At 72.2% G+C, this 228,359-nt stretch carries 202 protein-coding genes, 2 tRNA genes, 3 pseudogenes and 2 riboswitches (2 of these 209 only partly in view); of the genes and pseudogenes, 107 read left to right on the forward strand and 100 right to left on the reverse strand.

Translation table 11 applies throughout. The annotated features are described in order from the left end of the window. From guaB to groES, 4 genes are all read right to left on the reverse strand, one after another. Positions 1–1,016 carry the 5' portion of an IMP dehydrogenase gene (gene guaB / locus AC0VX6_RS24095; protein ID WP_274974782.1) on the reverse strand. Its footprint begins 481 nt before the window's first position, so only the first 1,016 of its 1,497 coding nucleotides appear in the window; it begins with the start codon at positions 1,014–1,016; its stop codon lies off the left edge, out of view. A gap of 468 nt (positions 1,017–1,484) precedes the next feature. Next, entirely contained in the window at positions 1,485–2,081 is a 597-nt protein-coding gene (locus tag AC0VX6_RS24100; protein WP_013155028.1) for a sigma-70 family RNA polymerase sigma factor, read from the reverse strand. A gap of 216 nt (positions 2,082–2,297) precedes the next feature. Beyond that, the gene (gene groL, locus AC0VX6_RS24105) at positions 2,298–3,908 is read right to left on the reverse strand and encodes a chaperonin GroEL (RefSeq protein ID WP_248772062.1); all 1,611 of its coding nucleotides are present in this window, start codon (positions 3,906–3,908) and stop codon (positions 2,298–2,300) included. 115 nt (positions 3,909–4,023) lie between these two features. Beyond that, positions 4,024–4,335 (reverse strand): co-chaperone GroES, encoded by a 312-nt coding sequence (gene groES / locus AC0VX6_RS24110; RefSeq protein ID WP_013155030.1) that lies wholly within the window; start codon positions 4,333–4,335, stop codon positions 4,024–4,026. Between the two features lie 265 nt (positions 4,336–4,600). Between groES and AC0VX6_RS24115 the strand changes: the two genes are divergently transcribed. The 3 genes from AC0VX6_RS24115 to AC0VX6_RS24125 all read left to right on the forward strand — a co-directional run bounded on the left by AC0VX6_RS24115 (position 4,601) and on the right by AC0VX6_RS24125 (position 9,626). After that, on the forward strand, positions 4,601–5,887 hold the full coding sequence (locus tag AC0VX6_RS24115) for a class I SAM-dependent methyltransferase (RefSeq protein ID WP_475466173.1): 1,287 nt from the start codon (positions 4,601–4,603) through the stop codon (positions 5,885–5,887). Positions 5,888–5,984: 97 nt separating this feature from the next. Then, the gene (locus tag AC0VX6_RS24120) at positions 5,985–6,716 is read left to right on the forward strand and encodes an alpha/beta fold hydrolase (RefSeq protein ID WP_274974784.1); all 732 of its coding nucleotides are present in this window, start codon (positions 5,985–5,987) and stop codon (positions 6,714–6,716) included. A 672-nt stretch (positions 6,717–7,388) separates the two neighbouring features. Beyond that, positions 7,389–9,626 (forward strand): apolipoprotein A-IV repeat region-like domain-containing protein, encoded by a 2,238-nt coding sequence (locus AC0VX6_RS24125; protein ID WP_475466175.1) that lies wholly within the window; start codon positions 7,389–7,391, stop codon positions 9,624–9,626. Positions 9,627–9,931: 305 nt separating this feature from the next. Here the strand turns inward: AC0VX6_RS24125 and AC0VX6_RS24130 are convergent, their stop codons facing one another. The 3 genes from AC0VX6_RS24130 to AC0VX6_RS24140 form a co-directional block, all read right to left on the reverse strand. Then, the gene (locus tag AC0VX6_RS24130) at positions 9,932–10,900 is read right to left on the reverse strand and encodes a zinc-binding dehydrogenase (protein ID WP_475466177.1); all 969 of its coding nucleotides are present in this window, start codon (positions 10,898–10,900) and stop codon (positions 9,932–9,934) included. Between the two features lie 75 nt (positions 10,901–10,975). Then, the gene (locus AC0VX6_RS24135; RefSeq protein ID WP_475466179.1) at positions 10,976–11,431 is read right to left on the reverse strand and encodes a DUF6098 family protein; all 456 of its coding nucleotides are present in this window, start codon (positions 11,429–11,431) and stop codon (positions 10,976–10,978) included. Between the two features lie 190 nt (positions 11,432–11,621). Then, the gene (locus tag AC0VX6_RS24140; RefSeq protein WP_274974788.1) at positions 11,622–12,359 is read right to left on the reverse strand and encodes an NUDIX hydrolase; all 738 of its coding nucleotides are present in this window, start codon (positions 12,357–12,359) and stop codon (positions 11,622–11,624) included. A gap of 120 nt (positions 12,360–12,479) precedes the next feature. Between AC0VX6_RS24140 and AC0VX6_RS24145 the strand changes: the two genes are divergently transcribed. From AC0VX6_RS24145 to AC0VX6_RS24155, 3 genes are all read left to right on the forward strand, one after another. After that, on the forward strand, positions 12,480–13,160 hold the full coding sequence (locus AC0VX6_RS24145; RefSeq protein WP_274974789.1) for a hypothetical protein: 681 nt from the start codon (positions 12,480–12,482) through the stop codon (positions 13,158–13,160). Positions 13,161–13,288: 128 nt separating this feature from the next. After that, on the forward strand, positions 13,289–15,094 hold the full coding sequence (locus AC0VX6_RS24150) for a hypothetical protein (protein WP_475466182.1): 1,806 nt from the start codon (positions 13,289–13,291) through the stop codon (positions 15,092–15,094). Positions 15,095–15,148: 54 nt separating this feature from the next. Then, complete coding sequence (locus tag AC0VX6_RS24155; protein WP_475466183.1) at positions 15,149–16,060, forward strand: 5'-methylthioadenosine/S-adenosylhomocysteine nucleosidase family protein; 912 nt, start codon at positions 15,149–15,151, stop codon at positions 16,058–16,060. Positions 16,061–16,161: 101 nt separating this feature from the next. Here AC0VX6_RS24155 and AC0VX6_RS24160 read toward each other — a convergent pair whose 3' ends face one another. From AC0VX6_RS24160 to AC0VX6_RS24175, 4 genes are all read right to left on the reverse strand, one after another. Next, the gene (locus tag AC0VX6_RS24160; protein WP_274974792.1) at positions 16,162–16,476 is read right to left on the reverse strand and encodes a hypothetical protein; all 315 of its coding nucleotides are present in this window, start codon (positions 16,474–16,476) and stop codon (positions 16,162–16,164) included. A gap of 114 nt (positions 16,477–16,590) precedes the next feature. Further along, positions 16,591–16,815, reverse strand: coding sequence for a hypothetical protein (locus AC0VX6_RS24165; RefSeq protein WP_274974793.1), 225 nt, complete (start codon positions 16,813–16,815; stop codon positions 16,591–16,593). A 105-nt stretch (positions 16,816–16,920) separates the two neighbouring features. Beyond that, a complete protein-coding gene (locus tag AC0VX6_RS24170; RefSeq protein WP_274974794.1) occupies positions 16,921–17,340 on the reverse strand; it encodes a YncE family protein in 420 nt (139 codons plus the stop codon). Positions 17,341–17,845: 505 nt separating this feature from the next. Next, positions 17,846–18,685, reverse strand: coding sequence for a hypothetical protein (locus AC0VX6_RS24175; protein ID WP_475466185.1), 840 nt, complete (start codon positions 18,683–18,685; stop codon positions 17,846–17,848). 43 nt (positions 18,686–18,728) lie between these two features. Here AC0VX6_RS24175 and AC0VX6_RS24180 point away from each other — a divergent pair, with 43 nt between their 5' ends. The 3 genes from AC0VX6_RS24180 to AC0VX6_RS24190 all read left to right on the forward strand — a co-directional run bounded on the left by AC0VX6_RS24180 (position 18,729) and on the right by AC0VX6_RS24190 (position 20,689). Then, entirely contained in the window at positions 18,729–18,911 is a 183-nt protein-coding gene (locus AC0VX6_RS24180; protein WP_274978248.1) for a DUF397 domain-containing protein, read from the forward strand. Between the two features lie 301 nt (positions 18,912–19,212). Continuing rightward, positions 19,213–19,764 (forward strand): hypothetical protein, encoded by a 552-nt coding sequence (locus AC0VX6_RS24185; RefSeq protein WP_475466186.1) that lies wholly within the window; start codon positions 19,213–19,215, stop codon positions 19,762–19,764. 37 nt (positions 19,765–19,801) lie between these two features. Further along, entirely contained in the window at positions 19,802–20,689 is an 888-nt protein-coding gene (locus tag AC0VX6_RS24190) for a hypothetical protein (RefSeq protein ID WP_475466187.1), read from the forward strand. A 60-nt stretch (positions 20,690–20,749) separates the two neighbouring features. Here AC0VX6_RS24190 and AC0VX6_RS24195 read toward each other — a convergent pair whose 3' ends face one another. After that, entirely contained in the window at positions 20,750–21,532 is a 783-nt protein-coding gene (locus AC0VX6_RS24195; RefSeq protein WP_274974798.1) for an IclR family transcriptional regulator, read from the reverse strand. A gap of 255 nt (positions 21,533–21,787) precedes the next feature. Between AC0VX6_RS24195 and AC0VX6_RS24200 the strand changes: the two are divergent. Together AC0VX6_RS24200 and AC0VX6_RS24205 are read left to right on the forward strand one after the other, a co-directional pair. After that, positions 21,788–22,147, forward strand: a pseudogene (locus AC0VX6_RS24200) (GntT/GntP/DsdX family permease); the annotation flags it as partial. Positions 22,148–22,266: 119 nt separating this feature from the next. Further along, entirely contained in the window at positions 22,267–22,560 is a 294-nt protein-coding gene (locus AC0VX6_RS24205) for a GntT/GntP/DsdX family permease (protein ID WP_475466189.1), read from the forward strand. 71 nt (positions 22,561–22,631) lie between these two features. On the opposite strand, the gene tsaD is transcribed toward AC0VX6_RS24205, so the two are convergent. From tsaD to alr, 5 genes are all read right to left on the reverse strand, one after another. Beyond that, on the reverse strand, positions 22,632–23,666 hold the full coding sequence (gene tsaD, locus AC0VX6_RS24210; protein ID WP_248772077.1) for a tRNA (adenosine(37)-N6)-threonylcarbamoyltransferase complex transferase subunit TsaD: 1,035 nt from the start codon (positions 23,664–23,666) through the stop codon (positions 22,632–22,634). Continuing rightward, positions 23,659–24,093, reverse strand: coding sequence for a ribosomal protein S18-alanine N-acetyltransferase (rimI, locus tag AC0VX6_RS24215; protein ID WP_268742939.1), 435 nt, complete (start codon positions 24,091–24,093; stop codon positions 23,659–23,661). Before rimI ends, tsaD begins: the two co-directional genes overlap by 8 nt. Positions 24,094–24,131: 38 nt before the next feature. After that, complete coding sequence (gene tsaB, locus AC0VX6_RS24220; protein ID WP_274974799.1) at positions 24,132–24,809, reverse strand: tRNA (adenosine(37)-N6)-threonylcarbamoyltransferase complex dimerization subunit type 1 TsaB; 678 nt, start codon at positions 24,807–24,809, stop codon at positions 24,132–24,134. Between the two features lie 10 nt (positions 24,810–24,819). Next, positions 24,820–25,332: a tRNA (adenosine(37)-N6)-threonylcarbamoyltransferase complex ATPase subunit type 1 TsaE gene (tsaE, locus tag AC0VX6_RS24225; RefSeq protein WP_212642749.1), complete on the reverse strand. Its 513-nt coding sequence runs from the start codon at positions 25,330–25,332 to the stop codon at positions 24,820–24,822. A gap of 163 nt (positions 25,333–25,495) precedes the next feature. After that, positions 25,496–26,626, reverse strand: a complete 1,131-nt coding sequence (gene alr / locus AC0VX6_RS24230) for an alanine racemase (protein WP_475466190.1) — start codon at positions 26,624–26,626, stop codon at positions 25,496–25,498. A 219-nt stretch (positions 26,627–26,845) separates the two neighbouring features. On the opposite strand from alr, the gene AC0VX6_RS24235 reads away from it, so the two are divergent. The 6 genes from AC0VX6_RS24235 (at position 26,846) to AC0VX6_RS24260 (ending at position 35,570) form a co-directional block, all read left to right on the forward strand. After that, a complete protein-coding gene (locus AC0VX6_RS24235; RefSeq protein WP_274974801.1) occupies positions 26,846–27,565 on the forward strand; it encodes a DUF6069 family protein in 720 nt (239 codons plus the stop codon). A gap of 1,330 nt (positions 27,566–28,895) precedes the next feature. Further along, positions 28,896–29,240, forward strand: coding sequence for a hypothetical protein (locus AC0VX6_RS24240; RefSeq protein WP_274974802.1), 345 nt, complete (start codon positions 28,896–28,898; stop codon positions 29,238–29,240). Then, positions 29,237–29,611, forward strand: a complete 375-nt coding sequence (locus AC0VX6_RS24245) for a DUF6507 family protein (protein ID WP_274974803.1) — start codon at positions 29,237–29,239, stop codon at positions 29,609–29,611. The genes AC0VX6_RS24240 and AC0VX6_RS24245 overlap by 4 nt, the downstream gene beginning before the upstream one ends. A 114-nt stretch (positions 29,612–29,725) precedes the next feature. After that, positions 29,726–33,187 carry a hypothetical protein gene (locus tag AC0VX6_RS24250; RefSeq protein WP_475466192.1) on the forward strand — a complete coding sequence of 1,154 codons (3,462 nt, stop codon included), beginning with the start codon at positions 29,726–29,728 and terminating at the stop codon, positions 33,185–33,187. 122 nt (positions 33,188–33,309) lie between these two features. Beyond that, entirely contained in the window at positions 33,310–34,077 is a 768-nt protein-coding gene (locus AC0VX6_RS24255; RefSeq protein ID WP_274974805.1) for an immunity 49 family protein, read from the forward strand. A gap of 65 nt (positions 34,078–34,142) precedes the next feature. Next, positions 34,143–35,570 (forward strand): DUF6177 family protein, encoded by a 1,428-nt coding sequence (locus tag AC0VX6_RS24260; RefSeq protein WP_475466193.1) that lies wholly within the window; start codon positions 34,143–34,145, stop codon positions 35,568–35,570. A 139-nt stretch (positions 35,571–35,709) separates the two neighbouring features. Here AC0VX6_RS24260 and AC0VX6_RS24265 read toward each other — a convergent pair whose 3' ends face one another. Next, complete coding sequence (locus tag AC0VX6_RS24265; protein ID WP_274974807.1) at positions 35,710–36,927, reverse strand: ROK family transcriptional regulator; 1,218 nt, start codon at positions 36,925–36,927, stop codon at positions 35,710–35,712. A 115-nt stretch (positions 36,928–37,042) separates the two neighbouring features. On the opposite strand from AC0VX6_RS24265, the gene AC0VX6_RS24270 reads away from it, so the two are divergent. From AC0VX6_RS24270 to AC0VX6_RS24305, 8 genes are all read left to right on the forward strand, one after another. Then, positions 37,043–38,185 carry a Gfo/Idh/MocA family protein gene (locus tag AC0VX6_RS24270; protein ID WP_274978250.1) on the forward strand — a complete coding sequence of 381 codons (1,143 nt, stop codon included), beginning with the start codon at positions 37,043–37,045 and terminating at the stop codon, positions 38,183–38,185. Then, a complete protein-coding gene (locus AC0VX6_RS24275; protein ID WP_475466195.1) occupies positions 38,182–39,822 on the forward strand; it encodes a sugar ABC transporter ATP-binding protein in 1,641 nt (546 codons plus the stop codon). The genes AC0VX6_RS24270 and AC0VX6_RS24275 overlap by 4 nt, the downstream gene beginning before the upstream one ends. Further along, the gene (locus tag AC0VX6_RS24280; RefSeq protein ID WP_274974809.1) at positions 39,819–40,928 is read left to right on the forward strand and encodes an ABC transporter permease; all 1,110 of its coding nucleotides are present in this window, start codon (positions 39,819–39,821) and stop codon (positions 40,926–40,928) included. The genes AC0VX6_RS24275 and AC0VX6_RS24280 overlap by 4 nt, the downstream gene beginning before the upstream one ends. Continuing rightward, a complete protein-coding gene (locus AC0VX6_RS24285; protein WP_274974810.1) occupies positions 40,925–42,004 on the forward strand; it encodes an ABC transporter permease in 1,080 nt (359 codons plus the stop codon). The genes AC0VX6_RS24280 and AC0VX6_RS24285 overlap by 4 nt, the downstream gene beginning before the upstream one ends. Positions 42,005–42,006: 2 nt before the next feature. Next, positions 42,007–43,206 carry a substrate-binding domain-containing protein gene (locus tag AC0VX6_RS24290; RefSeq protein ID WP_274974811.1) on the forward strand — a complete coding sequence of 400 codons (1,200 nt, stop codon included), beginning with the start codon at positions 42,007–42,009 and terminating at the stop codon, positions 43,204–43,206. Next, positions 43,207–44,238 (forward strand): sugar phosphate isomerase/epimerase family protein, encoded by a 1,032-nt coding sequence (locus AC0VX6_RS24295; protein ID WP_475466197.1) that lies wholly within the window; start codon positions 43,207–43,209, stop codon positions 44,236–44,238. Positions 44,239–44,440: 202 nt separating this feature from the next. Next, complete coding sequence (locus tag AC0VX6_RS24300) at positions 44,441–45,169, forward strand: hypothetical protein (RefSeq protein WP_475466199.1); 729 nt, start codon at positions 44,441–44,443, stop codon at positions 45,167–45,169. Between the two features lie 33 nt (positions 45,170–45,202). Beyond that, on the forward strand, positions 45,203–46,207 hold the full coding sequence (locus AC0VX6_RS24305; RefSeq protein WP_416023503.1) for a sugar phosphate isomerase/epimerase family protein: 1,005 nt from the start codon (positions 45,203–45,205) through the stop codon (positions 46,205–46,207). A gap of 64 nt (positions 46,208–46,271) precedes the next feature. On the opposite strand, the gene AC0VX6_RS24310 is transcribed toward AC0VX6_RS24305, so the two are convergent. The 4 genes from AC0VX6_RS24310 to AC0VX6_RS24325 all read right to left on the reverse strand — a co-directional run bounded on the left by AC0VX6_RS24310 (position 46,272) and on the right by AC0VX6_RS24325 (position 48,696). Continuing rightward, positions 46,272–46,517: a hypothetical protein gene (locus tag AC0VX6_RS24310; RefSeq protein ID WP_274974815.1), complete on the reverse strand. Its 246-nt coding sequence runs from the start codon at positions 46,515–46,517 to the stop codon at positions 46,272–46,274. A 107-nt stretch (positions 46,518–46,624) separates the two neighbouring features. After that, positions 46,625–46,996, reverse strand: coding sequence for a hypothetical protein (locus tag AC0VX6_RS24315; protein WP_274974816.1), 372 nt, complete (start codon positions 46,994–46,996; stop codon positions 46,625–46,627). Between the two features lie 95 nt (positions 46,997–47,091). Next, positions 47,092–47,580, reverse strand: a complete 489-nt coding sequence (locus tag AC0VX6_RS24320; RefSeq protein ID WP_274974817.1) for a hypothetical protein — start codon at positions 47,578–47,580, stop codon at positions 47,092–47,094. Between the two features lie 417 nt (positions 47,581–47,997). Further along, positions 47,998–48,696 (reverse strand): carbonic anhydrase, encoded by a 699-nt coding sequence (locus tag AC0VX6_RS24325; RefSeq protein WP_475466201.1) that lies wholly within the window; start codon positions 48,694–48,696, stop codon positions 47,998–48,000. Between the two features lie 419 nt (positions 48,697–49,115). Between AC0VX6_RS24325 and AC0VX6_RS24330 the strand changes: the two genes are divergently transcribed. Together AC0VX6_RS24330 and AC0VX6_RS24335 are read left to right on the forward strand one after the other, a co-directional pair. Next, the gene (locus AC0VX6_RS24330) at positions 49,116–49,751 is read left to right on the forward strand and encodes a TetR/AcrR family transcriptional regulator (protein WP_475466203.1); all 636 of its coding nucleotides are present in this window, start codon (positions 49,116–49,118) and stop codon (positions 49,749–49,751) included. 200 nt (positions 49,752–49,951) lie between these two features. Next, positions 49,952–50,818, forward strand: a complete 867-nt coding sequence (locus AC0VX6_RS24335) for an MHYT domain-containing protein (protein WP_475466204.1) — start codon at positions 49,952–49,954, stop codon at positions 50,816–50,818. 230 nt (positions 50,819–51,048) lie between these two features. On the opposite strand, the gene AC0VX6_RS24340 is transcribed toward AC0VX6_RS24335, so the two are convergent. Together AC0VX6_RS24340 and metG are read right to left on the reverse strand one after the other, a co-directional pair. Beyond that, a complete protein-coding gene (locus tag AC0VX6_RS24340; protein ID WP_274974820.1) occupies positions 51,049–51,972 on the reverse strand; it encodes a TatD family hydrolase in 924 nt (307 codons plus the stop codon). 79 nt (positions 51,973–52,051) lie between these two features. Next, positions 52,052–53,869 carry a methionine--tRNA ligase gene (gene metG / locus AC0VX6_RS24345; RefSeq protein ID WP_274974821.1) on the reverse strand — a complete coding sequence of 606 codons (1,818 nt, stop codon included), beginning with the start codon at positions 53,867–53,869 and terminating at the stop codon, positions 52,052–52,054. Positions 53,870–54,153: 284 nt separating this feature from the next. Here metG and AC0VX6_RS24350 point away from each other — a divergent pair, with 284 nt between their 5' ends. Then, positions 54,154–54,600: a hypothetical protein gene (locus AC0VX6_RS24350; RefSeq protein ID WP_130395261.1), complete on the forward strand. Its 447-nt coding sequence runs from the start codon at positions 54,154–54,156 to the stop codon at positions 54,598–54,600. A gap of 76 nt (positions 54,601–54,676) precedes the next feature. After that, entirely contained in the window at positions 54,677–57,343 is a 2,667-nt protein-coding gene (gene secD, locus AC0VX6_RS24355) for a protein translocase subunit SecD (RefSeq protein ID WP_274974822.1), read from the forward strand. A gap of 312 nt (positions 57,344–57,655) precedes the next feature. Here secD and AC0VX6_RS24360 read toward each other — a convergent pair whose 3' ends face one another. Together AC0VX6_RS24360 and rsmI are read right to left on the reverse strand one after the other, a co-directional pair. Beyond that, positions 57,656–58,318: an AIM24 family protein gene (locus AC0VX6_RS24360; RefSeq protein WP_274974823.1), complete on the reverse strand. Its 663-nt coding sequence runs from the start codon at positions 58,316–58,318 to the stop codon at positions 57,656–57,658. Positions 58,319–58,407: 89 nt separating this feature from the next. Then, positions 58,408–59,286, reverse strand: a complete 879-nt coding sequence (rsmI, locus tag AC0VX6_RS24365; RefSeq protein WP_475466206.1) for a 16S rRNA (cytidine(1402)-2'-O)-methyltransferase — start codon at positions 59,284–59,286, stop codon at positions 58,408–58,410. Between rsmI and iscB the strand changes: the two genes are divergently transcribed. The 4 genes from iscB (at position 59,222) to AC0VX6_RS24385 (ending at position 63,421) form a co-directional block, all read left to right on the forward strand. After that, complete coding sequence (iscB, locus tag AC0VX6_RS24370) at positions 59,222–60,682, forward strand: RNA-guided endonuclease IscB (RefSeq protein ID WP_274974825.1); 1,461 nt, start codon at positions 59,222–59,224, stop codon at positions 60,680–60,682. The two genes, rsmI and iscB, sit on opposite strands and share 65 nt — an antisense overlap. A 28-nt stretch (positions 60,683–60,710) precedes the next feature. Next, positions 60,711–62,345 carry a dolichyl-phosphate-mannose--protein mannosyltransferase gene (locus tag AC0VX6_RS24375; protein WP_274974826.1) on the forward strand — a complete coding sequence of 545 codons (1,635 nt, stop codon included), beginning with the start codon at positions 60,711–60,713 and terminating at the stop codon, positions 62,343–62,345. A gap of 309 nt (positions 62,346–62,654) precedes the next feature. Further along, entirely contained in the window at positions 62,655–62,858 is a 204-nt protein-coding gene (locus tag AC0VX6_RS24380) for a cold-shock protein (RefSeq protein WP_013155080.1), read from the forward strand. Between the two features lie 254 nt (positions 62,859–63,112). After that, positions 63,113–63,421, forward strand: a complete 309-nt coding sequence (locus AC0VX6_RS24385) for a sec-independent translocase (RefSeq protein ID WP_274974827.1) — start codon at positions 63,113–63,115, stop codon at positions 63,419–63,421. Positions 63,422–63,463: 42 nt separating this feature from the next. On the opposite strand, the gene AC0VX6_RS24390 is transcribed toward AC0VX6_RS24385, so the two are convergent. After that, entirely contained in the window at positions 63,464–64,066 is a 603-nt protein-coding gene (locus tag AC0VX6_RS24390; protein ID WP_274974828.1) for a hypothetical protein, read from the reverse strand. Positions 64,067–65,193: 1,127 nt separating this feature from the next. Between AC0VX6_RS24390 and AC0VX6_RS24395 the strand changes: the two genes are divergently transcribed. Further along, positions 65,194–65,919: a response regulator gene (locus AC0VX6_RS24395; RefSeq protein WP_274974829.1), complete on the forward strand. Its 726-nt coding sequence runs from the start codon at positions 65,194–65,196 to the stop codon at positions 65,917–65,919. Between the two features lie 240 nt (positions 65,920–66,159). On the opposite strand, the gene AC0VX6_RS24400 is transcribed toward AC0VX6_RS24395, so the two are convergent. The 8 genes from AC0VX6_RS24400 to galU all read right to left on the reverse strand — a co-directional run bounded on the left by AC0VX6_RS24400 (position 66,160) and on the right by galU (position 72,787). Continuing rightward, the gene (locus tag AC0VX6_RS24400; RefSeq protein WP_475466208.1) at positions 66,160–66,780 is read right to left on the reverse strand and encodes a TetR/AcrR family transcriptional regulator; all 621 of its coding nucleotides are present in this window, start codon (positions 66,778–66,780) and stop codon (positions 66,160–66,162) included. A gap of 329 nt (positions 66,781–67,109) precedes the next feature. Then, positions 67,110–67,183 (reverse strand) — tRNA-Ala (locus AC0VX6_RS24405). Between the two features lie 136 nt (positions 67,184–67,319). After that, positions 67,320–67,955 carry a divisome protein SepX/GlpR gene (gene sepX, locus AC0VX6_RS24410; RefSeq protein WP_475466210.1) on the reverse strand — a complete coding sequence of 212 codons (636 nt, stop codon included), beginning with the start codon at positions 67,953–67,955 and terminating at the stop codon, positions 67,320–67,322. A gap of 395 nt (positions 67,956–68,350) precedes the next feature. Next, positions 68,351–69,070 (reverse strand): GNAT family N-acetyltransferase, encoded by a 720-nt coding sequence (locus tag AC0VX6_RS24415; protein WP_212642717.1) that lies wholly within the window; start codon positions 69,068–69,070, stop codon positions 68,351–68,353. A 250-nt stretch (positions 69,071–69,320) separates the two neighbouring features. Then, positions 69,321–69,839 carry a MogA/MoaB family molybdenum cofactor biosynthesis protein gene (locus tag AC0VX6_RS24420; RefSeq protein WP_274974832.1) on the reverse strand — a complete coding sequence of 173 codons (519 nt, stop codon included), beginning with the start codon at positions 69,837–69,839 and terminating at the stop codon, positions 69,321–69,323. After that, positions 69,832–70,341: a cyclic pyranopterin monophosphate synthase MoaC gene (gene moaC, locus AC0VX6_RS24425; protein ID WP_274974833.1), complete on the reverse strand. Its 510-nt coding sequence runs from the start codon at positions 70,339–70,341 to the stop codon at positions 69,832–69,834. Before moaC ends, AC0VX6_RS24420 begins: the two co-directional genes overlap by 8 nt. A 138-nt stretch (positions 70,342–70,479) precedes the next feature. Then, complete coding sequence (gene glp / locus AC0VX6_RS24430) at positions 70,480–71,712, reverse strand: molybdotransferase-like divisome protein Glp (RefSeq protein WP_274974834.1); 1,233 nt, start codon at positions 71,710–71,712, stop codon at positions 70,480–70,482. A 136-nt stretch (positions 71,713–71,848) separates the two neighbouring features. Continuing rightward, complete coding sequence (gene galU / locus AC0VX6_RS24435; RefSeq protein WP_061079972.1) at positions 71,849–72,787, reverse strand: UTP--glucose-1-phosphate uridylyltransferase GalU; 939 nt, start codon at positions 72,785–72,787, stop codon at positions 71,849–71,851. 157 nt (positions 72,788–72,944) lie between these two features. Here galU and AC0VX6_RS24440 point away from each other — a divergent pair, with 157 nt between their 5' ends. The 4 genes from AC0VX6_RS24440 to AC0VX6_RS24455 all read left to right on the forward strand — a co-directional run bounded on the left by AC0VX6_RS24440 (position 72,945) and on the right by AC0VX6_RS24455 (position 75,542). Then, entirely contained in the window at positions 72,945–73,589 is a 645-nt protein-coding gene (locus AC0VX6_RS24440; RefSeq protein ID WP_274974835.1) for a 5-formyltetrahydrofolate cyclo-ligase, read from the forward strand. Positions 73,590–73,808: 219 nt separating this feature from the next. Continuing rightward, positions 73,809–74,171, forward strand: a complete 363-nt coding sequence (locus AC0VX6_RS24445) for an FmdB family zinc ribbon protein (protein ID WP_274974836.1) — start codon at positions 73,809–73,811, stop codon at positions 74,169–74,171. Between the two features lie 201 nt (positions 74,172–74,372). Then, positions 74,373–75,029, forward strand: coding sequence for an SAF domain-containing protein (locus tag AC0VX6_RS24450; protein WP_475466213.1), 657 nt, complete (start codon positions 74,373–74,375; stop codon positions 75,027–75,029). A 105-nt stretch (positions 75,030–75,134) separates the two neighbouring features. Further along, on the forward strand, positions 75,135–75,542 hold the full coding sequence (locus AC0VX6_RS24455) for an MscL family protein (protein ID WP_248772113.1): 408 nt from the start codon (positions 75,135–75,137) through the stop codon (positions 75,540–75,542). Between the two features lie 60 nt (positions 75,543–75,602). On the opposite strand, the gene AC0VX6_RS24460 is transcribed toward AC0VX6_RS24455, so the two are convergent. Beyond that, entirely contained in the window at positions 75,603–76,709 is a 1,107-nt protein-coding gene (locus AC0VX6_RS24460; RefSeq protein ID WP_475466215.1) for a D-alanyl-D-alanine carboxypeptidase family protein, read from the reverse strand. Between the two features lie 420 nt (positions 76,710–77,129). Here AC0VX6_RS24460 and AC0VX6_RS24465 point away from each other — a divergent pair. After that, positions 77,130–77,202 (forward strand) — tRNA-Arg (locus AC0VX6_RS24465). A gap of 224 nt (positions 77,203–77,426) precedes the next feature. On the opposite strand, the gene AC0VX6_RS24470 is transcribed toward AC0VX6_RS24465, so the two are convergent. Continuing rightward, positions 77,427–78,029 carry a TetR family transcriptional regulator gene (locus tag AC0VX6_RS24470; RefSeq protein WP_274974839.1) on the reverse strand — a complete coding sequence of 201 codons (603 nt, stop codon included), beginning with the start codon at positions 78,027–78,029 and terminating at the stop codon, positions 77,427–77,429. 97 nt (positions 78,030–78,126) lie between these two features. On the opposite strand from AC0VX6_RS24470, the gene AC0VX6_RS24475 reads away from it, so the two are divergent. Further along, the gene (locus tag AC0VX6_RS24475) at positions 78,127–79,407 is read left to right on the forward strand and encodes an FAD-dependent oxidoreductase (protein WP_274974840.1); all 1,281 of its coding nucleotides are present in this window, start codon (positions 78,127–78,129) and stop codon (positions 79,405–79,407) included. Between the two features lie 216 nt (positions 79,408–79,623). Further along, positions 79,624–79,842: a calcium-binding protein gene (locus AC0VX6_RS24480; RefSeq protein ID WP_274974841.1), complete on the forward strand. Its 219-nt coding sequence runs from the start codon at positions 79,624–79,626 to the stop codon at positions 79,840–79,842. Positions 79,843–79,875: 33 nt separating this feature from the next. Here the strand turns inward: AC0VX6_RS24480 and AC0VX6_RS24485 are convergent, their stop codons facing one another. The 3 genes from AC0VX6_RS24485 to AC0VX6_RS24495 all read right to left on the reverse strand — a co-directional run bounded on the left by AC0VX6_RS24485 (position 79,876) and on the right by AC0VX6_RS24495 (position 82,789). Then, the gene (locus AC0VX6_RS24485; protein WP_274974842.1) at positions 79,876–81,117 is read right to left on the reverse strand and encodes a phospholipase D-like domain-containing protein; all 1,242 of its coding nucleotides are present in this window, start codon (positions 81,115–81,117) and stop codon (positions 79,876–79,878) included. Between the two features lie 143 nt (positions 81,118–81,260). Beyond that, positions 81,261–82,058 (reverse strand): class I SAM-dependent methyltransferase, encoded by a 798-nt coding sequence (locus AC0VX6_RS24490; RefSeq protein WP_274974843.1) that lies wholly within the window; start codon positions 82,056–82,058, stop codon positions 81,261–81,263. A 140-nt stretch (positions 82,059–82,198) separates the two neighbouring features. Further along, complete coding sequence (locus AC0VX6_RS24495; RefSeq protein WP_274974844.1) at positions 82,199–82,789, reverse strand: class I SAM-dependent methyltransferase; 591 nt, start codon at positions 82,787–82,789, stop codon at positions 82,199–82,201. Positions 82,790–82,848: 59 nt separating this feature from the next. Between AC0VX6_RS24495 and AC0VX6_RS24500 the strand changes: the two genes are divergently transcribed. The 10 genes from AC0VX6_RS24500 (at position 82,849) to AC0VX6_RS24545 (ending at position 92,244) form a co-directional block, all read left to right on the forward strand. Beyond that, complete coding sequence (locus tag AC0VX6_RS24500) at positions 82,849–83,304, forward strand: helix-turn-helix domain-containing protein (RefSeq protein ID WP_274974845.1); 456 nt, start codon at positions 82,849–82,851, stop codon at positions 83,302–83,304. After that, on the forward strand, positions 83,301–84,317 hold the full coding sequence (locus tag AC0VX6_RS24505) for an STM4015 family protein (RefSeq protein WP_475466218.1): 1,017 nt from the start codon (positions 83,301–83,303) through the stop codon (positions 84,315–84,317). Before AC0VX6_RS24500 ends, AC0VX6_RS24505 begins: the two co-directional genes overlap by 4 nt. Before the next feature lie 116 nt (positions 84,318–84,433). Continuing rightward, the gene (locus AC0VX6_RS24510; RefSeq protein WP_475466220.1) at positions 84,434–85,483 is read left to right on the forward strand and encodes an STM4015 family protein; all 1,050 of its coding nucleotides are present in this window, start codon (positions 84,434–84,436) and stop codon (positions 85,481–85,483) included. Positions 85,484–85,559: 76 nt separating this feature from the next. After that, positions 85,560–86,579 (forward strand): STM4015 family protein, encoded by a 1,020-nt coding sequence (locus AC0VX6_RS24515; protein ID WP_475466222.1) that lies wholly within the window; start codon positions 85,560–85,562, stop codon positions 86,577–86,579. Beyond that, positions 86,576–87,691, forward strand: coding sequence for an STM4014 family protein (locus AC0VX6_RS24520; protein WP_274974849.1), 1,116 nt, complete (start codon positions 86,576–86,578; stop codon positions 87,689–87,691). The genes AC0VX6_RS24515 and AC0VX6_RS24520 overlap by 4 nt, the downstream gene beginning before the upstream one ends. Further along, positions 87,688–88,548 (forward strand): STM4013/SEN3800 family hydrolase, encoded by an 861-nt coding sequence (locus AC0VX6_RS24525; RefSeq protein ID WP_274974850.1) that lies wholly within the window; start codon positions 87,688–87,690, stop codon positions 88,546–88,548. The genes AC0VX6_RS24520 and AC0VX6_RS24525 overlap by 4 nt, the downstream gene beginning before the upstream one ends. Next, positions 88,545–89,891, forward strand: coding sequence for an STM4012 family radical SAM protein (locus AC0VX6_RS24530; protein ID WP_274974851.1), 1,347 nt, complete (start codon positions 88,545–88,547; stop codon positions 89,889–89,891). Before AC0VX6_RS24525 ends, AC0VX6_RS24530 begins: the two co-directional genes overlap by 4 nt. Continuing rightward, positions 89,888–90,814, forward strand: a complete 927-nt coding sequence (locus tag AC0VX6_RS24535) for an STM4011 family radical SAM protein (protein WP_475466224.1) — start codon at positions 89,888–89,890, stop codon at positions 90,812–90,814. The genes AC0VX6_RS24530 and AC0VX6_RS24535 overlap by 4 nt, the downstream gene beginning before the upstream one ends. Before the next feature lie 43 nt (positions 90,815–90,857). Next, on the forward strand, positions 90,858–91,676 hold the full coding sequence (locus tag AC0VX6_RS24540; RefSeq protein WP_274974853.1) for an HAD-IIB family hydrolase: 819 nt from the start codon (positions 90,858–90,860) through the stop codon (positions 91,674–91,676). A 70-nt stretch (positions 91,677–91,746) separates the two neighbouring features. Beyond that, positions 91,747–92,244 (forward strand): DUF2087 domain-containing protein, encoded by a 498-nt coding sequence (locus tag AC0VX6_RS24545; RefSeq protein WP_475466226.1) that lies wholly within the window; start codon positions 91,747–91,749, stop codon positions 92,242–92,244. A 34-nt stretch (positions 92,245–92,278) separates the two neighbouring features. On the opposite strand, the gene AC0VX6_RS24550 is transcribed toward AC0VX6_RS24545, so the two are convergent. After that, complete coding sequence (locus tag AC0VX6_RS24550; RefSeq protein ID WP_475466228.1) at positions 92,279–92,962, reverse strand: GntR family transcriptional regulator; 684 nt, start codon at positions 92,960–92,962, stop codon at positions 92,279–92,281. Between the two features lie 67 nt (positions 92,963–93,029). Next, on the reverse strand, positions 93,030–94,118 hold the full coding sequence (locus AC0VX6_RS24555; protein ID WP_475466229.1) for a molybdopterin-binding protein: 1,089 nt from the start codon (positions 94,116–94,118) through the stop codon (positions 93,030–93,032). 204 nt (positions 94,119–94,322) lie between these two features. On the opposite strand from AC0VX6_RS24555, the gene AC0VX6_RS24560 reads away from it, so the two are divergent. From AC0VX6_RS24560 to AC0VX6_RS24585, 6 genes are all read left to right on the forward strand, one after another. Next, complete coding sequence (locus AC0VX6_RS24560) at positions 94,323–95,333, forward strand: 2-dehydropantoate 2-reductase (RefSeq protein WP_475466230.1); 1,011 nt, start codon at positions 94,323–94,325, stop codon at positions 95,331–95,333. A gap of 146 nt (positions 95,334–95,479) precedes the next feature. After that, the gene (locus AC0VX6_RS24565) at positions 95,480–97,423 is read left to right on the forward strand and encodes a molybdopterin oxidoreductase family protein (protein ID WP_274974857.1); all 1,944 of its coding nucleotides are present in this window, start codon (positions 95,480–95,482) and stop codon (positions 97,421–97,423) included. A gap of 220 nt (positions 97,424–97,643) precedes the next feature. Next, on the forward strand, positions 97,644–99,614 hold the full coding sequence (locus tag AC0VX6_RS24570) for an NAD(P)H-dependent oxidoreductase subunit E (RefSeq protein WP_475466232.1): 1,971 nt from the start codon (positions 97,644–97,646) through the stop codon (positions 99,612–99,614). Further along, complete coding sequence (locus AC0VX6_RS24575; protein WP_475466234.1) at positions 99,611–100,552, forward strand: 2Fe-2S iron-sulfur cluster-binding protein; 942 nt, start codon at positions 99,611–99,613, stop codon at positions 100,550–100,552. The genes AC0VX6_RS24570 and AC0VX6_RS24575 overlap by 4 nt, the downstream gene beginning before the upstream one ends. 95 nt (positions 100,553–100,647) lie before the next feature. Further along, a complete protein-coding gene (gene fdhD / locus AC0VX6_RS24580) occupies positions 100,648–101,529 on the forward strand; it encodes a formate dehydrogenase accessory sulfurtransferase FdhD (protein WP_274974860.1) in 882 nt (293 codons plus the stop codon). 116 nt (positions 101,530–101,645) lie between these two features. Beyond that, positions 101,646–101,912 (forward strand): hypothetical protein, encoded by a 267-nt coding sequence (locus AC0VX6_RS24585; RefSeq protein ID WP_475466235.1) that lies wholly within the window; start codon positions 101,646–101,648, stop codon positions 101,910–101,912. Positions 101,913–101,975: 63 nt separating this feature from the next. On the opposite strand, the pseudogene AC0VX6_RS24590 reads toward AC0VX6_RS24585, so the two are convergent. The 3 genes and pseudogenes from AC0VX6_RS24590 to sucC form a co-directional block, all read right to left on the reverse strand. Further along, positions 101,976–103,523: pseudogene (locus tag AC0VX6_RS24590) on the reverse strand (aldehyde dehydrogenase family protein). Further along, positions 103,520–104,458 carry a succinate--CoA ligase subunit alpha gene (gene sucD, locus AC0VX6_RS24595; protein ID WP_475466237.1) on the reverse strand — a complete coding sequence of 313 codons (939 nt, stop codon included), beginning with the start codon at positions 104,456–104,458 and terminating at the stop codon, positions 103,520–103,522. The pseudogene AC0VX6_RS24590 and the gene sucD overlap by 4 nt, the downstream one beginning before the upstream one ends. A gap of 38 nt (positions 104,459–104,496) precedes the next feature. Continuing rightward, positions 104,497–105,684, reverse strand: coding sequence for an ADP-forming succinate--CoA ligase subunit beta (sucC, locus tag AC0VX6_RS24600; RefSeq protein ID WP_475466239.1), 1,188 nt, complete (start codon positions 105,682–105,684; stop codon positions 104,497–104,499). Between the two features lie 152 nt (positions 105,685–105,836). Between sucC and AC0VX6_RS24605 the strand changes: the two genes are divergently transcribed. The 6 genes from AC0VX6_RS24605 (at position 105,837) to AC0VX6_RS24630 (ending at position 114,885) form a co-directional block, all read left to right on the forward strand. After that, the gene (locus AC0VX6_RS24605) at positions 105,837–107,255 is read left to right on the forward strand and encodes an MFS transporter (protein ID WP_475466240.1); all 1,419 of its coding nucleotides are present in this window, start codon (positions 105,837–105,839) and stop codon (positions 107,253–107,255) included. 108 nt (positions 107,256–107,363) lie between these two features. Then, complete coding sequence (locus AC0VX6_RS24610) at positions 107,364–109,070, forward strand: thiamine pyrophosphate-binding protein (protein WP_248772137.1); 1,707 nt, start codon at positions 107,364–107,366, stop codon at positions 109,068–109,070. Between the two features lie 23 nt (positions 109,071–109,093). After that, entirely contained in the window at positions 109,094–110,323 is a 1,230-nt protein-coding gene (gene frc / locus AC0VX6_RS24615; protein ID WP_274974866.1) for a formyl-CoA transferase, read from the forward strand. Between the two features lie 4 nt (positions 110,324–110,327). Beyond that, positions 110,328–112,487, forward strand: a complete 2,160-nt coding sequence (locus AC0VX6_RS24620) for an acetate--CoA ligase family protein (protein ID WP_475466242.1) — start codon at positions 110,328–110,330, stop codon at positions 112,485–112,487. 236 nt (positions 112,488–112,723) lie between these two features. Further along, positions 112,724–114,322, forward strand: coding sequence for an Nramp family divalent metal transporter (locus tag AC0VX6_RS24625; protein WP_475466243.1), 1,599 nt, complete (start codon positions 112,724–112,726; stop codon positions 114,320–114,322). Beyond that, positions 114,322–114,885, forward strand: a complete 564-nt coding sequence (locus AC0VX6_RS24630; protein WP_475466245.1) for a hypothetical protein — start codon at positions 114,322–114,324, stop codon at positions 114,883–114,885. Before AC0VX6_RS24625 ends, AC0VX6_RS24630 begins: the two co-directional genes overlap by 1 nt. 102 nt (positions 114,886–114,987) lie before the next feature. Here AC0VX6_RS24630 and AC0VX6_RS24635 read toward each other — a convergent pair whose 3' ends face one another. Next, positions 114,988–115,302, reverse strand: coding sequence for a DMT family transporter (locus AC0VX6_RS24635; protein ID WP_274974870.1), 315 nt, complete (start codon positions 115,300–115,302; stop codon positions 114,988–114,990). Between the two features lie 36 nt (positions 115,303–115,338). Beyond that, a riboswitch (guanidine-III (ykkC-III) riboswitch) is annotated at positions 115,339–115,405 on the reverse strand. A gap of 390 nt (positions 115,406–115,795) precedes the next feature. Here AC0VX6_RS24635 and AC0VX6_RS24640 point away from each other — a divergent pair. The 7 genes and pseudogenes from AC0VX6_RS24640 (at position 115,796) to AC0VX6_RS24670 (ending at position 123,148) form a co-directional block, all read left to right on the forward strand. Further along, positions 115,796–116,194, forward strand: a complete 399-nt coding sequence (locus AC0VX6_RS24640) for a DUF485 domain-containing protein (protein ID WP_475466246.1) — start codon at positions 115,796–115,798, stop codon at positions 116,192–116,194. Continuing rightward, the gene (locus AC0VX6_RS24645) at positions 116,191–117,876 is read left to right on the forward strand and encodes a solute symporter family protein (RefSeq protein ID WP_475466247.1); all 1,686 of its coding nucleotides are present in this window, start codon (positions 116,191–116,193) and stop codon (positions 117,874–117,876) included. Before AC0VX6_RS24640 ends, AC0VX6_RS24645 begins: the two co-directional genes overlap by 4 nt. 224 nt (positions 117,877–118,100) lie before the next feature. Next, entirely contained in the window at positions 118,101–119,117 is a 1,017-nt protein-coding gene (locus AC0VX6_RS24650; RefSeq protein WP_475466249.1) for a sensor histidine kinase, read from the forward strand. After that, positions 119,114–119,929 (forward strand): LytR/AlgR family response regulator transcription factor, encoded by an 816-nt coding sequence (locus AC0VX6_RS24655; protein WP_444961346.1) that lies wholly within the window; start codon positions 119,114–119,116, stop codon positions 119,927–119,929. Before AC0VX6_RS24650 ends, AC0VX6_RS24655 begins: the two co-directional genes overlap by 4 nt. Then, positions 119,926–120,327: pseudogene (locus tag AC0VX6_RS24660) on the forward strand (hypothetical protein); the annotation flags it as partial. The gene AC0VX6_RS24655 and the pseudogene AC0VX6_RS24660, both read left to right, overlap by 4 nt. A gap of 230 nt (positions 120,328–120,557) precedes the next feature. Further along, complete coding sequence (locus AC0VX6_RS24665; protein WP_475466251.1) at positions 120,558–122,213, forward strand: sodium/solute symporter; 1,656 nt, start codon at positions 120,558–120,560, stop codon at positions 122,211–122,213. A gap of 167 nt (positions 122,214–122,380) precedes the next feature. Then, complete coding sequence (locus AC0VX6_RS24670; protein ID WP_475466253.1) at positions 122,381–123,148, forward strand: hypothetical protein; 768 nt, start codon at positions 122,381–122,383, stop codon at positions 123,146–123,148. An 88-nt stretch (positions 123,149–123,236) separates the two neighbouring features. Here the strand turns inward: AC0VX6_RS24670 and AC0VX6_RS24675 are convergent, their stop codons facing one another. From AC0VX6_RS24675 to AC0VX6_RS24690, 4 genes are all read right to left on the reverse strand, one after another. Then, entirely contained in the window at positions 123,237–124,010 is a 774-nt protein-coding gene (locus tag AC0VX6_RS24675; protein ID WP_274974878.1) for a bestrophin-like domain, read from the reverse strand. A 159-nt stretch (positions 124,011–124,169) separates the two neighbouring features. Next, complete coding sequence (gene fabI / locus AC0VX6_RS24680) at positions 124,170–124,940, reverse strand: enoyl-ACP reductase FabI (protein ID WP_475466254.1); 771 nt, start codon at positions 124,938–124,940, stop codon at positions 124,170–124,172. A 475-nt stretch (positions 124,941–125,415) separates the two neighbouring features. Then, the gene (locus AC0VX6_RS24685) at positions 125,416–125,727 is read right to left on the reverse strand and encodes a hypothetical protein (protein WP_475466255.1); all 312 of its coding nucleotides are present in this window, start codon (positions 125,725–125,727) and stop codon (positions 125,416–125,418) included. 162 nt (positions 125,728–125,889) lie between these two features. Further along, on the reverse strand, positions 125,890–126,471 hold the full coding sequence (locus AC0VX6_RS24690) for an ATP-binding protein (protein WP_475466257.1): 582 nt from the start codon (positions 126,469–126,471) through the stop codon (positions 125,890–125,892). A gap of 181 nt (positions 126,472–126,652) precedes the next feature. On the opposite strand from AC0VX6_RS24690, the gene AC0VX6_RS24695 reads away from it, so the two are divergent. The 5 genes from AC0VX6_RS24695 (at position 126,653) to AC0VX6_RS24715 (ending at position 129,134) form a co-directional block, all read left to right on the forward strand. Further along, positions 126,653–127,432, forward strand: coding sequence for a helix-turn-helix domain-containing protein (locus AC0VX6_RS24695; protein WP_444961352.1), 780 nt, complete (start codon positions 126,653–126,655; stop codon positions 127,430–127,432). Then, positions 127,429–127,608: a DUF397 domain-containing protein gene (locus AC0VX6_RS24700; protein ID WP_274974882.1), complete on the forward strand. Its 180-nt coding sequence runs from the start codon at positions 127,429–127,431 to the stop codon at positions 127,606–127,608. Before AC0VX6_RS24695 ends, AC0VX6_RS24700 begins: the two co-directional genes overlap by 4 nt. Before the next feature lie 19 nt (positions 127,609–127,627). After that, positions 127,628–127,801, forward strand: coding sequence for a DUF397 domain-containing protein (locus tag AC0VX6_RS24705; RefSeq protein ID WP_274974883.1), 174 nt, complete (start codon positions 127,628–127,630; stop codon positions 127,799–127,801). A gap of 338 nt (positions 127,802–128,139) precedes the next feature. Further along, entirely contained in the window at positions 128,140–128,655 is a 516-nt protein-coding gene (locus AC0VX6_RS24710; protein WP_475483702.1) for a hypothetical protein, read from the forward strand. Further along, positions 128,652–129,134: an ATP-binding protein gene (locus tag AC0VX6_RS24715; RefSeq protein ID WP_475466261.1), complete on the forward strand. Its 483-nt coding sequence runs from the start codon at positions 128,652–128,654 to the stop codon at positions 129,132–129,134. Before AC0VX6_RS24710 ends, AC0VX6_RS24715 begins: the two co-directional genes overlap by 4 nt. 54 nt (positions 129,135–129,188) lie before the next feature. Here AC0VX6_RS24715 and AC0VX6_RS24720 read toward each other — a convergent pair whose 3' ends face one another. The 6 genes from AC0VX6_RS24720 to AC0VX6_RS24745 all read right to left on the reverse strand — a co-directional run bounded on the left by AC0VX6_RS24720 (position 129,189) and on the right by AC0VX6_RS24745 (position 138,722). Beyond that, entirely contained in the window at positions 129,189–129,407 is a 219-nt protein-coding gene (locus AC0VX6_RS24720; RefSeq protein ID WP_274974886.1) for a hypothetical protein, read from the reverse strand. Positions 129,408–129,915: 508 nt separating this feature from the next. Continuing rightward, positions 129,916–130,584, reverse strand: a complete 669-nt coding sequence (locus AC0VX6_RS24725) for an RHS repeat protein (protein ID WP_475466263.1) — start codon at positions 130,582–130,584, stop codon at positions 129,916–129,918. 376 nt (positions 130,585–130,960) lie between these two features. Further along, complete coding sequence (locus tag AC0VX6_RS24730; RefSeq protein WP_475466265.1) at positions 130,961–131,335, reverse strand: RHS repeat-associated core domain-containing protein; 375 nt, start codon at positions 131,333–131,335, stop codon at positions 130,961–130,963. Positions 131,336–131,826: 491 nt separating this feature from the next. Beyond that, entirely contained in the window at positions 131,827–134,982 is a 3,156-nt protein-coding gene (locus tag AC0VX6_RS24735; protein ID WP_475466267.1) for an RHS repeat-associated core domain-containing protein, read from the reverse strand. 489 nt (positions 134,983–135,471) lie between these two features. After that, positions 135,472–137,280: a phosphoenolpyruvate carboxykinase (GTP) gene (locus AC0VX6_RS24740; RefSeq protein ID WP_475469437.1), complete on the reverse strand. Its 1,809-nt coding sequence runs from the start codon at positions 137,278–137,280 to the stop codon at positions 135,472–135,474. A gap of 518 nt (positions 137,281–137,798) precedes the next feature. Beyond that, on the reverse strand, positions 137,799–138,722 hold the full coding sequence (locus tag AC0VX6_RS24745; protein WP_475466269.1) for a universal stress protein: 924 nt from the start codon (positions 138,720–138,722) through the stop codon (positions 137,799–137,801). 217 nt (positions 138,723–138,939) lie between these two features. On the opposite strand from AC0VX6_RS24745, the gene AC0VX6_RS24750 reads away from it, so the two are divergent. Continuing rightward, positions 138,940–139,659 (forward strand): DUF998 domain-containing protein, encoded by a 720-nt coding sequence (locus AC0VX6_RS24750; RefSeq protein ID WP_475466270.1) that lies wholly within the window; start codon positions 138,940–138,942, stop codon positions 139,657–139,659. A gap of 43 nt (positions 139,660–139,702) precedes the next feature. Here the strand turns inward: AC0VX6_RS24750 and AC0VX6_RS24755 are convergent, their stop codons facing one another. Beyond that, positions 139,703–141,856 (reverse strand): HelD family protein, encoded by a 2,154-nt coding sequence (locus AC0VX6_RS24755; protein WP_475466272.1) that lies wholly within the window; start codon positions 141,854–141,856, stop codon positions 139,703–139,705. Positions 141,857–142,142: 286 nt separating this feature from the next. On the opposite strand from AC0VX6_RS24755, the gene AC0VX6_RS24760 reads away from it, so the two are divergent. Continuing rightward, positions 142,143–142,739 carry a hypothetical protein gene (locus AC0VX6_RS24760; protein ID WP_274974895.1) on the forward strand — a complete coding sequence of 199 codons (597 nt, stop codon included), beginning with the start codon at positions 142,143–142,145 and terminating at the stop codon, positions 142,737–142,739. Between the two features lie 64 nt (positions 142,740–142,803). On the opposite strand, the gene coaA is transcribed toward AC0VX6_RS24760, so the two are convergent. Beyond that, the gene (coaA, locus tag AC0VX6_RS24765) at positions 142,804–143,709 is read right to left on the reverse strand and encodes a type I pantothenate kinase (protein ID WP_274978253.1); all 906 of its coding nucleotides are present in this window, start codon (positions 143,707–143,709) and stop codon (positions 142,804–142,806) included. 332 nt (positions 143,710–144,041) lie between these two features. Between coaA and glmS the strand changes: the two genes are divergently transcribed. Further along, positions 144,042–145,889: a glutamine--fructose-6-phosphate transaminase (isomerizing) gene (gene glmS / locus AC0VX6_RS24770; protein WP_274974896.1), complete on the forward strand. Its 1,848-nt coding sequence runs from the start codon at positions 144,042–144,044 to the stop codon at positions 145,887–145,889. A gap of 144 nt (positions 145,890–146,033) precedes the next feature. Here glmS and AC0VX6_RS24775 read toward each other — a convergent pair whose 3' ends face one another. Together AC0VX6_RS24775 and AC0VX6_RS24780 are read right to left on the reverse strand one after the other, a co-directional pair. Beyond that, positions 146,034–146,402 (reverse strand): STAS domain-containing protein, encoded by a 369-nt coding sequence (locus AC0VX6_RS24775; protein WP_475466274.1) that lies wholly within the window; start codon positions 146,400–146,402, stop codon positions 146,034–146,036. 152 nt (positions 146,403–146,554) lie between these two features. After that, positions 146,555–147,106: an ATP-binding protein gene (locus tag AC0VX6_RS24780; protein WP_274974898.1), complete on the reverse strand. Its 552-nt coding sequence runs from the start codon at positions 147,104–147,106 to the stop codon at positions 146,555–146,557. A 370-nt stretch (positions 147,107–147,476) separates the two neighbouring features. On the opposite strand from AC0VX6_RS24780, the gene AC0VX6_RS24785 reads away from it, so the two are divergent. Next, entirely contained in the window at positions 147,477–148,313 is an 837-nt protein-coding gene (locus AC0VX6_RS24785) for a helix-turn-helix domain-containing protein (RefSeq protein WP_372491864.1), read from the forward strand. Positions 148,314–148,844: 531 nt separating this feature from the next. Continuing rightward, positions 148,845–149,081 (forward strand): DUF397 domain-containing protein, encoded by a 237-nt coding sequence (locus AC0VX6_RS24790; RefSeq protein ID WP_047868858.1) that lies wholly within the window; start codon positions 148,845–148,847, stop codon positions 149,079–149,081. Positions 149,082–149,351: 270 nt separating this feature from the next. Here the strand turns inward: AC0VX6_RS24790 and AC0VX6_RS24795 are convergent, their stop codons facing one another. Beyond that, positions 149,352–150,698 carry a KamA family radical SAM protein gene (locus AC0VX6_RS24795; RefSeq protein WP_274978254.1) on the reverse strand — a complete coding sequence of 449 codons (1,347 nt, stop codon included), beginning with the start codon at positions 150,696–150,698 and terminating at the stop codon, positions 149,352–149,354. Between the two features lie 345 nt (positions 150,699–151,043). Here AC0VX6_RS24795 and plsX point away from each other — a divergent pair, with 345 nt between their 5' ends. From plsX to AC0VX6_RS24810, 3 genes are all read left to right on the forward strand, one after another. Beyond that, the gene (plsX, locus tag AC0VX6_RS24800) at positions 151,044–152,168 is read left to right on the forward strand and encodes a phosphate acyltransferase PlsX (protein ID WP_274974900.1); all 1,125 of its coding nucleotides are present in this window, start codon (positions 151,044–151,046) and stop codon (positions 152,166–152,168) included. Positions 152,169–152,207: 39 nt separating this feature from the next. Further along, positions 152,208–153,953 carry an arginine--tRNA ligase gene (argS, locus tag AC0VX6_RS24805; protein WP_274974901.1) on the forward strand — a complete coding sequence of 582 codons (1,746 nt, stop codon included), beginning with the start codon at positions 152,208–152,210 and terminating at the stop codon, positions 153,951–153,953. A gap of 376 nt (positions 153,954–154,329) precedes the next feature. Continuing rightward, positions 154,330–154,938, forward strand: a complete 609-nt coding sequence (locus AC0VX6_RS24810) for a YceI family protein (protein WP_274974902.1) — start codon at positions 154,330–154,332, stop codon at positions 154,936–154,938. A 58-nt stretch (positions 154,939–154,996) separates the two neighbouring features. Here the strand turns inward: AC0VX6_RS24810 and AC0VX6_RS24815 are convergent, their stop codons facing one another. The 3 genes from AC0VX6_RS24815 to AC0VX6_RS24825 all read right to left on the reverse strand — a co-directional run bounded on the left by AC0VX6_RS24815 (position 154,997) and on the right by AC0VX6_RS24825 (position 157,630). Beyond that, the gene (locus tag AC0VX6_RS24815; RefSeq protein ID WP_475466278.1) at positions 154,997–155,902 is read right to left on the reverse strand and encodes a ribokinase; all 906 of its coding nucleotides are present in this window, start codon (positions 155,900–155,902) and stop codon (positions 154,997–154,999) included. Further along, positions 155,899–156,726, reverse strand: a complete 828-nt coding sequence (locus AC0VX6_RS24820; protein ID WP_274974904.1) for an exodeoxyribonuclease III — start codon at positions 156,724–156,726, stop codon at positions 155,899–155,901. Before AC0VX6_RS24820 ends, AC0VX6_RS24815 begins: the two co-directional genes overlap by 4 nt. Before the next feature lie 133 nt (positions 156,727–156,859). Continuing rightward, a complete protein-coding gene (locus tag AC0VX6_RS24825; RefSeq protein ID WP_274974905.1) occupies positions 156,860–157,630 on the reverse strand; it encodes a DUF1963 domain-containing protein in 771 nt (256 codons plus the stop codon). A 369-nt stretch (positions 157,631–157,999) separates the two neighbouring features. Between AC0VX6_RS24825 and AC0VX6_RS24830 the strand changes: the two genes are divergently transcribed. After that, positions 158,000–159,241 (forward strand): winged helix-turn-helix domain-containing protein, encoded by a 1,242-nt coding sequence (locus AC0VX6_RS24830; RefSeq protein WP_475466280.1) that lies wholly within the window; start codon positions 158,000–158,002, stop codon positions 159,239–159,241. Here the strand turns inward: AC0VX6_RS24830 and AC0VX6_RS24835 are convergent. The 4 genes from AC0VX6_RS24835 to AC0VX6_RS24850 all read right to left on the reverse strand — a co-directional run bounded on the left by AC0VX6_RS24835 (position 159,219) and on the right by AC0VX6_RS24850 (position 162,115). Next, positions 159,219–159,674 (reverse strand): type II toxin-antitoxin system VapC family toxin, encoded by a 456-nt coding sequence (locus tag AC0VX6_RS24835; protein ID WP_475466282.1) that lies wholly within the window; start codon positions 159,672–159,674, stop codon positions 159,219–159,221. The two genes, AC0VX6_RS24830 and AC0VX6_RS24835, sit on opposite strands and share 23 nt — an antisense overlap. After that, a complete protein-coding gene (locus AC0VX6_RS24840; RefSeq protein WP_274974908.1) occupies positions 159,661–159,903 on the reverse strand; it encodes an AbrB/MazE/SpoVT family DNA-binding domain-containing protein in 243 nt (80 codons plus the stop codon). The genes AC0VX6_RS24835 and AC0VX6_RS24840 overlap by 14 nt, the downstream gene beginning before the upstream one ends. Before the next feature lie 392 nt (positions 159,904–160,295). Continuing rightward, positions 160,296–161,438, reverse strand: coding sequence for an acetyl-CoA C-acetyltransferase (locus AC0VX6_RS24845; protein ID WP_274974909.1), 1,143 nt, complete (start codon positions 161,436–161,438; stop codon positions 160,296–160,298). Between the two features lie 230 nt (positions 161,439–161,668). Continuing rightward, a complete protein-coding gene (locus AC0VX6_RS24850) occupies positions 161,669–162,115 on the reverse strand; it encodes a MerR family transcriptional regulator (protein ID WP_274974911.1) in 447 nt (148 codons plus the stop codon). Between the two features lie 82 nt (positions 162,116–162,197). On the opposite strand from AC0VX6_RS24850, the gene AC0VX6_RS24855 reads away from it, so the two are divergent. Continuing rightward, entirely contained in the window at positions 162,198–163,034 is an 837-nt protein-coding gene (locus AC0VX6_RS24855; RefSeq protein WP_475466285.1) for an SDR family oxidoreductase, read from the forward strand. Positions 163,035–163,195: 161 nt separating this feature from the next. Here the strand turns inward: AC0VX6_RS24855 and AC0VX6_RS24860 are convergent, their stop codons facing one another. Continuing rightward, positions 163,196–165,226 carry an MDR family MFS transporter gene (locus AC0VX6_RS24860; protein WP_274974913.1) on the reverse strand — a complete coding sequence of 677 codons (2,031 nt, stop codon included), beginning with the start codon at positions 165,224–165,226 and terminating at the stop codon, positions 163,196–163,198. A gap of 223 nt (positions 165,227–165,449) precedes the next feature. Here AC0VX6_RS24860 and AC0VX6_RS24865 point away from each other — a divergent pair, with 223 nt between their 5' ends. Next, positions 165,450–166,592, forward strand: coding sequence for an acyl-CoA dehydrogenase family protein (locus tag AC0VX6_RS24865; protein WP_274974914.1), 1,143 nt, complete (start codon positions 165,450–165,452; stop codon positions 166,590–166,592). A 36-nt stretch (positions 166,593–166,628) separates the two neighbouring features. Beyond that, positions 166,629–166,796 (forward strand): hypothetical protein, encoded by a 168-nt coding sequence (locus AC0VX6_RS24870; protein WP_274974915.1) that lies wholly within the window; start codon positions 166,629–166,631, stop codon positions 166,794–166,796. Positions 166,797–167,045: 249 nt separating this feature from the next. Here AC0VX6_RS24870 and AC0VX6_RS24875 read toward each other — a convergent pair whose 3' ends face one another. The 4 genes from AC0VX6_RS24875 to AC0VX6_RS24890 form a co-directional block, all read right to left on the reverse strand. Beyond that, the gene (locus AC0VX6_RS24875; RefSeq protein WP_274974916.1) at positions 167,046–169,343 is read right to left on the reverse strand and encodes a SpoIIE family protein phosphatase; all 2,298 of its coding nucleotides are present in this window, start codon (positions 169,341–169,343) and stop codon (positions 167,046–167,048) included. Positions 169,344–169,495: 152 nt separating this feature from the next. Then, complete coding sequence (locus AC0VX6_RS24880; protein ID WP_017563554.1) at positions 169,496–170,197, reverse strand: iron-dependent transcriptional repressor DtxR; 702 nt, start codon at positions 170,195–170,197, stop codon at positions 169,496–169,498. 386 nt (positions 170,198–170,583) lie between these two features. Further along, entirely contained in the window at positions 170,584–171,237 is a 654-nt protein-coding gene (pdxH, locus tag AC0VX6_RS24885; protein ID WP_274974917.1) for a pyridoxamine 5'-phosphate oxidase, read from the reverse strand. A 51-nt stretch (positions 171,238–171,288) separates the two neighbouring features. Beyond that, the gene (locus AC0VX6_RS24890; RefSeq protein ID WP_475466289.1) at positions 171,289–174,861 is read right to left on the reverse strand and encodes an ABC transporter substrate-binding protein; all 3,573 of its coding nucleotides are present in this window, start codon (positions 174,859–174,861) and stop codon (positions 171,289–171,291) included. A gap of 227 nt (positions 174,862–175,088) precedes the next feature. Here AC0VX6_RS24890 and serC point away from each other — a divergent pair, with 227 nt between their 5' ends. After that, on the forward strand, positions 175,089–176,219 hold the full coding sequence (serC, locus tag AC0VX6_RS24895; RefSeq protein WP_274974919.1) for a phosphoserine transaminase: 1,131 nt from the start codon (positions 175,089–175,091) through the stop codon (positions 176,217–176,219). Positions 176,220–176,311: 92 nt separating this feature from the next. Continuing rightward, positions 176,312–177,313, forward strand: coding sequence for a glycerophosphodiester phosphodiesterase family protein (locus tag AC0VX6_RS24900; protein ID WP_475466291.1), 1,002 nt, complete (start codon positions 176,312–176,314; stop codon positions 177,311–177,313). Positions 177,314–177,323: 10 nt separating this feature from the next. Here AC0VX6_RS24900 and AC0VX6_RS24905 read toward each other — a convergent pair whose 3' ends face one another. Next, positions 177,324–178,385, reverse strand: coding sequence for an SdiA-regulated/phytase-like domain-containing protein (locus AC0VX6_RS24905; RefSeq protein WP_274974921.1), 1,062 nt, complete (start codon positions 178,383–178,385; stop codon positions 177,324–177,326). Between the two features lie 92 nt (positions 178,386–178,477). On the opposite strand from AC0VX6_RS24905, the gene AC0VX6_RS24910 reads away from it, so the two are divergent. After that, positions 178,478–179,203 (forward strand): 3-keto-5-aminohexanoate cleavage protein, encoded by a 726-nt coding sequence (locus tag AC0VX6_RS24910; RefSeq protein WP_274974922.1) that lies wholly within the window; start codon positions 178,478–178,480, stop codon positions 179,201–179,203. Between the two features lie 103 nt (positions 179,204–179,306). On the opposite strand, the gene thpR is transcribed toward AC0VX6_RS24910, so the two are convergent. From thpR to AC0VX6_RS24925, 3 genes are all read right to left on the reverse strand, one after another. Next, positions 179,307–179,897 (reverse strand): RNA 2',3'-cyclic phosphodiesterase, encoded by a 591-nt coding sequence (gene thpR, locus AC0VX6_RS24915; protein ID WP_274974923.1) that lies wholly within the window; start codon positions 179,895–179,897, stop codon positions 179,307–179,309. 173 nt (positions 179,898–180,070) lie between these two features. Further along, positions 180,071–181,486 carry an MFS transporter gene (locus AC0VX6_RS24920; RefSeq protein ID WP_274974924.1) on the reverse strand — a complete coding sequence of 472 codons (1,416 nt, stop codon included), beginning with the start codon at positions 181,484–181,486 and terminating at the stop codon, positions 180,071–180,073. 169 nt (positions 181,487–181,655) lie between these two features. Then, positions 181,656–183,110 carry an NCS2 family permease gene (locus AC0VX6_RS24925; protein ID WP_274974925.1) on the reverse strand — a complete coding sequence of 485 codons (1,455 nt, stop codon included), beginning with the start codon at positions 183,108–183,110 and terminating at the stop codon, positions 181,656–181,658. 280 nt (positions 183,111–183,390) lie between these two features. Between AC0VX6_RS24925 and AC0VX6_RS24930 the strand changes: the two genes are divergently transcribed. Both AC0VX6_RS24930 and AC0VX6_RS24935 read left to right on the forward strand, forming a co-directional pair. After that, on the forward strand, positions 183,391–183,645 hold the full coding sequence (locus tag AC0VX6_RS24930; RefSeq protein WP_212642635.1) for a DUF2530 domain-containing protein: 255 nt from the start codon (positions 183,391–183,393) through the stop codon (positions 183,643–183,645). 53 nt (positions 183,646–183,698) lie between these two features. Next, on the forward strand, positions 183,699–185,195 hold the full coding sequence (locus AC0VX6_RS24935; protein WP_274974926.1) for a DUF7059 domain-containing protein: 1,497 nt from the start codon (positions 183,699–183,701) through the stop codon (positions 185,193–185,195). 83 nt (positions 185,196–185,278) lie between these two features. On the opposite strand, the gene AC0VX6_RS24940 is transcribed toward AC0VX6_RS24935, so the two are convergent. Further along, complete coding sequence (locus AC0VX6_RS24940; protein WP_475466294.1) at positions 185,279–185,902, reverse strand: SRPBCC family protein; 624 nt, start codon at positions 185,900–185,902, stop codon at positions 185,279–185,281. 15 nt (positions 185,903–185,917) lie between these two features. Further along, a complete protein-coding gene (locus AC0VX6_RS24945) occupies positions 185,918–186,271 on the reverse strand; it encodes an ArsR/SmtB family transcription factor (protein WP_274974928.1) in 354 nt (117 codons plus the stop codon). Positions 186,272–186,338: 67 nt separating this feature from the next. Here AC0VX6_RS24945 and AC0VX6_RS24950 point away from each other — a divergent pair, with 67 nt between their 5' ends. Then, a complete protein-coding gene (locus AC0VX6_RS24950; RefSeq protein ID WP_475466296.1) occupies positions 186,339–187,211 on the forward strand; it encodes an MOSC domain-containing protein in 873 nt (290 codons plus the stop codon). 136 nt (positions 187,212–187,347) lie between these two features. Here AC0VX6_RS24950 and AC0VX6_RS24955 read toward each other — a convergent pair whose 3' ends face one another. The 4 genes from AC0VX6_RS24955 to AC0VX6_RS24970 form a co-directional block, all read right to left on the reverse strand. Then, entirely contained in the window at positions 187,348–190,614 is a 3,267-nt protein-coding gene (locus AC0VX6_RS24955; RefSeq protein WP_475469439.1) for a sacsin N-terminal ATP-binding-like domain-containing protein, read from the reverse strand. Between the two features lie 358 nt (positions 190,615–190,972). After that, positions 190,973–191,728, reverse strand: coding sequence for a DUF3027 domain-containing protein (locus AC0VX6_RS24960; protein ID WP_475466297.1), 756 nt, complete (start codon positions 191,726–191,728; stop codon positions 190,973–190,975). A 273-nt stretch (positions 191,729–192,001) separates the two neighbouring features. Further along, positions 192,002–192,385: a cold-shock protein gene (locus AC0VX6_RS24965; protein WP_274974930.1), complete on the reverse strand. Its 384-nt coding sequence runs from the start codon at positions 192,383–192,385 to the stop codon at positions 192,002–192,004. Between the two features lie 567 nt (positions 192,386–192,952). After that, positions 192,953–193,738: a hypothetical protein gene (locus tag AC0VX6_RS24970; RefSeq protein ID WP_475466298.1), complete on the reverse strand. Its 786-nt coding sequence runs from the start codon at positions 193,736–193,738 to the stop codon at positions 192,953–192,955. Positions 193,739–193,902: 164 nt separating this feature from the next. Between AC0VX6_RS24970 and AC0VX6_RS24975 the strand changes: the two genes are divergently transcribed. From AC0VX6_RS24975 to AC0VX6_RS24990, 4 genes are all read left to right on the forward strand, one after another. Beyond that, positions 193,903–196,506: a helicase-associated domain-containing protein gene (locus tag AC0VX6_RS24975; protein WP_475466299.1), complete on the forward strand. Its 2,604-nt coding sequence runs from the start codon at positions 193,903–193,905 to the stop codon at positions 196,504–196,506. A gap of 251 nt (positions 196,507–196,757) precedes the next feature. After that, positions 196,758–197,225 carry a CD225/dispanin family protein gene (locus AC0VX6_RS24980; RefSeq protein WP_475466300.1) on the forward strand — a complete coding sequence of 156 codons (468 nt, stop codon included), beginning with the start codon at positions 196,758–196,760 and terminating at the stop codon, positions 197,223–197,225. Between the two features lie 426 nt (positions 197,226–197,651). After that, positions 197,652–197,915 carry a hypothetical protein gene (locus AC0VX6_RS24985; protein ID WP_368045805.1) on the forward strand — a complete coding sequence of 88 codons (264 nt, stop codon included), beginning with the start codon at positions 197,652–197,654 and terminating at the stop codon, positions 197,913–197,915. A 169-nt stretch (positions 197,916–198,084) separates the two neighbouring features. Beyond that, complete coding sequence (locus AC0VX6_RS24990; protein WP_475466302.1) at positions 198,085–199,731, forward strand: DNA repair helicase XPB; 1,647 nt, start codon at positions 198,085–198,087, stop codon at positions 199,729–199,731. A 73-nt stretch (positions 199,732–199,804) separates the two neighbouring features. Here the strand turns inward: AC0VX6_RS24990 and AC0VX6_RS24995 are convergent, their stop codons facing one another. Then, positions 199,805–200,041 carry a hypothetical protein gene (locus AC0VX6_RS24995; protein WP_013155191.1) on the reverse strand — a complete coding sequence of 79 codons (237 nt, stop codon included), beginning with the start codon at positions 200,039–200,041 and terminating at the stop codon, positions 199,805–199,807. Positions 200,042–200,245: 204 nt separating this feature from the next. Between AC0VX6_RS24995 and AC0VX6_RS25000 the strand changes: the two genes are divergently transcribed. After that, complete coding sequence (locus AC0VX6_RS25000; protein ID WP_274974935.1) at positions 200,246–201,247, forward strand: R2-like ligand-binding oxidase; 1,002 nt, start codon at positions 200,246–200,248, stop codon at positions 201,245–201,247. A 41-nt stretch (positions 201,248–201,288) separates the two neighbouring features. On the opposite strand, the gene AC0VX6_RS25005 is transcribed toward AC0VX6_RS25000, so the two are convergent. Next, on the reverse strand, positions 201,289–202,341 hold the full coding sequence (locus AC0VX6_RS25005; RefSeq protein WP_475466303.1) for a zeta toxin family protein: 1,053 nt from the start codon (positions 202,339–202,341) through the stop codon (positions 201,289–201,291). 130 nt (positions 202,342–202,471) lie between these two features. Next, complete coding sequence (locus AC0VX6_RS25010; RefSeq protein ID WP_475466304.1) at positions 202,472–203,785, reverse strand: glycoside hydrolase family 6 protein; 1,314 nt, start codon at positions 203,783–203,785, stop codon at positions 202,472–202,474. A gap of 166 nt (positions 203,786–203,951) precedes the next feature. On the opposite strand from AC0VX6_RS25010, the gene AC0VX6_RS25015 reads away from it, so the two are divergent. The 3 genes from AC0VX6_RS25015 (at position 203,952) to AC0VX6_RS25025 (ending at position 208,147) form a co-directional block, all read left to right on the forward strand. Continuing rightward, positions 203,952–204,374 (forward strand): NUDIX hydrolase, encoded by a 423-nt coding sequence (locus tag AC0VX6_RS25015; RefSeq protein ID WP_475466305.1) that lies wholly within the window; start codon positions 203,952–203,954, stop codon positions 204,372–204,374. A 75-nt stretch (positions 204,375–204,449) separates the two neighbouring features. Continuing rightward, positions 204,450–206,192, forward strand: a complete 1,743-nt coding sequence (locus AC0VX6_RS25020; RefSeq protein WP_475466306.1) for an ABC transporter transmembrane domain-containing protein — start codon at positions 204,450–204,452, stop codon at positions 206,190–206,192. Then, the gene (locus AC0VX6_RS25025; RefSeq protein WP_475466308.1) at positions 206,189–208,147 is read left to right on the forward strand and encodes an ABC transporter ATP-binding protein; all 1,959 of its coding nucleotides are present in this window, start codon (positions 206,189–206,191) and stop codon (positions 208,145–208,147) included. Before AC0VX6_RS25020 ends, AC0VX6_RS25025 begins: the two co-directional genes overlap by 4 nt. 27 nt (positions 208,148–208,174) lie before the next feature. On the opposite strand, the gene AC0VX6_RS25030 is transcribed toward AC0VX6_RS25025, so the two are convergent. The 8 genes from AC0VX6_RS25030 to thrC all read right to left on the reverse strand — a co-directional run bounded on the left by AC0VX6_RS25030 (position 208,175) and on the right by thrC (position 216,048). Next, positions 208,175–208,786, reverse strand: a complete 612-nt coding sequence (locus tag AC0VX6_RS25030) for a Uma2 family endonuclease (RefSeq protein WP_475466310.1) — start codon at positions 208,784–208,786, stop codon at positions 208,175–208,177. A gap of 230 nt (positions 208,787–209,016) precedes the next feature. After that, positions 209,017–210,648, reverse strand: a complete 1,632-nt coding sequence (gene groL / locus AC0VX6_RS25035) for a chaperonin GroEL (protein ID WP_274974941.1) — start codon at positions 210,646–210,648, stop codon at positions 209,017–209,019. A gap of 404 nt (positions 210,649–211,052) precedes the next feature. Then, positions 211,053–211,880 carry an ABC transporter permease gene (locus tag AC0VX6_RS25040; RefSeq protein WP_475466311.1) on the reverse strand — a complete coding sequence of 276 codons (828 nt, stop codon included), beginning with the start codon at positions 211,878–211,880 and terminating at the stop codon, positions 211,053–211,055. Then, entirely contained in the window at positions 211,877–212,848 is a 972-nt protein-coding gene (locus tag AC0VX6_RS25045) for an ATP-binding cassette domain-containing protein (RefSeq protein WP_475466312.1), read from the reverse strand. The genes AC0VX6_RS25040 and AC0VX6_RS25045 overlap by 4 nt, the downstream gene beginning before the upstream one ends. Positions 212,849–213,022: 174 nt before the next feature. Then, positions 213,023–213,643, reverse strand: a complete 621-nt coding sequence (locus AC0VX6_RS25050; RefSeq protein ID WP_274974944.1) for a PadR family transcriptional regulator — start codon at positions 213,641–213,643, stop codon at positions 213,023–213,025. Positions 213,644–213,726: 83 nt separating this feature from the next. Continuing rightward, positions 213,727–214,209 (reverse strand): GNAT family N-acetyltransferase, encoded by a 483-nt coding sequence (locus AC0VX6_RS25055; RefSeq protein ID WP_475466315.1) that lies wholly within the window; start codon positions 214,207–214,209, stop codon positions 213,727–213,729. A 131-nt stretch (positions 214,210–214,340) separates the two neighbouring features. After that, complete coding sequence (locus AC0VX6_RS25060; protein ID WP_212642614.1) at positions 214,341–214,619, reverse strand: ubiquitin-like small modifier protein 1; 279 nt, start codon at positions 214,617–214,619, stop codon at positions 214,341–214,343. A gap of 169 nt (positions 214,620–214,788) precedes the next feature. Then, complete coding sequence (thrC, locus tag AC0VX6_RS25065) at positions 214,789–216,048, reverse strand: threonine synthase (protein WP_212642613.1); 1,260 nt, start codon at positions 216,046–216,048, stop codon at positions 214,789–214,791. 13 nt (positions 216,049–216,061) lie between these two features. Then, positions 216,062–216,203: riboswitch (SAM riboswitch) on the reverse strand. 283 nt (positions 216,204–216,486) lie between these two features. Here thrC and AC0VX6_RS25070 point away from each other — a divergent pair. Beyond that, positions 216,487–217,923 carry an alpha,alpha-trehalose-phosphate synthase (UDP-forming) gene (locus AC0VX6_RS25070; protein WP_475466318.1) on the forward strand — a complete coding sequence of 479 codons (1,437 nt, stop codon included), beginning with the start codon at positions 216,487–216,489 and terminating at the stop codon, positions 217,921–217,923. Between the two features lie 76 nt (positions 217,924–217,999). Here AC0VX6_RS25070 and AC0VX6_RS25075 read toward each other — a convergent pair whose 3' ends face one another. The 3 genes from AC0VX6_RS25075 to AC0VX6_RS25085 all read right to left on the reverse strand — a co-directional run bounded on the left by AC0VX6_RS25075 (position 218,000) and on the right by AC0VX6_RS25085 (position 221,189). After that, positions 218,000–218,596, reverse strand: a complete 597-nt coding sequence (locus tag AC0VX6_RS25075; protein WP_274974947.1) for a GrpB family protein — start codon at positions 218,594–218,596, stop codon at positions 218,000–218,002. 207 nt (positions 218,597–218,803) lie between these two features. After that, a complete protein-coding gene (locus AC0VX6_RS25080) occupies positions 218,804–219,580 on the reverse strand; it encodes a class I SAM-dependent methyltransferase (protein ID WP_274974948.1) in 777 nt (258 codons plus the stop codon). Positions 219,581–220,019: 439 nt separating this feature from the next. Next, complete coding sequence (locus tag AC0VX6_RS25085; RefSeq protein ID WP_475466320.1) at positions 220,020–221,189, reverse strand: S8 family serine peptidase; 1,170 nt, start codon at positions 221,187–221,189, stop codon at positions 220,020–220,022. A 230-nt stretch (positions 221,190–221,419) separates the two neighbouring features. Between AC0VX6_RS25085 and AC0VX6_RS25090 the strand changes: the two genes are divergently transcribed. After that, positions 221,420–221,704: a DUF3263 domain-containing protein gene (locus AC0VX6_RS25090; protein ID WP_013155209.1), complete on the forward strand. Its 285-nt coding sequence runs from the start codon at positions 221,420–221,422 to the stop codon at positions 221,702–221,704. A gap of 275 nt (positions 221,705–221,979) precedes the next feature. Beyond that, positions 221,980–222,810 carry a trehalose-phosphatase gene (gene otsB, locus AC0VX6_RS25095; RefSeq protein WP_475466322.1) on the forward strand — a complete coding sequence of 277 codons (831 nt, stop codon included), beginning with the start codon at positions 221,980–221,982 and terminating at the stop codon, positions 222,808–222,810. Positions 222,811–222,993: 183 nt separating this feature from the next. On the opposite strand, the gene AC0VX6_RS25100 is transcribed toward otsB, so the two are convergent. Continuing rightward, entirely contained in the window at positions 222,994–224,025 is a 1,032-nt protein-coding gene (locus AC0VX6_RS25100; protein WP_444961407.1) for a serine hydrolase domain-containing protein, read from the reverse strand. A gap of 169 nt (positions 224,026–224,194) precedes the next feature. On the opposite strand from AC0VX6_RS25100, the gene argJ reads away from it, so the two are divergent. The 3 genes from argJ to AC0VX6_RS25115 all read left to right on the forward strand — a co-directional run bounded on the left by argJ (position 224,195) and on the right by AC0VX6_RS25115 (position 226,300). Next, positions 224,195–225,355, forward strand: a complete 1,161-nt coding sequence (gene argJ / locus AC0VX6_RS25105; RefSeq protein WP_274974952.1) for a bifunctional glutamate N-acetyltransferase/amino-acid acetyltransferase ArgJ — start codon at positions 224,195–224,197, stop codon at positions 225,353–225,355. A gap of 334 nt (positions 225,356–225,689) precedes the next feature. Beyond that, the gene (locus tag AC0VX6_RS25110; RefSeq protein ID WP_274974953.1) at positions 225,690–225,995 is read left to right on the forward strand and encodes an AbrB/MazE/SpoVT family DNA-binding domain-containing protein; all 306 of its coding nucleotides are present in this window, start codon (positions 225,690–225,692) and stop codon (positions 225,993–225,995) included. Positions 225,996–226,081: 86 nt separating this feature from the next. Continuing rightward, the gene (locus tag AC0VX6_RS25115; RefSeq protein ID WP_465885114.1) at positions 226,082–226,300 is read left to right on the forward strand and encodes a hypothetical protein; all 219 of its coding nucleotides are present in this window, start codon (positions 226,082–226,084) and stop codon (positions 226,298–226,300) included. A gap of 309 nt (positions 226,301–226,609) precedes the next feature. Here the strand turns inward: AC0VX6_RS25115 and AC0VX6_RS25120 are convergent, their stop codons facing one another. Both AC0VX6_RS25120 and AC0VX6_RS25125 read right to left on the reverse strand, forming a co-directional pair. After that, positions 226,610–227,398 carry an SDR family NAD(P)-dependent oxidoreductase gene (locus AC0VX6_RS25120; protein WP_274974955.1) on the reverse strand — a complete coding sequence of 263 codons (789 nt, stop codon included), beginning with the start codon at positions 227,396–227,398 and terminating at the stop codon, positions 226,610–226,612. Between the two features lie 152 nt (positions 227,399–227,550). Beyond that, positions 227,551–228,359, reverse strand: partial view of an MFS transporter gene (locus tag AC0VX6_RS25125; RefSeq protein ID WP_274974956.1) — the 3' portion only. Its footprint extends 784 nt past the window's final position; the window shows 809 of its 1,593 coding nt (coding positions 785–1,593); its start codon lies beyond the right edge, outside the window; the stop codon is at positions 227,551–227,553.

Consider the following 228,359-nt stretch of genomic DNA (forward strand, 5'->3'; position numbering starts at 1 on the left):
GCCGGGCCGCACGCCTTGGCGGCCTCCAGGATGGCGGTGAGCTGCGGCGCGCCCACACCGGCCACGACCCGCGTGGTGCAGATGGAGCCCGGGCCCACGCCGACCTTGACGGCGTCGGCTCCGGCGTCGATGAGCAGCTGCGCCCCGGCGCGGGTGGCGACGTTGCCCGCGACGATGTCGGCGCGCGAGTTGGCCTTGAGCTTGGCGATCATGTCCGCGAGCCCCGAGGAGTGGCCGTGGGCGGTGTCCACGACGATGAAGTCGACACCGGCCTCCACGAGCCGCTTGGCGCGCTCCTCGGCCTCGGCGCCCACGCCCACGGCGCCGCCGACGACGAGGCGGCCGTCGGCGTCCTTGGTGGCGTCGGGGTACTGCTCGCTCTTGATGAAGTCCTTGACGGTGATCAGGCCGCGCAGCCGGTTCTGGCCGTCGACCAGCGGCAGCTTCTCGACCTTGTGCCTGCGCAGCAGGTCGAAGGCCTGCTCGCGGCTGACGCCGACGGGAGCGGTGACCAGGTTCTCCGTGGTCATCACGTCGCGGACCAGGCGGTCGCGGTCGCTCTCGAAGCGCATGTCCCGGTTGGTGACGATGCCGACCAGGGTTCCGGCGCCGTCGGTGACGGGTACGCCGGAGATCCGGTAGTGGGCGCACAGGCGCTCGACCTCGGCGAGGGTGTCCTCGGGCTGACAGGTGACCGGGTCTGTGACCATGCCCGCCTCGGAGCGCTTGACCAGGTCCACCTGGCTGGCCTGGTCCTCGACGGAGAGGTTGCGGTGCAGGACGCCCGCGCCGCCCTGGCGGGCCATCGCCACGGCCATGCGGGCCTCGGTGACGGTATCCATCGCCGCGGAGAGCAGCGGGATGCGCAGCGTGAGGTTGCGGGACAGGCGGGTGGTGGTGTCGACCTCGCCCGGCTGGAGATCGGAGTAGGCCGGGACCAGCAGGACGTCGTCGTAGGTCAGCCCGGGGGGAAGCAGTTTGTCCCCGTAGTCGCTGTACTCCTGGCTCTGGCCCATGACACAACCTCCGCTTTCCCGGCACACCTGCGCGGTCTCGCCCTCGCGTGTCGTCTCATCCTAGGTCGTGGTCCCGTGCTCCCCCGGTGGAACGGGGTGTTTGACCCGTCACCCCGGGCTGAAAGTGACCAGCCTCACGGTTTGCGCGATCCCCTCCGCGCCCCCGTTCCGCACGCGGGACCTCCTACGGCCCAGGGGTTCCGGGGTCCTACCCCGCCTCCGCCGCACCCGGGCGAGAGGGGACGGTGGTCGGAGCCGTTCCGAGCCGTCGCCGCGGCCCCGGGGGCGGTCGCCGCACAACGGGTCACATGAGGTGGTCACCCCATGACCCGATCCGTGGCACGCGCCTCGGGAAACGGGCGGCACTAGGGGCGGAGGTAGCCCGACGGCCCGAGGGCGCGGCAGTACCCGCGTACGCGGGGGCGGTCGGGGCACCGGCGGCGTCCGGGCCGGGGGCGTCCGGAGTGCTCAGGGGACGAGGCGGTTCGCCACGGCCACCTGCCGAAGCCGAGCAATAGCTCGGTGCTGGGCAACCCGTACCGCTCCCGCCGACATTCCAAGGACATGTCCCGTCTCATCCGCCGTAAGTCCTGCGATCACCCTCATGACCAGCAGTTTGCGCTGTTGTTCGGGCAGCTCGTCGAGAAGCTCCCGGGCCCGCTGGGCCTCGATCACCCGCACGGCCGACTCCTCGGGCCCCGGGCCCTCGTCGGGGCGCTCGGGCACGGAGTCGGTGGGCACCGTCTCGACCCTGCCCGCGCCGCGCAGGGTGTCGGCCACCTTGTGGGCCGCTATGCCGAACACGAAGGCCGCGAAGGGGCGGCCGCGGTCCTGGTAGCGCGGTATCGCCGAGAGCAGGGCGATACACACCTCCTGGGCCACGTCGTCGGAGTAGTGGGCCAGCCCCGAGACCCGGGCCAGGCGGGCACGGCAGTACCGGACCACCATGGGGCGGACCTCGCGCAGCAGCGAGTCCATCGCCCCGTCGTCCCCCCGGACCGCCAGCGATCCCAGATGGTTCAACCCCGTGTGGTCCCGTTGCCCCCGGGCGCCTGCATCCGTCACCGTCACGCTAGGAATGATGCCCCCACCGCCGGACTGAACCACTCGGATCGGCAACTACAGAATGGTCACGTTTCGGGAAAATCACCCGAAAACATCTGCGCCGCCGGGGGAAACCTGTGACGTGCGTGATAGTGAGCGGGGGGCGGAGCAAGCGCTCCGCCCCCCGAAGGCCCTCGGCCCCGCGGGCCCTGACGGCCCGGGGACCGGGCGCCGGGCCTAGTGGCTGTGGCCGTGCCCGTCGTCCTCCTCGTCCTCGGGCTTGTCCGCCACCAGGACCTCGGTGGTCAGCAGCATGCCCGCGATGGAGGCGGCGTTCTGCACGGCGGAGCGGGACACCTTGACCGGGTCGAGGATGCCCTGCGAGGTCAGGTCGCCGTAGGTGCCGGTCGCGGCGTTGTAGCCGTGGCCGACCTCCAGCTCCGACACGCGGTGGGTGACCACGTAGCCCTCGGCGCCCGCGTTCTCCGCGATCCACCGGGCGGGCTCGACCAGGGCGCGGCGCACGATCGCCACACCGGTGGCCTCGTCGCCCTCCAGGCCGAGGTCGGCCGAGTCCAGCGCCTTGGAGGCGTGCACCAGGGAGGCGCCGCCACCGGCGACGATACCCTCCTCGATGGCCGCGCGGGTCGCCGAGATGGCGTCCTCCAGGCGGTGCTTCTTCTCCTTGAGCTCCACCTCGGTGGCGGCACCGACCCGCAGGACGGAGACGCCGCCCGCGAGCTTGGCCAGGCGCTCCTGGAGCTTCTCGCGGTCCCAGTCGGAGTCGCTCGCCTCGATCTCCTTGCGGATCTGGCGGACGCGGTCCTCGACCTCGGACTGCTCCCCGGCGCCGTCCACGATCGTGGTGGCGTCCTTGGTGATCGTGACGCGGCGGGCGCCGCCCAGCGCGTCGAGGTCCACGTTCTCCAGGGTCAGGCCGACCTCCTCGGCGACGACCTGGCCGCCGGTGAGGACCGCGATGTCCTGGAGCATGGCCTTGCGGCGCTCGCCGAAGCCGGGCGCCTTGACCGCGGCGACGTTGAGGGTGCCGCGGATCTTGTTGAGCACCAGGGCGCCCAGCGCGTCACCGTCGATGTCCTCGGCGATGATGAGCAGGGGCTTCTTGCTCTGGACGACCTTCTCCAGCACGGGCAGCAGGTCGTTGAGGCTGCTGATCTTGCCCTGGTTGATCAGGATCAGCGCGTCCTCCAGCACCGCCTCCTGGCGGTCGCCGTCGGTGACGAAGTAGGGCGAGACGTAGCCCTTGTCGAACTGGAGGCCCTCGGTGAAGTCCAGGTCCAGACCGAAGGTCGGGGCCTCCTCCACCGTGATGACGCCGTCCTTGCCGACCTTGTCGAACGCCTCGGCGATCAGGTCGCCGATCTGGGCGTCCTGGGCGGAGTTGGTGGCGACGTAGGCGATGTCCGCACGCTCCTCGACGGGGCGGGCGCGCTCCAGGAGGATCTCCGACACCTTGGCGGCGGCGGCGTCGATGCCCTTCTTCAGGGACATCGGGGAGGCGCCGGCGGCCACGCTGCGCAGACCCTCGCGGACGAGGGCCTGGGCCAGGACGGTCGCGGTGGTGGTGCCGTCACCGGCGGCGTCGTTGGTCTTGGTGGCGACCTCCTTGACCAGCTGGGCGCCCAGGTTCTCGTAGGGGTCGTCCAGCTCGACCTCACGGGCGACGGTCACGCCGTCGTTCGTGATGGTGGGGGCGCCGAACTTCTTGTCGATGACGACGTTGCGACCGCGCGGGCCGAGCGTCACCTTGACGGCGTTGGCGAGGCGGTCGACGCCCCGCTCGAGGGCGCGACGGGCGTCGTCCTCGAACTCCAGGATCTTCGGCATGTGGGTGCTTCCTCTTCAGGCCGGTCGAAAGAGAGCATCCCGCCCGCCCGGCTGTACGCCGACCGGTGCGGGATGCGGATGGCTCCGGGCCCGTTGGAGCGGGCCCCGCGGAGGCCTACTTCTCGACGACGGCGAGAAGGTCGCGGGCGGAGAGCACCAGGTACTCCTCGCCGTCGTACTTGACCTCGGTGCCGCCGTACTTGCTGTACAGGACGACGTCGCCGACCTTCACGTCCAGCGGGATGCGGTTCTCGCCCTCGTCGTCCCAGCGGCCCGGGCCCACGGCCAGGACCTCGCCCTCCTGGGGCTTCTCCTTGGCGGTGTCCGGGATGACCAGACCGGAAGCGGTGGTCTGCTCGGCCTCCAGCGTCCGGACCACGACGCGGTCCTCGAGCGGCTTCAGCACGGTCTTGGTGGCGGTCGACACGGTGTGACCTCCCCCTTCAAGGTTTCGGTGTACTGATTTCGGCCCGCACTGGTGCACGGACCGGCTACGAAAAAGGGGCGACCACGGCGGCCTGTCGTCGCGGGTGCCAGACCGGCCTCGTCGCGGTTAGCACTCTACCCCCGAGAGTGCCAGAATGGAAATGTGACCGTGACCCCCGGTCGGGGAGTTCCGCGAGGGGCTCCTCCCGCCGGGGCGGTACGCGGCCGCGTCAGCACACCGCTCCTTCGACGCCCGGGGGGAACCCATGCGCCTGGCCGCCTTCGAGGCCCTGCTCACCGACGCGGGCCGGGAGGTCCTGGCGGGGGTGGACCCGAAGGCCGCCGCCGGGGACCAGCTCGCCGCGGCCTCGCTGCTGCGCGGTGACCCGCGCGTGGCCGCCCTCGACCCCGGTCTACCCGTCTCCGAGCTGGTAAACGCCGTCCTGACCCAGGTCTCCCTGCGCGAACGCGGGCGGGCCAAGTTCGGCGGACTCGCGCCGCGGATGTTCTTCACCCCCAACGGGCTGGAGCAGTCCACCCGGCGCGTGGTGGCCGACTACCGCGCGGAGCGCATGGCCGGGGCGTTCGGACCGGCCGGACCGTCGGGACGGAGCCCGGACGGCGCCACCGCGGGCGACCTGTGCTGCGGGGTCGGCGCGGACCTGCTGGCCCTGGCCGCGCGCGGCGTTCCGGTCGAGGGCGTGGACGCCGATCCCCTCACGGTCGCGGTGGCCCGCGCCAACATCGCGGCCCTGGGCCTGTCCGGGCTGGCCCGGGTCCGCGAGGGCGACGCCTCCGCGACCGCGCCCGGCCGGTACCCGCTGCTGTTCTGCGACCCTGCCCGGCGGGGCGGGCGCGGCCGGGTGTTCGACCCCTCGGCCTACTCCCCGCCGTGGGACACGGCCGTGGACCTGGCCGAGGGGGCGGAGGCGGCCTGCCTCAAGGCCGCGCCGGGCATCCCGCACGAGGCGCTGCCCGGTGACGCGGCGGCCGAGTGGATCTCGGTGGACGGGGAGCTGAAGGAGACCGCCCTGTGGTTCGGCGCGCTGGCCGACGGGCCGCGGCGCCGGGCGACGGTGCTGCACGAGCGCGAGGGGCTGCTCGCCCGCGAGGGCGCGGTGGCGCACCTGGACGCCGACCCCGGCCTGGGCCCGGCGCCGGTGGCGGCGGCCCGGCGCTACCTGTACGACCCGGACCCGGCCGTGGTGCGCTCGCATCTGGTGGCGGAGGCGGCGGCGCGGGTGGACGGCGCCCTGCTGGACGAGCGGATCGCGTACTTCACGGCGGACAGGGCGGTGCTCTCGCCGCTGTGGCGGGTGCTGGAGGTGGTGGAGGTGCTGCCGTTCTCGCTGAAGCGGCTGCGCTCGGCGGTGCGCGGCCTCGGGGCGGGGACGGTGACCGTCAAGAAACGGGGCTCGGCGGTGGACACCGAGAAGCTGCGCCGGGACCTGCGCGCCTCGGGCCCGGAGTCGGTGACGGTCGTGCTCACCCGGATCGGCGAGCGGCCCTTCTGCCTGCTGTGCCGCGAGGTCGACGCCCCGGCCCGGGGGTGAGCCCCGGCCCTGGATGACGCCTCGGTCCGGGGGCAAGCCTCGACCCGGGGGGAGCCCCGGCCCGGGACTAGGTGCACCGACCGTGGAGGATGGGGGCATGTACGTCCTTGAAGCCGGTGCCGCACACGCACCCCCGGTCCTGTTGCTGCACGGCGGCGGCGTCGCGGGGTGGATGTGGCGCCCCACGCTGGAACGGCTCGGGGACGCGGCCCGTGTGATCATCCCCGACCTCCCCGGCCACGGGCGCGGCGCGGACGGGGCGTACCGGTCCCACGAAGAGACCGTTCGGACCCTGGTGGGGGTCCTGGAGGAACGCGCGCCGCACGGCGCGCTGGTCGCCGGGTTCTCCCTGGGAGCACAGCTCACGACGCTCCTGGCCGCGGCCCGCCCCGACCTGGTCACCGGAGCCGTCGTGGTGAGTGCCCAGGCCCGCCCCCTCCGGTTCCCGGGCGCGACCCTGGGCCTGCTCGCCGTGAGCGCGCCGCTCGCGCGACGACGGTGGTTCGCCCGGCTCCAGGCCAGGGAGCTGTTCGTTCCCGAGGCGCTTCTGGAGGACTACCTCCGCGACAGCGCCCGCACGAGCCGCGCGACCCTGCTCGCGAGCGTCGGCGAGAACATCCGCTTCACCCTTCCTCCCGGTTGGTCCGACTTCCCGAACCCGGCGCTGGTGATGGTCGGGGAACGGGAGCGGGGCCTGGTGCGCGCTTCGGCGCGCCTCGTCCACGACGCCCTTCCGGGTTCCCGGCTGGTCTCCGTCCCGGGGTGCGGTCACGGCATCCCCCTGCAACGACCCGACCTGCTCGCCGGCGTACTGGCCGACATGGTGTGAACGGCGCGGACCAGGGCCCCCGCGTCCCACGGGGGGCGGGTGCGCCGCCCCCCGACGGGGCACAGGGCCCCCGTTTCCGGGGAGTGCGTGCCGGTGTCCAGGGGCCCGGTTGTCCACAGGTAGGGCGCGGGGCTGGTGGGCCCCGGCGGCTCCGCCCTAGGCTGGAATCCGGGGGCGCCGCGCGCCCCCGCGGGGCGGGTGCGCCGCCCCCGTGTTCGAGTGTCCACCGCCCCGCGACCGGCTCGCAAGGGTTCGTTCCCGCCTGTGGACAGGGTCCGTTCCCGCCCGTGGACAACCGTGGACGAGGTGGCTGGAGTGCACACTGGGGCCGCGGATCACGACATCGGGCCAGATCGTTACCTTCCCCACCCAGATCTTTGGCGGTCCCCTGGGGGAGGAGCGGTGCGTGTCGTTAAACTGGCGGCGCGAATTCTTTCCCTTCTCATGGATTCACCCGGAAGGCCGTGATCGTTGACCCGCCCCCCGCGGTTCAGCCGGAGCACGGGCCTTGCCTCACGTGTATACGCTCAGTCACACTCCAGTCACGATGAGGCCGTACTGGTGCAAAGACACCACCCACCCGGGGACCATCGAGAACCCGAGCCGTCCGGAACCCACCGTCCACTCCTCCCGGACGGGTACGGGAGCGCCAGAAAAATAAGGAGCACCTCGGTGGAACAGACCAATCACAACTTCCTCAACGGAGGAGGTCAGGCGGGGATCTCCGACCGCATGCGTGACCTGCTCTCCCAGGCCGCCCAGGAGCACGTCTCCGAGCAGAAGTCGCAGGGCGCCGTCAGCGAGGAGATGCGCCAGCGCCTGGAGGGCATGGAGTGGCTGCTCCGCGAGCTGCGCGAGCGCGAGCTCACCGCCCTCACCGAGTCGGTCGCCACGGTCAACGGCCGCGTCGACGAGTTCCTCGCCCGGCCGCCGGAGTGGGCGGAGACCCTCGCCGAGCACATCGAGGTCGTCGCCCAGCAGGTCAAGCCCCTGTCGGACCTGCCCTCCCTGCGCGCGGACACCCACCGCATCGCCGGTCACCTGGACACCGCGCTCACCCGCCTCCAGCGGATGGCCGAGACGGGCAACCGCACCTCCGAGCAGGCCAACGAGCTGGGCGAGCGCCTGAACGGGCTGGATGAGAGCCTCGACACCCGCCTGAACGGACTCGGCGAGACCCTCGGCGCCCGCCTGGACGGGCTGAGCGAGACGTTCGGCTCCCGCCTGGACGCCCTCGACACCGCGCTGGCCTCCCTGACCGCCAGGACCGAGGCCGTGCAGGCGTCGCTGTCCGCGCTCTCGGAGTCGTCGGAGAGCCGCCACGAGGCCCTCACCGCCGCGGTCGGCGAGAGCCGCACCGAACTGGCCGAGGCGCTGGTCGGCGGGCGGACCGAGATCTCCGAGGCCCTGGCCGAGGGCCGCACCGAGCTGGCCGAGGCCGTGGCCGCGAGCCGCGAGAGCCTCACCGCCACCGTCAACGAGAGCCGTGAGAGCCTCACCACCGCCGTCAGTGAGAGCCGTGAGGCCCTGGCCGCCGCCGACGCCCGCCTGGGCGAGACCGTCGCGGCCAAGGCCGAGGAGGCCGCCGCCAAGGCCGAGCAGGCCAACGGCGAGCTGCGCACACTCGTGGAGGAGCGCACCGAGCGCCTGCGCACCTCGATGGAGGAGCGGACCGCCGAACAGCACGAGACGCTGCTGTCGCGCCTCCAGGAGAACACCGGCGAGCTGGGCGAGCGCACCGCCGCCCTGGCCGAGGAGCTGGGCGCCCTGTCCACCTCCTCCACCGAGCGCCACGAGGCCCTCGCCGCCAAGCTGACCGAGAGCGTCGGCTACCTCAGCACCCAGGCCGAGGAGAACAACGCCGAGACCACCGCCGCGGTCGCCGACGTCACCGGCGCGCTCGCCAAGCTCCGCGAGGACCACGAGTCCTCGCTCACCGAGCTGCGCACCCACCTGCGCCAGCGCCTGTCCGAGCTCAACGAGCAGATGGAGCTGGGCCGCACCGAGACCCGGGAGCAGGCGGAGGCCGCCTCCGAGCGCCTGCGCGAGGCGGTGACCGAGCGCACCGACGCCCTGGGCGCCCGCATCGCCGAGGACGCCGAGCGCGTCACCTCCGACTTCGCCGAGCTGCGGACGTTCGTCCAGGAGAGCGGCGACCGGCTCGCCACCGAGTCCGAGGAGCGTTCGCGGACGCTGACCGAGTCGCTCACCGAGCGGGTGGAGGCGCACCGGACGGCTCTGGACGAGCGTCTGGAGCGCCAGCGCGAGGCCCTGACCGGCAAGGTCGACAACCACCTGGCGCAGATCACCGGCAAGGTGGACCACGAGCTGGGCCGCCTCACCGACCGCTTCGACACCTTCGAGGGGCACTTCGAGGGAAGCTTCGAGGGGGTCGAGGGCAAGCTCGACCGCATCGACGGCCGCATGGACGGCGTCAACGGCCGCCTGGACGGCCTGGACGGCCGGGTCAACGGTGTCGAGGGCCAGTTCGAGGGCGTCAGCGGGCACTTCGAGGGCGTGGACGGCCGCATGGAGGCCCTCGACGACCGGTTGGAGGCGCTCAACCAGCGGCTCAACCAGCTGCCGCAGACCATGGAGGTCAGCGAGCTGCACCGCCGCCTGACCGAGCTGGTGGAGCGGCCGCAGCTGGACCACACCGGCAAGCTGGACGAGATCGACGAGCACGTCACCTCGGCCGTGGCGCCGGTGCTGCGCGAGCTGAAGCAGCGCCCGGACCGGCACGAGCTGGAGGAGACCGTCACCGAGGCGGTCGAGAACTCGCACGACGACATCACGAAGCGGTTCGCCTCCCTGGAGGAGACGGTGCTCGCCCTGGCCGAGGCGCTGCTGCGCCCGGGCCGGGACGGCAAGAAGAAGCGCCGCCGCGACGATGACGAGGACGACGAGTAGCCGGTAGCGCGGGGTCCGCGTAGACGGTCCGCCCGATGGTCGCCCGGCGACCGCGGGACGGACGCGGGTCGGACGCGGACCGGCGGACGGCGAAGGGGCCGGGGCACCTCGGGTGCCCCGGCCCCGCCGTGTACGGAAACCGCGCCGGTGCGCCGGGGTGCCTCGCCCGGAGCGGACTCCGGGCACCGGTTACGGGCACGGGCGCCGGCACCGGCACCGGCACCGGCACCGGCACCGGCACCGGCACGAGGTCACCCCGGTTCAGAACCCGCGCGCCGCGCCCCCGGCCTCCCCGCCGGGCCCGCTCAGACCGTGAAGACGATCTTGCCGAACTGCTCGCCCTCGGCAATCGCCCGGAAGCCCTCCTCGGCCCGTGCCAGGGGCAGCACCCGGTCGATCTCGGGCCGGATGCCGGTGCGCACGCACATCCGGGCCAGGGCGGCCAGCTCCTCACGGGTGCCCATGGTGGAGCCCAGGACCCGCAGCTGGAGGAAGAACACCCGGTTGAGTTCGGCCGGAGGCGCGTCGCCGCTGGTCGCGCCGCAGGTGATGACGGCACCGCCCGGCTTCAGGGAGCGCAGCGAGTGCGCCCACGTGGCCTGGCCGACAGAGTCGAAGACGGCGTCGACCTTCTCCGGCAGGCGCTCGCCGGTGGGCAGCGCCGCGTGCGCGCCCAGGGAGAGGGCCCTGGTCCGCTTCTCCTCGCTGCGGCTGGTGGCGTAGACCCGGTGGCCCACCTGCGACGCCAGCCGGATGAGCGCCCCGGCCACGCCTCCCCCGGCGCCCTGGACGAGCACCGTGGAGCCCGGCCGCAGGTCGGCCTTGCCGAAGAGCATGCTGTAGGCGGTCAGCCACGCGGTGGGCAGGCAGGCGGCCTCCTCGAAGGACAGCTCCTCCGGCTTGGGCACCAGGTTGGCGCGGGGCACCAGGACCTTTTCGGCGAAGGTGCCGTCGTGGATCTCCGAGAGCAGCGACCGGCGGGGGTCGCGCGTCTCGTTCCCTCCCCCGGCGGCCGGGTCGCCGACGACGCCGTGCACGATGACCTCGTTGCCGTCCTCGTCCACCCCGGCCGCGTCGCAGCCGAGGATCATGGGCAGGCGCTCCTCGCTGAGCCCGACGCCGCGCAGACTCCACAGATCGTGGTGGTTGAGGGACGCGGCCCTGACGTCGACGGTCGTCCACCCCTCACGGGGTTCGGGGTCGGGGCGTTCGCCCGCCTCCAGGGCGGAGACGGGGTCGTCGGGCGCGAAGCGTGCTGCGGTGATAGCGAACATACCCCGAAGCCAACCACGGAGACCGAATCCGGTTCCACCCCCGGGGGCCGAAACGCGCGGGGAGCGGACCGGCCGCTACGGGTCGGTCGGCTTCCTGCCCGCCTCGAAGCGCTCCCGGTACCTGCGCTGCGCCTCCTCCATCACGGCCTCGGAGAGGTAGGCGACCGGCCGCACCCCGCCCAGGAGCGGTTCGTGGTCGGGGCCGTGGGCGACGGTGTCGCCCCGGAGGACCCACCCCACCCGGTCCGGGTCGTCCTCGACCAGTGAGGCGTACTTGCGCACCTGGCGGGAGAGCCAGTCCTCCAGGGGCCGGGTCCACCAGGACTCGGGGGTGAGGACGGTGACCGAGAGACCGGGGAGTTCGAGTTCGCTCTCGTAGTCCTTGCTCACGACGTGGCGGTCCCACTCGGGGCCGTCCGAGTAGCGCAGGTAGAGGCGGTCGTGGCCGCGGACGAGGTCGGCCAGCTCGGACAGGCTGGCGACAGTGGGCAGGGCTGCCGGTGAGCCGTGGTGCTGAGGAGTCGCGTCCATACGGCCCGACTACCCCGCTCGCCGGGGAGGAAGCCCGGCCGCGCGTCAACACGGAGGCAAGGCCGCCGCGCCGTTCACGGGCTCGCGCCCCGCCCCCGGCGCTCCCGCTCCGGCGCGCTCCCCGGCTCGGCCCCGCTCTGCGATGCCGTCGTCCCCGCATTCCGGCGCACTTCCCGTTGCCGTCCCCGGTTCAGGCGCGCTCCCCCGCCCCCGCCACGTCACCGGACCGCAGGAGCGGCGGGTACAGCTCACGGGCGCCGCCGAACCGGTACAGGGCCGCCGGACGGCCCGCCTCCGCCGTGCGCCGCTCCCCCGTGGGCTCGACGAAGCCCGCCGTCCTGGTGACCTTGCGGCGGAAGTTGCTGGGGTCCAAGGAGATGCCCCAGATCACCTCGTACACCCTGCGCAGGTCGCTGATGGTGAAGGGCTCCCGGCAGAAACCCGCGGCCACGGTCGTGTACTCCAGCCGGGACCGCGCCTCCTCGACCGCGTCGGCCAGGATCCGGCCGTGATCGAAGGACAGGCCGAAACCCGGGCCGAGCGCCTCCTCGACCGGCGTCCAGACGGCGTCGGCGGCATCGGTCCCCGCGACGGGGGTGGGCAGGTCCGGCCCCAGCGCCAGGTAGGCCACGGTGACGACCCGCCCCCTGGGGTCACGGCCGGGATCGCCGTAGGCCCGCAACTGCGTCAGGTGCAGTTTGCGCCCGTCCAGCCCCGTCTCCTCGTCCAGTTCACGCAGGGCCGCCTCGTCCAGGCCCTCCTCCGGGCGGACGTATCCGCCGGGCAGCGCGCCGCGACCGAGGAAGGGTTCCTTGCCCCGTTCCACGAGCAGTACGTGCAGGGCGTCGTCGCGCACGGTGAATATGACGAGGTCGACGGTCACGGAGACCGGGAACCTGGGAGTGGCGGGCGCCGCACTGGAACTCATCCCACCAATCCTACTAAAGGTCCACTTGACCAAAAGCATCGCCTCGCTTATGGTCAAGTTGACCAGAAAAAGCCCCCCGGGACGCCGCGGACCCGCCGGAACACACGCGAGGAGCACGCCTTGACGGAGTTCACGCTCGGAGTCGCCAGTTCCCTGGCGGCCACCGCCGCCACCGTCGGGCTGGGATGGCTGCTGTCCCGACGGGTCCGCCGGTGGCTCCTGTCGGCGGCCTCCCGCCTCAGCGGGCTCGGGACTCTGCGGGTCTACCGGCACCAGGACGACGCGAAGCCCGAACTGTCCGAGGAGATCGGCCGGGCACGGTGGCTGCGCGTCATGGTCGGGCGGGGGAACGAACTCACCCGGGACGGCTTCACGCCGTTGTGGAGCGGCGGAGGACGGCCGCCGGGCTCCGTACGGGTTCTCCTGCCCGACCCCCACTCCCCCGGCCCCGGGGGGAACTGGCTGGAACGCCGGGAGAGGGAGCTGATCTCCGTGGACCCCGGGTTCAGCCCCGGGCTGCTCTCCGAACAGGTGCTCGCCAACTTCCACTACCTGGCCCAGGCGTCGAGGGAGGGGGCGAACACCGAGATCCGCTTCTACGACCTGCCGAACCTCTACCGGGTCGTCGCCACCGACAACATCGCCTTCATCACGCTGTACCGAAGCGCCGAACACGGGCGTCACTCGCCGTGTATCGTCGCGCACCGATCGGGCGAGCTGTACGACTTCGCCCTACGGATCTTCGACACCGCCTGGGAATCCGCACGGGTTCCCGGCGACACGCCCTCCCTGGACTCCTGACGGCCTCCGGCCTCAGCCCGCGACCGGGAAGAGCCCCGGGCGGCAGCGGTGCCACCCGCCGCCCGACATCCCCCGACCACTCGTCAGAGGACGCCGCCCCTGCGCGCGGTGTCCCCAAGGAGCCTGTCGTGACCGAGACACCATCACAGAACAACGTACGAGGCCCGGCCCAGCGCGTGGACGCGGCGAGCGTCGATGCGGCCGCGGGCGCGCCCGAGTACGACTCCACCTCACGCCTGAGCTGTGCGGCCTGGACCGACCCCGCCTTCCGCGCCGACGTCCTGCGCGAACGCGTGGAGAACCCCCACCGCACCCTGGCCCGCGAACCCGGCATGGACGCCGCGCGGGTCACACAGGAGTGCGTCCGGGCGAGGAGCGTCCGGGCCACCGCGGGCGCCTGGTTCCTCGGAGCCTGCCTGGTGCTCTGCCTCCTCAGCCCGGCGGTGGGCTTCAGCGCCCTCGTGCTGACCGCCGTCGTCGGCGCCGTGAGCCGTTACCGCGCTGCACGGGGCGCCGAGAGGCCGCGCGGCGGCTGCCTCGTCTGGCTGGTCGGCGCGGTCGTCGTCTACCTGCTGCTGAGCGTGGGTGCCGCGTCCCTGTTCATGGGCGTCGGCGGAGGGGGAGAGTTCGACGCCTCCGACCCCTCGACCGGGTTCCCCGGAAGTTCCGGTGCCTCGTCCGAACTCCCCGAGGGCTCCAGCCTGCTCCCCGCCTGGCTGGGGCTGCTGCTCCTGGTCGGCGTCGCGGTGGGCCTCGGCTGCTGGGTCCGGGCGCGGACCAACAGCGCCCTGGACGCCGTCAGGGCCCGGGCGGAGCAGGCCTGGAAGGGCAGCGGCGTCGGGACCGTTCCGGTGGCCTTCTACAGCGACTTCAAGCCCTTCGTCGGGGCCGGGGCGCGCTACGACTCCTGGCCCGTGACCCTCAAGCTCCTCCCCGACCGCGGCCGGAGCGAACCCGCGCGGGTCCCGGCCGCCGCCCCGTCCACGCCCTCCACCGCCGTCCACGGGACCGAGGACTCCGAGTCTGCGCCCGCCCTCGCCGGGGCCGACCTGGTCGAGCGCCTCTATGCCAGGCTGCGCGCGGAGCTTCCCGCGCTCACCGGAACCGAGGGGGTGCACAGCAGCACCCGGCGCGAGGTCGAGGTGGCCGACTGCGTCTTCCTTCCCGGCATCCGCCAGGACGACGTGGTGGCCCTGGCCCCACGGCTGATCGAGCAGAACCGGTGGCGGCTGCGCAAGGAGTGGGTCCGGGGCTTCGTGGAGGTCTTCCACGAGCGCGCCCGGCACTTCCTGGAAGTCGGGATCAGCATGTGGGAGAGCCAGGTGGTGGTCACGGTCTTCTTGCGCCTGTCCACTCAGGGAGGCCTGCTGCACGTGGAGGGGGAGACCCTGGTCATGCCCCCGATCTCCCCCGAGTACGGGATGCCCGCGGGGCCGCTCCCGACGGGCGCCGACGCCGAGGAGTGGGTCCAGCTGGCGTGGCAGTCCCTGCTCGGCGTCGTGGACGACCTGAGGACCAACCCCGTCGAGGCCCTGGCCTGGGTCGGGTCGCGGAACGCGCTGAGGAAAAACGACCGGCTGCACGCCTGGGCCCGCGAGCACGGGGAGTTCTTCGACTACGCCCCACGGATGGGCGTCCGGGAGCGGGCGGCCACGGACGGCCTCCAGCAGCTCTTCCAGTCCCACGACGTCCGCCGCGTCACCCGGGCCATCCCGGAGAAGGTGCTGGTCTGTGTCCGCGACGTGCTGCGGGAGGCGGGATACGACACCGAACAGGTCGCCCGCATCATCCAGACCTTCAACCACTACGGAGCCCACTTCTCCGGAGGGAAGCAGACCATCACCGGCGGTGACTTCAGCTCGCACAACACCATCAACGAGCCCCCGTCGGACGACGGCGCACAAACGCCCGGCAAGACCGACCAGACCGACTAGCCCACGGACCGGATCCCCGTGGACCGGTCGAGGAAGACAGGTGGAGACAGCGCGATGAACGACAACCACTACGGAGCCCACTTCTCCGGAGGAGAGCAGACCATATCCGGCGGTGACTTCAGCTCGCACACCGTCGTCAACCCAGCGCACCCCGACCGGGCTCCTTCGCACCAGCGCACCGCTGGCCGCGACGGGAACCGGTCCGGCCCTACGGCGGACGCGGTGGTGATCACCGCGCTCGCCAGCGAGTACACCGCCGTGGCCAGGCACCTGTCCGACGCTTCCGGCGAGGTGAACGCACGCGGAACGCTGTTTCGCACCGGCACCCTGAACGGCTTCCGTAGAACCCGCCGGGTCGCTCTGGCCCAGGTCGGGCCGGGCAACGTGGGCGCTGGGGTCCACGTGGAGCGGGCGCTCACGACCTTCGACCCCGGGGTGATCCTGTTCGTCGGTGTCGCCGGAGGGCTCAAGGAGGACGTGCGCCTCGGCGACGTCGTGGTCGCCGACGCGATCTACGACTACGAGACGGGCAAGGACGATGAGGAGGACTTCCGGCCCCGGGCCAAGACGGCGGCGCCCTCGAACGACGCCGTGCAGAGGGCCAGGAACGTGGTCACGGACGGCGGGTGGCAGCGGCGGTCGCTGGCCGCGCCGCGGGTGGACGCGCCGCGGGCCTTCGTCAAGCCGATCGCGGCGGGCAGCACGGTCGTGGGGCACGAGCGCTCACGCACCGCCGAGCGGCTGCGGCGCTACTGCGGGGACGCGCTGGCGGTGGAGATGGAGGGCTACGGGTTCCTGCACGGCGCCTACCTGTCCTTCGGCACCCACGCCCTGGTGATTCGCGGGATCTCGGACATGCTCAGCGACAAGACCCCCGGTTCCGACGACTTCTGGCAGCCGGTCGCCGCTGCCCACGCGGCGGCCTTCGCCTGCGAGTTCCTGGACCTGTTCGGCTCCGAGGCCTGATCCCGGGAGGGGAACCCGTCGGGGCGGCGGCCGCGCGCCGCCGCCCCGGCCGGACTCTGATCGCTGGAGGGAAGCCGAGAAGCTCTTCTCTCTCCTTCTGTTCAGATCAGGCCGACCACGCGGGCCGTTCCCGAGCTGGGGTACTCGCGCAGGAGTACGGCTTCCGGGACTTCCTGGAAGGTCCCCGGGCCCACGAGCTGTTCACTACGCGAGATGCTGAGTACTTCGCTGAGGTCGACCTCGACAGGCAGCGTCATCGCTGTTTCCTGGCTCTCGGAATCCCAGTCGAAAACAGCGACCTCCATATTGCCTTCCTGCTCGGACCACCTCAGCTTGAGCAGGGAGTCCTCCAGGGCGAGCTGGCCGGAGAGGGTACTGCTCAGGCTCTCGTCGTCGGTGACAACAGTCTTCCGCACCTCACCCGAGAAACTCCGCATCTCGAAACGGACCTCCCACTCGCCGTCTCCGAGGTCCTCGGTGCGTACCGCCAGGTACCCGTTGGGAAGGATGCGCAGGACGTAGTCCTCGTTCTAGCTGGGGAGTGAGTCGGAGAGGACCCCACCGCCCTCGGTTCCGATGACGACGGTGCCACGGAGTGATGCCATGTTCTGGAGCACGGCCACATCGCCCACCGGCGCGAAGGTCACCTCTTCGGGAGCGTCGTGGTACTCGTAGTCGCCGTCGAAGTCCTGCCCCTGCACCAGACTCCACCGGACCGCGCCCGTGGCCGTGGCCGTGTCGAGACTGGCCAGCACGGGCTCGCCAGCACCGCACCGGTACACCACGACGACACCGCTCGAAGTGAGAAACCCTCCTCAACGTGCGGATTACCCGAACCGCCCACACACTCCAGGTCATCGTTACGCCAACCCGGTTCCTCTTCCCACGGGTCGAAGGAGACCACGACGCCTTCTGAGCCGCTGCTCCCAGCCGTGACAAGCCCTTCGTCGGCCACCAGGCCCGCCCCCGAGGGACAGGTACCCCGCCTCGGTCTCACCGTGCTCGACGAAGCGCACCTCCTCGCCGGTTCCCGAGTCCAGGAGCGTGAGGGAACCACCCGCGCTCACCGCGACCAGGGATCCGTCCGGCGAGACGGCGAGCTCGGCCTCGGCTTCCAGAAGCCGGTAGCTCCACACCTCCTCTCCGGTACGGGTGTCCAGTTCCACGGCCCCGTCCTGCATGTGCAGCACCGCGCCCGTAGGCATGGGGAGGATCTCCAGGAGCGCGCTGTCCTCCGGTCCTTCCCAGGTCCACGCGGCCTCGGAGACAGTGGTCGGCACGAAAAGCTGTTCGGGTTGGCGTCCGGTCACCTCGTGGGCGACCTCGTATTCGGCTAACCGCCGGGACGAACTCTGTCCGGTGTCCTGGTCAGACAACAGGACGAACCCGCTCACCACCAGAAGGAGCGCGGGAGCGGCCGTAACCACTGACCAGAAGGCTTTCCTGTTCATCATCAACCAGATTTCCCCGCGAAGACACCCTAGTACTCCAGTTGTAAAGCCGATTTGTCATCGTTCCTGAAGTGCCTGTCTGCGGTAGACGACGTGGCGATCGAAATTCCGAACGCCAGAAACAGCGATTTCGCTCCAGCCAGTTTCGAGCGCACCTTCAGCCGACCTTTCTGTCGGAAATTTTCCCAATCCCAACAGTCGGCCTCGATCGCTTACCCACACCAGCTTGCAGTTCCCCCAGCGACAACAACCTAAAATAACGGTGTTGGGGCTCTACACCGACCTCAATCTCACCGTCGATCAGCGGCGAGTCATCGATGTCCTCTGAAGGTCGTTACTCTTCTCTCAAAGAACTGAGCATCTCGTTAACCAAGGTCCTTACAGCAGACGGAGGACTTTGCTCCTCCCAGTTTCTGCAGCTGGTCGCATGCACCGACTCGCCTTGCTCACGGAATTCCAAGATAGAGAAGTCTTCCATTCCCACGTCGACCGATGGGTCCTGAACGAGTTGCCAAGCGCCCTGAACAGCCACTTGGAGATCGATCTCCGCAGGCATAACGAAGACAACCAAGTCGGGGCGGACCTCGTCGTCTTCAAGAGGAACCGGGAACACCTCGCGCAGAGGCTGGTAATCAAAAACCGACGGAACTACATAATCTGCACCCGCAGCCATTCTGGCGCCATCCGCAACAAATGTGTACTCGATATCACCGTTTTGGGAAGCCAGCGCCTGACCCAGCAGATCATCCGTTGCACCGGGAACCGTCGCACCCGACAGGTAGAACATGTCTATGTTTTCGGACGCCTCCGCATCCCACTCCTCTCTCCAGTATTCACCTCCTTTGTCTTCCCCTAGATGCACCAGAGCCTGCCGTACTCCACCATCTTCTGCAAGGCAGTTCAAAGAAGCAATAAATCCTACAGGGACAGGCATCACGTCCACTCCAACAGAGGCATCAAACCGGCCGGTTGCACAGAGAGAACTAACATTTTCCTCCCATGGCAGCTCTCCAGAATCAAGTTCATACGATTCCATGGACATGCCTTCACCTTCAGGAGAGATCCTCATAAAATATTCATCAGAAAAATAATAGTCTCCATCTTGGCCCCCTCCCATCAGGGAATCGGCAGAATGCTCATAAAGACTGTTTCCATTTGATGACTGCAATCCCACAACACTGCCGTTCCCCCAGGGAAGAGCCCCATCTCCAAACTCGCTGGGATCACCTCAGTGGCACAAGAGCAGCTACAGCGGTGGCTCGCACCAGAACTGTGTGGAGGTCGCCGAGGGCTCCGAGCACACCCTGGTCCGCGACACTCAGCACCGCGACCACGGCCACCTCGCCTTCGGAAGCCCCGCCTGGTCCGGCTTCCTCGCCTCCGTCAAGGGCGACCGCTGACCGCATCACACCGGCCCCTGTCCCGCGTTTCCGGGACGGGGGCCTTTTTGTGCCCCATGCCCGGATAGAACCTTTTTTCTTTTTGGCGAGCAAAGTCCTCGCAAGGCTTCTGAGCTGCACCGACGGCCAACTTTCGGGTTCCTCGAACATTACTTCGCCGTAGTTTCGCCAAGCACTCCCGCGATGCCTTACCCTTTTCCCGAACACACAACTGAAAGCACGAATGACCCCGCGACGGTCACTAACCGCCCGGGGCCTTGGCCAGCAACATTGACTTCTTCAACCACAAGGACTTGCCGACATGCGCGATTTTAGCGTGTCCCTTATCCGGCGTGCCCTCGGCCCGCTGATCGCCTTCCTCTCCGCCCCCTGCGGACGCCACTCCACCGTGGCCGGTCGCCGCCGTCGCCGCTCCACCCGCGTCCACCGCCACGCTCCCGCGCCTCTCCCGGCCCCGCTTCCGCCTCCCCGCCTGGCACCGCCCGGCCAGACCGTCCCGGCCGAGGACATCGCCCTGGTCAGGCCCTACTTCGCCGCCCACGAACTTCTGAGCGCACGCGTATCCACGGTCCGGATCCCAGCGCCCCGCAGCGCCGAACCCGCTTCCGAGACGGACGAGGTCCAACGCGCGTTCGCCCTCGTCCAGGAACGCGCCGCCGCCCTGGTCCAGCAGTGGCGGGACGACCCTGGCGGCGACCTGCTCGGCGAACCCGCGCCCCGCTTCGGCGTCGTCCGGCCCACCGAACCCGCCCGCACCCGGCCAGCCCGACCCACCCGCTCCGCCGAGTGGGCCGAACTCGCCTTCCTCGTCCGCACCTGGCACGACCAGCAGCGCCAGGCCGCACCCGCGTGACCCCTTCCCCGCCCCTACGACAACAACAAGGAACGCCGTGCCCAGCGAAGAACACGAGATACCCCTGAAGATCATTCGGAACGCACCGGAGGTGGTCATCCCCCTGCTCCGTGACGCGGTGGGCTTCGAACTGCCCGAGTACACCGAGGCCTCGATGACCTCCTCCGAGTGCACCGACAGCAAACCGCGCGTCTACACCAGCGACGGCGCCGTGGTGCTGCGCAACGGCACCGAGAAGGTCCTGGCCGTGGTCGTGGAGCGCCAGCACAAGCAGGAACAGGACAAGTTCTGGACCTGGCCGGTCTATCACGCCACTGTCCGGGCCCAGGTCAAGTGCCCGACAGTGCTATTGGCGCTGTGCCCCACCGACGCACTCGCCCGGTACTACACCGGTCCGATCCACACCGGGCACCCGGGCGACCACCTCACGCCTCTCGTGGTGGGACCGTCCAACACTCCGGTGGTCGCTGACCCGGAGCAGGCGCGGAGTATGCCCGAACTGGCGGTGCTGTCGGCCAAGGCGCACGGTGACCACGATCTGCGCACGCTGGACGCGGTGATGGAGGCGCTGAACGCCGTGTCCTCCGACCACCGCGCGTTCTACTATGACTACGTACTGGCCGGGCGCTCCGACGAGGCCCGGAAATACCTGGAGGACCTGATGTCCGTGGGAACCTACAACTGGCAGAGCGACTTCGCCCGCGAGTACGTCGGCATCGGCCGCGAGGAAGGTCGTGAGGAAGGCCGTGAGGAAGGCCGTGAGGAGGGCGTCGCGCGCAGTGTGATCCTCTTCCTCTCCTCCCGGGGCTTCGAGGTCTCCGACGAGGTCCGCCAACGGATCGAATCCTGTGACGACCTCGCCACCCTCGAAGGCTGGGCCAGCAAGGCCGCCAAGGTCAACAGCCCCGAGGAACTCTTCGGCTGAGGCCGGGCACCACGACCACGTGTGGGGGGTGGGAAGCCGCGGCTTCCCACCCCCCACACCTCACCCCAGGGTCGGGGGCCAGTAGCGCTCCAGGATCGCCCGCGCCTCCATCAGGGCCTCCAGCACGGCCGCGGCCACCTCATCGGTGTACCGGGGCGTCGGGACCGAGCAGCTCAGGGCGTCCACGGCCGGGTTGTCGTAGCGCAGGGACACCGCCACGCACCGCAGGCCCACGACGTTCTCACCGTCATCGGTGGAGTAGCCGCGCTCGCGGATGCGCGCCAGATCATCCAGGAGCGCGTCCACGTCGGTGATCGTCTCGTCGGTGAGCGCCTCCAGCTTCGCGGGCAGCAGGTCGCGCACCTGCCCGTCCTCGCGCTCGGCGAGCAGGGCCTTGCCCAGGGCGGTGCTGTGCGCGGGCAGCCGTCGGCCCACCCGGCTGAAGGGGCGCAGGTAGTGCCGTGACTCCTGGGTGGCCAGGTAGACGACGTCGCCGCCGTCGAGGCGGGCCAAGTGGACGGTCTCGCCCAACTTCTCGGCGAGGGAGTCCAGGTGGCCGCGCGCCTGGGCCACGCGGGCGTCGGAGTCGATGTAGCCGGTCCCGGTGAAGAGCGCGCGGATGCCCAGCGCGTAGAGGGTCCCGGTGGGGTCGGAACGCACCCAGCCCCGGTTCACGAGCGTCTGCACCAGCGCGTACAGGCTGCTGCGGGGGATACCCATCTCCTCCGAGAGGGTGCGCAGGGTGATCGGGTCCCGGTAGCGCGCCAGGATCTCCAGGAGTTCGACGGTGCGCGCCGCCGACTTGACCTCTCGGACACCGCCGTGACCTTCCGCGGCCGACACTCGACCGCCTCCTTCCTGCTGCGTGCGGGCCGGGTCGGCCCCCCCGGCCGCGGACGGCCCGCCGGGGGCGAGCGAGGACGTCCGCCTCGGGGTCCTCAGTGTAGAACGCCGTTCGCCCGGACACCGTCCCGCGCGCCCCGGAACACGTGGCGAAACCCTTCCGCCACAGGGGTTCCCGCCGTCTGCGCCCCTGCCCTTCCCCGCGTCCGCACCCGCCGCGGCGGAGCGCCCGCCCCCTTCGAAACAAGGCCTGCCATGCTCTCCACCACCCACCCCTCGGCCCCGGGGCGTTCCTCTCCGCGGGCGAAAGCCCCCGCCGCGGCCTGGTCCCTCCCGCCGTGGGCCCTCATCCTCACCGTCGCCCTCGGCGTGGTCCTGCTGTTCGTGCTGGTCCTGTGGGCCAAACTGCACGCCTTCATCGCGCTGCCCCTGGTGAGCGCGGCCGTGGCGTTCGTCGCGGGCCTGCCCCTCAGCAGCATTCCGGGACTGCTCGAAGCCGGAATGAGCGACACCCTCGGCGGCATCGCCATCATCGTCGCCCTCGGCGCGATGCTGGGCCGCATGATGCAGGAGACGGGCGCCGCGCAGCTCCTGTCACAGCGCCTGCTCACCCTCTTCGGTGAGGGCCGCGCACCGCTCGCCATGGGGCTGACCGCGCTGCTCCTGGGCATCCCCTGCCCGCCACGGCCCTGCCCGCCATCGTCCTGGCGTTCATCATCGCCACGATCACGCGCGTGGCCCTGGGGTCGAAGACGGTCGCGATCGTCACCACCGCCCCGATCGTGGCACCGCTCATCGCGGATGCCGGGATGTCGCAGCCCGAGATCGCGCTCGTGGTCATCGCGATCGCGGCGGGAGGGACGGTGCTCTCGCACGTCAACGACTCCGGCTTCTGGCTGATGAACCGCTACCTCGACATCGACATCAAGACCACCCTCAAGAGCTGGACCGTGATGGAGACCCTCATGGGGTCCATCGCGTTCCTGATCGCCGCCGCCATCAGCGCGGGCCTGGCGCTGGCCGGGTGAGGGACGACGACGTGACCGCCCCGGCCCGGCCCGCAGGAAGCGTCTGCGGGCCGGGGCGGTCGCGTGTCGGGCTACACCGCCAGCGGGGAGCTGACCGGCAGGGAGGTGTCCGTGGCCAGGTCCAGCGCGGACGCGGGCAGGCCCGCCGCCACGACCTCGGCGCCCAGGGCGGCGATCATCGCGCCGTTGTCGGTGCACAGGCGCGGGCGCGGGACGCGCAGTTCGACGCCCGCCTCCCGGCAGCGCTGCTCGGCCAGCGCTCGCAGCGCCGAGTTCGCCGCCACGCCACCGCTGATGACCAGCGTGCTCACGCCGTGCTCCACGCAGGCGTCCACCGCCTTGCGGGTGAGCACGTCCACCACCGACTCCTGGAAGGCGGCAGCGATGTCGGCGACCACCAGGGGCTCGCCCCGGCGGTCGGTGTCCTCCACGTGGCGGGCCACGGCGGTCTTCAGGCCCGAGAACGAGAAGTCGTAGGTGCCGTCTCCCCACTTGCCGCGCGGGAAGCGGATCGCCTTGGGGTCGCCCCGCTGCGCCGCCTTGTCGATGGGCGGACCGCCCGGGTAGGGCAGGTCGAGCAGGCGGGCCACCTTGTCGTAGGCCTCGCCGGCGGCGTCGTCCACGGTGTCGCCGAGCGAGACCACCTCGGTGGCCAGGTCGTTGACCAGCAGCAGCGAGGTGTGGCCGCCCGACACCAGAAGGGCGATCGAGGGCTTGGGCAGCGGGCCGTGCTCCAACTGGTCCACGGCCACGTGGCCCACCAGGTGGTTCACGCCGTAGAGCGGCTTGCCCAGGGCCATCGCGTACGCCTTGGCGGCGGACACGCCCACGAGCAGGGCGCCCGCCAGGCCCGGGCCCGCGGTGACGGCGACGGCGTCCACGTCCGACAGCTTGGCCCCGGCCTGGTCCAGCGCCCGGTGCACGGTCGGGGTCATCGCCTCCAGGTGCGCGCGGCTGGCCACCTCGGGCACCACGCCGCCGAACCGGACGTGCTGGTCCACGCTGGAGGCCACGGCGTCGCCGAGCAGCTCGCAGCCGCGCACCAGGGCCACGCCGGTCTCGTCGCAGGACGTCTCGATCCCCATGACCAGCGGCAGGTCACTCATGGTTCCCCTCCTCGGCGACGCGCCGCATGACGAGCGCGTCCGCCCCGTTGTAGTAGCCGCGCCGCACACCGATCTGCACGAAGCCGAACCGGCCGTAGAGCCTCTGCGCGCGCGGGTTGTCCGAGCGCACCTCCAGGAACACGTGGGTGACGCCGCGCCGCGCCGCCTCGGTGAGGAGTTCGGTGAGCAGCGCGCTGCCCACGCCCCGGCCCCAGACCTGCTCGGAGACGGCCATGGTCTGCACGTCGCCCTCGGGCGGGACGGCGCGCAGCCCCGCGTAGCCGACGACGGCGTCCCCGGACACCGCGACCAGGTAGTGGCGCGTGGGCTCGGCCAGCTCGTCCCTGAGCATGCCCTCGCTCCAGGCGTCGAGGGGGAACAGGGCGTGTTCGAGGTCCATGACGGCCGCGACGTCGTCGGGGGTCATCGCGCGCAGGCTCACGCCGGTCAGGCCCGGCGGCGGGGTCACTTCACCCACTGGCGCACCTTCTTCGGGGCACCGGGCTCCACCGCGTCCGGGCGGCGCAGGTAGAGGGGGTTGGGCGCGGGCAGCTCCTCACCGCGGCCCAGGCGCAGCAGGGCCAGCTCCGCCATGGCTGCGGCGTCCGGGTGCAGCGGGTCCGGTGCGGCCGAACCGGCGCCGAGCACGTCGGCGTACATGCGGGCGCCGTCGCCGACCAGCGCGAGCCCGCCGGTGTCCACCTCGGCGGGGCGGTCGACGCGCACCTCGCCCACGCGGGTGAGCCGGTCGTCGTAGCGGGCCCAGAACACCTCCTTGCGGCGGGCGTCGGTCATCGCGACGAAGGGTTCGGTCCGGCCGGTGGCGAAGGCCAGCGCGTCCAGGGTGGTGAGGCCGTGGCAGGGGACGCCGAGGGCGTCGGACAGGGCGTGCGCGGTGGCCAGCCCGACCCGCAGGCCGGTGTAGGGCCCGGGGCCGATGCCGACGGCGATGTGGTCGAGGTCGGCCAGGACGATCCCGGCCTCCTCGGTGAGCCGGGCGATCGTGGGGCCGAGCAGTTCGCCGTGGCGGCGGGCGTCCACGGAACCGGCGCTGGCGCGCAGCGTGAAGGAACCGTCGGCGCCGGTCTCGCCGATGGCGGCGGTGACCGCCGGGGTGGCGGTGTCGAAGGCCAGGAGGAGCACGGGTGACCGCCTATCGGGGCCCGGCGGCGGTGCCGGGCAGGTCGGCGCCGGTCCACCGGGCGCCGACCGCGCGCAGGTGGACGGAGCGGGTGTCGTCGGGGTGGCGTTCGATGCGGATCTCCAACCGGTCGTCGGAGAGCCCCTCTGCCACGCCCTCGCCCCACTCCACCACGGTGACGGAGTCGGGCAGGGTCATGTCCAGGTCGATGTCGTCGATCTCGCCGGGCCCGCCGAGCCGGTAGGCGTCTACGTGGACGAGGTCGGGGCCTCCGGTCAGGGAGGGGTGGATCCGGGAGATGACGAAGGTCGGGGAGGTGACCGATCCGCGCACGCCCAAGCCCTCGCCCAGGCCCTGGGTGAGGGTGGTCTTCCCCGCGCCGAGCGGCCCGGACAGGATCAGCACGTCGCCGGGTCGGGCGAGGGCGGCGAGGTCGCGGCCGAGGGTGCGCATGGCGTCGTCGGTGGCCGCGGTGACCTCGCGGACGGTGGCCGCACCTGGAGTGGTTGCTGTCGCGTCTGTCATCAGATTCGCTGCTCGTGGTCTGGGTGGATGGTGGATCGCGGCGCGCCGGGTCAGGGCGTGTGCGGGCGGGGCCGGATGGAGCGCGCCCCCTTCCACCCAGGTTAGGCCGGATGGAGGAGGTCTGTGACCGGATCGCGATGACCGGTCAGGCTCCCGCCTCCGCTCAGGCCTTCCCGCCGACGTACTCGCGCGGGACCCGGGGCCCCACCCGGGTGACGATCTCGTACGGGATGGTGTCCAGGATCCGGGCCCAGTCCTCGGCGGTCGGGGTGTCCGGGTGGTCCCCGGGGTCGCCGAAGAGCACCGCGTACTCGCCGGCCTCCACGGCGTCGTCGCCGACATCCACAACGAACTGGTCCATGCAGACTGTTCCCGCGATGGCGCGGCGGCGTCCGCCCAGGAGGACGGGCCCCCGGTTGGTGGCGGCGCGGGGGACCCCGTCGGCGTAGCCCAGCGGCACCAGGGCCAGGGTGGTCTCCCTGTCGGTCACGTAACGGTGGCCGTAGGAGACGCCGCTGCCCTCGGGGACGCGCTTGGTGAGGGCGAGCCGGGAGCGCAGCGTCATCGCGGGCCGCAGCCCGGTCCCCGTGAGTCCGGGGATCGGGGACAGGCCGTAGCTGGCGATCCCGCCCCGGACGAGGTCGAAGCGGGCCTCGGGGAGGGTGAGCAGCGCGGCCGAGTTGGCGATGTGCCGGACCTCGGGGGTCAGGCCGGCCTTGTCCGCGGTCTCCAGGGCCTCGTGGAAGCGGGAGAGCTGGCGCGCGACGGAGGGGTGGCCCGGCTCGTCGGCGCAGGCGAAGTGCGACCACACGCCGGTGACGCGCAGGTGCCCCTCGTCCTCGGCGCGGGCGGCGGCCTCGGTCAGGGCGCCCCAGTCGGCGGGGCCCGCGCCGCCGCGGTTGAGGCCGGTGTCGGCCTTGAGCTGCACACGGGCGGTGCGGCCGAGGCGGCGGGCCTCGGCGATCACGGTGTCCAGTACCGCGCGGTCGCTCACCCCGAGGTCGACGTCGGCCTCGACGGCCTCCGCGACCGGCTCGCCGGGCGGGATGATCCAGGCCAGGACGGGCAGGGTCAGTCCGGCGCGGCGCAGTCGGAGGGCCTCGCCGATGAAGGCCGTGCCCAGCCAGGTCGCGCCGCCCGCAATCAGGGCGCGCGCTGCCGGGAGCATGCCGTGCCCGTAGCCGTCGGCCTTGACCACACCCATGAGCGGGGTGCCCCCTGCGGACTCGCGGAGCACCCGCGCGTTGTGGGAGATCGCGTCGAGGTCGACGCGGGCGTGCGCGAAGTGAGACATGTACTCCAGTGTTCCACGTACGCGGGACCGGAGCGGAGCAACGCCGGAACGCGCCCGGGGAGGGGCCCGACACGCCGGGGAGGGCGTGACCGTTTTTCGCGGCGCCCCAGGGCGTCCCGCGTGACCAGGCACGATGCGGGTTTTCTCGGTCACCCGTAGTACATGGGTGCATGCGGGGTAGGGGATCGGCCCAGAGGCACAGTATCTGGGGGTACTGGCATGACCGAGATAGGTAGCGAACGACCCGTCAACACCACGAGGCTGTGGTACGGAGGGATGGCCACCGCCGTGGTGGCGGCGCTGGTGATCTTCGCGGGCGCCCTGGTGTTCCGTGGGGTGTTCGGGGTTCCGGTGCTCGCACCGGAGGACGCGGGGGCACTGGGCGACGCGAGCACGGTGGTCTACGCGCTGATGGCCGCCGTGGCGGCGCTGCTGGCCACGGGGCTGATGCACATGCTGCTGCTCAGCGCCCCGCGGGCGATGAAGTTCTTCGGGTGGATCCTGGGGCTGGTCACGGCGATCGCGGCCGTCGCCCCGTTCAGCGAGCCCGTGGACACGTCGAGCCAGGTCAGCACGTCCGTGATCAACCTGGTCACGGGCATCGCGATCATCACCCTGCTGCGGAGCGTGGGGCGCGCCTCCACGCTGAGCGGCCGGACCCCGGGCGACGCCCGGACGGCGTACACGACGCACGAGGCGACCGTGAGGCCGGTCGGAGAACCCGAGCCGGAACCCAGGGACGAGACGCAGGCCGTGGATCCCAGGGAGCCCGTGCAGGGCGAGGAGCCCGCCTTGCGGCACGAGGGCATCCTGCCCGACGTGAAGCAGGGCGAGTACCGCAGGAAGCAGGTCCGCGCCCAGGAGATGGACGCGGAGGCGGAGGAGGCCGGGCGGGACCGGCACGGCCGCCAGGCTCCGGGAGACCAGCACGCCGGGTGACCGGTACGCCGGGCGGCCGACGCACCGTCGGGGCGGCCCGCCGTACGGCCCCGGCGAGCGACCGGACCGGGTGACCCGTGAACCCGGGAACCAGAGCGGCGCCCCCTGACCCGAGGCGCACGAGGGGGCGGAGCCGAGCGGCTCCGCCCCCTTCCGCGTGCCCGGGGCCCGGGCGGGAGGCGTGCCCGTCAGGGGCGGAAAGCCCGTCCGGCGGGGGGTGCGAGGCTCGCCCCGTAGAGGGTGGAGACTCGCCCGGCAGGGGGCGGGAGCCGACGCGACGAAGCACCGCCAAGCGGGGCACATGACCGCAGACGACCCGAAAACGTCACCCGATCCGCATAACTCGCCATCCTCCCCTTTTCTGGCAAAGAAGAAAAACAATTCCCATCGGGGCGAACCAGGGGCGCACGAAGAAACCACCGGCGAAAACTGCGGCGGGCGTTTCGAGGCGCGCAAGCGCGGGAAAAAACAAAGCACAGGAAAGGCGGGGAAAAAGAAAAGGGGAACCGCCGAAACCGCCCTCCGGAGGCGCCGCGCCCGCCCGCGCGCCTCGAAGCCCGAAAACCCCGCCCCTTCTGCCGCTTCCCAGCTCTCCCCCACTCCCCCAAGGCCCCGGAGGACGCTGTCGGCCAGCGGTCGGTGCCCGTACGCGGCACGACCGCGGCGAGCCGCCCCGCGTCGGCCGTCCTCCGGGGCCGCGAAGCGGAGATCCGGCCGCGTCCCCGCCCTCCAGGACCGGCCGGATCTCCTTTTCCGCAAAAGGATGACAAGGGGCACCAGGGGTTCCGGTGTTTCCACCCGGGAATCGTTTTTCCGACCGCCGCACGGCCGAACCGATGGGTGTTCGGACGCACCGGACCCGCGTTCTTCCTTTCGGGGGCTTCTTCCCTTCCGCGGCACCCGTGTAGCGTCCGCGGTTCCGGCGCGGTGGCCGCCCCGGGATGTTCCCGACACTGGGCCCGGGGCCCGTACGCCGCCCGCCGCGCACCGCGCACCGCCTGCCGCGTGGGACGGCCGTGGTCCCCGGCCGGGAGCGGGGCAGGGATCGGGTGCGTCGGATCTGGCCGCATCCGGCCAGGTCCGGATGGCACACCGCACGTATCCGGATGGTTCGGGAACGTCCGCTCTCCACCCGCACTGCTCCCGACCTGGTCTCACCTCCGTGGCGGGTGGCGATCCCCGGCCCGACGGCGTCCGCACCCGCCCCGGCGGATGTCGGTGGAACGCCCCACAATGGAACCATTGCCTACATTCCGCACGTCGGTACACACCGCATGGTGAGTGCCTCCGAGCGGGGCGGCGGAGAGGGCAGGGGAGGAGAGAACGACCGGTGAAGTTCGACATCGTGCACCTTGACCAGGACGGGGAGGCACCCCCGCCGCGAACGCCGGTTCCGGAGGAGGTTCCCGACCGGGCGGAGCGACCGTCACCGCACCCCGGGCTCAGGATCCAGCGGTCCTCGGAGTACATGCGCCTGCGCGCCCGCACCGACCTCACCCGGGTCCGCTCGGCCCTGAACCGCATGCTCCACACCGTCGAGGCGGCCCGGGCCGGGTCCGAGCCCCTCGTCGGCTCCGGCCCCGACGCCAGGCCCGGGTCCTTCCGCCCCGAGGCGTTCCGCTCCCGTCCCACCCCCGAGAAACCCCGTGAACAGCGGCAGGAGGAATCCCCGTGACCGCCTGGGACATCAATCCCCCGGAGATCGGCACCGTGCTCGTCAACACCCTCTCCCACCTCGGCGAGGAGGGCGGGTCCGAGGGCCTGTTCGGCGACATGACCACGATCGAGGAACGCGTCACCACCCTCAGCACCCACATCAACAGCGCACCCATCGGCGTCGCCCTGGGCGAGTTCGCCGAGCACTACTTCGGACTCATGGGCGACATGCTCTCCCTGACCGGCAACGCCGTCACGCAGACCAGCGAGGCGACCACCGCCTACGTCACGGGCAACGAGGAGATGGCGCTGGAGGCGCAGCGCAACGCCGGTGTGGTCCCCGACCCGCCCCCTCCGCCCGCCCCGGGCGGGAACGCCGAACTCGTCTGACCCGACCGCCCCTCACCTCAGCCTCCCCCTGCCGCCTCTCCCCCGGAGTCCTGCCACGTGCTTCCTCCCGACACTCCCCCGAGCGCGCCGCTGTCCGTCGGTGAGCAGACCGGAATGCTCACCGACGGTGAGGACAAGGTCAGCCCCGCGACCTTCCCCGTCCCCACCCCCTCCCCCGACTACATCGAGACCCTGGCCTCCGACCTGCGCGGCGCGGGCGAGTCGGTCGGCGACACCGGGAACGACATCACGTCCACCTGGAGCGGACTGAGTTCCCACTACAAGGCCCCCGAGGCCGAACACCTCTACTCCGTGCTCGAACCGGTGGCCGCTGACGGAGACACGGTCTCGACCGACCTCGGCCACGCCGCGAGCGCGCTGGAGGCCTTCGCCGCCGACCTGCGCGACATCAAGTCCCGCTGGTCCGGTCTGAGCGCCGAGGCCTTCGAGTTCCGGGCCCGCATCGACGCGAAGGGCGAGGACTGGCGCAAGGCCGAGGGCGTGGCAGGTTTCTTCGGGATCGGCGAGAACCCCGACGTGGCGGAGAACAAGCGCCTCATCGACGAGGGAACCCGCATCATCGAGGACTACGCGGACGCCGAACTCGCCTGCGCCAACGCCATCAACCGGTTCGTCCCGGACCGCACCCCGTTCGAGAGGACGCCCTCCGGGGACGGCGCCCTCGATCCCGACGTGTTCTACCACGGCTACGAGGAGGACCTGTCGGACCTGGCCACCGAGTGGGACATGGGCGGGGCCGTCACCGACGAGAGCTGGCTGGTCGACGGCTGGGACGCGGTCTGGGACTTCGGGGTCGGGGCGGTCGAGGGAACCGGCGCGATGCTGGGCATGCACAGCTCCGAGGGCTGGTTCAACATGTCCTGGGGCGACGCCCTGTACGAGTACCACGAGAGCAACATCCAGTCCGTGGCCTCGCTGGTGGGCATGTACGACGCCGAGTCCGACAGCTACGGCTGGTCGGGCTGGGACACCGTCGGCTCGGCGTGGAAGGACCTGGCCCACTCGGTGGTGCCCTGGGAGGAGTGGGGCGAGCGGCCCGGCTACGTGATCGGCACCGCCGTGCTCAACATCGGCGTCACCGCCCTCGGCGCCGCGCTGTCGGCCACCGGTGTGGGAGCGGCGGTCGGCGTCCCGCTGATGGCCTGGCGCGGCATGGCCATCGTGGACGGCATGGGCGGTCGCGGCGGTGACGGCGGATCCGGCGGCTCGACGGACGTCGACGTGGACCTGCCCGCCAATATCCCCACCTTCGGCGGCAGCGGTGCCCCCGTCGTGCGGATCGACACCGGTGCCTTCGACCCCGACGGACTCAGTCCACAGCAGCTGGGTGACCTGAGGGGATCCCTCAACCGCTTGCAGACGATCACGAACGACCCCGCCGACGGCTCGCACGCGGACGGCTCCCCTCCGTCGCGGTCCGCGCCCGTCCAGGGCGACGGTGACCCCTCCCAGCCGAGGAGGCCCGCCGCACAACCGGTCGCGGACCGGGAGAGCGAGGCGGACGAGAGGAACGAGAGAACCGCCGGGTCCGAACCCGAAACCGACCGTGCCAGGGCGGACGATGAACAGGGCCTCCTTGAGGAGGGCGACGGGAACGACCGCGTCAGCTCTCCCGAACCAGCGCTTCAGGACACCTCGGACACCTCCCACCGGCCCTCGCCGACCGAGAGCGGTTCCCAGGACCCGACCGCCGAGCAGCTCAGAGAGAGCGACAGGCTGCTGCGACAGGTCAACAGCATGTTCACGGCTGAGGACCACGCGGACTTCCGGGTCAACCAACGCGCCGAGACCGCCCTGTACGAGGGTGACCGCGCCACCGTGGACCCGGACTCCTCTCCCCTGAAGGACTCCCAGGTCGCGGAGAGGTACGGGCTGGACGGCCGCGCGAACGCCGCGTTCTCCGACATGCGTGCGGTGGCGAGCGACTACCCCCACGTGCGCTGGGAGGGAGGCCCCGGCGACGGACGGGACGGACACGGCGGCCGTGACGAGCCCGAGGCCGACAGGGAGTACGCGACGACGGCACCGCGTCCCCACACCGACACCGCGAGCGCGCAGAAGCCGATTCCGCACAGCCAGGTCCAGCACGTGGACCTGGGGGACAGCAGCGGCCACCGGGTCGACGCCTCACGGATCGGCGTACCCGACGCGCGGAGCGGCTCCGACTCCGGGTTCCGGCACGACCGCGGCTCCGACATGGAGACCCGTCGTCCGGTCGCCGTCGACAGGGCCGACTCCGTGTCGGGCGGCGACGGCGGCTCCGGCGTCGACACGCCTCTTCGGGGCGACGGCCCCTCCGGCCGCGACGGATCCGACCGGACCGACGCCGTCGATGCCGTCCCGGCCGTGGTCACGCCGACGCGTGCTGGCGTCCCTGGGTCCTCCGGCGGCCCGAGCGGAGGTACCGGTGGCTCCGGAAGTCAGAGCGGCCGGAGCGGGTCCGGCGGCACAGGCCCCCAGAACCCGGTGACCAACAGCAGGATGTCCAACCAGGAGAGGTTCGCCGCCGCTCAGAAGTACCTCAAGGGCCGGGTGTGGTCCTCCGGCAAGCAGTTCGTGCAGGACTTCATAGATCTCATCAACCGGGAAAAAGGCCTCTTCCGGATCTACTACAACGAGAAGAATAATCACCGGTGGAGCGAGAAAGCAACGATCGGCAAGTGGGGCGTTCCCCAGATCCAATGGTCTGAATCACTGCGGCGATGGGTCGCCAAAGACAAACTTCCCCCCGCAGCACCGCCCGACTACCTGTTCCCCGAGAAACGTTTCGTTTTCCCGCGACGCGAAAACCATGCGGAAAACGGCAACCTCGATCACCTGGCACGGGAGCGGCTTCAGAAAATCACAGACCTGAAAAAGCGCACGCAAGATTTCGAAAAAGAGGAAAAGGCCCACAAGAAAGACACAAACCATCCTCATGTCACGGAGGCGAAAGCAAAGAAGTCGACCGCACATGACGAGATGGGAAGGGCAAGCGAAACCTACGGAGAGGAGACCGCCAAGTCTTACATCAAGGAGATCTTCAATGGAAAAAGGATCTATGACACCATCAAAAGGCATGGAGGCAAGAAAGTAGTTCACGGCAAAATGACTCTGCCCAGGGTTGAGGGAGGAAACCTCCTAGACAAAGTTGACACGGCCCCCGGCAGCGGAAATTACCAATTTGACCAGATCTACCGAACCAGCGACGGCGGCTTCGTCATTGTCGAGGCAAAGGGTGATGAGAAGACCAGGCTGGGGGACAGAAAAGTTGGCTCCGGCGCAAACGAGAGACGCATCTCACAAGGAGTATATGAGTACCTCAGGGCAACATTCGCTGATATGGAATATCGCGGACTAGAGGACACTAGAGATGAAAAAGAGCTCAAAGAAAAGGGGGTTATCAACGAAGAAGACCTCGCAGATCAGATGAAACAAGCCCTGCGAGACGGGAAACTATACTATACTGAGATCAAGGGAATCACTACGGATTCAGGAGAGCACGGTGGCGTCACCTTCGGCCTGTTCGACATCTCCGAAGGTGAAGAATCAAAAATCGAGGAAGACAAGGAATAATGACATCACCTCCTCGTCGACATGACGCAAGCATGCCCGGATACAAGCGTTACCTGGCAAAGATCGAAAAGAAGCGTGAAACAGAGATCGCTGGCATGGTGAAGGCGCCGTTCACCGCAGGCATGTCTCTGGACAGCTTGGCGCTCGGTGCCAGGGTCACCCTCGCCATGGATCCGGACGCCTCCGAACTGGTCACCTGGGAGGCCTGGACCACCTGGATGCAGGTCTCAGAAGCCGTCTTCGCCATGTCCACCGCGCCCCCGGACACCACGGTCGAACGCCTCATCAACCACAAGATCCGCACCCTGGACGCCATCCCCCCTCGCCACACCAGTGGTGCCGGAACCTGGATCGACGCGTTCTTCCTCGCCATCACCTGCCGCGACGAGGCCCGCGTCCGCTCCCTGTGCCAGATCCCCGTCTCCTTCCTCAAGGAAGCCGGAGAACGGGACGGCGGCGGCTACGACGACTACATCTACCCCTGGGTCGCCGCCCTCCAGGACTTCATCCTCAACCGGCCCGAACTCGGCGACAACCTCTACGAGGCCATGCGGCTCTCCGACCCCGACCACGCCGAGATCAGCAGCGCCGAGAACCTGAACACGTTCGTCTTCCCACCGATGAACGCCCTGTACCGGCTCGCCGAACACGACACCGCCAAGTTCGACGAAGCCATGGCGCAGGGAATCCAGCTCTTCCACGACTACTACACCGCCGACGAGGAACGCACCAAGGACGTCATGGGCGCGGTCCCGCTGTTTCTGCTCGGCATCGCCTGCCTGGCCTACGACATGAACCAGCTCGTCCCGGACTTCGACCCCGACCTCAGCTCGGACTACCTGCCCAAGCACATCCTCCAGCGCAGCTGGCACGGGGAGTTCCCCATCTGAGCGACCAGGCCCCGGCCCCGCCCCACCGCACCGACCCCCGCCCCCGCCCCCGCGAAGGAACCCCGTTGAGCCACGACGTCGTCGCCCTCCTCGCCGAGAGCCCCAGCCGCCGCTCCCTCCTGGACGCGCTGGTCGCCGCCGGTCCCAAGCTGCGGGTCCGGCTCGTGGCCGAGGGCACCGTGGTGCAGCTGCGCGACGACTCCGACCGCCTCGTGATCGCCATGCAGGCGGCGCAGCGGCTCACGGTGTCGGCGGAGGCCGACCGCCTCCTGGGCGACGGGATCACCGACGACCTGCCCGCGCAGCCGCTGTGGGTCGAGGTCCGCGGAACGGAACTAACGGACACCGACACGGCCGCGACGGCACGCCGGTTCGCCCACTGCCTGGTCGAACGGCACGGCGGCGCGGTGTGGGAACCGGAGCGGCGGCTGCCCCGGGACGACGCGCACCTGTTGGGAGCGACCGAGCACCCGGCGGTGAGCACCGTGACCGGGGCGAACGCCGTCCTGGTCCAGGACCGGCCGGTGGTCCCCCTGTCCAGCTGGTTCGTGGACGCGCTGGCCGAGCACGGCCGCCGGGGGCGGGGCCTACAGGTGGTCACCCCGTCCACGAGCGTCATCACCCACGCGCTGCGCTGGTTCCTGAGCAGACCCCGCGCCATGTGGGTCGTCCGCGCCCCGGACGGGCGCTACTACGACGGCTTCAACGGTCTGCCGCTGCTGTGGGACGCGGAGACCGGCTTCGTGCCCAACCCCGGCGTGAACGCGGAGGACGGCCCCAACCAGGCCTTCCGGGCGTCGGCGGACGAGGAACCGGGTACTCACCTGCACGTGGACCTGAGGGTCGACCACCCGGTCGGCGACGGCCTGCTCCTGGGCACCACCGTGGAACTGCTCGCCGAGCACCTGGCCGCGGGCCCGCCCGCGGTGTGGGGCGTCTCCGAGCCCCTGACCAGGGCGTGGGACACCGAGCGGGTCACGGCCATGGCGCGGCGCCGTTCCCCGGGTGAGACCCTGCTGGCCTTCGCTGGACAGCCCGGAGGCGTCCGGGAGGAGGGGGCGCGCCCCCTGGCCGGGAGCCTGCGGGTGTCGCGCACGCCGTCGGGGGTACGCGAGCGGATCCTGTTCTCGGTGGGGTACCGGCCGGGTGAGAGGCCCGACCTGGACGCACTCGACCCCCTGGTGCGCGAGCTGACCGAGCGGGACGGCCTGCGCAGCATGACCGTGCACCGCGCCCTCGGACGCGCCGACCTGACGTACGCGCCCCGGTGGGCGGGCGTGTCCGTCCCGGTCGGGCTGGCCGTGGGGCCGGAGGGGGTCCTGGAGGCGGGACGGGAACGGGCGCTGGCCGCTCCGGTGCCGGGCGTCGCCTTCGGCCCGCCCATGGCCCCGCTGGTCTGGTACCGGATCGGGGACGGGGTGGAACCAGACGCCTGGAGCCGCTACCGCGAGCTGATGGAGCACCTCGACCCCGAACGCGCGTCCGCACGCTGACGGAGCACAAGGCCCGGATGAGCGTCCGCGACCTGACGCAGCGCCCGTACTCCAGCGCCCCGCGTCCCGCGTTCCGAGGCGGTTCCGGCGCGGTGGCCGCCCCGGGACGTTCCCGACGCCGGGCCCGCGCCCGCCCGGCTCAGCCGTTGATCAGCGCGTCGGCGTGCTCGGGGCTCAGGCAGTGCTCGATCACCATGACCGCCGCGCCGACCACGCCCGCGCTCTCGCCCGCCACGGACGAGACGATGCTCAGGTGCTCGGTGGCCAGCGGCAGCGACCGCTGGTAGATGATCTCCCGTACCCCGGCGAGCAGGTGGTCCCCGGCCAGGGCGAGCGCGCCGCCGATGACGATGACCGACGGGTTGAACATGTTGACCGACGCGGCGAGCACCTCGCCGATGTCGCGGCCCGCCTGGCGCAGCGCGCGCAGGGCGGGCACCGACCCGTTGCGGGACAGTTCGACCACGGCGCGGGCGCCGCTCGCGGGCACCCCCTCGGCGGTGAGCGCGGCGGCCAGGGCGGCGCCGCTGGCCACGGCCTCCAGGCAGCCGGTGTTGCCGCAGCGGCAGGGCCGCTCGTCGCCGCTGGGGACGTGGATGTGCCCCATGTCCCCGGCCGCGCCCTGCGCGCCCCGGTAGACGCTGCCCTCGCTGACGATGCCGCAGCCGATGCCCGTGGCGACCTTGACGAACATCAGGTGGCTGGCCTCGGGCCAGGCCGTGTGGTGCTCCCCGATCGCCATGATGTTGACGTCGTTGTCCACCAGGACCGGCACGTCGAGCCGGTCGTGGACGTAGCCGGGCACGTCGAAGTTGTCCCACCCCGGCATGATCGGCGGGTTCACCGCGCGCCCGGTGGTGTGCTGGACGGGGCCGGGCAGGCCGATGCCCAGGCCGAGCAGTTCGTCCACGCGCCGCTCTGCGCCCTCCAGCAGCCTCCGGCCCCGCTCCACGACCCAGTCCAGGACGTGCTCGGGGCCCAGGGCGATGTCCAGGTCCGCGCGCTCCTCGGCGAGCACGGTCCCCGACATGTCGGTGAGGGCGAGGCGGGCGTGGGTGGCTCCCAGGTCGGCGGCCAGGACCACGCGGGCGTCCGGCTGGAACGAGAAGGTCGTGGGCGGCCTGCCCCCGGTGGAGACGGCCTCGCCGGCGGGTCCGATGAGCCCGCTGGCGAGCAGGGCGTCCACGCGCTGGGTGACGGTCGAGCGGGCCAGACCGGTGACCGAGGCCAGCTCCGAGCGGGTGCGCGGTCGGCCGTCGCGCAGGAGTCGGAGCAGGGTGCCCGCACCGGGTGCGGCGGTCGGAGCGACGGCCGTACCGGGTCGTCCCTCCGTGTGGGTCAGCGCGTCTTCCGTCATGCGAACAGTGAAGCACAGGATCTATTGACTGTCCGTCATCCGTCTATTGCAGATAGATCCTACGACTTTTGCTTGACGATCGACAGAAGTCCGGCGTACCGTTCGGTGCATGTCAGTGAGTAAGGTCACAAGCCTGGGTGAGGCGGCCGACCCGGGGTCGGCCGCCCCCAACGCCTACCGCGCCGCGGTGATCGGCACCGGCTTCATGGGACGGGTCCATTCCCACGCAGTCCGCGCCGCGGGAGGCGAGGTCGTCGGGGTCGCGGGCTCCTCCCACGGCAAGGCCGAGCAGTTCCGCACCGCGCACGGCGTCGCCCGGGCCCACGCCGACGCCCTCGAACTCATCCGCAGCGACGACGTGGACGTGGTCCACGTGTGCACGCCCAACCACCTGCACGCGCCGCTGAGCCTGGCCGCCCTGGCCGCGGGCAAGCACGTCGTGTGCGAGAAACCCCTGGCCACCGACGCCGACACCGCCCGCGAGCTGGTCCGGGCCGCGGAGGAGGCCGACCGGATCGCCGTCGTCCCCTTCGCCTACCGCTTCCACCCCATGGCCCGCGAGGCGCGCGCCCGCGTGGCCTCGGGCTCCATCGGCCGCGTCAGCCTCGCCCACGGCGGCTACCTCCAGGACTGGCTCCTGTACCCCGACGAGGACAACTGGCGGGTGGACCCCGAACTGGGCGGCCCCACCCGCGCGTTCGGGGACATCGGCTCGCACTGGTGCGACATGCTGGAGTTCGTCACCGGCGACCGCATCACCTCGGTCAGCGCCCAGACCTCACGGGTCAACGACACCCGCGCCGGGCGGTCGGTGGCCACCGAGGACCTGGTGGCCTTCCAGTTCTCCACCGCGGGGGGCGTGGTCGGCAGCGCCGTCATCAGCCAGGTCTCCCCCGGCCGCAAGAACCGGCTCGTGCTGGAGGTCTCCGGCACCGAGGGCACCCTGCTGTTCGACCAGGAGCGGCCCGAGACCCTCTGGGCGGGCGGCCGGGGCCGCACCTGCACCATCAGCCGCGACGACCCGGAGCTGAGCGCCGACGCCGCGCGCCTGTCCACGACCCCCGTCGGCCACCCGCAGGGCTACCAGGACTGCTTCAACGCGCTCGTGGCCGACACCGGGGCCGCCATCGCCGGGCGGGCCCCCGAGGGCCTGCCGGTGTTCGCCGACGGCCTGCGCGCCGCCGTGCTGGCCGAGGCCGTCCTGACCTCCGCTCGGGAGCGCCGCTGGGTCGACGTGCCGGAGGTGGACGGGGCATGAGCGGCCCGCCCCTGCTCCGCATGAGCGGCATCACCAAGTCCTTCCTGGGCGTGCGCGTCCTGCACGGGATCGACCTGGAACTCCACCCCGGCGAGCTGCACGCCCTGGTCGGTGAGAACGGGGCGGGCAAGTCCACCCTGATGAAGGTGCTGGCCGGTGTGCACCGGGCGGACGGGGGCACGGTCGAGCTGGAGGGCGGCGCCGTCTCCTTCGAGCACCCCGTCCAGGCCCAACGCGCGGGCGTGACCACGGTCTTCCAGGAGTTCAACCTCCTGCCCGACCGCACCGTCGCCGAGAACGTCTTCCTCGGCCGCGAGATCCGCCGCCGCGGCCTGGTGGACGGCCGGGCCATGGAGCGGGCCACCGCCGAACTGCTCGCCGAACTCGGTCTGGAGGGCATCGACCCCCGGGCCCGGGTGCGGTCGCTGTCGGTGGCCGGGCAGCAGATCGTGGAGATCGTCAAGGCGCTCTCGCACGACGCGCGCATCATCTCCATGGACGAGCCGACCGCCGCGCTGGCCGACCACGAGGTGGAGGTCCTCTACCGGATCATCGGCCGCCTGCGCGAACGCGGCGTGGCGGTGCTGTACGTGTCGCACCGCATGCGGGAGATCTTCGACCTGGCCGACACCATCACCGTGCTCAAGGACGGCCACCTCGTGGACACCGTCCCCGCCGGTGAGATCGGTCCGGCCGAGCTGGTCCGCAAGATGGTCGGGCGCCCGGTCTCGGCGGTCTTCCCCGAGCCCCTGGAGCCGAACGGCGAGCACGTGGGACGGGTGCGGCTGTCGGTCACCGGAGGCGGTAACACCCAGCTGGACGGGATCGGATTCGAGGTGCGCGGCGGCGAGATCCTGGGCCTGGGCGGGCTCCAGGGCAGCGGGCGCACCGAGGTGGCCCACGCCCTCTTCGGCGTCGATCGCTTCACCCGGGGCGAGGTCCGCGTGGACGGGCGGCGGGTGGACCCCCGCTCGCCGCGCACGGCGGTGCGCGCGGGCCTGGTGCTGGTCACGGAGGACCGCAAGGCGCAGGGACTGGCGCTGAACCAGTCGGTGGCGGCCAACGGACGCCTGGTCCTGGACGCGGTCTGGCCCCTGGGCTCGGCGCGCGGGGCCCGGCGGCTGCCCGGCATCCTCTCCTCCCTGGAGCTGGTGGCGCGCGGCGGCCAGGACCAGGAGGTCCGGTACCTGTCCGGCGGCAACCAGCAGAAGGTCGTGCTGGCCAAGTGGCTGGCCGCCGAACCCGGCGTGATGGTGCTCGACGAGCCCACGCGCGGCATCGACGTGGGCGCCAAGCAGGCCGTCTACCGGCTCATGCGCGAGCTGGCCGCGGCCGGTGTGGCGATCGTGCTCATCTCCTCCGAGCTGCCCGAGCTGATCGGCATGTCCGACCGGCTGGTCGTCCTGAGGGACGGCCGGGTGGCGGGCGAGCTGCCCGGCGGGGCCGCTGAGGAGGCGGTCATGGCGATGGCCACCGGGTCGCCGCACCCGGGCGGGGCCGCCGCACCGGTCCCCGAGGAGGGCGGAACGGGCGCCCACCGCACCCGCGCGTCGGCCGACCACGCCTCCCCCGGCGCCCCGTCCCCCGGAACCGGCAACGGCGGCTCCCCCGCACGGCACGAGGAGGCCGCCCCGTGACACGCCCACCGACCTCCCCCTTCCGGAGCCTGCGCGCCCGTACGGGCACCACCGGGCTGGTCTACCTGGCCCTGGTGCTGCTGCTCGCGGTCAGCGCGGCCTTCGTGGCCGCCCGGGGCGGCAACCTGTTCACCACCGCCAACACCGTCGACCTGCTCACCCGCAGCAGCCTGCTGGGCTTCCTGGCCATCGGGATGACCCTCGTCATCCTGTGCCGCTCCCTGGACCTGTCGGTCGGCTACGTGGCCGCCCTGTCCACCGTGGTCGCGGCCACCACCATGGCGGGCGACCCCTCCCGGATCGTGCTCGGCGTGGCCGCCGCCCTCGCTCTGGCCGCGCTGATCGGCCTGGTCAACGGGCTGGTGGTCACGGGGCTGCGGGTCAACCCCTTCATCGCCACCCTGGGCATGGGGCTGGTGATCAAGGGCTACCTGGACACGAACTTCCAGGGCCCGGCCGGGGCGGTGCCCCCCGCCTTCCAGGCCTTCGGCTACACCCGGATCGGCGTGCTGCCCGTCTCCACCCTGGTCATGCTGGGCGTGGCGGTGGCGGCGGTGCTGTTCCTGAGCCGCACCCGGATGGGCTACCACATCTACGCCGTCGGCGGCGACGCCGACGTGGCCCGGCTCTCCGGGGTCCGCTCCGGGGTGCCCACGGTCACCGCGCACGTGCTGTGCTCGGTCACCGCCGGTGTGGCCGGTCTGCTGCTGGCCGCCCGGTTCGGCACCGGCAGCGCCACCGTCTACTCCGGGGGCTACGAACTGGAGGCCATCGCGGCCGTGGTGCTGGGCGGGACCTACCTGCTCGGCGGGCGCGGCGGCGTGGCCGGGACCGTGGCGGGGGTGCTCATCCTCGCCACGCTCGACACCGTGTTCAACGTGCTGGCGGTCGACCCGTTCGTCAAGGACGTGCTGCGCGGCGTCATCGTCATCGCGGCCGTGGCCGTCTACGCCCGCGGCGGGCGCTCCGCCGTGCGGACGCGTTTCCCCTCCGGCGGCGCTCCGCCGTCCTCCCCCGTGCCGCGGCCCGACCCGGGCACCGGGACCGCCCCCGATCCGGACCCCGGGACGGGGTCCGCACCGCAACCCCTCGGAGGCCGCCGATGACCCCGACCCCCACCCAGGACGCGCGCGGGTCCGAGTCGCGCGGTCCGGGCCCTCTGGCGGCGCTGGCCGCGCTGGGCCGGGGCGGCACGGCGACCGTCGCGCTGCTGCTGGCGCTGATCTTCGTGGTGATCGCCACCCAGAACCCCTCCTTCTTCGAGGGGCCGCCGCTGATGGCCTTCGCCAAGAAGGCCGCGCCGCTGGTGATCCTGGCCATCGGCCAGTACCTGGTGATCGTCTCCGGGGAGTTCGACCTGTCGGTCGGGTCCCTGGTGGGCGCGCAGGTGGTGATCGCGGCCCGCCTCATCGACGGCGACGAGGCGATGACCTGGCCGGTGATCGGCCTCATGCTGGCCTTCGGCCTGGTCGTGGGCCTGGTGAACGGTCTGGTGACCACGCTGCTGCGGGTGCCGTCGATCATCACCACGCTCGGCACGATGCTCATCCTGTTCGGCGCGGTGCGCTACTGGACCGGCGGGGCGCCCACCGGAGCGCTGACGGAGTCCTTCCGCGTGTTCGGGCGTCAGGGGATCGAGGGCGTGCCCGTCCTCGGCGAGATCCCGTGGGCGCTGCTCATCGCCCTGGCGCTGGCGGCGGGCGCGGTGGTGCTCATGCGCTCGCCCTACGGCCGCTCCCTCGTGGCGACGGGCGACAACGACGTCGCCGCCGCTTTCTCGGGGGTGCGGGTGTGGCGGGTGCGCACGATGGCGTTCGTCGGCTCCTCCCTCATGGCCACCGTCGCCGCCGTCCTCATCGGCGGCTACGCCGGGGTCACCGCGCAGGTCGGCGACGGGCTGGAGTTCACCGCGATCACCGCCGTGGTCCTGGGCGGGGTGGTGCTGGGCGGCGGGCGCGGCACCGTGGTCGCCGCCGTCCTGGGCGCCCTGACCGTGGAGGCCCTGTTCACGCTGTTCAACCAGCTGTACCTGCCCTCGACGCTCCAGCCCACGGTGCAGGGGCTCATCATCATCGCCGCGGTGGCCTACGCCGCCCGCCGGGGCGACCTTCGACTGCCGGAGCGCCTGCGACGGCGACCGGACCATCCGACCGAGCGGCCGCTCGGCACTTCCAGGAGGTAACCATGCGCGTCCCCCGCGTGCTGCTCGCCGGCGCCGCCGGCCTGACCCTGACGCTCACGGCGTGTACGACGGACGCCCCCACCGACGCCCCCGAGGAGGCGGGCGCCGAACTCACCCCCGACGGTGAGTGGTTCGACGAGGCCGAGTTCGAGGCGCAGCTCGCACAGCGCGAGATCACCCCGGAGGGCCCCGAGGACGAGCCCTGGCTCCAGGCGATCGAGCCCGAGTGGATCGACACCTCGGAGTTCGCGCACGACGCGCCCGAGGACGCGACGCTGTGCCTCTCCAACGCCTCGGTGTCCAACCCCTGGCGCGTCACCGGCTTCATCACCATGGAGCAGCAGGTGGAGGCTCTCCAGGAGGAGGGGCGCATCGGCGAGTTCCGGGTGTCGGACGCCGCTGACGACGACAACCAGCAGATCTCCGACATCCAGGCCTTCGTGGACTCCGGGGACTGCGACGTCATCATCATCTCCCCCTCCACCACCGCGACCCTGACCCCGGCGGTGGAGACCGCCTGTGAGAGCGGCGTCCCGGTCGTGGTCTTCGACCGCGGCGTGAACAGCGACTGCATGGTCACGTTCATCCACCCCATCGGCGGCTACGCCTACGGCGCGGACGCGGCCGAGTTCCTGGTCGAGGAGCTGGAGCCCGGCTCGACCGTGCTTGCGCTGCGCATCCTGCCCGGCGTGGACGTGCTCGAACACCGCTGGGCGGCGGCGCAGGAGATCTTCGCCGACAGCGAGCTGGAGGTGCTCGGCCACGAGTTCACCGAGGGCGACGGCGCCATGATCAAGGACCTGGTCTCCCAGCACCTCCAGCGCGGCGAGGTCGACGGCATCTGGATGGACGCCGGGGACGGCGCCGTGGCCGCCCTGGAGGCCTTCGAGGACGCGGGCCAGCCCTACCCGGTGATCTCCGGGGAGGACGAGCTGAGCTTCATGCGCAAGTGGCAGGAGGAGGACCTCACCGCGATCGCGCCCGTCTACTCCAACTTCCAGTGGCGGACCCCGGTCCTGGCCGCCGGCATGATCCTCGCCGGCGAGGAGGTGCCCTCGGAGTGGATCCTGCCCCAGGCTCCGATCCGCCAGGACGAGCTGGACGAGTACCTGGAGCGCAACGCGGAGATGCCGTCCCTGCACTACGCGAAGTTCGGCGGCGAGGACCTGCCCGGCTTCCCCGAGGCCTGGACGGACCGGTAGATGAGGGCGCTGGGGGTCAACACCTGGGTGTGGACGTCGCCGCTGACCGACGCCGCGCTGGAGCGGATCGCGCCCCGCGTGGCGGAGTGGGGGTTCGACGTGATCGAACTCCCCGTGGAGAACGCGGGCGACTGGGACCCCCGGCGCGCCCGGGCCCTGCTGGACGGGCTGGGCCTGGCGGCCAGCGTCGTGCTGGTCATGGGGCCGGGCCGGGAACTGGTCGCGACCGACGCGGCCACCCGCTCGGCCACGCAGGACTACCTCAGGCGGGTCGTGGACGCGGCCGCGGCGGTGGGCTCCCCCGTCGCCGCCGGTCCGGCCTACTCCTCGGTCGGCCGCACGTGGCGGATGTCCCCGCGTGAGCGGGCGGGGATCGGCGCGGAGCTGACCGAGGCGCTGGCCCCCGTGGTCGGGCACTGCTCGGCCGCGGGGGTCCGGCTGGCGGTGGAGCCGCTCAACCGTTACGAGACGAGCGTGCTCAACACGGTGGACCAGGGGCTGGAGATGCTGGCCGACCTGCCCGCGGAGCACTGCGGGCTGGCCCTGGACGTCTACCACATGAACATCGAGGAGCGGGACGTGGCGGCGGCCGTGCGGCGCGCAGGGATGGGAACTGCGCCGGAGGCGGCCTTGAGGGGTGGCGGTCGGGCGACGGAACAAAAAGACACCGCGCCGGAGGCGGCCTTGAGGGGTGGTGGTCGGGCGACGGAACAAAAAGACACCGCGCCGGAGGCGGCCTTGAGGGGTGGTGGTCGGGCGACGGGTGGGCGGGTGGCGCACGTGCAGGTGTGCGCGAACGACCGCGGCGCCCCCGGGGCCGACCACCTGGACTGGAGCGCGATCCTCGGCGCGCTCGACGATGTGGGGTACACAGGCCCCCTGGTGATCGAGTCGTTCACGGCGGACAATGCCAGCATCGCCACGGCGGCCTCCGTCTGGCGACCGTTGGCGGCGACCCAGGACGCGATCGCCGTCGACGGCCTGGCCTTCCTTCGCGCCCTGAGCCGACGAGAGGAGCCGCCGTGCAGGTAGGCAGCGCTCCTCGGGGTCCGCGGTCCGCGCCTGCGGGCGCGCCCGGGCCCCACGGGGGACGGGAGCCGACCGCCGTGTCCGCACCGCGGCCGCCGGTGCCCCCGGGCCAGGAGGAAACGTCCACCACCCCCGCTCGGTGCCGCGCTCGCCGGAAAGCGCTGACTGAGGTAGGGCGGCTCCATCCCCACGAGGAGACGTCACCATGCCCGCTCACAAGACCCCCTCCCCCGCCGGAACCGAGTTCCCGGACCCGGTGGCGGACACCCCCGCCACCTGGTGGCTGACCGGGGTGTCGTTCACGGTGGCCGGTGCCGCCGTCGCCTCCGCCGTGTTCCTCGGCGGTGACGGCGCGAACGGCGCCTCCGCCGCGCCGCAGGCCTCCGCGGACCGCCCCGACGCCGAACAGGTCGGCTCGCTGCTCACCCACACCCGCACGGCCCACGAGGGACTCGTCCCCGTGGTGGAGGACATGGAGGAGTTCCTGCCCACCGACGGATCACACCCGCCCCTGGAGTTGACCGAGGCCTCGGTGGTCAACTCCTGGCGCACCGAGGTGCAGGCCGCCTCGGTGCACTTCGGCGAGGTTCCCGAGTCCGGAGGCGCCCAACGGACCGCGCACGCGGGCCTGGTGTCCTCCGTCCGGCTGCTGTCCATGTCGGTCGACACCTACGCCAAGGCCGCCCTGGTCGAGGACGAGGACCTGCGCATGGACGTCCTGCACATCGCGATGGAACTGCGCGACGAGGCGGTCGTGTCGTGGTCGGTGGCGGCCACGCACCTGGACGCGGTGAGCGTGGACGCAGGGCACGGCCACGTCCACCTGTACCTGCCCGCCGCCCCCGACAGCGGGGCCCTCGCACCCGACGGCGCCGAGGAGGACGCGGGGCCGGAGGGCGCCGGGGAGGGCCCCGGCGACGGACACGACCACTGACCACGAAACCCCCTACTCCAGGAGGAGACGAACATGCCGCGACCAGTCACCCTGTTCACCGGGCAGTGGGCCGACCTGCCCTTCGAGGAGGTGTGCTCCCTGGCCGCCTCGTGGGGCTACGACGGCCTGGAGGTCGCCTGCTGGGGCGACCACCTCGACGTCACCCGGGCCGCCGTGGACGACGACTACGTGCGCGACCGGCTGGACACGCTCAAACGCCACGGGCTGGGCCTGTGGGCGATCTCCAACCACCTGCTGGGCCAGGCCGTCTGCGACGACCCGATCGACCACCGCCACCGCGACATCCTGCCCGCGCGGGTGTGGGGCGACGGCGAGCCCGAGGGCGTGCGTCAGCGGGCCGCCGAGGAGATGAAGGCCACCGCCCGCGCCGCCGCCAGGCTCGGCGTGTCCACGGTGGTGGGCTTCACGGGCTCGGCGGTCTGGAAGTACGTGGCGATGTTCCCGCCGGTGGGCGAGGACGTCATCGAGGCCGGGTACCGCGACTTCGCCGACCGGTGGAACCCGATCCTGGACGTGTTCGACGAGGTGGGGGTGCGCTTCGCGCACGAGGTGCACCCCTCCGAGATCGCCTACGACTACTGGTCCACGCAGAAGGCGCTGGAGGCGGTGGGGCACCGCCCGGCCTTCGGTCTGAACTGGGACCCCAGCCACATGGTGTGGCAGGACATCGACCCGGTCGGGTTCCTGTGGGACTTCCGGGACCGGATCTACCACGTGGACTGCAAGGACGCCCGCAAGCGGGTGGGCAACGGCCGCAACGGGCGGTTGGGCTCCCACCTGCCGTGGGGTGATCCGCGCCGGGGCTGGGACTTCGTCTCGACCGGGCACGGCGACGTGCCCTGGGAGGACTGCTTCCGCACGCTGAACGCGATCGGCTACCAGGGGCCGATCTCGGTGGAGTGGGAGGACGCGGGCATGGACCGGCTGGTCGGGGCGGCCGAGGCGGTGGAGTTCGTGCGCTCCCACGCCTACGACCCGCCGGAGGCGTCGTTCGACTCCGCCTTCGGGTCGGACTGACCCGGCTTCAGGCGCGGCGGCGGGGCGGCGCGTACCGGGGATCCCCCTCGACCGGGAGGCGGGGTCAGATCATCGGGGCGATGACCACCCGGTAGTGCCCCCCGTCGGCGGTCGAGACGTCGCAGCGGAAGTCGTTGACCCGGTTGACGGAGCCCTGCACCGCGCTGTCGCCGAAGGCCGCGGTGTCCACCCCGGGCAGGTGCTTGCGGATGAAGGACACCGCCTCCTGGACGGACATGGCGGTGTCCTTCTGCTCTGGGGTGACACGCATTCCGTCGTCGGTGAGACGGCTGATAACGACCCGGAACATGTGCTGTCTCCCTAGGGTGCCGGGGGGCGGACACCGGCATTCTGCCCCATCGCCTCCCCGGCTGGGAATCCTCCGGGCGGGCGGGGGCGCCGGTGCGGCCCCTCCGGTCAGACCTCCAGGTCCGCCTCGATGCCCTTGAGGCGGTGCCTGGCCAGGGCGAGGTTGCCCCGGGAGCGGTCCAGGGCCAGGTAGAGGAAGAGCCCCTGCCCCTTTCGGCTGCTGAGGGGCCGGATGATGTGGTACTGCCCGGACAGGGTGATGAGGATGTCCTCGATCACGTCGTTGAGCCCCAGTTGGTCCATGGTGCGCATCTTCGCGCGGACCACCTCGGTGTTCCCGGCGGCGGCGACGGTGAGGTCGAGGGTGTTGGTGGAGGCGAGGGTGCCCAGCGCCATCCCGCTGCTGTAGTCGACGACGGCGGCGCCCACAGCCCCCTCGATCTCCATCATCTCCTTGAGCCCGGCTTCGATGTTCGGCATGTCCTTCTCTCTCCTTGACGGGGGTCGGCGCGGCGCCCTGCGGTCGGCGATCCAGCGGCGCAGGCCGGAGGCGCCTCGGCGGGGCTGCCCACCGGTCACGCGGCCACCGGCCGGGAACGCTCGACGGACAGCGTCCGCAGCGCGGTGAGCACGCGTTCCAGCACCTTGCGGTCGACGGACGCGACCGCCGGCGCGGCGGGGCGGGGCAGGTCCCGCCGGGGCGGGCGGTCGGTGTCGTCGCGGGGAGGCGGCACCCTCGCCGTGCGCACCAGGTCGCGGAGCCGCCGCAGGGTGAAGCCGAGGCTGCCCTCCGTGCGGCCCATCCGGACCCGTACGCACAGGTCGGAGCCGTCCAGGACGGCGAACAGCACGTGGTGGTCGGTGTCGGTGACGACGACGTCCTCCACCCGCTGGTCGGCGCACAGGGGGCCCTCCCTGACGGCCCTGAGGATCGCCGCCGCGTCCGCGGCCGGATCGTCGGCGCCGACGTGGGCGAGGACGCGCCCGCGCCGCCAGTCGACGAGGCAGGCACTGCGCACCCCCGGCGTCTGGAGCATCTCCCGCAACTGCTGGTCGAAGCGCACGTCGGTCCTTTGCGAAGGCTGGGGCCGGATCTTGCGTCGGCCCGCGACGAATCAGGCTAACTGTCCTTTGCGGACATCACGAGAATAGGCGTCATGCGTTCGCTCCGCAGCCTTTTCAGTGATTTATTATGTTATGCCTGCCCGGAGGGGGTGGCGGAAAGCCGAAAGGAGGACGAGGAGGCACCGGCGCGTGTTTCGCCCCGCAGAGAAAGGAGAACGGCCCCGGTATCGCGCGCGGTCACCTTTTCTACCTTTCGGGGGTTTCGGGACCTCGGGCCCGGGTTGCGTCGGCGCGGGGGCGGGCAGCACGGCCGCCCGGGGAGGGGCGGGGAGGAGGGGGTGGGAGGACGCGGGAGGGTGGGCGGGACCGACCGGGGGCACGGGTCCGTGATCGTGCGGGCGGGGGACGGAGCCGGGTCAGAGCCAGACGACCTCGGAGGTCTCCAGGTCGTAGCGGGCGGGGACCACGTCCAGGAGGCCGGACTCGACCAGCTCGCGCAGGTCGGCGTCCACCCGGAGCTGGTCGGCGATGTACTCGGCGTTGGCCCGGACGCAGGCGTCCACGAAGTCGCCACCGTCGTCGGGGGTGGCCTCGACCACCGGCAGGATCCCCTCCACCAGGTAGCCGACGTGGCCGTGCGGGACCTCTCCGGTCTCGTGGGCCTCCACGGCCGCGGTGACCGCGCCGCACGAGGAGTGCCCCAGGACGACGATGAGCGGGACCGCCAGGTGCGCGGCGGCGTAGCTGATGCTGCCCAGGACGGACTCGTCCAGGACCTGGCCCGCGGAGCGGACGGTGAACAGGTCGCCGAGCCCGCGGTCGAAGACCAGCTCGGGTGCCACACGGGAGTCCCCGCAGGCCAGGACCACGGCGAAGGGGCTCTGACCGCGCGCCATCTCCTCCCTGCGGGCGGGGCCCTCGTTGGGGTGGCGGGAGTCGTACCGGCGCCAGCGCCTGTTGCCCCGCTTGAGGAGGCGCAGCGCCTCCGCGGCGTCCCCCGGCTGGGGCGCGGGCATGGGAGCCGACCAGGCTGGGGCGGAGGCGGCGGTGGCGACCGCGGCCCCGACCCCTCCGGTGAGGGAAACGCGCAGGGCGTTACGACGGGTGATGGCCATGTGTGGTCTCATTCTCGACGTCGACAAATATGGACTTTTGCCGCCAAACGAGGGCCAAATTACTCTTGCCCCATGAACCAGATCAAGGGTTTTTAACGCGCCCCTAACGCCCTTCACGGAGGCGCACACCCGGAACGGACGCGAAGGAATCCCTTTCCGTGCCGCTGAACTCGCATAACGCCGAACACGGACGTTTTCCCGCGGTTCGCCCGGCCTTCTCCAGCCGTGACGAGAAGTATTTCCCCGAGCACTCCGCGCGACCTGGAGGCGGGCGCGGTCCGGGGGCGCCCCGGCTCCGGGATAGGATGTGTTACCAACCGACCGTTCGTTAGGAAATCCTCGTGGGGTCCGGCGACGGAGGACGCGCCCGCGGCCGTCCCCGCCCACGGAGCAGCTCCCACCAGGTAGATTCGACAACCGTGTCCAGATCTTCCCCTGTCGAACCAGCGCCCTCCCGCCGCGCGGCAGCGGGGCGGCGACGCTCCGGCCGCCCCGGCCACGACGCCGACTCCGTCCTGCGCGTGGCCGCACGCGTGTTCAACGAACGCGGGTACGACGGCACGAGCATGGAGGACCTGGCGCGCGCCCTGGGCGTGACCAAGTCGGCCATCTACCACCACGTCACCGGCAAGACCGAGCTGCTGCGCCGCTCCCTGGATCTGGCCATGGACGCCCTGTTCGCGGTCACCCGCGAGGAGGCCTCGACCACCGGCCCGGCCATCGACCGCCTGGAGCACGTGCTGCGCGGCAGCGTCCGGGTGCTGGTGGACGAGCTGCCCCACGTGACCCTGCTGCTGCGGGTGCGCGGCAACACCGAGGTGGAGAAGCGCGCGCTGGAGCGGCGCCGGGCGTTCGACCACCTGATCGCCGACCTGGTGCGCGAGGGCGCGGCCGACGGCGACATCCGCCCGGACGTGGACCCCGCGGTCGCGGCGCGCCTGCTGTTCGGCATGGTCAACTCGATCTCGGAGTGGTACAAGCCGGACCGCGGGCTGGACTCCGACGAGATCGCCGACACCCTGGCGAGGATCGCCTTCGCGGGCCTGCGCGCCTGAGGGCCGCAGGGCCAGGGCGGAGCCGCCGCCGACGTGTGGACCCGGCGGAACTGAGGGTCGCGCCCGTGTTCCCCTGAGTTGCCGCTGGCCACATCAGGCCACACACGTTCGGGAACACCCCTGGCGCATCAGTCTCAGGCCTACCTACTATCCATGGAACCCGACCGAAACGGGACCAAGGTCATGGAAAGTAGTGCGCCGTGCTCGACCACCTCGCCCAGGACTGGCTGACCCCCTCCATCGCCTTCGCGGTCTCGGTGATCGGGTCGTTCCTCGGGCTGTCCTTCGCCTCACGCGCGCGCCGGACGAGCGGACTCGTCCGGTGGCAGTGGCTGACCCTGGCCTCCCTCGCCCTGGGCGGGGTGGCCGTGTGGTCGATGCACTTCATCGCCATGATGGGCTTCTCCCCACCCGGCACGGCCATCCGCTACGACGCCGCGCTCACCGTGGTCAGCGGCGTCATCGCCATCGCGGTGATGGCCGTGGCGCTCACCCTGACCATCCGCAGGAGGACGGCCCCCTGGCTCCTGCTGGGCGGTCTCATCGCCGGGACCGGCATCATCGCGATGCACTACCTCGGCATGTCCTCGATGAACGTGCACGGGGAGATCCACCACGACCCGCTCTACGTCGCCCTGGCCTGCGTGATCGCCCTGGTGGCCGCCACCGCCTCCCTGTGGTTCGCCTCCCGGCTGCGCGGTCTCCCCGCCATCACCGCCGCCTCCGTGGCCATGGCCGCCGCGGTGACCACCATGCACTACACCGGCATGGTGGGCGTCCACTTCACGGAACCGCGCTTCTCCCGGCACAGCCCCCCGGACGGTTCCAGCGGGCCGGACCTGGTGCTGCCCCTGCTCGCGGGCCTGTTCGTCTTCATGCTGATCTGCAGCCTCTTCCTCCTGCTGGGGGTGGAGGAGGAGCGCCCGGACTACTCCCGGCGCGCGCCCGCCCCCGACGCGCCCGCCTCCGGGAGCGGACCGGAGGAGCCCGCCGCGGAGTACGTTCCGCGGCACGCCACCGCCGCGCAGACCGCGCCCTCCGACGACGTGTGGACCAGGCGCCGCTGAGCCGCGCCGTTCCCCGCCCGTTCCCCGCCCGGAAAGACGGACGCGCTTCGCGCGCAGCCTTCCCGCGCAAGCGCGGCGGTTGAGCGGGACGGCTGGCGCGCCGCCTCCGGTGTGGGCGGCGCGCTGTCATCGGGGCGGGGTCGGCGCGTTCTCCCCGGAACGCGGGGACCCCACCGCCGTTCGGGTCCGCCGCGGTCCGGCGGCGAGGACGCGCGGCCGCGTGCCCCGGGTCAGAACCCGAAGGCGCGCCCCGCGTTGCCCGCGATGATCCCGGCGAGTTCGTCCTCGTCCATGCCCTTGACCCCCGCCAGCGTCCGCAGCGTGTGCGGGATCAGGTAAGGGGCGTTGGGGCGGCCCCGGTAGGGCTTGGGGGTGAGGAAGGGCGCGTCGGTCTCCACCAGCATCAGCTCCGGCGGCGCCGCGGCGGCGGCCTCGCGCAGGGACTCGGCGCTGGCGAAGGTGACGTTGCCCGCGAAGCTCATGAAGTACCCGTGCTCGGCGCACACCTTGGCCATGGCCGCGTCGCCGGAGAAGCAGTGGAAGACCACCCTGTCCGGCGCGCCCTCCTCATCCAGGATCCGCAGCACGTCCTCGTGGGCGTCGCGGTCGTGGATCATCACGGCCTTGCCGTGGCGCCTGGCGATGTCGATGTGGCGGCGGAAGGACTCCTCCTGGGCCCGCGCGCCCTCCGGGCCGGTGCGGAAGGTGTCCATGCCGGTCTCGCCGACCGCCACCACGTGGGGCAGCGCGGCCAGATCGTCGATGGCGGCCAGCTGCGCCTCCAGCTCCGCCGTCCCGCCGGGCTCGCGTAGCCTGCCCGCCCAGTCGGTGTCGTCCACCTCCACGCCCGGGGCGCCGTCACCGTGCACGATGCGCGGCGCCTCGTTGGGGTGCAGGGCCACCGCCGCCCACACCTTGCCCGGGTGCGCGGCGGCCACCTCGGCCGCCCACCGCGAGGAGGCCAGGTCCACGCCCACCTGGACGAGCGGGGTCACCCCGACGCCCTCGGCGGCGGCGATGATCTCCTCGACCTCCGGGGTCTGCATGTCCATGTGGGTGTGGCTGTCGGCCACCGGTACGCGCAGGGGCTCGGGTACCGGAGGGGGCGTCTGGTCGTTGCGCTCCCTGACCGCTCTGCCGCTGCGCTTTCCCATGCTCACGTTCCTCCACGAAGAAGCGCCGACGGGCGGTGCCCGCCGGTGCGGTCGTCCTTCCCTCAGCCCCGGCCGGAGCCTACCCGGCGGCGCCCTCCAGACGGGCCAGCTCCTCGTCCACGACCGACTGGTCGAGCTTGGCGAACAGCGGCTCCGGGCGGCCGAGCGCGGTGCCCACCGCGATCGGCCGCGACTCCCAGCGCGCCTCGTTGTCGGCGTAGTCCCCGGTGATGACCGGGTACTCCACCTCCTCCTCCGAGCCGCCGATCGTGTCCCGTCCGGCGTCGATGCGGGGCATGCCCGTCCAGGTGCCGGTGCCGCCGAGCATCGCGTACACCTTGTTCGCCGACTCGGGCAGGTACGGGGTGAGCAGCGTGTTGGCGTCCTGGACCAGTTGGAGGGCCACGTGCAGCACGGTGGCCATCCGCTCGGGGTCGGTCTTCTTCAGCGCCCACGGAGCCTGGTCGGAGATGTACTTGTTGGCCTCGGCCACGGTGCGCATGGCCTCCTGCAGGCCCGCCTTGAACTGGGACCGCTCCAGCCGCTCGCCCACCCGGGCGAACGCGGCCCGCGAGTCCTCCAACACCCGGCGGTCCTCGTCGGTCAGCTCACCGGCCGCCGGGATCTCGCCCAGGTTCTTGGCCGCCATCGAGATGGAGCGGTTGACCAGGTTGCCCCAGGCCGCCACCAGCTCGTCGTTGTTGCGGCGCACGAACTCGGCCCAGGTGAAGTCGGTGTCCTGCGTCTCGGGACCGGCGGCCATGATGTAGTAGCGCAGCGCGTCGGCGGAGTAGCGCTCCAGGAAGTCGCGCACGTAGATCACCACGCGCCGCGAGGAGGAGAACTTGCGCCCCTCCATGGTGAGGAACTCGCTGGAGACCACCTCGGTGGGCACGTTCAGCCCGCCCAGCGGGCCGGGCTCGCCGCCCCGGTCGCCCTCGCCGTTGTGGCCCAGCAGGATCGCGGGCCAGACCACCGAGTGGAAGACGATGTTGTCCTTGCCCATGAAGTAGTAGGACCGGGCCTCGTCGCCCTGCCACCAGCGGCGCCAGGCCTCGGGCTCGCCGATGCGCCGGGCCCACTCCACCGACGCCGACAGGTAGCCGATGACCGCGTCGAACCACACGTACAGGCGCTTGTTGGCGTTGTCGCTCCAGCCCTCCAGCGGGACGGGCACTCCCCAGTTGAGGTCGCGGGTGACCGCGCGCGGCTGGAGGTCCTCCACCAGGTTCAGGGAGAACTTGAGGACGTTGGGCCGCCACTGCCCCTCCTTGCCCTTGAGCCAGGTGGTCAGGGCGTCGGCGAAGGCGGGCAGGTCGAGCATGAAGTGCTCGGTGTCCACGAACTCCGGCTTCTCGCCGTTGATCCGCGAACGCGGCGAGATGAGGTCGATCGGGTCGAGCTGGTTGCCGCAGTTGTCGCACTGGTCGCCGCGCGCACCGTCGTAACCGCAGATGGGACAGATGCCCTCGATGTAGCGGTCGGGCAGCGTACGGCCGGTGGACGGCGACACCGCGCCCTTGGTGGTGTGGGCGAACACGTACCCGTTCTCGTGCAGCGCGGTGAACAGCTGCTGCGCGACGGCGTAGTGGTTGCCGGTGGTGGTGCGGGTAAACAGGTCGTAGGACAGGCCCAGGCCCACCAGGTCCTCGGCGATGATCCGGTTGTAGCGGTCGGCCAGCTCGCGGGGGGTCACACCCTCCTGGTCGGCCAGGACCTGCACCGGGGTGCCGTGCTCGTCGGTCCCGCTGACCATCAGCACGTGGTTGCCCGACATTCGCTGGAAGCGGGAGAAGACGTCGGAGGGGACTCCGAAGCCGGACACGTGACCGATGTGGCGCGGTCCGTTGGCATAGGGCCAGGCGACCGCGGTCAGGATGTGACGATTCGACGACATGACCCAAGCCTAAAGGCGGCGGCGGCCTGCCGTGCACTCCTTTCCCCCGCGCGCGGCCCCCGGGCGAGCGCACCGGGCGGCGCGCACCGGGCCGGACCCGGTTTCCCGCGCGCGGCCCGCAGCACGGTCCGGGGCACGGGCGGCCCGGCTGTGCGACAGGGGCCGAAGGGACATTCCCCGGGGCTTGCCGCTACCCGTATGCTCTGCTGGACGAGCCGTGCACCACCGGGACGCACGGTCGGGCAGCACTTCCCTCCCGGTCCTTCCCCGAGGCGGTGGTCACCATGGTTACCGGTGCCCTACCCCGTCCTGCCCGGCACACGACCGCGCTGCTGACCAGCGTGGTCCTGCTCGTCATCCTGTCCTTCCCCGTCGCCTCCGGCGGCGGGCAGCCGGCCGGACCGCCCCTGCCGCCGCACGGCCTGCTCAGCGCCCCCGAGGGCGCCGCGGCCGCGGCGGCGGACCAGGAGCGGGTGACCCCGCGCGAACGCGCGGACCTGGCCGAGAACCCGATGGTCACCGTCGGGCCGCCCGCCTCCACGTGCGACCACCGGTCGGTGCTGCGAGACCTGCCCGACACCGTGCCCAGCAGCGCACTGCGCCTGGCGGTGTGGGACCAGCCCTGGTGGCCGCTCTCTCCCCCCGCGCCCGTTCCCGTCCCGGACCTGGACGCCCCCGGGGAGCTGCCGCCGACACGGGCTCCCCCTCCCACCGCGAACACCGCCATCTGACCATCCCCGCGCGTACCCCCCTGTCTCCGGCGTGCGTCGGGATCACCCGTATTCGCAGTGAAGAGGTACCAGGTCCTTGTCCAGTCAAACGGGAGCGGGCGCGCGTTGGACACGCGCCCTCATCTCCCTTCTCGTCATCCTCGTCGCGTTCGGCGCGGCGTGGTTCATCCCGCCGCGTCTGGGGCTCGACCTCAGCGGCGGCACGCAGATCGTCCTGGAGACCCAGGACGGCCCCGAGGGCACACCCGCCAACTCCGAGAACACCGACCAGGTCGTCGAGGTGCTGCGCCAGCGCATCGACCGCCTGGGCGTGTCCGAGGCGACCATGTCGCGCTCGGGCGAGAACCGGATCATCGTCGAGCTGCCCGGTGTGCAGGACCCGGCGGAGGCCGCGCAGATCATCGGCCAGACCGCCCAGCTGTCCTTCCACCCGGTGCTGGGCGTGGGCCAGGCCGGCGGCCAGGGCGTGCAGGCGCCCGCCCCGGGCGACTCCGCCAACGCCCCGCAGGCCACCGCGGACGAGGCGCGCGCCCCGTCCGACGCCGCGGCCGAGGGCGGTGACGAGGCCGCCGAGGGCGGCGGCGGGGAGATGACCCAGGAGCAGCTCGAAGAGCTCATGGCGCAGCAGGGCGGCATGGGGGGCATGGGCGGCCAGCAGCCCCCCGCCGGTCCCAGCGCGGAGAACCCCGAGGACGTCGTGATGACGCTCCCCGACTCCGACGGCACCCAGCTCCAGCTCGGCGAGACCGCCATCAAGGGCGACCAGGTGGCCAGCGCCGAGGCCGCGCTGGACAGCGTCAACCGCGCGCAGTGGACGGTCAACGTCAACTTCCGCGGCGAGGGCGCCGACCAGTGGACCGCGCTGACCGCCGACGCCGCCTGCTACGACCAGGGCGACCCGCGCCGCCGCGTGGCCATCGTGCTGGACGGGCAGATCATCTCCGCCCCGGAGGTGAACCCGGAGTTCGCCTGCGACGTGGGCATGCCCGGCAACACCACCACCATCACCAGCCCCGACTTCACCAGTGAGACCTCCAACGACCTGGCCGTGCTGATCGAGGGCGGCTCGCTGCCGCTGCCGGTCACCGAGGTCCAGCGCCAGACGGTCGGCCCGACCCTGGGCGCCGAGGCCATCCAGGCCAGCGCCGTCGCCGCGATCCTGGGCCTGGCCTTCACCACGCTCTACATCACGCTGGTCTACCGGCTGGTCGGCTTCCTGGCCGCCCTGGCCCTGGGCTTCTACACGCTCATCGCCTACGGCGCCCTGGTCGCCATCAACGCCACACTGACACTGCCGGGTCTGGCGGGCTTCGTGCTGGCGATCGGTATGGCCATCGACGCCAACGTGCTGATCTTCGAACGCACACGCGAGGAGCACCAGCGCCAGGCGAAGGTGTACGAGGCCAACAAGTCGGCCGGGCTGCGGGACGCCACCGAGGACGAGGCCGCCAAGGCCGAGTCCGGGGTGCTCGCCCGCAAGCGGCGCCGGGCGGTGCCGCCGAGCCTGGAGAAGGCGTTCGTCGTGGGCTCCCGCAAGGCGTGGAGCGCCGTCCTCGACACCAACATCACCACGCTCATCGCCGCCGCCCTGCTGTTCTTCTTCGCCTCGGGCACCGTGCAGGGCTTCGGTGTGACCCTGAGCATCGGTACCCTCGTCTCGATGTTCTCCGCGCTGGTCATCGCGCGCGTGTTCGTCGAGTGGGCGGTGCGCCGCGCGGTCGTGCGCAAGCACCCGGCCGTCAGCGGCCTGAACCGCATCGGCGGCGTCCGCACCTGGCTGGTCGCCAAGGACCCCGACCTCATGGGCCACCGCACCAAGGGCCTGATCGTTGCGGGTCTGATCGTGGCGGCCGCGATCGCCGCCCCGCTGATCCGCGACACCAACCTCGGTGTGGAGTTCACCGGCGGCCGCGTGCTGGAGTACGAGGTCAGCAGCGGGGAGGGCGTCTCGGTCGACGAGGCCCGCTCCGTCATCTCCGCGCTGAACTTCCCCGGCTCGGACACGGCCGTGGTCCAGGAGTCCGGTGACGGCGACATCTCGGTGCGCACCGGCAGCATCTCCGACGACGACGCGGCCCGGATCGCGGACGCCCTGAGCGAGCAGACCGGCGGCGTGGAGCTGGTCAGCGACGAGCTGATCGGCCCGAGCATGGGCGACGAGCTGCGCAACCGGGCGCTGATCGCCCTGGGCGCGGCCCTCGCGCTCCAGATGGTCTACCTGGCCTGGCGCTTCCGCTGGTCGTTCGGCGTGTCCACCATGCTGTCGCTGGCCTTCAACCTGGTCCTGGTGATCGGGCTGTTCATCTGGCTGGGCAAGCCGATCGACGGCGTGTTCCTCGCCGCGCTCCTGAGCGTCATCGGCTTCTCCGTCAACGACACGGTGGTGGTGTTCGACCGGGTGCGCGACGAGTGGGCACGCGACGAGAAGTCGAAGTTCTCCGAGATCGCCAACCGCGCGGTGCTCAACACCCTGCCGCGTACCGTGAACACCTCGATCGGCGCGCTGATCATCCTGGGCTTCCTGACCTTCCTCGGCGGGTCCTCGCTCCAGGACTTCTCGATCGCCATGCTGGTGGGTCTGACGACGGGCGTCCTCTCGACGATCTTCGTCGCCGTCCCGCTGGCCATCTGGCTCCAGAGGTGGGACAAGACCGACCCGCCCCACGTGGTCAAGGAGCGCAAGGCCAAGCAGAAGGTGGCCGCCAAGGCCGCCCGCGAGGCCGACGACGGAGCCGTCGTCTAGGGTCTGTTCTTTGGCCGGGCCTCAGCTTGTGGGGGTTGGTTCGGGCGCCCACGGGGTTCTGGAGGTGGCGGAGGCGGGTTCGTGAGGAACGAGCGAACCCGCCGAAGACACCGAAGGTTCCCGTTCTCCGGGCGCCCGAACACAAGAAGGACCGCGCCGCAGGCGTCCGTTGAGGGTGGTGGCGGGCGACGGGTGGGACAAAGCGGAGCGGAGGTCCAAAAAAACACGGCCCGCCGCGCCGCCCACGGGTGGCGCGGCGGGCCGACAGGCGAAGGGCCCCGGGACGTGTCCCGGGGCCCTTCGCCTGTCGGGTCAGGCCGTCTGGGCCGCGACCGGCGCGCCCTCGGAGGCCTGCACCAGGACGAAGCCCTGACCCTCGAAGGAGAGCTGGAGCGCCTCGCCGCTGCCGCGGCCGATGAGCGCGCCCGCCTTGGCCGTGCGGCGCACGCCCGTGCTCAGCGAGCTGGACCAGGCGACCGCGGAGTCGGTGTCCACGAAGGTCGGCTGGTCGACGTTGATCAGCACCGGGGCGCCGTGGCAGGCGATGGCCACCCTGCCCCGGCCGCTGAAGACCGTGTTGAAGAGCCCCCCGGCGGCCATGCCCGCGCCCTCCACGCGGCGGATGTCCCAGCTCAGCCCGGCCTCGAAGGCGAGCACGTTGTCGCCGTTGACCGTGAGGTGGTCGTCCTCCAGGTCCACCAGGTGCACGTCCCAGGCGTCGCGGGCCAGGAACACGTCGCCGCGCCCGGACACCTTCATCAGCGGCAGTCCCTCGCCGGTGAAGGCCTTCTTGAAGAACTTGCTGACGCTGCCGGACCCCTCGTAGGAGAAGTCGACCTGGCCCTGGTAGGCGACCATGGCGCCCTGGCGGGCGAAGAACTCGCCGTTGAGGCCCACCCGGAGCATCTTGTGGTTCTGCAGGTGCATACCCGGCTGGCTGGTCTCCTGGGCCTGCTGGAAGAGGTTGCTTCGCATGAACGTGTTCCCCATCGACGGTCTGGCTGTTTCACCCGGTCAGACGCTCCAGAACCGGAAAGGTTCCGCCGCGGGCCCGCCGTTTTCGGTCAGTCGGCGGACACGATCCCGTGCACCAGGTCGTAGACCCGGCGCTTGGGGACGCCGAACTCCCTGGCCACACGGGTGATCGCCTCCTTGCGGCGCACGCCCTCCTCCTCCAGGCCGGAGGCCGCGGCGACCAGGTCGGCGTCCCCGACCGTCCCCGGATCGCGGCGGGCGCCCTCCACCACGAGGGAGATCTCGCCCCGCACCCCCTCGGCGGCCCAGGCGGCCAGCTCCCCGAGGCCGCCCCGGCGCACCTCCTCGTAGGTCTTGGTCAGCTCCCGGCACACGGCGGCGCGCCGGTCGGCGCCGAAGGCCGCGGCCATCGCCTCCAGGGTGGCGGCGACGCGGTGGGGGCTCTCGAAGAACACCATCGTGCGGCGCTCGGCCGCCAGGTCGGCCAGGTAGCCCGACAGGCCCTTGCGCGGCGGGAAGCCCTCGAAGCAGAAGCGGTCGGTGGGCAGGCCCGAGACCACGAGCGCCGTGGTGACCGCGGACGGCCCCGGGATGGCGGTCACCGGGATGCCCTCCCCCGCGCAGGCGGCGGCCAGCCGGTAGCCGGGGTCGGACACCCCCGGCATCCCGGCGTCGGTGACGACGAGGACGTCGCTCCCCGCGCGCAGGTCGCCGAGCAGCTCGTCGGTGCGGCGGCTCTCGTTGGCGTCGTAATAGGACACGACGCGGGCGCCCGCCTCCCCGCCCAGGCGCACGTCCGCGCGGGAGGCGAACTGGCGTAGCCTTCGGGTGTCCTCTGCCGCGATGACGCGGGCGCCCTCCAGTGCGCGCAGCAGCCTGGGCGGCGCGTCCTCCACGTTCCCGATGGGCACACCGGCGAGCGTCAGGGTTCCCGTCCCTCCGCTCGTCCCAGCTCCACCCTCAACCACTGTGATCCCCGTCCTGTCGCGCTACGGTTGGCTCATCACGCCATCCGAAACCTGGTTTCGTGGTCCGTCCGCAAAGGACAACCATCTCCGACCCCAACCTACGAGCCGAGGTAACGCGTTCCCCGCTCGAAGACGGGGCTTTCGACCCCCGGGTCGAGGGCCTGGCGTTACCAGCACCAGCCAACACCAGGGAGGTGACCAGTTGGCTACGTTTCACACAGGTGAGAAGACCCACCAGGCCGTGCTTCCTCAGCGGCCTGCTCTGGAATCCGCGTCAGCAGACATTCCAAGGAACGGGAACGAAACGGGGCGCGGAAGCCACGTGCGCGTGGCACCCGGTGTGGAACATGTGCGAGGGGAGACCACCGGTGGTTCACCTACCGCTGGTGGCGTCACCCCCGTGCCCTCAGGGGCCGGGGAGCAGGCCCGTGAGGGCCGTTCACCGAAGAGCACGCCCCGCAAGGGGCACCCGTACGTGTTCGTGCTGGACCGCCACGGCACACCGCTACAACCCACCCACCCCGCGCGGGCCCGCCGATTCCTGGCCCGGGGCCGGGCGACCGTGGCCCGACACACCCCCTTCGTCATCCGGTTGAAGGATCGCACCACCACCGGGTCCGAGGTCGACGGGGTCGAGACAGGCGTTGACCCAGGCAGCAGGCGCACCGGCATCGCCGTGTTCACCGACCGGGATGGAGAACGCCGAGGCCGCCACGCGGTACGGCTGGACCACCGAGGCGGTCAGATCGCCAGGAGGATGCGCCAACGCGCCGCCTACAGAAAGGGACGCCGTTCTCGTAACCTGCGTTACCGGACGGCCCGGTTCGACAACCGCACCCGTCCACGCGGGTGGCTGCCTCCCTCGCTCCGGCACCGAGTGGACACCACTCCGGCCTGGGTGGGTCGTCCGTCCCGGTGGGCGCTGTGGCGGTCCCTGGACGGGTGCCTGCCCACCCGTGTGGGCTCGGGAGGCCGGACGAAGTGGAACCGCACCCGCAACCGCCTGCCCGAGTCCCACAGCCTGGACGCCCTGGCCGTGGGCAGGGTCGAAGCCATCACCACGGCTGTTCCAACGATCCTGGTCGTCAGGGCCACGGGGCGCGGCTCCTGCGCCCGTACCCGGGCGGACAGGCACGGTTTCCCCCGGTTGCGTCTGCCCCGCCGCAAACGGTTCTTCGGTTTCCAGACCGGGGATCCGGCCCGAGCGGCCGTGCCATCGGGTATGAACGCGGGGACGCACACAGGCCGGGTGGCGGTGCGCAGCAGCGGGAGCCACACCCTGCAAACCTCGCATGGGCCGATCAAGACCTCATGGAAGAACCTCTGTCTGTTCCAGCGAGCGGACGGTTACGGCTACACCACCCAGAAGGAGGCAGGGGCTCCCTCCACCGCCTGAGGGCGGGAGTATCCACCCCGTACACCCGATGACCACCACCGCACCTTTCTCCGAGGCAGAGCCCTCGCCCTCGCCGCGGTCGGCGCGGATCCGCGCCCGCTTCCTGCCCGTCAACCCCGCGCCCCGCTGGCTGGGTTGGCTGGGCGCCTTCGCCGTCGCGCTGTTCGCCGGGGCGCTGAGGTTCTTCAACCTCGGCCAGCCGGACCGGATCTACTTCGACGAGACCTACTACGCCAAGGACGCCTACGGGCTCTGGAACTTCGGCTACGAGCACGAGACCGTCGAGGAGCCCGTCGAGGCCGACGACCTGCTCGCGCAGGGGTACCAGGACATCTTCACCGGCACGGGCGACTTCATCGTGCACCCGCCGGTGGGCAAGTGGATGATCGCCCTGGGCGACTGGCTGTGGTCGCTCCTGCCGTTCGGCACGACCATGACCCCCGAGGCCTGGCGGTTCGCCTCCGCCGTGGCCGGGGTGCTCTCGGTCCTCATCCTGGTGCGGCTGGCCACGCGGATGACCCGCTCGGTGCTGCTGGGCTGCACGGCGGGCCTGATCATGGCGCTGGACGGCCTGCACTTCACGCTGAGCCGCATCGCCATGGTGGACATCTTTCTCACCCTGTGGATCCTGGCCGGGTTCGCGTGCCTGGTGATCGACCGGGACAGCACCCGGGAGCGGATGGCCCGCCTGGCGGAGGCGGGCGGGGACCTGGTGTCGGTGGGCTGGCTGGGGATGCGCTGGTGGCGGCTGGCGGCCGGACTGTGCTTCGGTCTGGCGGTGGGCACCAAGTGGTCGGCCCTGTTCTTCGTCGCGGCGTTCGGCCTGCTCACGGTGGCGTGGGACTACGGGGCCCGCAGCAGCGTCGGCCAGCGCGGCTTCTTCTGGCGGTGGCTGGGCATCGACGCGATCCCGGCGTTCGTGCAGACCGTGGTGGTCGCGGGGATCGTCTACCTGGTCTCGTGGTCGGGGTGGCTGTTCACCCGCGGCGGCTACAACCGCGACTTCGCGGACGGCATGCTGCCCGAGTGGGTGCCCGGCCTCCTGAGGGAGCCGGTGGAGGCGCTGTGGAGCCTGGTGGACTACCACCAGCGGATGATGACCTTCCACACCGACCTGACCAGCGACCACGCCTACATCTCCGCGCCGTGGGAGTGGCTGGTCATGCGCACCCCGGTGATGTTCCACTACAACGGCGAGGTCGCCTCGTGCGCCACGGGCGACTGCGTCACCTCGGTGGTCTCCATCGGCACGCCGGTCATCTGGTGGTCCAGCCTGCTCGCACTGACGGTGATGCTCGGCTGGTGGGTGACCTTCCGCGACTGGCGCGCCGGGGCGGTGCTGCTGGCCGTGGCCGCGGGGTGGCTGCCGTGGTTCGCCTACCCGGACCGGCCCATGTTCCTGTTCTACGCCGCCCCTCTGCTGCCCTTCCTGGTCCTGGCGATCGTGCTGGCGCTGGGCCTGGCGATGGGGGCAGGGGAGGACAGTCCGCGCTTCGCCCCCTACACGCGCGCGGTGGGCGGCATCGTCTACGGCGTGGTCCTGCTGTTGATCGTGGCCAATTTCGCCTACTTCTACCCGGTGTTGTCGGCGTATCCGATCGACGAGGGTATGTGGCGTGAACGCATGTGGTTCGACGTGTGGATCTACGGCAACGGCGGTTAGAGAACGGCGTCCCGGCGCATCCGTGTTCGCCGCGCCCCATTAGTGGTCCGGCGAACGGAAATCAACAGTTGCGAGTTGCCGAAACAGGACAGGGAAAGAGCGCGATTCCCGCGTGGAAGGCCTCGGCAGGGCAGCACCCTCCCTGGTACTGTCAGCAACTGGTTGCTGTTGTAGTTTCCATGGATGCCCGGGGCGCCTCGCGGAACTTCACGTGGGCGCTCGCCGGTGCGGGATTCACTCGTCGGTCAGGCGCCCGGCGGCCCGGGGCCAGCAGGGTGCGGCCCCGCAGTAGTCCCCAAGGGAGTGCACATGGCTCAGGGCACCGTGAAGTGGTTCAACTCTGAGAAGGGTTTCGGGTTCATCGCCGTCGAGGGCGGTCAGCCCGACGTTTTCGTCCACTACTCGGCGATCTCGGGCACCGGCTTCCGGAACCTGGAAGAGGACCAGAAGGTCACCTTCGACATCATCCAGGGCCCCAAGGGCCCGCAGGCCGCTGACGTCAAAGCGGTCTAGGGTCGTCCTTTCCACGCGGTCGACGGAGTTCCCGGTCGCCCGACGGCACCGTCCGCGTCCGCGTTCCCTTACTTGACGGCGCACCCGAGCAGCCGGGACCGGGTGGAGCGCCCGCGCCCAGCCCTCCGCTCGACGAGCGGGGGGCTGGCCCGTGTCCACCCCTTTGCGGACGACCGGGGCGAGGTTACCCAAGCCTCCCGATACCGGTTAACCTGCTTGAAGCCGGTCGGTACACCGAAGGACTGAGGTCGCGCATGTTCAACATCAGCGGAGGAGAGTTCGTCGTCCTCCTCCTGCTCGCGCTGCTGATCTTCGGCCCGGACCAGCTGCCCAAGGCGGCGCAGCAGGTGGGCAGGGTGCTGCGCCAGCTGCGGACGATGGCCAACTCCGCCTCCAACGACATCCGCGAGGGGCTGGGCCCGGAGTTCAAGGACTTCGACGTGCAGGACCTCAACCCCCGGCGCTTCGTGCAGAAGCACTTCTGGGAGGAAGAGGAGCAGGAGGACAAGCCCGTGGCCCGGCTGAACGGCAAGCGCCCCCCCTTCGACGACGAGGCCACCTGACGCGGGCCCCCGGCCGGAGCGTCCCCTCCCCGCTCGTCGGTCTCACCCCACGAGCATGAGCACGAACAGGGCCAGGCCCAGCAGGATCACCGAGCCCACGATGATCGCCGGGGACCCGAAGGCCAGCACCAGGACCTCCACCGCCAGCGCCCCGCCGAAGGCCCCGGCCAGCCAGGGCCAGCGCGGGCCCGGCTCCCAGTCGTGGCGGCGCTCGCGGTTGAGCGTGATCAGGAACGCGCACCCGATGAGCAGCCAGAACACCAGGTGGGCGAGCGCGCGGGTCTGCGGATCGACGTAGTCCGCCATCCCGCCGACCACCATCACGTAGGTCGTCGTTCCCGCGAGCAGCCGCCAGTGCCCGCCCGTCCTGCGGGCGGGGATGACCTTGCGCCGGGCCGGTGTGGTGCGCCGGAAGCGCTCCGCCGCGACCACGGGCTCCTCCTCCACCGGTTCGACCGTGGTCTCGCGCGGCCCGGGAGGCGGGGGTTCGGGGGGCGGGGGCTCGTATCCCCCCACCGGTGCGGTCTCCGGCGGCGGCCGGTGCTCCCGCGTCGGGGACACGGAGTCCTGCGGCGTGGTCGGGGGGTCCTGCGGCGGGAACTCCTCGGGGTGGTATCCGCCGGGGTACTTCGGGGAGTCGGACACGGTCCGCCCCTTCACGGTCGCGCGGTGGGCCCCTGCCGGGGCCGGGGTTCGGTGTCCGGATCCCTACCCGGTGCCGCGCTCGGTCAAATCCCCGCCCTCGGGCCTTCCGGCGGCGGTGCGTGCCGGAAAGGCGGGGGCGGGGACGAAGAAGGACCCGACCGGTCCTCGGGGGTCCGGTCGGGTCCCTGTGCCGGGGTTCGGCGGAACCCTTTCGGCGGGCTGGTTACAGCCAGGACCACCCGCTGTCACGGGCGGTAATCACGTGCGTGGTCATGGCATCTACCTTTCGTATTGGCTTCCAGCCCATCCCAGGACAACGATGGCGTAGAGCACTCTCGGTCCGCAAGACCCGTGGACGAATGTTCATCATTTTATGGCACGGGCACCACCGAGGCCCGCCGAAGCATGGACCAAATAAACGAATCCTGACTCGTTTCCCCAGTTCAGAAGGGTTTCCATTACCGTAGCCAGAACACCTGGCAGCTTGGCGGCCTGCCAAAACAAGACATCCGCCAGGTCAAATCCACACCATGAATATAACGGAGAGCGACGGCGTTCCCATTTCCCCGGGACGGGAAATCGGGATATCCGGCGGCGCGTTTGGGGGCGGCCCCGGAGATCAACACGGGCTGTTACCAGGGAGAACCTGTTGAACTTAATGTCGGAAAGCAGAGCTATGCCCAACTTTGCACCATCACATCCGTTCTGTCGGAACGTGACTCTGCGTCATGGCGCCCTCGGCCCAGCCGCCCGGGCGCGCCCCCGGAGAGGGGGCCCGCAGAACAGGTGTTTCGGTCATGCACAAAACCGCATATCCCACTTCCCCCTTCCCCGACCATGGCGGCGTCGCCCTTCCGCGGCCGTTCCCCGGTGCCGTTCGCACCGTTTCCCCCGGACGCGCCCGGGGTAGCGGGCGGTGAGTTCGTCCGTTACCACTCCGCTCACCGAACGCACATGAGACAATGAGCAGCCCCAGCAGGAGGTCTCCATGCGCGTCTCTCTCCCCCGGCCGGCCCTTCTCCTGGCCGGCGGTCGGACATGCCCGCACCGCGTCCGCCCGGACAGACCCGGGTCCCCGGTGCGCGAGAGCCCGTCACTCGGCCAGGGACGGGACGGGTAGGCGACCCATGAGCGCACACTCTCTCTTCCCCGCGCAGGCCCCCTATCCTGGGGAGCCCGCCTCTCCGGCCGCCCCGATCCGCGCCATGGTCGTGGACGACCACGCGCTGTTCCGCCGGGGCCTGGTGTCGGTCCTGGACGAGGAGCCCGACATCGACGTGGTCGACGAGGCCAACGACGGGGAGGAAGCCGTCCGCCTGGCCGCCGAGCTGCGTCCGGACGTGGTCATCATGGACGTGATGATGCCGCACACCAGCGGCATCGACGCCTGCTCGCGCATCCGTGAGGCGGTGCCGCACACCAGGTTCATCATGCTGACGATGAGCGATGACGAGAGCGACCTGTTCGACGCGCTCAAGGCCGGGGCGACGGGCTACCTGCTCAAGGCCATCTCGGTGACCGAACTCGCCGAGGCGGTACGCGCCATCGTCAAGGGCGACTCGTTCATCAACCCGGCGATGGCGACCAAGCTCATCGGGGAGTTCGCCGAGCTGGCCAAGCAGGAGAGCGCCCCGCCCAGCCGCACGACCATCCCCGAGCTGACCCGGCGCGAGACCGAGGTGCTCAAGCTGCTGGCCCGCTCCCTGAACAACCGGGAGATCGGGGAGCGGCTGTTCATCACCGAGAACACCGTCAAGAACCACGTCCGCAAGATCCTGGAGAAGCTCCAGGTGCACTCGCGCACCGAGGCCGCCATCTACGCCGTCCGGGCCGAGTACGTCTCCGGGCGCTGAGGCCTCCCGCCGGGCCGCGCCGCCTCCGGCCCGCGACCGCCGTACGGCCGCCAGCCGGACGCTGGGGCCCGTCCGGCATCAGAAGCACTACGAGCCCCAAGAGCACCGAGAGCGCCCGCGTGGGCGCGTCCTGCGCACGGCGGACCGCACAGGGGCGCCCGGGAGCCCCGGCGCGGTTCGGCTCGCGCCCTGCGGCCGGTCGGGAGCCCTGCGGCCGGTCGGCAACAGCCCCGGGCGGCTCTACTCCCCCGCGGAGGGGTCCCGGCCCGCGGCGGACGGGCCGAAGAGCAGTCCGGCGCTGCGGCGGGTGACGGTGAGCAGGTCGGCGTCGCGGAACAGGTCCCCGAACCCCGAGCCCTCCAGGTTCCCCGTGAGGGAGAGCGTGGCGATGCCGTGCACGACCGACCAGCCCGCGACCATGGCGGCGGCCGAGTCCTCGACCTCCCGGCCCTCCTCGGCCAGGGACTCCACACCGGCGCGGAGCTCGTCGAAGGCCGCCGTGCGCGCGGCGTTCAGCTCCGCGTCGTCGTCGCTCAGCAGGCTGGGGGCGAACATCACGTCGAAGTGCGCCGGGTGGCCGGTCGCGAAGCGCACGTACTCCACGCCCGCCTCCAGGAAGCCCCCGCCGGACTCGCGGTTGGCCCGCAGCCGCGCGGCCAGTTCGCGGAAGCCCTCGGCGGCCAGGGCGTTGAGCACGCCCTCGCGGCTGCCGAAGTGGTGCCGGGGGGCGGTGTGGCTGACCCCGAGTTCGAGCGCCAGCGAGCGCAGGCTGAAGGAGTAGGGCCCCTCCCTGGCGATGACCTCGGCCGCCTTCTCCAGGACGGCGGCCCTGAGGTTCCCGTGGTGGTATCCGTCTGCCATGACCCCGCACCCTACGACGGCGGGTTGCCACTGTAAAGATCACGGAGGCCTGCCCCGCAGCGCGGGCGGGGAGTACGCTGGAGGGGTACCGGCCGCCCCGCGACAGGGGATAGCCGCTTCGCCGGTGACACTCGGGGCTCCGGTCCGGAAACGACCTCCCGCCGCAGGGAACAGCAGCACCGCCTCCGGACCGGACCCCGCCCGGCCGTGTGCGCCGGGGCGCCGTGCGGGCCCCTCCGCACCGGAGACCTCCCGGAAATCTTCCAGGACCGCCCCCTGAACACGGCGAAGGCCCCTCCCGAACCCGGGAGGGGCCTTGCTGTCTGCGGTGGAGCTATGGGGATTTGAACCCCAGACCCCCTCGATGCGAACGAGGTGCGCTACCGGACTGCGCCATAGCCCCGAAGACGTGATCCACATTAGCAGGAAACCCGGAGTGGTCCGAACCGGCTTCTCCCGGATCGGACCCGGAGCCGCTCCTGGCCCGGAGCTGCTCCGGCCCCGGGCCCGGACCGCTGCCGGTCCGGACCCGGGCCCGGTCAGTCCCCGGCCGCCCGCAGCCGGGCGTCCGCGTACTGGTCGTAGACCTGGCTGCGCCGCTCCTTGAGCGCGATCACCTCGGCCTCCCGCTCGGCCTCGCGCCGCCGCTCCGCCTCGTCCCGGCGGGCGCGCAGGACCTCCCGGCGGCGGGCCCGCCGGGCCGCCTCCCTGCGCTCGGCGTCGGCCTTGGCGGCCTCCCGGAGCAGGACAAGGTGTCCGGCGAACAGCAGCACCGGCGGGGCCGCCACCCACCAGGGCCCCAGCCCGAGGGCCACGGCCACGAGGGTGGCGGCGTTCACCAGGGTCAGCGTCGTGGTGCGACGGCGGCGGCGGGCGATGACGCGGGCGCGCGGCCCGGACTCGGCGCGGTAGCGCCCCGGACGCGGCGCGTCCCCGCCGTGCGCGGGGGCGTCCGCCGGGGCGGTGTCGTAATCGTCACGGCGCAGGACCTGGGTCTCGGTGGCGTCCGGGTCCTCCGCACGCCCCTCGGCGTCCTCCCGGGCCTCGGTCTCCGCGGGTTCGTCGTCCTCCCGCGGGTCCTCGTGGAAGGTGTCGGGGTCCTTCCGCAGCAGCATCGGCACCAGGACTATGAGCCACACCACCACGATGGCCAGGTACAGAGGAGAGCTGCTCATCACCCCTCCTCACGATGACGGCCACTGGACGTTGATCGACACCTCGTCGACACCGCGCCGCGTGGTGTCCCGGGGGACGGAGACGTCCCGCCGGGGAAGGCCGCCCCCGTCCCTCCCCGGACCCGGGAAGTTTCCGGTGCGCCATATCCACGCGTTGCCCGCATCGTCAATGCGTCTATGTTCCGCACGGTACGACCCCGTGTCCATAAATGCGCCACATTCTGACCGGAGTGTCGCAAGATTGTGGACTCTCAGTTTCGGACGCCCTGACCCCGGGGGTGAAAGCACAGGTCAGCCAACGACTGCGGAGTGCAGTCCCAATTCAACGCAAAGTAATGAGTCAATGTCACTAAAGTCAGGTTTAAGTTCCGGATGCTTCTGTGATGTTGGCACGTTCAGTTCGGCTCCGGGTACGGACTCGCCGGATCGCGCGGATCCCGGCCGCCGTTCGGGTCCTGTGGCCCCAAAGCGGAACCGGGGCCGGAACCGGGTTCCCCGGAGGGCCCGGAAGAGGACCCGTGGCGCCACCGGTACATCAGCCCCCGGGGGACCTCCTCCGCGGTGATCGCGTAGCAGATGTGGTCGCGCCAGGCCCCGTCGATGTGCAGCTGTCTCCTGCGCACGCCCTCGTCGCGAAAGCCCAGTTTGGCGACCACGCGTCTGCTCGCCCGGTTCTCGGGCCGGACGTTGGCCTCGATCCGGTGCAGCCCGACGCGGAAGAAGGAGTGGTCCACGGCCAGCGCGACCGCGGTCGGGGTGATGCCGAGCCCGGCGTGGGCGCTGTCGATCCAGTAACCGACCTGCGCCGACCTGGCCGAGCCCCACACGATGGCACCCACCGTGATCTGGCCGACGAACCTGTCGTCGTACAGGACCGCCCAGGGCATGGACAGGCCCTGCCTGGCCTCGTGGCGGATGGACTGGAGCATCGAGACGTAGGGGGTGAGCCCGGTGGTGCGCAGCGGCATCTCCGGATAGGTGGGCTCCCAGGGGCGCAGCCACTCCTCGTTGCGCGAACGCGTGTCCCGGAGCGCCGCGGCGTCGCGGAGCCGCAGTGGCCGGAGTACGACCGGACCCTCCTGGAGGGTGACGGGCCACCCATGTCTGCGATTCACGACCGTCCCTTCGATGCCCTCGGCACCGTAGCCCAGCGCTGCGACACCGGACGCGGAGGCGTCGGGTTCCCGTCGCCGGTGACGGGCTCCAGTATTCCACTCCCGGGGGCGCGGCATGGCTGCGGTCGCCCCAGCGGGCAAGAATCGGATGATTCTTAACTCCAATACTCCCGTACCGAAAACCGGCCCTGCCCCAAGGAATTCTCAACGGTCGGAATGCCCGGGATGTGATTCCGGTCATTGTCCGGTGTCATTCGGAGCGGGCGTGGTCGCCTCCGCGCAGCTGGTCCACCGCGTGCCGCAGCACCGGCGCCAGCACCTCCATCCCGTCGGCGGCACCGCCCCGGGAGCCGGGCAGGTTGACCACGAGCATCCGGTGCCCCGCGCGCTCGGCGACCCCGGCCAGGCCGCGCGACAGGATCGCCGTGGGCACGCCCTTGTCCCGGCCCGCGGCCCGCAGCGCCTCGGCGATCCCGGGGATCTCGTAGGACAGCAGCGCGCGCGTCACCTCGGGCGTGTGGTCGTGCGGGGTCAGCCCGGTCCCCCCGGTGGTGACGACGGCGTCGAGCCGCTCGTCCAAAGCGCGGCCGATGGCCCGGGCCACGGGTTCGCCGTCGGGGACCACCCACGGTCCCACGACCGCGCAGCCGATCCCGCGCAGCCCCTCGGCCACGACCGGCCCGGAGCGGTCCGGGTACACTCCCGCCGCCGCCCGGTTGGACGCAGTGACGACCGCCACGCGGGGGGTGAGGGCCCCGGCGTCAGTCACCGCGCCTCCAGTGGCCCTTCCTGCCGCCGGTCTTCTCCTCGACGCGCACCCCGGTGACCTCGGCCGCCGGGTCGATCGCCTTGACCATGTCCACCAGTCCGAGGGCCGCGGCCATGACGCAGGTGAGCGCCTCCATCTCCACGCCGGTGCGGTCGGCGGTGCGGACCGTGGCACGGATGTCCACGCCCGCGTCCACGACGGTGAGGTCCACGTCCACCCCGTGCACGGCGATGGGGTGGCACAGGGGCACCAGGTCGGGGGTGCGCTTGGCCGCCTGGATCCCGGCGATCCGGGCGACGGCCAGGGCGTCGCCCTTGGGCACCTCTCCCCCGCGCAGGGCGGCGACGGCCCCGGGGCCGAGCAGCACCCGCCCCGACGCGGTGGCGGTGCGCGCGCTCACCGTCTTCTGCGAGACGTCGACCATGCGGGCGGCGCCGGACCCGTCCAGGTGGGTGAACCCGGAGGGGTGGTCGGCCCCCTCCCGCCGTGGGGTGTCGGTCATGGGCCCGCCAACTCCTCCGCTCGGAACGCGGGACGCGGCCGGTCGGCCCCGTCCGGGCGCGCCGGAGCGCGCCACCACGACCGTACGGCACTCCCGGGGCCCCCGGTCCCCGGGTCCGCGGACCCGGGCGGGCGCGGCTCAGGCCGGTTCGGGCAGGCGCACCACCTCGACGCGGCTGCCCGCGGCCAGTTCGGTCACCTCCTCGGGCACCACCACGAGCGCGTTGGCCCCGGCCAGGGCGGACAGCTGGTGCGAGCCCTGGTGCGACGCCGGGGACACCGTGGACTCGGCGTCGCGGCCGTAGGGGGACTCCTCCAGCACCGCGCGCAGGAAGGAGCGTCGCCCGGGCGGGGAGGTGACCGGCGAGGTGAGCAGGGCGCGCATGCTCGGCAGCGGCCGGGGGTCGAGCCCGCGCAGGCGGCGCAGCGCGGGACGGACAAAGACCTGGAAGGACACGAAGGCGCTCACCGGGTTGCCGGGCAGCGTGATGATGGGGGTCCGGTCCGGGCCGATGACGCCGAAGCCCTGGGGCTTGCCCGGCTGCATCGCCACCTGGACGAACTCCACGGTGCCCTCGCGGGTGAGCACCTCCTTGACCACGTCGTGGGCGCCCATGCTCACGCCGCCCGTGGTCACCACGACGTCGGCGCGCACCAGCAGGTCGTCCAACGTGTCGCGCACCGTCTGGGGGTGGTCGCCCACGAACCCGTGGCGGTGCACCTCGCACCCGGCGTCGCGCGCGGCGGCGGCGATCATGAAGCTGTTGGACTCCCAGATCTGGCCGGGGCCGAGCGGGCGCCCTGGCTCGACCAGCTCCTCACCGGTGGAGAGCACCATCACGCGGGGGCGGGCGTAGACCGGCACCGAGCGGCGCCCGACGGCCGCCAGGACGCCCATCTCCCCCGGGCCGACGCGCACGCCGGGCCGCAGCACGGTGGCGCCCGCGGTGACGTCGTCCCCCGCGCGGCGCACGGCGTTGCCCTCCTTCACCGGCCGGTCGAAGGTCACGCTGGCCGTGCCGCCGTCGGTCCACTCGACCGGGACCACCGCGTCCGCCCCCGAGGGCATGGGCGCGCCGGTCATGATCCGGGCGGACCTGCCGGGCAGGACAGCCGTCGGGGAGGGGTCCCCCGCCGGGATGTCGGCCACGACCGGCAGCCTTACGGGGTTGTCCGGCGAGGCCGACTCCAGGTCCGCGGCGCGCACCGCGTACCCGTCCATGGACGAGTTGTCGAAGCCCGGCAGCGACACGGGCGAGGTGACGGCCTCGGCCAGCACGGCGCCGTGTGCCTGGAGCAGGTCCAGCTCGGTCGGCACGGGCTCGGGGATCAGTGCCAGGACGTCGGCGACGTGCTGTTCGACGCTCTTCACGGGGTTCCTCCCGGTTCGCGGTTCCTGTGGTGGCCCCGCCTCCCCTCCCTCAGGAGACGGCTCACGCCCCATTCTTGCCGCGTCCGGCCCCATATGCGGCGCGCCGGGCCCCGGTCGGGGCGCCCCGGGTCCCCGGTCAGGGGCGCTGGGCCTGCGCGCGGTCGACGAAGTCGCGCAGCCAGGGCAGCAGTTCGTCGGCGAGGTCGGGGCGGCGGCAGGCGAAGTCCACGACCGTGCGGATGTAGTCGGCCTTGTTGCCGGTGTCGTAGCGGCGGCCTCGGAAGAGGACGCCGTGCACCGTGCCGCCGTCCTCGGGCTTGCGCCGGGCCAGCTCGCGCAGGGCGTCGGTCAACTGGATCTCGCCGCCCCGGCCGGGCGGGGTCTCGTGCAGGACGGGGAAGACCGCCGGGTCGCAGACGTAGCGGCCGATGATCGCCCAGCGGCTCGGCGCCTGCTCGGGGGCGGGCTTCTCGACCAGGTCGGTGACGGTGACGACGTCGTCCTCGTCGGTGGGCTCGATGCCCGCGCACCCGTACAGGGACACCTGCTCGGGCTCCACCTCCATGAGGGCGACGACGCTGCCGCCGTGGCGCTCGCGCACCTCGATCATGCGGCGCAGCAGGTCTGCGGACTCGATGAGGTCGTCGCCCAGCAGGACGGCGAAGGGGTTGTCGCCCACGTGCGCCTCCGCGCACAGCACCGCGTGGCCCAGACCGCGCGGCTCGCCCTGGCGGACGTAGTGCACCTGGGCGAGGTCGCTGGACTCACGCACCGAGCGGAGCCGGGCGTCGTCACCCTTGGCCTCCAGCGCCTCCTCCAGCTCGTAGGCCCGGTCGAAGTGGTCCTCGATGGAGCGCTTGCTGCGACCCGTGATCATCAGGACGTCCTGGAGGGAGGCGGCCACCGCCTCCTCCACGACGTACTGGATCGCGGGCTTGTCCACGATCGGCAGCATCTCCTTGGGCGTGGCCTTGGTCGCGGGCAGGAAGCGCGTGCCCAGGCCCGCGGCGGGTACGACCGCCTTCGTGACGGACACGGAACCGGAGGGTCGCTTCTGGTCGGTGGAGTCGTTCATGTCGGCACTTTAGGCCAGCGGTCGGCCGTCTCCGCGCCTCCACACACAGGAGGGCGCCAAGAAGTACGGATCGTTTCGGACCGCGGAGGGCGGCCCGCCACCGCGTGTTCACCGCGCGGGGCAACCGGCCGGTTCGGGGCGGTGCCACACTGGGGCCATGGGCGAGAGCGAACTGCGTGGGGCCAAGGCCGATCTGCGGAGGGGTTTCCTGGAGCGGCGGCGCGCCCGGGGTCCCGAGGAGCGCGCCCGGGCCGGGTCGGCGGTCCGCGACGCGCTGCTGGACGTCCCGTGGCTGGCCATGGGCGGGACGGTCGCCTGCTACTACTCCGTGGGCGGCGAGCCCGACACACGCAAGCTGGTGGCGGCGCTGTGGAAGCGCGGCGCCTACGTGCTGCTGCCCGTGTTCCTGCCCGGCGGCGAGCTGGACTGGGCCGCCTTCGACGGGCCGGACTCCCTGGCCCCGGCCGGGCACGGGCTGCTGGAGCCCGTGGGCCGCCGCTACGGGCCCGACGCGCTGGCCCGGGCCGACGCCGTGGTCTGCCCGGCCGTGGCCGTGGACCGGCGGGGGACGCGCCTGGGGCGCGGCGCAGGGTGCTACGACCGCGCGCTGGCCCGCAAGGGCCCGCACGCACCGGCGATCGCCCTGGTCCACGACGAGGAGTTCGTGGAGTCTCTGCCCGCCGAGCCGCACGACCGGCCGGTGGACGCCGTGGTCACCCCGTCCGGCGGGGTGCGGGTCCTCGGCGCGGGCGTGTGGCCGGGCGGACCGGCCGAGCGGGAGCGGCTGAGCCGGAGGGGCTGAGCGGAAGCGGCCGGGCCGCGGGGACGGAGGACGCGGGCGGGATTAACCCGGGCGCCGGGGGCGTTGTCGCTGGCGGTCGCGCTCCGGCGGCGCCCGGCGCCCGGCCGTTCGCGCCCCCGCGCCTGTCCCTGCGGGCGAGGCCCTGTCACGGCTCCGGTCGGCGAGCGCGTACTATTTAGCAGTCAACGGGCGAGAGTGCCAGCAAGGAGGACCCGAACAGTGCCTACGTACCAGTACGCGTGCACCGAGTGCGGCGCCCAGATGGAGGTCGTGCAGAGCTTCAGCGACGACGCGCTGACCGTCTGCCCCGAGTGCGAGGGCCGCCTGCGCAAGGTGTACTCCGCCGTGGGCATCGTCTTCAAGGGCTCCGGCTTCTACCGCACCGACAGCGGCAAGTCCTCCAACAGCTCCGTGCTGACCGGCTCGGGCTCCTCCGAGAGCAAGGACAGCGGGAACTCGGGCTCCACCGACTCCTCCTCCGCGTCCTCCGCCTCCTCGGACACCAAGAGCTCCTCCTCGGACACCGGCAGCAGCACCACGGGCAAGGCCGCCAGCACCAGCGCCACCGCCGCGACGAGCTGACCCGCCGAGCCGTTGACCGCCACCGCGCCGCCGACCCCTCGGCGGCGCGCGGCACGTCCGGCCCCGGCGGACGCGACGAGGCGCTGACGGCCCCGCGCCTCCCCCTCCGAACCCCCCAGCGGTCCGACCCGGTGCGCGGCCCGCGCGATCGGGCCTGTGGACAACCTCCGAACGGCCCCTCCGCGGCCTAGCGTTGGGGGTATGACCAACTCCGCACCCCTCCCCTACCGGCACCGTCGCGCGCTCATCCGGCTCCTGGACCGGCACCGGCGCGCCGTCGCCGCCCTCCTGGCCGCCGCCGCGCTCCTGAGCGCCGTCCTGGCCGTACGCCCTCCGCCCGTGCCCGTCACCCGTGTCCTGGTCGCCTCCCGCGACCTCGGCGCCGCGGACCCCCTCGCCGAGGGCGACCTCACCGCCCGGGACCTGCCCGCCGGGTCCGTGCCGGGCGGCGCGCTCGCGGCCGACACCGCGACCGCCGGGCTGCGCCTCAACGCCCCGGTGCGCCGGGGGGAGGTGATCACCGACGCCCGACTCGCCGACCCTCCCGCGCGGGCCTACGGCCCCGGCCTGGTCGCCGTCCCGGTGCGGGTGGCCGACCCCGGCGCGGTGGGCCTGCTCTCCCCCGGCAGCCGGGTGGACGTCCTCGCCGCCGGAGGAGCCGACGACCTCGCGCCGGCCCGGGCGGGCCCCGCCGTGGAGGTGGTCAGCGACCGCCCCGTCCTGGCACTGCCGAAGGAGGAGTCCTCGGGCGGCGGGGAGGGCGGCGCGCTGATCGTCGTCGCCGCCACGCCCGTCGAGGCCAGGAGCCTGGCGGGCCACGCGGCCGGCTCGCGGCTGTCCATCACCATCCGCGGTTGACCGGCGACCTCCAGTGGGCAAAGCTGGCCGGGCGCCGCGGGCTCCCACCAGGGGATCCCGCTCCGGCGCCCGTACGGACACCACGAGTATGTAGGGCTTGTATCCATGCAAGGCTTCAAGAAGTTCCTGCTCCAGGGCAACCTGGTGCAGCTGGCGGTCGCGGTCGTGATCGGCGCGGTCTTCGCCAACCTCATCACCGCGTTCACCGAGGGGTTCATCACCCCGCTGATCGGCATCTTCGGCGGGGTTCCCACCTTCGGCGACCTCTACTTCGAGATCAACGGGAGCCGGTTCCTGTACGGGGCGTTCGTCGACGCGCTGATCTCGTTCCTGATCACCGCAGCGATCCTGTACTTCTTCGTGGTCCTGCCCGTGGCCAAGGTGGTGGAGCGCTTCGTCAAGGCCGAGGAGGCCACCACCCGCGAGTGCCCGCACTGCTTCAGCGAGATCAGCAAGAAGGCGTCCCGCTGCGCCCACTGCACCAGCGAGGTGGTGCCCGAGACCGCCGCCTGAGGCGGTGGGACGCGCCGGGGGCGGCCCCGTGCGGGACCGCCCCCTGAAAGACGCCGCGGGTCAGCCGGTGTACTCCCAGTGCCAGGGCTCGAAGGGGCTGGACTTGGCCCAGGCCGGGTGGTGCCAGCCGAATTCGGCGCCGTTGGCCTCCATCCAGAGCCAGCGGTCGGAACGGTAGTTCTGGATGCCGCAGCCGAGGTCGATCGCCTGCCCCAGGCCGTGGTTGCTCGTGCCGGGGACGGCCGCGAAGCCCGGCGCGACCTGTCCGTAGACCCGGTGCTGGTTGGGCAGGTCGCGGTAGGCGCTGGTGATGCAGATGTTCTCGCCGTACTCGTCCACGTACCTGGCGTTGAGCTGGAGGAAGTCCACGGCCGCGTCGGCACGCAGCTTCTTGTCGTCGTAGAGGTCGCACAGGGAGTTGGCCGGGAGCAGGCCGTTGGCCGCACCCTGGGCGTTGGCGGCCGCGTCCGGGTCGCAGTCCCCGGCGGCCATGTAGGCCTCCGGGTCGATGCCGCGGTCCTCCAGCTCCTGCACCAGCTCGTTCGTGGTCTGCTCGGACCGCTCGCGCAGGGCCTCGATGTCCGCGGCCAGCTCGACCTGTTCGAGCTGGGTGGTGGTCTGCAGCTCCTGCGCCTGGCTCGCCAGCTCGACCTGCTCCTCGCGCAGGTCGGTGGCGTCCTGGATGAGCGCCTGGTTGTCCTCGGAGATCTTCGCCGCGTAGGACTGGGTCTGCAGGTCCTCGGTGAGCGACCCCGAGGCCAGGACGGCGAGCATGCCGCCGTCGGGCTGCTTGTACAGCGTGCTGGCCAGCTGGGCCAGCGGCTCGCGCATCTCGTTGAGTTCGAGTTCGGTCTGCTGGAGGTCGTAGATCGTCTGGACCAGCTCCGTCTGGGCGTCCTCCAACGCCTCCTGGCGGTCGACGAGGTCCTGGTTGGCCTCCTCAAGCTCCTGGGAGGCGGTCTCGGCCCTCTCTCGGAACTCCTCCAGGCTCGCCTCGGCGGGCTCCAGCACGCCGACGGGCACCGGCGCCACGAGGAGCGCGGTGACGAGCGTGAGCGTCAGCGCCTGTGCGAAGCGGACCCGGTAGGACAGGGCGAAGGCGGTGAGCGCCCCGCCGCCACCCGGTACGCGGGACCTGCGCCGCGCCGCATCAGAAGTGAACGGCACGAATGATCCTCCGGCTGCTTTTCCTCGAACACCTACCCGTGACCGCAAGGCAACGTACTACATGTCCACATGCGGCCACGCGAGATCGGTCCACCGGACGGAGCGGGTCGCGGACGGGCCCCACCCCGCCCCGCCGCCCTCTGCTCCGGGCTTCGGTGAAACACCTGGTCACCGCCGGGCCGGTCAACGCCGAGCCCGCTCACCCGTCGTTATCGACGGTACATATGCGGCCATAACACGACATGCGTCATGAACAACGTCACACCGCACCAGGACAACCAATCGTAGGTCAGCGTACTCCGCCATGCACGCAGAGTCCCCCAACCGCCCTCGCCGGAGGCGGACCGACACCCTATCCACGTCCATCCTGGGTTAGGCTTGGTCCGGTGACGGGGTAAGACATACCCGCGCCGGACCCATGGCTCCGTAGCTCAGGGGATAGAGCACCGCTCTCCTAAAGCGGGTGCCGCAGGTTCGAATCCTGCCGGGGCCGCATAGCGCGGGCTGCTGCCCGCCGGTCTTCGACCGGCTCGCAGCAGCCCGCGATGCTTTCCGGGGGAAGACCCCCCGAGGCGCCCCCTGTGGCTGGGGCCGAGCAGATCGGCGAGGTGGGCGGAGCGAGCCCTTACAACGCGAGGCCGCGCCTCGGGGGTTGCAGTTGGTTCTCCCAGGGTCCGTACGGCGCGTTCCGGGGCCCGTCACGGCCCCCACGGGCGGCTACCGGCGGTCGGCCGCCTCCGTGGAACCCGCGACCAGCGCGGCCACCGTCCGCCGGATCCTGTCGGGGACCACGGACTCCTCCGCGCCGGTGAGCACCAGGTGGTGGACCGCGCCGACCACGGCCAGCGCCAGGGCCCCGGGGTCGGCGCTCCCGCGGAGGCGCCCCAGGCGCCGCTCCGCGCCGAGGTAGTCCGCGACCGCGGCCTCGACCGCCTCCAGACCGGCCGTGCGGTCGCCGAGGACCTCGCGCACGCGTCCGGCCAGCTCCGGCCGGGAGACCATGAGCCTGGCCAGCGCCAGGAGGACCGTCGGCGGGGTCGCCAGCACGGCCTCGGCCAGGTTGTCCGCGACCGTGCCCGTACCGGCGCGTCCCGGCAGGGACGCGGCCCCGGCGCCGACCTGGAAGCCCCGGTCGACGGCGTAGGCGGCCAGGAAGTCGTCGGTGTCCGCGAAGTGGGCGTACAGCAGCCCGGTGGCGACACCGGCCTCGCGTGTGACGGCCCGGCCGCTGAGTCCGCCCGGCCCCTCCCGCACGATCACCCGCTCGACCGCGGAGAAGAGCCGCTGCCTGAGTTCGGGAATGGCGACACCACGTGGCATGCCAGGAATTCTAGGTCCTCCGACGGCCCCGTCGCGGTCGGCCTCCGTGCGGCGGGCAACCGGCTTGCGCTCATTATGAACACATGCTCATACTTGTATGAACGTTTGCTCATACCAACGTGGTCCGGAGGTCGCGGTGACGAACGGCGGGGACTCTTCCCAGCGTGTCGGTGGCGGAGACGGCGGCCCGCCCCCGGGGCGGGCGGTGATCGTCGGCGCGGGCATCGCCGGGCTCGCCACCGCCCTGCGGCTCCACCGGGCCGGCTGGGAGACGCTCGTGGTCGAGCGCGCCCCGGCCCGCCGCAGGGGCGGCTACATGGTGAACCTGGTCGGGTGGGGCTACGACGCCGCCGAACACCTCGGCCTCGTCCCCGTGCTCTCCGACAGCGACCTCGGCCTGTTCTCCACGGTCCTGGTGAGGGCCGACGGCCGGCGCAAGTTCGCCGTCCCTCCCGAGATCGCCAGGGCCGCCCTCGGCGACCGGGCGCTCACCGTGTTCCGGGAGAACCTGGAAGCGGCACTGTACGAGGCCGTGCGCGGGACCGCGGCCTTCCGTTTCGGCACCACCGCCGTGGACGTCGCCCAGGACGCCGACGGCGTCCGGGTCGGGCTCAGCGACGGCACCACCGAGCGCGCCGACCTGCTCGTCGGCGCCGACGGGCTGCACTCCGGCGTCCGCGCCGCCGTGTTCGGCCCGGAGGAGGACTTCCGCGTCGACCTGGACCACGTCGTGGGCGCGCTCCCGCTCGACCGGCTCCCCGAGGACGTGCCCGAGGGGACCGGCACCACGTTCATCGGGCCCGGGCGCACGGCGGCGGTCGTCAACCTCGGTCCGGGCCGGTCCTCGGCCTTCTTCGCCTACCGCTGCGCGGATCCGGACGCCGAACTGGCCCGGGGACCGGTCCAGGCGCTCACCGCGGCGTTCGGAGACCTCGGCGGGGGCGTGCCCGACGTGCTCCGCCGACTGCGCGCCGACCCGTCCGGCACCTACTTCGACTCCGTCAGCCAGGTCCGCGCGGACCGGTGGAGCCGCGGCCGGGTCGTGCTGCTGGGCGACGCGGCCTGGTGCCCCTCCCTGTTCGCCGGGTACGGCGCGGCCCTCGCGCTCAGCGGAGCCGACCGACTCGGCGACGCCTTGGAACGGCACGGCGGCGACGTCACCGGCGCCCTGGCGCGGTGGGAGGCGGGCCTGCGCCCCGAGACCCTCAGGCGGCAGGCGCTCGCCCGGCGGGGGACGCGCCAGTACGCCCCCTCCAGCCGCGCGCACGTGTGGATGAACGACCTGGCGATCCGGGCCGTCCTGCTCCCGGGCGTGCGCGGCCTCGTCCGCCGCGGCATACGGCGCGCCGGTGAGCGGCACGCCGCCGCGGACGGGTGACGGGCGCGCGATCCCGGCGGACGGCGGTCGGCCGGCGACACGGCGCGCCGGCGGGCGTCCGGCCCGGCCCGGAGCCGGACGACCCGTGACCGGGCCCCGCGTTTCCGCGTTCTCCCCGGTCAACGGTGCCGCTTCCCCCACGTGTCGCCATGACACCGGGGGCGGCTCGTCCGATCATGGAGCGGGAGCAGGTACCGGACGGGGGAGGTCACACGGATGGCGCACACGGAGCACTTCCGGGACGGGCAGGCGGAGGAGCCGGACAGAACACCCGCCAGGCAGCGGGGCGGCTCGCCCGCCGCCATCGCCGGGGCGCTCCACCGCACCCCGCACCCGGGCCCCCAGCACTGGGGCGGGCCCCGGCCCCGCAAAACGGACCCGGACCCGTTCTTCCCCAACCGGCTCGGGCCGCCGCCCAAGCGCCGCCGCTCCTGAGCGGGCAGGGGAGGCGGCGCCCGCCCCCGCGGCTCAGAGGAAGGGCCGCCAAGGCGCCAGCACGGCCTCGCCGAACTTGGCGTACCAGGGGCGGTCACGCCACTGGTACTCGGTCAGCTCGCGGGCGTTGGCGAGGTCGTTGGCGAAGACCTCCTCCAGGTGCGCGGCCACGCCCTCGTCGAAGATCTCCACGTTGATCTCGTAGTTGCCCGTCAGGCTCAGCCGGTCCACGTTGGCGGTGCCGATCGTGGACCAGCGGCCGTCCACCGTCGCCGTCTTGGCGTGCACCATGGCGTCGCGGTACAGCCACAGGCGCACGCCGCCGCGCAGCAGCACCGAGTACTGGCTACGGGAGATCCAGTCCGCGACGACGTGGTTGGACTCCTCCGGCACGAGGACGTTGACGTCCACGCCGCGCTCGACCGCGTCGACCAGGGCGTTCTGGAACTCCCGGTCGGGCATGAAGTAGGCCTGGGTGAACAGCGCCCGCTCCTTGGCCCGGTCGATGGCCTCCAGGAACATCGCCCGGATGGGGTAGATGAGCATCTCGGGCACGTTGCGGTGCACGCGGAAGTGCGCGTCCCAGTCGGGGTCGCCGAAGTTCTCCAGCTCGGGCTGGAGGGGCCGCCGGTTCATGTTCCAGAAGTCGCTGAAGGCGTTCTCCAGCTCCCACACCGCCGGGCCGGTCACGCGCATGTGGGTGTCGCGCCAGTCGGTGGCGTAGAGCGAGCCCACGTTGTACCCGCCGACGAAGCCCACCTCGCCGTCGACGGTGAGGATCTTGCGGTGGTCGCGGCCGGACTTGCGGATGTTCAGCAGCAGCAGGCCGGGGCGCAGGAGCGGGTACTCCAGCACGTGGACGTTGGACGGGAAGCGGAAGAAGGACCGGGGCACCACCAGGTTCGCGAAGCCGTCGTAGACGACGTACACCTCGACGCCCCGGTCGGCCGCCTCGATGAGCGCGCGCTTGAACCGCTGGCCGACCCGGTCGTCCTTGATGATGTAGGACTCGAACAGGACGCGGCGCCGGGCCCCCCGGATCGCCGCGATCATGTCCTCGAACAGGTCCTCGCCGTAGGTGTACACGGTCGCCGTGGTCCCGGTGTCGCCCACGGGCAGCTCGGCGGGCGCCGTGCGGGGGAAGAAGGCCCGGCGCGGCCGCACCTTCCGGCGCCAGTGGTTGACCCCCATGAGGGTCGCGGCCACGGCGACCTGGGTGGTCACCAGCCCGACGAGCCCCCACTTGGCCACCGAGGTGATGGTGGAGCGTCGCACAGTCGCCTCCCGGGCAGGGACCTCCGCGGTGCCGGGCCCGACCGCGGACGCCCCTGGTACAAAGTGGACGTCAACCGTATCCCGGGGCACCGGCGGACGGCGGCGCGTCCGCCCCGTGTCCCCCGTGACACAGGACTCTCCTCCTACCCCAGTTCCCGGCGGCGGAACGCCACCAGCTCCGTGGTCGGGCTCTCACTGCGGCCCCGGACCAGGCGCCGCTCCAGCGGGTAGAGCGCCGCGCCCGCGAGCCACCCGGTCGGCGCGGTGAGGGTGGCCGCGCGCAGGGCCCCGCCCCACGCCTTGCGCCAGGGCGCGGGGGCGTCCACCTGGGCGTTCATCAGCATGAGCATGGGCACCCGGCGGACCAGGTCGAACCCGGCCCGGTCCGCGGTGTCCGTGATCCACTCCAGGGTGCGGTTGACCTGGTGCTCGCCGCGCTGCTCGGGGCGGCGCAGGCAGTTCTCGGAGATGACGAGGAGTCCGCCGGGGCGCAGCACCCGGGAGAACTCGCCGACGGCCCGGGTGTAGCGCTCGTCGTCGGTGATGTGGAAGAGCACGTCCATGCAGGACAGCGCGTCGAAGGAGTCGTCGTCGAAGGCGTCGAGGTCGGCGGCGTCCTGGCGGACGAACCCGTACTCGGGGAACCTGCCGCGCAGGCGCTGCACGGCGGCGTCGGTCATGTCGCACCCGGTGACGTCGCCGACGCCCATCCGCTCCCACAGGCGCACGTAGAAGCCGGTGCCGCTGCCCACGTCGAGGACGCTGGCGCCGGACCGGCCGGGGGTCAGCCGGGCGGCCTCGCGCAGGAACACCTCCTCGCGCACCTTGTACATCCACGTGTTGAAGGGGCGGCCCAGGGCCCGGTAGCCGACGCCGCTCTCGGTCCAGTCGCCTTCGAGACGGCGTTCCCAGAAGTCTCGCAGTTCGCTGTGCGTAGCCATGGGACCACTGTCACACCGCGCCCGCGGGAAGTCCCGCCGCAGCGCCGCGTCGGCCCCGGAGAGCCGCGTGCGCCCGGTTTTCGGTCGTCCCCGCGCCTCCGAGGAGGAGGGCCGGATTCCGCGCCCCGCCCGTCCGCCGTTCAGGCGACGCGGTGGGCGACCACGCGCTCCACGAACCCCAGCGCGGTCCGGTCGTGGCGGTCGATCACGAACCCCGCGTCGGCGGCCACGTGCCGGGGCAGCCGCCGGGGCCGGTCCTTTCGGGCCTCCCGGGCGCGCAGGGGCCAGCGGGTGTACTCGACGTGGTCGACCAGCAGCAGGAGCCCGCCCGGCCGCAGGACGCGGTGCATCTCGGACAGGGCGCGGTACTGGTCGGGGATCGTGCACAGGGCGAGCGCGCACAGGACGGTGTCGAACTCCCCGTCTCCGAAGGGCAGGTCCCGCGCGTCGCCCTCGCGCAGGGTGAAGCGCCCGTCCAGCCCGGCGGCCCGCTCGCGCGCCCTGGACAGCATGCCGGGGCTCAGGTCCACGCCGGTGATCTCGGCCCCGTCCCGGTAGTGGGGCAGGTTCTGGCCGGTGCCCACGGCGACCTCCAGGACCCGGCCGCGCGCCTCGGCGCACAGCCGGGCGCGGGTGCGGCCGAGCACGGCCCGCTGCACCCCCGCACCGCGGTCGTAGCCCCGCGACATCCTGTCCCACTCGCCGCGCACCCGCTCGGTCCGCTCGTCCACGGTGTCCTCCCTCAGGTCGGTCCCTTGACCGGAGCACCAGTGTGGAAGTTAATGTCCACATGAAGTCAAGCGAGTCGGAGCTGTCCATCGGCGAACTGGCCGGGCCCTTCGGACTGGCCACCCACGTGCTGCGGCACTGGGAGTCGGTCGGCGTCCTGGAACCGACCCGCCGTGCGGGGGGCCAGCGCCGGTACACGCCCGAACAGCGCCTGCGGGTGGCGCTGGTGCTGCGCGCCCAGGAGGCCGGGTTCAGCCTGGAGCAGATCCGGGAGCTGTTCGGCGCCGAGGACGGGGCGGCGCGGCGCGACCGTCTGGCCGAGCACCTGGCGCGGCTGGACGAGCGCATGGCCCGGTTGCGGGCGGTCCGCGACATGGTGGCGCACACGCTCTCCTGCGAGTCCCCGGACATCCTGGAGTGCCCCACCATGAGGGCGGTGCTGGTGGAGACCTCGGTGTCGGAGTGTGCTGCTATGCATGGCCGCACACACCCTCCGAACCTGCGGGAGTCCCCTTGACCTTCCACGACCACCTGACCGAGTTCGCCGGACTGCCCGTCGCGAGCTACCCGGAGGCCCGACGCATGGAACGGCGCGGGGAGGCCGCCCCACCCGGCGCCCGGTCCCCGCTGCTGGACGGCCTGGCCGACCCCGGGTCGGTGGCCTGGCGGTTGGACCAGTACGGAGACGACATCCCGGAGGAGCCCAGGGGGCACCTGGAGAGCTTCCTGGAGTTCGTCGGCGCCCCGGACGCGGTCCGCGCCCTCGTGGTCGGCAACCTGGTGGAGGGCTTCGAGGCGGAGTCCTCCGACGCCGTCCGCGACGCCCTGGTGCGGCTCGCTCCGCGCCTGCCCGGCCTGCGCGACCTCTTCTACGCGGACCTCTCCTTCATGGAGTGCGAGGCGTCGTGGATCCGGCACGGGGACCTGTCCCCGCTGGTGAACGCCCTCCCCGGGCTGACCGGGTTCGCCGCACGCGGCACCACCGAGCTGAGCCTGGAGACGCTGGAGCACGACGGGCTGCGCAGCCTCGTCCTCCAGGGCGGAGGGCTGCCCGGACGGCTCGCCCGCGAGGTCGCCGCCGCACGGCTCCCCGCCCTGGAGCACCTGGAGCTGTGGCTGGGCGTGGACGGCTACGGCGGCGACACCGTGCCGGAGGACCTCGCCCCCGTCCTGTCCGGCGAGGCCTTCCCCCGGCTGCGCTCGCTCGGCCTGCGCAACGCCGAGCACACCGGCGCGTGGGTGCGCGCCCTCGCCGACGCACCGGTCACCACCCGCCTGCACACCCTGGACCTGTCCCTGGGCACCCTGCGCGGCGAGGACGTCCCGGCCCTGCTGGAATCACCGGTCTTCCGCGGCCTCAGGCGTCTGGACCTGCACCACCACTACCTGTCCGAGGAGGCGGAGGAGGAGGTCCGCGCCGCCTTCACCCGGGCCGGGGTGGAGACCGACCTGTCGGACGGGCAGGAGCCGGAGGTCGACACCTACGACGAGGGGACCGAGCTCTACTACTACACGGCCGTGTCGGAGTAGCCCCGGGAAACGCCGGGGAGCCCCCGGGCCGCCTGCCCGGACGCGGGCGACCCGCGATGTCGGAGCCCGCTGGTAGGCATGGACGCGCACCCTCCGCCGCACCCCTGGGAGACCCCGTGGCCTTCGACGCCCACCTGACCGAGTTCGCCGGACTACCCGTCGTGGGGTACCGCTCCTCAGAGGGGTGGACCCGGGAGACCGAGGAGGAGCGCGAGAGGGAGAAGTGGCGGGGCGGGAGCTTCACCGGCCCCGGCCCCTACCCGCCCCCGGCACTGGCCGCGGCCCTGGCCGACCCCGGCTCGGTGGCCTGGCGCCTCAGCGACAACGAGGAGCCCCTGGACGACTACCGGCGGTTCGTCGCGCAGGTGGACCAGGACCGGGTCGCCGCCGTCGTGCTCGGGGACATGCGGGAGACCTTCTCCGTGCAGTGCCCCGACCCCCTCAAGCGCGCCCTCCTGGAGGTGGCGCCGGACCTGACCGGGCTGCGCTCCCTCTTCTACTGCGACGTGACCTTCGAACAGGTCGAGGTCTCGTGGATCGAACTGGGCGACATGGCCCCGGTCCTGGACGCCCTCCCCCGGCTGACCGAGTTCGCGGTGCGCGGCACGGGCGACCTGAGCCTGCACGTACACCGGCACGACTCGCTGCGCCGCCTCACCCTCCAGGGCGGAGGACTGCCCGCGAGGCTCGCCCGCGAGATCGTCTCGTCCGGGCTGCCGAACCTGGAGCACCTGGAACTGTGGCTGGGAGTGGAGGAGTACGGCGGCGACACCACCCCGGAGGACCTCGCCCCGGTCCTGTCCGGCGAGGCCTTCCCCGCGCTGCGCTCGCTGGGCCTGCGCAACGCCGAGCACACCGACGACTGGGTTCCGGTCCTCGCCGGGGCACCCGTCACCGCCCGCCTGCACACCCTGGACCTGTCCCTGGGGACCCTCACCGACAAGGGCGCTCGGTCCCTAGTCGGGGCCGCGCCCGCCTTCACGCACCTGAAGCGGCTCGACCTGCACCACCACTACCTGTCCGAGGACATGCAGGAGCGCGTCCGGTCCGTCTTCACCGGGGCCGGTGTGGACGTGGACCTGTCCGGACGCGAGGTCGGCAGTGACTGGGAGGACGAGGACTTCGACTACGACGCGGCCGGCTTCTACACGGCCGTCAGCGAGTAGTGCCCGCGCCGTCCAACGTGTCACTTCGGGCTGCTAGATATGTTCCTGCCCGAAACCCCGAGGTAGGAGCCCCCTGATGCTGAACCACCACCACATCACCGAGTTCGCGGGCCTGCCCGTGGTCGACTTCCCCGCGATCGGGGCCGAGGACGGCCCCTACGCCGAGGACCCGCACCAGCCCCCCGAGGCGCTGGCCGCGGCGGTCGCCGACCCCGGCTCGGTGGCGTGGCGGCTGCGCGTCTCGTCGGTCTACCCGGCCGAGGACTTCGGGGAGTACTTCGCCCGGTTCCTCGCGGCCGTGGACACCGGCCGGGTCCGGGCCCTGGTCGTCGGCGGCTGGGGCGACTTCGAGGACGAGCCGCCCTCGACCGTCCCGCGCGACGCGCTCGTCGCGGCCGCCGACGCGTTCCCCGGGCTGCGTGCGCTGTTCTTCGGCGAGATCGTCCAGGAGGAGTACGAGATCTCCTGGATCCACCAGAGCGACCTGGCACCCCTGGTGGCGGCGTTCCCCCTGTTGGAGGAACTGACCGTGCGCGGCACCGGCGACCCCTACCTGGGCGACGGCAAGCTGGAGCTGGCCCTGGCCGAGCACACCGAACTGCGGACCCTGGTCCTCCAGACCGGCGGCCTGCCCGGCCGGGTCTCGCGCGAGGTCACCGCCTCGCCGCTGCCCGCGCTGGAGAACCTCGAACTGTGGCTGGGCGTGGAGAGCCACCGGGGCGACACCACACCGGACGACCTGGCGCGGGTGCTCTCCGGCGAGGCCTTCCCCGAGCTGCGCTACCTGGGCCTGCGCAACGCCGAGGACGTCAATGACTGGATCCCCGTCCTGGCCCAGGCCCCCGTCCTGGCCTCCCTGGACGTCCTGGACCTGTCCCTGGGCAGCCTGACCGACGAGGGCGGGCAGGCCCTGATCGAGTCCGCGTCCGCGTTCGCCGGGCTGCGCCGCCTGGACCTGCACTACCACTACCTGTCCGAGGACGTGCAGGCGCGGATCCGCGCCGCCCTGCCCGGCGTGGAGGTCGACCTGTCCGGGCAGCGGAAGCCGTACACCTTCGGAGACAAGGTGTTCTACTTCCCCGCGGTCGCGGAGTGACCCCCGGACGCCCCCTGGTCGTGGTGGGGGTCCCCGGCCACCGGCGCCTGGAGCTGTTCGACGCCGCGGCCGGGGCCCTCGGCCTGCCCGGACCGGTCGTCGTGCCGTGGCGCGCGCTGGCCGCCGGGCCGGTGGAGCTGCCGGAGGGCGCCCTGGTCCGGGTGGACTCCCCGGGCGGCGACGCCGAGACCGAGCGCCTGCTGCGGGGCTGGGAGGGCGTCCCCGACCTGTACCGGGCCGAGGGCACCGCCGACCAGCACGCCGGGTTCCGTGCCGCGCTGGACCGGCTCGCCGAGGCGGTGCGCGCCACTCCGGGCGCGGCCCTGCTCCAGGAGCCCGCCGACCTGGTGGACATGTGCGACAAGCGGCGCTGCCATGCCCGCCTGGCGGCGGCCGGGGTGCCGGTGCCGCCAGCCCTGCCCGGACCGGTCACCGGCTACGCGTCGCTGCGCGCGGCGATGGAGGCCCACCGCTGGCCGAGGGTGTTCGTCAAGCCCGCGCACGGCTCCTCGGCCTCCGGCGTGGTGGCGCTGGCCACCGCCTCGGGCGGACGGGTCCGCGCGGTCACCTCGGCCGACCTGGTCCGGGGCGCCGACGGCTCCGTGGAGCTGTACAACAGCCTGCGGCTGCGCACCTACACCCGCGAGGAGGACGTCGCGGCGGTGGTGGACGCCCTGGCCCCCGACCACCTGCACGTGGAGCGGTGGGTGCCCAAGGCGGGGTTCGCTGGCAAGGCCGTGGACCTGCGCGTGGTGGTGGTCGCGGGCCGGGCCGCCCACGTCGTGGTGCGCTCCTCGTCCTCGCCCATGACCAACCTGCACCTGGGCAACGCCCGGGGCGACCTGGCGGCCCTGCGGGAGTCGGTGGGCCCCCGCGCCTGGGCGCGGGCCATGGCCACCGCCGAGGCCGCCGCCGCGTGCTTCCCGCGCACCCTGCACGCCGGGGTGGACCTGCTCGCCTCCCCGGGGTGGCGGGAGTTCGCCGTGTGCGAGGTCAACGCCTTCGGCGACCTGCTCCCCGGTGTCCTGCACGAGGGCCGCGACACCTACGCCGAGCAGTTGCACGCCCTGGCCACCGGCCGTTTCCCCGTCCCCGAACCCGAGAGCGCATGAACAGCACCGCACCCGACATGAACGCCGTGGTGGGCACGCACGACATCCTGCTGCTCACCCTGGACACCCTGCGCCACGACGTGGCCGACGAGCTGGCCGAGGCGGGCCGCACCCCGAACCTGGCCCGGCTGCTGCCGGGCGGGCGGTGGGAGCGCAGGCACGCGCCCGCGAGCTTCACCTACGCCTCCCACCTGGCGATGCTCGCCGGGTTCCTGCCCACCCCCGCCTCCCCCGGGCCGCACACGCGCCTGTTCGCCGCCGCGTTCCCCGGCAGCGTGTCCACCGCGCCCGGCACCTGGACCTTCGAGGCGCCCGACCTGGCCTCGGGACTGGCCCGCGCCGGGTACCACACGGCCTGCGTGGGGGGCACGGGCTTCTTCAACCGGCGGTCGGCGGTGGGCTCGGTCATCCCGGACATGTTCGCCGAGAGCCACTGGGAGGAGTCCTTCGGCGTGACCGACCCCCGCTCCTTCGAGAACCAGGTGGCGTGCGCGGCCCGGATCGCCGGGGAGCGCCCCGCGGACCAGCCGCTGTTCCTGCTGCTCAACGTTTCGGCGCTGCACCAGCCCAACTGGTTCCACCTGCCCGGGGCCGTCCGGGAGGACGGCGACACCAGGGAGAGCCACGCCGCGGCCCTGGAGTACGTGGACCGGCACCTGCCGCCGCTGCTGGCCGCGATGTCGGCCCGCCGCCCCTGCTTCACGATCGTGTGCTCCGACCACGGCACCGCCTACGGGGAGGACGGCTACACCGGCCACCGGATCGGCCACGAGACCGTGTGGACGGTCCCCTACGCCCACGCGTTCCTGCCGCAGGGACGCACCGCTCCCGCCGACGCACAGGAGGCGACCGCGTGACCACCGCCCTGACCCCGCGCCCCGAACCGGTGCGCGCCGACTCCCCCTACCAGTCCTACGTCTACGCCTACCCGCACAAGAGCGCCTACCGGCCCTTCACCGAGCGCCCCGCCCTCGCCGACCTGTGGCGCGGCGAGGACGTCGGCGCGCTGTCGCTGTACGCGCACATCCCGTTCTGCGAGATGCGCTGCGGGTTCTGCAACCTGTTCACCCGCTCCACCCCCCCGGCCGAGCAGGTCACCGCCTACCTGGACGCGCTGGAGCGGCAGGCGGAGGCGGTGGCCGGCGCGCTGCCGGAGGGCGCCGCCTTCGCCCGGGCGGCCCTGGGCGGCGGCACCCCCACCTACCTGACCGCCGAGGAGCTCACCCGGGTCTACGACCTCACCGAGCGCGCGTTCGGGGTGGACCTGTCCGCGATCCCGGTGTCGGTGGAGACCTCCCCGGCCACGGCCACGCCCGACCGGCTGGCGGTGCTCGACGCGCGCGGCGCCACCCGGATCAGCATGGGCGTGCAGAGCTTCCTGGACTCCGAGGCGCACGCGGCCGGGCGTCCGCAGAAGCGCGCCGAGGTGGACCGTGCGCTGGCCGCGATCCGCGAGCACGCCTCGGCCGACCTCAACCTCGACCTCATCTACGGCATCGACCGCCAGGACGCCCGCACCTGGGCCTACTCCCTGGACACGGCGCTGGAGTGGGAGCCCGAGGAGGTCTACCTGTACCCGCTGTACGTGCGCCCGCTCACCGGGCTGGGCCGCCGCGCCCGCGCGTGGGACGACCACCGGCTGGGCCTGTACCGGCAGGGCCGCGACCACCTGCGCGAACGCGGCTACGAGCAGGTGTCCATGCGCATGTTCCGGCGGGCGGACGCCCCTCGGACGCAGGCCCCGGACCACTCCTGCCAGACCGACGGCATGGTGGGGCTGGGCTGCGGGGCCCGGTCCTACACCTCCGCCGCGCACTACTCCTTCGACTACGCGGTGGGCGTGGGGCAGGTGCGGTCGATCATCGCCGACTACACGGGCCGCGACCAGGCGGACTTCGGACGGGCCGAGGTGGGGTTCCACATGGACGAAGGCGAGCGGCGCCGACGCCATCTGCTCCAGTCGCTCCTGCTCGCGGAGGGGATGGACACCGCCGCCTACGCCGACCGGTTCGGCTCCCGCCCCGAGGTGGACTTCGCCTCGACCCTGGCGGTGCTTGACGGGCGCGGCTGGCTGGAGCGCGACGGCGCGCCGGACCTGCTGCGGCTGACCCCCGAGGGGCTCGCGCACTCCGACGCGGTGGGGCCGATGTTCTTCTCCGCCGGGGTCGCGGCCCTGATGGCCGACTACGAGGCCCGGTGAGCGCGGTGACCCCCTCCTCCCCGGTCCGGGCCCGTGCGCTCCCGCCTCACCTGACCCTGCTCTACCGCGGCCCGCTGGCCAGCTGCGACTACGACTGCCCGTACTGCCCCTTCGCCAAGCGGCGCGACAACCCCGAGACGCTGCGCGCCGACCGCGCCGCGCTGGAGCGCTTCACCGGCTGGGTGGGCGCGCTGGAGTCGGAGCACCCCGGCACCCGGGTCTCGGTGCTGTTCACCCCGTGGGGCGAGGGGCTGGTGCGGTCCTGGTACCGGACCGCGATCACCCGGCTCAGCCACCTGCCGCACGTGGAGCGGGTGGCCATCCAGACCAACCTGAGCGGCCGCCTGGGCTGGCTGGCCGACTGCGACCCCGCCACCGCCGCGCTGTGGACCACCTACCACCCCGGCCAGGTGACCCATGAGCGCTTCCTGGCCAAGGCGCGCGAGCTGGACGGGATGGGGGTGCGGTTCAGCGTCGGCGTGGTCGGCCAGCCGGAGCACCTGGCGGCGGCCCGGCGGATGCGCGCCGAGCTGCCCGAGCGGGTGTACCTGTGGGTGAACGCCGCCGAGGGGCGCGTCTACACCGACGCCGAGGCCGAGCAGTGGCAGGCCCTGGACCCCCACTTCCACTACAGCCGCAACCCCCACCCCAGCCGGGGCCTGCCCTGCCGTACCGGTGACACTGTGCTGTCCGTGGACGGCGACGGCGACGTGCGCCGGTGCCACTTCGTGGACACGCCGATGGGCAACCTCTACGACGGCTCGTTCGCGGCCGGGCTCGGCCGCCGCGCGTGCCCGCTGACCAGCTGCGACTGCCACATCGGCTACGTCCACCTGGAGTCCCTGGACCTGTACGACGTGTTCCGGGGCGGGGTGGTGGAACGTGTCCCGGCGGCCTTCGGCTCCCCGCTCCCGCTCGTGTGAGACGGGTCAAAACCGCTTCGCAACGTCACCGGGAACAGACATAATGCCCACCATGGTCTTTCCCCGGGTTATCGCGACCGATCTCGACGGCACACTCCTGGACGCGGGAGGCCTGGTCTCCGAACGCAACCGGCGGGCGCTGGCCGCCGCCGCGGAGGCGGGCGTCAAGGTGGTGGTCTCCACGGCCCGTCCGCCGCGGACCACGCAGCACATCGCCGAGCAGCTCCCCTGCGCCGCCGTGCTCTGCGGCAACGGCTCGCTGGCCCACGTGCCGGGCGACGAACCGCTGGTGCGCGCGATCTCCCCGGAGACCGCGCGTTCGGTGGTCGAGAAGATCAACGCGGAGCTGCCCGGGATCGGCTACGGCATCGAGACCGGCACCGACTTCTTCCACGACGCCGACTACCACCTGGAGCCGTGGCTGTCCGGCGAGTGGGTGCGCGAGGTGCTGGATGACACCGAGACCCTGCTCAGGCGGGCCACCCCGATCACCAAGCTGCTCGTGCGCTCCCGCGACCTGCCGGTGGAGGAGCTGCACCGGACGGCCGCGGCGGCGGTCGGGTCGCTGGCGGAGGTGACCTACTCGGGCAGCTACAGCCTGCTGGAGCTGAGCGCGCCGGGCGTGAACAAGGGCAGCACCCTCGCGATGGTCTGCGAGCGGTGGGGGGTGGCCGCCGAGGAGGTGGTGGCCTTCGGCGACATGCCCAACGACCTGGCCGCGCTGTCCTGGGCGGGCGGGGGCTACGCCATGGCCAGCGGGCACCCGGACATGCTCGACCCGGCGCTGGGGCTGCGGGTGGCCCCGCCCGCCAACGAGGACGGTGTGGGCCGGGTGGTCGAGCAGCTCCTGGCCGAGCGCTGAAAAACGCCTGGACCGCCGCCGGGCCCGTCTCCTAGGGTCGCCCCACACGCACCCGGAGGAGGGCCCGCCGTTGCCGCACCCCACCCAGATCGTCTCGTCCCTGGCCGACCCCGACCGCCTGGAGCTCTACGCCCGGGTGGTCGGCGCGGGAGCGGGCGGGCTGCCCGCCGGGGAGGTCCGCGCGCGGGGGTCGCGGGGGCGCCGGAACCTGGCCCGGCTCGTGGACGCGGGGCTGGTGCGCGAGGACGGCGACCAGGTGGTGTGCGTGCCGGAGGTGTTCTCCGCCGCCCTGGAGGAGCACCGGCCGGTGCGCCGGGACCCGGTGGACTCGCTGTTCCACGACGGACGGCTGAGCGCGCTGCCCGCGAAGCGCGAGCTGCGCGCGCGGGTGTTCGCGCGTATCACCGAACGGTTCTTCGCCCCCGGGGCGACCTACACCGAGAAGCAGGTCAACGCCGCCCTGCGGTCCTGCTGCGACGACCACTCGGCCATGCGCCGCCACCTCGTGGACGGGGGCTACCTGACCCGCGACGACGACGGCGGCGCGTACCGGGTCGCGGCCCCCTGAACCGTCGCGGGCGGCGGGACGGGCGCGGGGCGGCTCAGGCCTCCACGCCGTCCACCTGCTCGTGGTAGGTGCGGCGGGTGCGCTCGGTGTGCTCGCTCATCAGCCGCAGCGCCGCGTCCGCGTCCCGGCCCTCGATGACGTCGACGAGGGCGGAGTGCTCGTCCCAGGAGGCGGCGCCGCGGACGCGGGCGACCGGGGCGTAGTACCAGCGCACCCGCCGGTCCACCTGCGCGGCCAGCTCGGCGAGCACCCGGTTGCCCGAGGCCTCGGTGACGGTGCGGTGGAAGTCGGCGTTGGCCTGGACGACCGCGTCGGTGTCGGCGCGGTCGGTGGCCGCGCGCCCGGCGGCGACCAGGTCGCGCAGCGTCCCGACCTGCTCGGCCGAGGCGTTCTGCGCGGCCAGGCGGGCCGACTCCGTCTCCAGCAGGGCGCGCACGGCCAGGAGCTGGTCGGCCTCGCTCTCGGTGGGCGTGTGCACGAACGCGCCGTACCCGGGCCGCAGGTCCACCCACCCCTCGTTGCTGAGCCGCTGCATGGCCTCGCGGACCGGCTGGCGCGAGACGCCGAGGGTTTGGGCCAGCTCGGTCTCGACCAGGTGCTGGCCGGGTGAGAGCGACCGGTTGGTGATCAGGTCGAGGATGGCCTCGTACACGGCTTCACGCAGCGGCACGGGGCGCTGGACCCGTCCCGCGACGGCGTTCAACCCCTGTGGGGACATAGGGCGGCTCCATCCGGATGCGTGGGCTTTGTAGACAGTGTACAAAAGGCGGCGGTCGCGTGCGTCCTCACGGCAGCTCCACGAGTTCGACGCGCCCGGTCCGGCGGCCGGGCGGCACGACCGCGAGGGCGTCGGCGACGGCGGCGGCGCGCAGGTCGGCCGAACCGGTGCCGGGCAGTTCCACCGCCAGGTCGCGGCTGACGCGCACCGGCATCAGGCGGGTGTCGGCCGGATGGGGCTGTGTCGGTCCGATGAGCCGGACCCGTCGGCCCAGGTGGGCGGGGTCGCGCCGGTCCGCGCGCCCGGCGAGCACCGGGACGAGCAGGGTGAGCGCGGCGGCCAGCGCGGCTCCGGGGTTGCCCGGCAGGCCCACGACCACGGTTCCCGAGGGCAGCATGGCCAGCACCTGCGGGTGCCCCGGGCGGCAGGCCACCCCGTCGACGACCGTCCGCGCGCCGAGCGCGGCGAGCACCGGGCGCAGGTGGTCGGCGGGCCCGGCCGAGGAGGAGCCGCAGACCGCGACGACATCGGAGGGCCCGGACGCCTCCAGGGCGCGGGCCGTGTCCCGGCCCCGGTCGGCGACCGCCAGAGCGGGCAGGCAGAGCCCTCCGGCCCAGGCGACCAGGCCGGGGAGCAGCGGGCCGATCGCGTCGCGCACGGCGCCCGGGCGCGGTCTCCCCTCGCGCACGACTTCGTCCCCGGTGACCAGGACGCGCACCGAGGGGCGGACCACGGGCAGCGTGTCCAGGCCCAGGCTCGCGGCCAGGCCCAGGAGGGCGGGGGTGACGGGGCTGCCGCGGCGCGCGGCCAGCGCCCCGGCGGGGGTGGTCTCGCCCTTGCGGCGGATGTGCCTTCCGGTCTCGGCAGCCCCGCGCACGCGCCCGGAGGACACCGTCGCCCGCTCCCAGGGGAGGACTGCGGTGGTGCCCTCCGGCACGACGGCGCCCGTGGCGACCTCCACCGCCTCCCCCGGGTCCAGCCGGACGAGGGGGCTCCGCCGCCCGGCGAGCGAGCGGCCGAGAACGGTCCAGGGGCCCTCACCGGCCACCGCGTACCCGTCCATGGCGGCGCTGTCCAGCACCGGGACGTCGACCGCCGAGACGAGGTCGGCGCCGAGGGTGGCACCGAGGGCGCCGTCGAGCGGCTCCTCGGCCATGGGCTGTCCACCCTCGGCGCCGGTCACCCACGCCAGCTCCCGCGCCTTGGTCCAGGGCAGCGGTGCGCGCGGGCGGCTTTTTCCGTGAAGAAGCGGAGAAGTTTCCGGGGCAACCGGGTCGGGCATTCCTTCTCTCCCTGTCGTCGGGTGAAGAACGCTATCCCGAAGCATACTGTATACAGTATTTTATAGAAAGGAGTCCTCATGCGAATCGCCGTACTCGGCGCCGGAGCGATCGGCGCCTACGCGGGAGCCGCGCTGCACAGGGGCGGGGCCGACGTGCACCTCATCGCGCGCGGCGAGCACCTGCGGGCCCTGCGCGAGCGGGGAGTCCGGGTCCTCAGCCCGCGCGGGGACTTCGACGCGCGCCCCCACGCCACCGACGACCCCACCGAGGTCGGGCCCGTGGACGCCGTCTTCCTCGGTCTGAAGGCCCAGCACTACGCGGCCTGCGGCCCGCTGCTGCGCCCCCTGATGGGCCCCTCCACCATGGTCGTCGCCGCCCAGAACGGCATCCCCTGGTGGTACTTCCACGGGATCGAGGGGCCCCTGGCCGGGCACCGGATCGAGAGCGTGGACCCCGGCGGCGCGGTCAGCCGGACGATCCCGGTCGAGCGCGCCGTGGGCTGCGTGGTCTACGCGGCCACCGAGATCGCCGGGCCCGGCGTGATCCGGCACATCGAGGGAACCCGGTTCTCCATCGGCGAGCCGGACCGCTCCTCCTCCCGGCGCTGCCGCGACCTCCAGGCCGCGATGGAGGCGGGCGGGCTCAAGTGCCCGATCGAACGGGACCTGCGCGAGGACATCTGGGTGAAGCTGATGGGCAACATCGTCTTCAACCCGCTGAGCGCGCTGAGCCGCTCCACCATGGCGCAGATCTGCCGCAACCGCCCGACCAGGGACCTGGCCCGGACCATGATGGCCGAGACCCTGGACGTGGCCGCGCGGCTGGGCGTGCGCCCCGCCGTCTCCATCGACCGGCGCATGGCCGGGGCCGAGCGCACCGGCGACCACCGCACCTCGACCCTGCACGACCTGGAGCGCGGCCGCCCCATGGAACTGGACGTCATCCTGTCCGCCGTGGTGGAACTGGCCGACCTGACCGGCGCCCCCGCCCCCGCTCTCCGGGCGGTGGACGCCGTCGCGGGACTCCTCAACGCGCGGATGCTCGACGCGCCCGCCCCCGCGCCCGTGACCCCCTCCGTCGCCGCCTAGGCAGCCGCCGCCCGCAGAACCCCGTGGGCGCCCGAACCGCACCCTTGACCCTTGTTCACACCGTCTCAATACTGTATGCAGTATCCGCACAATGTCGCCGCCCGGCGGCCCGGACGAATCCGGCCACGAACACCAAGCGAGGCCACATGCGATCCGACGCACCCTCAGCACCCCTCACCCGACTCACCCAGCCCCTCGTCCGCGACGGCGGCGAGCTGCGCCCGGCCTCCTGGGAGGAGGCACTGGACCGCGCGGCCGCCGGGTTCCGGCGCGGGGTGGCCGAGCACGGACCCAACTCCTTCGGCATGCTCTCCTGCGCCCGCGCCACCAACGAGATGAACTTCATGGCGCAGAAGTTCACCCGCGTCGTCGTCGGCACCAACAACGTCGACTCGTGCAACCGCACCTGCCACGCGCCCAGCGTCGCGGGGCTGGCCGCGGCCTTCGGCTCGGGCGGGGGCACCTCCTCCTACACCGAGGTCGAGGACACCGACCTCATCGTGATCTGGGGCGGCAACCCGCGCTTCGCCCACCCGATCTTCTTCCAGCACGTGCTCAAGGCCGTGCGGCGCGGGGCGCGCCTGTTCGTCGTGGACCCCCGGCGCACCCCGACCGCGGAGTGGGCCGACCGCTGGCTGGGCCTGAACGTGGGCACCGACATCCCGCTGGCACACGCCATCGGCCGCGAGATCCTGCACGCGGGGCTGGCCAACGACACCTTCGTCCAGCGCGCCACCACCGGCCTGGAGGAGTACCGGGCGCTGGTCGAGCCGTGGACGCTGGCCGCCGCCGAAGCCGAGACCGGCGTACCCGCCGAGGCCATCCGCGAGCTGGCTCACGCCTACGCCCGCGCCGAGCGCGCCCAGATGTGCTGGACGCTGGGCATCACCGAGCACCACAACGCCACCGACAACGTCCGTTCGCTGATCAACTTGTCCCTGCTCACCGGGCACGTGGGGCGGTACGGGTCCGGGCTCAACCCGCTGCGCGGCCAGAACAACGTGCAGGGCGGCGGCGACATGGGCGCCATCCCCGACCGGCTGGTCGGGTTCCAGGACATCCTGGACGCCCGGGTGCGCGAGCCCTTCGAGGCCGCCTGGGGACGCGGGATCCAGCCCGCCAAGGGCCTGAACCTGACCCAGATGTTCGAGGCGATGGACGAGCGCGAGCTCAGGACGCTCTACGTGATCGGGGAGAACCCCGTCCAGTCCGAGCCCGAGACGCACAAGACCACCCGCCGTCTGCGCGGCCTGGACCACCTGGTCGTGCAGGACATCTTCCTGACCCGCACCGCCGAACTGGCCGACGTCGTGCTCCCGGCCAGCGCGTCCTGGTGCGAGTCCGACGGCACCTTCACCAACAGCGAGCGCCGCGTGCAGCTGGTGCGCAGGGCGCTGGACCCGCCGGAGGGCGCCCGCGACGACATCGAGATCATGTGCGACCTGGCCACCCGGCTGGGCCACGACTGGGCTCGGCCCTCGGCCGAGGAGATCTGGGACGAGGTCCGCTCGCTCTCCCCCATGCACCGGGGCATGAGCTACGCGCGCCTGGCCGAGCTGCACGGCATCCAGTGGCCGTGCTACTCCGAGGACGCCGTGGAGCCGAGCTACCTGCACGCCCGGCTGTGGTCGGAGGACCCGGCCGAGCGCGGCGAACCCGCGCCGTTCGGGATCGTGGGCCACTCGCCGCCGGTGGACCTGCTGGACGAGGACTTCCCCTTCCGGCTGACCACCGGCCGACGGCTGGACGACTACAACACCGGGGTGCAGACCAGCGGGTTCTCCTCACCACTGCGCCGGGGCGAGCTGCTGGACCTGTCCCCCGAGGACGCGGCCAAGCTCGGTGTCGGCGACGGGGAGACGGTCCGGGTGACCTCCCGGCGGGGCTCGGTGCTGGTGCCGGTCTCGGTCACCGAGGCCATGCGGCCCGGCCTGGTGTTCATGACCTTCCACTTCCCCGACCAGGTGGACACCCAGCTGCTGACCATCGACGCCACGGACCCCGTCGCGGGGACCGCGGAGTACAAGGCCGCCGCCGTGCGGATCGAACGGGTGGAGCGGTCCGCCCGTCAGGCCGCCGCAGCGAGCTGAGGGAGAAAGGGAGGGCCGTGCCGTCGCCCCAGCCCCCTGCGGCGGCGGCACGGCCCGTCATGCCAGGTCAGCGCCCTGCGATCGCGGTCCGAACACTCGGACGCATCCTTACGCGATCTTACCGCTTACAGGGGTTGTCAACCCGAACACCGCCATCATACTGTTCTCTGTATACAGAATCCTGTGATCTGGATTACACTCGATATGAGGTGACCACGGCGTGGACCTGCGATTCCTGGACGAGACGCCCACCACCGCCGAACGCGAGGCCGTCGAGAGCGTGCTCGGGCCGCCCGAGTCCGGCTGGGACGGCGGCACCCGCCAGGACACCGACCTGCGCTACGCGCGGGGCGGCCACTCCGCCCGCGACCGGCGCGACCTTCTCCTCCCGGCCCTGCACGCGGTGAACGACCGTGTGGGCTGGATCAGCCGCCCCGCCCTCGACCACATCTGCCGCAGGCTGACCGTCCCCCCGGCGGAGGCCTACGCCGTCGCCTCCTTCTACGCGATGTTCGCCCTGCACCGCAGGCCCCGCCGGGTCGTGCACCTGTGCACCGACATCGCATGCGCGGCGGCCGGCTCGGACGGGATGCGCGCCCGGCTGACCGAACGCCTCGGCCCGCCCGGCGGCCACGACGGGGAGGCGGCCTGGCACGAGAGCCCGTGCCTGGGCATGTGCGAGCGCGCGCCCGCCGCCCTGGCCCTGGAGGCGGGCGCCCCCGCCCGGTACGCCGTCGCCGCCCCCGCCACACCCGAGGCGCTGGACGCGATGGCCGCCGGGGCCCTGTCCGGGACCGGGGCGCCGGAGGCCGACGGCCACCGGCCCGCCACCACCTTCGGCGCGGACCCGCTGCCCGGGACCGAGTCCGAACCCGACCCCGCCGCGGCCGTGCCCGACGCGGGCTCGCCCGACCACGTGCTGCTGCGCCGGATCGGCACCGTCGACCCCCTCAGCCTGGACGACTACCGCGCCGCGGGCGGGTACGCCGCGCTGCGCCGGGCGCTGCGCCTGGGCCCCGCCGGTGTCATCCGGGAAGTCTCCGACTCCGGCCTCGTCGGCCGGGGCGGGGCCGCCTTCCCGACCGGGCGCAAGTGGCAGGCCACCGCCCAGCAGCCGGACGGCCCGCACTACCTGGTGTGCAACGCCGACGAGAGCGAACCCGGCACCTTCAAGGACCGGGTCCTGATGGAGGGCGACCCGTTCTCCGTCATCGAGGCGATGACCATCGCGGGGTACGCCGTGGGCGCGCGGACCGGCTACCTCTACATCCGTGGCGAGTACCCCCGGGCGCTGCGCCACCTGGAGAACGCCGTCGCCCTGGCCCGCGGGCGGGGCCTGCTGGGCCCGGACGTCCTGGGCTCGGGCTTCGCCTTCGACATCGAGATCCGGCGCGGCGCGGGCGCCTACATCTGCGGCGAGGAGACCGCGATCTTCGGTTCCATCGAGGGGCAGCGCGGCGAACCGCGCAGCAAGCCGCCCTTCCCCGTGGAGAAGGGGCTGTTCGGCAAGCCCACCGCCGTGAACAACGTCGAGACGCTGGTCAACGTGCTGCCCGTCCTGCTGATGGGCGGCCCGGCCTACGCGGCCGTGGGCACCGGCCAGTCCACCGGCCCCAAGCTGTTCTGCCTGTCGGGCGGCGTGCGCCGCCCGGGGCTGTACGAGCTGCCCTTCGGCGCCACCCTGCGCGACCTGATCGAGGCGGCCGGGGGGATGCCCGAGGGGCGCACCATCCAGGCGGTCCTGCTCGGCGGCGCGGCCGGGACCTTCGTGCGCGGGGACGAGCTGGACATCCCGCTGACCTTCGAGGGGGCCCGCGCGGCGGGCACGTCCCTGGGCTCGGGGGTGGTGCTGGTCCTGGACGACACCGCCGATCTGGTCGCGACGCTGGTCCGGGTGGCGGCCTTCTTCCGCGACGAGTCCTGCGGCCAGTGCGTGCCCTGCCGAGTGGGCACCGTGCGCCAGGAGGAGTCGCTGCTGCGGATCAGGTCCGGGGGCGACGCCGCCGCCGAGGTGCCCCTGCTGCGCGAGGTCGGCCTGGCGATGCGCGACGCCTCGATCTGCGGCCTGGGACAGACCGCGTGGAACGCCGTGGAGTCGGCGATCGACCGGCTCGGCCTGTTCGACGCGACCGACGACACCCACCAGAGCACCGGCCCGGGCACCCGGGCGGCTACCGAGGAGGCCCGATGACCGTCCCCGTACTCCTGGCCCCGCCCAAGCGGCTGATCGACGCGACCATCGACGGGCGCACCGTGCGCGTTCCCGAGGGCACCACCATCCTGGAGGCCTGCGCCGGGGAGGGGACCGAGATCCCCACCCTGTGCTACGGCGACACCCTCACCCCCCGCAACGCCTGCCGGGTGTGCGTGGTGGAGGTGGAGGGCGCGCGCACGCTCGCCCCCGCCTGCTCGCGCAAGCTGGAGCCCGGCATGAGCGTGGCCACGGACTCCGAGCGGGTGCGGCACAGCCGCAAGATGGTCCTGGAACTGCTCGGCTCCTCCGTGGACCTGTCCACCACGCCCAAGGCGGCCGGGTGGATGGAGCGCTACGAGGCCGAGCCCGGGCGGTTCGGCCCGCGCGCCGGGGCCGCGGCGCTGGGCGTGCGCGACGCCCGCCACGCGGGCGACCACGAGCCGGGCGACGGCGCGGTCGCGGAGACGGTCGAGCAGCCCGCCAAGGTGGACAACGACCTGTACGTGCGCGACTACTCCAAGTGCATCATGTGCTACAAGTGCGTGGACGCCTGCGGCGACCAGTGGCAGAACACCTTCGCCATCGGGGTGGCCGGGCGCGGCTTCGACGCGCGCATCTCCACCGAGCACGACGTCACGCTGCCCGACTCGGCCTGCGTGTACTGCGGGAACTGCATCGAGGTGTGCCCCACCGGCGCCCTGTCCTTCCGCACCGAGTTCGACATGCGCGAGGCGGGTACCTGGAACGAGGAGGCGCAGACCGAGACCACCACGGTGTGCACCTACTGCGGTGTGGGCTGCAACGTTACGCTGCACGTGCAGGAGAACGAGATCGTCAAGGTCACCTCGCCGCACGACAACCCGGTGACGCACGGGAACCTGTGCATCAAGGGCCGGTTCGGCTTCCAGCACGTGCAGCGGCGCGGCGGCGGCTGATCCCCCGCGCGGGGGCGGGCCCACCTCAGGGGATGAGAAACCGGGCGAAATCAGATAGAACCGGGACACAGGCACACCAGAAGGCGGTGGGACGGATGGGACGGGTCACGGCCCGGGAGAAGGTGCTCCGGATCAGGGACGGGTCCGCGACCGAGCGCGTGGACACGCTGGTCGTCGAGGAGCCCCTGGAGATCAGGCTGGACGGGGATCCGCTGAGCGTCACCATGCGCACCCCCGGTAACGACTTCGACCTGGCCGCGGGGTTCCTGGTGAGCGAGGGCGTGGTCTCCCGGGGCGAGGAGGTCACCGCCATCCGCTACTGCGCCGGGGCCACCGAGGACGGCTCGAACACCTACAACGTGCTCGACGTGTCCCTGGCCCCGGGCGTCCCCCGCCCCGACACCTCCCTGGAACGCAACTTCTACACCTCCTCCTCGTGCGGCCTGTGCGGCAAGGCGAGCCTGGACGCCGTGCGCACCCAGGCCGTGTGGCAGGTGGAGGCGGACGGGCTGCGCGTCGGGGTCGAGACCCTGACCTCGCTGCCCGACCGGCTGCGCGAGGCTCAGCGGGTGTTCGAGCGCACCGGCGCCCTGCACGCCGCCGGCCTGTTCACCGCCGACGGCGAGCTGCTGGCCCTGCGCGAGGACGTGGGCCGCCACAACGCGGTGGACAAGCTGGTCGGCTGGGCGCTGCGCTCGGACCGGCTCCCGCTGCGCGAGACGGTGCTGATGGTCTCCGGGCGGGCCTCCTTCGAGCTGGTCCAGAAGGCGTGGATGGCCGGCATCCCGATGATGGCCGCCGTCTCCGCGCCCTCGTCCCTGGCCGTCGACCTCGCCGCGGAGGCGGGCATCACCCTGGTCGGCTTCCTCCGGGGAACCTCCATGAACGTCTACGCCGGACGGCACCGGATCCTCCTGGAGAAGGCGCACGCCGCGCCTTCGGCGGCCACGGGAGGCGTCCGCGGTCCGGGTCGGTAGACGCGGGAGCGGCCGGTGCGCTCCAGCCCCCTGCACCGACCGCTCCCGACACTCCGGCGCGCCTTCACGACGCGGAGCCGACTCCTCGTTCCCCTCAGCTTCGGCACACTTGCCGCATGGCTGAAGACAGGCTTCCCGTGGGCAGCGCCTCCTCGGTTCGGACGGGCCCCTCGTCTCCCGAGGACGTCGTCGGCGCAGCGCACGCCGTCACCGTAGGGCGAGCGCTCCACGCCCACACCGCCGAAGAGGTCGAGCACCGGTTGCGCGGCGACCTGATCGCCCGGGATCTCGCTGACTACCAGGAGGAGCACGGCGCCTTCACCGGGCAGGAGCGCGCCTGGGCCAGGACGGAGTTGTCCGGGGGACACGGTGACACCGCCTGATCGCTGTCTGAGGAGGACGGTCTTCCGGGGAGCCGCCGGTCACCCGGAAGACCGCGCTTCTCCCTAGACGCGTCCCTCGGGGCGCAGGGTGTAGTGCGGGAAGTTGCCGGGCGGGCGCTCGGCCGCCGGTCCCCTCGTGACCGCGTGGACCAGCAGCTCGCCGCCGACGAAGGCACCCCGCCAGGAGTCGCCCCAGCCGCCGAACAGCTCCTCGCGGTCCCCGCGCGAGCGCGGCCGGTTGACGCCGACCTTGAAGGCCCGCACCCCGGCGGCCAGGCGCGCGGCCGTGTCGGTGTCGTCGCACGAGACCGTGGCGACCAGGGCGCCGTTGCTGGCGTTCATGGCGGCCAGCAGCTCGGCCTCGGTGTCCACCAGCACGATCGAGTCGACCGGGCCGAAGGGCTCGGCGTGGAAGAGCGGCGAGGAGCGCGGCGGCTCCAGGAGGGCCACGGGGGCCACGTAGGCGTCCGTGTTCTGGTCCGGCAGCAGGAGGGCGTCCTCCAGCCCGCCCCGGTAGAGCGGCACGGCCCCGCCCGCGACGGCCTCGGCCACCCGGTCGGTCAGCTCCTTGGCCTTGGCCGCGTTGATCACCGGGCCGAAGTCCAGCTCGGGCAGGTCGTCCCCCGGGGCTTCCACGGCCAGGGGGTGGCCGAAGCGCACGGACCGGACCGCCGTGAGGTAGGCGTCGAGGAAGGCGTCGAAGCGGGAGCGCTGCACGACGAACCGGGGGTAGGCGGTGCAGCGCTGCTTGGCGTAGTCGAAGGTTTTGCGGATCTGCCCGGAGAGGGTCTCCCAGTCCCCGAACTCCCACACGCCTCAGCAGTTGAGCCCCTCCTGCTCCAGGACGTGCGGCCGCCCCAGGTCGGCGAGGTCGGCCGCCACCCGGCCGCCGGTGTCCCGGCCGCCGACGAAGGACACGCAGCCGATCTCGGGCCCGCGCACCAGCGCCGGGGAGAGGTCGCTACCGCCTCCGCTGACCAGGGTGAACGGCAGGTCCTCGCGGACCGCCAGGGCCACGGCCAGGGTCAGGCAGACCAGTCCGCCGTCGGTGGGGGTCTTGGCGATCACGCCGTTGCCCGCCAGCGCCTGGACGCACATCGCGTGCGCCAGCACGCTCATCGGGTAGTTCCAGCTCGCGATGTTGCTGACCGGGCCGTCCAGTGGCAGGCGGCCCTCCAGCATCGGTTCGACGCCGTCCAGGTACCACTCGACCCCCGAGATCGCCCGGTCCACGTCCTGGCGGGCCAGCCGCCAGGGCTTGCCGATCTCCCAGACCAGGGCCAGGGCGAGGGTGTCGCGGTGCCGCTCCCAGGAGCGGACCGCGGCGCGCACCCGCTCGCGGCGCTCGGCCAGGGGCAGTGCGCTCCAGCGGCGGTGGTCCCCGGCCGCCCCGGCGACCGCGCGGGCGGCGGTGGCGCCGTCGAGCATGGGCGGGCCCGCGATCTCCGAGCCGTCCACGGGCGAGTACGCGGTCCGGGGCTCGCCGTCGGCGCGCCACCGGCCGCCCCAGTGGTTGTGCGTCCGGTCGGGGCCGAAGGCCTCGGGGGCCGCCTCGCGGCAGCGGGTGTACAGGATCGCCCAGTCGGTGCCGGGCTTGAGCGTCGCCGTCATCGCGCCGTGGGCGCCGCCTCGGGGAGGGCGCCCGCCTCCTCTCCGAGGGGGGTCCCGCCCAGGACGGCGCGCACCATCCGGGCCGCTTCGCTGGGGGTGGTGCCGACCTTGACGCCGACGGCCTCCAGCGCTTCCTTCTTGGCCGCGGCCGTGCCCGAGGAACCCGACACGATCGCGCCCGCGTGGCCCATCGTCTTGCCCTCCGGAGCGGTGAAGCCCGCCACGTAACCCACCACCGGCTTGGTCACGTTGTCGCGGATGAACTCCGCCGCACGCTCCTCGGCGTCCCCGCCGATCTCACCGATCATCACGATCACGTCGGTGTCCGCGTCGGCCTCGAACGCCGCCAGGGCGTCGATGTGCGTGGTCCCGATGATCGGGTCCCCGCCGATGCCCACCGCCGAGGAGAAACCGATGTCACGCAGCTCGTACATCATCTGGTACGTCAGCGTCCCGGACTTGGACACCAGCCCGATCCGGCCCGGCTTGGTGATGTCGGCCGGAATGATGCCCGCATTCGACTGGCCCGGCGTGATCAGCCCGGGGCAGTTGGGGCCGATGATGCGGGTCTTGTTGCCCTTGGCCTGGGCGTGGGCCCAGAACGCGGCCGTGTCGTGCACCGGGATGCCCTCGGTGATGACCACGGCCAGCCCGATCCCGGCGTCGACGGCCTCGAAGACCGCGTCCCGGGAGAACTTGGGCGGCACGAAGATGACGGTGACGTCGGCGCCGGTGGCGGCCATGCCCTCGGCCACCGAGCCGAAGACGGGCACCTCGGTGCCGTCGAAGTCGACCTTCTGACCGGCCTTGCGGGGGTTGACCCCGCCCACGACGGTGGTGCCCGAGGCGAGCATGCGCCGGGTGTGCTTGGTGCCCTCAGAGCCCGTCATGCCCTGCACCAGGACTCTGCTGTCGCTGTTCACGAAGATGGCCATGTGTGTTCGTCGCTCCCGTCGGGGGTGTGCGGCCGCTGTCAGTTGGCGGCCGCGAGCTCGGCGGCCCGGGCGGCGGCGCCGTCCATGGTGTCCGCCTGCTGCACGGCCGGGTGGGCGCGTCTGGTGAGGATCTCGCGGCCCAGCTCGGCGTTGTTGCCGTCCAGGCGCACGACCAGCGGCTTGCCGAGCTGGTCGAAGCCCTCGTCGCCGCTGCGGCCCTCCAGCATGTCCAGGGCCCGGACGATGCCTTCGGCCACCGCGTCGCAGGCGGTGATGCCGCCGAAGACGTTGACCAGGACGCTCCTGACCGAGGGGTCGCCCAGGATGACCTCCAGGCCGTCGGCCATGACCTCGGCCGAGGCGCCGCCGCCGATGTCCAGGAAGTTGGCGGGCTTGACGCCGCCGTGCGCCCCGCCCGCGTGGGCGACCACGTCCAGGGTGGACATGACCAGGCCCGCGCCGTTGCCGATGACGCCGACCTCGCCGTCGAGCCTGACGTAGTTCAGGCCCCTGGCCCTGGCCGTGCGCTCGCGCTCGTCGGTGTCGGCGCCGTCGGCGAACGGGGTCCGCTCGGGGTGGCGGAAGGCGGCGTTGCCGTCCAGGGTGACCTTGCCGTCCAGGGCGATGATCCGCCCGTCGGCCGTGCGGACCAGGGGGTTGACCTCGACGAGGGTGGCGTCCTCCCCGACGGCGACCTGCCAGAGCCGGGTGACCACCTGGGCCGCGCAGTCGCGCACCTCCTCGGGCAGCCCGGCCGCGCGGCAGATCGCGAGGGCGGCCCCGTGGTCCACGCCCCCGGGGCCGACCGGGGTGCGCACGACCGCCTCGGGCCGGGTCCGGGCGACCTCCTCGATGTCCATGCCGCCCTCGGCGGAGCAGATGGACAGGAAGGTGCGGTTCGCGCGGTCCAGCAGGAAGGAGAAGTAGTACTCCTCCGCGATGTCGGAGGCCTCCTCGACGAGGACGCGGCGGACGGTGTGGCCCTTGATGTCCATGCCGAGGATCTGCTCGGCCCTGGCCCGGGCGTCCTCGGGGCCCTCGGCGACCTTGACGCCGCCGGCCTTGCCGCGACCACCGGCCTTGACCTGCGCCTTGACCACCACCCGGTGGCCGATCCGTCCGGCCGCCAGCAGGGCCTGTTCGGGGGTGTCCGCGATCTCGCCCTCGACGAGGGGGACGCCGTACTCCCCGAAGAGCTGTTTGGCCTCGTACTCGTACAGATCCACCGGGCCTCCTCACGTGCGTGGTTCTCGGTCACCTCCAGTGTTACGCCATACTGTATGCAGTATGCAATAGCCCTTCGGGCAGAAATGTGTCCCCGGTCACCCCTTTCCAGATCGACGTGCCCTTTGCATACTGCATACAAGGAGGTGTCGTCATGCGCAGCCGCCGTCCGCTCCCCGGCCCGTCCCCCTCCACCCCCTCCTCCGCCGCCCCCTCCCCCGAGGAGGTGCGCGACTGGCGCGGCAGGAGCTACGCGGTGGGCCCCTCGGCCCGCGCGCTCACCGGCCGGTCCCGCCGCGCGATCCTGCTCCGCGCGCTGACCGCCGCGGCGGCGGTCGGCGGACTCCAGTTCGGCTACGGCGCCGCGGTCCCCTCGCTGGTGGCCGCGCACGGCTGGTCGCCCGCCCAGGCGCTGGCCCCCTTCCTGGTCTGGACCCTGGTGCAGGGCGCCTGCGCGCCGGCGCTGCACCGGCTCCGGGCCCGGGGAGCCGTGCGGGCCGGACCGGCCGTCCAGGCGGGTGCGCTGCTGTGCGCCGCCGCCCTGGTCTCGCTCGGCGCCTTCCCGTCGCTGCCCGCCGCCGTCCTGGGCTACGGCCTCCTGGGCGGTCTGGGCGCGGGGCTGGTCTACCACTCCTGCGCGCACCTGGTGGACGGCTGGTTCCCGGACCGGCGCACCGTGCGCTCGGGCGCCGTGGGCGGCGCCTTCGCCCTGGGCTGGACGCCCCTCCTGCCCGCCGTCGCGCTCGGCGCCTCCCCTGCCGCCCTGCCCGTCGTCTGCGGGGCGCTCGCCCTGCTGGTCGCGGTCCTGGGGCTGGTGGGCGGCGCGGGGCAGCGCCCGGCCCCGCCCAGGTGGTGGCCGCCCGGCTCCGACCCGCGCGCGAGCGCGCTGCTGGCGGGCGCCGACCCGCCGTGGGCCCGCGACCTCACCCCGGCCCAGGCGTGGTCCTCCGGCCGCTCCCTGCCGCTCCTGCACGCGGTGGTCGCGCTGTCCGGGGCGAGCGCGCTGTCCACCCTCGCCGTGCTGCCCGTCCTCCTGGCGGACGGCGGCCACCCGGGCGCGGCGGTCGCCCTGGCGGTGACGGCCTTCGCGGCGGGCAGCGGCCTGGGACGGCTGGCCGCGGGTACCGCGGCCGAGCGGACCGGCCGCAGGCGCACGCTCACCGCGCTGCTGTGCGCTGGGGCGCTCGCCCAGGCGGGCCTGGCCGTCGCCGTCCCGACCGGGCAGAGCACCGCACTCGTGCTGCTCGCGCTGGCGGCGGGCGCGTGCACCGGCTCGTGCTACCCGCTGACCCGGGCGATCACCGAGGGGCACTTCGGGCCGCGCTGGACCGCCGACATCCACGGCCTGGTCTACAGCTCCAAGGCGGTCGGCGGCCTGCTCGGGGTCGGCGGGGCCGCGCTGTTCCTGGCCCTGGCGCCGGCCTCCGCGTGGCCCGCGGGCCTGGCCGCGTCCGGGGCGCTCTGCGGCGCGGCGGCCGTCCTGGCGGCCCTGCTCAGGCGTCCGCTCCCGGTCCGGACCACACCCGCCCCACACGGGGTCTGGACACCGACGCGGCACCGTGCTCCAATGTGATGCACACGGTATACAGTATTCCGCCTACAGAAGACGGTCGCACCGCACAAGCCACCGCAGGACACGTCCCGCACACCGCACACCCGCACGAAAGGGGTCGGCGTACCGATGGCCGACAAGGCAACCAGCGAGTCCACCAGCAGCGAGAAGACCACGATCTCCGGCGGCCACCTGGTCGCCAAGGCCCTCAAGGCCGAGGGGATCGACGTGATCTTCACGCTCTGCGGCGGACACATCATCGACATCTACGACGGATGCGCCGACGAGGGCATCGACGTGGTCGACGTACGGCACGAGCAGGTCGCCGCGCACGCCGCCGACGGCTACGCCCGCGTCACCGGCAAGCCCGGGTGCGCCGTCGTGACCGCCGGACCGGGGACCACCGACGCGGTCACCGGCATCGCCAACGCCTACCGCGCGGAGAGCCCGATGCTGGTCATCGGTGGCCAGGGCGCCCTGAGCCAGCACAAGATGGGCTCGCTCCAGGACCTGCCGCACGTGGACATGATCAACCCGATCTCCAAGTTCGCCGCCACCGTGCCGCACACCGAGCGGGTCGCCGACCTGGTCTCGATGGCCTTCCGCGAGGCCAACAGCGGCGCCCCCGGCCCGGCCTTCCTGGAGATCCCCCGCGACGTCCTGGACGCCGAGGTGCCCGTGGAGCGAGCGCGTATCCCCGCCAAGGGCCGCTACCGCGCCTCCACCCGGCAGGCGGGCGACCCCGCCGCGATCGAGCGGCTGGCCGACCTGATCGTGCGCTCCGAGAAGCCCAGCATCCTGCTCGGCAACCAGGTGTGGACCACCCGGGCCACCCAGTCCGCCACCGACCTGGTGCGCGCGCTCAACATCCCCGCCTACATGAACGGCGCGGGCCGGGGCACCCTGCCGCCCGGCGACCCGCACCACTTCCAGCTCTCCCGGCGCTACGCCTTCACCAACTCCGACCTGATCATCATCGTCGGCACCCCCTTCGACTTCCGGATGGGCTACGGCAAGCGCCTCTCGCCCACCGCCACGGTGGTGCAGATCGACCTCAACTACGCCACCGTCGGCAAGAACCGCGACGTGGACCTGGGGCTGGTCGGGGACGCCGACGTGATCCTGTCCTCGGTGCTCCAGGCGACCTCGGCCTACGGGGACAACGGCGCCCAGAGCCGCAAGACCTGGCTGGAGGAGCTGCGCACCCAGGAGCAGGCCGCGCTGGACAAGCGCGCACACCTGCTCACCTCCGACTCCACGCCCATCCACCCCTACCGGCTGGTCAGCGAGATCAACCAGTTCCTCACCGAGGACTCCATCTACGTCGGCGACGGCGGCGACATCGTCACCTTCTCCGGCCAGGTGGTCCAGCCCAAGTCGCCGGGCCACTGGATGGACCCCGGGCCCCTCGGCACGCTGGGCGTGGGCGTCCCGTTCGTGATGGCGGCCAAGTACGCCCGGCCGGACAAGGAGGTGGTGGCCCTCTTCGGCGACGGCGCGTTCAGCCTGACCGGCTGGGACTTCGAGACCCTGGTCCGGTTCGATCTGCCCTTCGTCGGCATCGTGGGCAACAACTCCTCGATGAACCAGATCCGCTACGGCCAGATCGCCAAGTACGGCGCGGACCGGGGCGAGATCGGCAACACCCTGGGCGACGTCAACTACGCCGAGTTCGCCCGGATGCTGGGCGGCCACGGCGAGGAGGTCCGGGACCCGGCCGACATCGCCCCCGCGCTGCGCCGCGCCCGCGAGTCCGGCAAGCCCTCGCTCATCAACGTCTGGATCGACCCCGAGGTCTACGCCCCGGGGACGATGAACCAGACCATGTACAAGTAGCCCTGACCAGGAAGGAGAGAGTCATGGGCAAGGCACTCGACGGGGTCCGCGTCCTGGACATGACCCACGTCCAGTCGGGCCCGTCGGCGACGCAGATACTCGCCTGGATGGGCGCCGACGTGGTCAAGGTGGAGGCGGTCACGGGTGACATCACCCGGCGCCAGCTCCGGGACAAGCCCGGTGTGGACAGCCTCTACTTCACGATGCTCAACTCCAACAAGCGCAGCGTCACCCTCAACACCAAGAGCCCCAAGGGCAAGGAGATCTTCCTGGACCTGGTGCGCCGCAGCGACGTGCTGGTGGAGAACTTCGCCCCCGGCGCGCTGGACCGCATGGGCTTCACCTGGGAGGTGCTCGCCGAGGCCAATCCGCGGCTGGTCTACGCCTCCATCAAGGGGTTCGGCCCCGGCGCCTACGCCGACTTCAAGGCCTACGAGGTGATCGCCCAGGCGATGGGCGGCTCCATGAGCACCACCGGGTTCGAGGAGGGTCCGCCGCTGGCGACGGGCGCCCAGATCGGTGACTCGGGTACGGGGATGCATACAGTAGCCGGTATCCTCGCCGCGCTGTACCAGCGCACCAACACCGGCCGGGGCCAGCGTGTCCAGGTCGCCATGCAGGACGCGGTGCTCAACCTGTGCCGGGTCAAGCTGCGCGACCAGCAGCGCCTGGCGCACGGACCGCTGGCGGAGTACCCCAACGACGACTTCGGCGACGAGGTCCCCCGCTCCGGCAACGCCTCCGGCGGCGGCCAGCCCGGCTGGGCCGTGCGCACCTCCCCCGGCGGCCCCAACGACTACGTGTACGTCATCGTCCAGCCCACCGGCTGGGAGCCCATCACGCGGCTCATCGGCCGCCCCGAGCTGGCCGAGGACCCCGAGTGGGCCACCCCCGAGGCCCGGCTGGACAAGCTCGACAAGATGTTCGCCCTCATCGAGGAGTGGGCCAGCCAGATCCCCAAGTGGGACGTGCTGGCCGCGCTGAACGCGCACAACATCCCCTGCGGGCCGATCATGTCCACCCGCGAGATCATCGACGACCCCACCCTGCGGGCCAACGGGGTCGTCACCACCGTCGAGCACCCCGAGCGGGGCTCCTACGACACGGTCTCCTCGCCGATCCGGCTCTCGGACTCACCGGTGGACGTCGTCCGCTCCCCGCTGCTCGGCGAGCACAACGCCGAGGTCTACGGCGGCGAACTGGGGCTGTCCGACGAGGACCTGGCCGAACTCGCATCGAACGGAGTGATCTGAACACATGGCCGCCTACACCCCCGACCGCCCCGACCACGACCGCGCCGCGGTCCGCGAGGTGCTCGACCGCGCCAGGGCCGAGGGCCGGAGCGCCCTGACCGCCCCCGAGGGCCGCGTCCTCGCCGACGCCTACGGCATCCCCGTCCCCGGCGAGGCCCTGGCGCACTCCGCCGAGGAGGCCGCCGAACTCGCCGGAGAACTCGGCCTGCCGGTCGTGGCCAAGATCGTCTCCCCCGACATCCTGCACAAGACCGACGCGGGCGGCGTCGAGGTCGGCCTGGACAGCGCCGAAGCGGTCGCCGGGGCCTACCAACGCATCACCGCCAACGCCCTGGCCCACACCCCGGGGGCGCGCATCGACGGGGTCCAGATCCAGCAGCAGGTCGGCGGCGGACCGGAGGTCGAGGTCCTCGTCGGCGCGACCACCGACCCCACCTTCGGCAAGATCGTGGTCTTCGGGCTGGGCGGCGTCCTGGTCGAGGTGCTGCGCGACGTCACCTTCCGGATGGCCCCGGTCTCCCGCGGGGAGGCGCTGACCCAGATCGACGACATCCGTGCGGCCGAGGTCCTGCGCGGCGTGCGCGGCCGCCCCGGCGTGGACCGGGAGCGGCTGGCCGACGTGGTGAGCAGGCTGTCGGACCTGGTCACCGACTTCCCCGAGATCGCCGAGGCCGACCTCAACCCGGTCTTCGCCGGACCGGCCTCCGCCGTGGCCGCCGACCTGCGCTTCGTCCTGGACTTCGCGCCGCCCGAGCCGCCCGCGCGGTTCGAAAGGGACGAGATCCTCGCCGCGATGAACCGGGTCTTCAAGCCGCGGTCGATCGCGATCGTCGGCGCCTCCAACGAGCCCGGCAAGATCGGCCACTCCGTCATCAAGAACATCGTCGACGGCGGGTACGCGGGCGAGGTGTACCCGGTCAACCCCAAGTCCTCCGAGGTGTACGGCCGCGCGGCCTACAAGAGCGTCCTGGACATCCCCGGCGAGGTCGACGTGGCGGTCTTCGCGATCCCCGCCAAGTTCGTGGCGGGCGCGCTGGAGGACGTCGGCGCCAAGGGGGCCGCCGCGGCGGTCCTCATCCCCTCCGGGTTCGCCGAGACCGGCGAGCAGGAGCTCCAGGACGAGGTGCTCGCCGTCGCCCGCAGGCACGGCGTGCGCCTGCTCGGGCCCAACATCTACGGCTACTACTACACGCCCGAGAAGCTGTCGGCGACGTTCTGCACCCCCTACGACGTCAGCGGCGGCACCGCCCTGACCTCGCAGTCGGGCGGGATCGGCATGGCCATCCTCGGCTACAGCCGCAGCACGAGCACCGGCGTCTCGGCCATCGTCGGCGTCGGCAACAAGGCCGACATCGACGAGGACGACCTGCTCACCTTCTTCGGCCAGGACGAGAACACCAACGCCGTCGCCATGCACCTGGAGGACCTCAAGGACGGCCGCGCCTTCGTCGAGGCCGCCCGCGAGGTCGTGCCGCACAAGCCCGTCATCGTGCTCAAGGCCGGGCGCACCGACGCCGGGGCGCGCGCGGCCGGGTCGCACACCGGCGCGCTGGCGGGCGACGACAAGGTCTACGACGACATCCTGCGCCAGGCGGGCGTGGTCCGGGCCCCCGGGCTCAACGAGCTGCTGGAGTTCGGCCGCGCGCTGCCGGTCCTGCCCACCCCCAAGGGCGAGAACGTCGTCATCATCACCGGCGCGGGCGGATCGGGCGTGCTGCTCTCCGACGCGGTGGTGGACAACGGGATGAGCCTCTACGAGATCCCGCCGGACCTGGACGCCTCGTTCCGGGCCTTCATCCCGCCCTTCGGCGCCGCCGGGAACCCGGTGGACATCACCGGCGGCGAGCCGCCCTCCACCTACGAGGCCACGATCCGCCTGGGCCTGGAGGACGAGCGGGTGCACGCGCTCATCCTGGGCTACTGGCACACCATCATCACGCCGCCGATGGTCTTCGCGAAGGTGGTCGCCGACGTGGTGGCCGAGGCCAGGGCCAAGGGGATCGACAAGCCCGTGGTCGCCTCGCTCTCGGGTGACACCGAGGTCGAGGAGGCCTCGCGGTACCTGTTCGAGCACGGCGTCGTGGCCTTCCCGTACACCACCGAGAAGCCCGTGCAGATTCTCGGCGCGAAGTATCGCTGGGCCCGCGCCGCGGGACTACTCTGACCCAGTGCCCGGTCGGTGCTCCGGCCCCGACCGGGCCCCGCAGCAACGCGCACCACCCCTGAACCCGGCGGCCACGGAGCCGCCGCCACACGGCCGCCGGGTCCCCCACCGCGCGACGCAGCCCCTGCGTCGCGGTGACCTCGCCCGTGCGTCCGGCAGAGAGGAGTCCGCACCACCCGGGGGCGCCATGCCAGCAAGCAGCTCGCATCCGCACAGCCCACAGGGAGTTCCCAGCAATGGATTCCTCACGCCCCGAGACCGGCGGCACGCCCGAACCGGTCCGCCAGTCCCCGACCGACGCACAGCCACCCTTCGTACCCGCCCAGAGGCAGGCCGCTCCCCCCGGGGCCGAGGCCGCCTCCGGTCCGTCCGCCCCCGGCGGCGCTCCGCCCGAGGAGCGCGTGTGGAAGGCGGGCCGGCTGGAGCCGATGCCGATCCGCCCCCTGCCCAAGGCGCCGCCCTCGATCCACATCCTGGGCCCCACCGTGTTCCTCGTCGCCCTCGGCGTGGGCATGGGCGAGTCCTACATGTGGCCGAGGCTGGTCCTCGTGTTCGGCCCCGAGATCCGCTGGCTGTTCCTGGTCGGCGTCACCCTCCAGGCCGTGGTCATGCTGGAGATGTCGCGGTACGCGATGGCCACCGGGGAGAGCATCTTCTACGGCGCCGCGCGCGTGTTCAAACCGCTCATGTGGTTCTTCTTCATCACGGCGATGCTGGTCTACATCTGGCCGGGCCACCTCTCGGCGGGCGCCTCGGCCTTCGAACGGGTGACCGGCATCCCCTGGCAGGTCACGGCGGTGGCCGGGATGCTCCTCGTCGGTGTGGTGTTCACACTGGCCAAGGTCATCTACAACCTGCTGGAGAACGTGCTGTCGATCTGCATCGGCATGCTGGTGGTCGGCAGCGCCGTGATCGCGGCCATCGTGGGCGACCTGTCCGACCTCACCTCCACCCTCACCGGGATGTTCGCGTTCGGCTACCTGCCGGAGGAGGCCACCACGGCCCTGTGGTTCCCCGTGATCGTGGGCTCCATCGCCTTCGCCGGGCCCTCGGGCATGCAGCAGATGTGGTACACCCTGCACCTGCGCGACAAGGGCGCCGGAATGGGCTCGCACATCCCCCAGATCCGGGGGCTGCGGCACGCGGACGAGCAGGAGGCCATGCCCACGCGCGGCTTCATGTTCGACACCTCCGACGCCGCGGAGATGGAGAAGTGGAAGGGCTGGCGGCGCTGGGTCACCTTCGACGCGATGGTCCTGTTCTGGGGCATCACGATGCTGGTGACGATCTCCTTCACCGTGCTGGCCCAGGCCTCGGCCCGCTTCGACCCGAACGTGACCGACCTGCTGCGCGACGGCGACCGCGACGCCGCCCTGGACGCCATGGCGGCCTCCTTCTCGGCGGCCGGCAGCCCGGTCCTGGGCACGGTGTTCTTCTGCTTCATCGCGCTCATCGGCCTCAACGCCACGCTGGGGCTGTTCGACTCCTTCTCGCGCGGCCAGGCCGACATGACCTTCAACTTCGTGCCGGGCGCCAAGAAGGTCGGCATGTCGAGGCTGTACGCCCTCTTCCTGTGGGGCCTGATCGCCTTCGGCATCGTGATCCTGCTCTTCGGCCCCGCCGACGGCCCGGCGGCGATCCTGGACGTGCTGGCCTTCCTGTCGGCGTTCGCGATGGGCGCCTACTGCGTGGTGCTGCTGCTGGTCAACAACCTCACCCTGCCCAAGCCGATCCGGCCGGGCATCCTCTCCAACGCCGTCATCGCCTTCGCGGCGGTGTTCTACCTCGGCGCCCTGTTCTACTCGCTGTTCGCCTTCGGGGTCGTGATCGACTGATGGGCGCCCGGGAAGCCCTCCCTGCGGGGAGGCCCCTGCTCGACCACGTGGAGATCACGCTGCCGGGCGCGCTGATCGGCGTGGTGGCCGGTCTGTTCGCCACGGCCGTCGCGGTGATGGCCGGACTGCCCCCGGGGGTCACCCTCGCCCTCGCGGCCGGACTGGGAGTGCCCCTGGCCCTGTTCGGCGCCGGGTACTGCGTGCTGCTGGCGCGCGGTGTCTTCCAGGTCGGCGCGGTGGCGCCCATGGCGCTGTACTGGCTGGTGGGGTTCCCCGTCTCCCGGCTGATCGACTCCTACGCCGTGGCGTGGGCGCTGGGCGACGACACCGTGCTGGGGGAGCCGCTCCTGTCCTTCCTGGCCCTCCAGGCGATGCTGAGCCTGGGGTTCACGATCGGCTTCCTGTGGCTCCACGAGAGGATCGCGCCGCACTGGCTGCTCCGCGTCCGGGGTCACAACCCGGTGGCGGCGTCCCTGGTCGAACGCTATCTGGAGCACGCCGTCCACCTCGACCGGCGGCGGGGCGGCACCCGCCGCGGCACCTCTCGGTCCCCGTCGCCCTGAGCCGCGCGGTGACGCTCCCGTGACGACGGCGGGGGCCGGCCCCCGCCGTCGTGTACACGGTCCCGGAAGGACGAGGAGACCGCCCGTCCGGGGACGCGGCTCCTAGTGCAGGAGCTTGAGCCCCACCACGCCCGAGACGATGAGCACCAGGCACATCAGCTTGGCCCAGGTGAAGCCCTCGCCGAGGAAGAACATGCCCACCAGCGCGGTGCCGACGGCTCCGATGGCCACCCACACCGCGTAGCCGGTCCCGACGGGGATGGTGCGCAGCGCGTAGGCCAGACCGGCCATGCTCAGGAACAGGGTGACCCCGAAGGTCACCGACGGCCACAGTCGGGTGAAGCCCTTCGAGGCGCTGAGCGAGAGGGCCCACGCGGTCTCCAGGAACCCCGAGATCACCAGAACGATCCAGGCCATGATGCCTACCTCCGTGACGTGTGACGTGCGTTGTCCAACGCGCCGTCTTGTCGTCACCGGGTACGGCGCACCTCGTCCGGGGTATCGCGGAACGCGCCGACGCGGATGTCCGCGACGGCGGTGATGGTGCACAAGCTACAACGCTCCGGGCCGGACGGGCGTTCCGGGTGGGGTGGAGGCGTGTCTCACCACCGGGAGCGGCCCCCGGACCCCTCCCCCGGGCACCGGAACCCCCGCGGAACGGGCTCCGCGCGCGCGTGCGCCGCGGGGCCCGTGGTCTGGACCGGAGCCGCTCGGCGACCGTTCGGCGCGCCGGACGACCGCTCACCGCGCGCTGGGCGACCGTTCGACGCTCCTCCCCCGCGTTCGGCGCGCGTGCGCACGAGCCCCCTCCTTCGCGGTAGTGCCGCTCCTTACAGTTCCCCGTAACGCAGATCACACCAGAGCGGCGCCGTCGCCGCCGGACGCACGGAAATCCCCCCGGAGGTAGAGCATGTCAACAGACCGGCCAACGAAGGACCCGGCCCCGCCGCCCGACGGCGACGGAAACGGCGACGCGATCCCGACCGAGGCCTACGTCACCATGCACGGCGACCCGCGCTTCACCGAGCTCAAGCGGCGGCTGTACAGGTTCGTCTTCCCGATGAGCCTCGCCTTCATGGCGTGGTACCTGCTCTACGTGCTCATGTCCGCGTTCGGCCGCGACCTCATGGGCGTGGTGCTCTTCGGCAGCGTCAACGTCGCCCTGGTCTTCGGTGTCCTCCAGTTCGTGTCGACCTTCGGGATCGCCGTCCTGTACACGAACTACGCGCGCCGCAGGCTCGACGCCCAGGCGGTCGAGCTGCGCGACGAGCTCCACTACAACGCGGCGAACAAGGAGGGCGGCCGATGAACCTCGCCCAGGAAGCTGTCGAGACGGTCAGCGACAGCAGCCGCATCATCACCATCGTCCTCTTCGTCCTCATGATCGCGGCCACGCTCGGCATCACCGTCTGGGCCGGCCGCAGCACGCGCTCCGCCACCGACTTCCACTCGGGCGGACGCGGCTTCTCCCCGCTCCAGAACGGCCTGGCGATCGGCAGCGACTACATGTCCGCCGCGTCCTTCCTGGGCATCGCGGGCATGATCGCGCTGTTCGGCTACGACGGCTTCCTCTACTCCATCGGGTTCCTCGTCGCCTGGCTCGTCGCCCTCCTGCTGGTCGCGGAGCTGCTGCGCAACTCCGGCCGCTACACCATGGGTGACGTGCTGTCCTACCGGATGCGGCAGCGCCCGGTGCGCACGGCCGCGTCGGTCTCCACGATCGTGGTGTCGATCTTCTACCTGCTGGCGCAGATGGTCGGCGCGGGCGCGCTCATCGCCCTGCTGCTGGGCATCCAGCCCGGGCAGACCTTCATGGGCATGGACGCCGCCACCGCCAAGATCGTCGGCATCGTGGTCATCGGCCTGCTGATGACCATCTACGTGACCTTCGGCGGCATGAAGGGCACCACCTGGGTGCAGATCATCAAGGCCCTCATCCTCATGCTGGGCGCCGCCCTGCTCACCGTGCTGACCCTGTCCCTGTACGGGTTCAACCTCGGCGCGCTGATGAGCGACGCCGCCGCGGCCAGCGGCCAGGAGGGCTTCCTGGAGCCCGGCCTGCGCTACGGGGTGGAGGTCGCGGGCGATCCGCTCCAGACGCTGTGGAACAAGCTGGACCTGATCAGCCTGGGTCTGGCCCTGGTGCTGGGCACGGCCGGTCTGCCGCACATCCTCATCCGCTTCTACACCGTCCCCGACTCCCAGAGCGCCCGCAAGTCGGTCAACTGGGGCATCGGCCTCATCGGCACCTTCTACCTGATGACCCTGGTGCTGGGCTTCGGCGCGGCGGCCATCGTCGGCCACGAGGCCATCACGGCGCAGGACGCCGCGGGCAACACCGCGGCCCCGCAGCTGGCCCAGGTGGTCGGCGAGCGCATCGGCGGCGAGATGGCGGGCGCGGTCCTGCTGGCGATCATCGCCTCGGCGGCCTTCGCGGCCATCCTGTCCACGGTGGCGGGCCTGGTCATCGCCTCCTCGTCCTCCATCGCGCACGACTTCTACAACTCGGTCCTGCGCAAGGGCAAGGCCACGGGCACCGAGGAGGTCCGGGTCGCCCGCCTGTCCGCCCTCGGCGTCGGCGTGGTCGCGATCCTGCTGGCGGTGTTCGCTCAGAACCTCAACGTGGCCTTCCTGGTCTCGCTGGCGTTCGCGATGGCGGCCTCGGCGAACCTGCCGACCCTGCTGCTCAGCCTGTTCTGGAAGAGGTTCAACACCCGGGGCGCCCTCGCGGGCATCTACGGCGGCCTGATCAGCGCCGTGGGCCTGGTGTTCTTCTCGCCCGTGGTCTCCGGCAGCGAGACCGCGCTCATCCCGACCGCGGACTTCGCCTGGTTCCCGCTGCCCAACCCGGCCCTGGTGTCGGTGCCGATCAGCCTGCTGTGCGCGATCGTGGGAACCCTGTCGTCCAAGGAGCGCGACTTCGACAAGTTCGCCCAGCTCCAGGTCCGCGCCCTGACCGGCGCGGGCGCGGAGAAGGCGGCCAACCACTAGAGGTGGTGCCTCCGGGCCCGCCACCGCTCCCGGTGGCGGGCCCGACTCCTTGTCCTCGGCGCGAGCGCGCATTTGCGTCACGATTCGAAAGGTGACCCCGGCCACGTGAGCACCGACACAGTCCGCTGGGATAGGGTCGTTCCGTGTCATACCGGTGGCTGTCGCGGGTGTCCCCCTCCCGACGTCGCCCAGCGTCCTCGGAGCAGCGGGCGAGCGTCGAGCTGATGCGTCAGGTCCACGCCCTCGGCGTCGACCTCCGGGACGGGCTGCACGGTCGGAGGGTCCCCTCGGCCGCCAGGCGGCTGCGCCAGCTCCTGGCCGTGGACGGCGTCGTCCTGGCCGACCTGGACGGTCCGGTCGCCGCGCACGGAACCAGCCCCGCGCCCTCCGAGGTCGAGGGCCTGCTCTCCCAGGTCTTCGAGTACGGGAGCAACGCCCGGGTCCGCCTGCCCGACGGCACGTCGGCGTGCGCGGTCCCCCTGACCGTGGCCGACGAGATCTCCGGCGCCCTGGTGGCCTCGGGCCATCCCGTGGAGGCCGACGTGGAGGCCGCCGCCGCGCTGGTCTCGGACTGCCTGGACCACGCGGCGCTGCGCCGGGCCCGCGCGCGGATCGCCGCCGCCGACCTGCGCACCCTGCGGGCGCAGATCTCCCCCCACTTCGTGCACAACGCCCTGGCGGTCATCGCCGCCCTGGTGCGCACCGACCCCGACCGGGCCCGCCACCTGCTGTCGGACTTCGCCGACTACCTGCGCTACGGCTTCTCGGAGAAGGGCGACTACGCGACCCTCTCGGAGGAGCTGGAGGCCACCCAGACCTACCTCGAACTCCAGCGGGCCCGCTTCCACGACCGCCTGGACATCACCGTGCGGATAGCCCCCGAGGTGCTTCCGGTGGCCATACCGTTCCTGGTCGTGCAGCCGATCGTGGAGAACGCCATCCGGCACGGGCTGGAGCGCAAGGAGGGCCGCGGCCACATCAGCGTCTCCGGTTTCGGCGAGGGCCCGCTGTGCGTCATCGAGATCGAGGACGACGGAGTGGGCATGCACCCCGACCTGGCCCGCTCCCTGCTGGCGGGCACCGGCCCGGAGTCGCGCAGCGTCGGCCTGGCCAACGTGGACCAGCGGCTGCGCGCCGTCTACGGACCCGAGTACGGTCTGGTGATCGAGACCGCACTGGGGGAGGGGACGAAGGTGACCGTGCGCGTGCCCAGGTTCACCAGGGGGGTGGTGGCGCGTTGAAGCCCGAACTGCGGGTGCTGGTGGTCGAGGACGAGGCCTCCACCCGCCAGGAGATGGCGTCCCTGCTCGGCGACATGCCCGAGGTGGCGGAGGTCCTGGTGGCCGACAACGGCGCCACCGCCGTGCGGCTGCTGGGCACCACCACCATCGACGCCGCGTTCCTGGACATCCTCATGCCCGGCCTGGACGGCATGGACGTGGCCCGGGTGCTGAGCGTGCTGTCCGAGCCCCCGTCCATCGTGTTCGTGACCGCCTCCGAGGCCCACGCCGTGGAGGCCTTCGGCATCGGCGCCGTCGACTACCTGCTCAAGCCGATCCGGCCCGAGCGCCTGGCCGAGGCGGTGGGCCGCATCGCCCAGCTGCGCAGGCCCGGGGGCGGGTCCCCGCCCGCCGAGGACCTGCACGTGGTGCAGATCGACACCGGCAGGCGCACGGTGTTCGTCAAGCGCGACGACGTGCAGTTCGTGGAGGCCCAGGGCGACTACGTGCGCCTGCACACCGCCGACGGCGGCCACCTCATCCGCCTGTCGCTGTCCTACCTGGAGGAGGTGTGGGCCTCGGCCGGGTTCGTCCGGGTCCACCGGGGGTTCCTGATCGCCATCCCGTGGGTGCGCGACCTGCGGGTGACCTCCTCGTCCGGCCTGGTGGCGGGCACCCCGGCCGGGGACGTGCCGGTGAGCCGACGCCACGGCCGCCACCTGCGCGCCCAGTTGCTGGAGGCGGCCCGGCGCGACCAGCTCGGCCGGTCCGCCAACGCCCAGGGCGGCCCCGCCTCCCGGCCGCGGGACGGTGAGGGGGAGCAGGCGCCGTGAGCCCGCGCCGCGAGAAGCTGACCAGCCCGCAGACCCGGATCGCGCTGGCCCGGGGCAACCGGCCCGCGCAGCACCTGCTGCCGATCCCGGAGCCGGTGGACACCGAGGCGGCGCGCGCGCTGTTCCGGGCCCAGCGGCGGACCGCCGTGCGCACCGTGGCGGTGCTGTCGGTACTGCTGTTCGGGATGAGCGGCGCGTTCGCGCTCTTCCCCGCCCTGGGGGAGGTCCGCCTGGGCGGGGTCCCGCTGTCGTGGCTGCTGCTGACGGTGGCGATCTACCCGATGCTGTTCGGGCTGGCGCTGTGGCACGTGCGCTCGGCCGAGCGGGTCGAGGACCGGGCCGAGAGCGCCGGGGCGCCGGAGCACGCGGGACCCGGCGGCGGGGAGCCCGGCCCCGTGCGGCGCGAGCACGGGGAGTACGGCCGCAGGCGGTCCGGTCACGGGAAGCACGGCCCGGACCACGGGCGCGGAGGGCACGACCGCGAGGAGAGGGGCACCGGAGAGCCCGGGCACGGGGAGCACGACCGTGAGAAGCCGGGTCCCGGGGAACTCGGCAGCGGGGAGTTCGACCGGGGCGCCGGACCCGCGCGGAGGCCGGGGCCCGAAGGCGGCGGAGACGCGGGGCGCACGTGGTGATCGCGGTCCTGGCGATCGGGCTGGTCCTGCTCACCAGTCTGGTCATCGGCGTCTACGGGGTGCGGGCGGCCCGCTCGACCTCCGACTTCCTGGTGGCCTCGCGGCGGATCTCCCCCAACTGGAACGCGATGGCGATCGCCGGGGAGTACCTGTCGGCCGCCTCGGTGCTGGGGCTGGCGGGACTGCTGCTCAAGAACGGCCTGGGCACCATGTGGTACGCGGTGGGGTTCGCCGCGGGCTACGTGGCGGTGGTGGCGCTGGTGGCCGGACCGATGCGCCGGTCGGGGGCGTTCACCGTGCCCGACTTCGCCGAGTACCGCCTGGGCGCGCCGCGCCTGCGCAAGCTGTGCGGCTGCGTGGTGCTGGTGATCATGCTGCTGTACCTGGTGCCCCAGTTCAAGGGCGCCGGTGTGGTGCTGGCCCTGGTCAGCGGCACGCCGTACTGGGTCGGGGTGCTCCTCGCCGGGCTGGTGGTGAGCGCTTCGATCGCGGCCGGGGGGATGCGGTCGGCGACCTACGTGCAGGCCTTCCACTACGTGGTCAAGCTGGCCTTCATCGCCATCCCGGCGGTCTACCTGGTGGTGCACGCCGGTCCGCAGACCCGGGCCGAGGCGCTCAACCCCGAGTGGGGCACGCACTTCCCCGAGACGACCCCGGTGGAGTTCACCGTGGGAACCCGGTTCGGCCTGGACGAGCCGGTGACGGTGACCACCCCCGGGGGCGAACGGGTGGAGTTCGCGGCCGGGGAGCACAGCGTGGAGGCGGGCACCGAGTACGTGTTCCCCGAGGGCGCGCCCATCCCGCACCCGGCGGGGCTGCCGGATCTGGGCAGCGAGCGGTGGAGTTCGCCGCTGCTGGACATGGGCGGGTACCCGCTGTTCGAGACGTGGTCCACGCTGCTGGCGATCACGCTGGGCTGCATGGGGCTGCCGCACGTCATCATGCGCTTCCACACCAGCCCCACGGCGCGGACCGCGCGCCGGGTGGCGGTGGGCGTGATCGCCCTGCTGGGGCTGTTCTACCTGTTCCCGACGGTGTACGGGCTGCTCGGGCGGGTGCTCACCCCGCACCTGGTGCTGCTCCAGGGCACCGACACGGTCGCGGTGGTGCTGCCCGCCCAGGCGGTGCCGGGCTCGGTGGGGACGGTGCTGACGGCACTGGTGGCGGCGGGGGCGTTCGGCGCGTTCCTGTCCACCTCCTCCGGACTGCTGCTGGCCCTGGCGGGCGGGCTGTCGCACGACCTGTTCCAGGGCAGCGTGCCGCGGCTGCGCCTGGCGGTGGCCGTGGGCGCGTGCGTGGCGGTGCTGCTGGCGCTGCCGGCGCAGTTGATCGACATCAACGTGCTGGTGGTGTGGGCGTTCACGGTGGCCGCCTCGACGTTCTGCCCGCTGCTGGTGCTGGGCATCTGGTGGCGGCGGCTGACGCTGGCCGGGGCCGCGTCCGGGCTGGTCGTGGGGGCCGTGACGGCGACCGGCGCGGTGGGGTGGTCGATCCTGCTGCCGCCCCCGGTCGGGTGGCTGTCGGTGCTGCTGGCACAGCCCGCGGCATGGACCATCCCGCTGGCCTTCGGGACGATGGTGCTCGTCTCCCGGCTGACCAGGCCGCCGGACTGGGCCGAGCACGCCGTGCTGCGCCTGCACTCCCCCTGACCCGCACGGCCGTGCCCCCCGCTGCCGACTCCGGTGTCGGCTCCGGCGGCGGGACCGGCGGCGGGACCTCCGTGTCGGGCGGGCCGCGGAGGGCGCGTTCTCGGGTGTAGGGTCCGGACTGACCGCGTACGATCACCCGTAGTGCCGACAGCGACACGAGGAGTCCCATGCCCCCCTCACGCCGTGCTCTGCCCGCGCTGCTGGCGGCGGGCGCGCTCCTGCTCGCCTGCGGCGCCCCGCCCTCGCTCGCCCCGGACGACCCGCACTCCCGGACGCTGGAGACGGCCTCCCTGGTCGGCGCGGCGGACACCGTCCCGGAGGTGAACGCGGACGGCACCGGCATCAGCGTGGACGACGGGAACTCCCGCGTGGAGGTGGGCCCCGGCGGGGTCCGCGTGGAGACCTCGGACGCGCTGGTGGACGTCTCCCCCGGGTCCTACGTCCTGGTGTGCGCGAACGGTGTGCGGGTCGTGGTGCGCGCGGGCGAGGCGCCGCCGTGCTCGCCGCGCCCCGGGCAGCCGGAGCCGCCCCCCGAGGAGCCCGGCTACCCCGAACCCGAACCGCCCGCTCCCCCGGCGCCCGGCGAGCCGGAGCCCGGGGAGCCGGAGCCCGGGGAGCCCGCACCGCCCGCACCCGGCGAGCCCGCTCCCCCGGCCGCGGAGGAGCCCGGGACCTCGCCGCCCGGACCGGAGGCCGACCCGGCGGAGCCCGCCCAGGAGCGCGCGGACCAGCCCGAAGAGCCATCGGCGTCCCCCTCGGCCCCGCCCCCGGTGGAGCGGGCCGTCCAGGAGCAGGTGCTGGCCGACCTCTCCCCGCACTCCGCGCCGCAGGCCGCCGGAGCCTTCACCCCCATGCGCACCATGGTGGTGCTCATGGTCGTCATCGCCGTGGTCGCCGCGGGCGCGGGCCGCGCCGCCACGCGCTCCTCGGGCTGACCGGCTCCGGGACCGCGCCCCGAAACAGGAGACGGGCCCCGGACGCGGCCCCCGAGGACGCGTCCGGGGCCCGTCGGCCCGCTTTCCCCTACTGGGGGCTGAGTGAGGCGTCGATCCGCTCGAACCCGGCCAGCGCGTCCTGGATCGCGCCCGCGTCGTGCGCCAGGGCCCCGTTGTAGGGGTTGCCCAGGTAGAACAGCAGCAGGATCGTGGCGAACACGAACACCAGGTTGGCCGACGCCCAGAAGTAGGCCACGGTCGAGCCCCGCCGGATCATGGCGAAGGGCAGCACCGCCACCGCGATGGCGGACAGGGCCGCGATGCCGTTGAGGACGGACGGGATGCCGTCCCCGGCCGCGTCGGCGCGTTCGATGCGCGCGTCGCTGAGCTCCGCGAGTTCCTGACGGGCGGTCAGGCGGTCCAGGCCGTCGCCGGTGTCGGACACCGACAGCGCCCGCACCGACGCGGCCAGGTCGGCCAGGGCCTCGTCGCCCTCCTCGCTCAGCTCGCCCTCGGCGCGCATCATCGGCCAGTCGCTGTCCGCGACCGCGGTCATGTAGGCGCGCAGCTGCTGGCGCACCGTCTCCGCCTCGTCGGCGGGGAGGGTGGTGGTGCTCCAGTACAGGGCGTCGGCCGCGCCCGTCTCCTCGGTCAGCCCGTCCCCGGCACCGGTGAAGTTCTCCCAGCCGATCACCACACCCATCGCCGCCGCCGCGAGGTAGAGGGCGAGCACACAGGGGGCGACGACCACGCTGACGGCGCCCCCCGAGGATTCGTCGTCGACGCGGAACCTGCCTACGGCGAGGACCGCGCCGCCGACCATGGCGGCCAGGACGGCGAGGACGAGCAGCATTGTCATCATGGGGATTCCCAGGGAAGAAGGAGGAGGGACCGGCAGCGGACGGGTCCATCCGTAGCACGCGCGGGACGGCCCTCTCAGCGGAAAGACAGAACGTCCGCAAATGTCCCCCGGCGTGGTGACCAGCGCGAACGCCTTCCCCCTCCCGGTCGGCTCTCCGGGTTACAGCGGCGCGCCCATCGCGTGGTACCCGCCGTCCACGTGCAGCGTCGTGCCGGTGACGGCGCGCGCGGCCGGGGACATCAGGAACAGCGCGGGACCGGCGACCACGGAGGCGTCCTTGGTGTCCCAGCCCAGCGGCGCGGACGCGGCCCAGCCGTCCGCGATCTGGTCGAACCCGGGGATCGAGCCGCCCGCGAGGGACTTGACCGGCCCCGCGCTGATGGCGTTCACCCGGATGCCGTCACCGCCGAGGTCGCGGGCCAGGTACTTCGTGGAGTTCTCCAGCACGGCCTTGGCCGACCCCATCCAGTCGTAGACCGGCCAGGCCCGGGAGGCGTCGAAGGTTAGGGAGACGACCCCGGCGCCGTGCGGAGCGGCGGCCATGAGCTCCCGGAACCCCACGGCGAGCGCCTTCAGGGAGTACCCCGAGACGTGGATCGCGGTGGCCACGTCCTCCCAGGAGGTGTTGAGGAAGTTGCCGCCCAGCGCGTCGCCCGGGGCGTAGGCGATGGAGTGCAGCAGCCCGTCCACGTGGTCCCAGTGGGCGGCGACCCTGCCCGCCGTCTCGGTGACCTGTTCGGGGTCGGTGACGTCCATGGGCAGGATGTCCACGGGTTCGGCGGGGAGGCGTTTGGCCACCCGCTCCAGGATGGACAGCTGCCTGCCCGGCGGGTTGGTCAGGATCACCTGGTGGCCCTGCTCCATCGCCTCCTCGGCGATCGCGTAGGCGATCGAGGACTGGGTGGTGATGCCGGTGATGAGGAGGTTCACCTGGGTTCCTTCCGCGCGTGGGTGCTGGCAGGAGGAACGTACCGGTGCGCCGGAGGGGCCGTCACCGGCGAATCGGTACAAGGTTCGGGCCCGGATTTTGAAACCCCGGGAGGCGGGCGATGCCTGTTCCCCGGGAACCCCCGCCGACCCGCGCCCTGCCCGTCCTCCGGAAGCGAACCACCGACGACTCCACCCGACACGGACGGTCAGGAGTCTCCGACAGGCCAGAACTGCACACGGAGAATGAAGACGAGACGGAGCCGCCGGTGTTCCTGGCACCAGACCATCAATCGCCCCTCGGCATGGTCGAGCACCCTCGACACCCCGGAGTCCTCAACCGGGGGATCGTCCAGCTACTTCGCCGAGGCGGCGTCCGCCAACCGCTGAGCGAGATGTTCGACGGCGGCTCGGTCAACGCGTTCCAGCCCTCCGGCCACCTGTTCCGCGTCTGGAAGGTACTCCCAGGTCCACTCGGTCACTGACTGACCCGCCGAGTGGCTTCACCGAGCATCTGCGAGATCTCCCCTGCTGCGATCCGGGCCTCATCGGCGTTGTCGGCTTCACTGACCGCTCGCTCCAGCTCCAGGAGGCGTTCGGCACGCCGAGGGTAGCGCCGGAGCTCGACGAAGACACCCCATCTGAAGAGGAAGGTGTGCATCGGTACCGTGCTGTCGGTCTGGACCGCCTCCTGCCAGACCTGGTGGAACTCGGAGTCGAACCGTACGGAGGCGGCCAGATCCAGCCGTGAGACCGCGACACGCAGTGCCTGTTCCGTCAGCGGAGGCATGGGGAACAGCGGCTCTTCGTCTGCTGTGGACTCTCGCGCAACGTTCGAAGACATCAGCTCACCGCCCCTGACCCTTCGGCGACTCCGCTGGGACGCACCGACGCTCCGCTCGGACTCAGTCGCTTGAGCACCCGCCAACGTCCACCTTACGGGGCCGGTCCGTCACCCGTCAGGACGAGAGGGGTCCCGGCCGGTGCGGCGGTCGGAGTCGTTCCGAACCCGGTCGATCTCGAACCAGACGGTGGTCCGGCCGCCCTCGTGGAGCGTGCCCCACCGGCTGGCCTGCGCGGCGACCAGGCGCATCCCCAGCCCGCCCACGCGCAGCGGGTCGGGGGGCCGCACGCACGGTGTGGTGACGGTGTCCTCGCCGATCGGCCCCTGGTCGGTGATCTTGACCTGCACGCGGCCGGGGAGCCGGTGCACGCTCACGATCACCTCGCCCCCGGACAGGCCGCTGCGCGTGTGCGTGATCGCGTTGTTGAACACCTCGCCGGCCAGTTCCTGGGCCGCTTCCCTCGCCGGCGGCGGCAGGGCGGAGAGGGCCGAGACCCTGTGGCGCACCAGGGCGGCCTGGTCGGGACGCCCCGCGATGATGAGCGCGGTGCCGAGGCTGCTCCATCGCTGGTCCAGCACCAGGGGCGCCCTGTCGCGGGGCTCCACTCCCCGGCGGGGCAGGGGGAAATGCCCGGCGCCGCCGTCCTGGAAACCGGAACCCGAACCCGAACCGCCTCGACGCGATTGCATGCTTGTCACTGATCCCAACTGAAATCACCATCCTCCGGAACATAGCCACGAACAGGCCGCAATTACCTGCGGCTTCGTGACCTGCGTCCACCCTCGCCACAGGGGCCGGGATATCTCCAGCGTCTGTCGTTTTTGGGAGAACGGATGACAGGAAGCGCAACCGCTCTGTAAGTTGTGCAGGGTGACGCAAGATCACTTCTCCTCCCTGCTCACAACGTTTCGCGATTTCTCAGGGAGAACGCAGAAACAGTTGGCCTTCGACATAGGCACCTCGCCCGCGTCCGTGTCCCGGTGGGAGGCGGGGAAGTTCACGCCCAGCGTGGAAACCGCCGAGGCCCTGGACCGGATGCTCAAGGCGGACGGCAGGCTCCTCAAGGCGTGGCGGAAGAAGACCTCGGGGACGGAACTGCCGGTGTGGCAGCTCAACGTGGCCCGGTTGCAGGAGCAGGCCGTGGCCATCGACTACTTGTTACCAGCACTCGTGCCTGGGCTGCTCCAGTGCGAGTCCTACGCGCGACTGGTGTTCAAGGACGGTCAGCCCTTGGCCTCGGACGCCGATGTCGACCACTGGACCAACGGTCGATGCAGTCGGCTCAAAGTGTTGCGCGAACATCACCACGACCCGGTGGTGACTGCTGTGTTCCCGCACAGCGCACTGGCCTGCACCCCCGACCAGGTACGACGGGAACAGGCGGCACACCTGCTACGACTCATGGACGAGGGCAAGGTAGAGGTTCACTTACTGCCACCCGGAGTCTTCATGCTGGGAGTGACGGCGCCCGTCCAACTCTTCCGACTGTTTGACGGGGGAGTCGCCGTCTCCAGTGACTACATCGCTGGAAACGTCATCCTGGACTCCGACAGCCATCCGCGCATGGAGTCACTGGTAAGAAAGGGACTGGCATCCGCGCTGCCCGCTAGAGAGTCCCGGCAGCTGTTGAAGGAATTGGAAGCATCATGAGCAACGAGTGGCACAAGAGCAGCTACAGCGACAGTGGGAGCCAGTGCGTCGAGGTCCGCGAACACGCCTCGGGCGCCGACGTCCGCGACACCGTCCACCGCGAGGCCGGACACATCGAGTACTCGGCCGACTCCTGGGCATCGTTCCTGCGTGGAGTGAAGACCTCCGCCGTCTGATCCCAGCCGAGGAGAAGCCGTGCAGAAGTGGCACAAGAGCAGCTACAGCAACACCGGGAGCCAATGCGTCGAGGTCCGCGAACACGCCTCCGGCGCTGACGTCCGCGACACCGTCCACCGCGAACTCGGACACCTCTCCGTCCCCGGGGACCAGTGGGTGGCGCTGCTCAGCGGCCTGCGTTCCGGCCTGTAGCCGCCTCTAACCGTCTCCAGCCCCCGCGCCCGCTCCGGCCGGGGGCTTTTTCCTACCCAAAAGACCCCAGGAAAAAATCCTCAAAACCAATCATTCCGGACAATGGAAAAACCTGGCCAGCCAGATTTTTCCCTCTCCACCCAAGACCCTGACCAGCGCATACGCACCCCCCGCGCACATTTTCCGAACTCTACTCCCCCGTAGCGTTCTCCACCCCTCCACCAACCCCCTAACCTTTCTCCGAACACACAACTGAACACGAAAGACCCCGCGACGGTCAAATACCGCCCGGGGTCACGGCCAGCACAGCAAACTCTTAAGACAAGGAACCTGCCAGCATGCGCCAGTTTAGCGCTGCCCTTCTCACCCGTGCCCTGGCTCTGGTGACATCCCTCTTCATTCCCGCGCGCGGACGCCACTCGGCCGCCGTCCGCCGCCGTTCCACCCGGGTCCGCCGCTACGCCCCGGCCCCCGCCCCCGCTTCCGCGCGGTCCAGCAGGCCCACGACTCCACAGCGCGGGGCCCCGCGCCCCGCTCCGCGCCCGGTGCCCCCTCCCCGCCTGGCACCCGCCCCGGAGACCTTCCCGGCCGACGACATCGCCCTGGTCAGGCCCTACTACACCGCCCGCGAACGCGAGTGCGAGCACGACCTCTCCCGCGTCCAGGCCGAGGCCGTCATTCGACTGCGCGCGTGGTCGCACGGCTCCGTTCACGTCCCTGCCCAGGCCCCGCTTCCGGTTCCGTCCCCGACACGGGCCCCGGCACCGACCCCGGCTCCCATGCCCGTTCCCGTCGGCGACCTCCTCGCCGCCGCGCCCGCTCGGGCCCGGTACGCGGACGGGGTGACGGTATGACCGGCATGTCTGCGCACGACCCGGCACCGGTCCCCGGCCCGTTCGCCTTCTGGGGACACCTCGACTACGCCTGCGACCTGTCCGAACTCGCCCGGGTCCGCTCCGAACTCGCCCGCGACCTGGCCGGGTTCGACCCCGACCTGATCGCGACCGTCCAGCTCGTGGCCAGCGAACTCGTCGCCAACTCCTGCAAGTACGCCCGTTCGGAGGAGGGGGTCACCCGCACCCTGTCCATGCCCGACGAACGCACGCTGCGCCTGACCGTCAGCGACGCGGGCGGCCCCACCCTGCCCCGCATTCCCGCCGAGCGCACCGACGAGGAGTGGGAGGCGGCGGAGGGCCAGCGCGGTCTGCTGCTGGTGCGTCAACTCTCCCGCACGTGGGCCAGCTTCGCCTTTCCGCGCCGCTACGGCCTCGGCACCCACGTCTGGGCCGCCTTCGACGCCGAGCCGCCCCGGAGCCTGCGCGGCGTCTGGTGACGCACAGGAAAGGGGGCGCGGGCACCGTCGTGTCCGCACCCCCTTCCTCGGAGGTCACTCCTTCTTCTTGCGGCGCAGTTGCAGCATGCGGGGTGCCACATAGACCGCAAAGAGAATGGCCGTGAGGAGCACGCTCAGAGCGGCCCAGAAGTAGTCACCCTCCCATGCGCGCCATACCGCCATGCCGAGGAAAAAGGCTATGCCAACAAGCCTGAACCCGATGAGGGTGCGAAGCTCCTTCTTGGTCGGGTCCTTCGGAAAGCTTCCCTCCATGTGCCCTGCTCCCTTCCTTGGTCGTCGATCCGCAAGCCCAAGCGCCGTCACTCAGTTGCTGCCGGGAGGGGTCCGGCTGGGTGAAGCCGATCGTGAACGTGCTGTGGAAGCGGTGGTTCAGGTGCACCGTGCCGTCCTGGAATGTTGCCGGACGCGCATCGCCGAGAGGCTCGATGCAGATGTGCCGGATCGTGCGTGAAATCAGTGCCATTATTTAGCACAACTGGAAGATGGGCCCCCGGTCAAGTGATCGCTGAATAATTACGACGACCAAAAGCCGAGGCACCCCATCCACAACCAGTAATCTAGATTAGTTCCGCAGAGTCCAGCAAACTCCTACTGGGCCCAGAAAAGCAGGAAGCCTGCTATCATCAGAAGAATCAAAGCAGCCAAGGAATCAACGTTCCTAATCGGCCTTGAAGTTTTCACTCTGGCCACCATGTAAATTAGAACGGCACAGATTATGATTGACGCAAGAAGCTCAAAAAAGGGAGATCACCTGCTTTCTCTAGAGGTCCTTGTAAAAGGCATGAGCCCCGCACAGGAACGAAGGGATGGCAGCTGCCGAAGCGACTGACGTCGCGGTCATACCAACGCCAGCAGTAAGCGTTCCGGCTGTAACGGCTGACATACCAGCTCCCACCAGCAACGCACCGGTCACAGGAGCGAAAGCGACCGCCGCGACCGCTCCTGCAGTAACTCCCACTGCCCACATCGTGCTGCAAAAACTAAGTCCGCTGGGGTCAGCGTTGTTGATCGGGTCGCAGGCCGCGTAGGCGTAGTTGTTCATCTCCTGCCGGGACGGGTCCGGCTGGGTGAAGCCCAACGTGAACGTGCTGTGGAAGCGGTGGTTCAGATGCACCGTCCCATCCTGGAACTGGTAGGCGCCGGTGAACCCGAACGGGCTCAACGCCGCCACCTCGGTCCCCTCCAGGCTCTCAGAGGTGCGCTCGCCGTAGGGACTGTAGTCATAGACCACGTCCGGGGACTCGGCCTCCGACCCCTCGGCCGTCAGAGCCAGCACGGTGTTCTGCTGATCGAGGGTGTAGTGGAACCGCTCATCACCGTCCCAAGCCACCATGGACACCAACCGCCCGTCGGGGTCGCGCACGAAGCTGGTGCGCTTACCCCCCGAAGCGATGTTGGCTGTGCGAGCGCTGGCAGGATCGCTGGACACAGTGTCACCCCGAGTTACTCGAAGAGCACCTCTCCGGAAGCAAGCTTTCCCTGGAACGAAAAAACCAGAAAACCGACTTCAAGAATAGATGGAAATATACTCACAGCTTCAATGATTCTACTGGCGACGCCCCAACCTATGCACACAGACAACCCCGACAACCACAACCGCAATAAATGCTACAACATAAACTTGATCAATATTTCGATCGCCTAGATATTGGAAAACGAAAAAAGCTCCCCCGATCAGGGAAAATGCAACCAGGAGCACGGCGACGAACTTCCCGGGGTTTTTAGGCAATATAGAGCACCACCACGATAGAGACTTTTCATGTAAAAGCTTGGCGGCGCCTAAAGTGGCGCCGCCAAGCACTCTGCTACGGAAGCCCCGGAGCTCTGTCTAGGAAAATAATAACTCCTCCGAGAGCCACGCCCGCGAAGCCACCCATCAGCGCCCCAGGGGGCGCACCAACGCCAGCCGCCAGAGCCCCAATTCCACTTCCAACTCCTGCACCAGCACCACCCATCATGACAAGGAAAGTAACGTCTTCCCTGAAGTTCGACATCGTGTAGAGGCCAGTTAGGTCGGTGTTGTTGACCGGATCGCCCATGCCATAGGCGTAGTTGTTCAACTCCTGCCGGGAGGGGTCCGGCTGGGTGAATCCCAGCGTGAACGTGCTGTGGAAGCGGTGGTTCAGATGCACCGTGCCGTCCTGGAACTGGTAGGCGCCGGTGAACCCGAACGGGCTCAACGCCGCCGCCTCGGTTCCCTCCAGGCTCTCAGAAGTGCGTTACCCGACTCCGAACTTGCTCGTCATGACACCACCGTTGCACCCTCCGGGATTTTACGCGGACGTCTCCCCGGAGAACTGAAGGGAAAATACACTTTACCGAGATCTCTCGTCGTGTTCGAGTGCGGGCGGAAACAGTGCCGAGGGCCTGACTGGAACTTTTGGTCTCCAGGCAGGCCCTCGCAGCCAGCGATAAAATATCTCACTTACGATATTTTATTATTTGTCCTTTTCTGACGTATTCTTCTGGGCGATAGAGAGGAAAAGAACGACGATGCACGCGATGGAGATGCAGAGCAATATTGCTGCAGGAATCCACGCACTATACAGGAAGCTGACTGAGGCTCCTGAAAGTGCCACCACGGAAAGTACAAGCGCCTCTAGTGGTTGCAGTCCCTTTTTTCTCTTCAATATTTTTCGGCTTCTCCATCTTTTCTTGTTGGTTTACGATTTCACAGCAGCTGGCCAGCGGGAGGGCATCCACCTCGCTGATAGAAGCTTGACCCCCACAGTGTGGCTGCCCCAGTGATGAAGAATAGTGCTGCCCCGCCTGTGCTCGCAATGAAGAAAGTACTGAGAAGGAACAAGCCTCCAACAGCAAGCCCGGCTATGGCCTGTTCAGTACAAGAAAGGAGACCGGTCGGATCCGTCAAGTTGATGGGGTCACAGGCCGCGTAGGCGTAGTTGTTCATCTCCTGCCGGGACGGGTCCGGCTGGGTGAAGCCCAGCGTGAACGTGCTGTGGAAGCGGTGGTTCAGATGCACCGTCCCATCCTGGAACTGGTAGGCGCCGGTGAACCCGAACGGGCTCAACGCCGCCGCCTCGGTCCCCTCCAGGCTCTCAGAGGTGCGCTCGCCGTAGGGGCTGTAGTCGTAGACCACGTCCGGGGACTGGGCCTGCGAACCCTCAGAGGTGAGAGCCAGCACGGTGTTCTGCTGGTCGAGGGTGTAGTGGAACCGCTCGTCACCGTCCCAGGCCACCATGGAGACCAGACGGCCCTCGGGGTCGCGCACGAAGCTGGTGCGCTCGCCCTCGGAGGCGATGTTGGTGACCCCGAGCGCGGTGTTGGACAGTTGCCGTTCCACCCGGGTTCCCTCGTGCACGTCGGTGACGCCGCGCATCTGGGTCTGGTCGGTGGTGTCGTAGCTCAGCCACGAGGCCAGCTGGCCCTCACCGTCGTTGGAGCGCAGCGTCTGGTTGGTCACCGAGTACTCGTAGACGTACTCACCCCGGGAGGTCATGTTCCCGGCCTCGTCGTGGCCCACCTCGGCCCCGCGAGCGCTGGTGGGCTGGTCGGCGTCGTTGTAGGCGAACTCCTCGTCCCCGGCGGTGAGCAGGTTGCCGGCGTCGTCGTAGGTGTAGTCGGTGGTGCCGTCGCTGGTGAGGCGGTCCAGACCGTCGTAGGTGAAGGTCTCTGTGTCCCCTTGGATGGTGCGCGACTGGAGCTGGTCGCTGTCGGCGCCGTCGTTGTCGTAGGAGTAGGAGGCCTCTACCAAGGCCTGGTCGGCGGCTCCGGTGGTGGTGATGCCGGTCAGGCGCCCGGAGTCGTCGTAGGTACGCTCCTCCACGGCCCCGTCGGGGTGGGTGATGCTGGTGCGGCGGTTGTTCTCGTCGTTGGTGAAGGTGGTCTCGGCCCCGGTGTGGTCGACCAGCGAGGTCAGCCGGAAGGCGGCGTCGTAGCCATAAGTCGTGGTCTTACCGTGTTCGACCATCTCGGTGACGTTGCCCGCGGCGTCGTAGGCGTAGGTGGTCCTCTCGCTTCCGGCCGAGTCGGTGCGCACGGTTTCGAGCAGGTCGCCGCGGCCGTTGTAGGAGTGCTCCACGCTGGCCTGGTCGGTGTGCGTCGTGATCTGGCGGCCGTTGCCGTCGTAGGCGATGGCCTGGAGCAGGTCGCCGCCCTGGGAGATGGACACGATCCGGTCCAGCCGGTCGTAGCCGTACTCCAAGGTCACACCGTTGCCGTCGGTGACCGAGGTGACCCGCGACAGCGCGTCGTAGCCGTATTGGGTGGTGCCCATCGGCCCCGGCTCGTCCATCGCCGTCATGTTCCCGGCGCGGTCATAGGAGTAGCTGGTCACGTTGCCGTTGGCGTCGGTGACCTGCTCCACCAAACCGTTGGAGTGGTACCAGATGTCGGCCACCTCGATGTCCATCTCCTCCTGGACGGCGGAGGTGAGGTTGCCCGCGTCGTCGTAGGACATCTCCAGCGTGTCCCCGTCCGGGGTGGTCACGCTGGTGGGCTTGGCCGGGTTGGCCGTGTCCGCGAACCCGACCGAGGTGGCCGCCCCCGTGGGCAGTTCGGTGCCGATGAGGTTGTTGAACTCGTCATAGTCGTAGGTCACCGAGGCTTGTAGGGCGTCGGTGGTGGTGGCCACGTCCGAGTTCGCCGTCCAGGTCTGGGAGCGGGTGTTGCCGACCTGGTCAGTCGCGGAGGTCTGCCTTCCCTGGTCGTCGAACTCCAGGGTGGACTCACCGCCGCCCGGATCGGTGACCGTGGTCTGGGTGTTGGACCAGGCACCGTCGGCGTAGGAGTAGGTGGTGGTGGCTCCGTCCTCGGTGCCGTCGGGCACGGTCAGGCTGGAGACCTGGTCGTCGGCGTTGTAGGCGATCTCCCACACCGCGCCGGTGGCGTCGGTGATCGAGGTCAGCAGGCCGTCGCCGTTGTAGCCGAACTCGATGTCCTGGCCCGCGCGGTCGGTCAGCGCGACCATGCCGCCGTCGCCGTTCCAAGTGAAGGCCGTGGCGGTCTCACCGACCGGGTCGCTGATCCGGGTCGGCTGCTCCCAGGCGTCGGGGTCCCACTCGAAGGTGGTGACCCGGTCCTGGGTGTCCACGATCGAGGCCAGGTCTCCCCCGGTGTCGTAGCGCATCCGGTGGGTGTGGCCGTTGCGGTCGGCCTGGGAGTACAGCCACCCGTTGGCGTTGAAGGTCCACACCTGGTCCTCGTACTCGCCGCGGTGGAAGGTCAGCGCGTAGTGGCCGTTGTCCAACTCCTCCAGTTCGGCGTTGAGTCCCGCAGGCGGGGTGAAGGAGCCGTCCTCGGCGATGTCGAAGCTTTCGCAGTAGCCGGAGGGGCCCTGGAAGATGATGCTGTTGCTGAAGATGCTCAGCCCCACGTCCTGGCCGTGGGAGAGGGTCCAGCCGTCGTAGGAGGGCGCGGAGTTGTAGAAGCTGGACACCGACAGGTCCAGCCCCGTTCCGGCCACGGTCAGGTCCCGGTGGCGCACGACGAGGTTGCCGCCCTGGGTGTTGACCGCCAGTTCCATGCGATCGCTGATCTGGTGGCGTTCCAGCGGGTACCAGGACTGGATACCGCGGTTGACGCCGTCCGCACAGGTGCCGACCCGGGTTTCGGGTTCTTCCGAACGGTTCTGGGCCTCGGGTGCGCTCTCGGCCCCGGGCGGGGACCAAGGCTCGTTGGGTGGTTCTCCGCCCACGGGTTCGGTGTTGGCCTCGCCCGGCTCCCAGGTGTCGGGAACGGGGACGGTGCGGTCGGCGGGTGAGTGAGGGTCGGTGTCAGCGAGCGTCGGGGGCGCGGACAGCAGCCCCAGCACGAGGGTGGAGGCGGCCGTCGCGGCCGTCAGGGACCAGGGGATGTGCTTTCTCACGAGGGGGATCGCTCCCAGGGGTCGGGATGTGCACGGGGAACACCCGGACATGACGGCCCTGGTCTGAGGGTCCGTCTCCGGGTGGCTCAGGCACCCGGTACGTTACGGAACGCCGACGTGAGAGCACCATGAGCCCAGGGTGAAGAGTGTGACCCTGGGTGAGAGGGACCTTCGGGAAGTTTGACCACGGGCGCAACGGAGAGTGACCGCGTTCGCGCAGGTGAGGGCGAACGCCCAAGGAAACACGGCGTTGCGTGCGCCGGACGGCGTCCCCGCGACCCGATGGGCTCGGTGGCCGGAATCGGCCCCGACGACAACAATTGCCATAGGGCAACGATCGCGTTCCCCGGCACCGCCGATGCCGCGCGGCACATGGTGACCGCACGAGGAAGGGGCGCGGGCACCGTCGTGCCCGCGCCCCTCCCCCACGGGCCCCGTGCGCGGAAGGGGACCCGGGGTCAGGGGGCCGTCAGGCCCCCGTCGTGGTCGTTACCGGTTCTCCAGGCGGTCCAGCAGGGCGTGGTACTCGTCCCACAGCTCGCCGGGCAGGTGGTCGCCGAAGGTCTTGAAGAACTCCGGCACCAGCGCGGCCTCCTGCTTCCAGACCTCGGTGTCGACGTCGAGCACGAAGGCCATGTCCTCGTCGGAGACGTCCAGCCCCTCGGTGTCGATGCCGCCGGCCACGGGCAGGCGGCCGATCGGGGTCTCGACGGCCTCGGCCTCGCCCTCCAGCCGCTCGACGATCCACTTGATGACGCGGCTGTTCTCACCGAACCCGGGCCAGACGATGCGGCCCTCGGCGTCCTTCTTGAACCAGTTGACGTAGAAGATCCGGGGCAGCTCGGCCTGGTCGGCCGCCTGGCCCAGCTTCACCCAGTGGGCGAAGTAGTCGCCCATGTTGTAGCCGCAGAACGGCAGCATGGCGAAGGGGTCGCGGCGCAGCTCGCCCACCGAGCCCTCGGCGGCGGCGGTCTTCTCCGAGGAGACGTTGGCGCCCAGGTAGACGCCGTGCTGCCAGCTGAAGGACTCGGTGACCAGCGGCACGGCGGTGGCGCGTCGGCCGCCGAACAGGATGGCCGAGATCGGCACGCCCGCCGGGTCCTCCCACTCGTCGGCGATGGTCGGCGCCTGCCCGGCCGGGGTGGTGAAGCGGGAGTTCGGGTGGGCGGCGGGCTCACCCGACTCCGGCGTCCAGGGGCGGCCCTTCCAGTCGGTGAGGCCCGCGGGCGGCTCCTCGGTGAGGCCCTCCCACCACACGTCGCCGTCCTCGGTCAGCGCGACGTTGGTGAAGATGCTGTTGCCCCAGAGGGTCTCCACGGCGTTGGCGTTGGTCTTCTCGCCGGTGCCGGGCGCGACGCCGAAGAACCCGGCCTCGGGGTTGATGGCGCGCAGCTGACCCTGCTGGTCGAAGCGCATCCAGGCGATGTCGTCGCCCACCGTCTCGACCTTCCAGCCCGGGATGGTCGGCTGGAGCATGGCCAGGTTGGTCTTGCCGCAGGCGCTCGGGAAGGCGGCGGCGACGTAGTGCGACCGGCCCTCGGGCGGGGTGACCTTGAGGATGAGCATGTGCTCGGCGAGCCAGCCCTCATCACGGGCCATCACCGAGGCGATGCGCAGCGCGTAGCACTTCTTGCCGAGCAGGGCGTTGCCGCCGTAGCCCGAGCCGTAGGACCAGATCTCACGGGTCTCGGGGAAGTGCGAGATGTACTTGGTGGAGTTGCAGGGCCAGGCGACGTCCTGCTGACCGGGCTCCAGCGGGGCGCCCACGGAGTGGACGGCCCTGACGAACTCGCCGCGCTCCTCGATCAGGCGCAGGGCGGCGCTGCCCATGCGGGCCATGATGCGCATGGACACCACGACGTACGGGGAGTCGGTGATCTCGACCCCGAGCTGGGAGATGTCGCCGCCCAGCGGTCCCATGCAGAAGGGCACGACGTACATGGTGCGCCCGCGCATGGCGCCCCGGAAGACCTCGCCGAAGGTGGCGCGCATCTCGTCGGGGGCGATCCAGTTGTTGGTGGGGCCCGCGTCGCTCTCGCGCTCGGAGCAGATGAAGGTGCGGTCCTCGACCCGGGCGACGTCGCTCGGGTCGGACTTGCAGTAGAAGCTGTTGGGGCGCTTGTCCGGGTTGAGGCGGACGAAGGTGCCCTGCTCGACCAGCTGGTCGGTCAGGCGGGTCCACTCCTCCTCGGAACCGTCGCACCACACGATCTCGTCCGGCTGCGTGAGCTCGGCGACCTCCCGCACCCAGGAGACGAGCTCCTCGTGTTCGGTCGGCGCGTCCACGTCGGTATCCACGGCAGTCACAGCGGCTCCTTCTCAAGGTCGAGATCTCTCGCATCATGAACGACGATCCCCCGCAGTGACCAATTGGTTTAGGCCAATGGTCTATAGAACTCATGCCGGAAGAACGGATTCCCCTGCGCAGCAAGGGTTCCGCGTGGTCTACCACCGGGTACGTACGCGCACGAACGGGGACCGGTCGGAGGCCGTTCCGGTGCTGTTGGGAGCGGGTTCCCCTGTCGGAAGGGGAACCGGGTGCCACGACCGACACACCGTGCTGTTCGTCACACTACGTGTCCGGCATCCGGTCGCGGGCTCCGGACGGGCACTAGACCTCTGCCGCCGCACCACTGACACGAAGGCGCGTCTTCGCAGGTGGGAGCAGTGGAAGCGGAGCCGGCCCGCGACGGCGGCAGGACGGCGACGGGTCGGATCGGCGCGGAACGAACCTGCCTGGATCAGCTCAGGGCGAGCCGGTCCGAATCAACCCGGGACGGGCCGGAGCGGGACAGCGCAGGACGGGCCGGTCCGGATCAGCGCAGGATGGCGACGGGCCCCCTGGCCCCGTGCAGGACGGAGTGGCTCACCGAACCGAGCAGCAGCCCGCGAAAGCCCCCGCGTCCGCGCGAGCCGACCACGATGAGGTCGGCGGGGGTGGCCTCCTCCAGCAGGGCGATCACGGGGTGGGCGCGCACGACCCGGGTGCGCACCGTCACGCCGGTGTGGCGCGTGCGGGGCCCGGCCAGCTCCTCCTCCAGGGCCTGCCGGGCGGCCTCGGCGGCGGTCGCGTCGTCGAACAGCTCGGGCGGGATGGGCCCGGTCGCGGCGGCGAAGGCCACCAGCGGCTGCCAGGCGCTCACCGCCACCAGTTCGGTGTCGGCGAAGTCGGCCTGCGCGAAGGCGAAGTCCACCGCGCGCCTGCTCGGCTCGGACCCGTCGATGCCCACGATCACCCGGCCGCGCACACCGTGCGCGGAGGCGTGCTCCCGGGGCAGCACGATCACCGGGACGGGCGCGCGGGCGGCCAGCTCGATGCCCACGGAGCCGACGAACGCGGCCACGATCCCGCTCAGCCCGCGCGAGCCGACCACCACGGCTACGGCGCCCTCCGCGGAGGCCTCCGCGAGCAGGGCCTCCACCGGTCGGGCGTAGGACAGGCGCTTCTCCACCCGCAGCTCGGGGAAGAGCCGCGCCACCCAGTCCCCGGCGTACTCCAGCAGGGACTCCGCCCCCTGGGCGTCGGCCTCGTCGGGGAACACGTCCGGGGCGACGTCGGGGTCCGCGTGCCCGTGCCCCGCGAACACGCCGACCGAGGCCAGCGGCCCCGCGGCCGCGACGATCCGGACCCCGAGGCCGCGCAGCATCGCCTGGTGCGCCGACCACTCCAGCGCGTGGCGGCTGGATTCCGTGCCGTCGACCCCCACGATCACCCATCGCGTCGTGGATGCGCCGTCCATGCGTGCGCCCTTCTCGTCGGCCGTCCCTGCCCCGCGTATTCCGCCGGTGTCCCCCGATGATGCCGTGTGAACACACACCCGTGGATAACGGTGCCGACGCGAGTTGGGTGAGACGGGGCACCCCGGGTAGGGGGTTGCGACACAGGGGTGGGTTCGACCGCACGCCCTTCGGGGGGTTCGGGCGGGGCGCGGGAACCCGTGGAAGGCAGGGGGCACGATGTCGCACTCCACACAGATGCACTGGGACTACAGGGACGGAAGGGTCGCGGCCGTGGTGGCCGCGCTCGTGTACAGCCTGTGGGTCGCGGAGGTCGTGCTGCCCGACAGCACTGCGGCCCAGGGGGCCCTGGCCGTCCAGAATTCCGATTTCGCCAGGTTCCTGGAGAGTGCGCACCGCATCGCGGCGATCCTGGTGATGATCGCCGCCGGGATCGGGCTCGGGCTGGGCGCGCGGGAGCGGACGGGGCACCTGCTGGCGGTGTCGTGGTGGTGCATGCTCGTGTTCGGCGCGGCGTCGCTGATCGCCACGTTCTTCCCCGGGCCGTGCGTGGTGTCCACGGACGTCCCGTGCGCGGCGGAGTCGCTGGCGGAGGGGCTGGAGGGGGCCACGGCGGCCCAGGCCGTGGTCGCGGCGGTCGCGCTCCTGGCCGCGCTGGCGGGCGCGATCGTGCTGGCGGTGGACCGGCGCAGGATGGGCGACGGAAAGTGGCCGCTGGTGGCCGTCGTGGCGGCGCTCCAGCTGGTCACCGCCGTCGCCGTCCTGGTCGCGGCGGTACGGGTCTACGCGGGCGGGGGCGACGGCGACCCGGGGGTCGTGTTCAGCGCCCTGCAACGGATCCACCTGGTGGCGGTGGCCCTGTGGCTGCTCACCGCGGGTCTGCTGCCCAGCCTGTGGAAGCGGTCCTGGACGCCCCGGCGCGCCCGCGTCGAGCACTGAGGAACGGGGGCGGGAGCGGCGCCCGGCGCGCTCCCGCCCGCCGTCACTCCCCGGTGTCGCGCAGGGCCTCCGGCAGGGGGCGCGCGTGCACCACGTGCAGGGTGCTCACCGCGCGGGTGAGCACCACGTAGAGCCGGTTGACGCCGCGTTCCTCGGCCTCGGCGATGGCGGCGGGCTCGGCGACCACCACGGCGTCGAACTCCAGGCCCTTGGCCAGGCTCGCGGGGACCGCGACCAGGCGGCCCGCGTCCGGCCCGGCGCCCGCCTCCCCCAGTAGCGGCGCGGCCAGCCCCTCGGCTTCGACGGCCTCGCGCAGGGCGGGCAGGTCGGCGTCGGCGGCGATGAGGCCGACCGAACCCTCGCCCCTGAGCGCGGTGCGGCAGGCGTCGGCGACCGACGCGGCCAGGCCGCCCTCGGCGGGGGTGATCCGCAGCGCCCCGGGCGCGCGGCGCACGGCGACGGGCGCGCCGAGTCCGGGCGCGATCGCGGGCAGCAGGCGGGCGGCGAAGTCGATGATCTGGGCGGGGACGCGGTAGCCGCGGTCCAGGACGCTCAGGTGGCCGGTGGGTTTGCCCAGGTGCTCCAGGAGCGTGGACCAGTTGACGGCCGCCGAGGGGCTGGTGCCCTGGGCGATGTCGCCGAGCACGGTAAGGGAGCCGGACACGCAGCGGCGGCCGATCGCCCGGCACTGCACGGGGCTCAGGTCCTGGGCCTCGTCCACCACGATGTGGCCGAGCCCGACGGGGCGCTCGATGAGTGCGGCGGCCTCGTCCACCAGGGCCAGGTCCTCCTCCGACCACAGCGCCGCCTTGGGGCCGCGGGGCCTCCCCGGCAACAGGACGGCGGCCTGCTCCTCGGCGGTGAGCAGCCCCTCGGCGGCGCGGGCCAGGCGTTCGGGGTCGGTGAGCAGGCCGAGCACCAGCTTGAGCGGGTCGGCCTTGGGCCACATGGCGGTGACGGCCGACTTCACGGCGGGGTCGCGGCGCACCTGGGCGTGGGTGCGGTCGTCGCAGACCTCGCCCTGGGCCTCCATGAGGGAGAGCACGGCGTGGGCGATGCGGTGGGAGAGGAGTTCGCGCCCGGAGCCGTAGGCGACGCCGCGTTCGGCCAGCTCGTCCAGGAGGGGGCGCAGGTCCTCGGGGTACAGGCGCCAGCGGCGCGACCCGCGGCGGACCATGACCGCCTCCTCGGGCGCGCGCAGGTGCGACCACAGGTCGCGGCGGACCACCTCGGCCATGCGGGCCCGGCCCTTGATCCGGGCGGCGCGGGGCTCCTCGGTGCGGCGCACCCACCCGGCGGCGGGGCGGGACCGCTCGGGCAGCCCGGCGGTGAGCATCTCGGTGACGGTGGTCTGCTGGACGTCCACCTCGCCCAGGGCGGGCAGGACGTCGCGGATGTAGGAGAGGAAGGAGCGGTTGGGACCGACGATCGCCACGCCGGAGCGGGAGAGGCGTTCGCGCTCGGTGTAGAGGAGGAAGGCGATGCGGTGCAGGCCCACGGCGGTCTTGCCGGTGCCGGGCGCGCCCTGCACGCACAGGGTGGTGGTGAGCGGGGCGCGGACCAGGCCGTCCTGCTCGGGCTGGATGGTGGCGACGATGTCGCGCATGGGCCCGGTGCGGGGGCGTTCGATCTCCGCGTCCAGCAGGGCGCTGCCGGGCCGGCCGGTCCCGGTCGGGGCGGTGGTGAGCGGCTCGTCCTCGAAGGCGGTGAGCACCACCTCTGGGTCGGCGTCGCGGCCGTGGTCGATCGTGGTGAAGCCGTAGCGGCGGCGCAGGCGCACGTCCATCCGGTCGCCGGGCGAGGCCCGGTAGTAGGCGACGCAGATGGGGGCGCGCCAGTCCAGGACCATCGGGCGCCCGTCGCCGTCGTGGACGTGGCGGCGGCCGATGTGGATCCGGTCGGGCCCGGCGCCGTCGGACACGTCGTCGTCCAGGAAGACGGTGCCCGGTTCGAAGTCGAGGCGGCCGAAGAACAGCGGGGCCCCGGGGACGTCGGCCAGGGCCGCGAGGCGGCGTTCGCGGCCGCGGCGCAGGGCGGCGTTGGTGACCTTGTCGTTGACGACGTCGCCCAGGACGAGTTCGCTGCCCTCGACCTCCTCGCGCATCCGGTCCAGGGCGGCGCGGGCGGCGGCGAGGCGGTCGCGCTCGGCCCGGAGTTCGGGGCTCACGGGCACGGCGGAGGAATCGGTCGTGGACATGCGGCGACCTCGGAAGGATCGGCGGGACAGGGAGGCGGCTTCGCGCGTGCGCGGGTCCCGCCCCGGTCGCCGCGAGGGCCCGGTTCGTTCCGATCCGTGAGAGCGCACAGCACCCGTTCAGGGGGCGCGGCCGAAAAGAGGCACCACCTTACCCCCCGGGTGCTCCCCCGCCAAACCGGTCCGAACCCGGGTCCCCGGCTGTGCCGCCGGTGCGCGACCGCCCGGAGGTGTCGGGAACCAACGCGGGCACGGGACCGTCCGAAGAACCGGGAAGGAAGGTACTCACATGCACCGAGTCCAGGGCGACCTCGTACTACGACCCGACCTGCGGACGGGGTGGACCCGGCTGGCCGTCGGGGCGGTGGTCGCCGTGGCCGTGACCGCCGGTGTCGGGTGGCGTATCGGCGCGGAGGCGGCCCTGGTGTCGGCGGCGGTGTGGGGCGTGCTGATCGCGTTCCTGACCGCGCACGTGTACCGCGCAAGGATCGTCCTGACCCCGCGCGAGATCGTCCTCAAGGGGGCGCTCTTCCGACGGCGGCGGTCACGGGCGCGTGCCGTGTGGACGATCCGGGCGACCGTCGTCCAGCCGCGCGGGGGTCCCGTCGACACCCTGTTCCTCCTCGACGCGCACGGCGGTGTGCTCGTCACGGTCTACGGCAACCTCTACAGGCGCGCGGACATGGACCGGCTGGTCGACGCGCTCGGACTGCCGTCCAGCGGCCCCGAGGGCCCTGTGACCCCCAAGGAGCTCCAGAGGTTCCGTCCCGGCTTGGTGACGTGGGTCGAGCGGCACCCCTACCTGCTCGGGCTCGTGATCCTCGGCGTGCTGGTCCTGCTCGTGGCGGTCGGCGTTCTGGTCGACACGGCCACGACGGCGGGATAGCTGAGGCGGGCCCCGCCCTCGGGCTCCGTGCCGGGGGCGGGACCCGGTCCGGGCGTTCGGCCGGTCAGGTCTTGCGCAGCCGCACCCGCCGCACGCGGTGGTCGTCGCCCTTGTACAGGATCAGGGTGGCCCGTCCCCGGGTGGGGCGGATGTTCTCCACGAGGTTGACCTCGTTGATGGTGCGCCAGGTGTTGGCGGCGAACTCCAGCGCCTCCTCCTCACCGATGGCGGTGGCCATGTGGTGGAAGTAGGAGCGCGGGTCGGAGAACGCGGTGCGGCGCAGCTCGCGGAAGCGGTCGAGGTACCAGCCGCGGATGTTCTCGACCTTGGCGTCCACGTAGATGGAGAAGTCGAAGAAGTCGGCCACGGCCAGGCGCCCCGCGGCGGGGGGCTGGAGGACGTTGATGCCCTCGACGATGAGGATGTCGGGGCGGTGCACGGTCTGGCGCTCGTCCGGCACGATGTCGTAGTTCAGGTGGGAGTAGACGGGGATGTCGATCCGGTCGGCCCCCGCCTTCATCTCGGACACGAAGCGCACCAGGGCGCGGCGGTCGTAGCTCTCGGGGAAGCCCTTGCGGCGCATCAGGCCGCGCGACTCCAGCACCGCGTTGGCGTGCAGGAAGTTGTCGGTGCTGACCAGTTCCACGTCCGGGTGGTTGGGCCACTGGGCCAGCAGGGAGCGCAGGAGGCGCGCGGTGGTGGACTTGCCGACCGCGACGCTGCCCGCGACGCCGATGATGAACGGCGACGGGCGGTCGGACTCGCCGAGGAAGGCGCGCACGGCGGAGTGCCGCTGCTGGGTCGCGCCCACGTAGAGGTTGAGCAGTCGCGACAGCGGCAGGTAGACGTCCCGCACGTCCTCCAGGGAGGTGGGGTCGGTGGTGCCGCGGAGCTGGGCGAGGTCCGCCTCGGTCAGGGACAGGGGTGTGGAGGCCCGGAGCGCGGCCCAGGCCTCCCGGTCCATCTCCACGTACGGCGTGGAGAAGCCGTTCTTCGTCGTGTGAGACACGAATGACCACCCTAGAGCAGGGGGTCGACCGCGACGGGCGGCCGGTCCCCACAAGTCCCTCAATGGACCCCGAAACGTGCCGTAAACCACATGTTCACGACACGCACCCCCAAAATTTTGCCGCCCCTTCCCGGGGGGTGGAATCGGTTCCACTCGTTGCCTCCCCATGCCCCCGACCTGCGCGGTCTACTCCCCATGCACCAAATGGTCTATACCGCTACCTGGGAAAACGACCAGTGGTATGGATGCCTGGTTGGTCGATTCGACCGGCTTCTTCGCTTACGCTGGCGGCCATGTGCGGAATCGTTGGCTACGTCGGGCCGCAACCGGCGCTTGAAGTCGTCGTGGACGGCCTCGCAAGGTTGGAGTACCGCGGATATGACTCCGCGGGTGTGGCTGTGCTGGGCGACGGTGCTCTGCGCACCGAGAAGCGCGCGGGCAAGCTCGCGAACCTGCGCCGGGCGCTGGAGGAGCGGCCCGTCAGCGGCGACGGCGCCGGGATCGGGCACACGCGCTGGGCCACACACGGTGCGCCCAACGACGTGAACGCCCACCCCCACGTGGACAACGACAACCGCGTCGCCGTCGTCCACAACGGCATCATCGAGAACTTCGCCGCGCTGCGCCTGGAGCTGGAGGAGAAGGGCTGCAAGTTCCTCTCCGAGACCGACACCGAGGTCGCCGCCCACCTGCTCAACACCGAGCTGGCCCGGACCGGCGAGCTGCCCGCCGCCATGCGCGCGGTGTGCAAGCGGCTGGAGGGCGCGTTCACCCTCGTGGCCGTCTCCGTGGACGACCCCGACCTGGTCGTGGCGGCCCGCCGCAACTCCCCGCTGGTCGTCGGCCGCGGTGAGGGCGAGAACTTCCTGGCCAGCGACGTGGCGGCGTTCATCGCCCACACCCGCGAGGCGGTCGAGCTGGGCCAGGACCAGGTCGTGGAGCTGCGCGCGGACTCGATCACGGTGACCGACTACGAAGGCAACCCCGTCGACGTGCGCGAGTACCACGTGGACTGGGACGCCTCCGCCGCCGAGAAGGGCGGCTACGACTACTTCATGCTCAAGGAGATCGTCGAGCAGCCGCGCGCGGTGGCCGACACCCTCCTGGGCCGCGTGACGGTGGACGGCCAGCTCACCCTGGACGAGATGCGCCTGTCCCCCGAGGACCTGCGCTCGGTCGAGAAGATCGTCATCATCGCCTGCGGCACCTCCTACCACGCGGGCCTGATCGCCAAGTACGCCATCGAGCACTGGTGCCGCATCCCGTGCGAGGTCGAGGTGGCCAGCGAGTTCCGCTACCGGGACCCGATCCTGGACCAGCAGACCCTGGTCATCGCCATCTCCCAGTCCGGCGAGAGCATGGACACCCTGATGGCGGTCCGCTACGCCCGCGAGCAGCGCGCCCGGGTGCTGGCCATCTGCAACGTCAACGGGTCCACCATCCCGCGCGAGTCCGACGGCGTGCTGTACACGCACGCGGGTCCGGAGGTCGGCGTCGCCGCCACCAAGACCTTCCTCACCCAGCTGGCCGCCTGCTACCTGATCGGCCTGTACCTGGCGCAGGTGCGCGGGCTGAAGTTCGGCGACGAGATCAACGCCGTGATCGCCCAGCTGGCCACCATGCCCGAGCAGATCGAGCGGGTCCTGGAGACGGCCGAGCCGGTCCGCGAGCTGGCCCGGTCGCTGGCCGACGCGGACACGGTGCTGTTCCTGGGCCGCCACGTGGGCTACCCCGTGGCGATGGAGGGCGCGCTCAAGCTCAAGGAGCTGGCGTACATGCACGCCGAGGCGTTCGCCGCCGGTGAGCTCAAGCACGGGTCGATCGCGCTGATCGAGGACGGTGTGCCGGTCGTCGTGGTGGTGCCCTCCCCCGAGGGCCGCAGCGTGCTGCACGACAAGATCGTGTCCAACATCCAGGAGGTGCGCGCCCGCGGCGCCCGCACCATCGTCATCGCCGAGGAGGGCGACGAGGTGGTCCGCCCGTACGCGGACGTGCTCATCCCCATCCCGGCCGTGCCGACCCTGCTCCAGCCGCTCGTGTCCACGATCCCCATGCAGGTGTTCGCCTGTGAGCTGGCCCTGGCCAAGGGCAACGACGTGGACCAGCCGCGCAACCTGGCCAAGAGCGTGACGGTCGAGTAGCAGCGGGACCGCGGGGAGGGGGCGTGTCCGGCGCGCGGCGCCGGGCGCGCCCCCTGCCGTTTCCGGGGGCCGGGGTGTCCGGGGGGCGGCGCGCGTCCGGGTCGGCGGCGCGGCCGGTTCCGCTCCCCCGTGGGAACGCTCCCATCAGCGCGGAGCTCCGTGCCCCGACCCGTCGTGGGCGGCGCGTGCGGCGGGGACGTCGGGATGGGTCGGCAGGACCGCGCCCAGACCCAGGACGTCGAGGATGCGGGTCAGCTGGCGCGGGGGGCAGGCCAGGAGGAGGTGGTGCCGGGCCCCCGCGGCGAAGCGCAGGGCGCGCACGAGGGTGTTGACGCCCGAGGCGTCGATGAACTCCACCTCGGACAGGTCCACCGCGACGCAGCCGTCGGCGGCGGCGGCCGTGATCCGGGTGAACGCCTCCTCGGCGGTGGCGATGTCGATCTCGCCGCCCAGCTCGACGACGGTGATCCCGTCACAGACGAACTGGTCCTGTTCCGTGTCCAGCACGGTCACGCCTCGCTCCGGGGATCGGGTGTAGGGAACTCTGCTCAGGACGCGGTCGGCCAAATGCCGACATGCGTTGACAGCCTACTCTTCCCGGGCGGCCCGTCCGGTGCCGTCCACAGCCCCGGAGGCCTTTTCCGACATCGCCTCGAAGGCGTGCGTCAGCCCTCACCACCGCATATCGCCCACACGATTTTTCCGCGGCCGCGCACCGGTTCCCAGCCCCATTCCCGGCTGAAAGCGGAGACGAGGCCGAGCCCCCGGCCCGACTCTGCGAAATGGTGGGCGTCCACTCTGACCGGGGCTTTCTCGCTGGAATCGGCGACCATGCACACCGCTCCGCCCCGCCCGCCGTCGAGGCGGCGGAGCTGGACCACGACGCGGCCGCGGGGGGCGCCGCCCTCGGGGAGGGCGTGGCGGCAGGCGTTGCCCACGAGTTCGGAGACGATGAGCCGGACGTCCTCCAGCTCCTCGCGGAAGCCCCACTCCTCCAGGACCCCGGAGGCGAACTCGCGTGCCCGGCGCACCGACTCCGGCGAGGCCGCGAACGCGCCCGCCGCGGCGTCCCTGGTCCGCGCGCGCTCCCCGACCGAGAGGCGGCCCAGTGGGTCGTCCCACCAGCCGCCCAGGAGTGCTTGGGAGGCCTCCGCGAGAGAGGGGCGGCTCCAGGAGGGCTCGGAGTCGGTCTCCGAGGACACCAGCTCTGCGTTCATCACGGTCCTCACGAGTGCGCTGTCGGTTGACCCGTCCTCGGGGCCATCGTGGCTTACATCTGTAAGACACAGATGCACGTGCAGCTCAACGTCCGGCCCAGGGTATAGGACGAAGTGCCCTTATTGGTAGATCCCCTGCGCAGAATTCACAGACGGGCATCCGTGTTTACACCAGACCCGCAAGGGGCCCATAGGCCCCAACCCAATCCCCGACCGCCTCTGTCCGTAACCGAACCCCGTGGGTATACTGAGCGGTCGCCCGCACCAAAGCCGTTACAGCCGTTGCCCAGGAGGCGATGTGGTCGCCGAAGAAGCACCGAAACTACAGGTCACCCAGGATTTCCTGGCCAATTCCAGCGGTGGCCCCACCGTGCTGCGCATTCTCCTGGGAACGCAGCTGAGGCGGCTGCGGCAGGAGAAGGGGATTTCGCGGCACGACGCCGGATACGCCATCCGTGCCTCCCACGCCAAGATCAGCCGCATGGAGCTGGGCCAGGTCAGCTTCAAGCGCCGCGACGTGGACGACCTGCTCAAGCTCTACGGCGTGGACCGGGCGGACCAGCGCGAGGCCCTCCTCGGACTGGTCTCCAGCGCCAACGCCCAGGGCTGGTGGCACAAGTACGGCGACGTGCTGCCGAACTGGTTCGGCGTCTACGTCGGCCTGGAGGAGGCCGCGTCGGTCATCCGCACCTTCGAGGTGCAGTTCGTCCCGGGCCTGCTCCAGAGCGAGGACTACGCGCGCTCGGTCATCCGCCTGTCCCGGACCGCCACCTCGGACGAGGACGTGGACAGTCGCGTGCAGATGCGCATGCGCCGCCAGCGCAGATTCGTCGAACCGGACGCGCCCAGACTGTGGGCGGTCATCGACGAGGCCGTGCTGCACCGCCCCTACGGCGACACCCGGGTGATGCGCGGACAGATCGAGCACCTGGTCGAGATGGCCCGCCGTCCCAACATCACCCTCCAGATCGCCACCTTCGCCATGGGCGGCCACCCCGCCGCGGGCGGCCCCTTCAGCATCCTGCGCTTCCCCACCCCCCAGCTGCCCGACGTGGTCTACCTGGAGCAGCTGAGCAGCGCCCTGTACTTCGACAAGTACGACGACACCCACCGCTACGCGCAGACGATGGACCACCTCGCCACCCAGGCGCCGCCGCCCTCCGCCACGGAGGAGATCCTCCGCGGCTTCCTGGAGCGCTACTCCTGATCCCCGCCCCCGCCCGCCGGTTCCCGAGCCCCTGACCGGGGTACCCGCCTCGGGACGCCCTTCCTCCGACCACTCCGAGCACCCCGACGGTCCCCCGCCCCGGGAGCCACGCCGCCCCGCCGACCGCCTCCCCCACCGCCGCACCACGCCTGGTCGCTCTCCGCGCCCGGGCGTTCGCTTTGCGCACATGAAATCGGCCCCCCGATGGCCGCCTTCGGCCACGACCGGACAACGATCCGCAGGGGCCGAACCCCTTCCGAACCCGACGCGTCGGGTGTGACGTGCGGTTCCGCCTCCGAACCACCCGGCGCGCTTGCATAAGTACTTACCGCCGTAAGTACGAATGCACGTGCATAAGCTACGCTTTGGCTCGCACCCGGGATGAAACAGCCCAACGGGGGACAGGGCCACCCATGCCCGGGGTCGTCTTCCCGGTGGGGGCCGGGGGTTCGACACAACGGGCGCGGTGGACTGGACCGCCGCGTGTGGACACACCCCGCTCACGCGTCCCCCACGTTCCAGGAGGTTGAGATGCATCCGATCTACAACGGCGTTCCCGCCGGCAGTCTGCCGAAGGTCGTCTGGACCAAGAGCAGCTGGAGCAACCCGGACGGGAACTGTGTCGAGGTCGCCGCGCTACCGGACGGGGACATCGCCGTGCGCAACTCGCGCGACCCCCAGGGACCGGCCCTCGTCTACACCCCCGCCGAGATCGAGGCCTTCGTGCGCGGCGCCAAGACCGGCGACTTCGACGCCCTCCTGAGCTGACCCGACTCCCCCGCCCCTCAGACCATCCCGGAAAGGGTCCGCGTCGAGGGCCGCCGTGACCACCCGAACCCGTCCGGCGGCCCGCACTCCGTCCACGGCGCGGACGCGAGCGGAGCCCGGCACCACCGCGGTGCCGGGCTCCGTCTTGTGTCCGGGGCCGCGCGCGGCGGACGGGGCCCGCCCCAGGGACGCTCCAATTCCCCTGGGACGGGACCGCCGTCCGCTCCTCCCCCGGCCTCGGGGCCGGGGCGCGCGCGGCGCCGGGCCGTGCTACAGGCGGGTGGGGTCGACCAGGCCGCCGGACGCGCCGACCGGGGGCTGCTCCCACGGCAGATGGGTGGCGCCCAGGGCGGGCTTGAGGTCGAACAGCCACGCGGCCTTCTCGTCGTACTCGGCGAAGAAGGGTCTGCCGACCAGCTCGGGGTCGCGCGCCTGGATGAAGTGCAGGACGAAGACCTTCTGGCCCGCCACCTCGGTGACGCCGTCCACGCACACCTTGCCCGGGGTCGCCGACATCGACGGGCCGCGCACCGTGCGGGCCAGCCCCGAGACCTTCTTGTAGGCGCCGCGGAAGATCTCGTAGGCCTCCGCCAGCGGCACCGCGAAGTAGTCCTGCGGACCCGTGTCACGCTCGACGAACATGTAGTACGGGACCATGCCGTGCCGCAGGTGGGTGCGCCACATGCTCTCCCACACGGCGGAGTCGTCGTTGATCGTGCGGATCAGCGGCGCCTGCGTGCGGATGACGGCGCCGGTCGCGCGGATGCGGCGCACCGCCTCCTGGACCAGCTCGGGCCGCATCTCGTTGGGGTGGGAGAAGTGGGCCATGAACGCGAGGTTCTTGCCCGAGGCGACGACCTTCTCGAACAGGCGCAGGGTGTCGTCGGCGTCCGGGTCGGTGACGAAGCGCTGCGGCCAGTAGGCCAGCGCCTTCGTGCCGATGCGGATGGCCTCCAGGTGCTCGATCTCCAGCAGCGGCTCGATGTACTTGGAGATGACCCCCTCGCCCATGATCATCGGGTCGCCGCCGGTGAACAGGACGCTGGTGACCTCGGGGTGCGAGCGGACGTAGTCGACGAGCTGGTCGATCTCGCTGGAGGCGAACTTCAGGTCGGCGTCGCCGACGAACTGGGCCCAGCGGAAGCAGTACGTGCAGTACGCGTGACAGGTCTGCCCCTGCTTGGGGAAGAAGAGCACGGTCTCCTTGTACTTGTGCTGGACGCCGGGGATGGGCTCCTCGTTGGCCAGCTTGGGCACGTTGAGGTCCATCTGGCCCGCGGGGTGCGGGTTCAGGCGGGCGCGGATCTGGTTGGCGGCCTCGTTCAGCTCCTTGCGCTGGGCGCCAGAGCGCAGCAGGTCGGCGATCCGGGACACGTCGTCCTGGGGCAGCATGTCCGCCTGTGGGAAGACCAGGCGGTAGATCGGATCGTCGGGAGCCGCGTCCCAGTCGATCAGCTCGTCGACGACGTAGCTGTTGACCCGGAACGGCAGCACGGTGGCCACCGCCTGCACGGCGAGCCGCTCGTCGGCGGCGAGCCCGGCTCGCGCGGTGAGCTCGTCGAGGTGTTTCGTCGTGTAGGCACGAAACCGACGTCCGGCGGACGGGGACGTTGCCACGTCTGGCGTAACGCTCACGCCTCTCCTTTCTGCGGGTGAGCAGGGCGCCCGCCGGGTTGGTGCGGGCAGCCCTGATCCGGTGGTTCCGGCGCGCGTGCGCACCGGCGGACCACCGGGAGGTGTTCGATGTGGTTGTCGCGTGCCGCCGGAGGGTGATTACTCCCCGGGGCAGCGAGCGGATATACCCCGTTTAGGGACTTTTATCCATCATGCAGGAAGTCCAGTCCTGACCTGGACATACGGGAAGTATCCTCGCATGAGCAGACGAAAGTGCCCGACGGTGCCGCCACCGCGCGACCCGATACCGTGTCTCCGCGTCCGCCCACCACACCCGTGAGGGAACAGTTGACTGGTACACCCGACGCGGAGGCGTCCGTCGCGCGGCGCTCGTCCCCGCCGATCATCGCCGTGGACGCGATGGGCGGCGACAACGCGCCCGTCGAGATCGTGCGGGGAGCCGTGCTCGCCGTCCGCGAACTCGGCCTGCGCGTCCTGCTCGTGGGACGGCGCAGCGAGATCGCCGCGCTGCTCGCCGAGGAGGGCGCGCTGCGCGACATCCCCGTCGTGCACGCCGAGGACAACCTGGCCATGCACGAGGGCGCCCTGGCCAGCTGGCGGCGGCCCCGCTCCAGCGCGGCCGTCTCCTGCCGCCTGATCCGCCGGGGCGACGCCGACGCCCTGGTCTCGGCCGGTTCCACCGGCGGGATCGTGGCGACCTCCACCGTGCGGCTGCGCACCCAGCCCGGAGTGCTGCGCCCGGCGCTGGCTGTGACCCTTCCCACCGGCGAGACGCCCACGATCATGGTGGACGCCGGGGCCAACGCCGACGCCAAGCCCGAGATGCTGGTGCAGTTCGCGCACCTGGGCTGCGCGTACGCCCAGACCGCGTTCGGGGTGCGCAGGCCCAGGGTGGGCGTGCTCACCATCGGCTCGGAGCCGGGCAAGGGCAACAAGCTCGTGCGCCGGGCGACGGAGCTGCTGGCGGCCACCGCGGAGGGGCCCCCGGCGATGGACTTCCGGGGCAACATCGAGGGCCACGACCTGCTCGCGCGCAAGGTGGACGTGGTGGTGACCGACGGCCACACCGGCAACGTGGCGCTGAAGTCGGTGGAGGGCACGGCCGCGTTCGCGATGGAGGCCGTGCAGGCTGCGCTGACCTCCTCGACCGCGGCCAAGGCGGGCGCGCTGTTGCAGCGCAAGGCGCTGCGGGGCCTGCGCGAGCGGCTGGACAGCGAGACCTACGGCGGCGCCGCGCTGCTGGGCCTGAACGGGACCGTGGTGATCGCGCACGGAGACAGCCGGGCCAAGGGCGTGGCCCGGGCCTGCCAGCTGGCCAACGACCTGGCGGGCGGCCGCATCGGGGAGCAGATCCGCCGCCGGGTGCACAGCCGCCCGCCGAACTGGCTGCACCGCCTGGCCCAGTCCGAGGCGCCGGGGCAGCGGGGCGCGGAGCAGACCGAGGATCGCTGACGGGCCGGGAGGGGCGGCTCCGGTCGGTACGCTTGGGGCATGGCCGACCCGCAGGAAGTACTCTCGCGACGGGTCCAGTCCGCCCTCGGCGCCGCCTTCGGCCCCGAGTTCGCCGACACCGACCCCGTCATCCGCCCGTCCCAGTTCGCCGACTACCAGGCGAACGCCGCGCTCGCGCTCGCCAAGCGACTGGGCCGAAAGCCGCGTGAGGTGTCCGCGGCGATCATGGAGCACCTGGACGTGGCCGACGTCTGCCGCGACGTCGAGGTCAGCGGGCCGGGCTTCATCAACCTGACGCTGCGCGAGGACTGGATCGCCGAGCAGACCCGCCGGCTCCTGGACGACCCGCGCCTGGGCGTGCCCGAGCAGGAGCGCCAGAACATCCCGCTGGACTACTCCGCGCCCAACGTGGCCAAGGAGATGCACGTCGGGCACCTGCGCACCACCGTGGTCGGCGACGCGCTCGCGCGCACCCTGGAGTTCCTGGGCCACAACGTCATCCGCCAGAACCACATCGGCGACTGGGGCACCCCCTTCGGCATGCTCATCGAGCACCTGCTGGAGGTGGGCGAGGACTCCCCCGAGGCGGACCTGGTCACCACCGACCCCAACGCCTTCTACCAGGCGGCCCGGACCAAGTTCGACTCCTCGGGCCCCGGCCCCGACGACTTCGCCGCGCGCGCCCGCCGCCGCGTGGTCTCCCTCCAGAGCGGCGACGAGGAGACGCTGCGCCTGTGGCGCAAGCTCGTCGGCCTGTCCAAGGCCTACTTCAACAAGGTGTACGCCAAGCTCGGCGTGACCCTCACCGACGAGGACCTGGCCGGGGAGAGCAGCTACAACTCCGCGCTCGCCGACGTGTGCGAGGAGCTGGAGGCCAAGGGCATCGCCGAGATCAGCGACGGCGCCCTGTGCGTGTTCCTGGAGGGCTTCACCGGCCGCGAGGACAAGCCCGTCCCGCTGATCGTGCGCAAGAGCGACGGCGGCTACGGCTACGCCACCACCGACCTGGCCACCGTCCGCCACCGTGTGGACGACCTCAAGGCCGACCGCATCCTGTACGTGGTCGGCGCCCCGCAGGCCATGCACTTCAAGATGGTGTGGGCCGCCGCCCGCGAGGCCGGGTGGCTGCCCGAGGGCGTGGAGACCGTCCACGTGCAGATCGGCAACGTGCTGGGCAGCGACGGCAAGATCCTGCGCACCCGCAGCGGCGCCCCGGTGCGCCTCATGGCGCTGCTGGACGAGGCGATCGAGCGCGCCGCCGCGGTGGTCGCGCAGAACCGCCCCGACCTGGACGCCGAGGGCCAGGCCGAGATCGCCCGTCAGGTGGGCATCGGCGCGGTCAAGTACGCCGACCTGTCGGTCGCGCACGACACCGAGTACACCTTCGACTTCGACCGGATGCTGGCCCTGACCGGCAACACCGGCCCCTACCTCCAGTACGCCCAGGCCCGGATCCGGTCGATCTTCCGCAAGGGCGGCCTGGAGCTGTCGCAGGCCAGGGGGGACATCAGCGTCTCCGAGGGCGCCGAGCGCGACCTGGCCCTCAAGCTGCTGGAGTTCGGCGCGGTGGTGGCGCAGGTCGGCGACCTGCTCCAGCCGCACCGGCTGTCCACGTACCTGTTCGAGCTGGCGCAGTCCCTGACGGCCTTCTACGAGCACTGCCCGGTGCTGACCGCCTCCGACGAGGCCGAGCGCGAGTCGCGCCTGGCGCTGGTCGCGGTGGCGTTCCGGGTCCTGGTCCAGGGTCTGGACCTGCTGGGCGTGGAGGCTCCCGAGCACATGTAGCGGAGCGTACGCGGGCCCGCCGGGCGCGCGTGCGGGAAGGAGGCCGGGGCGGTGCCGCCCCGGCCTCCTTCGTGTGCGCTCCGGCCCTGTCGCGTGCGCGTCGGCGGCCGTGGGTGCGCCGGCGGCCGTGGGTGCGCGGCCCTTCGCGTGCCGTGTCAGTCCGCCGTCGCGCGGCTGACCGGTTCCGGTCGCCGGGAACCGCCCGGGGGATCTCACACGCGGCGAACCGGCTCGTCAGAGGCGGTTTCAGCGCGTGCGCGGCCACCGAGTCGAAGATCTCGCCCCCCACCGGGCCGGAACTCCGTTCCCCGTCCGGGCGTCAGATCTAAAGTATGTGGACAAAAGCCTCAGATAAGACAAAAGGGAGAAATCGGTAATGACAACCGCCCCCGCGGAGGTCGGTCCCGGACCCGGCACCTGGTACCTCGACCCGCTGCACTCCAGCCTGATCTTCGTCGCCCACTACCTGCGCTTCGGCCGGGTCCAGGGCACGTTCGGCCAGGCCTGGGGCCGCGTCGCCGTCGCCGAGGAGCCCGAACGGTCCGCGGTGGAGGTCGTCCTCGACGCCGCCAGCGTCAACACCGGCGTGGGCGCGCGCGACGCCCACCTGCGCTCCCCCGACTTCCTGGACGTGGACCACCACCCCGAGCTGCGCTTCGTCTCCACCGGGCTGGAAGCGGGCGGGCGCAACCCCAACGCCTTCCGCCTGCACGGCGACCTGACCATCCACGGCACGACCGTGCCCACCGTGCTGGACGCCCAGTGGGTGGGCGAGGCCCCGGACTACGCCTCCCCCGAGGACACCCACGGCCACTTCTTCTCCGCCACCACCCGGATCCGCCTCTCGGACTTCGGCGTGGGCGACGGCGGGCCGGTGCCCTGGGGAGGCCGTATGGTCGGCGACACCGTGGACATCGTGCTGGAGGTGCGCCTCCAGAACCAGGACCCCGCCCCCTTCCTCCGGCAGATCGGGCACGCGCCCTGAGGAGCGCGTGCCCGACCGGCCGGGACCCCGCGCAAGCCGGGGAGGGGCGGCGGCGGACTCAGCCGCCCAGCAGCGCCTCGACCTCGTCCCGGGAGGCCATCGACGAACTGGCGCCGTGCCGCTGGACCGAGAGCGCGGCCGCCGCGGCGGCGAACCGCATGGCCTCCTCCGGCGTGCGGCCCTCAGCGCGGGCGACCGCGAACGACCCGCAGAAGACGTCCCCGGCCGCCGTGGTGTCCACCGCCTCCACCCGGCGCGCGGGAACGTGCAGCGGCTCTTCCCCTCTGCGGCCGTGGAGCGATCCGTCCTCGCCCAGGGTCAGCAGCACCTCCGGAACCAGCTCCAGCAGCGCGGCCAGAGCCTCGCGCGGCTCGGCGCGGCCGGTGATCGCGGCCGCCTCGTGCTGGTTGGGCACCAGGACGTCCACCGACTCCAGGAGTTCGGCGGGCAGCTCGCGCGCGGGAGCCGGGGTCAGGTAGACCGGGACGCCCAGCTCGCGGCCGGCGCGCGCGGCCGAGACCACCGCCTCCATGGGCAGTTCGAGCTGGAGCAGCAGGGCGGCGCTTCCCCCGATGATCCCGGAGTCGCCCGCGGCCACGCCGGTGACCTCGCCGTTGGCCCCGGGCACGACGATGATCGAGTTGCCGCCCCCGCCGTCCACGACGATGTGCGCCACCCCCGACGCCCCGGGCACCGTGCGCAGCCCGGACACGTCGATGCCGCTGCCGACGAGGTTGGCGCGCAGGTCCTCCCCGAAGGAGTCCTCGCCCACCGCGCCGAGGAAGGCCACGTCGGCCCCGGCCCTGGCCGCGGCCACGGCCTGGTTGGCGCCCTTGCCGCCGGGCACCTGGCGAAAGGCCGTGCCCGTGACGGTCTCCCCGCTGGCGGGAACCTGTTCGACGTAGGCGACCAGGTCCATGTTGACGCTGCCGAAGACCGCCACGCGCGGCGCCGCGGCGCTCACTTGGCCGCCTCCCTGGCCACGGCCCCGCCGCCGTCGCCGTCCAGGCCCACGATGACCGGGGCGTGGTCGGAGGCGCCCTTGCCCTTGCGCTCCTCGCGGTCGATGCTCGCGCCGCTGACGCGGTCGCGCAGCGCCGGGGAGGCGAGCACGAAGTCGATGCGCATGCCCCTGCGCTTGGGGAAGGCCAGGCCCTTGTAGTCCCAGTAGGTGTACACGCCGGGGCCGGGGGTGTGGGCGCGCACGACCTCGTCGAACCCGGCGCCGACCAGCTTGTCGAAAGCCACCCGCTCGGGCTCGGTGACGTGGGTGCTGCCCTCGAAGGCGGCCATGTCCCACACGTCCTCGTCGCGCGGGGCGATGTTGAAGTCGCCGACGTAGGCGATCTGGGCGTCGGGGTCGGCGGCCAGGCTGGCGGCGCCCGCCTCGCGCAGCGCCTCCAGCCAGCGGAGCTTGTAGGCGTAGTGGGGGTGGTCGACCTCGCGCCCGTTGGGCACGTACAGGCTCCACACCTGCACGCCCCCGCAGGTGGCGCCGATGGCGCGGGCCTCGGCCTCCTCGGGGTCGCCGTAGCCGGGCTGGCCGGGGAAGCCGATCCGCACGTCCTCCAGGCCGACGCGGGAGGCGATCGCGACCCCGTTCCACTGGGACAGGCCGTGGTGGGCCACCTCGTAGCCGCGGTCGGTGAGGACCGAGGCGGGGAACTGGTCGTCCCGGGCCTTGGTCTCCTGGATGGCGAGGACGTCGACGTCGCTCCGGTCCAGCCAGGCGCCGATCCGCTCGGCCCTGGCCCGGGCACTGTTCACATTCCATGTCGCGATACGCACAGCAGAAGGCTAGGCCATGGCGGCGACGGGACCGGCCTCGCCGGGGAGGCGGCCCCGCGTGTCCGCGACCGCGAGCGCGGGCCCGCCGGGACCGCGCGGAGCGGACCGCGCCGCCGCGGCGGCCGCGCGACCGTCAGGGGTGGGAGCCCAGCACCCCGCCCACCGCCTTCGTGAAGTCCATCGCCTCCAGGTCGTGGCGGTACATGACCCACACCGCGTACCCGGTCCAGCCGGGGGCGCCGAACATCTCGTAGCGGGCCTGGGCCAGCAGCACGCGCTCCCCTCCGTCCCGCTCGTAGTCGGCCGGGGTCTGGACGAAGGGCGGGTCCTGCGGCGAGTAGGCGTACCCGCCCAGGATCAGGTCGGACCGGCGCACGTGCTCCGCACGGTCGTACTGCTCCAACCGGTGCTCCCGGTAGACCCGCTCGGTGTCCCCGTCCGCGACGACGGCGCCGTCGACACCCGTCGGCATGCTCCAGGCCGACCGGGCGTAGAGGGGGTACGGGTCCGTGTGGGGTGTGCCCTCCTCGGGGGTGCGTTCGGTCGCGGCCGCCCCCGCGGGGACGTGGACCACGGCGCCGTCGCCCGCGGACCCCTCCGGGTCGCGCCGGTTGGCGAAGAACAGCAGATGGCCGTCCTGCGGCAGCGGGAGGTCGAGCACGTCCCGGGGCAGGGCCGCGCAGTCCACGGAGGCGATGAGGTCCGGGAAGCCGCTCCAGTCGACGTCCGGGGGCAGGACGGGACGGCCGCCGTACCGCCCGGCGAGGACCCCGCCGCCCCCGTCCGCGGGACCCAGCCCGATCTGGGGGCGGGCCAGGCGCAGGGCCGTGTCGACGGCGTGGTCGGGTACGCCGTTCCGGCGGGCCGAGTCGCGGTACTCCTCGAAACTGTCCATGGCGGACATGCTGTCGCATCGGGGGGACATCCCGCCGCGCGGGCGGGCCCGCGACCGGGAAGGGGATAACAGCCCTGTGGACAACGGGAACGCGGGGTCCCCGACGGGGACAATGCGAGGAGGCGACCGTTCGTGCCCCGCTCCTCGGGGGCGCGGGGCACGGGGACGGTCGTGGCCCCGGTGCGGCCGTCCTCCGCACCGGGGCGTGCGCGACTCCCGGCACGTGCCCGGTGGTTCTTGTCGCGTTCTGTTGGACGGCTTTCCACCCCCGGAGGTTCGCATTGGGTCAAAGGTTTTTCGGCGCTCCCCGCCGGTCCGGCGCACGGGCCCCGCGGCCCGGGAGGGCGGACTGTCGTCGGTCGGGGTTACGGTGGCGCAATGGCAGAACCGCACCCCCGCCGCGACGCGGAACTCTCCCTCTCCCAGGCGCGCAGGATCGCGCTCACCGCACAGGGGTTCAGCGACCCCCGGCCCGCCGGGAAGCCGACCCTGGCCCACCTGGCGCGGGTGGTGCGCCGGGTGGGCATCCTCCAGATCGACAGCGTGAACGTGCTGGCCCGCAGCCAGTACCTGCCGGTCTTCGCGCGCATGGGCGCCTACGACACCGCCCTGCTGGACCGGGCGACCACCTCCGCGACCGGTTCGGGGGCCGCGCGGCTGGTGGAGTGCTGGGCGCACGAGGCCAGCCTGGTGCCGCCCTCCACCCGCCAGCTCATGCGCCACCGGATGGAGCGCAACCGCGCCCAGGAGCGCGTGGGGTGGATGGACCGCATCCGGGAGGAGAAGCCCGAGCTGGTCAAGGCGGTGCTGGAGGAGGTGGTGCGGATCGGCCCGGCCAGCGCCCGGCAGGTGGAGGCGGGGCTGGCGCACGACGTGCCGCGCGCCAAGGACCACTGGGGGTGGAACTGGTCCGAGGTCAAGAGGTGCCTGGAGTACCTGTTCTGGGTCGGCGACCTGACCTCCAACGGGCGCAACGCGCAGTTCGAGCGGCTCTACGACCTGCCCGAGCGGGTGCTGCCGCCGGAGGTGTACGCGGCGCCGGAGACCACCCCGGAGGAGGCGCACCGGGAGCTGGTGTCGATCGCCGCCCGCGCGCACGGGGTGGCCACCGAGGCGTGCCTGCGCGACTACTTCCGGCTCAAGTCCACCGAGTCCCGGGCGGCCGTCTCCGACCTGGTGGAGGCGGGCGAGCTGGTGCCGGTGCGGGTGCGGGGCTGGGACCGCACGGCCTACCTGCACCGGGACGCCCGGGTGCCGCGCAGCGTGCGGGCGCGGGCGCTGCTGAGCCCGTTCGACTCGCTGGTGTGGACGCGCGACCGGGCGGAGGAGCTGTTCGGGTTCCGGTACCGGCTGGAGATCTACGTGCCCGCCGCCAAGCGGGTGCACGGCTACTACGTGCTGCCGTTCCTGCTGGGCGAGGACCTGGTGGCGCGGGTGGACCTCAAGGCGGACCGCGCCTCGGGGACCCTGCTGGCGCAGCGGATCACACTGGAGGACGACGCGCCCGCCGAGACGCTGCCCGAACTGGTCGAGCAGCTGACCGAGATGGCCGCCTGGCTGGGCCTGTCCAACGGCGTCGGCGGCCCGGCGCTGGAATCTAGTTCGGTGAAACGAGCTTGACCGTGGGGAAGTAGGTCCGGAACCTGCGGGCGTCCCGACTCAGGAGTTGGAAGCCGCTGACAGCGGCGTGAGCACCGATGTAGAAGTCGTGCAGCGGTGTGGTCTTGTTCCCGCCCTGTTTGCGGTACTGGAGATGGGCCTTCCCCGCCAGGAAGGTCGCCTCCCAGGGCAGGGGTGCACGGACGAAGTCGTCGGTGAGTTCCTGATCGAGTTCCTCGATCCGGCTGAAACGTACGGACACCTCAGCGTAGATAAGGGGATTGATCACCAAAGGGCCCTGATCCGCCGCCTCCTCCAGCGCCCTGGTCGACCATTCCGCCCAGACCGGGTCCTCGGTGAAGACGTCCAGCAGCACGTTGGCGTCGACGAGGGTGACCGTCGGCTCCTCGTGGGAAGGAGCCACGCACGACACTTCGGCCTCATCCCTCGTCATCATCGTCTCCCCTGGTCAGGGCCATGATCTGATCGGTGGACAGCGCGACGTCACCCTTGCCTCGGAGGCGGTCGACGAGACGTCGCCCTCGAGAACGCGTGGACGCTGAACGGACGACTCGGGCGCCCGTACCGTCCAGGACGAACTCGACCTCGTCCCCTGGTTTGAGTCCCAGGCTCCTGCGCACCTCGACGGGGATGGTGACCTGACCCTTTTCGGTGATTCTCATGAGACCAGGGTAATACCTCGTTGGTATTACCCCAGGGCTTTCGATCCCGCTCCTCCGACGCGGTCTCCGCTGGGGAGCTGCCGCGACCGGATGCGCGACGTGCCCTGTCGAACGCTTCTCTGCTGGGACGTGTCCGAGGCGTCCCCGAGGAATCGAGGAGCCCCGCCTGGGCGAGCTTCGCGCGAATCACCCGCGCCTCTTCGGTCACGGGTTCGGGGTCGGCCGCGGTGCTCAGCACATGTGTCATGTACTCGTTCATACTGACGCCACGACGTTCTGCCATGCGCCTCACACGCTGGACCAGCGCGTTCTCCGCCCTCCGCGTGACCTGCTCCATGGAAAGGAGCCTGTGTGCTCGCATGCGAGCACACAGGCTTCCGAGCCGGGAAAGTTCAGACCCGCTCGATGATGGTGACGTTGGCCTGGCCGCCGCCCTCGCACATGGTCTGGAGGCCGTAGCGGCCGCCGGTGCGGTGCAGCTCGCCGACCAGCTTGGCCATGAGCACGGTGCCGGTGGCGCCCAGCGGGTGGCCGAGGGCGATGGCGCCGCCGTTGGGGTTGACCTTGGCCGGGTCCGCGCCCAGCTCCTGGATCCAGGACATCGGCACCGGCGCGAAGGCCTCGTTGATCTCGGTGACGTCGATGTCGTCGATGCCCAGGCCCGCCTTCTCCAGGGCGACGCGGGTCGCCGGAATGGGCGCGGTGAGCATGTACACGGGGTCGTCGCCCACCAGCGAGAGCTGCACGATCCGGGCCAGCGGGGTCAGGCCGTGCCGCTCGACCGCACGCTCGGAGGCGATCAGGACCGCGCCCGCGCCGACGGAGATCTGGCTGGCCACGGCGGCGGTGAGCGCCCAGCCCTCGCGCAGCGGCTTCAGGCCCGCCATCTTCTCCAGGGTGGTGTCGGGGCGCACGCCCTCGTCGCGCTCCACCCCGGCCAGGGGGGCGATCTGCTCGTCGAAGTGGCCCGCCTCCAGCGCCCGGGCCGCGCGCCGGTGGCTCTCCAGCGCGAACTCCTCCAGCTGCTCGCGCTCGAAGCCCCACTTCTCACACATGAGCTGAGCGCCGCGGAACTGGGAGATCTCCTGGTGGCCGTAGCGCTCGACCCATCCGTCGCCGTACAGGCCGAGCCCGTTGTCGAGGGCGTACTGGACGTTGGCCCCCATGGGCACCATGCCCATGTTCTCCACGCCCGAGGCCACGACGAGGTCCTGGGTGCCGGACATGACGCCCTGGGCGGCGAAGTGGACGGCCTGCTGGGAGGAGCCGCACTGGCGGTCGATGGTGACGCCGGGGACGGACTCCGGGAGGCCCGCGGAGAGCCAGGCGGTGCGGGCCAGGTCGAGCGCCTGCGGCCCGACCTGGCTGACGCAGCCCATGATGACGTCCTCGACCGCGGCCGGGTCCACCCCGGTCCGGGAGACGAGTTCCCTGAGCACGTGCGCGCCCAGGTCCGCCGGGTGCACGGCGGCCAGGGCGCCCTTCCTGGTGCCGACGGGGGTGCGTACTGCGCCGACGATGTATGCCTCGGCCACGGGGTCCTCCAAGGGCCTGGATGACGGTTATGAACCGAACTGTATTCGGTTTCTCGGATCCGGCAAGCCCCCGCCCCCGGGGACCGGAGTTCGCACCGGTTGTCCACAGACGGTGATCAGGGGTGTCCCGAGCCGGTGTCGCGGTGGTTTCCTGGAAATAGGGGGGTCCCACCCCAGGTGCGCTCCGTCATGCGCTGTCGCCCGAGGCCGTCCCACCGCACCGGGGAGCGCTACTCCGGCACCCGCGCTCCCGACACGGCGGAGCAGTCGGGCATGTCGAGCCACAGGTCGTCGCCCACGGCCTCGGCCGAGTGCTCGGCGTAGAAACGCACCTTGTTGTCGATGATGTCGAACGCCTCCTGGAGTTCGGCCACCCGGGACGCGACGGCCCGCTGGTGCTCCCTCAGGATCTCCAGCCTCTGCGGCCGTGTGCGCGGTCCCTGCCGGACGAGGTCGACGTAGTCGCGGATGCGCGGCAGCGGCATGCCGGACGAGCGCAGCTTCTTGCAGACGGTGATCCAGTCCACCTCGTCCGAGGCGAACAGCCGCCGTCCCGCACCGTCCCGTGTGACCGGGCGCAAGAACAGCTTCTCCTGCTCGTAGAAGCGCAACGTCGAGACGGACACCCCGGTCCGCTCGCTCACCGCGCCGATACCCAAGAGTTTCGTAGTGGTCATCCGCCGAATCTACAGCTTGACCTCCAGTCGACTCGAGGTCATAGCGTCTCGTACCGAACAGCCACCGATCCGAGGAACATCTATGACCACGTGGTTCATCACCGGCACGTCCACCGGGTTCGGGCGCATCATGACGGAGCGCCTGCTGGCCCGCGGCGACAGCGTCGCCGCGACGCTGCGCAACCCCCGTCTGCTCGACGGCCTGCGCGCTTCGGCGGGCGACCGGCTGTGGGTGTCCGAGCTCGACGTCACCGACCCGGTCGCCGTCGAACACGTCGTCAGCGCGGCCTTCGAGCACTTCGGCGTCATCGACGTACTGGTCAGCAATGCCGGATACGGCACCTTCGGTGCGGCCGAGGAGCTGAGCAGGGAGCAGATCCGCCGATCGATCGACACCAATCTCCTGGGCTCGATCGACGTGATCCGGGCGTTCATCCCCCTCCTCCGGAGTCAAGGGCACGGACGCATCCTCCAGGTGTCGTCCGCGGGCGGTCAGGCCGCGGTCCCGGGGTTCGCCGCGTACCACGCCGCCAAATGGGGGGTGGAGGGTTTCTGCGAATCCGTCACCCCCGAGCTCGCAGCCCTCGGCATCGGCATGACCATCGTGCAGCCGGGCGCGGCACCGACTCAGTTCACCCCCAGCCGTGACGACGGTTCCACCTTGGACGTCTACGATCTGGGGCCGGTGGGCGAGGTGCGCCGTGCCATCGCCGGCGGTGCGATCACCCACCCGAACGATCCGGCGAAGATCGCCGACGCGATGATCGCCTGTGCCCAGACCGAACCCGCACCGCTGCGGCTGCCGCTGGGCGCGGACGCGGAGGCCGCGCTTCGCGGCGCCTACCAGCAGCGCCTCGCCGGACTCGATGAGCAGCGGGACGCCGCCCGGTCCGTCGCGCTGGACGACGCGGCAGTGTGAGCTGAGGGGGAGTGGCGGACCGGGCACAGCGGAAAGGAACGACAGGCTGACGCCCCTCCCGCCCGGGAGGTGGACCGGCCTCCAGTCCAGGAGACGGACCGTTCCGATCGTGGGGAGCGGTCCGGCCGAACGGTACGGTCCGCTCCGGCCCCCTCCAGCACTCAGGCCCGGTGCGCGCCCCGCTCCAGGTGCCCGGCGTCCCCCTCGTCCCCCAGGACGTCGGTGGTGATCCGCTCCAGGGCGGCCACCACCTCGGGGTGCTCCTCGGGGCCGTAGTCGGCCAGCAGCGAGCGCAGCGCGGTGCGCTGGGCCTCGAAGACCCCGCGGGCGGCGGACGCGCCGCGTCGGCTCAGCTCCCAGGGCTCGCCCTCCCCCGCCAGGTAGCCCGCCTCGACCAGCTCCCGGTGGACCGGCTCCCAGTAGTCGGCTGGCAGCCCGGACATCTCCACCAGCTCCCCGGGCGAGAGCGGCCCGGTCACGCCCAGGTGGCTGAGCACCCAGCACGCGCGCGGCGAGACCTCCAGGCCCGCCGCCTCGCGCAGGCGCGCGTACATCTGGTCGGCGCCCTCCCGGCCGCAGGCCCGGAACACCTCCTTCTCCACGTGCGCGATGGCGCTGCGGCTCGCGGCGGCCACGGGAGGGATGGACTCGTCCAGGTCCGGGGAGTCGATGGTGGTGCGCAGCGGGATCTGCCGCAGGAACAGCGCCAGCACGAACCCGGCCAGGGCCACCGGGACCGCGCACAGGAAGACGGTGTCCACCGCGTCCGCGTAGGCCTGGAGGAAGGACGCCTGCGCCTGCGGGGGCAGCTGGTCCAGGCTGCGCGGGTCGCTCTCCAGCGCCGCGGGGTCCACCCCGGGCGGCAGCTGGATCTGCGCGGCCCGCTCGGCCAGGTTGGCCGCCAGCTGCCCGGAGAAGACGGCGCCGAACACCGCCGTGCCGAACGACCCCCCGATGGACCGGAAGAACGTCGCCGCCGAGGTGGCCACGCCCAGGTTCGCGTAGCTGGCGGCGTTCTGCACCACCACGACCACCACCTGCATCACCAGGCCCAGGCCCACGCCGAGGACGAAGAAGTAGAGCCCCATCTGCACCATCGAGCTCTCCGGCCCCAGCCGCGAGAGCAGGAACAGGCCGAGGGAGGTCACCGCCATCCCCACCACCGGGTAGACCTTGTAGCGGCCGGTGCGGGTGACCAGGCGACCGCTGGTGATCGAGGTCAGGAACAGACCCAGCACCATCGGCAGCAGGTGCAGCCCCGAGGCCGTGGGCGACAGGCCGTGCACGACCTGGAGGAACAGCGGCAGGAACGCCATCGACCCCATCATCGCGAAGCCCACGCAGAAGCCGATCGCCATGGCCACCACGATGGTCGGGTCGCGGAACAGGCTGAGCGGCATGACCGGGTCCGGCGCCCGCCGCGCGGACAGCCACCAGCCCACACCGAGCACCACGGCGGCGGCGCCGAGCCCGAGTACCTGCGGCGACGTCCACGGGTAGAGGCTGCCGCCCCAGGAGGCGACCAGCGTCAGGCAGATCGCGGTGGCGGCCAGCAGCACGATCCCGAAGTAGTCGATGCTCTGGCGGCCGGTCGGCTGGCGGCGCGGCAGCACCACGAGCACCGTGATGAAGGCCAGCACCCCCAGCGGCAGGTTGACGTAGAACACCCACCGCCAGGACAGGTGGTCCACGAACAGTCCGCCGAGCAGCGGACCGGCCACGCTGGAGATGCCGAACACCGCGCCGAACAGCCCCTGGTACTTGCCGCGCTCGCGGGGCGAGACGACGTCGCCGATGATGGCGGAGGCCAGCACCATGAGCCCTCCGCCGCCGATGCCCTGGACCGCGCGGAAGAGGATGAGCTGGAGCATGCTCTGGGCGATCCCGCACAGGGCCGAGCCGACCAGGAAGACGGCGATGCAGGTGAGGAAGAACTGCTTGCGGCCGAACTGGTCGCCGAGTTTGCCCCACAGCGGCGTGACGGCCGTGACCGCGAGCAGGTAGGCGGTGATCACCCAGGACAGGTGGTTGAGCCCGCCGAGTTCGGACACGATCGTGGGCAGTGCGGTGGACACGATCGTCTGGTCCAGGGCCGCCAGCAGCACGGTGAGCATCAGCGCGCTCATGATCACCGCGATCCTGCCGCCCCGGTGCTCCCTGCGCGCCCGATGCCTGGCCTCGTACTGGACCATGGCCCTCCCCTCCCCCGGCCGGGCCGCACGCGGTCCCGCCCCTCGGCTACCGGCTCCGCTGCCGCCACCCTAGGAAGCCGCGGCCCCCCGTCCGGCGGGAACCGCCGCACGGGCGCTGACGGGCACGGGAACTTTGCCGGGGCTTGGACTGTCCCCTTCAAAACCGAATTCGATTCGGTTACTGTGGCGTCACGCAGGAATCCCCGACACCCCGGAGCAGAGCATGAAGCGGGATCTCTTCGACGCCGACCACGACCTCTTCCGCGCATCGGTGGCCGAGTTCCTCAAGCGCGAGGTCACACCGCACCATCCGGAGTGGGAGAAGGACGGGATCGTGCCCCGCGGGGTGTGGACCAGGGCGGGCGAGGTCGGCCTGCTCGGCCACGGCGTGCCCGAGGAGTACGGCGGCACCGGGCTGCGGGACTTCCGCTACAACACCATCGTCAACGAGGAGATCTGCCGGGCCCGCGCCAGCGGCCTGGGCGTCACCCTCCAGAACGACGTCATGGCCCCGTACATGGTCGACCTGACCGACGACGAGCAGAAGAGGCGCTGGCTGCCGGGGTTCGCCAGCGGCGAGCTGATCACCGCCATCGCCATGACCGAGCCCGGCGCGGGCAGCGACCTCCAGGGCATCGCCACCTCGGCGGTGCGCGACGGCGACGAGTACGTCGTCAACGGTTCCAAGACCTTCATCACCAACGGCGTCAACGCCGACCTGGTGATCGTGGTCGCCCGGACCGACCCCGACGCGGGCGCGCAGGGCTTCTCGCTGATCGCGGTGGAGCGCGGCGCCCCCGGGTTCGGCCGGGGCCGCAACCTCGACAAGATCGGCATGAAGGCGCAGGACACCGCCGAACTGTTCTTCGACGACGTGCGCGTCCCGGCGGCCAACCTCATCGGCCGGGAGGGCGGCGGGTTCGTCCACCTGATGGAGAACCTGCCCCAGGAGCGGCTGTCCATCGCCACCTGCGCGGTGGCCTCCGCCGACGCGGTGCTCCAGCACACCATCGCCTACTGCCGGGAGCGGACCGCCTTCGGCCGTCCGATTGGGCGCTTCCAGAACACCCGTTTCGTCCTGGCCGAGTTGGCCACCGAGGTGGACATCGCCCGCACCTACGTGGACCGCGGCATCGGCCTGCTCAACCGTGGTGAACTGACCGTGGAGGACGCCGCCATGGCCAAGTGGTGGACCACCGAACTGTGCAACAAGGTGATGGACCGGTGCCTCCAGCTTCACGGCGGGTACGGGTACATGATGGAATACCCGGTGGCACGGGCCTGGCAGGACACCCGCATCCAGACGATCTACGGTGGCACCACCGAGATCATGAAGGAGATCGTGGGGCGCGGCCTGGGACTGTGACCGCACAACCCCCTCCCCAGAAGGGTCGGAGCTGGAATGAGCGGTGCTTGGGACGGCCTCATCGTCATGGGCCTGCTGGTCTTGCTGCTCGTGATCGGGGTGCGCAAACTCCGGCCCCGGGTCCACATCCCGTGGACCACCAGCGGGATCGTGGTCTTCTTCGTCTTCCTGTGCCTGCTGCTGTGGGCCTGGTCCTGGCGCTAGACGGTGCTTTTCGGGGCCTCCGCTCCGCTTCGTCCCACCCGTCGCCCGCCACCACCCTCAACGGACGCTGCGCGCAGTTCCCCCACGGAGACCCGCCTCCGCCACCTCCAGAACCCCGTGGGCGTCCGGACCAACCGCCACAAGCTGGGGCCGCGGACAGACCCCGGGCATGATCCCCGCCGAAGGGACGGGCCCGGCGCGTCGCGGCGGTTCCACGACTGCGCCGGGCCCTGAGGCGGCGTCGGGACACTAGTCCTGCCCGGCCTTCTCCCCGTCCTCGGACTTCTCCCGCTCCCCGGTCTCCTCGGAGTGCATGGGCATCTCGAACCAGACCGCCTTGCCGTCCGGGGTCGGTCGCGCCCCCCACCGGGTGGCCAGCTGCTCGACCAGGTACAGGCCGCGGCCGCCCTCGTCGTCGGCGGCGGCGCTGCGGATGCGGGGCAGGCGCAGGTCGTTGTCGAAGACCTCCACCCACACCGTGTTCGCGCCCCGCCGCAGCCGCAGCAGGAACTCCTTCTCCCCCGCCTCCTCGGCGGGTTCGTCGGCCTCCTCGGCCACCGCCTCCAGCAGGTCGCTCCAGTCCTCGTCGAACTCGTCGGCCACCGCGTCGAGCGGGGTCTCGGAGTCCAGCACCCCTCCGCCGGTGAACTCGCGGTGCACCGGGTGCGGGGTGGCGTGGATGACGACGTTGGTGACGATCTCCGAGACCAGCAGGCAGGCCAGCTCGGCCTGGTCGCGGTCCACCCCCCACTCGCTGAAGGTGTGGGCCGCCATGTGGCGGGCCTCGCCCACGGTGGAGGCCTCCGAGGGGAACCAGCCCTCGCGCAGCGCCAGCTCCTCGGAGTGGGTGCGCACGACCAGCAGCGCGGTGTCGTCGTGGTGTTCGCCCGGAACACTGTGCGCGGCCGCCTCGGCGATCTGGTCCACGTCCTTGTCGGCGACCTCGGCCACCCGCTCCGACAGCAGCTCGAAGGCGCTCTCGGGGTCCGCACTGCCCCCGGCCGGACGCCGGTCCACGAGCCCGTCGGTGTACAGGACCAGGGTGGCGCCGATGGGCAGGCGCAGGTTGGCCTGGTGGTAGACCACGTCCTCGCCCGATCCGCCCTTGGCCCGCACGCCCAGCATGCGGTCGGTGACCTCCAGGTCGATCTTCTCCACCGACTCGGAGGTGACCAGCAGCGGGGGCGCGTGCCCGGCGTTGGCGTAGGACAGTTCGCGCGACCAGGCGTCGTAGACCATGTACAGGCAGCTGACGCTGGGAATCCAGGTGCCGCCCTCCTCGTCCTCCTGGCCCAGCTGGCGGACCCACTCGTCGAGTTCGCGCAGGATGTCGGCGGGCTCGCGGTCGGCCTGGGCGAAGGCGCGCAGCGCGGCGCGCAGCTGGCCCATGACGGCGGCGGCGTGCGGGCCGCGGCCCTCGACGTCGCCGATGACCAGTCCCACGCGTCCGGCGGAGAGCGGGATGGCGTCGTAGAAGTCTCCGCCGATCTGGGTCTGGACCCCGTACCCGTCGGAGCGCAGCGGCCCCGCGGGCAGGTAGCGGTGGGCCGCGGTCAGCCCGTCCAGCCGGGGCAGGCTGCTGGGCAGCAGGCTGCGCTGGAAGGCCAGCGCGGTGCTGCGCTCCTGCTCGAACAGGCGGGCGTTGTCGATGGCCAGGGCCACCCGGGAGGCGATGGCGCCGACGAGGTCGCGGTCGAAGCCCCCGTAGGTGCTCTTCTGCCGCGGTGAGAGCCCGGACAGCGCCAGGGTGAGCACGCCCAGCACCTCGCCGCGGGCCCGCAGCGGGGCGGCGATGGCGGAGGTGACGCCGACCTGGCGCGAGACCTGGTCGGAGCGCGTGCTGGGCGAGTTCTCGAACAGGTACTCGCTGCTGACCACCGTCTCCAGGCGGCGCAGGGCCTGGGTGACGAAGTGGCGTTCGGGGTAGCGGACCTCGTCGCCGACCTCGAACCAGGTGCGCGGCGGGGGCGTCCACCCCTCGGCGTGCACCGACACCTGTCTGACCAGGCGGTCGCGGTCGTAGAGGTCGATGAAGCAGTGGTCGGCGAACTGCGGCACGAGGATGCCCGCGACCCCCCTGACCGTGGAGTCGAACTCCAGCGAGCTGGTCAGGCGGCTGCCGATGCGCTCCAGCAGGCCGTACTGCTCCTCCACCCGTCCGCTGCGCAGCGCCTCCCTGGCGATCAGGGTGATGCCGTCGATCTCGCCGGACTCGTCGCGCATGGGCACGGCCTGGGCGCGCACGTGGATCCAGGTCGAGTCGCCCCGGAGCACGGCGAAGGTGCCCTCCCACGGCTCCCCGCGCAGGACGCGCCGGGCCAGCTGGGAGGCGTGCTCGCGGTCGGACTCGTGGATGCCGATGTCGAGCAGGGAGAGGCCGACGTAGTCGCGACCGCCCACGAACCCGAACAGCTCGCGCGCGAAGGGGTTCCAGTAGCGCAGGAGGCTCGCGCGGTCGATGACGACGATGGCGATCTGTGCCTGGTCCGCCACGGCGGCCGCGGCGAGCGCGTCGCCCTTGGGGAAGGGCTCACCCCACCGTGTCATCTAGCCGCCACCTCGCCGTCATGAGCTGCATACATGCCCGCTCCGGGTACCCCGAACGACCGCACCTTGGGGCGAGCGTAGCAACACCGTCAACGTTCCCGCAGCGCAATGTGACAATCCTGATGAGCAACCAATCAACGCGTCCGTACGGTTCACGGCTTGGCGACGAAGATGTGCCCGGCGACGAGCGCCGAGAGCTCGGTTTCCCCGGTCTCACCGTCGATCACGCGGACCCCGTCGTCAGAGGCTCGCAAGACCACTTCCTGTCCCGGTTGTACCCCGGATCGGCGCAAGGTGAGCATGATGTCGGCGTCCGACTGGATCTGCTCGCTGATACGCCGCACGGTGACCGTCGTCTCGCTGTTCCCGGCGACGTCGATCATCGGGACGATGGAGTCGTCGGTGAAGGGCTCGGGGGAGTAGTCCTCCAGGCCCAGCTCGTCCAGGCCCGGGATCGGGTTGCCGTGCGGGCAGACCGAGGGGGCGTTGAGCAGCGTGACCAGACGCTCCTCCACGGCCTCGGAGATGACGTGCTCCCAGCGGCAGGCCTCGATGTGCACGTCCTCCCAGGGGAGTCCGATGACGTCCACGAGCAGGCGCTCGGCGAGCCGGTGCTTGCGCATGACGTGGGTGGCCAGACGGCGCCCCTCGGCGGTCATGACCAGGTGCCTGTCGTTCTCCACCCGCAGCAGGCCGTCGCGCTCCATGCGGGCCACGGTCTGGCTCACCGTGGGGCCGCTCTGGTGCAGGCGTTCGGCGATACGGGCCCGAAGCGGGACGATGCCCTCCTCTTCGAGCTCGAAGACCGTACGGAGGTACATCTCCGTGGTGTCGATCAGCCCGTGTGCGGTCAAGTCTCCCCTCCCAAGGCTCTGTGCCCGGCGCGCGGTCACGACGGGCACGGCGGGTCTCTCACAACACAGGCCGGGGCGACGTGATTCCCAGGGGCCGGGTGGGGACCGGGGCGTCCGCAGGACCGCGGGAGCGACCACCGATACACGCAAGCATATCGCGGCGCGGGGCGCCCGGATTTCTGCCCGGTCTCACGATGCGGATACGTTCTGCCCCGCGCCGCAAGGGCACTTGGTCACGCCGACGGGGGCCTTCCAGCCCACCGCGTACGCCGGAGGGGTGCCGGGTCGTCGCTCACCTGCGGGAACGGCCTCCCGAACTCGCGTACGAAGCGGCCAAGATCACTCCCGGGAGCGGCGCGGCGCGAGCGCGTCACCCGACGGCCCGGTCAGGGGGCCAGGCGCTCGACGCTCCAGGAGCCGTCCGGCTCGCGCAGGTAGCGGAACCGGTCGTGCATGCGGTCGGCGCCGCCCTGCCAGAACTCCACCTCGCTCGGCACGAGCCGGAAGCCGCCCCAGTAGGCGGGCCGGGGGATCTCCTCCTCGGCGGCCCAGACCGTGTCGAACTCCCGGTAGAGCCGGTCGAGCTCGGCCCGGTCCGCCACCGGCCGCGACTGGCGCTCGCTGGCCCAGGCGCCCAGCTGGGAGCCGCGCGGGCGCGAGGCGAAGTAGCGGTCGTTCTCCTCGTCGCTGAGCCGCTCCACCCGTCCGGCCAGCAGGACCTGGCGCCGGACGGCGTGCCAGGGGAAGACCGCGCTGGCGCGCGGGTCGGCCTCCAGGGCCAGCCCCTTGCGCGAGGTGTAGTTGGTGAAGAAGCGCAGTCCCGTGCTGTCGTAGCCCTTCATCAGCACGGTGCGGGCGCGGGGCATGCCCGAGGGCTCGACGGACGCCAGGACCATGGCGTTGGGTTCGGCCAGCCCGGAGTCGTAGGCCTCGTCGAACCACAGGTGGAACTGCGTCATGGGGTGGTCGGCGAGCCCGGAGCGCCCCAGGGGCGCACCCAGGTACGGTTTGCGCAGTTCGGCGGGGTCTTGGTGGTCCACACGGGGCATCCTCTCGCGTCGTGTGCCGCGCGCGCCACCCGGACCCGCGCGTCAGGCGCACGCCGGTCCGGGGTCGACCGTGCCCGTGCTGACCTGGCCGCAGGCGGCGATCACGTGCTGGCGCTCGCCGTCCGAGCCGAGCGGGCCGACCACGACGAGCTGGACCATGCGGTCGCGGTACCAGTTGCCCTCGGAGGGCTCCCCGAAGCCGAGGTAGCCGGAGACGGCGGACAGGTTGTGCGTGCCCTGGATGTTCTCCACGAGCCCCTGCTGCTCCTGCTCGTACCCGGCATCGGTGCCCAGGAACGGCGAGGGCCGCTCGGTGGGCGCGGCAGAGGCCGTCTGGGTACCGGTGTCCTCGGGTAGGGAGCGGGGGATGCCGCGCAGCGCCCGCGAGAAGACTCTGAACGCGTCGTGGGCGACGGCCGCGTGGGCGATCGAGGGCATGCCGCCGTCGGCCGCCACGGCTTCGGCCTCGGTCCCCTGCTCCCGCTCCTCCTCGGTCTCCTCGTCCCCCTCCTCGCCGCCGTAGAGCTCCTGGATGAGGAGGTCGGCCTCGGCGTAGAAGGCGCGCTCGCTGCTCCGCGTGTACTGGCTCCAGGCGCCGCTGGCCGCGAGTGGGGTGTAGAAGACGGGGTACCCGGAGGCGTGGCCGAGCGTCTCGGCGTGGTCGGTGACGAACTTGGCGATGTCGTCTCCACCGATGATGTCGGCCCCGGCCTCCACGCACATCCCCTCCTCCTGGAGCTGGTTGTGGAAGTCCATGAAGTCGGTGGAGCGGCCCGCGAAGTAGATGACGTCGGGCGGGTCCTCGGCGCACACCCTCGCCAGCTGGTCCGCCTGGCTGAGGCCGCCGTCCTGGTAGGGCAGCACGCCGGGGAAGGTCCCGGTGCCGCCGTTCGCGAGGGTGATGGGGCGCGGTTCCCCGTCGCCCTCCCAAGGCTGACCGCCCAGTGCGCGGAAGGCTGACATGAACCGCACCGCCAGATGGGGGCCGTAGCTCTCCCCCTGCTGGTTGTTGGCGATGGCCACGGCGGTGCGGGCGGGTCCCAACGACGGGGGTTCCTGCCCCTCGACCAGTTCGTTTCCCGTCCACGGCACGCCGCGGTAGGCCCACAGGGCGGCCTGTTCGGCCATACGGGTGTTGGAGGGTGCCACGGGGAAGAAGTACTGGCTGTACTTGCCGGAGGTCTCCATGGCCACGTCGTCGAAGGTGGCGGTGGTGCTGATCATGGGGATCCGGGCGCCGCTGAGGACGCGGACGGCCTCGGTGTTGGGCTGGACGCTGTCGCCGAATCCGAGGGCGGCCACGGGCCGGTCCATACCCCGCCCTTCGTCCTGGGCTCGTTCGACGATCATCTCGGCGGTTTCGCGCGCGTACCGCCAGTTCTCGCCGGTGTTGGTGATGAGGATCTTGATACGGGGCAGGGAGCCGTCACCCGAGGCATTGTGCTCCGCCTGCTGGTGGGCCAGGCCCAGCAGCTCGCCCTGGACCCCCGACAGGGACAGGTCGCTGTTCCCGGTCGCGCTGAGCTGGGCGACGTAGGCGAGGGTGACGTGGTTCCCATCGTCCTCGTCGACCTGCTCGTTCTGTTCGTGGATGCGCTCGGTGACCTCGCGCAGGCGCTCGTGGAAGACGAACGCCCCGAAGGTCACCCCGACGCAGTCCTCGCCGTGCCGTTCGACGCCCGGAGGCGTCACGACCCAGCCCGACCCGCACGAGTTGTAACCCTCAGCCATGGCCGGGCCGCCCAGCCAAACCGCCAGGACGGCGGCGACGGTGAGCCCGGCGGTCGCCACCACGGTGATCCTGGTGATCGACGCGGCCGTACGCACGGTCACCGGCTTCGGTTTGCTCGGGTTGTCCTCCCAGGCAGAAGGCGCGGCCGGGGCCCGCTGGGTGAGCAGCCGGGAGCGGCCCAGCACCCCGGCGGCGTGGCGCTCGCGCAGCCACTGCGACACCGCGTCCTCGGGGCGGCTGCCGTTCCCGGCCTCGGGCAGCCTGGGGTAGCGGGAGGTGTCCACCCTGTCGTTGACCAGCGGCCGGGTGCCGCGGGCGCGCACCTGGACGATGAGTAGGGGGTCCGGGAAGCCTCGGCGCAGCCGCTCGTCCTCGATGAGGCGGACCAGGTAGCGGCCGACCCGGTCGAGCCGGTCCTGGTCCACGAGGAGCACGGGGCGCTGGTGGCGTCGGCGGCGCGGAGAGAACCGGCGGCGTCCCGGTGAACCGCCGTGGGTCTGCGCGAGGTCGTCGAGGAAGGCGTTGACCACGAGCCGGTGGATGCCGGGCGGGCGCTCCACGCGCGGATGTTCGGCGTCGTCGTCCTCGCGTTCGGGACGCTCAGTCGGGGACACGACCGTGGGGAGCTCGGCACCGGGCACCCGTCTTCCGTGGTACACGGGCATGGTGTCGGGGTGTTCGAAGCCGCGCCCGCCCCCGTCGGCCACCCCGCGTTCTCCATCGGCGCCGGGGCCGCGGACGAGGCGTCCGGTGAGGCGTCGGCGGTTGAGAAGGTTGAGGACGTGGACGCCGCGTTCGCGGTGGTTGGCCAGGTCCGCCTGCGCCCTACCACTTCTGGGCTGGGCCTCCTCCGCCTGCGCCTTGCCGCTCCTGGGCCGGGCGTCCTCCAGCACGTACCGGTGGTGGTTGAGCCAGCGATAGGGGCGCCAGGGCAGGGCGACGAAGCGGAAGAGACAGGCGTAGACCACGGCCAACACGAGGCCGATACCCACGATGACCAGGTTGTTGACGACTTGGAGCACCGCGTTGAAGGCGGCGGCGGTACCCCAGAGAGCGGTCACGGACAGGAGGGCGCTGAAGAGCTTGACGCTGAAGTCCACGGGGGCGGCCACCTGGTCGTTGGCCTTCTTGAAGGACACCCGCTCCGGGAGACCGGCGACCAGCCGCACGATCCCGGTGAAGACTCGGTCCTGGAAACCGCGCAGGCCGGAGCGCGTGTAGCGACCCTCCGTCACTCGGTCGGCCTCCCGTGTCGCTACCCCGCCGTATGCGAGTTTGGCCCGCCTCAGCTCGGCACCGACGTGGACTTGCGCCCTGAGGCTGGTGCCGAGGTCGGCCCCGTCCTGGCCGACCTCCTCCTCGGAGACCGCGGAACCGATGGGGCCGAACCGGCACAGGCGCAGCCACAACAGGGAACGCAGCCGCGCGAAGCGGGGCCAGGGAGGGGGCACACGTCCGTCCTCCCCTGCGGTACGCGGGGCGTCGGCCTTGGCCAGGAGGCCCGACATCAGGTCGTAGAGCTCCTCGGTGGTGGCGTGGGCCTCGTGCGCCCGGGATCGCCCCTCGGGCCTGTCGGGGGTGTGCGGGGGCAACCGCCAGACCGGCTCGCCGCCGCAGCGCTCGGTGAGCACATTCAGCAGCTTCTCGCGGTCGGCGCCCTCCTCCAGCTCCAAGTCGAGTACGGGCGGTGGTTCGGCCACGTCGCCGCGCTGGACGCCGCCGCGGTTGCCGACCCGGAGCCTGCGTGCGGCCCGCCGCTCCATCCTGCCCATGAGGCGGGCATCGCTCCGCGTCGGGCGCAGGCGCAGGGCGTCGAAGACCCGCAGGAAAGCGCTGCTCTCATTGAGGTGGTCGGTCTCGGGGACGGTCCTGCTGTCGGCCACGTGTGGGCACCCCTCCGCGTCGCGCGCTGTGTGCTGGCGTTCCCCCCGAAACTCCTCCTATAAGACCGCACTCCTAGCGGAAAGTGCACCCGTGTTAACCGAAATGCCACTGTCCTATACCGGCCAGAACCTTTGGGAACGTGACATAGCGTCCGCTCCCCCGCGTCATTTCGGGCGTCCCAAGAGCGGCCCTGACCGGCCCCGCCGCCTCAGCCGCCACTACGCTGGTGGGCGTGACCGACGAGATTCAGATCCCCGCGAACCTGCTGCCCTCCGACGGCCGTTTCGGCAGTGGCCCGTCCAAAGTCCGCCCCGCCCAGATCGAGGCCCTGGCCGCCTCCGGCTCCCGCTACATGGGCACCTCCCACCGGCAGAAGCCGGTCAAGTCCCTGGTCTCCCGGGTGCGCGCCGGGGTGAGTGAGCTGTTCTCCCTCCCCGACGGCTACGAGGTGGTCCTGGGCAACGGCGGCACCACCGCCTTCTGGGACATCGCCGCGCACGGCCTGCTGCGCGAGAAGTCCCAGCACCTGTCCTTCGGAGAGTTCTCCAGCAAGTTCGCGAAGGTCGCCAAGGGCGCGCCCTGGCTCCAGGAGCCCACCGTCATCAGCACCGACCCGGGCAGCCACGGCGAGCCCGTGGCCGAGGCCGGCGTGGACGTGTACGCGCTGACCCACAACGAGACGTCCACCGGTGTGGCCGCGCCCATCAGGCGCGTGGCGGGCGCCGACGAGGACGCGCTCGTCCTGGTGGACGCCACCAGCGGCGCGGGCGGCCTACCGGTCGACATCGCCGAGACCGACGTCTACTACTTCGCGCCGCAGAAGAGCTTCGCCGCCGACGGCGGGCTGTGGCTGGCCGTCATGTCGCCCCGGGCCCTGGCCCGCGTGGAGGAGATCGCGGCGAGCGGCCGCTACGTGCCGGAGTTCTTCTCGCTGCCCACGGCGGTCGACAACTCCCGCAAGGACCAGACCTACAACACCCCGGCCGTGGCCACGCTGCTGCTGCTCGCCGAGCAGCTGGAGTGGATGAACGGCCAGGGCGGTCTGGAGTGGACCGTGGCGCGCACCGCCGAGTCCTCCTCGGTCCTCTACGACTGGGCGGAGAAGTCGCCGGTCGCGACGCCGTTCGTCACCGACCCGGCCAAGCGCTCGCAGGTGGTCGGCACCATCGACTTCAGCGACGACGTGGACGCCGCCGCGGTGGCCAGGGTCCTGCGCGCCAACGGCGTGGTCGACACCGAGCCCTACCGCAAGCTGGGCCGCAACCAGCTGCGCGTGGCCATGTTCCCGGCGATCGACCCGGACGACGTGCGCGCGCTCACCGAGTGCGTGGACCACGTGCTCACCGAGCTGTCCTGAACCGTTCGCCCCGCGTTGCACAATGGGGGCCGACCCGCGTCGGGTCGGCCTCCCCCTTTTCCCGGCATCTCGCTTCTCAGGACGGTTCGGCTGTGCGCAGGAACAAGAAGGAACCCCCCATCAAGATCATCTCGCACCGCGGTGCGTCGGGGCACCGCCCCGAGCACACGCTGGCCTCCTACGAGCTGGGGGCCCGGCACGGCGGCGACTTCATCGAGATGGACCTGGTCTCGACCAGGGACGGGAGGCTGGTCTGCCGCCACGAGCAGGAGATCGGCGGGACCACGGACGTGGCCGAGCACCCCGAGTTCGCCGACCGGCGCACCACGCGCACCGTCGACGGGCGCGAGGTGACCGGGTTCTTCGCCCAGGACTTCACGCTGGAGGAGATCCGGACCCTGCGCGCGGTGGAGCGCCTCAAGGACGTGCGCGCGGACAACGCCGTGATGGACGGGACCTACGGGATCCCGACCCTGGAAGAAGTTATCGAGCTGGCGCTGGCGCTGACCAAGGAGCTGGGCCGCCCGATCGGGATCTACCCCGAGACCAAGCACCCCGCCTACCACGAGGCGCAGGGCCTGGAGCTGGAGCCGGTGCTGATCGAGGCCCTGCGCGGGGCGGGGCTGACGGGCCCGGAGCCGCTGGTGCCGGTGTTCCTCCAGTCCTTCGAGGCCGAGAGCCTGCGCAAGCTGGCCGTGACGGAGCTCCCGCTGGTCTACCTCATGGGCGCCGAGGAGCACTGGCTGCACCACACGACGCCGGACGGCCTGGCCGAGGTGGCGACGTTCGCGCACGCCATCGGCCCGGCCAAGAGCCTGGTCGTGCCCGTCGAGGACGGGGTGCCCGGGGAGCCGACCGACCTGGTGGAGAACGCGCACGCGGCCGGGCTCCTGGTGCACCCGTACACGTTCCGCAGCGAGAACCACTTCCTCCCCGCGGAGTTGAGGTCGGAAGGCGGGCCGGGCGACTACGGGTCCTTCGCCGCCGAGTACGAGGCCTTCTTCGAGGCCGGGGTGGACGGCGTGTTCACCGACTTCTCCCGGCACGCCTTCCTGGCGCGCGAGCACTTCCTGGACCCGCAGCCCGAGGGGTAGGGGGTAGGGGTCAGCCCCGTCGGGCCAGCAAGACGATCGCGACGATGACCAGTGCGGCGACCGCGCCGCCGCCCACGATGAAGGGCAGCGCCCCGCGCGTCTCGGGCTCGACGGTCCCGCCCTCCCCCCCGGGCGACTCCTGCGCGGCGACCTCCCGCACCGGGGGCTCCTCGGCGAGGTAGCGGTCCTCCAGGGGAATCCGCCAGACCGGTGCCCCGGGCCCCTCGGTCCCGGCCATGAGGGCGGTGCCGTCGGGGGTGAAGGCGACGGCCTCGCCCTGGTCGGACTCGGGCAGGTCGAAGGCGCCCAGGGAGGATCCGGGCACCCCCTCGGTGGCGTCGTAGACCGTGGCCCCCCAGTAGGTGCGGACCACGTAGCGGCTGCCGTCCGGGCTGAAGGCGGCGTCGGTGGCGAACAGGGGCGCGGAGTCGATCCGCTCCAGGACGTGCCCGGCCCCGGGTTCGAGGTCCTCCGGCGCCGCGTACAGGCCGCCGGAGAACTCCTTGGAGACCACGTACATCCGGCCGTCGCGGGGGTCGACCATCAGCGACTCGGCGTCGCGTCCCCCGTCCTCGTAGGTGAAGGTGAACACCTGCGGGTCGACCGCCGTGTCGGCGAGTACCTCGGGTTCGGGGAAGCGGTGGACGCTGACGTCGGGCCAGCCCCCGTTGAAGTTGTCGCCGATGTCGGCCACCAGGACCGACGGCGTCCCGTCTGGAGCCTCGGCGACCGTGATCGCCTCCCAGTCGCGGCGGTCCAGGTTCAGCGTGACCGTGGCGAGCGTGCGGCCCTCCTCGTCGACCGCGTACACCTCGTTCAGGTGCTCACCGCTGTCGTTGTGGGTCCACCACACGCCTTCGTGCAGCAGGGAGGGGGCGATTCCGCTGGATTCGGAGATCTTCGGGTCCTGGAACTCGAAGGCGATCTCGGAGCCCTCGGGCCCCTCGCCTCCGCGGGGGTAGTCGACACCACCGGTGCCGGGGTCGCTCGGGTCCTCGGGGAAGGCCAGGGCAGGGGCGGCCGGGAGGGTCGCGAAGAGGGCTGCGGCGGCAAGAACGAGCGGAGTTCTCATGACCGACATCCTGCCAGGGAACGCCACGGATGGCTTGTACCCGTGCGGTAACGGGCACATTGGGCTTACGGAGCGCCGTTAGGAGGGCACCCATGAGGATCGTCGCCTGTCTCAACGGGGACCGCCGCCCCGGAGCGCACCCCGCCCTGCCCGTGTCCGTCGACCAGGTGGTGGCGGACGCGCACGCGGTGGTGGCGGCGGGCGCGACCGAGCTGCACCTGCATCCGCGCGACCCCACCGGGGCCGAGTCGCTGGCGCCCCAGGTGGTGGGCCCGCTCATGGAGCGGCTGCGCGCCGACGGGCCGCGGGTGCCGGTGTCGCTGACCACGTCGCTGTCGGCGGAGTCCGATCCGTGGCGGCGCTACGACCTGGTGCAGCGCTGGGCCTCGTCGGCGCTGCCGGACTCGGTCACCGTGAACCTGCACGAGGCGGGCTCGGTGGATCTGGCGCACCTGCTGGAGGACCGCAGGATCGGGGTGGAGGCCGGGGTGTGGACGGTGGAGGCCGCGCGCATCCTCGTCGCCACGAAGCTTCGGGTGGCGGCGGTCCTGGTGGAGCCCACGCAGGTCGCGGTGGAGGACGCCCGGCGCAACGCCGAGGCGATCTGCTCCCTGCTGGACCGGGCGGGGGCGAACCAGCCGCGCCTGCTGCACGGGGCCGACGCGACGGCCTGGCCGATCCTGGAGTCGGCGGTGGCCTCGGGCTACGACATCCGGATGGGGCTGGAGGACACCATGCGGCTGCCCGGCGGCGGGGAGGCGCACGACAACGCGGACCTGATCACGCGCGCGGTGAGCCTGGCCGCCGCCTCCGCGTGACCGGGCGGTCAGCCGACGAGGGCGCCCAGGAGCACGAGGAGCATGATGCCTCCCAGAACCACGGGCAGCAGCCAGCGCTGCTTGCGGTTGTTGGTGAGCATGCTCATGACGCGCTCCGCTCAGGAGGTCGGGTGGGGTCCGCCTCCCAGCCTAACTCCCAGGTCCGGACAGTTCGGTAGCGGTCCTCCCGCTCCGGCCTGCTCTCCACCAGGTGCGCCTCGCGGACCCGCCACCTGCGGCCGGGCAGTGCGCCCAGCGCGTCGGCGGTTCCGGTGAGGTCGCGCGCGGGACGGCTGCGGGCCACCGTGATGTGCGGCACGTAGGCCCGGTGTTCGACGGGCACGCCGACCCCCGCGGCGGCGGCGCGCAGTCCGTCGGCGAGGGCGCGCAGGGACGCGGTGTCGCCGCCGAGCCCGGCCCAGAGCACGGAGGCGCGGCGGAGGTCGCCGGGGAAGGAGCCCCAGCCCTCGGCGGTGATGCGGAAGGGCCGGTGCGCGCGGGCCTCCCGGCCGAGGGCGTCGTCGAGCGCGGGCAGGAGGGCCTCGTCCACCTCGCCGAGGAAGACCAGGGTGAGGTGCCACTCGCCGGGATCGGCCCAGCGCAGGCCGGGGGTGTGGCCGCGGCCCCGGTCGACGGCCCGGCGCAGCGCGTGCGCCGTGTCGGGGGGCGGGTCCAGTGCCGCGAACAGTCTCATGGCCCCCATTCTGCCCGGGGGCCACGGTCCGCCGGGGGTCTGCGGGCCCGTTCCACGAGGGTCGGCCGGAGCCGCGCCGGGCCCGCCGGTCCGGCGGCGGTGACACGGGCTCCGAAGAGCAGGGACGGCCGTCCCGGTCGTGCCCCGAGGACGGCGGGGCACGACCGGGAGTCTCAGGCGCGGGTGACCGTGTCCGGCCGGGTCCCGTCCTCGTCCGGGACGAGGCGGACCCGGGTGGAGCCGTCCGGGAGGCGCTCGGCGTCCACCCGCTCGCGCTCCGCCTCCGGAGCCTCCTCGCGCTCGCTCGCGTTCTCCGCGGTCCCCTCCTCGGCGGCCTCCGCGTCCGCGGAGGGACGCCGCCCCGGGAGCACGTCGCGCGGGCGCACGCCCTTGGCCCGGAAGAGCAGGGCGGAGATGACCGTGACGACCACGAGGGTCACCGCGCCGCCGATGACCAGGCTCGTCTCCGGGCCGAAGGCGTCGGCGAGCAGGCCCACCACGGGCGCGCCGATGGGCGCCACACCCATGAACACCAGCAGGAACATGCTCATGACGCGCCCGCGCATCCGCGGGTCCACGCTGAGCTGGAAGGTGGCGTTGAGCGTGGTCACGTACGTCATGAAGGCCACGCCCATGGGCACCAGCACCAGGACGAACGGCACGTAGCCGGGCATGAGCCCCGCGACGACCTGGAGCGCGCCGAAGGCCAGCGACCCGATCAGCACCAGCCGCAGCCGGGGCCGGTCGCGGCGGGCGGCCAGCAGGGCCCCGGCGAGGGCGCCGACGGCCAGGAAGGCCGCGGCCACGCCGAACGCGTCGGCCCCGGCCTCGAACACGTTGTTGACCATCAGCGCGATCTGGTTCTGGCTGTTGGCGCCGAAGAACTGCGTGGCGGCGGCCAGCACCAGCAGCAGGACCAGGTCGCGCCTGCCGCCGATGTAGCGCAGCCCCTCCCGGATCTGCCCCTTGCCCCGGGCCACCCGCTCGGTGGGGTTGAGCTCGGAGGTGCGGATCATCGTCAGCGCGAGGATGGTGAACCCGAACGACGCGCCGTTGATGAGGAAGACCGGTCCGCTGCCGATGACGGCGATGAGCAGACCGGCGACGGCCGGACCGGTCACCCGGCCGAGCTGGAAGCTGGCGCTGTTGAGCGCGATGGCGTTGGACAGGTGCTCCCGGTCGACCATCTCCGGGACGAAGGCCTGCCGCCCGGGGTTGTCGAGCACGGTGATCAGGCCGAGCCCGAAGGCGAACAGGTACACGTGCCAGACCTGGGCGGCCCCCGCGGTGGCCAGGATTCCGAGGCCGACCGCGAGCACGCCCATGGCGGCCTGGGTGCACACCAGCAGCCTGCGCTTGTCCAGCCGGTCGACCAGTGCCCCGCCCCACAGCCCGAAGAGGAGCAGCGGCAGGAACTGGAGGGCGGTGGTCATGCCGAGCGCGATGCCGCTGCCCCCGCTGAGCTGGAGGACCAGCCAGTCCTGCGCGATGCGCTGCATCCACGTGCCGGGGTTGGACAGCAGCTGGCCCAGGGCGTACAGCCGGTAGTTGCGGTTGGCCAGGGACCGGAACATGGCGATACGCCGCATCAGTCCCTCCCCGCGAGCGCGTGGGGAGGGACTGATGCGGCCATCGGCGGTCGGCTTCGATCCCGGCCGGGTGGACAAAGCGGGCAAATAAGTAAACGGTGTTGACTCATCACTGGAGTCAACACCGTCCACCGCCGCCGGAATTCCCGGACGGCCGGAAAGCCGTGCCTCAGCTGATCAGGGCGTTGATCGGCGCCTCGGCGAAGTGGACCAGGAAGACCAGCGAGATCAGCCACAGCAGCGGGTGGACCCGGCGCCCCTTGCCCGTGACCAGGCTGACGAAGGCGTAGGTCAGCAGGCCGAACCCGATGCCGTTGGCGATCGAGTAGGTGAAGGGCATCATGATGATCGCCATGAAGGACCCCAGGCCCAGCGCCGGGTCCGTGAAGTCGATGTTGACGACCTGGACCATCATCATGAACCCCACGATCACCAGCACCGGCGTGGCGGCCTCGAAGGGCACCAGGTTCACCAGCGGGGTGAACAGGGTGGCCAGCATCATCAGGACGCCGGTGACGATCGGCGCGATGCCGGTGCGGGCGCCCTCGCCGACGCCCGCGGCCGACTCGGCGTAGATGGTGGCGACCGAGGCCGAGCCCAGACCGCCCAGGACCGTGCCGATGGAGTCGGCGGCCAGCACCTCGCGGGAGCCCCGGATGTTGCCGTCCTCGTCGGCCAGGTCGCCCTGGTGGGCGACGCCGACCATGGTGCCCATGGTGTCGAAGAAGTCGGCGAGCAGCAGCGTGAAGATCAGCATGACCACGGTGGCGATGCCGATGTCGGCCCAGCGGGAGAACACGTCGAGACCGCCGTCGGCGAACATGCCGACGAGTGAGAAGTCGGGGACCGCCACCACTCCCCCGCCGGTGGACAGGGTCGGGACCGTCAGGCTCCAGCCGAGGCGGTTGTCGCCGCCGCCGAACAGCGACTCCACGAGGAGGGCGACGGCCGTGGAGACGATGATGCCGATGAGCATCGAGCCCGGCACCTTGCGCACGTACAGCGCGACGGTGATCAGCAGGCCGATGACGAAGATCAGGATCGGCCAGCCCTGGAGGCCGCCGTTGCCGAGCTGGACGGGGGTGCCCTCACCGGCCTGCACGAAACCGGCGTTGACCAGGCCGACCAGGGCCAGGAAGAGGCCCACTCCGACGGCGATGGCGACCTTGAGGCCGGGCGGGATGGCGGCGAAGACCGCGGTGCGGAACCCGGTGAGCACCAGGATCAGCAGCAGCACGCCCTCGATGATGATCAGCAGGAAGACGTCGGACCAGGGCATGACCGGCGCGATGCCGTAGGCGACGACGGCGTTGAGCCCCATGCCCGCCGCGATCGCGAAGGGGTAGCGGCTGACCACGCCCATGAGCACGCAGGAGATCGCGGCGACCAGGGCGGTGACGGCGGCCACCTGGGGGATGCCCAGGGTCTCTCCGTTGACGTCCTCGGCCGTACCGATGATCAGCGGGTTGAGGACGACGATGTAGGCCATGGCGAAGAAGGTCGCCAGACCGCCCCGCACCTCGGTGCCGAAGGTGGACCCGCGCTCGGAGACGCGGAAGTAGCGGTCGAGGCGGCCCGACGACGTCTTGCCGGTGCCGCTGGGGGATGGACTTGGAGTTTTCACGTCGTCAGCCTGACCTGGTCGTACTTACTGGACAAGAAGGATTCTGCGTCAGATTAGTTGCATGTTCACACAACACCGACCACGCGTTTCCCTGGTTTTTCGTAGGAAAGACCATAGGGCCGGAGGATCGGCTTTTCGGGTGTGACGAATCCGTCCCCGCGCGGCGGGGCCGACCGGGGCGCGCCCGCCCCCTCGCCGGTGTGCGCGCCGCCTCCCCCGTGCGCACCGCCTTCCCCGTGCGTGCAGACCCCGCCCCGCGGTGAGCGGATAGCCTGGAACCGTGCGCAAACCTCGTCAGCCCGACCCGGACGTCCACGAGAGCGACTACCGCGTGCCCGCCGCGATCGGCACCCTGGCGTGGACGGTGGCGCTCGTGGTCCTCATCGCCATGGGCGACGGGCTGCCCGCGTCCGAGCGCTGGTGGATCGGCGTCTGCGTGACCGGCATCGTGCTGGGCGTGTTCGGGTTCCTGTACATACCCCATCTGCTGCGCAGGCGCTCCGACGCCGCCGACCGCCGGGCCGACCACTCCTGACCAGCCCCGGGCACCCCCGGCGGGGCACCGCGGTTCTGCCCGATAATGGGCGGGTGTCTGAGACGAGATTTCCGCGCGGTCTGGCCGAGCGACTCCGCGGCATCCTCATCGACGCCGACTACACCGTGTCCGGCGTCCGCGACCGCCTCGGCGACGCCGCCGCGCGCGCACTGGCCCGCGAGGAGCTGGTGCCCGCCCTGCGTGCCACCGGCGGCGACGAACGGCTCGGGCTGCTGCTGCGCCTGTGGTGGCTGCGGTCGTCCATCCCCGCGCGCGCCGCGCGTTCGATCCTGCCCGTGGACGAGCTGGCCGAGGCCGGGCTGGTCACCGTGGAGGAGGGCGGTAGCGGGCCCGTCGTGCGCGCCCTGGTGCACCTGGGCCCCTGGGAGCTGGAGGACGGCAGGCCCGGGTTCGTGGTCTCCGACCCCAAGGTGCGCCCCGGCAGCGGAGCGGTCCCCTCCCCCGACCACGTGGTGGGCGCGGGCGGCGCCTCCTCGACCCTGTCCCAGCTGATCGTGGACGGACCGGTGGAGCGCGCCCTGGACGTGGGCACCGGCTGCGGGGTGCAGGCCCTGCACCTGGCCTCGCGGGCGCGCGAGGTGGTGGGCACCGACCTCAACCCGCGCGCCGTGCGCCTGGCCGGGATCAGCCTGGCCCTGTCCGGGGTCACCGACGCCCGCCTGGAGCAGGGTTCGCTGTACGAGCCGGTCCGGGGTGAGCGCTTCGACCTGATCGTGTCCAACCCGCCGTTCGTGATCACCCCCGACTCCTCCCGGTACACCTACCGCGAGTCGGACCTGCCCGGCGACACCGTGTGCGCCGAGCTGGTCCGGCAGGCCCCGGCGCACCTGACCGAGGGCGGCTGGTGCCAGATCCTGGCGAACTGGGTGCACCGCGACGGCGACGACTGGGAGGACCGGGTCGGCGGCTGGGTGACCGGGACCGGGTGCTCGGGCTGGGTGGTCCAGCGCGACGTGCAGGACCCCGCCGAGTACGTGGAGCTGTGGCTGCGCGACTCCTGCGAGCACGGCACCCCCGAGTACACCCGCCGCTACGACGCCTGGCTCGACTACTTCGAGCGCGAGGGCATCAAGGGCATCGGGTTCGGGTGGATCTGCCTGCGCAACGACGTCGCCCAGGACGCGACCGTGCGCGTGGAGGAGCTGCGGCACGAGATCGAGCGGCCCGTGGGCCCCTACCTGCCCGACGTGGTGGACGGGGCGATGACCGCGCTGCGCCTGACCGACGCCGCGCTGCTGTCCGCGCACGTGGCGCTCGCGCCGGGCGTGGTGGAGGAGAGGGTGGGCCGCCCCGGCGCGCCGGACCCGGAGAAGATCCTGCTGCGCCAGCGCGACGGCCTGCGGCGCGTGGCCCGCGTGGGGACGGTGGAGGCCGCCCTGGCGGGGGTGTGCGACGGCACCATGCCGGTGGGCCCGCTGCTGGACGTCATCGCCGAGCTGATCGGCGAGGACCCCGCGCTGGTGCGCGAGCGCACTCCCGACGCGCTGCGCACCCTCATCGCGGAGGGGTTCTTCCGGGTGGCCCGCTGACCGGGGCCGCCCGGGCGGGCGGCCCCGGCGGGCTCAGGCGGCGACGGTCCCGGCGGGCCCAAGCTCCGGGCGCCCCGGCGGGCTCAGGCCCCGGGCTCGGCCGTGAAGAAGGCCACGGTCCGCTCCGCCGAGGCCCGGGCCTCCTCCGGGTCGGCGCCCGCGGCGGCGTGCGCCTCGCCCCACAGGCGTCCGCTCAGCTCCATGAACCGGCGGGCCTCCTCCGTCCTGTCCCAGCCCTCCGTCTCCGAAGTCACGTCGGCCCCCGAGACCAGGTACGGGCCCAGGCCGAGGAGCCCCATCTCCCAGCCGATACCGGTGGCGCCGGGGCCGTACTGGGCCCAGAAGTCGTTGATCGGCGCGAAGTGGGTCAGCGCGAAACGGGTCCGCCCGTCCGACAGCGCGGTCAGCCTGACCTCCACGTCGCTACTCTCCCCGCCGTACTCCCACGTCAGGCGGAAGGAGTTCGGCGGGTCGCACGAGAGCACCCGGCCCCCGGCGTTGCCCTCAAGCTGGTAGGTGCCGCCATCGCGCAGGTCGCCCGTGACCGGCATGAACCACCGGGGGATGCGCTCGATGTTGGTGCAGGCGTCCCACAGGTCCCCGATCGGCGCGTCGTAGTCCCGGGTCAGCGTGACGGCGGCGTCGCCTCCGGTGCCGTCGAGTTCGACCGTGCGGCCGACCGCGTCGATCTGCTTGCGAACGTCCATGGTGTGCTCCCCTTGCTAGCGGTCCCGCCCCTCGTCGGCGGGCCCTCGGCGTTGGCGCCTTCCCCGGGCCAGCTCGGTCTCCAGTGCCATCAGGTGCGGCTCCCAGCGGGCGGCGAAGCGCCGCAGCCAGGCGTCCACGTCGCGCAGCGGCGAGGGGTCGACGGTGTAGAGCCTGCGGGTGCCCTCCCTGCGCACGGTGGCGAAGCCGTTCTCCCGGAGCACGCGCAGGTGCTGGGAGACGGCGGGCTGTGAGATGCCGAACTCGGCCCGTACGACCTCGGTCAGCTCGCCGGAGGAGTGCTCACCCTCGTTGAGCAGCTCCAGCAGGCGGCGTCGGACGGGGTCCCCGAGGACGTCGAAGGCGTGCATGACCTCACCATATAAGTAATTACGTATATAAGCCAGTATTGATATTTCAATGCGCTAGCGTTCTCCCATGGTCCGAATCGAGGAACTCGTCCACTACCCGGTCAAGGGATGCGCGGGCACGTCCGTGCGGACCGCCGAGATGACGTCCGCCGGTATCAGGCACGATCGCACGTTCATGGTGGTCGACGACGCCGGGGGCTTCCGCAGCCAGCGCAACGACCCCCGCATGGCGCTCGTCCGCGCGGGGATCAGCGCGGACGGCGCGCGCCTGGACCTGGGATGGGGCACCGGCCCGGGGGCGGACGGGTTCGCGCCCCTGGAGGTCGAGGTCGACCCCGGGGGCCCGCGCCTGGACGTGACCGTGCACCGGCAGCCGTTCGTCGGCGTGGACCAGGGCCGCGAGGCCGCGGAGTGGCTGTCGGAGGTGCTCGGCGCGCCCAGCCGCCTGGTGCGGGTGCCCGACGACCACGACCGCCGTGTGGGCGGGCTGACCCCGGGCACCAGCGCGTTCGCGGACAGCACCGCGGTGCTGATGGCGTCGCTGGCCTCCCTCGACCTGCTCAGCGAGCGCATCCTCGCCCGGGGCGCCGAACCCGTGCCGATGAACCGCTTCCGGCCCAACGTCGTGGTGTCGGGCTGGGCCGAGCCGCACACCGAGGACCGCGTCCGCGCCCTGCGCCTGGGCACCGCGGAGCTGGGCTTCGCCAAGGTGTGCGTCCGCTGCGTGGCCACGACGGTCGACCAGGCCCGGGGCGCCAAGGCGGGGCCCGAGCCGCTGCGCACCCTGGCGGACTACCGCCGGGCCCACGGCGGTGTGGCCTTCGGCGCCAAGTTCGCCGTCACCCGCACCGGAACGCTGGCCGTGGGCGACGAGGTGGAGGTGCTCGCCTGGGAGGACGCCCGGGACGGGGACGCGGACCTGGCGGGCGCCCCGGCCTGAACACCGTCCGCCGCACCCGCCGGGTGCGGCCGAGGGGCCCCGCGCCCCCGGAACCGGGGGCGCGTCCTCCGTCGTCGGGCCGGGACCGGAGACCGGTCGCGGCCTCCGGGCGCTCCCGCGGTCGCCGGAGAGGGCCTCAGTCGTCCAGGTCGGCCTCGGCCAGCAGCCGCGCCGCCGCCCCCGGCTCGCGCAGCGCGTCGGCCAGCACGTGCCTCCTGGACCACTGCCCCGCGCGCCAGCACAGCGCCCGGGCCAGACCGTCCGTGGTCGAGGCGTGCGCCGAGCCGTCCGCGACGTACCACTCCACCTCCACACCGTCCACCGTGAGCGTCTGGTGGTGCAGGTAGGTGCGGTCGGGCTCCCCCGCCGGGTCGAGGAAGAGGTCCGCCTCGTCCGGCACCTGGCGCATCTGCCCCGCGGACCCGACCCTTCCCGTCACCGCCTCGCTGGCCAGGTCCAGGTCGAGCACGTCCGCCACGGCCTCGGCCGCCTCGGCCGGGGCGAGCACTAGGGCCCGCTCCTGCTCCTCCAGCAGCGGCAGCAGGTCCGGGGAGTCCACCACGACCGCGTCCTCGGCGTCGGCCACCACGGTCGACCCGCCCCGCACGGCCCGCACGCGGGAGGGCGGGGTGACCAGGTCGGCGTCCACCCCGGCCAGGGCGGCCCACACCCTGCGCAGCGACGCGCGGTCCACGTGCCGCTGGGGGTCGGCCAGCCGGGCGAGCAGGTCGTCCGCGCCGTCCGGGTCCGCCAGCACGTCCTCCAGGGTGGTGCGCACGCCCAGCGCGCGGGCGAACTCCGGGTCGACGTCGGCGCTCACCTCGTCGTACAGGCCCACCAGGGCGGGGTCGGCGTCCCCGAGCCGCAGCCCCGCGGGCGCGCTCCCGCCCAGCAGGGCCCGCGTGCGCAGCCACCAGGCGGTGTAGGAGGGCACGTCCGTCACGCGGCCGTCGGGCAGCAGCACGCGGGCGGGGGCGGTCACCGCCTCGCGCAGCGGCCCCTCGGCGAGCATGGCCAGGGCGCGGGGCCACTGCTCGTCGGCCACGTAGTCCAGGTCGGCGACGCACACCAGCTCGGGGACGACCGGCGGCAGCTCCGGGTCGCCCACGCGTTCGAGGACCTCGTCGGCCCAGTCCTCCAGGCCGTCCGGGCCCTCCTCCCCCGCCGCGCCGTCGAAGACGGAGGCCAGGTCCTCGCCCAGCGCGACCTCCTCGGCGCGGACCGCGGTCAGCTCCCACAGCGCGCCGACCGCGCGCAGGACCCCGGTCCCGTGGCGTTCCACCAGGTCCGGGTGCACGGTGCCGAAGGGGGCGTCGTCCACGAGGAGGTCGGCCAGGGGCGCTCCGGGCACGAGGAGCTCGGCGGCGACCGAGTAGCCGTCCTCGTCGTCGCGCAGGGCCAGCTCGGAGAGCCAGGGCACGTCGGCGGAGCTGATCCCCGAGGCGGCGACCAGGCCGAGCACGGCCTCGGCCACGGGTTCGGGGTCGTCGGCGTCCAGGGAGGCGCGGACGGCGGCCTCGGTGCGTCCGTCGCGCAGCACGGTCGCGGCACTGGCCTCCACCGCGCCCAGGCGGTTGAGGAGGGGGTGGACGGCCCCGGGGTGCACGACGCGCACGCCCAGGGCGGCCAGGGCGTCCAGGGGACCGCGCTCGCCCCGGTCGCCCCCGTCTCCTTGTCCGTCCCAGGTGTCCTGGCCGCTCCGGTCGTCCCGGCTGCCCCAGCCGTCACGCTCGTCACCGCGCGCGCCGTCGGCCCCCGCCCAGTCCTCGGAGGGCACCAGCAGCGAACGGGGGCCGCGCACGAGCCTGCCGTCGGCCAGCGGGACGGGCAGGGCGCCGAGTTCGCCCAGGTCGGCGCCGCCCCTGCCCGCCCGGTCCAGGGCGGCGTAGAGCGCGGCCCACCAGTGCGGGGGCCGGTCGGTGTCGGCGAGCAGGTCGGCGACGTCGGCCAGCCCGAGGCGGTGCACGCGCAGGGCGGCCAGCGCCGGGTGGCGCGGGCTCCAGCCCCCGGGCAGCAGCGGGGGGACGAGCTCGGACAGGACGCGGACGAGGTCGGCGGCCGGGCCGTCGGTCCCGCCCGGTCCCCCGGTGTCGAGGAGTACCGCGTCGCGCGGGGCGACGGGCGCACCGGCCGCCGTCACCAGGAACGGGGTGTCCTGGAGGGGCTCGGCCACGCGGGCGCGGAAGACGGCGTCGACGGCGCCGCCGCCCACACGGGTTCCGGGCACCAGGTCGAGCGACGCCCGGGGGTCGAAGCGCCGCAGCAGGGCGCAGTAGGCCTCGGCGGCCTCCATGAGCAGCAGGTCGGTGGCGGCCCCGGGCTGGACCGCGCGCCGGTCGCTGCCCAGCGGGAAGGTGCCGATGAGGACGGCGGGCAGGTCGAGTCCGGTGTCGGTGGGCGTGGGCGCGTGGACCACGGGTTCGACGTCGGCGGGCAGGGCGGCGACCGCGCCGTCCTCGTCCACGGGGACCGCCCAGGTCAGCGACCACGACGTGCGGTCGCGTTCCTCGGTGGGCCGGTCGGCGAGCAGGGCGGGGTCGAAGGAGCCCGAGCGTTCGAGGGTCCGCCAGAGGGTGGTCCGGGTGCCGTCGCCGTCCAGGTGCGCGGTGACCAGGTCTGCCGTTCCGGCGGCCTCCTCGCGGGTGAGGACGCGTTCGGCACCCTCGACGTCCACGCGCACCTCGACCAGGCCGGGCAGGGCGAGCAGGAGCGCCTCGCCGGTCCGGTCCAGGAGTTCGCGCACCCGGTCACGCGCGCGGTCGTCGCGCAGCACGAGGGTGACGACGGTGTCGTAGCCCCCGGAGTTCTCTCCCGTCCCGGGAACCTCGGAGGTCCCACGGCGGGCGGCCTCGGCGGGGAAGGGCAGGCGCAGCATGGGCACGTGTCCGGAACGGTGCTCCACCTCCTGTGCGAGGCCGCCGTGGGCGCCTTCGCCGCCCAGCAGGTCCGTGACGGCGGCGCGGGCGGCCTCGGCGCTGAAGCGGACGGCCGAGCCGCCGGAGTCGACGGTGACGTCGTCGCTGAGCGCCGCCACCGCGGAGAAGCCCACGCCGAAGCGTCCGGCCGAGCCCTGATCGCCGCGCTTGGTGGAGGCGCGCAGCGTGGCCAGCGACTCCACGCCCTCGGCGGTCAGGTGGGCGCCGGTGTTGGCGGCGGTCAGGCGTTGGCCGGTCAGCGCCAGGCGCAGTCGTCCCGGGACGCCCGCGCGGCGGGCTGCGTCGGCGGCGTTCTGGGCCAGTTCGACCACGACCCGGTCGCGGTAGCCGCCGAGCGCGAAGTCCTCCTCCGCGTTGGCGTCCTCACGGAAGCGCGCGGGAGCGTCGGCCCACGCGGCGAGGACGCGTCGGCGCAGCTCGGCGGTGTTGTAGGGATCGGCCACCGAAGCGGTCAGCGGCTCGGCCATGGCGGTTTCCTCCTGCGCTGCGGGCACGCCCGGCACGGTGCACCCGGGGCGGGATCGGATGCGGTAAACCGACCCTAGCCCACCGGGGCGGAGGGCCGGGGCCGGACCGTGCGGCGCGGCGGCACGGCGGCAGGAGGAGGCGGGTTCCGGTCCGGACGGCTCCGGGGCGCGGCGGCCCCGGACACAGCGGCGTACACCGGTGCCGGACGGCACAGGCGCACGCCGACGTCGAACGGTGTCGGCGTGCGCCCGCGTCAGGCAGCGTCGGCGTACGCCCGCGTCAGGCAGCGTCGGCGTACGCCCGCGTCAAACAGCGTCGGCGCGCGTCCGCGTCAAACAGCGTCGGCGCGCGTCCGCGTCAAGAATCGGAGGAGACCAGTTCCAGCTCGGCGGTGTCGTCGAAGACGATGTGGTCGTAGCCCATCTCGTCCACGACGGGCTTGACCGGATCGTTGCGCGTCTCGGGGCGGCGCACCTCGGAGTGGGCTCCGCAGCCGTGGTCCATCGAGACCACGCGGCCGTCGTCGGGGGCGTACTCGTTGGTGCACACACCGAACATCTGGCGCAGCTCACCGGCGAGCGGGGTCATGAAACCGCAGGTCAGGCAGCGCGCGGGCGCGGCAGTCGCGATCGGGCTGCGCGGGCCGCCCTCGCCGTTGTACCAGCGCTCGGCGGCCTGCTCGCGTCCGAACTCCGAGAGCACCTGGCGTCGGCCCAGGCCCAGCTCCCAGATCGCCTGCCGGTCCTCGCCCTCGGCGTCCAGCTCGCTGTCGGGCACCTGGGCGTAGCCGGGGACGAGCCGTTCGTCGTCGTCCTCGGCGGGCAGCAGGTCGCCCACGCCGAGGTCGCCGGGGCGCAGCCGTTCCTTCCAGGGCACCCACTCGGGCGGGGCCAGGGCGTCTTCACCGGGCAGCAGAACGACCTCGTTCACCGTGACCTGTTTGGCGCGCGAGGCGCGGACCACGGTGACGGCGTAGTTCCACCCCGGGTAGGCGGGGTCCAGGCAGGTGAAGAGGTGAGTGACCAGGCGGGTGTCCTCGACCTGGGGGGCGAGGTGCTCACCCACCCACTCGGGTCGCCCGACCTCGGCGGCCACCGAGCGAGCCAGCTCCACCGCCTCGATACATGCCTTGTCCGGTACAGGAGAACGTCGAGTAGGGCTCACGCCCCCATTCTCACTGATCGCGAGCACCGATTTGACCATAACGAGGGTCAAGGTTCGCCCGATACATCCTCCGGAACCCGTCTCGGGCCCGTGACCACCCGGGCACCGGAGGCGCCGGACCGGGCCGGGGCGGACCGGAGCGGGCCCGGGTCCCGGAGGGGACGGGTTCCGCGGCCCCGCCCCCGGGCGCCCCGTCCCCGCGCCCGGGGGCGCGGCGGCCGCTCAGGCCTCCAGGTCGTCGGCGACCACGCGCAGCACGGAGGCGATCCTGGCCGCCTCGCGGCGTTCGGGGTGGCGTCCCCGGCGGTAGCCGTTGGACAGACCCTCCAGCAGCTTGATGAGGTCCTCGGTGATCACCACCATCTCGTCCGGCTTCTTGCGCCGCGCCCGGGCGACCGAGTGCTGGTCCTCCAGGAGCTTGACCTGGAGTGCCTGGGCGCCCCTGCGGCCCTCGGCCACGCCGAACTCGACCTTCTGGCCGGGTCGCAGCGACGTGGTTCCCGGAGGGAGCGAGGAGGAGTGCACGAAGACCTCACCGCCGTCGTCGCGGGTGAGGAAACCGAATCCCTTGTCGCCGTCGTACCACTTGACCTTGCCGGTGGGCACCTGGGGACCTCATGCTTTCGCTGGCGGGCGTGCCGGGAACGGGTCGCGGGCGGGCGCGGTGGGGTCCGCGCCGTCCGCACGTTGCCGGGACACCCCTGGTTCTTCCACGGGTGCCTCCAAAGTAATGCCCGGGGACTCACCGGCGCGAGGGCATAAACGGCCGCCGGTTCCCACGCGTCCGGCGGGGCGGGGCCTCCCGGACGCGGGGCGGGCCCGGACACGTCGAGGAGGCCCGGATGCGGATCATCCGGGCCTCGCGGCGCCGACGGCGGCCCCTCACCGCTGGGTGCGGAGTGTGGGACGGGACTCGGCGGAGACACGGGCCGCCCCGGCTGCTGTGGCGACCGGGCTGGAGGCCGGGTCGCCGGTACTGACGCGACCGCCTGCAGCGAAAGAGGCGGTGTACCGACATGACTACCCGAATCCGTGTGTTCGGACGCGCGGTAACGGGCCGACCGGAAAAGGTTATTCCCCAGCGTTTGCCAAGCAATGACCAGCGGGAGCAGGCCGTTGAACTGGGAGAACACCGAACGCGCCCCGACACGGCGCACGGCCGCGCGCACGTGCTCAGCGCGGCGCCGCGTCCCGCGCGGACGGCGTCGGGCGCGGGAGCCGGGAGTAGAGGTAGACCGCGCACACCAGGGACGCCACGCCGAGGCCGATGACCCCGGTGGAGGTCAGGGACTCCTGGACGTACTCGTCGACGAACTCGGCCTCGCCGCTCCACAGGGCCATGCCGAGCGCGCAGGAGAACAGCGGCAGTCCCACGCCGATCCACTTGTCCCGGGCGGGCCACACCTGGCTGAGCAGGATCAGGGCCGCCCCCAGGACCCACAGGAAGGCCAGGTCCCACCACCAGGGCGCGGCCAGCAGCAGCAGGAGCAGGGCCGCGGCCTCGGGCGGGTGGCGGCGCAGCACCGCCACCGGCCCGGACCGGTCGGCCCGGCCGCCGGGTCCGGGCCGGTCGCCGCGGTCCGCGCGGCGGCCCCGGACGCGCATCTCCGTCTGGCCGGGCCCCTCCAGCAGGGACCTGAGCCCGCGGTCGGGGCCGCCCCGCCAGGGCGGCGGCGGCCGGTCGGCGTGGCGCGGCCTGGAGGGGATCAGCTCGTCGTCCTCGACGTCGAGGTCGCGGCCGTCGAGATCGCGTGCCACCAGGTCCCGGGGCGTGCCCAGACCCCTGAGGATGCCCCGGACGGTGTCCGCGTCGTCTCCCGCGGCGGCGCGGCGCGCATCGATGCGCGAGCGCACTCCGGCGAGGTAGGCGGTGCGTTCCTGCGCGGTCATGCGACCGTACAGCTCCAGGCCGACCTCGGACAGATAGTCCAGTACCAGTTGTTCCGAGCGCTGGGTCATGTCCCCATACTGGCTCAGGTCGACCTGGCTTTTAAGCCCTACTTCCCAGTTTCGGTCACCGGATTTCCCTCGGATACGGTCTACGACGGTGTGACGGAGGCAGTCGCGGAAGCCACAGGGGAAGGACGCGAACACCGGGGCCCTGATCGCTTAGCGTTGAACCGATGAGCGACAACGCACCGCCCGACGGGCGCGGACCGGGCACGGGGAACCGCACGGCCCCCGCGTCGGGCCGTCCCCCCACGTTCACCTCCTGGCTGCGCGGCCGGTCGGACGACGCACTCGTCGCCCTGCTGCGCGCCCGCCCGGACCTGGCCCAGCCCGTCCCCGCCGACATCGGCGCGCTCGCCTCACGGGCCACCACCCGCAACACCGTTCTGCGGGTCCTGGAACGGCTGGACCGGTTCACGCTCCAGGTGCTGGAGTCGGTGGTGGCGCTCGGTGACGACCGGTTGTCCGAGCCGGTGGGGGTGTCCGCCGCCGAACTGGCCGACGCGCTCGGACCGGTGGGCGGCCGCGGGGCCGACCGGGCGGACGGGACGGCGGACCCCGCGGACGGCGTCACTGTCGGCGGACGGGCCGCGAAGGCGGCCGACGGCGCGGGCCCCGCCGCGAGCCCGGGCGGCGGTCCCGCCGACGCCCGCGCCGGTGCTCCGGAGCACGACACGGTGGACGGTCCGGTCGGCGAGGCCCTGGACACCCTGCTGCGCCTGGCCCTGGTCTGGCCCGACCGGGGGCGGCTGCGCCCCGTCCAGGTGCTGCGCGACCTGCTCCCCCGGCCCGCCCAGCTCGGCCCGCCCTCGCGCGTGCTGCTCGCCGCGCTGCCGCACGGCGCCGTCAGGAGGCTCGCCGACGACCTCGCGCCGGACGGCGGCGGGGACGCCCCCGTCGAGGCGGTGGCCGCCGTGCTGTCCGACCCGCCCGGCCCGGTCGGCGACCAGGCCCGGCGGCTGCTGGACAGCATGGCGTGGGGGCCGCCGCACGGGACCGTCTCCGACGCCCGCCGCGAGGTCACCCTGGCCACCGCCGCCTCCCCGGTCGAGGAACTGATCGCCCGAGCCCTCCTGCTGCCGAGCGGCGACGACACCCTCACCCTGCCGCGCGAGGTGGGGCTGCACCTGCGTTCGGGGCGGCTGTTCCGCGAGGTCACCACCGCGCCGCCGCCCTTCGAGGGGACCGCGCACTCGGCCGAAGCCGTGGCACGGGCGGCCGCCGGGCAGGCCTTCACGGTGCTGCGGGCCGTCGAGGAACTCCTGGAGCACTGGTCGGAGGACCCGGCCGCGGTGCTGCGCAACGGCGGTCTGGGCGTGCGCGACCTGCGCCGCGCCGCCCAGACGATGGACACCGACGAGCCCACCGCCGCCCTGTTCGTGGAGGTCGCGCACGCCGCCGGGCTGCTGGGCGCCGACGACCGGGTCGAGGGCGAGTGGCTGCCCACCCGCGAGTACGACCTGTGGCGGGAGCGCGCGCCCGCGCACCGGTGGCTGCGGCTGGCCTCCGCCTGGCTGGAGTCGGACCGCGTGGCGTCGCTGAGCGGGTCGCGCGACTCGGGCGGGCGGATGCGCAACGCGCTCGGCCCGGGCCTGGTCCGTCCGGCCGCGCCGCAGGCCCGCCGCGACCTGCTCACGGAGCTGGGCACCGCGGAACCGGGTCTGGCCCCGCTGCCGGACTCGCTGTCGGCGCGCCTGTCCTGGCGGCGCCCGCGCCGCCAGTCTCCGGTCTACGCCGAGCTGGTGCGGGCGGCGGCGGCCGAGGCGGCCGCGCTCGGCCTGACCGGGCGCGGCGCTCTGGCCGACCACGTCCGGCCGCTGCTGGACGGCGACGAGGAGGAGGCGGCGCGCGTCCTTGGCGGGGAGCTGCCCAAGCCGCTGGACTACGTGCTGGTGCAGGGCGACCTGACGGCCGTCGCGCCGGGACCCCTGGTGGCCGAACTGGCCCGTGAGCTGGCCCTGGTCGCCGACGTGGAGTCCACCGGCGGGGCCACGGTGTACCGGTTCACGGAGGGGTCGGTGCGGCGGGCGCTGGACGCCGGGCGGGGCGTCGCCGACATCACCGCCCTGCTCGAACGCCACTCGCGCACCCCGCTCCCCCAGGCCCTGCGGTACCTGGTGTCGGACGTGGGCCGGCGGCACGGACGGCTGCGCGCCGGTTCGGCGTCGAGCTACCTGCGCTGCGACGAGCCCGCGCTGCTGGAGGAGCTGGTCAGCGACCGGCGGGCCGACGACCTGGGGCTGCTGAGGCTGGCGCCGACCGTGGTGGCGAGCCGGTCCACCCGCGCGGCGCTGGTGGAGCGGCTGCGGCAGCTGGGGTACCACCCGGTGCCCGAGGGCGGTGACGGGGCGATGCGGCTGAGCCGCCCCGAGGTGCGCCGGGCCGACGCGGCGGACACGGCGCCCCCCGTCACGGACGGGTCGGTGACGTCGCGCGAGCTGGCGGCCGCGGCCGTGCGGGCGGTGCGTGCCGGGGACGAGGCCGCCACGGCGGCGCGCACACCGGTGCCGCTGCCCGAGAACGGCCCGCCGGGGTCGCGGTCGGCGGCGGTGCTGGAGGTGCTCGCGGGAGCCGCCAGGGACGGCCGGAGGGTGTGGATCGGCTACACCGACACCGACGGCCGACAGGTGAGCCGGATCGTGGAGCCGTCGGGTGTGGACGGGGGCTTCCTGACCGCCTACGACGCCACCCGGGCGGCGGTGCACCGCTTCGCCGTGCACCGGGTGACCGCCGTGGCCGAGCTGGACCCGGAACCGCGGGAGGAAGCGGGGCGGTAGGGGCGGGCGGAGCCGCGCCGGCCCGCCTGTCCGGGGACGGAACACGGCGGGAGGCCCCGCACCAGTCGGCCGACCCAAGGACGGGACACGGCGGCGGGAGGCCCCCGCGCGGGCGGACCGCGCCGTCCCGACGCCGTCGCCCCGGACGGCGACGGCGTCGGGGGCGCACCCGGGTTCCTCATGATCGGCCCGGAGGCGGAGGGCTAGTCTGGAACCGAGTTGGTCGACCCACCGACAGCGAGAGAACCCCCATGAGCAACGCATCGCTGCCCCCCGGGGCATCGTCCCCCCGTGAGCACGGACGCGACGACGACCGCGAGCGCCGCAGGGCCCGCACCCCCGAGCGCGGCGGGGGGCGCGGGGTCGGGAGCGACCGCCGCGACGACCGCGAGGACCGCGACGACGAGCGCGACGGACCCGACGCACGCCGGACGGCGATCGGGGCCAGCAGTTCGACGATGGCGCTGATCCTGCACGCCCTGACCTTCCTGTGCTGCATGAACTGGCTGTTCGGCATCGCCGGGATCGTCTTCGCGGTGCGGGCCGCCCACGCCCGCGACCGGGGGCGCGCGGTCCAGGCCGAGACGCTCACGCGCTACTCCTGGTACTGCCTGGGCGCGGCCGGGGTGATGCTCTTCGTGATGCTGGTGCTGACGCTGGTGATGTTCACCCAGGCGGGCTCCTGGATCCAGGGGATCGTCCCGGTCACCAACTACTGAGCCGTGTTTGGCGGACGGGGCCACCGGGCACCGCGTCTGCACGGAACGTGGGCGACCGGCGGCGACGGCGCCGGGAGCGGCACGAGGCGGGTCCGGCAGGCAGGGGGAGGGGGACGAACGGTGATGAACGGCGGAGGCGGCCCGAAGGCCTTCTGGGAGAGGAAGCACGGCTACACACCGGGGTCCGCGCACGGGGGCGGCCCGGGGCGCCCGGCGTCCTCGGCGCCGTTCCGGCTGCCCGGGGGACCGGGTTCGCCGGGGCCGGCGGGACCGGTCGGTGCTCCGGGCGCACCGGGGCCGTCCGGTCCGGGCGGACACGCCACGGGTTCCCTGCTGGGAAGCGCCTCGCCTCCGGCGGCGCCCTCCGGAATGGTTCCCCCCGGGACGGTTCCTCCGGCGGCCCCTCCCGCCCGCGTGGGCGGAGCCGTGGCCGCGCTGGTGGTGGCCGTCCTCAGCGCGGCGGCGTCGATCCTGATGATGTACCTGGGCTTCTGGTTCTTCCTGCTGGCGGTGAACGTGCCCGGGGTCTGGTTCGGCATCGCGACGCTGCGCAGGCTCCCCGACCCCGAACGGGTGGAGCGGTACATCCGGTACACCTGGACCTGCAACTTCGCCTTCTTCGCGCTGTTCGTCCTGTTCCTCGTCCCGGTCGTCGTCCTGGCCATGGTGATGCTCCTGTTCGCCTCCTGACCGGAGCCAGGCCGACCCCCTCCCCCTCTCCCCGCTGTTCGCCCGGCCCGTGACCGCCGTCCCGGCCCGGACGGCCCGGGAGGACGGGGGCGCGGGCCCCGGGCATGATCGGAGGCCCGGATGCGTTGCACCTGTGGCCGCCCCCGCTCCGCGAGATTGAAGGTCCGTGTTGTCCTGCCTGATCGTCCAGTCCGACAAGACGCTCCTGCTGGAGGTCGACCACGAGCTGGCCGGCGAGTGCCGCCGGGCCATCGCCCCCTTCGCCGAACTCGAACGCGCGCCCGAGCACGTGCACACCTACCGGATCACACCGCTGGCCCTGTGGAACTCCCGTGCCGCCGGACACGACGCCGAGCAGGTCGTGGACGCGCTGATCCGGTTCTCCAAGTTCCCGGTGCCGCACTCGCTTCTGGTGGACATCGCCGAGACGATGGACCGCTACGGGCGGCTGCGGATCGTGGGCGACCCGCGGCACGGACTGGTCCTGGAGTCCTCCGACCGCGCCGTGCTGGAGGAGGTCGTCCGCGCCAAGAAGCTCAAGGGAATGCTGGGCGAGCGGCTGGGCGAGGACTCGGTCGCCGTGCACCCGAGCGAGCGCGGCAACCTCAAGCAGGCGCTGCTCAAGATCGGGTGGCCCGCCGAGGACCTGGCCGGGTACGTGGACGGCGAGGCGCACCGGATCGACCTCGCCCAGGACGGCTGGGAGCTGCGCGGCTACCAGAAGGAGGCCGCGGAGAGCTTCCACGCGGGCGGGTCCGGCGTGGTGGTCCTGCCGTGCGGCGCGGGCAAGACCGTGGTCGGCGCTGCGGCGATGGCCATGACCGGGGCGACCACGCTCATCCTGGTGACGAACACGGTGTCGGTGCACCAGTGGAAGACCGAGCTGCTGCGGCGCACCTCGCTGACCGAGGACGAGATCGGCGAGTACTCGGGCACCCGCAAGGAGATCCGCCCCGTCACCATCGCCACCTACCAGGTCATGGCGGCCAGGCGCAAGGGCGTGTACACGCACCTGGAGCTGTTCGACGCCCGCGACTGGGGCCTGGTCGTCTACGACGAGGTGCACCTGCTGCCCGCACCGATCTTCCGGATGACCGCCGACCTCCAGGCCCGGCGCCGGCTGGGCCTGACCGCGACCCTGGTGCGCGAGGACGGCCGCGAGGGCGACGTGTTCTCGCTGATCGGCCCCAAGCGCTACGACGCGCCGTGGAAGGACATGGAGAACCAGGGGTGGATCGCCCCCGCGGACTGCGTCGAGGTCCGGGTGGACCTGTCGGAGGCCGAGCGGCTGGCGTACGCGACCGCCGAGCCCGAGGACCGCTACCGGTTCTGCGCCTCCTCCGAGACCAAGAACTCCGTGGTCCGGGAGATCGTGGAGCGCCACCCCGAGGAGCAGGTGCTGGTCATCGGCTCCTACATCGACCAGTTGGACGAGCTCGGCGCGTCGCTGGGCGCGCCGGTGATCAAGGGCGAGACCCGCAACAAGGAGCGCGAGCGCCTCTTCGACGCCTTCCGCTCCGGGGACCTGCGGACGCTGGTGGTGTCGAAGGTCGCGAACTTCTCCATCGACCTGCCCGAGGCCGGTGTCGCGGTGCAGGTGTCGGGGTCCTTCGGCTCGCGGCAGGAGGAGGCCCAGCGGCTCGGCCGGGTGCTGCGCCCCAAGTCCGACGGCCGCGCCGCCCGCTTCTACGCGGTGGTGGCGCGCGACACCCTGGACCAGGACTACGCCGCGCACCGGCAGCGCTTCCTGGCCGAGCAGGGGTACGCCTACCGGATCACCGACGCGGGCGACCTGCTGTCGGGCGAGGAGATCTGACCGGGGCGGGCGGTCCCGGGCGCGGCCCGGCGGGGCGCGTGCGCCCTGGGGCCGCCCGCGGGGCCCCGTCGGCTCAGAAGGACGGCAGACCGCCCATGACGTAGGTGCCCGCGGCGATCCCCCAGGCCACCAGGGAGTAGCTCAGGGTGCGGGTGCGCAGGAGCCGGTCGCCCCGCACGGAGGGGGCGGTGAAGGCCGCCACGAGGAGCGCCATGCCGAGCAGGGCGGGGATGGCGGAGGCCAACGCGAAGAGCTGGGTCTGGGCGGCGCACGCGGTGTAGCCGGATGTGCCGGGATCACCACAGAACACGTCGTTCCCCGATCGTTCGGTGCGGTCGGTACTCCCCGACCGTACCGTTTCGGCGGGGGCGCGCCGTCAACGGCCGCGGTCGCACATCCGCAGAGTCGGATTCGGTTCTGGCGCCGCACACCCCGATCGCTCTTTACACGAACGCCTCCCGTGTCCAATCATGAGGGCACAGCAGTTCCCCCCAGCGGCCAGGAGGTCCTCCCCGTGCCCGTCTCCCCGACCCCCGCACCGCCCCCGTCCGCTCCCGCGGGGCGCCGCAGCGGCTTCCACTCGCTCCGGGGCGGCGGCCTGAACTGGGACTCCCTCCCGCTCAAGCTGTTCGCCAAGGGCAACGCCCGGTTCTGGAACCCGGCCGACATCGACCTGAGCCGGGACGCCGAGGACTGGGAGGGGCTGGGCGAGGGGGCCCGGGAGCGGATCCTGCGGCTGTGCGCGTTCTTCGTGGCGGGCGAGGAGGCGGTCACGGAGGACATCCAGCCCTTCCTGCGGGCCATGGCCGCGGAGGGGCGGCTGGGCGACGAGATGTACCTGACCCAGTTCGCGTTCGAGGAGGCCAGGCACGTCCAGGCGTTCCGGCTGTGGCTGGACGCGCTCGGGGTCCACGAGGACCTGCACGGGTACGTGGACGACAACCCGGGCTACCGGACGCTGTTCTACGAGGAGCTGCCCGGATCCCTGGAGGCGCTGCTGGAGGACCCGAGCCCGCGCAACCAGGTGCGCGCCTCGGTGACCTACAACCACGTCATCGAGGGCTCGCTGGCGCTGACCGGGTACTACGCCTGGAACCACCTGTGCACGGTGCACGACGTCTTCCCTGGGATGCGCCGGATCGTGCGCGGGATCGGCGACGACGAGCGGCGCCACATGGCGTGGGGCACCTTCACGTGCCGCCGCCACGTCGCGGCCGACGACGCCAACTGGGACGTGGTGCGCGAGCGGCTGGACGATCTGCTGCCGCACGTGACGTCCACGGTGGAACACGGCGAGGAGCCCCCGGGCGACCCGGCGACCCGCCGCCACGAACTGCCGCCGGGCGAACTGGTCCGCTACGCGGGCGACCGCGCGCTGCGCCGCCTCGGCGCGATCGAGTCCGCGCGCGGGGCGCCCGTGTCGCGGATCGACCTGGACGCCGCGCCCGAGGAGCTGGAGGAGCGGTTCGGCGAGGAGGACCGGGAGGCCGTGCGGAGGCTGGCGGCCCGGGGCTGAGGACCCGCCGGGCGCGCCCGGACGGCAGCCCGCCGGGCCCCTCAGACGGCGCTGCGCGGGGCGCGCCCGGACGCGCGCCACAGCTCCCGGCGCCCGCGTTCGGCCTCCAGTGCGACGCGCCCGAACGGTTCGGTCCGCCAGTCGTCCTCATCCCGGTGGTTGGCGTAGAGCACGTCGCCGTCGCGGGAGAGGACGTAGAGCGAGTCCGCCAGCCGGTGGGTCTCCAGGAACTCCACCGTGTTGGGAAGGCCCAGATAGAAACGGTCATGGTGGAGTTCGGGCATCCACCTGCCGAAACCCTGGTCAGCGCGGGCCCGGGCGTACCGGTCGGCGATCGCGAAGCGGCTGTTGGAGCTGTGGGTGGCCACGAGGGCGACCTCGACCCGGTAACCGGCTTCGCGGAACCCCTCCACCCAGGACGCGGCCCAGTCGGCGCGGCCGAGGGGGTGGCTGCACACGACGTCCACACGGCCCGCGCGCAGGTGCGCCATGGCCAGCCCGTGCAGGCCGCCGACCTGCCGGGCCAGGGACGAGGAGGCGGCGCGGTCGTCGGCGGCCATCGCCCACTCGTAGTCGGGCGCCAGGCGCAGCAGGTCGTCGCCGTCGTAGCTGACGGTGCCCTCGGGCAGGAACGGCAGGACCAGGCGCTGGAGGGTGGACTTGCCCGAGCCGGGCTGGCCGCCCAGGAGCAGGAGCCGGGGCCGCTCGCGGGCCGGTCCGGTGAGCCGGTCGCGGAGCGCGAGGTCGAACAGGGCCTCCAGGTCGGCCCCGGCCAGGACGGGGCCCGGCTCCCCGGGGGTCGCGCCGTCGCGGACGCGGACCGGCTCGGCCCGCAGTTCGGCGACGGTTTGCGGGAGCTCGCGGTTGATCCGGGCGACCTCCCCGTCGTCGAGGAAGGGCAGCCGGGCCTCCCGCGCGAGGAGTTCGGCTGCGCGCTCCCGGAGCCCGGTCCTGCTCAGGCAGGCGCCGACGGCCGCGCTGTAGAGGTTGTAGGCCCGTTCGCGGGCCTGCCGGGGACCGGCCTCCTGCGCGGGGAACCCGCCGCAGGCGCTGTCCTCCACCAGGGTCCGCTCGCCCACCTGTGGAATCGTCATCCGTGTCCGCCCTTCACCCACCGGGGATGCTAGTGCTTCCCCGGCCCCGGGGTACGGGGTTCGGCGCGGTTGGCCGGAGGCGGCCAGGAGGACGGGGCGGGACGCGCCGCGTCCCGCCCCGTCAGCGCGGTCAGGCCGCGGAGCACGTCACCTCGGGCGTGCTGTTGCTACCGCCGTGGGTCCCGGTGAACCCGAACTCGGTGCTGCCGCCGGCGCCGAGCGTGCCGTTCCAGCCGATGTCGGAGGCGGTGACCCGCGACCCGCTGCTGGAGAACTCGGCGTTCCAGCCCTGGGTGAACCGCTGCCCGTCGGCGTAGGTCCACGTCACGGTCCAGCCGCTGAGGGAGTCCTCGGCGGTGACCGTCACCGCCGCCTGGAACCCGTTGCCCCACTCGCTGACGACCCGGTAGTCGGCCGTGCAGCCCTCGCCCGCGGGCGGGTCGGTGGGCTCCTCGGGGTCGGTCGGCTCGCCCGGGTCGGTGGGGTGGTCGGGGGCGTTCACCGCCATGTCGTAGGCGGCCTGGGGCACGAACTGCCCCGCGGGGGCGATGCAGCCGTCGGCCTCACCGGGCAGCTTGGTCCAGATGAAGGCGTCGATCAGCGGGTTGCCGGTGTCGGTGGTGCTGGGGCGGCCGATCATCCGCCCCGGCGGGTCGCACCACTCGTTCTGGGGCGCGGGGCCGTTGCCGTTGCGGCTGGTGTCGATCACGGCGCCGAGCCCGGACACGCCCGTCGCCGCGATGACGGCCTCGGCGAAGGCGACCTCGTCGTGGGTCCAGTTGTAGTTGGAGGTGTTGGTGGCGACGCCGTGCGCGCTGTTCGCGACGTCCGCGCCGTTGAGCAGGTCGGCGGCCTCCTGGGGGCCGAGCCAGGCCGAGTTGCCGATGTCGAAGTAGACCCTGGCCTCGGAGGAGCCCCCCATGAGCGCCTTGCCCGCGTAGGCCATGGAGTCCAGGAGCTGGGACGGGTCGCTGCAAGCGCTCACCAGCGGCAGGGCGTCGGGCTCCAGGACGATGGTGGCGGACCGGCCCTCCAGACCCGCGGCGACCTCGTCGACCCAGGCGCGGTAGGCGTCGTGGCTGGGCGCCCCGCCGCCGCTGTGGTTGCCGCAGTCGCGGCCGGGGATGTTGTAGACCACCAGGATGGGGGTCTGCCCCTGGGCGTCGGCGGCGCTGACCACAGCGTCCACGTCGCCGCGGACCTCGTCGGGGTTGTACTGGGTGAACCAGGTGGCCTGGGCGACCGAGGCGATGCGGTCGCGGATGACGTCGGCCCGGGGGTCGTTCGGGTTCTCCTCGACCCATACGGCCGCCGACGTGTCGGGGTTGACGTAGAACTCGGACCCGGCGGCCGAGGCGGGCGCCGTGGCGAGCAGCGCCGCTCCCAGGGCCAGGGCCGAGACGGAGCTCACTGCTGCTCCGACGGCTATGCGTGTGCGGGACATGAGCCTTCCTTCGGTGTGGTGTTCCCCGGTTTCCCTGCTTCCCCGTTACTGCGCGCATGGGAGCGCTCCCAAAAAGTCACAGTACCCGGCGGGGCCCCTCGCCCCCAGGGGGGTAACAACTGTGTTTCCCAAAGGTGACAACCACGCCCTGACATAGGGTGGTCACATGTCACCTACCCCGCCCTCCTCCCCCGTCGTCATCGACGCCCTGGCCTGGGTCCACGTCCGCGAGGGGCGCCTGCTGTGCGCGCGCACCGACGGGGTGGACCTGTTCTACCTGCCCGGCGGCAAGCGCGAGCCCGGGGAGAGCGACGAGGCCGCGGTGGCCCGCGAGGCGCTGGAGGAGGTCAGCGTGGTGCTGCGGCCGGACACGGTCCGCCGGATCGCGGTGATCGACGAGGCCGCCCACGGCCAGGGCCCGGGCACCCGCGTCCGCCTGTCGTGCCACACCGCCGAGTACGACGGCGAGATCTCGGCGGACAACGAGATCGCCGAACTCGCGTGGATCGGCTTCGCCGACCGCCGGCGCTGCGCCCCGGCGGTGCGCCGCCTCATCGAACTCCTCCACGCCGAGGGCACCGTCGACTGACCCGCGCCCGGCCCCTCCCCGCCGCGGGAAAATGAGTGGCCCGCGCCCCTCCCCCCTGGTTACAGTCCGGATACTGTGCGGACACTTCCCCAGCCCGCCGGCGTTCCCGAACGCCGTTCGGCCGATCGGTTCCTGTGGTGGCTCGCCCGGAAGGAGCGCCGCCCACTGCTGTGGGCCGGGACCACCACGGGCGCCTTCATGCTCACCGGCGTGTTCATCTCCGCCGCGCTCGGCGCCGCCCTCGACTCCGGAATCACCCGCGGCGACCTGGGCGCCCTTATGGGATGGTTCGGCGTCCTCAGCGCGCTCATCGCGACCGCCGTCGCACTCGTCCCCATTTCCCACCGGGCCGAGTGCTTCAACTGGTACGCGTCCGCCTACCGCACGATCCAGGTGGTCACCAACCACTCCGTGCGCATGGGCCCCACCCTCACCCGGCGGCTGCCCTCCGGCGAGGTGGTGGCCGTGGGCACCGAGGACATCAACCGCGTCGGCGACTTCTACGAGACGGTGGGCCAGCTCCTGGCCGCCTTCGTGACGGTGGCCGCGGTCAGCGCCTTCATGCTCACCTCGCACGTCACCTTCGGCGCCATCGTCCTGGTGTCGGTCCCGCTCATCATGGCGGGGATGGTCCCGCTGCTGAACCTGTTCTCCCGCCGCCAGGAGCACCAGCGCGACCGGCAGGCCGAACTCACCACCCTGGCCACCGACCTGGTCGCGGGCCTGCGCGTGCTCCGGGGCGTGGGCGGCGAGCGCACCGTGGACCACCGCTACCGGGCCGCCTCCCAGCGGGTCCGCTCCGCCGCCATGCGCGTGGGCTGGGTGGACGCCGCCCTCAACGCCGTGCGCGAACTCCTCCCGGGCCTGCTCCTGGTCGGCATCGTCTGGTACGGCGCGCGCCTGGGCCTGACCGGGGAGATCAGCGTCGGCCAGCTCGTCGCGTTCTACGGCTACACCGGCACGCTCTCCGCGGCGGTGCGCCACCTGATGCGCTCCCTGTCCATGTACGTCTCGGCCCGGGTGGCCGCGGGGCGCGTGGTGCGCGTGCTGAACCTGGAGCACGACCACCCCGACCCCGAGCGCCCCGAGCCGGAACCGAGCGGCCCCTGCGACCTGCACGACCCGGGCAGCGGGGTGACCCTCGCCGCGCACCGCACCACCGGCGTGGTCTGCGCCGACCCCTCCGACGCCACCGCCATCGCCGAACGCCTGGGGCGCTACCGGGACGAGGAGGGCGCGCACGCCGCGCTGATCGAGACGGACACCGGCCGGACCGTGCGCCTGCGCGACCTGCCCCGGTCACTGGTGCGCCGCCGCGTCCTGGTGGCCACCAACGACGCGCACCTGTTCTCCGGAACCCTGCGCGGCGAACTGTCCCCGGAGCGGGGGATCTCCGACGAACGCCTGGCCGAGGTCGTGCGCACCGCGCACGCCGACGACGTGGTGCGCCAGTCCGCCGCCGGGCTGGACGCACTGCTCACCGAACGCGGCCGCGAGTACTCCGGCGGCCAGCAGCAGCGCCTGCGCCTGGCCCGCGCCCTGGCCCTGGAGCCGGAGATCCTGGTCCTGGTGGAGCCCGCCTCCGCCGTGGACGCCCACTCCGAGGCCGCGATCGCCGCCGGGCTGCCCGCCGAGCGGGCGGGGAGCACGACCGGTCTGGTCACCACCAGTCCCCTGCTGCTCGACCACACCGACCGCGTGCAGTTCGTCGAGGAAGGCCGCCTCACGGCCGAAGGGACCCACCGCGCCCTCCTCGCCGACTGCCCGGGCTACGCCGCCACCGTCCTGCGCGCCGTTCCCACGGAGGGGAAGCCATGACCCGGGCCGCCGACAACGCCGACACACTCGGCCCGCCGCGGGCGTCCGAGGCGTCCGGAGTGCGCGACACGCCCCGGGTGTCCGGGGCGGCCGGGGCGGCCCACGTGCCCGGAGCGCCGACCGATCCCGCCACGCCCGCCGATCCCGCGGAGCACCACGCGGCGGGGCTGCCGATCGCACCGGTCGAGGCCGTGTGGGGGCGGCTGCGCCGGGCCGGGCGCGAGCACGGACGGCTGCTCGCCGTCGTCGTGCTCCTGTACGGGACGGCCGCGCTCATGGCGCTGGCCTCGCCCTGGATCCTGGGCCTGATCATCGACACCGTGCGCGCGGAGGGGGCGCCGTCCGGGACGTCGGAGCAGGCGGCCTCGCGCGTCGACGTGCTCGCCGGACTCATCGTCGTGGCGCTGGTGCTGCACGCCGGGTTCACCCTGGCGTCCGTGGCGGCCTCGATCCGGTTCGGCGAGAGCGTGCTGGCCGAACTGCGCGAGGAGTTCGTGCGCGCGGTGCTCCGGCTCCCGATGGGCGTGGTGGAGCGGGCGGGCACGGGCGACCTGGTGGCGCGCACGGGCCGCGACATCGGCCACCTGAGCCACACCGTGCGCGTCTCGGTGCCGGTGATGGCGGTGAGCACGGTGACCCTGGTGGTCGTCACCACGGCGCTCGCCGTCCTGCACCCGCTCCTGCTGCTGGCGTGGCTGCCGTCGGTGCCCGTGCTGTGGGTGTCCACGCGCTGGTACGCGCGCAGGGCCCCGGACGGGTACGTGCGCGAGCTGGGCACCTACTCGGAACTGACCCAGAGCGTGACCGACACCGTGGAGGGCGCGCACACCATCGAGTCGCTGGGACGGCAGGCCCGGCGGATCGCGCTCAACGAGCGGAAGGTGGGCCGGGCCTACGCGGCGGAGCGGTACACGCTGTGGCTGCGCTGCGTCTGGTACCCGCCGCTGGAGTTCGGGTACATGTTCCCGATCGCGCTGACCTTCCTGGTGGGGGGTCTGCTGTACGCGGACGGCGCGCTGAGCCTGGGCGGGATCGCCACCGCGGTCTTCCTCAGCAGGCAGATGGGGCGGCCCCTGGACCAGCTGCTGGACCAGGTGGACAGCCTGATGATGGGCTTCACGAGCATGCGCAGGCTGCTGGGCGTGGAGCTGGCCGGGGAACCGGACGGGCAGGCGCACTCCGCCGCGGACGCTGCCGGGACCGCCCGGCCCGGTGAGGTGCGGGTGGAGGACGTGCGCTTCGGCTACACCGACACCGAGGTCCTGCACGGCGTCGACCTGGTGCTGGCGCCCGGCGAACGCCTGGCCGTGGTGGGCCCGAGCGGCGCGGGCAAGTCGACCCTGGGCAAGCTCATCGCGGGCGTGCACCCGCCCACCTCGGGCGGCGTCCGCGTGAGCGGGGCGCCGGTGTCGGACCTGCCCCCCGAGGAACGGCGCGCGCGGGCGATCCTGCTGAGCCAGGAGAGCCACATGTTCCGGGGGACGATCGCCGAGAACCTGGCGCTGGCGCTGGACCGGCCCGAGGGCGCGGCCGAGGTGGACGAGGAGCGTCTGTGGGAGGCGCTGGCCGCCGTGGACGCCGAGCCGTGGGTGCGCGCACTGCCGGAGGGGCTGGGCACGCGGGTGGGGTCGGGCGACGCCTCCATGGACCCGGCGCACGTGCAGCAGCTGGCCCTGGCCCGCGTGGTGCTGGCCGACCCGGACGTGCTGGTGCTGGACGAGGCCACGTCCCTGATGGACCCGCGTTCGGCCCGCCACCTGGAACGCTCGCTGGCGGGGGTGCTGTCGGGGCGCACGGTGGTGGCCATCGCGCACCGGCTGCACACCGCGCACGACGCCGACCGGATCGCGGTGGTGGAGGACGGCCGGATCAGCGAGCTGGGCAGCCACGACGAGCTGCTGGCCCGCGGCGGCTCCTACGCCGACCTGTGGCGGGCCTGGCACGGCGCGGGCTGAAAAACCCTCAGGCCGCCGCCCACGTCCTCAGGACGGCCACTGGTCGGGGCCGGGAAACTCGGACGTGTCGAGTTCGATGTCGAAAGGCTTCGGCAACCGAATCCCGGCCCCGAAGTTCACGGTGGTGGCGTGGTTGTAGCGGCCGTCGCTCGGCTGTTCGTAGAGGGTGACCGACGGCCCTGTCTCGTCCCAGGCGTCGATCAGCAGGTAGAGCGGAACCGGGCCGTGCGCGTAGCCCCACAGCTTCTTCTTGCGGTCGGTGTCCCTGCTGCTCTTGGACACGATCTCGACCACCAGCTCCGCCTCGTCCGCTGGACAGGGGATCCGCGCCTGCTTTGCGGCCGACACCGGCATGACGACCAGGTCCGGCATGTACAGCCTCTCGACCATCGGCAACTGGAGCCCCAGCGTCTGGAAGATGTGCCAGCCGTCGGGGAGGGCCAGAAGCAGTGCCCGGTGCACCCAGGACGCGATGATGTTGTGGGGCATAGACGGGGGGGCCACGAGTACGACTCCGTTGTCATCGATGATCTCGGCCCGCCAACCGTCGGGCACGTCCAACTCTTGCCAGGTGTTCAGCAAGTAGTCCCATCGAGACAAGCCCACCACCGGGTCGGCTTCCGTCATAGCCAGACTCATTTCGCTTTGCACCTCCGAACAGGAACTGTAACGCTCCGTGTTCCCGTCCGCCCGACACTTCGCAGAATAGCCCCGGCTTTCCGCGAACGACAGTGCCGCCCGCGCCTGTTTCGCCCGGAAAAGGCGAAACCGGGCGACCCCCGAAGGGGCCGCCCGGTCGTCGCGGGCGAGGTCGCGTATCCGGACCTCAGACACCTGCGGGCCCGGGGGCCCGAGGTCTCACGGACCTGTTAGAAGTCCATGCCGCCCATGCCACCGGTCGGGTCGCCGGCGGGAGCGGCGGCCTTCTCCGGCTTCTCGGCGATGACGGCCTCGGTGGTCAGGAACAGACCGGCGATGGAAGCCGCGTTCTGCAGAGCCGAGCGGGTGACCTTGGTCGGGTCGATGACGCCGTCCTTGAACAGGTCGGTGTACTCGCCGGTGGCGGCGTTCAGGCCGAACCCGGGCTCCAGGTTCTTGACCTTCTCCGCCACGACGCCGCCCTCGAGGCCGGCGTTGATCGCGATCTGCTTGAGCGGCTCGGCGATGGCGCGGCGCACGATGTCGGCGCCGATGGCCTCGTCGCCCTCCAGCTCCAGCTTCTCGAAGGCCGGGACGCTGGCCTGGAGCAGGGCGACACCGCCGCCGGGCAGGATGCCCTCCTCGACCGCGGCCTTGGCGTTGCGGACGGCGTCCTCGATGCGGTGCTTGCGCTCCTTGAGCTCCACCTCGGTGGCGGCACCGGCCTTGATGACGGCCACGCCGCCGGCCAGGCGGGCGAGACGCTCCTGGAGCTTCTCGCGGTCGTAGTCGGAGTCGGTGCGCTCGATCTCGTTGCGGATCTCGTTCACGCGACCGGCGATCGCGGTGGCGTCACCGGCGCCGTCCACGATGGTGGTCTCGTCCTTGGTGACGACGATCTTGCGGGCGCGGCCGAGCATGTCGAGCTCGGTGCTCTCCAGCTTGAGGCCGACCTCCTCGGTGATGACCTGGCCGCCGGTCAGCACGGCGATGTCGCCGAGCTGGGCCTTGCGGCGGTCACCGAAGCCCGGGGCCTTGACGGCGACGGACTTGAAGGTGCCGCGGATCTTGTTGACGACCAGCGTCTGGAGGGCGCCGCCCTCCAGGTCCTCGGCGATGACGACCAGCGGGCGGCCGGCCTGGAGGACCTTCTCGACGACCGGCAGGAACTCGTTGTTGTTCGAGATCTTGGAGTTGACGATGAGGATGTAGGGGTCCTCGAGGACCGTCTCCATGCGCTCCAGGTCGGTGGCGAAGTAGGGCGAGATGTAGCCCTTGTCGAAGCGCATGCCCTCGGCGAGCTCGAGCTCCAGCCCGAAGGTCTGGCCCTCCTCGACCGTGATGACGCCTTCCTTGCCGACCTTGTCCATGGCCTCGGCGATGGTCTCGCCGATCTGGGGGTCGCCGGCGGAGATCGAGGCGGTGGAGGCGATCTGCTCCTTGGTCTCGATGTCCTTGGAGAGGTTGCCGAGCTCCTCGTTGATGCGCGCGACGGCGGACTCGATGCCGCGCTTGAGGCTGATCGGGTTGGCGCCGGCGGCGACGTTGCGCAGGCCCTCGCGAACGAGCGCCTGGGCGAGCACGGTGGCGGTGGTGGTGCCGTCACCCGCGACGTCGTCGGTCTTCTTGGCGACCTCCTTGACCAGCTCGGCCCCGATCTTCTCCCACGGGTCCTCGAGCTCGATCTCCTTGGCGATGGAGACACCGTCGTTGGTGATCGTGGGGGCGCCCCACTTCTTCTCCAGGACGACGTTGCGGCCCTTGGGGCCGAGCGTGACCTTGACGGCGTCAGCGAGCTGGTTCATGCCGCGCTCGAGGCCGCGACGGGCCTCCTCGTCGAACGCGATCAGTTTGGCTGCCATTGAGTTCTTGTCCTCCCGTGACCGGGCTGATACGCGATGGGACGAGGCATGCGCCCGCGACGGACGACCGCGGAACCTCCCGGCAACCCTGCTGCCGGGAGCCGCGATCTCGCAGCCTCGATCCGGTTAGCACTCAGTGAAGGCGAGTGCTAACCAGTTCCCTTTTTAGCACTCGCCCCCGGCGAGTGCAAACGATGTGGTCACGATTTCCCGTCCCGGCATTTCCCCATCTACCTGCACAAACACCGCATGACATGCGGGTTTTCCGCGCTGAGCGGACGGAGCCGCGCACCGGTTCCGACCTCTCCCGGCGCGCGGCTCCGGCCCTGTTCCACTGCCCCCGGCCGGGCTTCGCCCCCGGCTCCGGCCGGACCTCGGCCCGACCCGCGGCAGCGGCGCCCGGGTCAGGAGCTGAGGCGGCGCATCGCCCGCGACCCCCCGGCCAGCGCGGCGACCGCCAGCACCACCGCCACGGCCCAGCCGACGGCGACCGAGGCGTCCCACTGCCCGGCGAACAGGGCGCGTTCGGCGTCCACCACGTAGGCCACCGGGTTGGCCCGCGAGAGCGCGTACAGCCACGGCGGCGCCAGCTCCATCGGCAGCAGCACGCCGGACAGCAGCATCAGCGGCATGATCAGCGTCTGCACGATGGGCGCGAACACGTAGGTCTGCTTGACCGCCAGGGCCGCCAGGTAGGACAGCGTGGCCAGCCCGGCGCCCAGGACGGCGAGCAGGAGCAGCCCCACGACGGCGCCCGCCAACGACGCCTGGAACCCGAGCGGCACCACCAGCACGAGGATGAGCACCATCTGCGCCAGCATCATCACCACGTCGCGCAGGACCCGCCCCAGCAGCAGCGACACCCGGCTCACCGGGGTGGCCAGCAGCCGCTCGTGCGCTCCGGAGGACATCTCCGGCAGCAGCCCGAAACCGGCGAACCCGGCCGTGAACAGGCCGAGCATCACCAGCAGGCCGGGGACGAACCACTGCCACGGGTCCTGCCCCTCGGCACCGGCCAGCCCCGTCAGCAGCGGCGCGAACAGCACCAGGTACAGCACCGGTTGCAGCATGCCGAAGAACAGCATCAGCGGCCGGTGCAGGAACGGACGCATCTGGCGGGCGAAGACGGTCACGGTGTCGCGCACCGGGCCCGGCTCCCGCACCGCGGTCGCCCCGGCCGTCCGCGTCCCGGCCTCCTCCGCCGGGGTCGCGGTCACCTCGTGGGAACTCATGCGCCCTCCTCCCTCAGGCTGCGTCCGGTCAGGGTCAGGAACACGTCGTCCAGGGTGGGCCGCTGCACCCGGACGGAGAGCAGCGGGACACCTGCCGCGTCCAGCCCGCGCAGCAGCTCGGGCAGCACGGTGTCCCCGCGTTCCACGCGCAGGCGCACCTCGGCGTCGCGCCCCGCTTCCGCGAGCACCTCCGCGGTCCCGGCGGAGGGCACCCGTTCGGCGACCTCGGCGGCGGTGCGCGCCAGTTCGGCGTCCGGCACGGTGAGGGTGACCAGGTCACCGGAGACCTTGCCCTTGAGCTCGTCGGCGGTGCCGTCGGCGATGACCCGACCGTGGTCGATCACCAGGACCCGCTCGGCCATGTCGTCGGCCTCGTCGAGGTAGTGGGTGGTGAGCACGACCGTGGTCCCCGTCCGGTCGCGCAGCCGGGTGATGTGCTCCCACAGGTTGGCGCGGCTGTGCGGGTCGAGCCCGGTGGAGGGCTCGTCCAGGAACAGCAGCCCCGGCTCGTGGATGAGCCCCATGGCGATGTCGAGGCGCCTGCGCTGTCCGCCGGAGAGCTTGGTGACCTCCCGGTCGGCGGCGGCGCCCAGCTCCAACTGGTCCAGGAGCCCGTCGGCGCGGCGGCGCGCGGTGCGCCGGTCGAGCCCGTACAGCAGCCCCTGCGTGTACAGCTCCTCCCTGGCCCGCTGGTCCTCTCCGGCGCCGTGCCCCTGGCCGACGAAGCCGATCCTGCGGCGCACCTCGGCGGGCGCGGTGCGGACGTCGTGCCCCGCCACCACGGCGGTGCCCGAGGTGGGTTCGAGCAGGGTGGTGAGCATGCGCAGCGTGGTCGACTTCCCCGCGCCGTTCGGTCCGAGCAGGGCGACCAGCTCGCCCTCGGCGACGTCGATGTCGACGCCGCGGACGGCCTGGACGACCTCCTTGCCGACCCGGAAGTCCCGGGTCAGCCCACGTGTGTGGATCATCCCTCTCCTTATTAAAACTTGAGTACGAGAGAGAGTGTGCACCACCGGACGAGATATTCAAAGTTTAATAAGAACCTGGCCCGCGCCCCCGGTAAGGCGGCCCCGGCGACAGAGGCCCGCACGGGCGGGGAGAGCCGAGGCTGCGGAGCCGACGGGAGCGGACGGGCCGCCGGGTCAGCGGTCGCGGGCGACCGTCCCCGACGCCGGGGGCGGGCCGAAGGCCCCAGGCCTTGGGGGCAGCCCGAAAGCATCGGGGCCGTCGTCGGCCATGGTGTACTCCCCGGCCCGCAGGGAGGCGGCGAGTTCACGCGTCCAGCGGGCCTCGGCCCCGATCGTGCCCCGCCACAGGACGAAGAGTTCGCGCACGTGCGCGGGCTCGCCCCAGCCCTCGGAGGGCCGCAGATCCTCGTCGGTCCTCTCCAGCAGCTCCAGGCGCTGTTCCAGCAGCGCGACGACCTCCGCGCGCGGCAGGGCGGGCATGAGGGTGACCGCCGCGAAGAGCATCGCGGGGTCCCCCCTGTGGGACAGCCCCCGGCGGATGAGGCGGTGGAGTTCGGCCTCGCCCTCCTCGGTGATCGCGTAGGAGACGCGGTCGACCACCTCGTCCCCCTCGGCGACGAACTCGCGCAGCCTGCCCTCTTGGGAGAGCTTGCGCAGGGCGTGGTAGATGGAGCCCCACTTGATGTTGGCCCAGTGCTCCGTGCCCCAGTCCAGGAGCTGACGGCCCACCCGGTACCCGTGGGCCTGCCCCTCCATGCGCACCACACCCAGGACCAACAGCCGCGTCGCCGACATCTCCACCCTCGTTCGACCGGAATCCCCTCCAGCCTACGAGCAGGAACGGGGCGGTGCGGCGGGCCGGGACGGGCCGCTCGGCATCACAGCTTGCGGAAGTACCGCACGACGGGCAGCGCGGTGTAGCCGGCGCGCTCGTAGGTGGCGCGGGCCGGGGCGTGCCCGTCGTCGCCGCCCGTCTCGACCATGGCCACCATCGCGCCCTGCTCGCGGATCCAGTCGGTGGCGGCCCCGGTCAGCGCCGTCCCCACGCCCCGCCCCTGGTGGTCGGGGTCGACGGCGAGCAGGTGGATCTCCCCCATGTCGTCCTCGGGCAGCATCCTGGCGGTGGCGAAGCCCGCGACCGCTCCGTCGGCCTCGGCGACCCACACGCGCTGGTCCCCGGAGTCGACGCTCCCGGCCACCTCGTCGTACTGGCTGCGCCGCCAGTCCGGGACCAGGGCCGGGTAGACCTCCTCGCCCAGGACCCGGCGCAGCGAGGCGTGCACCGGTTCCCACGCGCGCAGTGCCAGAGCGATGACCGCTTCCCTGTCGGACTCCCGGAACAGCCGGATCTCGATGCCCATACGCCCAGGCTAGGGAGCGGCGGTCACGGGCGCACCGGGTTTTCCGGAGCGCCCTGCCACGCGGGTCGCGGAGGACGGCGAAGGGGCGGCCCGGCGCCCTGTCGCGCCGCGGCCGCCCCTCACGGCGGGGCTCAGCAGCCCCCGGCGACCGCCGGGATGATGGAGACCTGGGCGCCGTCGGCGACCTCGGTCTGGAGGCCCTTCTCGAAGCGCACGTCCTCGTCGCCGATGTAGACGTTGACGAAGCGGCGCACCTTGCCGCCGTCGTCCAGGATGCGGGCGCGGATGCCGGGGTAGTTGGCCTCCAGGTCGTCGATGACCTCGGCCAGGGTGGCGCCCTCGGCGGTGACCTCGGAGGCGTCGTTGGTGTAGGTGCGCAGGATGGTGGGCACGCGGACGCTGGCGCTCATGGCGGACTTCCTTCTCGTGGGAGATGACGGGTGGTCGGGGCAGCAGGACCCGAATCCTGTTGCCTGAGGGGCTCCGCCGGAGACACCACTGCGCTCCTTCAACCCGATTCCCGTTCTCCGGGCGCCCGAACACGGGCCGAAGCGAAGCGGAGGCCCCGAAGGACGCTGGCTAGGCCAGACCGGCGTCGGTGAAGGCGCTCAGCGACGGCTTGATCGTGGCGCTCACCCCGGCGTCGACGGCGTTCAGGGTCTTGAGCCCGTCGCCGGTGTTGAGCACGACCGTCTCGGCCTTGGGGTCGAGCCTGCCCTCGCGGACGAGCTTGCGCAGCACGCCGGTGGTGACGCCGCCCGCGGTCTCGGCGAAGATGCCCTCGGTGCGGGCGAGGAGCTTGATGGAGTCGACGATCTCGTCGTCGCCCACGTGCTCCACCGATCCGCCCGTGCGCTTGGCGATGTCCAGCACGTAGGGCCCGTCGGCCGGGTTGCCGATGGCCAGCGACTTGGCGATGGTGTCGGGCTTGACCGGCTGGATGACGTCGATGCCCTTGTCCCAGGCCTGCGCGACCGGGGAGCAGCCCGTGGCCTGGGCGCCGAAGATCCGGTACGGGCGGTCCTCGACCAGGCCGAGCTTGACCAGTTCCTGGAAGCCCTTGTCGATCTTGGTGAGCTGGGAGCCGGAGGCGATCGGGACGACGATCTGCTCGGGCAGGCGCCAGCCGAGCTGTTCGGCGATCTCGTAGGCCAGCGTCTTGGAGCCCTCGCCGTAGTAGGGGCGCAGGTTGACGTTGACGAAGCCCCAGCCCTCGCCCACCGGGTCGCCGATGAGCTCGGAACAGAAGCGGTTGACGTCGTCGTAGTTGCCGTCGATGGCCACGACCTTGCCGCCGTAGACGGCGGCCATGACGACCTTGGCCTCCTCCAGCCCGGCGGGGATGAACACGCAGGACTCGAACCCGGCGCGCGCGGCGGCCGCGCCGACGGCTCCGGCCAGGTTTCCGGTGGAGGAGCAGGACAGGGTGGTGAACCCGAAGGTGCGGGCGGCCTCGACGGCGATGGCGACCACGCGGTCCTTGAAGGAGTGCGTGGGGTTGCCGGAGTCGTCCTTGACGTGCAGGGAGTCCAGGCCCAGCTCGGCGGCGAGGCGGTCGGCGCGCACCAGCGGGGTCAGGCCGGGGGCCATGTTGGGCAGCTCGGCGACGTTGGCCGGGACGGGCAGGAGGGAGCGGTAGCGCCAGATGCTCTTGGGGCCGCTCTCGATGTCGGCGCGGGTGACGGTCCCGAAGTCGTAGGCGACCTCAAGGGGGCCGAAGCAGAACTCGCAGGCGAACCGGGGGGTGAGTTCGTAGCGCTCGCCGCACTCGCGACAGGAGAGCGCGGTGCCGGGGCCGAAGGAGCGGGCGGCGGTGGGTTCGGTGGCGGCAATCGCCATGGCGAGGCGTCTCCCCTCATCTTTCCTGGCGGACACCTTGTCCCCAGGCCGGAGTTGGCACCTGTCCCAGCCGTCCCGCGGGTTCGCGGGTGTCACGTGCTGGAATGGTTGCCGGGGCTTCGCAGGGCCGGTCCCTCCACCCCTCTGGATGAGCAATATGAAGTTTTGTGCTGGTCCTGTCGGATCCGCACCGCAACTGTAACGGAGGTGCCGACCGGTTTTCCACGCCTGGTGACCCGGGTAACACGAAACGGCTCACATGGTGAGACGGCGCTGGTCCGGGCCGGTGGGGCGCGCCCCCGGCGCGGCGGCCGTGTGACGCGCACCCCCGCTGACCCGCGCGGGGTTTGGGGCGGCTGTCGACAGGCGAGACATAAGGTGCGACCCCCTTTCACCACCGCCCCGCCCCGACCGCTTTTTCTCCGAGAGGACCACCACGTGGACAAGGCACAGATCCTCATCGCCTCCAACAGAGGACCCGTGTCCTTCTCGACCGCCGACGACGGCTCGCTGGAGCACCGGCGCGGCGGGGGCGGACTGGTGTCGGGAATGATCTCGGTCGCCACCGAGATCGACAGCATCTGGGTGTGCGCCGCCCTGTCCGACGCCGACCGGCGGGCCGCCGCGGAGGCGCCGCAGGCCCGGCTGGACCAGGCCCACGACCTGGACGGCATGCGGGTCCACATGCTGGACATCCCCCGGCAGACCTTCGACGGCGCCTACACCGGAGTGGCCAACTCGACCCTGTGGTTCGTGCAGCACATGCTGTACGACACCCCCAACAAGCCGTCCTTCGGCTCGCACTTCCGGCGGACGTGGGAGGACTACACCGCCTACAACAACGCGTTCGCCGAGGCCCTGGTGGCGGGCGCCGCCGAGGGCGCCCGCGTCGCCGTGCAGGACTACCACCTGGCGCTGGTGCCGCGGATCCTGCGCGCGCGCCGCCCCGACCTGCGCATCGCCCACTTCTCGCACACCCCGTGGGCTCCCCCGGAGTACTTCCGGATGCTGCCCGGGCAGGTCGCGCGCGAGCTGCTGGAGGGCATGCTGGGCGCGGACCGGCTGGGCTTCCTGAGCCCGCGCTGGGCGGAGGCCTTCCTGCGCTGCTGCGAGGAGATCCTGCGCGCGAAGGTCGACTTCGAGCGGCGCACCGTGGAGCACGGCGGCCGGGTGGTCGGGGTGGGCGTGCACGCCCTGGGCGCGGACGAGGAGGGGCTGCGCCAGAGCGCCGCCGACCCGGCCGTGGCCTCGCGCCGGAGCACCCTGAGGGACGCGGTCGGCGACACGAGGCTGATCGTGCGGGTGGACCGCACCGAGCTGTCCAAGAACATCGTGCGGGGCCTGGAGGCCTACCGCGAGCTGCTGACCGCCCGCCCGGAGTGGCGGGGGCGGGTGACCCACCTGGCGTTCGCCTACCCGAGCCGGGGCGACGTGCCGGAGTACCGGGAGTACACCGACGCGGTGCTGCGGACCGCCAAGGAGATCAACGAGGAGTTCGCGACCCCGGAGTGGACGCCGCTGATCCTGGAGGTCAACGACGACTACCCGCGTTCGCTGGCCTCGTTCCAGATGGCCGACGTGCTGCTGGTCAACCCGATCCGGGACGGCATGAACCTGGTCGCCAAGGAGGGCCCGGTCCTGTCGGAGCGGGACTCGGTGCTGGTGCTGTCGCACGAGGCGGGGGCGGCCGACGAGCTGGGCGGGCACGCGCTGCTGGTCAACCCCTACGACACCGTGGAGACGGCGGAGGCGCTGCACGAGGCGCTGTCGATGCCCGCTGAGGAGCGGCGCAGGCGCAGGGAGCGACTGGCCGAGGCGGCGGTGGCGCTGCCGCCGCGCCGGTGGTTCCAGGACCAGCTGCGCTCGCTGGGCTGAGCCCGCAGGGCGGGGGCGTGTCCGCCGTCGGGAGACGGTACACGCCCTCGGCCGCGGCCCGGTCGGCCGGAACCGGTCAGTCGGCGGCGCCCCTCCCGGCGTCCGCCTCGGCGAGGAGCTGCCGGACGATGCCGCTCTTGGCGTCGGCGTAGTCCTGGATGCGGTCCCAGGTCCGCCCCACCAGCTCGCGCTTGACCGCGGTGTAGCGCTCGCGCGCTTCGGCGTCGGCGATGAGGTGGTCGCGGAAGCGGCGCATGCGCTCGGCCTCCTCGCACCCCCGGCTGAACACGTGCAGGTTGAGGTTGACCTCGGAGCCCTTGAACACCCGGTGCTCGTACCAGTCGGGCTCCCTGATCACCAGGGAGTACCCGGCGGCTTCGAGGTCGGGCAGGTAGGCGGCCTCGTCCGAGGAGTCGGCGACGAGGAGCAGCAGGTCCACGCAGGGTTTGGCGGCGAGGCCGGGCACCGCGGTGGAGCCGACGTGCTCGAAGAGCAGCACGCGGCCGCCGAGGGCGGCGCGGATCCTCCCGTCCTCGCGCCGGAACAGGTAGGGCCATTTGGGGTCGTACTCGGAGAGGCGGACGCGCCCGTTGACGAGGTTGCGGAACTCGGGCGCGATCACGGCCCGCGGCTCGCCCCGTGAGGGCAGAGGAGACGCTTCGAGGGGTGACATTCTCCAAAGCCTTGCCGCCCCGGGTGTCCGCGTCAAGCCCGTCCGGCGTTGCTTACATATGCACGCGCAGACGTGACGTCACAGCCCGTCGGGGGTCCGTGACGTGCGGCGACCACGCACCGTGTCCGGTGTCCGGTTCCGGCCGGGAGGACCGCCCGGCGCGCCCGCCGGGCCCCGACCGGCGGGCGGAGCCGTGCGGACCCGCGCCTAGTCGGGGAGCGACACCACCAGCACCAGCGAACCCTCCAGTTCGGGCACTCCCCTCAGGTGTCCGAACCGGCGGTCCCAGGTCCCGTCGGCCAGGTCCCGGGACAGGTGGGCGGTGAAGCGCTCGTGCACCGCCTCGTCCACGAAGCTCCACGCCGAGCAGGACAGGCGCGCGCCCACCTCCAGCAGACCCTCCGGCCGCCCGTAGTAGGCCTCGTTGAACCCGTCGGAGCAGTCCAGGGGCACGGGGACGGGCACGACGCTGGTGGAACCGCCCAGCCCCGCGGCCAGGTCGGCGATCGCCGGGTAGCGGCGGGCCTCGGTGTCCAGGACCTCGGGCGCGTACTCGTGGAGCCAGAAGTCGCGGACCAGGTCCGGGTCGCAGGTGAGCACGGCCACGGGGCCCGTGGTGACCCGCCGGGCCTCGGCCAGCCCGGCCTCCAGGTCGCGCCACTGGTGGACGCTGAACGTGGTCATGGCGGCGTCGAAGGCCCCGTCGGGGAAGGGGAGGCTCTCGGCGACGGCGTCGACCGCCGCGGGCAGGGCGTCCGGGCGTTTGGCCCGCATGCTGGCGGAGGGTTCCACGGGGGTGACCTCGCGGTCCAGGGGCTCGTAGGAACCCGCGCCCGCGCCGATGTTGAGGACCGTGCGCGCGTCGCCGAGCGCGCGGTGCACGGCGGCCGCGATCCGCGGGTCGGGACGGCGGTGGTCGGTGTAGGTGCGGGCGATGACACCGTAGTCGGCGTCGCCAGCGCTGCCGTCGGCCATGCGCGTCATGTGCTTCTCCGCCCTGTCGTGGGAGCCCCGGGGCGGGGTGCCCGGCGGTGAGGACGCTATCCGCCGGGCGGAGCCGGACGCCAGTGCTTAACGGCCCCGCCCTCGGCGCGGGGGGTGTGAGCGGCCCCACACCGGCGGTGCCGTGCGCCCGCCGGTTACGGCGCGTCCGGAACCGGAGCCGGGGTGCGACAGGGGCGTCCGGAACCGGGGCGTCCCGGCGGGGGCGCGGGAACGGGCCGGAGACGTCCGGGGCCGAGACTTCGAGCAGGAGCGCGGGAGGCGGGGCAACGGCCACGGGGGCCGCGGAACGCGGGCGCGGGAACGGGCCGGGAGCCTCCGGGAGGGGCGCGCGAAAGCCGGGGAAGCCCCGGAACGGCAGAGCCGCCCGTGCCCTCCCCCGAGGGGTGGACACGGACGGCTCCGGTCGCTCAGTCGCGGCTCAGTTGCCGCGCGTCTTGCGGCGGCGTCCGCCCTTGCGTCGGCGGCTGGCGGGCGCGGCCTCCGCGGCGCGCTCGGCGGCGATCAGCTCGTCCTGCTCGCGGCGCTCGGCCTTCACTCCGTAGGGGTCGGTGTTGGAGCGGCGCACCCACACCACCAGGACGAGCAGGCCCAGGACCACGACGGCGCCGACGGTGACGAACCACGCCCACGCGGGCACCAGCCCCGACTGCTCGCCCTGCCCGGCCAGGTCCTCGTCGATGAGCGGGATGTCCTGGGCGACGCCGGACGCCTGCTGCTCCGCGCTGGGCAGGTGCAGCGCGGGCAGGCCGTCGGGGCCGGGCTGGGAGCCGTCCACCAGGGCGTCGCGGACCTGGTCGGGCCGCAGCTGCGGGTGCTCCGCGCGCATCAGGGCGGCGGCCCCGGCGACCATCGCCGCGGCGTAGGGGGCCCCGGTCACCTCGGTCTGGCCCGGCTCCGGTCCCGACGTGACCAGGTCGGCGCCGGGTGCGGTCAGCGCGATCTTCCCGGCCCCGGGCGCGCCCTCGATGAGGGCTCCGTCCTGGTCGGTCCCCGCGACGGTGAGCACGTTGGGGTCCTCGTCCTCCCCCGCCGGGCCGACGACCAGCGCGCCGTTGTCGGAGGCCTCCTGGGTGGCCTCGGCGAGGTCGGGTCCGGCGGGCTCGGGCAGCAGGATGACCTGGGCGCCCTCCTGGGAGGCGAACCGCACGGCCTCGTCGAGCCGGTCCTGCGTGGGCAGCACGAGCATGGTGGCCTCGGGCGCCACGCCCAGGACGCCGCCGTCGGCGTCCCTGCCGTACCCGTGGGCCGCGACCAGCCCGGCCGCGGCGTTGCCCTGCTCGACGTCGCCGTCGTTCTCACCGAACCGCGTGTCCAGCTGGACGTTGTCGACCAGGTCCGGGTGCCCCTCGTCGACGGAGACGCCCGGAAGCGCGACCGTGGCGCCCTGGCCCTGGTTCTCCTCCCACAGCTGCGGCGCCCCCACGGCCTGGAGTCCCCACTGCTCGGGCCGGTAGTCGGGGATCAGGTCCGCCGCGGCCGGAGCCGAGGTCAGACCGAGGACGGCGGCGGTGGCGGCCGCGAAGACCGCGCTGGCCCCGCCACGGGCGCGGCGTGTGTGTATCCTGTTGCGGCTGTTGCCCCCGAGCACGTCAGGCTCCCTCGAACGATGCGGTCGACGTTCCACGCGGCCCTCCCCGGACCCCGGCAATTCTGTCACGAGCACAGGATTCAGGCGTGGACAAGTGGCCTGAGGGGTAGAAAACGTAACTGTATCCCTGGTGCCAGTCCTGCGGTTTCGGCTCCTCATCCGGCATGTCGAGTCGCTAGCATGAGTCGGGCCGATCCGGACAAACCAATTTCCCGTCCAGGGGGTGTCCCATGCCGAATATCGGTCCGACCGAAGACGGTCAGTCGGCCCTCGCCGAGCGCGAGCAGCGCATCCTCGCCTTCGAACGCCAGTGGTGGAAGTTCGAGGGCTCCAAGGAACAGGCGATCCGTGACGAGTTCGGGTTCTCCGCGACCCGCTACTACCAGCTGCTGAACGGGCTGGTGGAACGGCCGGAGGCCCTCGCCTTCGACCCGATGACCGTCAAGCGGCTGCGTCGGCTGCGCGCCGACCGCCGCCGTCAACGCAACGCACGCCAGCTGGGCATCCAGCTCTGACGTTTCCCGTATCCCTCTTCTCCTTTGGGTCGTTCGTACCCACCCCGCGCCCCGGTGACGACACCCGCCGTCCCGCCGGCGCCCTCCGTCCGGGCCACCCCCGCGACGGAGAGCGGCAGCGCCGTCCCACGAGGCCGACCGAACGCACAACACCGCACGGACATCCGCTGAAACAATCGTCACACACGCGGTGGAGTCCCGTCGGCGCGGGAGCGCGTCGGTAGTCTGGCGGTCCCGCCCGGCCCGCATCCGCGGCCCCACCGGAAAGGCCCTCCATGTCCCTGCCCCAACCCAGCACGGACGCCGGACGCACCGCGCTCGACGCCTTCCTCGCCGCACCCGAGCGGGCGCTGGCCGCCTTCGACTTCGACGGCACGCTCGCGCCCATCGTGGCCGACCCGCGCACGTCCGCCCCCTACCCGGGGATCGTGGACGTGCTCGCCGACCTGGCCGGGCTCCTGGGCTCGGTCGCCGTGGTCACCGGCCGCCCCGCCGAGACGGTGGTGCGGCTGGGCGGCCTGGACCGGGTGCCCGGCATCACCGTGCTGGGCCACTACGGCGCCGAGCGCTGGGAGGGCGGGCGCGTGGCCGCGGCGCCCGCGCCGCCCGGCGTGGCGGTGGTGCGCGAGGAGCTGCCCGGCCTGCTCGACGACCTGGGCGCCCCGGAGGGCACCTGGATCGAGGACAAGGGGCGCTCGCTGGCGGTGCACACCAGGCGCACCGCCGACCCGGACGGCGCGCTCGCCCTGCTCACGCCCTCCCTGAGCGAACTGGCGCGGCGGTCGGACCTCCAGGTGGAGCCGGGCCGGATGGTGGTCGAGCTCCGTCCACAGGGTGTGGACAAGGGCGCGGCGCTCACCGCGCTCGTCGCCGAGACGGGCCCGCGAGCGGTGCTCTACGCCGGTGACGACCTCGGCGACCTGCCCGCGTTCGACGCCGTGGCGGGGCTGCGGTCCCAGGGCGTCGAGGGCCTGAAGGTGTGCTCGTCCTCGGACGAGGTCACCGCCGTGGCCGAGGCCGCCGACCTGGTCGTCCCCGGCCCCGCGGGGCTGGCCGACCTCCTGGGCGGGCTCGCCGAAGCGATCCGCGGCGCCTCGGAGGCGTGACTCCTCCGGGGCGTGACGCCTTCGGGCAGGACCCCGCCGGGACGTGACGCGCGCACGCGTCGTCCGAAAACGTGGGCGGTGCGGCATGTGGGGTTTCCCTACTGACGCAGCCGCCCCCTGCCCCGGCCCCGGTCCACCGCGTGGGTGCGCTCCCAACGCCCGCGTCAGCAGTCGCCGCCCGCCTCAGGACGAGGACTCGTGCGCCTGCGGCGTGAGCGCCGACCGCGCGGCCGACCGCAGGTCCACCAGCCCGGTCCGGTCGCGCCCGTAGTGCACGGCGTTGGTGAGCATGCCGACGTACCGGCCGCTCTGCGGGTGCATGAACAGGCTCGTCCCGGTGAAACCGTTGTGGTAGACCACCCCCTCCGGGGTGACCAGCCAGCCCAGGCCGCGCCACAGCCTGGCCCCCGCGTCCACGTGCGGCTGCCAGCTCGCGCGCACGTAGGAGGAGGGCACCGGCCCCTGTCCCCCGTCGTGCATCCGCAGGATCTCGCGGGTGAACGCGCCGAGGTCGATGGCGGTGCTGAACACCCCGGCGTGCCCCGCCACGCCGCCCATCAGCGCGGCCGCCTCGTCGTGCACCACCCCCCAGGTGGGCGCGGCTCCGGGGATGCGGCGTTCGGTGGGCGCCACGCCGGGCGAACGCGTCAGAGGGCCGAAGGTGGTGGAGCGCATGCCCATCTGCTCCCACAGGTCGCGGGCCAGCCGGTCCAGGCCCGTGCCGTAGAGGCGTTCCAGGAGCATGCCGAGCAGGATGAAGCCGCGGTCGACGTAGGCGTAGCCGGGTTCCTCCAGCGGGTCGGCGAGGATCGCCTCCGCGAGGTCCTGGTCGGTGCCCACGTACCTCTCGAGCCAGGTCACCGGGTTGAGGCGGCCGGTGTGGGTGAGGATCTGCCGCGTGGTGACCTCCGCACCGGGCAGGTGGTCCACGTCCAGGTACTCCGACATCGGGGCGTCCAGGTCCATGATCCCCTCGGCGACCGCCTGGCCGACCAGCGGCCAGGTCGCCATGACCTTCGTCAGGCTCGCGACGTCGTAGGCCACGTCCGGGGCGGTGTCGTGCTCGCCGTCGATGCGGCCGACGGCGACGAACTCCCACATGCCGCCGGTGCCGATCACGGCGGCCCCGCCGGGCAGCCACCCGGCGTCCACCATCACCTTCAGAACGCCCCGAATCCGCGCCCCTGTCTCCGTGAGCCAGTCACCATCACGCACAACACGCCTCCCCCCGGGTGGTCTCGTCTTCCGGCGATACCCCGTTATCAGGTTGTTGTCACACGGGTTCGGGAGGTGCACAGGACGAAACCCCCGCAGGTCGCAGCCGTAATGAGGGCCGCGGCACGCGGCGGAGTAGTCTGGCGCCGGAGAAGCCCCGAGGAGGACGATGAGCAGCCAGACCCCCGTGCCCGCAGGTTTCCGCGGCGTGGCCGGAAACATCGGGATCAAGGACCCCAACGACGACTTCTTCGCGGTGGTGTCGGAGGTCCCCGCCCGCGTGTCCGCCGTGTTCACCCGGTCGCGGTTCGCCGGACCCAGCGTGCTGCTGAGCCGCCGCTCGGCGGCCGACGGCAGCGCGCGGGGGGTAGCGGTGATCGCCCGCAACGCCAACGTGGCCACGGGCAGGGTCGGTGACAGCCACGCCCGCGAACTCCAGGAGCGCGTGGCGCGGGCGGCGGGGGTGCCGCCCGAGGAGGTGCTGGTCGCCTCCACCGGGGTGATCGGCCGCCCGTACCCGATCGAGAAGGTCCGCGCCTACCTGGACGCGCTGCCCGCGGAGTTCCCCCCGGCCGACCTGGACCGCTCGGCCGCGGCGATGATGACCACCGACACCCGGCCCAAGACCGCCACGGCGACGGTGGGCGGGGCGACGCTGACGGGCATCGCCAAGGGCGTGGGCATGATCGAGCCGAACATGGCGACCATGCTGGCCTGGTTCTTCACCGACGCCGAGCTGGAGCAGCCGGTGCTGGACGAGGTGTTCCGCCGGGTGGTGGACCGCACGTTCAACGCGCTGAGCATCGACACCGACACCTCCACCAGCGACTCGGCGGCGGTGTTCGCCAACGGCCTGGCCGGGCCGGTGGACGCGGCGGAGTTCGAGGCGGCGCTGTACGAGGTGGCCCTGAAGCTGGTGCGGATGATCGCCTCCGACGGCGAGGGCGCCAGCAAGCTGATCGAGGTGCGCGTGACCGGCGCGCGCGACGACGCCCAGGCCAAGCGGGTGGCCAAGGCCGTGGTGAACTCCCCGCTGGTGAAGACCGCCGTGCACGGCGCGGACCCCAACTGGGGCCGGGTGACGATGGCGGTCGGCAAGTGCGAGGAGGAGACCGACATCCTCCCCGACAACGTGCGTATCTCCTTCGGCGACGTGGAGACCTACCCGGCGGAGGCCACGGACGAGGTGCTGGAGCGCGCCGCCCAGCACATGAAGGGCGACGAGGTGGTGATCGGCGTCGGCTTGGGCATCGCGGACGGCGCCTTCACGGTCTACGGCTGCGACCTGACCGAGGGGTACATCCGGATCAACGCCGACTACACGACCTGAGCAGCCGGTCCGGGCCCGGAGGGGTTTCGGACAGCCAGGTCGGTCGGTCACGGTCGGCGGCGCCCTGCACAGCGGAGGCGGCACGGCCGTGGAACCGGAACAGTAGAGGCAGCACGACAGAGGCGGCACCACCCTTGTCCACAGGGGGTGGTGCCGCCTCTTCGTCTTTCCGCCGAGCTGTCCGACGGCAAATCCCTGGTAGGAAAGTTGAACTGTCCGACTGTTGGAGTCATCCTGGAACCGTGACTCCGGTGCGGGAAGCCCGGGAGCACGATCGCCCTGCCCGGGGAAGGGAAGCTCCGGGGCAGGCCCACCAGCCGGAAGGACCCCACCCATGAGCGAGACGAAGGCGAGACGTCGACGTGCGGTGATGCGTCGCAAGAACCAGGTGACCCTGCCCCGCGAGATCGCCGAGGCCCTGCACATCCGTGAGGGCGACGAGGTCGAGTTCGCCATCGCGGAGAACGGTCAGGTCACGCTCAGGGGCATGACCTCGGTGCCCGCCGACCAGACGTGGTTCTGGGACCGCGACTGGCAGCAGGGTGAGCGCGAGGCCAGCGAGCAGATCGCCGCGGGCCTGACCGAGGAGTTCGAGGACGCGGAGTCGATGTTCGACGCTCTGGAAGACGAGGAGCGCTGAGGACACTGGCCACGTTCGCCACCACCCCCCGGTTCCGGGCCGACTTCAGGAAACTGACGCGGCAACAGGCGGAGCGTTTCCGGAAGGTGGTCACCACCGAGTTCGCACCCGACGTGCAGAAGGGGGAATTCCGACCGGGCCTGCGGGTCAAGGGCGTGCAGGGAGCCCCCGGGGTCTACGAGATGACCTGGGCACCCGACGGGCGCGCCACATGGGAGTACGGCGACGAGCGCTTCCCCGGCAAGCCGCACGTGGTCTGGCGCCGGGTGGGCACACACGCCGTCTTCAACCCCGGTCCGCCCTGACACCGGAGGCCGACGACACAGGCATCCTTGTCATCCCTGAATCCCACGGCGGTGTAGGACCGGAACCTCAGGCGGAGGCGGCACCACCCTTGTCCACAGGGGGTGGTGCCGCCTCGTCTTTCGCGGTTTCCTGGATACAGGGGGCCCACGGCCTCCGGCAGCGCGGGCGCGCCCGCGCACCTGTGCGGCATCGGCGTTCCCGCGATCCGGTCTGACGTCTCCACAAGCCCACCCCGGCGTGCCCGGGGTTCGGGACGACACCGGCACGGCCGCGATCCGGACCGGGTCCGCCCACGCCCGCGCCGCGGGTCAGTGCACGCTGAGCCCGCCGTCGACGGCCAGCATCTGCCCGGTGACGAAGGCGGAGGCGTCCGAGGCGAGGAAGACCGCCAGTCCCGCGAAGTCGCGGGGAAGGCCGTTGCGTCCGACCATGGTGCGTGCCGCGAGTTGCTCCTCCCGACCGGGCACCGCGACGGTGGGCAGCGTCATCGGCGTGACCACGAATCCGGGGATGACGGTGTTGGCGGTGACGCCGTGGGGCGACCACGCCTCGGCCTGAGAACGTGAGAGCCCGCCGACGGCGGCCTTGCTGACGCCGTACACCCCCGAGTTGCCGAACGCGCTCCACGTCTGCTGGGAACCGATGTTGAGGATCCGGCCCCAGCCCCGCTCGGCCATCCGCGGCCCGCACGCCTGGCCCAGCAGGTACGGCGCGGCGAGGTTGACCGCCAGCGTCTCGGTCCAGACCTCCTCCGTCGTCTCCCCGAGCGGAGGCCGGTGGTTGACCCCTGCCGCGTTCACCAGGATGTCCGCCCCCGTCACCGGCTCGCTCGCGCAGAACTCCCCGAGCGCGTCGCGGTCGGCCAGGTCGATCGGGGTGGTGCCGACCTCGATCCCCTGGGCGGCGAATTCCTCCGCCGTCTGGGCCAGGCGTCCGGCGTCGCGGGCCACCAGGTGCACGCTCGCCCCGGCGCGTCCGAGGGCCTCGGCGACACCACGGCCGATGCCCGAGTTCCCTCCCGTCACGAGGGCACGGCGGCCGGTGAGTCCGAACAGCTCGTCCAGGTAGGCCCGGTGCTGGCCGGTGCGGTCGGTCAAGAGACGCCCCCTGTCGGGTCGCATGGATAGCGGTGCGGCGGAGACCGCCGCACCGCAGAGTCTGCCGCCCGGGAACGCGCAGGTCGAAGGCGGCGCCGCGGACCTGGTCCGGCCCGGCGCCCCGGCAGGCCGGGACCGGACCTCACCCCCGGCTAGATGTGGACGGCCGGGCCGTCGGTCATCCGGCCCGAGCGCATGAACAGCGACAGCACCGCGGCGACCAGCATCACCGCCGCCGCGATGGTGAAGGCGAGTTGCAGACCCTCCATGAAGGCCAGGTTGCTGGCCCCGGTCACCGCCGCCACGACCTCCGGGGTCGCCCCCTCGGGCAGCACCGCGCCGCCCTGGGCCACGACGCTCTGCATGCCCGCCAGCTCCCCGGCGGCGGGTTCGGCCAGCCCCGCGGCGGCGAAGTGGCCGGGCAGGGTGGCGACGATGGTCGCGGACATGACCGCGCCCAGGACCGCCGTGCCCAGCGAGCCGCCCAGCTGCATGGCGGCCTGCTGCACCGCCGAGGCGACACCGGCGTAGCGCACGGGGGCGTTGCCGATGATCGCCGCCGTGGCGCCGGTCATGATCAGGCTCAGGCCCATGCCGAGCAGGACGAACGCGGCCGAGATGTAGAGCACGCCCGTGTCGACCTTCAACAGCGACAGCATGAACATGCCCGCCGACGCCAGCAGCAGGCCCGCCGTCGTGGGCGGCCGGGCGCCGACCCGGTCCAGGATCCGGCCCGCGATCGGCGAGGTGACCGCCATCAGCGCGGTCATGGAGATGAGCTGGAGGCCGGTCTGGGCGGGGCTCATGCCCCGCACGCCCTGGAGGTAGAAGGTGATGAAGAACAGCGACCCCATCAGGCTCAGCGCCATCGCGACCGTCAGGACGGCGCCGATGGAGACCGAGGGGTTGGCGAACAGGCCGAGCGGGAGCAGGGGCTGCTTCGCGCGGCGCTCCCACGCCA

The sequence above is a fragment of the Nocardiopsis sp. iso_25 genome (assembly GCF_056173305.1).

Coding starts and splice junctions, on each gene's coding strand:
- AC0VX6_RS24480 (WP_274974841.1), top strand. CDS start 79,624: ATGGCGCACACGGAGCACTTCCGGGACGGGCAGGCGGAGGAGCCGGAC.
- AC0VX6_RS24640 (WP_475466246.1), top strand. CDS start 115,796: ATGTCAACAGACCGGCCAACGAAGGACCCGGCCCCGCCGCCCGACGGC.
- AC0VX6_RS24560 (WP_475466230.1), top strand. CDS start 94,323: ATGCGAATCGCCGTACTCGGCGCCGGAGCGATCGGCGCCTACGCGGGA.
- AC0VX6_RS25050 (WP_274974944.1), bottom strand. CDS start 213,643: ATGTCGGCGACGCGGCTGTTGGTCCTGGGTGTGGTGCGCATGGAGGGG.
- AC0VX6_RS24130 (WP_475466177.1), bottom strand. CDS start 10,900: ATGTTCGCTATCACCGCAGCACGCTTCGCGCCCGACGACCCCGTCTCC.
- argJ (WP_274974952.1), top strand. CDS start 224,195: ATGAGCAGCCAGACCCCCGTGCCCGCAGGTTTCCGCGGCGTGGCCGGA.
- AC0VX6_RS24875 (WP_274974916.1), bottom strand. CDS start 169,343: ATGACACGGTGGGGTGAGCCCTTCCCCAAGGGCGACGCGCTCGCCGCG.
- otsB (WP_475466322.1), top strand. CDS start 221,980: ATGTCCCTGCCCCAACCCAGCACGGACGCCGGACGCACCGCGCTCGAC.
- AC0VX6_RS24400 (WP_475466208.1), bottom strand. CDS start 66,780: ATGGCAGACGGATACCACCACGGGAACCTCAGGGCCGCCGTCCTGGAG.
- AC0VX6_RS24500 (WP_274974845.1), top strand. CDS start 82,849: ATGAAGTCAAGCGAGTCGGAGCTGTCCATCGGCGAACTGGCCGGGCCC.
- AC0VX6_RS24310 (WP_274974815.1), bottom strand. CDS start 46,517: ATGTTCCGGGTCGTTATCAGCCGTCTCACCGACGACGGAATGCGTGTC.
- AC0VX6_RS24700 (WP_274974882.1), top strand. CDS start 127,429: ATGAGCAACGAGTGGCACAAGAGCAGCTACAGCGACAGTGGGAGCCAG.
- AC0VX6_RS24780 (WP_274974898.1), bottom strand. CDS start 147,106: ATGAACGCAGAGCTGGTGTCCTCGGAGACCGACTCCGAGCCCTCCTGG.
- groL (WP_248772062.1), bottom strand. CDS start 3,908: ATGCCGAAGATCCTGGAGTTCGAGGACGACGCCCGTCGCGCCCTCGAG.
- AC0VX6_RS24120 (WP_274974784.1), top strand. CDS start 5,985: ATGTACGTCCTTGAAGCCGGTGCCGCACACGCACCCCCGGTCCTGTTG.
- AC0VX6_RS24970 (WP_475466298.1), bottom strand. CDS start 193,738: ATGACCCAGCGCTCGGAACAACTGGTACTGGACTATCTGTCCGAGGTC.
- frc (WP_274974866.1), top strand. CDS start 109,094: ATGGGCAAGGCACTCGACGGGGTCCGCGTCCTGGACATGACCCACGTC.
- AC0VX6_RS24515 (WP_475466222.1), top strand. CDS start 85,560: ATGCTGAACCACCACCACATCACCGAGTTCGCGGGCCTGCCCGTGGTC.
- AC0VX6_RS24710 (WP_475483702.1), top strand. CDS start 128,140: ATGCGCCAGTTTAGCGCTGCCCTTCTCACCCGTGCCCTGGCTCTGGTG.
- tsaE (WP_212642749.1), bottom strand. CDS start 25,332: ATGACAGACGCGACAGCAACCACTCCAGGTGCGGCCACCGTCCGCGAG.
- AC0VX6_RS24455 (WP_248772113.1), top strand. CDS start 75,135: ATGCAAGGCTTCAAGAAGTTCCTGCTCCAGGGCAACCTGGTGCAGCTG.
- AC0VX6_RS24870 (WP_274974915.1), top strand. CDS start 166,629: ATGAGCGGTGCTTGGGACGGCCTCATCGTCATGGGCCTGCTGGTCTTG.
- AC0VX6_RS24675 (WP_274974878.1), bottom strand. CDS start 124,010: ATGATGACAATGCTGCTCGTCCTCGCCGTCCTGGCCGCCATGGTCGGC.
- sepX (WP_475466210.1), bottom strand. CDS start 67,955: ATGAGCAGCTCTCCTCTGTACCTGGCCATCGTGGTGGTGTGGCTCATA.
- AC0VX6_RS24140 (WP_274974788.1), bottom strand. CDS start 12,359: ATGAGTTCCAGTGCGGCGCCCGCCACTCCCAGGTTCCCGGTCTCCGTG.
- fdhD (WP_274974860.1), top strand. CDS start 100,648: ATGGGACGGGTCACGGCCCGGGAGAAGGTGCTCCGGATCAGGGACGGG.
- AC0VX6_RS24940 (WP_475466294.1), bottom strand. CDS start 185,902: ATGGACGTTCGCAAGCAGATCGACGCGGTCGGCCGCACGGTCGAACTC.
- alr (WP_475466190.1), bottom strand. CDS start 26,626: ATGTCTCACTTCGCGCACGCCCGCGTCGACCTCGACGCGATCTCCCAC.
- AC0VX6_RS24905 (WP_274974921.1), bottom strand. CDS start 178,385: ATGAGAACTCCGCTCGTTCTTGCCGCCGCAGCCCTCTTCGCGACCCTC.
- sucD (WP_475466237.1), bottom strand. CDS start 104,458: ATGGCCATCTTCGTGAACAGCGACAGCAGAGTCCTGGTGCAGGGCATG.
- AC0VX6_RS24285 (WP_274974810.1), top strand. CDS start 40,925: ATGACCCCGACCCCCACCCAGGACGCGCGCGGGTCCGAGTCGCGCGGT.
- thpR (WP_274974923.1), bottom strand. CDS start 179,897: ATGAGACTGTTCGCGGCACTGGACCCGCCCCCCGACACGGCGCACGCG.
- AC0VX6_RS24650 (WP_475466249.1), top strand. CDS start 118,101: ATGCGTCAGGTCCACGCCCTCGGCGTCGACCTCCGGGACGGGCTGCAC.
- AC0VX6_RS24395 (WP_274974829.1), top strand. CDS start 65,194: ATGAGCGCACACTCTCTCTTCCCCGCGCAGGCCCCCTATCCTGGGGAG.
- AC0VX6_RS24950 (WP_475466296.1), top strand. CDS start 186,339: ATGGTCCGAATCGAGGAACTCGTCCACTACCCGGTCAAGGGATGCGCG.
- AC0VX6_RS24825 (WP_274974905.1), bottom strand. CDS start 157,630: ATGTCCGCCATGGACAGTTTCGAGGAGTACCGCGACTCGGCCCGCCGG.
- thrC (WP_212642613.1), bottom strand. CDS start 216,048: ATGGCGATTGCCGCCACCGAACCCACCGCCGCCCGCTCCTTCGGCCCC.
- AC0VX6_RS25025 (WP_475466308.1), top strand. CDS start 206,189: ATGACCCGGGCCGCCGACAACGCCGACACACTCGGCCCGCCGCGGGCG.
- AC0VX6_RS25030 (WP_475466310.1), bottom strand. CDS start 208,786: ATGAGTCTGGCTATGACGGAAGCCGACCCGGTGGTGGGCTTGTCTCGA.
- AC0VX6_RS24315 (WP_274974816.1), bottom strand. CDS start 46,996: ATGCCGAACATCGAAGCCGGGCTCAAGGAGATGATGGAGATCGAGGGG.
- AC0VX6_RS24185 (WP_475466186.1), top strand. CDS start 19,213: ATGCGCGATTTTAGCGTGTCCCTTATCCGGCGTGCCCTCGGCCCGCTG.
- AC0VX6_RS24250 (WP_475466192.1), top strand. CDS start 29,726: ATGCTCACCGACGGTGAGGACAAGGTCAGCCCCGCGACCTTCCCCGTC.
- AC0VX6_RS24745 (WP_475466269.1), bottom strand. CDS start 138,722: ATGGACGGCGCATCCACGACGCGATGGGTGATCGTGGGGGTCGACGGC.
- AC0VX6_RS24275 (WP_475466195.1), top strand. CDS start 38,182: ATGAGCGGCCCGCCCCTGCTCCGCATGAGCGGCATCACCAAGTCCTTC.
- AC0VX6_RS24325 (WP_475466201.1), bottom strand. CDS start 48,696: ATGGCCATCACCCGTCGTAACGCCCTGCGCGTTTCCCTCACCGGAGGG.
- AC0VX6_RS24565 (WP_274974857.1), top strand. CDS start 95,480: ATGCGATCCGACGCACCCTCAGCACCCCTCACCCGACTCACCCAGCCC.
- AC0VX6_RS24475 (WP_274974840.1), top strand. CDS start 78,127: ATGAACGTTTGCTCATACCAACGTGGTCCGGAGGTCGCGGTGACGAAC.
- argS (WP_274974901.1), top strand. CDS start 152,208: ATGGCCGACCCGCAGGAAGTACTCTCGCGACGGGTCCAGTCCGCCCTC.
- AC0VX6_RS24865 (WP_274974914.1), top strand. CDS start 165,450: ATGAAGCGGGATCTCTTCGACGCCGACCACGACCTCTTCCGCGCATCG.
- groL (WP_274974941.1), bottom strand. CDS start 210,648: ATGGCAGCCAAACTGATCGCGTTCGACGAGGAGGCCCGTCGCGGCCTC.
- AC0VX6_RS24645 (WP_475466247.1), top strand. CDS start 116,191: ATGAACCTCGCCCAGGAAGCTGTCGAGACGGTCAGCGACAGCAGCCGC.
- AC0VX6_RS25060 (WP_212642614.1), bottom strand. CDS start 214,619: ATGAGCGCCAGCGTCCGCGTGCCCACCATCCTGCGCACCTACACCAAC.
- AC0VX6_RS24235 (WP_274974801.1), top strand. CDS start 26,846: ATGACCGAGATAGGTAGCGAACGACCCGTCAACACCACGAGGCTGTGG.
- AC0VX6_RS24490 (WP_274974843.1), bottom strand. CDS start 82,058: ATGGCTACGCACAGCGAACTGCGAGACTTCTGGGAACGCCGTCTCGAA.
- AC0VX6_RS24470 (WP_274974839.1), bottom strand. CDS start 78,029: ATGCCACGTGGTGTCGCCATTCCCGAACTCAGGCAGCGGCTCTTCTCC.
- metG (WP_274974821.1), bottom strand. CDS start 53,869: ATGTCGTCGAATCGTCACATCCTGACCGCGGTCGCCTGGCCCTATGCC.
- AC0VX6_RS25015 (WP_475466305.1), top strand. CDS start 203,952: ATGTCACCTACCCCGCCCTCCTCCCCCGTCGTCATCGACGCCCTGGCC.
- AC0VX6_RS24630 (WP_475466245.1), top strand. CDS start 114,322: ATGGGCGCCCGGGAAGCCCTCCCTGCGGGGAGGCCCCTGCTCGACCAC.
- AC0VX6_RS24910 (WP_274974922.1), top strand. CDS start 178,478: ATGAGGATCGTCGCCTGTCTCAACGGGGACCGCCGCCCCGGAGCGCAC.
- AC0VX6_RS25090 (WP_013155209.1), top strand. CDS start 221,420: ATGCCGAATATCGGTCCGACCGAAGACGGTCAGTCGGCCCTCGCCGAG.
- AC0VX6_RS24860 (WP_274974913.1), bottom strand. CDS start 165,226: ATGGTCCAGTACGAGGCCAGGCATCGGGCGCGCAGGGAGCACCGGGGC.
- rimI (WP_268742939.1), bottom strand. CDS start 24,093: ATGACCCCCGACGACGTCGCGGCCGTCATGGACCTCGAACACGCCCTG.
- AC0VX6_RS25075 (WP_274974947.1), bottom strand. CDS start 218,596: ATGTCACCCCTCGAAGCGTCTCCTCTGCCCTCACGGGGCGAGCCGCGG.
- AC0VX6_RS24385 (WP_274974827.1), top strand. CDS start 63,113: ATGTTCAACATCAGCGGAGGAGAGTTCGTCGTCCTCCTCCTGCTCGCG.
- glmS (WP_274974896.1), top strand. CDS start 144,042: ATGTGCGGAATCGTTGGCTACGTCGGGCCGCAACCGGCGCTTGAAGTC.
- AC0VX6_RS24690 (WP_475466257.1), bottom strand. CDS start 126,471: ATGCAATCGCGTCGAGGCGGTTCGGGTTCGGGTTCCGGTTTCCAGGAC.
- AC0VX6_RS24620 (WP_475466242.1), top strand. CDS start 110,328: ATGGCCGCCTACACCCCCGACCGCCCCGACCACGACCGCGCCGCGGTC.
- AC0VX6_RS24955 (WP_475469439.1), bottom strand. CDS start 190,614: ATGGCCGAGCCGCTGACCGCTTCGGTGGCCGATCCCTACAACACCGCC.
- AC0VX6_RS24980 (WP_475466300.1), top strand. CDS start 196,758: ATGAGCAACGCATCGCTGCCCCCCGGGGCATCGTCCCCCCGTGAGCAC.
- AC0VX6_RS24350 (WP_130395261.1), top strand. CDS start 54,154: ATGGTTACCGGTGCCCTACCCCGTCCTGCCCGGCACACGACCGCGCTG.
- AC0VX6_RS24850 (WP_274974911.1), bottom strand. CDS start 162,115: ATGACCACTACGAAACTCTTGGGTATCGGCGCGGTGAGCGAGCGGACC.
- AC0VX6_RS24790 (WP_047868858.1), top strand. CDS start 148,845: ATGCATCCGATCTACAACGGCGTTCCCGCCGGCAGTCTGCCGAAGGTC.
- AC0VX6_RS24440 (WP_274974835.1), top strand. CDS start 72,945: ATGGGCGAGAGCGAACTGCGTGGGGCCAAGGCCGATCTGCGGAGGGGT.
- AC0VX6_RS24575 (WP_475466234.1), top strand. CDS start 99,611: ATGACCGTCCCCGTACTCCTGGCCCCGCCCAAGCGGCTGATCGACGCG.
- AC0VX6_RS24265 (WP_274974807.1), bottom strand. CDS start 36,927: ATGACGGAAGACGCGCTGACCCACACGGAGGGACGACCCGGTACGGCC.
- AC0VX6_RS24375 (WP_274974826.1), top strand. CDS start 60,711: ATGACCACCACCGCACCTTTCTCCGAGGCAGAGCCCTCGCCCTCGCCG.
- AC0VX6_RS24115 (WP_475466173.1), top strand. CDS start 4,601: ATGCGCCTGGCCGCCTTCGAGGCCCTGCTCACCGACGCGGGCCGGGAG.
- AC0VX6_RS24550 (WP_475466228.1), bottom strand. CDS start 92,962: ATGTCCCCACAGGGGTTGAACGCCGTCGCGGGACGGGTCCAGCGCCCC.
- AC0VX6_RS24810 (WP_274974902.1), top strand. CDS start 154,330: ATGACAACCGCCCCCGCGGAGGTCGGTCCCGGACCCGGCACCTGGTAC.
- AC0VX6_RS25080 (WP_274974948.1), bottom strand. CDS start 219,580: ATGACGCGCATGGCCGACGGCAGCGCTGGCGACGCCGACTACGGTGTC.
- AC0VX6_RS24380 (WP_013155080.1), top strand. CDS start 62,655: ATGGCTCAGGGCACCGTGAAGTGGTTCAACTCTGAGAAGGGTTTCGGG.
- AC0VX6_RS24920 (WP_274974924.1), bottom strand. CDS start 181,486: ATGCGGCGTATCGCCATGTTCCGGTCCCTGGCCAACCGCAACTACCGG.
- AC0VX6_RS24760 (WP_274974895.1), top strand. CDS start 142,143: ATGCACCGAGTCCAGGGCGACCTCGTACTACGACCCGACCTGCGGACG.
- AC0VX6_RS24525 (WP_274974850.1), top strand. CDS start 87,688: ATGAACAGCACCGCACCCGACATGAACGCCGTGGTGGGCACGCACGAC.
- AC0VX6_RS24585 (WP_475466235.1), top strand. CDS start 101,646: ATGGCTGAAGACAGGCTTCCCGTGGGCAGCGCCTCCTCGGTTCGGACG.
- AC0VX6_RS24305 (WP_416023503.1), top strand. CDS start 45,203: ATGCCGCGACCAGTCACCCTGTTCACCGGGCAGTGGGCCGACCTGCCC.
- AC0VX6_RS24685 (WP_475466255.1), bottom strand. CDS start 125,727: ATGCCTCCGCTGACGGAACAGGCACTGCGTGTCGCGGTCTCACGGCTG.
- iscB (WP_274974825.1), top strand. CDS start 59,222: ATGGGCACACCGGCGAGCGTCAGGGTTCCCGTCCCTCCGCTCGTCCCA.
- AC0VX6_RS24300 (WP_475466199.1), top strand. CDS start 44,441: ATGCCCGCTCACAAGACCCCCTCCCCCGCCGGAACCGAGTTCCCGGAC.
- AC0VX6_RS24605 (WP_475466240.1), top strand. CDS start 105,837: ATGCGCAGCCGCCGTCCGCTCCCCGGCCCGTCCCCCTCCACCCCCTCC.
- AC0VX6_RS24255 (WP_274974805.1), top strand. CDS start 33,310: ATGTCTCTGGACAGCTTGGCGCTCGGTGCCAGGGTCACCCTCGCCATG.
- AC0VX6_RS25010 (WP_475466304.1), bottom strand. CDS start 203,785: ATGTCCCGCACACGCATAGCCGTCGGAGCAGCAGTGAGCTCCGTCTCG.
- AC0VX6_RS24610 (WP_248772137.1), top strand. CDS start 107,364: ATGGCCGACAAGGCAACCAGCGAGTCCACCAGCAGCGAGAAGACCACG.
- AC0VX6_RS25040 (WP_475466311.1), bottom strand. CDS start 211,880: ATGAGTTCCCACGAGGTGACCGCGACCCCGGCGGAGGAGGCCGGGACG.
- AC0VX6_RS24295 (WP_475466197.1), top strand. CDS start 43,207: ATGAGGGCGCTGGGGGTCAACACCTGGGTGTGGACGTCGCCGCTGACC.
- moaC (WP_274974833.1), bottom strand. CDS start 70,341: ATGACCGACACCCCACGGCGGGAGGGGGCCGACCACCCCTCCGGGTTC.
- AC0VX6_RS24625 (WP_475466243.1), top strand. CDS start 112,724: ATGGATTCCTCACGCCCCGAGACCGGCGGCACGCCCGAACCGGTCCGC.
- AC0VX6_RS25055 (WP_475466315.1), bottom strand. CDS start 214,209: ATGGGCATCGAGATCCGGCTGTTCCGGGAGTCCGACAGGGAAGCGGTC.
- AC0VX6_RS24855 (WP_475466285.1), top strand. CDS start 162,198: ATGACCACGTGGTTCATCACCGGCACGTCCACCGGGTTCGGGCGCATC.
- AC0VX6_RS25110 (WP_274974953.1), top strand. CDS start 225,690: ATGAGCGAGACGAAGGCGAGACGTCGACGTGCGGTGATGCGTCGCAAG.
- AC0VX6_RS24450 (WP_475466213.1), top strand. CDS start 74,373: ATGACCAACTCCGCACCCCTCCCCTACCGGCACCGTCGCGCGCTCATC.
- AC0VX6_RS24975 (WP_475466299.1), top strand. CDS start 193,903: ATGAGCGACAACGCACCGCCCGACGGGCGCGGACCGGGCACGGGGAAC.
- AC0VX6_RS24135 (WP_475466179.1), bottom strand. CDS start 11,431: ATGGACGCGACTCCTCAGCACCACGGCTCACCGGCAGCCCTGCCCACT.
- galU (WP_061079972.1), bottom strand. CDS start 72,787: ATGAACGACTCCACCGACCAGAAGCGACCCTCCGGTTCCGTGTCCGTC.
- AC0VX6_RS24555 (WP_475466229.1), bottom strand. CDS start 94,118: ATGGCCGAGGAGCCGCTCGACGGCGCCCTCGGTGCCACCCTCGGCGCC.
- AC0VX6_RS24715 (WP_475466261.1), top strand. CDS start 128,652: ATGACCGGCATGTCTGCGCACGACCCGGCACCGGTCCCCGGCCCGTTC.
- AC0VX6_RS24540 (WP_274974853.1), top strand. CDS start 90,858: ATGCCCACCATGGTCTTTCCCCGGGTTATCGCGACCGATCTCGACGGC.
- AC0VX6_RS24945 (WP_274974928.1), bottom strand. CDS start 186,271: ATGCACGCCTTCGACGTCCTCGGGGACCCCGTCCGACGCCGCCTGCTG.
- AC0VX6_RS24290 (WP_274974811.1), top strand. CDS start 42,007: ATGCGCGTCCCCCGCGTGCTGCTCGCCGGCGCCGCCGGCCTGACCCTG.
- AC0VX6_RS24340 (WP_274974820.1), bottom strand. CDS start 51,972: ATGGGAAAGCGCAGCGGCAGAGCGGTCAGGGAGCGCAACGACCAGACG.
- AC0VX6_RS24670 (WP_475466253.1), top strand. CDS start 122,381: ATGCCCCCCTCACGCCGTGCTCTGCCCGCGCTGCTGGCGGCGGGCGCG.
- tsaD (WP_248772077.1), bottom strand. CDS start 23,666: ATGAGTGACCTGCCGCTGGTCATGGGGATCGAGACGTCCTGCGACGAG.
- AC0VX6_RS24750 (WP_475466270.1), top strand. CDS start 138,940: ATGTCGCACTCCACACAGATGCACTGGGACTACAGGGACGGAAGGGTC.
- AC0VX6_RS25005 (WP_475466303.1), bottom strand. CDS start 202,341: ATGACGATTCCACAGGTGGGCGAGCGGACCCTGGTGGAGGACAGCGCC.
- AC0VX6_RS24720 (WP_274974886.1), bottom strand. CDS start 129,407: ATGGAGGGAAGCTTTCCGAAGGACCCGACCAAGAAGGAGCTTCGCACC.
- AC0VX6_RS24755 (WP_475466272.1), bottom strand. CDS start 141,856: ATGTCCACGACCGATTCCTCCGCCGTGCCCGTGAGCCCCGAACTCCGG.
- AC0VX6_RS24835 (WP_475466282.1), bottom strand. CDS start 159,674: ATGACGAGGGATGAGGCCGAAGTGTCGTGCGTGGCTCCTTCCCACGAG.
- AC0VX6_RS24840 (WP_274974908.1), bottom strand. CDS start 159,903: ATGAGAATCACCGAAAAGGGTCAGGTCACCATCCCCGTCGAGGTGCGC.
- AC0VX6_RS24360 (WP_274974823.1), bottom strand. CDS start 58,318: ATGCGAAGCAACCTCTTCCAGCAGGCCCAGGAGACCAGCCAGCCGGGT.
- AC0VX6_RS24635 (WP_274974870.1), bottom strand. CDS start 115,302: ATGGCCTGGATCGTTCTGGTGATCTCGGGGTTCCTGGAGACCGCGTGG.
- AC0VX6_RS24830 (WP_475466280.1), top strand. CDS start 158,000: ATGGCAGAACCGCACCCCCGCCGCGACGCGGAACTCTCCCTCTCCCAG.
- AC0VX6_RS25045 (WP_475466312.1), bottom strand. CDS start 212,848: ATGATCCACACACGTGGGCTGACCCGGGACTTCCGGGTCGGCAAGGAG.
- AC0VX6_RS24155 (WP_475466183.1), top strand. CDS start 15,149: ATGAACGACAACCACTACGGAGCCCACTTCTCCGGAGGAGAGCAGACC.